At 51.8% G+C, this 187,691-nt stretch carries 181 protein-coding genes, 1 tRNA gene and 2 pseudogenes; 71 read left to right on the forward strand and 113 right to left on the reverse strand.

What is annotated here, in order from left to right:
- Positions 1-341: 341 nt before the first annotated feature.
- Both MWU63_RS10550 and MWU63_RS10555 read left to right on the forward strand, forming a co-directional pair.
- Positions 342-1,778 carry an FAD-binding oxidoreductase gene (locus MWU63_RS10550; protein WP_247077831.1) on the forward strand — a complete coding sequence of 479 codons (1,437 nt, stop codon included), beginning with the start codon at positions 342-344 and terminating at the stop codon, positions 1,776-1,778.
- Positions 1,779-1,817: 39 nt separating this feature from the next.
- Positions 1,818-2,150, forward strand: coding sequence for a nuclear transport factor 2 family protein (locus MWU63_RS10555; protein WP_213891475.1), 333 nt, complete (start codon positions 1,818-1,820; stop codon positions 2,148-2,150).
- A gap of 326 nt (positions 2,151-2,476) precedes the next feature.
- Here MWU63_RS10555 and MWU63_RS10560 read toward each other — a convergent pair whose 3' ends face one another.
- The 8 genes from MWU63_RS10560 to MWU63_RS10595 all read right to left on the reverse strand — a co-directional run bounded on the left by MWU63_RS10560 (position 2,477) and on the right by MWU63_RS10595 (position 13,025).
- Complete coding sequence (locus MWU63_RS10560; protein ID WP_247077833.1) at positions 2,477-3,514, reverse strand: IS110 family transposase; 1,038 nt, start codon at positions 3,512-3,514, stop codon at positions 2,477-2,479.
- A 191-nt stretch (positions 3,515-3,705) separates the two neighbouring features.
- The gene (locus tag MWU63_RS10565) at positions 3,706-5,505 is read right to left on the reverse strand and encodes an NAD(P)/FAD-dependent oxidoreductase (protein ID WP_247077834.1); all 1,800 of its coding nucleotides are present in this window, start codon (positions 5,503-5,505) and stop codon (positions 3,706-3,708) included.
- 255 nt (positions 5,506-5,760) lie between these two features.
- A complete protein-coding gene (locus MWU63_RS10570) occupies positions 5,761-6,336 on the reverse strand; it encodes a hypothetical protein (protein WP_213889502.1) in 576 nt (191 codons plus the stop codon).
- A 332-nt stretch (positions 6,337-6,668) separates the two neighbouring features.
- Positions 6,669-9,545: a virulence-associated E family protein gene (locus tag MWU63_RS10575; protein WP_247077837.1), complete on the reverse strand. Its 2,877-nt coding sequence runs from the start codon at positions 9,543-9,545 to the stop codon at positions 6,669-6,671.
- 1 nt (position 9,546) lies between these two features.
- Positions 9,547-9,714 (reverse strand): helix-turn-helix domain-containing protein, encoded by a 168-nt coding sequence (locus MWU63_RS10580; RefSeq protein WP_247077839.1) that lies wholly within the window; start codon positions 9,712-9,714, stop codon positions 9,547-9,549.
- 82 nt (positions 9,715-9,796) lie between these two features.
- Positions 9,797-10,540: a hypothetical protein gene (locus MWU63_RS10585; protein ID WP_247077841.1), complete on the reverse strand. Its 744-nt coding sequence runs from the start codon at positions 10,538-10,540 to the stop codon at positions 9,797-9,799.
- On the reverse strand, positions 10,524-11,672 hold the full coding sequence (locus tag MWU63_RS10590; RefSeq protein ID WP_247077843.1) for a site-specific integrase: 1,149 nt from the start codon (positions 11,670-11,672) through the stop codon (positions 10,524-10,526). Before MWU63_RS10590 ends, MWU63_RS10585 begins: the two co-directional genes overlap by 17 nt.
- A gap of 315 nt (positions 11,673-11,987) precedes the next feature.
- Complete coding sequence (locus MWU63_RS10595; RefSeq protein ID WP_247077845.1) at positions 11,988-13,025, reverse strand: hypothetical protein; 1,038 nt, start codon at positions 13,023-13,025, stop codon at positions 11,988-11,990.
- 724 nt (positions 13,026-13,749) lie between these two features.
- Between MWU63_RS10595 and MWU63_RS10600 the strand changes: the two genes are divergently transcribed.
- The 3 genes from MWU63_RS10600 to MWU63_RS10610 all read left to right on the forward strand — a co-directional run bounded on the left by MWU63_RS10600 (position 13,750) and on the right by MWU63_RS10610 (position 16,066).
- Positions 13,750-14,496: a putative 2OG-Fe(II) oxygenase gene (locus MWU63_RS10600; RefSeq protein ID WP_213889516.1), complete on the forward strand. Its 747-nt coding sequence runs from the start codon at positions 13,750-13,752 to the stop codon at positions 14,494-14,496.
- A 68-nt stretch (positions 14,497-14,564) separates the two neighbouring features.
- Complete coding sequence (locus MWU63_RS10605) at positions 14,565-15,302, forward strand: hypothetical protein (protein ID WP_213889517.1); 738 nt, start codon at positions 14,565-14,567, stop codon at positions 15,300-15,302.
- Entirely contained in the window at positions 15,299-16,066 is a 768-nt protein-coding gene (locus MWU63_RS10610; protein ID WP_213889518.1) for a hypothetical protein, read from the forward strand. Before MWU63_RS10605 ends, MWU63_RS10610 begins: the two co-directional genes overlap by 4 nt.
- Before the next feature lie 118 nt (positions 16,067-16,184).
- Here the strand turns inward: MWU63_RS10610 and MWU63_RS10615 are convergent, their stop codons facing one another.
- Entirely contained in the window at positions 16,185-16,448 is a 264-nt protein-coding gene (locus MWU63_RS10615; RefSeq protein WP_213889519.1) for a hypothetical protein, read from the reverse strand.
- A 240-nt stretch (positions 16,449-16,688) separates the two neighbouring features.
- On the opposite strand from MWU63_RS10615, the gene MWU63_RS10620 reads away from it, so the two are divergent.
- Together MWU63_RS10620 and MWU63_RS10625 are read left to right on the forward strand one after the other, a co-directional pair.
- A complete protein-coding gene (locus MWU63_RS10620; protein ID WP_213889520.1) occupies positions 16,689-17,288 on the forward strand; it encodes a GNAT family N-acetyltransferase in 600 nt (199 codons plus the stop codon).
- Between the two features lie 179 nt (positions 17,289-17,467).
- A complete protein-coding gene (locus MWU63_RS10625) occupies positions 17,468-17,776 on the forward strand; it encodes a hypothetical protein (protein WP_213889521.1) in 309 nt (102 codons plus the stop codon).
- A 95-nt stretch (positions 17,777-17,871) separates the two neighbouring features.
- On the opposite strand, the gene MWU63_RS10630 is transcribed toward MWU63_RS10625, so the two are convergent.
- The 12 genes and pseudogenes from MWU63_RS10630 to MWU63_RS10680 all read right to left on the reverse strand — a co-directional run bounded on the left by MWU63_RS10630 (position 17,872) and on the right by MWU63_RS10680 (position 27,707).
- Positions 17,872-19,323 (reverse strand): ATP-binding protein, encoded by a 1,452-nt coding sequence (locus MWU63_RS10630; protein WP_213889523.1) that lies wholly within the window; start codon positions 19,321-19,323, stop codon positions 17,872-17,874.
- Between the two features lie 20 nt (positions 19,324-19,343).
- Entirely contained in the window at positions 19,344-20,399 is a 1,056-nt protein-coding gene (locus MWU63_RS10635) for an adenylate/guanylate cyclase domain-containing protein (RefSeq protein WP_213889524.1), read from the reverse strand.
- On the reverse strand, positions 20,389-20,760 hold the full coding sequence (locus MWU63_RS10640) for a group 1 truncated hemoglobin (protein WP_246531718.1): 372 nt from the start codon (positions 20,758-20,760) through the stop codon (positions 20,389-20,391). The genes MWU63_RS10635 and MWU63_RS10640 overlap by 11 nt, the downstream gene beginning before the upstream one ends.
- 41 nt (positions 20,761-20,801) lie before the next feature.
- Positions 20,802-21,662, reverse strand: coding sequence for an alpha/beta hydrolase (locus tag MWU63_RS10645; RefSeq protein ID WP_213889526.1), 861 nt, complete (start codon positions 21,660-21,662; stop codon positions 20,802-20,804).
- Between the two features lie 172 nt (positions 21,663-21,834).
- A complete protein-coding gene (locus MWU63_RS10650) occupies positions 21,835-23,010 on the reverse strand; it encodes an NAD(P)/FAD-dependent oxidoreductase (protein ID WP_213889528.1) in 1,176 nt (391 codons plus the stop codon).
- A 12-nt stretch (positions 23,011-23,022) separates the two neighbouring features.
- Entirely contained in the window at positions 23,023-24,267 is a 1,245-nt protein-coding gene (locus MWU63_RS10655) for an NAD(P)/FAD-dependent oxidoreductase (RefSeq protein ID WP_213889530.1), read from the reverse strand.
- 49 nt (positions 24,268-24,316) lie between these two features.
- Positions 24,317-24,454, reverse strand: a complete 138-nt coding sequence (locus MWU63_RS10660) for a hypothetical protein (RefSeq protein ID WP_213889531.1) — start codon at positions 24,452-24,454, stop codon at positions 24,317-24,319.
- A 233-nt stretch (positions 24,455-24,687) separates the two neighbouring features.
- Positions 24,688-25,266, reverse strand: coding sequence for an OsmC family protein (locus MWU63_RS10665; RefSeq protein ID WP_213889533.1), 579 nt, complete (start codon positions 25,264-25,266; stop codon positions 24,688-24,690).
- Between the two features lie 501 nt (positions 25,267-25,767).
- Positions 25,768-26,238, reverse strand: a complete 471-nt coding sequence (locus MWU63_RS20390; protein WP_343229462.1) for a glutaredoxin domain-containing protein — start codon at positions 26,236-26,238, stop codon at positions 25,768-25,770.
- Positions 26,215-27,243 (reverse strand): annotated as a pseudogene (gene cysK, locus MWU63_RS10675) (cysteine synthase A); the annotation flags it as partial. The pseudogene cysK and the gene MWU63_RS20390, both read right to left, overlap by 24 nt.
- 44 nt (positions 27,244-27,287) lie before the next feature.
- The gene (locus MWU63_RS20395) at positions 27,288-27,419 is read right to left on the reverse strand and encodes a hypothetical protein (protein ID WP_281414302.1); all 132 of its coding nucleotides are present in this window, start codon (positions 27,417-27,419) and stop codon (positions 27,288-27,290) included.
- A gap of 48 nt (positions 27,420-27,467) precedes the next feature.
- A complete protein-coding gene (locus MWU63_RS10680; protein ID WP_213889537.1) occupies positions 27,468-27,707 on the reverse strand; it encodes a DUF1127 domain-containing protein in 240 nt (79 codons plus the stop codon).
- Between the two features lie 291 nt (positions 27,708-27,998).
- Here MWU63_RS10680 and MWU63_RS10685 point away from each other — a divergent pair, with 291 nt between their 5' ends.
- Positions 27,999-30,227, forward strand: coding sequence for an ATP-binding protein (locus tag MWU63_RS10685; RefSeq protein ID WP_247077853.1), 2,229 nt, complete (start codon positions 27,999-28,001; stop codon positions 30,225-30,227).
- The gene (locus MWU63_RS10690) at positions 30,224-30,940 is read left to right on the forward strand and encodes a response regulator (RefSeq protein WP_213889543.1); all 717 of its coding nucleotides are present in this window, start codon (positions 30,224-30,226) and stop codon (positions 30,938-30,940) included. The genes MWU63_RS10685 and MWU63_RS10690 overlap by 4 nt, the downstream gene beginning before the upstream one ends.
- Positions 30,941-31,009: 69 nt before the next feature.
- On the opposite strand, the gene MWU63_RS10695 is transcribed toward MWU63_RS10690, so the two are convergent.
- The gene (locus MWU63_RS10695; RefSeq protein WP_247077855.1) at positions 31,010-31,939 is read right to left on the reverse strand and encodes a hypothetical protein; all 930 of its coding nucleotides are present in this window, start codon (positions 31,937-31,939) and stop codon (positions 31,010-31,012) included.
- A gap of 491 nt (positions 31,940-32,430) precedes the next feature.
- Positions 32,431-32,655: a DUF1127 domain-containing protein gene (locus tag MWU63_RS10700; protein WP_213889545.1), complete on the reverse strand. Its 225-nt coding sequence runs from the start codon at positions 32,653-32,655 to the stop codon at positions 32,431-32,433.
- A gap of 245 nt (positions 32,656-32,900) precedes the next feature.
- Here MWU63_RS10700 and MWU63_RS10705 point away from each other — a divergent pair, with 245 nt between their 5' ends.
- The 7 genes from MWU63_RS10705 to MWU63_RS10735 all read left to right on the forward strand — a co-directional run bounded on the left by MWU63_RS10705 (position 32,901) and on the right by MWU63_RS10735 (position 38,106).
- Complete coding sequence (locus tag MWU63_RS10705; protein ID WP_213889546.1) at positions 32,901-33,512, forward strand: ribonuclease D; 612 nt, start codon at positions 32,901-32,903, stop codon at positions 33,510-33,512.
- A gap of 206 nt (positions 33,513-33,718) precedes the next feature.
- Positions 33,719-34,321, forward strand: coding sequence for an LPS export ABC transporter periplasmic protein LptC (gene lptC, locus MWU63_RS10710; RefSeq protein WP_213889547.1), 603 nt, complete (start codon positions 33,719-33,721; stop codon positions 34,319-34,321).
- Positions 34,322-34,336: 15 nt separating this feature from the next.
- Positions 34,337-34,846, forward strand: a complete 510-nt coding sequence (locus MWU63_RS10715; protein ID WP_213889548.1) for an LptA/OstA family protein — start codon at positions 34,337-34,339, stop codon at positions 34,844-34,846.
- Positions 34,846-35,607 (forward strand): LPS export ABC transporter ATP-binding protein, encoded by a 762-nt coding sequence (gene lptB, locus MWU63_RS10720; protein ID WP_247077858.1) that lies wholly within the window; start codon positions 34,846-34,848, stop codon positions 35,605-35,607. The genes MWU63_RS10715 and lptB overlap by 1 nt, the downstream gene beginning before the upstream one ends.
- 24 nt (positions 35,608-35,631) lie before the next feature.
- Positions 35,632-36,969, forward strand: a complete 1,338-nt coding sequence (gene rpoN, locus MWU63_RS10725; protein ID WP_213889550.1) for an RNA polymerase factor sigma-54 — start codon at positions 35,632-35,634, stop codon at positions 36,967-36,969.
- 63 nt (positions 36,970-37,032) lie between these two features.
- On the forward strand, positions 37,033-37,608 hold the full coding sequence (gene raiA, locus MWU63_RS10730; protein WP_213889800.1) for a ribosome-associated translation inhibitor RaiA: 576 nt from the start codon (positions 37,033-37,035) through the stop codon (positions 37,606-37,608).
- A 33-nt stretch (positions 37,609-37,641) separates the two neighbouring features.
- A complete protein-coding gene (locus MWU63_RS10735) occupies positions 37,642-38,106 on the forward strand; it encodes a PTS sugar transporter subunit IIA (protein ID WP_213889551.1) in 465 nt (154 codons plus the stop codon).
- Positions 38,107-38,109: 3 nt separating this feature from the next.
- On the opposite strand, the gene MWU63_RS10740 is transcribed toward MWU63_RS10735, so the two are convergent.
- The 7 genes from MWU63_RS10740 to cysQ form a co-directional block, all read right to left on the reverse strand.
- Positions 38,110-39,534 (reverse strand): sulfotransferase family 2 domain-containing protein, encoded by a 1,425-nt coding sequence (locus MWU63_RS10740; RefSeq protein ID WP_213889552.1) that lies wholly within the window; start codon positions 39,532-39,534, stop codon positions 38,110-38,112.
- A 6-nt stretch (positions 39,535-39,540) separates the two neighbouring features.
- Complete coding sequence (locus tag MWU63_RS10745; RefSeq protein ID WP_213889553.1) at positions 39,541-41,238, reverse strand: beta-1,6-N-acetylglucosaminyltransferase; 1,698 nt, start codon at positions 41,236-41,238, stop codon at positions 39,541-39,543.
- A 10-nt stretch (positions 41,239-41,248) separates the two neighbouring features.
- A complete protein-coding gene (locus MWU63_RS10750; RefSeq protein ID WP_213889802.1) occupies positions 41,249-42,235 on the reverse strand; it encodes a glycosyltransferase family 2 protein in 987 nt (328 codons plus the stop codon).
- A gap of 258 nt (positions 42,236-42,493) precedes the next feature.
- The gene (locus MWU63_RS10755; protein WP_343229460.1) at positions 42,494-43,378 is read right to left on the reverse strand and encodes a glycosyltransferase family 2 protein; all 885 of its coding nucleotides are present in this window, start codon (positions 43,376-43,378) and stop codon (positions 42,494-42,496) included.
- Between the two features lie 182 nt (positions 43,379-43,560).
- Positions 43,561-44,544 carry a UDP-glucose 4-epimerase GalE gene (gene galE / locus MWU63_RS10760; RefSeq protein ID WP_213889557.1) on the reverse strand — a complete coding sequence of 328 codons (984 nt, stop codon included), beginning with the start codon at positions 44,542-44,544 and terminating at the stop codon, positions 43,561-43,563.
- A gap of 20 nt (positions 44,545-44,564) precedes the next feature.
- Positions 44,565-45,458, reverse strand: coding sequence for a UTP--glucose-1-phosphate uridylyltransferase GalU (gene galU / locus MWU63_RS10765; protein WP_213889559.1), 894 nt, complete (start codon positions 45,456-45,458; stop codon positions 44,565-44,567).
- Between the two features lie 463 nt (positions 45,459-45,921).
- A complete protein-coding gene (gene cysQ / locus MWU63_RS10770; protein ID WP_213889564.1) occupies positions 45,922-46,719 on the reverse strand; it encodes a 3'(2'),5'-bisphosphate nucleotidase CysQ in 798 nt (265 codons plus the stop codon).
- Between the two features lie 138 nt (positions 46,720-46,857).
- On the opposite strand from cysQ, the gene MWU63_RS10775 reads away from it, so the two are divergent.
- Positions 46,858-47,679, forward strand: coding sequence for an ABC transporter permease (locus MWU63_RS10775; protein WP_213889565.1), 822 nt, complete (start codon positions 46,858-46,860; stop codon positions 47,677-47,679).
- Positions 47,680-47,687: 8 nt separating this feature from the next.
- Positions 47,688-48,341 carry an SH3 domain-containing protein gene (locus MWU63_RS10780; RefSeq protein ID WP_213889566.1) on the forward strand — a complete coding sequence of 218 codons (654 nt, stop codon included), beginning with the start codon at positions 47,688-47,690 and terminating at the stop codon, positions 48,339-48,341.
- Here MWU63_RS10780 and MWU63_RS10785 read toward each other — a convergent pair.
- Positions 48,338-48,949 (reverse strand): alpha-ketoglutarate-dependent dioxygenase AlkB, encoded by a 612-nt coding sequence (locus tag MWU63_RS10785; protein ID WP_213889567.1) that lies wholly within the window; start codon positions 48,947-48,949, stop codon positions 48,338-48,340. The two genes, MWU63_RS10780 and MWU63_RS10785, sit on opposite strands and share 4 nt — an antisense overlap.
- Before the next feature lie 208 nt (positions 48,950-49,157).
- Between MWU63_RS10785 and dnaK the strand changes: the two genes are divergently transcribed.
- From dnaK to radC, 3 genes are all read left to right on the forward strand, one after another.
- Complete coding sequence (gene dnaK / locus MWU63_RS10790) at positions 49,158-51,068, forward strand: molecular chaperone DnaK (protein ID WP_213889568.1); 1,911 nt, start codon at positions 49,158-49,160, stop codon at positions 51,066-51,068.
- 75 nt (positions 51,069-51,143) lie between these two features.
- Positions 51,144-52,277, forward strand: a complete 1,134-nt coding sequence (gene dnaJ / locus MWU63_RS10795; protein ID WP_213889570.1) for a molecular chaperone DnaJ — start codon at positions 51,144-51,146, stop codon at positions 52,275-52,277.
- A gap of 54 nt (positions 52,278-52,331) precedes the next feature.
- The gene (gene radC / locus MWU63_RS10800; protein ID WP_213889572.1) at positions 52,332-53,093 is read left to right on the forward strand and encodes a DNA repair protein RadC; all 762 of its coding nucleotides are present in this window, start codon (positions 52,332-52,334) and stop codon (positions 53,091-53,093) included.
- Here the strand turns inward: radC and MWU63_RS10805 are convergent.
- The 3 genes from MWU63_RS10805 to secA form a co-directional block, all read right to left on the reverse strand.
- A complete protein-coding gene (locus tag MWU63_RS10805) occupies positions 53,084-54,652 on the reverse strand; it encodes a phosphate ABC transporter substrate-binding/OmpA family protein (protein WP_213889574.1) in 1,569 nt (522 codons plus the stop codon). The two genes, radC and MWU63_RS10805, sit on opposite strands and share 10 nt — an antisense overlap.
- Positions 54,653-54,672: 20 nt before the next feature.
- A complete protein-coding gene (locus MWU63_RS10810; RefSeq protein WP_213889576.1) occupies positions 54,673-55,689 on the reverse strand; it encodes a hypothetical protein in 1,017 nt (338 codons plus the stop codon).
- Positions 55,690-55,948: 259 nt separating this feature from the next.
- Positions 55,949-58,642, reverse strand: a complete 2,694-nt coding sequence (gene secA, locus MWU63_RS10815; protein WP_213889577.1) for a preprotein translocase subunit SecA — start codon at positions 58,640-58,642, stop codon at positions 55,949-55,951.
- A gap of 183 nt (positions 58,643-58,825) precedes the next feature.
- Here secA and MWU63_RS10820 point away from each other — a divergent pair, with 183 nt between their 5' ends.
- The 3 genes from MWU63_RS10820 to mutT are packed head-to-tail and all read left to right on the forward strand — an operon-like array spanning position 58,826 to position 61,390.
- Entirely contained in the window at positions 58,826-59,674 is an 849-nt protein-coding gene (locus MWU63_RS10820) for a peptidylprolyl isomerase (RefSeq protein WP_213889578.1), read from the forward strand.
- 10 nt (positions 59,675-59,684) lie between these two features.
- Positions 59,685-60,995: a bifunctional glutamate N-acetyltransferase/amino-acid acetyltransferase ArgJ gene (gene argJ, locus MWU63_RS10825; protein ID WP_213889579.1), complete on the forward strand. Its 1,311-nt coding sequence runs from the start codon at positions 59,685-59,687 to the stop codon at positions 60,993-60,995.
- On the forward strand, positions 60,992-61,390 hold the full coding sequence (gene mutT, locus MWU63_RS10830) for an 8-oxo-dGTP diphosphatase MutT (RefSeq protein ID WP_213889580.1): 399 nt from the start codon (positions 60,992-60,994) through the stop codon (positions 61,388-61,390). The genes argJ and mutT overlap by 4 nt, the downstream gene beginning before the upstream one ends.
- Positions 61,391-61,709: 319 nt before the next feature.
- On the opposite strand, the gene infB is transcribed toward mutT, so the two are convergent.
- The 10 genes from infB to pip form a co-directional block, all read right to left on the reverse strand.
- Positions 61,710-64,250, reverse strand: coding sequence for a translation initiation factor IF-2 (infB, locus tag MWU63_RS10835; RefSeq protein ID WP_213889581.1), 2,541 nt, complete (start codon positions 64,248-64,250; stop codon positions 61,710-61,712).
- Entirely contained in the window at positions 64,247-64,876 is a 630-nt protein-coding gene (locus MWU63_RS10840; RefSeq protein ID WP_213889582.1) for an RNA-binding protein, read from the reverse strand. Before MWU63_RS10840 ends, infB begins: the two co-directional genes overlap by 4 nt.
- Before the next feature lie 21 nt (positions 64,877-64,897).
- The gene (nusA, locus tag MWU63_RS10845; RefSeq protein ID WP_213889585.1) at positions 64,898-66,514 is read right to left on the reverse strand and encodes a transcription termination factor NusA; all 1,617 of its coding nucleotides are present in this window, start codon (positions 66,512-66,514) and stop codon (positions 64,898-64,900) included.
- Between the two features lie 2 nt (positions 66,515-66,516).
- Positions 66,517-67,089: a ribosome maturation factor RimP gene (rimP, locus tag MWU63_RS10850; protein ID WP_213889588.1), complete on the reverse strand. Its 573-nt coding sequence runs from the start codon at positions 67,087-67,089 to the stop codon at positions 66,517-66,519.
- A 218-nt stretch (positions 67,090-67,307) separates the two neighbouring features.
- Positions 67,308-67,931 carry a CDGSH iron-sulfur domain-containing protein gene (locus tag MWU63_RS10855; protein WP_213889592.1) on the reverse strand — a complete coding sequence of 208 codons (624 nt, stop codon included), beginning with the start codon at positions 67,929-67,931 and terminating at the stop codon, positions 67,308-67,310.
- 119 nt (positions 67,932-68,050) lie between these two features.
- Complete coding sequence (locus MWU63_RS10860) at positions 68,051-69,595, reverse strand: ABC transporter substrate-binding protein (protein ID WP_213889593.1); 1,545 nt, start codon at positions 69,593-69,595, stop codon at positions 68,051-68,053.
- 73 nt (positions 69,596-69,668) lie between these two features.
- On the reverse strand, positions 69,669-71,315 hold the full coding sequence (locus MWU63_RS10865) for an ABC transporter ATP-binding protein (protein ID WP_213889594.1): 1,647 nt from the start codon (positions 71,313-71,315) through the stop codon (positions 69,669-69,671).
- Positions 71,312-72,484 (reverse strand): ABC transporter permease, encoded by a 1,173-nt coding sequence (locus MWU63_RS10870; RefSeq protein ID WP_247077860.1) that lies wholly within the window; start codon positions 72,482-72,484, stop codon positions 71,312-71,314. Before MWU63_RS10870 ends, MWU63_RS10865 begins: the two co-directional genes overlap by 4 nt.
- Positions 72,481-73,476, reverse strand: a complete 996-nt coding sequence (locus tag MWU63_RS10875) for an ABC transporter permease (protein ID WP_213889597.1) — start codon at positions 73,474-73,476, stop codon at positions 72,481-72,483. Before MWU63_RS10875 ends, MWU63_RS10870 begins: the two co-directional genes overlap by 4 nt.
- 137 nt (positions 73,477-73,613) lie before the next feature.
- Positions 73,614-74,585, reverse strand: a complete 972-nt coding sequence (gene pip / locus MWU63_RS10880) for a prolyl aminopeptidase (RefSeq protein WP_213889598.1) — start codon at positions 74,583-74,585, stop codon at positions 73,614-73,616.
- 68 nt (positions 74,586-74,653) lie between these two features.
- Between pip and ubiG the strand changes: the two genes are divergently transcribed.
- Positions 74,654-75,418 (forward strand): bifunctional 2-polyprenyl-6-hydroxyphenol methylase/3-demethylubiquinol 3-O-methyltransferase UbiG, encoded by a 765-nt coding sequence (ubiG, locus tag MWU63_RS10885; protein WP_213889599.1) that lies wholly within the window; start codon positions 74,654-74,656, stop codon positions 75,416-75,418.
- On the opposite strand, the gene MWU63_RS10890 is transcribed toward ubiG, so the two are convergent.
- The 4 genes from MWU63_RS10890 to MWU63_RS10905 are packed head-to-tail and all read right to left on the reverse strand — an operon-like array spanning position 75,406 to position 77,690.
- Complete coding sequence (locus tag MWU63_RS10890; RefSeq protein WP_213889600.1) at positions 75,406-75,849, reverse strand: MarR family transcriptional regulator; 444 nt, start codon at positions 75,847-75,849, stop codon at positions 75,406-75,408. The two genes, ubiG and MWU63_RS10890, sit on opposite strands and share 13 nt — an antisense overlap.
- Positions 75,849-76,679 (reverse strand): carbon-nitrogen hydrolase family protein, encoded by an 831-nt coding sequence (locus MWU63_RS10895; RefSeq protein WP_213889602.1) that lies wholly within the window; start codon positions 76,677-76,679, stop codon positions 75,849-75,851. The genes MWU63_RS10890 and MWU63_RS10895 overlap by 1 nt, the downstream gene beginning before the upstream one ends.
- Before the next feature lie 2 nt (positions 76,680-76,681).
- Positions 76,682-76,939 carry a glutaredoxin 3 gene (gene grxC / locus MWU63_RS10900; RefSeq protein ID WP_247077862.1) on the reverse strand — a complete coding sequence of 86 codons (258 nt, stop codon included), beginning with the start codon at positions 76,937-76,939 and terminating at the stop codon, positions 76,682-76,684.
- 34 nt (positions 76,940-76,973) lie between these two features.
- Positions 76,974-77,690, reverse strand: a complete 717-nt coding sequence (locus MWU63_RS10905; RefSeq protein WP_213889805.1) for a ComF family protein — start codon at positions 77,688-77,690, stop codon at positions 76,974-76,976.
- A gap of 45 nt (positions 77,691-77,735) precedes the next feature.
- Between MWU63_RS10905 and MWU63_RS10910 the strand changes: the two genes are divergently transcribed.
- Entirely contained in the window at positions 77,736-78,557 is an 822-nt protein-coding gene (locus tag MWU63_RS10910; RefSeq protein WP_247077864.1) for an SAM-dependent methyltransferase, read from the forward strand.
- A 73-nt stretch (positions 78,558-78,630) separates the two neighbouring features.
- Positions 78,631-79,668 carry a ferrochelatase gene (hemH, locus tag MWU63_RS10915; protein WP_247077870.1) on the forward strand — a complete coding sequence of 346 codons (1,038 nt, stop codon included), beginning with the start codon at positions 78,631-78,633 and terminating at the stop codon, positions 79,666-79,668.
- 68 nt (positions 79,669-79,736) lie between these two features.
- On the opposite strand, the gene MWU63_RS10920 is transcribed toward hemH, so the two are convergent.
- Both MWU63_RS10920 and MWU63_RS10925 read right to left on the reverse strand, forming a co-directional pair.
- Positions 79,737-79,919, reverse strand: coding sequence for a hypothetical protein (locus MWU63_RS10920; RefSeq protein WP_213889609.1), 183 nt, complete (start codon positions 79,917-79,919; stop codon positions 79,737-79,739).
- 145 nt (positions 79,920-80,064) lie between these two features.
- Positions 80,065-80,646, reverse strand: coding sequence for a L,D-transpeptidase (locus MWU63_RS10925; protein WP_247077872.1), 582 nt, complete (start codon positions 80,644-80,646; stop codon positions 80,065-80,067).
- Positions 80,647-80,841: 195 nt separating this feature from the next.
- Here MWU63_RS10925 and MWU63_RS10930 point away from each other — a divergent pair, with 195 nt between their 5' ends.
- Positions 80,842-81,345 carry a CAP domain-containing protein gene (locus MWU63_RS10930; protein WP_247077874.1) on the forward strand — a complete coding sequence of 168 codons (504 nt, stop codon included), beginning with the start codon at positions 80,842-80,844 and terminating at the stop codon, positions 81,343-81,345.
- A gap of 16 nt (positions 81,346-81,361) precedes the next feature.
- Here MWU63_RS10930 and MWU63_RS10935 read toward each other — a convergent pair whose 3' ends face one another.
- The 8 genes from MWU63_RS10935 to MWU63_RS10970 form a co-directional block, all read right to left on the reverse strand.
- The gene (locus MWU63_RS10935) at positions 81,362-81,859 is read right to left on the reverse strand and encodes a L,D-transpeptidase family protein (RefSeq protein ID WP_213889616.1); all 498 of its coding nucleotides are present in this window, start codon (positions 81,857-81,859) and stop codon (positions 81,362-81,364) included.
- A 115-nt stretch (positions 81,860-81,974) separates the two neighbouring features.
- Positions 81,975-83,189 (reverse strand): RsmD family RNA methyltransferase, encoded by a 1,215-nt coding sequence (locus tag MWU63_RS10940; RefSeq protein WP_213889806.1) that lies wholly within the window; start codon positions 83,187-83,189, stop codon positions 81,975-81,977.
- On the reverse strand, positions 83,189-85,018 hold the full coding sequence (locus MWU63_RS10945) for an ABC transporter ATP-binding protein (protein WP_213889617.1): 1,830 nt from the start codon (positions 85,016-85,018) through the stop codon (positions 83,189-83,191). Before MWU63_RS10945 ends, MWU63_RS10940 begins: the two co-directional genes overlap by 1 nt.
- Positions 85,015-86,859, reverse strand: a complete 1,845-nt coding sequence (locus tag MWU63_RS10950) for an ABC transporter ATP-binding protein (RefSeq protein WP_213889624.1) — start codon at positions 86,857-86,859, stop codon at positions 85,015-85,017. Before MWU63_RS10950 ends, MWU63_RS10945 begins: the two co-directional genes overlap by 4 nt.
- Before the next feature lie 130 nt (positions 86,860-86,989).
- Positions 86,990-87,586 (reverse strand): LysE family translocator, encoded by a 597-nt coding sequence (locus tag MWU63_RS10955; RefSeq protein WP_213889630.1) that lies wholly within the window; start codon positions 87,584-87,586, stop codon positions 86,990-86,992.
- A gap of 58 nt (positions 87,587-87,644) precedes the next feature.
- A complete protein-coding gene (locus tag MWU63_RS10960; protein ID WP_247077875.1) occupies positions 87,645-88,796 on the reverse strand; it encodes a CCA tRNA nucleotidyltransferase in 1,152 nt (383 codons plus the stop codon).
- Positions 88,796-89,392 carry a CoA pyrophosphatase gene (locus tag MWU63_RS10965; RefSeq protein ID WP_213889633.1) on the reverse strand — a complete coding sequence of 199 codons (597 nt, stop codon included), beginning with the start codon at positions 89,390-89,392 and terminating at the stop codon, positions 88,796-88,798. Before MWU63_RS10965 ends, MWU63_RS10960 begins: the two co-directional genes overlap by 1 nt.
- A complete protein-coding gene (locus MWU63_RS10970) occupies positions 89,382-90,383 on the reverse strand; it encodes an Hsp33 family molecular chaperone HslO (protein ID WP_213889634.1) in 1,002 nt (333 codons plus the stop codon). The genes MWU63_RS10965 and MWU63_RS10970 overlap by 11 nt, the downstream gene beginning before the upstream one ends.
- A 77-nt stretch (positions 90,384-90,460) precedes the next feature.
- On the opposite strand from MWU63_RS10970, the gene MWU63_RS10975 reads away from it, so the two are divergent.
- A complete protein-coding gene (locus MWU63_RS10975) occupies positions 90,461-90,898 on the forward strand; it encodes an NUDIX hydrolase (protein ID WP_247077877.1) in 438 nt (145 codons plus the stop codon).
- 2 nt (positions 90,899-90,900) lie between these two features.
- Here the strand turns inward: MWU63_RS10975 and MWU63_RS10980 are convergent, their stop codons facing one another.
- Positions 90,901-92,178: a SpoIIE family protein phosphatase gene (locus MWU63_RS10980; protein WP_213889637.1), complete on the reverse strand. Its 1,278-nt coding sequence runs from the start codon at positions 92,176-92,178 to the stop codon at positions 90,901-90,903.
- 174 nt (positions 92,179-92,352) lie between these two features.
- Between MWU63_RS10980 and MWU63_RS10985 the strand changes: the two genes are divergently transcribed.
- Positions 92,353-92,685 (forward strand): Hpt domain-containing protein, encoded by a 333-nt coding sequence (locus tag MWU63_RS10985; RefSeq protein WP_213889638.1) that lies wholly within the window; start codon positions 92,353-92,355, stop codon positions 92,683-92,685.
- Here the strand turns inward: MWU63_RS10985 and ilvA are convergent.
- Positions 92,682-93,929, reverse strand: a complete 1,248-nt coding sequence (gene ilvA / locus MWU63_RS10990; RefSeq protein WP_247077879.1) for a threonine ammonia-lyase IlvA — start codon at positions 93,927-93,929, stop codon at positions 92,682-92,684. The two genes, MWU63_RS10985 and ilvA, sit on opposite strands and share 4 nt — an antisense overlap.
- 190 nt (positions 93,930-94,119) lie before the next feature.
- Here ilvA and MWU63_RS10995 point away from each other — a divergent pair, with 190 nt between their 5' ends.
- Positions 94,120-95,343 (forward strand): argininosuccinate synthase, encoded by a 1,224-nt coding sequence (locus tag MWU63_RS10995; protein ID WP_213889640.1) that lies wholly within the window; start codon positions 94,120-94,122, stop codon positions 95,341-95,343.
- 181 nt (positions 95,344-95,524) lie between these two features.
- Positions 95,525-96,505: a Hint domain-containing protein gene (locus MWU63_RS11000; protein ID WP_213889641.1), complete on the forward strand. Its 981-nt coding sequence runs from the start codon at positions 95,525-95,527 to the stop codon at positions 96,503-96,505.
- Here MWU63_RS11000 and MWU63_RS11005 read toward each other — a convergent pair.
- A complete protein-coding gene (locus MWU63_RS11005) occupies positions 96,502-97,221 on the reverse strand; it encodes an HAD family hydrolase (RefSeq protein ID WP_213889642.1) in 720 nt (239 codons plus the stop codon). The genes MWU63_RS11000 and MWU63_RS11005 overlap by 4 nt on opposite strands.
- A gap of 211 nt (positions 97,222-97,432) precedes the next feature.
- On the opposite strand from MWU63_RS11005, the gene msrA reads away from it, so the two are divergent.
- Positions 97,433-98,101, forward strand: coding sequence for a peptide-methionine (S)-S-oxide reductase MsrA (gene msrA / locus MWU63_RS11010; protein WP_213889643.1), 669 nt, complete (start codon positions 97,433-97,435; stop codon positions 98,099-98,101).
- On the opposite strand, the gene MWU63_RS11015 is transcribed toward msrA, so the two are convergent.
- The gene (locus MWU63_RS11015; protein WP_247077881.1) at positions 98,098-98,979 is read right to left on the reverse strand and encodes a ribokinase; all 882 of its coding nucleotides are present in this window, start codon (positions 98,977-98,979) and stop codon (positions 98,098-98,100) included. The two genes, msrA and MWU63_RS11015, sit on opposite strands and share 4 nt — an antisense overlap.
- A complete protein-coding gene (locus MWU63_RS11020; protein ID WP_247077883.1) occupies positions 98,980-101,238 on the reverse strand; it encodes an NADP-dependent malic enzyme in 2,259 nt (752 codons plus the stop codon).
- Positions 101,239-101,415: 177 nt separating this feature from the next.
- Between MWU63_RS11020 and mutS the strand changes: the two genes are divergently transcribed.
- Positions 101,416-104,073: a DNA mismatch repair protein MutS gene (mutS, locus tag MWU63_RS11025; RefSeq protein ID WP_247077886.1), complete on the forward strand. Its 2,658-nt coding sequence runs from the start codon at positions 101,416-101,418 to the stop codon at positions 104,071-104,073.
- Positions 104,074-104,099: 26 nt separating this feature from the next.
- Here the strand turns inward: mutS and MWU63_RS11030 are convergent, their stop codons facing one another.
- Both MWU63_RS11030 and hrcA read right to left on the reverse strand, forming a co-directional pair.
- Positions 104,100-104,675: a nucleotide exchange factor GrpE gene (locus tag MWU63_RS11030; protein WP_213889648.1), complete on the reverse strand. Its 576-nt coding sequence runs from the start codon at positions 104,673-104,675 to the stop codon at positions 104,100-104,102.
- Between the two features lie 11 nt (positions 104,676-104,686).
- A complete protein-coding gene (hrcA, locus tag MWU63_RS11035; RefSeq protein WP_213889650.1) occupies positions 104,687-105,751 on the reverse strand; it encodes a heat-inducible transcriptional repressor HrcA in 1,065 nt (354 codons plus the stop codon).
- 120 nt (positions 105,752-105,871) lie between these two features.
- On the opposite strand from hrcA, the gene rph reads away from it, so the two are divergent.
- The 4 genes from rph to MWU63_RS11055 are packed head-to-tail and all read left to right on the forward strand — an operon-like array spanning position 105,872 to position 108,703.
- Entirely contained in the window at positions 105,872-106,585 is a 714-nt protein-coding gene (rph, locus tag MWU63_RS11040; protein WP_213889652.1) for a ribonuclease PH, read from the forward strand.
- Between the two features lies 1 nt (position 106,586).
- On the forward strand, positions 106,587-107,195 hold the full coding sequence (gene rdgB / locus MWU63_RS11045) for an RdgB/HAM1 family non-canonical purine NTP pyrophosphatase (RefSeq protein ID WP_247077888.1): 609 nt from the start codon (positions 106,587-106,589) through the stop codon (positions 107,193-107,195).
- Entirely contained in the window at positions 107,179-108,348 is a 1,170-nt protein-coding gene (gene hemW / locus MWU63_RS11050; RefSeq protein ID WP_247077890.1) for a radical SAM family heme chaperone HemW, read from the forward strand. The genes rdgB and hemW overlap by 17 nt, the downstream gene beginning before the upstream one ends.
- 1 nt (position 108,349) lies before the next feature.
- Positions 108,350-108,703: a YbaN family protein gene (locus MWU63_RS11055; protein WP_213889658.1), complete on the forward strand. Its 354-nt coding sequence runs from the start codon at positions 108,350-108,352 to the stop codon at positions 108,701-108,703.
- Here MWU63_RS11055 and MWU63_RS11060 read toward each other — a convergent pair.
- The 7 genes from MWU63_RS11060 to hemJ all read right to left on the reverse strand — a co-directional run bounded on the left by MWU63_RS11060 (position 108,678) and on the right by hemJ (position 116,075).
- A complete protein-coding gene (locus tag MWU63_RS11060) occupies positions 108,678-109,583 on the reverse strand; it encodes a ParB/RepB/Spo0J family partition protein (protein WP_247077892.1) in 906 nt (301 codons plus the stop codon). The two genes, MWU63_RS11055 and MWU63_RS11060, sit on opposite strands and share 26 nt — an antisense overlap.
- Positions 109,576-110,406, reverse strand: a complete 831-nt coding sequence (locus tag MWU63_RS11065) for a ParA family protein (protein WP_213889660.1) — start codon at positions 110,404-110,406, stop codon at positions 109,576-109,578. Before MWU63_RS11065 ends, MWU63_RS11060 begins: the two co-directional genes overlap by 8 nt.
- On the reverse strand, positions 110,399-111,031 hold the full coding sequence (gene rsmG, locus MWU63_RS11070) for a 16S rRNA (guanine(527)-N(7))-methyltransferase RsmG (RefSeq protein WP_213889661.1): 633 nt from the start codon (positions 111,029-111,031) through the stop codon (positions 110,399-110,401). Before rsmG ends, MWU63_RS11065 begins: the two co-directional genes overlap by 8 nt.
- Positions 111,028-112,905: a tRNA uridine-5-carboxymethylaminomethyl(34) synthesis enzyme MnmG gene (gene mnmG, locus MWU63_RS11075; protein ID WP_247077894.1), complete on the reverse strand. Its 1,878-nt coding sequence runs from the start codon at positions 112,903-112,905 to the stop codon at positions 111,028-111,030. Before mnmG ends, rsmG begins: the two co-directional genes overlap by 4 nt.
- 3 nt (positions 112,906-112,908) lie before the next feature.
- Positions 112,909-114,198, reverse strand: a complete 1,290-nt coding sequence (mnmE, locus tag MWU63_RS11080) for a tRNA uridine-5-carboxymethylaminomethyl(34) synthesis GTPase MnmE (RefSeq protein WP_213889664.1) — start codon at positions 114,196-114,198, stop codon at positions 112,909-112,911.
- 31 nt (positions 114,199-114,229) lie between these two features.
- The gene (rho, locus tag MWU63_RS11085) at positions 114,230-115,501 is read right to left on the reverse strand and encodes a transcription termination factor Rho (protein ID WP_213889665.1); all 1,272 of its coding nucleotides are present in this window, start codon (positions 115,499-115,501) and stop codon (positions 114,230-114,232) included.
- 121 nt (positions 115,502-115,622) lie between these two features.
- Positions 115,623-116,075 (reverse strand): protoporphyrinogen oxidase HemJ, encoded by a 453-nt coding sequence (gene hemJ, locus MWU63_RS11090; protein WP_213889668.1) that lies wholly within the window; start codon positions 116,073-116,075, stop codon positions 115,623-115,625.
- Between the two features lie 415 nt (positions 116,076-116,490).
- Here hemJ and MWU63_RS11095 point away from each other — a divergent pair, with 415 nt between their 5' ends.
- Genes MWU63_RS11095 through dnaQ form a run of 4 tightly spaced genes read left to right on the forward strand, consistent with a single transcriptional unit; the run spans position 116,491 to position 119,198 of the window.
- Positions 116,491-117,090, forward strand: coding sequence for a Maf family nucleotide pyrophosphatase (locus tag MWU63_RS11095; RefSeq protein WP_213889669.1), 600 nt, complete (start codon positions 116,491-116,493; stop codon positions 117,088-117,090).
- Positions 117,087-117,923, forward strand: coding sequence for a shikimate dehydrogenase (locus tag MWU63_RS11100; protein WP_213889672.1), 837 nt, complete (start codon positions 117,087-117,089; stop codon positions 117,921-117,923). Before MWU63_RS11095 ends, MWU63_RS11100 begins: the two co-directional genes overlap by 4 nt.
- Entirely contained in the window at positions 117,920-118,519 is a 600-nt protein-coding gene (coaE, locus tag MWU63_RS11105; RefSeq protein WP_213889674.1) for a dephospho-CoA kinase, read from the forward strand. Before MWU63_RS11100 ends, coaE begins: the two co-directional genes overlap by 4 nt.
- On the forward strand, positions 118,512-119,198 hold the full coding sequence (gene dnaQ / locus MWU63_RS11110; RefSeq protein ID WP_213889677.1) for a DNA polymerase III subunit epsilon: 687 nt from the start codon (positions 118,512-118,514) through the stop codon (positions 119,196-119,198). The genes coaE and dnaQ overlap by 8 nt, the downstream gene beginning before the upstream one ends.
- A 4-nt stretch (positions 119,199-119,202) precedes the next feature.
- Here the strand turns inward: dnaQ and secB are convergent, their stop codons facing one another.
- Both secB and MWU63_RS11120 read right to left on the reverse strand, forming a co-directional pair.
- On the reverse strand, positions 119,203-119,703 hold the full coding sequence (secB, locus tag MWU63_RS11115; protein WP_213889678.1) for a protein-export chaperone SecB: 501 nt from the start codon (positions 119,701-119,703) through the stop codon (positions 119,203-119,205).
- Between the two features lie 85 nt (positions 119,704-119,788).
- Positions 119,789-120,268, reverse strand: coding sequence for an FxsA family protein (locus MWU63_RS11120; protein WP_247077896.1), 480 nt, complete (start codon positions 120,266-120,268; stop codon positions 119,789-119,791).
- 98 nt (positions 120,269-120,366) lie between these two features.
- Between MWU63_RS11120 and MWU63_RS11125 the strand changes: the two genes are divergently transcribed.
- From MWU63_RS11125 to MWU63_RS11135, 3 genes are read left to right on the forward strand one after another with little or no spacing between them, the layout of a single operon-like run.
- Positions 120,367-121,023: a Tim44/TimA family putative adaptor protein gene (locus MWU63_RS11125; protein WP_213889681.1), complete on the forward strand. Its 657-nt coding sequence runs from the start codon at positions 120,367-120,369 to the stop codon at positions 121,021-121,023.
- Complete coding sequence (locus MWU63_RS11130; RefSeq protein WP_213889683.1) at positions 121,020-122,054, forward strand: murein transglycosylase A; 1,035 nt, start codon at positions 121,020-121,022, stop codon at positions 122,052-122,054. The genes MWU63_RS11125 and MWU63_RS11130 overlap by 4 nt, the downstream gene beginning before the upstream one ends.
- Entirely contained in the window at positions 122,051-122,641 is a 591-nt protein-coding gene (locus tag MWU63_RS11135) for a Smr/MutS family protein (RefSeq protein WP_247077905.1), read from the forward strand. Before MWU63_RS11130 ends, MWU63_RS11135 begins: the two co-directional genes overlap by 4 nt.
- On the opposite strand, the gene MWU63_RS11140 is transcribed toward MWU63_RS11135, so the two are convergent.
- The 3 genes from MWU63_RS11140 to hslU form a co-directional block, all read right to left on the reverse strand.
- Positions 122,624-123,847 (reverse strand): MFS transporter, encoded by a 1,224-nt coding sequence (locus tag MWU63_RS11140; protein ID WP_213889687.1) that lies wholly within the window; start codon positions 123,845-123,847, stop codon positions 122,624-122,626. The genes MWU63_RS11135 and MWU63_RS11140 overlap by 18 nt on opposite strands.
- 77 nt (positions 123,848-123,924) lie before the next feature.
- The gene (locus MWU63_RS11145) at positions 123,925-125,019 is read right to left on the reverse strand and encodes an alpha/beta fold hydrolase (RefSeq protein ID WP_213889689.1); all 1,095 of its coding nucleotides are present in this window, start codon (positions 125,017-125,019) and stop codon (positions 123,925-123,927) included.
- A gap of 57 nt (positions 125,020-125,076) precedes the next feature.
- Positions 125,077-126,384, reverse strand: coding sequence for an ATP-dependent protease ATPase subunit HslU (hslU, locus tag MWU63_RS11150; RefSeq protein ID WP_213889691.1), 1,308 nt, complete (start codon positions 126,382-126,384; stop codon positions 125,077-125,079).
- 162 nt (positions 126,385-126,546) lie between these two features.
- On the opposite strand from hslU, the gene MWU63_RS11155 reads away from it, so the two are divergent.
- Entirely contained in the window at positions 126,547-126,948 is a 402-nt protein-coding gene (locus MWU63_RS11155; protein ID WP_213889692.1) for a DM13 domain-containing protein, read from the forward strand.
- A gap of 40 nt (positions 126,949-126,988) precedes the next feature.
- Here the strand turns inward: MWU63_RS11155 and hslV are convergent, their stop codons facing one another.
- The 7 genes from hslV to MWU63_RS11190 form a co-directional block, all read right to left on the reverse strand.
- Positions 126,989-127,546, reverse strand: coding sequence for an ATP-dependent protease subunit HslV (hslV, locus tag MWU63_RS11160; protein ID WP_213889693.1), 558 nt, complete (start codon positions 127,544-127,546; stop codon positions 126,989-126,991).
- Between the two features lie 234 nt (positions 127,547-127,780).
- Positions 127,781-128,101: a thioredoxin gene (gene trxA, locus MWU63_RS11165; RefSeq protein ID WP_213889696.1), complete on the reverse strand. Its 321-nt coding sequence runs from the start codon at positions 128,099-128,101 to the stop codon at positions 127,781-127,783.
- 62 nt (positions 128,102-128,163) lie between these two features.
- Positions 128,164-131,556 carry a double-strand break repair helicase AddA gene (gene addA, locus MWU63_RS11170; RefSeq protein ID WP_247077907.1) on the reverse strand — a complete coding sequence of 1,131 codons (3,393 nt, stop codon included), beginning with the start codon at positions 131,554-131,556 and terminating at the stop codon, positions 128,164-128,166.
- Positions 131,553-134,483, reverse strand: coding sequence for a double-strand break repair protein AddB (addB, locus tag MWU63_RS11175; protein ID WP_247077909.1), 2,931 nt, complete (start codon positions 134,481-134,483; stop codon positions 131,553-131,555). Before addB ends, addA begins: the two co-directional genes overlap by 4 nt.
- On the reverse strand, positions 134,476-135,174 hold the full coding sequence (locus MWU63_RS11180; protein ID WP_213889699.1) for a nucleotidyltransferase family protein: 699 nt from the start codon (positions 135,172-135,174) through the stop codon (positions 134,476-134,478). The genes addB and MWU63_RS11180 overlap by 8 nt, the downstream gene beginning before the upstream one ends.
- Positions 135,167-135,640: a tRNA (adenosine(37)-N6)-threonylcarbamoyltransferase complex ATPase subunit type 1 TsaE gene (gene tsaE / locus MWU63_RS11185; protein WP_213889701.1), complete on the reverse strand. Its 474-nt coding sequence runs from the start codon at positions 135,638-135,640 to the stop codon at positions 135,167-135,169. The genes MWU63_RS11180 and tsaE overlap by 8 nt, the downstream gene beginning before the upstream one ends.
- 119 nt (positions 135,641-135,759) lie before the next feature.
- Positions 135,760-137,154, reverse strand: a complete 1,395-nt coding sequence (locus MWU63_RS11190; RefSeq protein ID WP_213889702.1) for a sensor histidine kinase RegB — start codon at positions 137,152-137,154, stop codon at positions 135,760-135,762.
- Positions 137,155-137,253: 99 nt separating this feature from the next.
- Here MWU63_RS11190 and MWU63_RS11195 point away from each other — a divergent pair, with 99 nt between their 5' ends.
- Together MWU63_RS11195 and MWU63_RS11200 are read left to right on the forward strand one after the other, a co-directional pair.
- Positions 137,254-137,874, forward strand: coding sequence for an SCO family protein (locus MWU63_RS11195; RefSeq protein ID WP_213889704.1), 621 nt, complete (start codon positions 137,254-137,256; stop codon positions 137,872-137,874).
- Between the two features lie 62 nt (positions 137,875-137,936).
- Positions 137,937-138,491 carry an ActR/PrrA/RegA family redox response regulator transcription factor gene (locus MWU63_RS11200; RefSeq protein ID WP_213889706.1) on the forward strand — a complete coding sequence of 185 codons (555 nt, stop codon included), beginning with the start codon at positions 137,937-137,939 and terminating at the stop codon, positions 138,489-138,491.
- A gap of 2 nt (positions 138,492-138,493) precedes the next feature.
- On the opposite strand, the gene MWU63_RS11205 is transcribed toward MWU63_RS11200, so the two are convergent.
- The 3 genes from MWU63_RS11205 to MWU63_RS11215 form a co-directional block, all read right to left on the reverse strand.
- Positions 138,494-139,363: a LysR family transcriptional regulator gene (locus tag MWU63_RS11205; protein ID WP_213889707.1), complete on the reverse strand. Its 870-nt coding sequence runs from the start codon at positions 139,361-139,363 to the stop codon at positions 138,494-138,496.
- Between the two features lie 305 nt (positions 139,364-139,668).
- A complete protein-coding gene (locus MWU63_RS11210) occupies positions 139,669-140,112 on the reverse strand; it encodes a GNAT family N-acetyltransferase (RefSeq protein ID WP_213889708.1) in 444 nt (147 codons plus the stop codon).
- A gap of 48 nt (positions 140,113-140,160) precedes the next feature.
- A complete protein-coding gene (locus MWU63_RS11215; protein ID WP_213889710.1) occupies positions 140,161-140,757 on the reverse strand; it encodes an HD family hydrolase in 597 nt (198 codons plus the stop codon).
- Positions 140,758-140,961: 204 nt separating this feature from the next.
- Between MWU63_RS11215 and MWU63_RS11220 the strand changes: the two genes are divergently transcribed.
- Positions 140,962-141,276, forward strand: a complete 315-nt coding sequence (locus tag MWU63_RS11220) for a hypothetical protein (RefSeq protein ID WP_213889712.1) — start codon at positions 140,962-140,964, stop codon at positions 141,274-141,276.
- A 104-nt stretch (positions 141,277-141,380) separates the two neighbouring features.
- A complete protein-coding gene (gene ahcY / locus MWU63_RS11225; protein ID WP_213889719.1) occupies positions 141,381-142,775 on the forward strand; it encodes an adenosylhomocysteinase in 1,395 nt (464 codons plus the stop codon).
- Positions 142,776-142,834: 59 nt separating this feature from the next.
- On the opposite strand, the gene lysM is transcribed toward ahcY, so the two are convergent.
- Positions 142,835-143,269, reverse strand: coding sequence for a peptidoglycan-binding protein LysM (lysM, locus tag MWU63_RS11230; protein WP_247077911.1), 435 nt, complete (start codon positions 143,267-143,269; stop codon positions 142,835-142,837).
- A gap of 189 nt (positions 143,270-143,458) precedes the next feature.
- Between lysM and MWU63_RS11235 the strand changes: the two genes are divergently transcribed.
- Positions 143,459-143,800, forward strand: a complete 342-nt coding sequence (locus MWU63_RS11235) for a DUF2853 family protein (RefSeq protein ID WP_213889723.1) — start codon at positions 143,459-143,461, stop codon at positions 143,798-143,800.
- Positions 143,801-144,040: 240 nt separating this feature from the next.
- On the opposite strand, the gene MWU63_RS11240 is transcribed toward MWU63_RS11235, so the two are convergent.
- Genes MWU63_RS11240 through tsaD form a run of 5 tightly spaced genes read right to left on the reverse strand, consistent with a single transcriptional unit; the run spans position 144,041 to position 147,230 of the window.
- Entirely contained in the window at positions 144,041-144,424 is a 384-nt protein-coding gene (locus tag MWU63_RS11240) for a DUF1761 domain-containing protein (RefSeq protein ID WP_213889725.1), read from the reverse strand.
- A 51-nt stretch (positions 144,425-144,475) separates the two neighbouring features.
- On the reverse strand, positions 144,476-144,895 hold the full coding sequence (locus MWU63_RS11245) for an EVE domain-containing protein (RefSeq protein ID WP_213889727.1): 420 nt from the start codon (positions 144,893-144,895) through the stop codon (positions 144,476-144,478).
- Entirely contained in the window at positions 144,895-145,167 is a 273-nt protein-coding gene (locus tag MWU63_RS11250) for a YciI family protein (RefSeq protein ID WP_213889729.1), read from the reverse strand. Before MWU63_RS11250 ends, MWU63_RS11245 begins: the two co-directional genes overlap by 1 nt.
- Positions 145,168-145,170: 3 nt before the next feature.
- Entirely contained in the window at positions 145,171-146,136 is a 966-nt protein-coding gene (locus MWU63_RS11255; protein ID WP_247077913.1) for an NAD(P)H-dependent glycerol-3-phosphate dehydrogenase, read from the reverse strand.
- Positions 146,133-147,230 (reverse strand): tRNA (adenosine(37)-N6)-threonylcarbamoyltransferase complex transferase subunit TsaD, encoded by a 1,098-nt coding sequence (gene tsaD / locus MWU63_RS11260; RefSeq protein ID WP_213889733.1) that lies wholly within the window; start codon positions 147,228-147,230, stop codon positions 146,133-146,135. The genes MWU63_RS11255 and tsaD overlap by 4 nt, the downstream gene beginning before the upstream one ends.
- 75 nt (positions 147,231-147,305) lie before the next feature.
- On the opposite strand from tsaD, the gene MWU63_RS11265 reads away from it, so the two are divergent.
- From MWU63_RS11265 to MWU63_RS11280, 4 genes are all read left to right on the forward strand, one after another.
- A complete protein-coding gene (locus MWU63_RS11265) occupies positions 147,306-148,016 on the forward strand; it encodes a uroporphyrinogen-III synthase (RefSeq protein ID WP_247077915.1) in 711 nt (236 codons plus the stop codon).
- Between the two features lie 90 nt (positions 148,017-148,106).
- A complete protein-coding gene (locus tag MWU63_RS11270; protein ID WP_247077917.1) occupies positions 148,107-149,393 on the forward strand; it encodes a hypothetical protein in 1,287 nt (428 codons plus the stop codon).
- A 10-nt stretch (positions 149,394-149,403) separates the two neighbouring features.
- Positions 149,404-150,882 (forward strand): heme biosynthesis HemY N-terminal domain-containing protein, encoded by a 1,479-nt coding sequence (locus MWU63_RS11275; protein WP_213889738.1) that lies wholly within the window; start codon positions 149,404-149,406, stop codon positions 150,880-150,882.
- Between the two features lie 364 nt (positions 150,883-151,246).
- The gene (locus MWU63_RS11280; RefSeq protein ID WP_213889740.1) at positions 151,247-151,996 is read left to right on the forward strand and encodes a hypothetical protein; all 750 of its coding nucleotides are present in this window, start codon (positions 151,247-151,249) and stop codon (positions 151,994-151,996) included.
- Positions 151,997-152,052: 56 nt separating this feature from the next.
- Here MWU63_RS11280 and MWU63_RS11285 read toward each other — a convergent pair.
- The 3 genes from MWU63_RS11285 to MWU63_RS11295 all read right to left on the reverse strand — a co-directional run bounded on the left by MWU63_RS11285 (position 152,053) and on the right by MWU63_RS11295 (position 154,474).
- Positions 152,053-152,128, reverse strand: a tRNA-Thr gene (locus MWU63_RS11285).
- Positions 152,129-152,356: 228 nt separating this feature from the next.
- A complete protein-coding gene (locus MWU63_RS11290) occupies positions 152,357-153,997 on the reverse strand; it encodes a tetratricopeptide repeat protein (RefSeq protein ID WP_213889742.1) in 1,641 nt (546 codons plus the stop codon).
- A gap of 72 nt (positions 153,998-154,069) precedes the next feature.
- A complete protein-coding gene (locus tag MWU63_RS11295; RefSeq protein WP_213889743.1) occupies positions 154,070-154,474 on the reverse strand; it encodes a rhodanese-like domain-containing protein in 405 nt (134 codons plus the stop codon).
- 355 nt (positions 154,475-154,829) lie between these two features.
- Here MWU63_RS11295 and MWU63_RS11300 point away from each other — a divergent pair, with 355 nt between their 5' ends.
- Positions 154,830-155,543 carry a GIY-YIG nuclease family protein gene (locus MWU63_RS11300; protein WP_213889745.1) on the forward strand — a complete coding sequence of 238 codons (714 nt, stop codon included), beginning with the start codon at positions 154,830-154,832 and terminating at the stop codon, positions 155,541-155,543.
- A 128-nt stretch (positions 155,544-155,671) separates the two neighbouring features.
- Here the strand turns inward: MWU63_RS11300 and MWU63_RS11305 are convergent, their stop codons facing one another.
- Genes MWU63_RS11305 through MWU63_RS11325 form a run of 5 tightly spaced genes read right to left on the reverse strand, consistent with a single transcriptional unit; the run spans position 155,672 to position 159,047 of the window.
- A complete protein-coding gene (locus MWU63_RS11305) occupies positions 155,672-156,055 on the reverse strand; it encodes a carboxymuconolactone decarboxylase family protein (RefSeq protein ID WP_213889747.1) in 384 nt (127 codons plus the stop codon).
- Positions 156,048-156,398 (reverse strand): hypothetical protein, encoded by a 351-nt coding sequence (locus MWU63_RS11310; RefSeq protein ID WP_247077931.1) that lies wholly within the window; start codon positions 156,396-156,398, stop codon positions 156,048-156,050. The genes MWU63_RS11305 and MWU63_RS11310 overlap by 8 nt, the downstream gene beginning before the upstream one ends.
- Before the next feature lie 27 nt (positions 156,399-156,425).
- Entirely contained in the window at positions 156,426-157,076 is a 651-nt protein-coding gene (locus tag MWU63_RS11315; protein WP_213889749.1) for a DsbA family protein, read from the reverse strand.
- Positions 157,069-158,163 (reverse strand): aromatic ring-hydroxylating dioxygenase subunit alpha, encoded by a 1,095-nt coding sequence (locus MWU63_RS11320; protein WP_213889751.1) that lies wholly within the window; start codon positions 158,161-158,163, stop codon positions 157,069-157,071. Before MWU63_RS11320 ends, MWU63_RS11315 begins: the two co-directional genes overlap by 8 nt.
- Complete coding sequence (locus MWU63_RS11325; RefSeq protein ID WP_247077919.1) at positions 158,160-159,047, reverse strand: MurR/RpiR family transcriptional regulator; 888 nt, start codon at positions 159,045-159,047, stop codon at positions 158,160-158,162. Before MWU63_RS11325 ends, MWU63_RS11320 begins: the two co-directional genes overlap by 4 nt.
- 70 nt (positions 159,048-159,117) lie before the next feature.
- On the opposite strand from MWU63_RS11325, the gene MWU63_RS11330 reads away from it, so the two are divergent.
- The 7 genes from MWU63_RS11330 to MWU63_RS11360 are packed head-to-tail and all read left to right on the forward strand — an operon-like array spanning position 159,118 to position 167,877.
- Positions 159,118-161,592, forward strand: coding sequence for an FAD-dependent oxidoreductase (locus MWU63_RS11330; RefSeq protein WP_213889756.1), 2,475 nt, complete (start codon positions 159,118-159,120; stop codon positions 161,590-161,592).
- A complete protein-coding gene (locus tag MWU63_RS11335) occupies positions 161,592-162,662 on the forward strand; it encodes an alcohol dehydrogenase family protein (RefSeq protein WP_246531722.1) in 1,071 nt (356 codons plus the stop codon). The genes MWU63_RS11330 and MWU63_RS11335 overlap by 1 nt, the downstream gene beginning before the upstream one ends.
- The gene (locus MWU63_RS11340) at positions 162,659-163,261 is read left to right on the forward strand and encodes a dimethylsulfonioproprionate lyase family protein (protein WP_213889757.1); all 603 of its coding nucleotides are present in this window, start codon (positions 162,659-162,661) and stop codon (positions 163,259-163,261) included. Before MWU63_RS11335 ends, MWU63_RS11340 begins: the two co-directional genes overlap by 4 nt.
- Positions 163,258-164,364 carry a mandelate racemase/muconate lactonizing enzyme family protein gene (locus tag MWU63_RS11345; RefSeq protein ID WP_213889758.1) on the forward strand — a complete coding sequence of 369 codons (1,107 nt, stop codon included), beginning with the start codon at positions 163,258-163,260 and terminating at the stop codon, positions 164,362-164,364. Before MWU63_RS11340 ends, MWU63_RS11345 begins: the two co-directional genes overlap by 4 nt.
- Positions 164,365-164,367: 3 nt before the next feature.
- Entirely contained in the window at positions 164,368-165,477 is a 1,110-nt protein-coding gene (locus MWU63_RS11350) for a mandelate racemase/muconate lactonizing enzyme family protein (protein ID WP_213889760.1), read from the forward strand.
- Between the two features lie 3 nt (positions 165,478-165,480).
- Positions 165,481-166,584 (forward strand): enolase C-terminal domain-like protein, encoded by a 1,104-nt coding sequence (locus tag MWU63_RS11355; protein ID WP_247077921.1) that lies wholly within the window; start codon positions 165,481-165,483, stop codon positions 166,582-166,584.
- 9 nt (positions 166,585-166,593) lie between these two features.
- Positions 166,594-167,877 (forward strand): aminotransferase class III-fold pyridoxal phosphate-dependent enzyme, encoded by a 1,284-nt coding sequence (locus MWU63_RS11360; protein WP_247077923.1) that lies wholly within the window; start codon positions 166,594-166,596, stop codon positions 167,875-167,877.
- A 43-nt stretch (positions 167,878-167,920) separates the two neighbouring features.
- Here MWU63_RS11360 and gyrB read toward each other — a convergent pair whose 3' ends face one another.
- From gyrB to mutM, 8 genes are all read right to left on the reverse strand, one after another.
- A complete protein-coding gene (gene gyrB, locus MWU63_RS11365; protein ID WP_213889765.1) occupies positions 167,921-170,338 on the reverse strand; it encodes a DNA topoisomerase (ATP-hydrolyzing) subunit B in 2,418 nt (805 codons plus the stop codon).
- Between the two features lie 78 nt (positions 170,339-170,416).
- Positions 170,417-171,037, reverse strand: a complete 621-nt coding sequence (locus tag MWU63_RS11370) for a LysE family translocator (RefSeq protein WP_213889767.1) — start codon at positions 171,035-171,037, stop codon at positions 170,417-170,419.
- On the reverse strand, positions 171,034-172,149 hold the full coding sequence (gene recF / locus MWU63_RS11375) for a DNA replication/repair protein RecF (RefSeq protein WP_213889769.1): 1,116 nt from the start codon (positions 172,147-172,149) through the stop codon (positions 171,034-171,036). The genes MWU63_RS11370 and recF overlap by 4 nt, the downstream gene beginning before the upstream one ends.
- 65 nt (positions 172,150-172,214) lie before the next feature.
- Positions 172,215-173,333 (reverse strand): DNA polymerase III subunit beta, encoded by a 1,119-nt coding sequence (dnaN, locus tag MWU63_RS11380; protein WP_213889770.1) that lies wholly within the window; start codon positions 173,331-173,333, stop codon positions 172,215-172,217.
- A gap of 115 nt (positions 173,334-173,448) precedes the next feature.
- Positions 173,449-174,810, reverse strand: coding sequence for a chromosomal replication initiator protein DnaA (gene dnaA, locus MWU63_RS11385; protein WP_213889772.1), 1,362 nt, complete (start codon positions 174,808-174,810; stop codon positions 173,449-173,451).
- Positions 174,811-175,484: 674 nt separating this feature from the next.
- Positions 175,485-175,748: a 30S ribosomal protein S20 gene (gene rpsT / locus MWU63_RS11390; RefSeq protein WP_213889774.1), complete on the reverse strand. Its 264-nt coding sequence runs from the start codon at positions 175,746-175,748 to the stop codon at positions 175,485-175,487.
- 97 nt (positions 175,749-175,845) lie between these two features.
- The gene (locus tag MWU63_RS11395) at positions 175,846-176,622 is read right to left on the reverse strand and encodes an enoyl-CoA hydratase (protein WP_213889777.1); all 777 of its coding nucleotides are present in this window, start codon (positions 176,620-176,622) and stop codon (positions 175,846-175,848) included.
- Between the two features lie 63 nt (positions 176,623-176,685).
- The gene (gene mutM / locus MWU63_RS11400; RefSeq protein WP_247077925.1) at positions 176,686-177,537 is read right to left on the reverse strand and encodes a bifunctional DNA-formamidopyrimidine glycosylase/DNA-(apurinic or apyrimidinic site) lyase; all 852 of its coding nucleotides are present in this window, start codon (positions 177,535-177,537) and stop codon (positions 176,686-176,688) included.
- An 85-nt stretch (positions 177,538-177,622) separates the two neighbouring features.
- On the opposite strand from mutM, the gene ubiE reads away from it, so the two are divergent.
- Both ubiE and ubiB read left to right on the forward strand, forming a co-directional pair.
- Entirely contained in the window at positions 177,623-178,366 is a 744-nt protein-coding gene (ubiE, locus tag MWU63_RS11405; protein WP_213889779.1) for a bifunctional demethylmenaquinone methyltransferase/2-methoxy-6-polyprenyl-1,4-benzoquinol methylase UbiE, read from the forward strand.
- A 3-nt stretch (positions 178,367-178,369) separates the two neighbouring features.
- Positions 178,370-179,899, forward strand: a complete 1,530-nt coding sequence (gene ubiB / locus MWU63_RS11410) for a 2-polyprenylphenol 6-hydroxylase (protein ID WP_213889780.1) — start codon at positions 178,370-178,372, stop codon at positions 179,897-179,899.
- Here ubiB and MWU63_RS11415 read toward each other — a convergent pair.
- The 3 genes from MWU63_RS11415 to MWU63_RS11425 form a co-directional block, all read right to left on the reverse strand.
- Positions 179,885-180,691: an aminoglycoside phosphotransferase family protein gene (locus MWU63_RS11415; protein ID WP_213889781.1), complete on the reverse strand. Its 807-nt coding sequence runs from the start codon at positions 180,689-180,691 to the stop codon at positions 179,885-179,887. The genes ubiB and MWU63_RS11415 overlap by 15 nt on opposite strands.
- A gap of 138 nt (positions 180,692-180,829) precedes the next feature.
- Positions 180,830-181,498 (reverse strand): flagellar hook capping FlgD N-terminal domain-containing protein, encoded by a 669-nt coding sequence (locus tag MWU63_RS11420; RefSeq protein WP_213889782.1) that lies wholly within the window; start codon positions 181,496-181,498, stop codon positions 180,830-180,832.
- Positions 181,499-181,508: 10 nt separating this feature from the next.
- The gene (locus tag MWU63_RS11425) at positions 181,509-182,927 is read right to left on the reverse strand and encodes a flagellar hook-length control protein FliK (protein ID WP_213889784.1); all 1,419 of its coding nucleotides are present in this window, start codon (positions 182,925-182,927) and stop codon (positions 181,509-181,511) included.
- Between the two features lie 122 nt (positions 182,928-183,049).
- Here MWU63_RS11425 and MWU63_RS11430 point away from each other — a divergent pair, with 122 nt between their 5' ends.
- The 6 genes from MWU63_RS11430 (at position 183,050) to MWU63_RS11455 (ending at position 187,049) form a co-directional block, all read left to right on the forward strand.
- Positions 183,050-183,328 (forward strand): rod-binding protein, encoded by a 279-nt coding sequence (locus MWU63_RS11430; RefSeq protein WP_247077929.1) that lies wholly within the window; start codon positions 183,050-183,052, stop codon positions 183,326-183,328.
- Positions 183,321-183,680: a hypothetical protein gene (locus tag MWU63_RS11435; protein WP_213889786.1), complete on the forward strand. Its 360-nt coding sequence runs from the start codon at positions 183,321-183,323 to the stop codon at positions 183,678-183,680. Before MWU63_RS11430 ends, MWU63_RS11435 begins: the two co-directional genes overlap by 8 nt.
- 223 nt (positions 183,681-183,903) lie before the next feature.
- Positions 183,904-185,373, forward strand: coding sequence for a flagellin (locus MWU63_RS11440; RefSeq protein WP_213889788.1), 1,470 nt, complete (start codon positions 183,904-183,906; stop codon positions 185,371-185,373).
- 58 nt (positions 185,374-185,431) lie between these two features.
- Positions 185,432-185,836 (forward strand): flagellar biosynthesis regulator FlaF, encoded by a 405-nt coding sequence (gene flaF, locus MWU63_RS11445; protein WP_246531723.1) that lies wholly within the window; start codon positions 185,432-185,434, stop codon positions 185,834-185,836.
- Positions 185,833-186,237: a flagellar biosynthesis repressor FlbT gene (gene flbT / locus MWU63_RS11450; RefSeq protein WP_213889790.1), complete on the forward strand. Its 405-nt coding sequence runs from the start codon at positions 185,833-185,835 to the stop codon at positions 186,235-186,237. The genes flaF and flbT overlap by 4 nt, the downstream gene beginning before the upstream one ends.
- On the forward strand, positions 186,234-187,049 hold the full coding sequence (locus MWU63_RS11455; protein ID WP_247077927.1) for a DUF1217 domain-containing protein: 816 nt from the start codon (positions 186,234-186,236) through the stop codon (positions 187,047-187,049). The genes flbT and MWU63_RS11455 overlap by 4 nt, the downstream gene beginning before the upstream one ends.
- Positions 187,050-187,126: 77 nt before the next feature.
- Here the strand turns inward: MWU63_RS11455 and fliI are convergent.
- Positions 187,127-187,546 (reverse strand): annotated as a pseudogene (fliI, locus tag MWU63_RS11460) (flagellum-specific ATP synthase FliI); the annotation flags it as partial.
- Positions 187,547-187,691 lie beyond the last annotated feature (145 nt).

Consider the following 187,691-nt stretch of genomic DNA (forward strand, 5'->3'; position numbering starts at 1 on the left):
ATTGAAATGCCGTCCAATCGAACTCATCGACTCGCCGCGCTGCCACCGATCCCACATCTCAGATTTCTGTTTGTCCGTGTAAAACGTCCGCGTCCGATATTTCATCTCTAACACTCCATCTTTCCAAAAAGACTAAAGTGTTGCGCTCATCCGTTGAAACCGCCCAGACAAAGCGAACTTTGGCAGGCCTCCTTACGTTCAAGACCAGATGGGGCTGGCGTACCCATATTTTCTCTTTCAACAAGCTCATCAGGATATGTTATAGAAGGCCAAAGAACAATATTCTGTATCTGAGGCATGTGCCAGGCGAGGACCCTTCATTACAAATGGGGGACTCATAAATGACTAGACTTAAAACTTTGGACGGTAAGGTAACGAGTATCGATGCGGAAGCGATCGAAAACCTTGCCGCATCGCTACGTGGCGGCGTTTTCTCGGACGGCGACAGTGAGTATGACGAAGCCCGTACAATATGGAACGCGATGGTGGACCGAAAGCCTGGCCTTGTTGTCAGGGCAATGGGTACAAGCGACGTCCGAAGTGCGGTCAACTTTGCCCGTGACAACGGCCTTCTAGTTGCTATTCGCTCGGGGGGGCATCAGATCGCCGGACATGCCGTTGCCGAGGGGGCGTTGCTTATCGACTTGTCTCAGATGCGCTCAGTCCGTGTTGATCCAACCATGAAGACGGCCCGTGTAGAGCCCGGTGCATCCCTTGGCGACGTGGACAAAGAGACGCAATCTCATGCTTTGGCTTTGCCGATGGGCATTAATTCCACGACAGGCATCGCGGGATTGACACTAGGTGGAGGATTTGGGTGGATCACGCGCAAATTCGGGATGACAATAGACAGCCTAATATCCGTAGATATTGTGACCGCTGACGGCGCGTTAGTTCGCGCGAGCGCCGATGAAAACGCAGATTTGTTCTGGGCTATTCGAGGCGGAGGCGGCAATTTTGGAATTGTTACCTCATTTGAGTTCCAGCTTCACGACGTAGGACCGGAAGTACTGGCAGGTTTGATAGTACATCCGCTCGAGGACGCTCCGTCACTTCTGCAAGAATTCGGCAAGATCGCTAATTCAGCTCCGGATGAGCTCACTATATGGGTGGTTATGCGTAAAGCACCCCCGCTGCCGTTTCTTACTGAAGACTGGCATGGCAAGGAGGTTCTTGTTTTCGCTATTTGCTATATTGGCGATGAGGAAGATGGCGGAGAGGCACTCAAACAACTGCGTGCACTCGGGAATCCCGTAGCCGACGTTATTGGACCATCTCCCTTCGTAGGCTGGCAAACAGCTTTTGATCCCTTGCTGACACCAGGCATGAGAAACTACTGGAAGAGTCATGATTTTAACGGGCTGCCAGGCGAAGCAGTATCAGTTCTTCTGAACGCAATACAGTCATTGCCCGACCCTAACTGTGAAGTTTTCATTGCGCATGTCGGAGGTGCAATGGCTCGGGTTGCAGATGATGCCACGGCATATCCACAAAGATCATCGCATTTTATAATGAACGTACATACGCGTTGGGAGGATGCGTCAGGCGATGACGCCTGCATCGGATGGGCGCGCAAGCTCTTCGACGATACCGCCCAATACTCGACGGGCAGTGTCTACGTAAACTTCATGCCTGACGATGAAATTGAACGCGTCACTGGCGCCTATGGCGGCAACATGGAGCGCCTAAGCAGAGTAAAAGCCAAGTATGATCCGGGGAACCTGTTCCGGCTTAATCACAACATCAAACCTGCCGGGTTGCCACAAGCAGCAGAATGAGCTGCGCCACATATAACGGGAAATAATCAGGAGGACGAAATGTCGATCTTTCAGAAACTGGATGCCGCGACAAAGAACCGAGATGCTGAGGCATATATTGATTTGATGGCCGATGATTGCGTCTTCGTTCGCCATCAAAACGGAACGGAAATGAACAAGCCTCAGATTTCCGAAATGCTAAGGAAAATGATGAGTGCAGGCGGAGCAGATATGGGTAATCGTCGATGTTTATACGAAAACGACGATATTCTAGTCGTCCATTCGGTAAATGATTATCCGGATGGTACGAGGGAAGCCGTGCTAGCCTCGTATAGTCTTCTAGACGGCAAGATCACAAGACTGGAGACTGGTGCAACGCCCTTGGCGAAGTGAAAAGCCGACCCCTGCGATAGGCTCGAGTTTGGAAGTGACCGCTACGACTACTGTATTCGGTGGCACACGTCCGCTTCTCTAATTGGGTGTTTGGGTCAAGCTCGTTTTCCTTCTTTCTTTTGGGTTTTTGTCGCTCATCCGGGTCACGCTTCTCTTCGCAGTCTGGTTGATGCGTTGATGGCATCGCTGCATGCATGTGTCGGATTGGCAGTGGAGAGCCTTGCTTAGAGACGCGCTTCAGGTTGCGCAGCAGCCATATTCGGCTTCATCCACAGACCTCGTCCGGTGAGGACGACCCCGTTCGGGTTGGTTTCGGGCTGTTCAGATCATGCCATGCCCTCCACCTTCTCCGGACGGAATTCCGTACCATCCGCCCACATCCGGTGCAGCAAGACGGCCAGCTTGCGGGCAACAGCAACAACGGCGCGACGACGTCCCTTGGTGCGCATCAATCGCATGCCCCAGGATTTGATCTGTGATCCGGCCATTGTTCGCATGAGCAGAGCATTGGGGGCCGCGTACAGGGTTGCACGAACGTCTCTGTCGCCCGCTTTGGATATTCGGCCCGGATTGTCATGCTCGCCCGACTGATATCGTCGTGGCGTCAGCCCAAAATGCGCCGCCACTGTTCGAGACCGTTTGAAGCGGGCAGGATCATCGACAGCTGCTTTGAAGGTCAGTGCCGCGATTGGCCCGACGCCAGGCACGGTCATCAATCTCATGCAGACCTCATCGTGGCTTGCCGCACGTTTGACTCGTCGATCCAGTTCCAAAAAATGCTGATAAAGCACCACCCTTGCGTCGAGCAGGGACACCAGGGCATGTGCGAGAACATCATCCATCTCGATCATAGGTCGGACGACACCATCAAAGCTGCCATGCTTGACGGTTTTGGGTAGACGAATGCCAAATATCTTCAGCAATCCGCGAGCTTCATTGGCCAAATCCATCGTCTTCTTGAGCAGTGCCTTGCGCGTACTCAGCAACGCACGAAGGCCATGGGCTTCGCGGCTCTTCATATGAACAGGACTGAACCAGCCGGTACGCAGAACCTGAGCGATGCCCCGTGCATCGTTTTTGTCGGTTTTGTTTCTCATCGCTGACAGGGCAGCGTTCACCTGCCGGGCTTCCATACAAACGACATCAAAGTTTGCTGCCTTCAGTCCAAAGTAAAGATGTTGGCTCATCGTTCCGGCTTCAAAGCCAACGCGTTCTATCGGATATTGAAAATGAGAAAGACACTCTGCGATGTCATCAACCTCGCAGGCCAGCTCACGTTCAAGGACAACCTTGCCCCTCGTATCGACGACGCAAAGAGCGCATGACCGCAGCGATACATCCAGTCCAACAAAATATTCCATCATCTATCTCCCTTGTTCACAGCAATCCTGTGATCCTATCGGGAGCTCGACCTCAGAACAGAGGTAGCCCAATTACGCATGCTCTGGGCTCACAGCAGGCTTTCGCTGCAGGCCCGTCGAACGACGGTTGTGCGGACGAAGCGGTCCCTCGCTAACTAAGATCGAAAGACCGCTTCTGCTCTAAAAGTCTTGCGTTAGCTACGGTGATGAACTTCTTGCAACCCGCAGACCTGGGTCGGAATACCTTCCATCCTCGCCTTAATTTGCAAAGACAAGAACTGCGAATAATGCCGCGACTGGTGCAGATTACCGCCATGCATCCATAGGTTGGGGACCTGCGTTGGCTTCCACATATTCCGTTGCTCGCCTTCCCACGGGCCGGGGTCTTTGGTGGTGTCTGAACCGAGGCCCCAGCATTTCCCCAGTGTGTCAGCCATTTCCTGGCCCATTAGATCAGCGACCCAGCCATTCATCGAGTTGTACCCAGTCGCATAAACCACCAAGTCCGCCTCCAGATGGGTGCCGTCATCAAGGATGACGCCCGTTTCGTCCAGCTCAACAACTTGACCGCGTTTGAGTTTGATTTCACCGTCAATGATCAGCTGACTTGCCCCAACATCAATGTAATAGCCGGACCCACGCCGAAGGTACTTCATGAACAGACCGCTTTCGTCATCGCCCCAGTCCAACCAGAACCCAGCTTTTTCCAATCCGTCGTAGAAGTCTTTGTCCTGCTCTTTCATGGCCGCATAAGCAGGGATCTGGAATTCATGCAGGATGCGATAAGGAAGCGATGCGAACACCAGATCGGCTTTCTCAGTTGTCATACCCCCTTGAACGGCCCGTTCGGAATACAAATCGCCCAAGCCGACCTCCATCAAGGTTTCGGACCGGACGATATGGGTAGATGACCGCTGCACCATGGTGACATCTGCATCCGCTTCCCAAAGTGCTGCGCAAATGTCATGGGCGGAGTTGTTCGAGCCAACGACAACAACCTTTTTGCCGGACCATTCATCTGGACCGTGATGTTCGGATGAGTGTTGCTGCACCCCTTTGAACTTATCCATGCCAGGAAACTCGGGCATGCGTTTCTTACCGGACATGCCCGTCGCCATGACAAGCTGCTTGGGCTTCAGTACGATATCTTCGCCGTTCCGGTCCACAACGATTGTCCACTCGCCTTTAGCCTCATCAAATTTGGCAGACTTGGCCGTTGTCTGCGTCCAGTAGTTGAGTTCCATGACCTTGGTGTACATTTCCAGCCAGTCACCGATCTTGTCTTTGGGTGAAAAGACAGGCCAGTTGTCAGGAAATTTGATGTAAGGCAGGTGGTCATACCAGACCGGATCATGCAGGCACAAAGACTTGTAGCGGTTCCGCCAGCTGTCACCGGGTCGTTCGTTCCGTTCCACGATGATGGTCGGGACGCCAAGCTGACGCAAGCGTGCGCCCATCGCAATGCCGCCCTGACCCCCGCCGATGATCACACAATAGGGTTGGGTGTCGTAGCCAAGCTCGGCCTCTTCGCGGGCGCGCTCTTCGGCCCATGTGGCACGGTTCTTTCCTGCGCCATGCTTTGCTCCCATGGCGCGGTTGAAACCAGCCGGTTCCTCATGCCCCTTCAATTCGACCATTGTGGTTAGGAGGGTCCAAATTTTGTCGCCCTTCAGGCGGATCAATCCATAACCTCGCGCAATCTCGGTTTCAAACGTGATCCATGCTGTGGTCACGCCGCCGTCTTCATCCGCGATCTCACCATCCGCGATTTTCCAAGCACTGGGTTTTGTCGTTGCCAATTGATGCGACAGCATGTCTGCAACTTGGTCTTTTCCTTCAACAGTTTTGATGTTCCAAGTGAAACTAACAAGATCGCGCCAATAGCAATCATCCTCAAACATGTCGCAGGCGCGCGCGATATCGCCTTTCGCGAGCGCGTCGCCAAATTCGTCCAAAATCGCCTGAGTTTGATCTGAAATCGTGGTGTCGAGCATTATTTTCTCCCATTACTCTATCCAGTGTGGCTTACGGTTGCGCAAGAATGCGATATATCTCCCCCAGATGACCGCAATAAAACAAAGCTTCGTCCCAAGCGTTCTTAATGCGTCTATCGTGCGTCACCGATAGCCTACGATGAGAAAGCCTACCGACAAAGCCGACCTTCGTCCACGTCGCAGAATTTGGCACTTTGGGCTCAATCCGGCCATTCGCTGCAGCTTACATCAACGGCAGCTATGTGCCCGAACTGTTCAATTTAACCGTGACGAGGGCACTCTCACGCCAAGCTTCCAGTCTATCGTCTTCGGTCGGTTGTCTCGCCAACGTCTCGAGTACTCACATTCCCGCCAGTACTTTTCCCGTAACGTCTTGTACTCTTCAACTAGGGCCAAATGCCGTTTCGTCGACATGCCCTTAGGTGGCGGGTTGAATGGGTTGCCAATTTCCATACCGGCGCCGATGACCTTGCGGATTTTCAAAAGCTGCCGACGCATGCGTTCCCGTGGCGCCTCGTATTGGCTGGCGTAGGCGAGATTGTGGCAGGACCGGCAGCCTATTCGACGGTTGATATAGAGCACCCCACAGCGACGACGACAGTCTGGGCAAACGAACCACTGCCTAGTGCCGCCGTAGTGGCAAGGCGTCTCTGTGAGTGCCACGCCTTGAACCGTGTCGCCCCAACCGGCGTGGACGGTGATAATTATATAATCGCTGTGCCCTTCGACCCATGCGTTGAAGGTCAGACCGGGTTTGATATCAGCGATGGGCAACGTGCCACTGCCTGTATCCAGTCCAGCATCAGTGACCTGCTTAATGCGCAATTGCATCGTGTCATCACAAAAACGTTTGAAAGAGTGTGTATGGATAACGGGCTCCCTCGAAATCATTAACATTGTCAACTATATTGCTCTAAAAACGAGGAAAACCAAAGAGTTTTCGAGAATTTTTTGGGGAGCAGGTGCAGGGGTGATCTTTTCAAACATTCACTCTCAAAAGAGTATATCTTCAAAGACACTCTCTTTTTCACTCAACTATTTCTAATGAACTACCCCTGCACCCCTGCACCTACTACCCACTCTGCAAGCCAAAAACCCAAGAGAGCGCATCTTAAAAGGCGTCGAAGAGGCCTGCTAAGTGTCCCTCGGCTCGCCAGTACATTCTAATCATGCTGTTGTGCGGCTCTTAAAGCGGATATCACGGCCGGGCTGCTTGCTTCGCTCCGCTTCGGTGGTAGCAGCCATCCACGGTTCTTTCCGCTTGGTGCATTGATACTCACAGGATATCCTGCCGAGTTCCGCACCACGAGCTGACCCGCACGATTTTCGGTGATACCGGAGCCCTCCCATAGGCGCTTGAGGCTTGAACCAATCGTTTTCACTTCTTTTTCACTTGGAGGGCGCGCGGAAAGCGGCATAACATCGTGGTATATTTCGGTTGCCTTCAATCGCGCACACTTTTCTTCAGGGCGCTGCCCCCATGCGTAGTGCCGTTCAATGCGCTCTTCTACTTCGGTGCGAATACGATATTTCTCCGCGTTTTCCTTAAGTGTTTGCTCCTCTTCTTCAGTCGGCCACCATTGCTCACCGGTGGTATAGAGGTGCCACGCCTCGGCCCAGAGTTGGTCCAGTTCTTCGTCGGACCACTCTACATCCAGCTTACCGACCGAGATTGGCAGGTAGCGCCGGTTCCCGGTTTCGTCCGCTAAAAAGCTTTCCTCGTTCACTGTGCCGACAAAAACGGTACGTCGACCGTAGCGAGATGACTTCCTGGCATAGGGCGCTCGGATTTCGTCCTCGCTTTGAGATAGGAACGCTTTCTTATGCGATATAGCGGACTTTCCAAACGTCGCGTCCAATTCACCTAGCTCTCCAATCCAGCACGACAGCGCCCTTTTTAAGCTATCCTTGTCCGACGTGTTGAGAACAAGGCTTTCGCGGTAAACCGCTCGCAGTGCGCGTGGAAGGAGTTTGCGAAGACCCTTCGTTTTGCCTTGCCCCTGTGCACCGACCAGAACGAGGACGTATTCGAAGTGAGCTTCGATGTTCTCATTCAATGATTTGGCCTCTTTCGCGTAGTCAGCGGCGGCACAGGCTTGGATTAAAAACCTGCGAACGGCGATCGAAGCAACCTGGGGGTTGCTCGCGTTCAGTTGGGAAGCAATCCTTTCGATCCGAGGAATGCCATCCCAGGGCAACCCTGACAGGTAGTCAGTCACCGGGTTGTACGCGTTAGTGTCACCAAGTGCGACCAAGTGGGTGTCTAGGTTCTTGTCGGGCAGACTGTTTAAAGCTGCTGAGCTCAGAAGATGCGAGTAAAGTCCGGTCTCCGCATTGTCACCATGGTTCGGGATATTTGGGTGCGCCCACTCCATTTGTTTGGTGATCAGGTTGTACCGGTACTTGATCCCATAGCCATCTAGCATGTGCGCGAGGTTGGCTTGGTGATCAAGGAGCGCTACAGTTCCACTTGCCAAGGGGCGACGCTGCGGGAATGAAGTGGTTGGCAACGGTTCGTTAAGCGGTCGCGGACTATCATCGAAGGCCCAACCTTCATCGTGCCCCTCGTCGTGGCCAACTGACTGGTAGATACGATCTCGTTCGCGTGTCACCTCTGTGCGTAGTTCCCGCCTGCTGTTTCCGAGACCTAGAGCAATGGCTACGTCACGCTCAACCGTCTTGTTCTCGAGTTCCGAAAGTTCTGACAACGCAAGCGCATGTACGATGGTACTGTTGTCGCCAGCGGCCGCTGCAATTGCAGCGGTGGCGCTTTCCACGTCGTGGCGCATCGTATAAAATCGATTGCCATGTGCGAAGCTGTGGACGCCTGGCGCATCGCCGTTGTTCCAGTAAAACTTTCCTACTGCGCGACCGCCATCATAGTCTGGTTCGATCGGATCGAGGCAGACACGCAGGTCGTATTTTTCACCTTCAGGAGAAAGCAGCGTGCTAACGGAAGCCAATTCCCCACTGTCGAACACAACATAATCTGACCCCAGAAGAAGACCTTTTTCCACTTTTACTGTGGCAGCCCGTTCTGCCGCCGGTTTAGGAACCCCGCGGTCAATTAAGTCTTTCTCGTACTCCGCCTTGCGCCGTGTATTTGCTTTCGATTGTTCTGGCTTGAGAGCCACCCGTGCCTCGTTGAGGTTTGCGGTTGCCGCATGTTGGTCTTCGAGCGATACCTCGACCGAGGCAGGATCAAACAATTCCACGTCGACATGCCGAATAATGTGCGCACCTGGCGTTTTTTGTAGCCCTTCACCCAACACGGCAGTTGGATAGTCTGGCTGTGTTGGCCGCGCGAGAGCTTGATCAGCTAGGCTTCGTGGAAGAAATTGCCCTCCCTTTGAAATGAACGCAAAACGATGAAAACCGCGCGCCCAGCAGCGTATGTGGATTGCCTGAAGAATGCGGGGGGTTTGGCTGGCGTCACTCGTAGCTAGAACTACACGCCATCCTCCAGGGCCCTTGACCAACGCACCGTTCGACACACGCTCAATCTTGCTACTTGAACTGGGCATGACCAGCACTGGACAATCTCGCGCCTCGGGCAATACGTCATACAAGGCGTCAAGAACTACGTCCGCGGTCTTAAACACAGGCATTTCTTCGTCAGGGTAGATTGCTGAAACCTCTTCGCGGGATTTCACATCTATGTCGATGCTGATCAGCCCTGGGCCTTCCCGGAATGCGAGATGCTCCCCAGTCGCGGCGACCATTGGTTCCAAATCCTCGGCCTGCAGCCGCGAAAGTCGGCCCTCCGGCACGACGCCCGCTTCAGTTAACACCGGGTCAAACGTGCCCGTAAGGAACATCGTGCTAGGATCGGCTTCTAACCGATACTCAAAAGCGTCTTTGGCGGTCGCAAACCCTTGGTTTCTCAATCGCCCGATCGTCGCGCGCATTTCAAGGACCGCTTCCTTAAGGACAGTCTCACCGTCTTGGGCTAACGTGAGCTTTTTTCCGACAGGAGCGTCATAAGCTACTGCGCTCACACGGATTGGGGGATGATCGGTGGTGGTATTCTCACGCCCCATCTCACAGCTCCGCGAGAAAAGCGTTGATTTCGCTGTCACGCCAATAAAGACGCCCGCCTATTTTGACCGGCGCAGGAAGGCGACCCGCAGCAATATCTCTATACACGCTACTTCTACCACGCCCGCCAAGAACGTCCCGTAACTCGCGAAAGGTGAGTAGTTTAGTCATTTCGGTGCTCCACGAATTGCTTTGGGGCAATATTTGGCACGTTAGGAACGGACAACTCGTACAAAACAATTCGGGTGGGGGGCTAATCCTCTTTGGACGAGAAATCTTTAATCAGTTGATCAAGTTGCCGAAAGATTGAAAAATACGCAGCGGTATTGCTCTTTTTCTCGAGCTTCCGATGGTCTTTTTCGCCGCCGTATCGGTGTGGTTGCCAGGTCGTAACAATCATATTGTGGGTGATTTCTCGCCATCCAGCTTTGTGGAAAGCCTCAGTGACCAGTTCGCAAGCGGAGGGAAGATCGTCCACTCGATTGTACTTGATTTCGTCACCGCGATTGTTCTCCGCTTTCAACCCAATATCCACTCCTCGCTGAACGCCCCACCAAGCCAAAATGTTCCGAAAAACTCGTTTTTCTCCGTCTTCACCAACACTACTTGGTCTTTCAGGGCGTTGTGCCTGATCAGGCCGGAACTGAAAAAGGCACTCAGGCATGTCTGCGCCCACCAGCTTGTTTTGCAATGCAATCTGACATGCCAGATCGTAGGCTACAGTTGAACCGGATTGCTGCCCGCTACCATCTTTTGGGCCCGTCGCCTGGTCGGCAATAATCTCGGCCCAACCCTCTGCCACGTAGTAACTATTCCCATCGAAGGTCATCCACCCTTCGACGCGCGCCTTAAACTCGTGGGCCCCAACTGTCCTAGGCGTTTCTGGATTGCCCTCTAGCCCCCATTTTCGGATGGAGGTGAGAGCTTTCACCAGCGGGACGCCGAAACCATCCCACCACTCAGCTACCAGGTCCGGTTGATTAGACAGCTGTGACATGATCTGCCCACCGTTCCATCAGTACGCGGCGTTGATCTAGATAATCTGTTCGCCGATATGCGCGTTCGACGCTGCCGCCAACAACATGCGCAAGAGCCGTCTCAGCTACCTCTCGGGGCGTGTCCGTCGCCTCGGCGCACCATGTTCGGAAACTGGAGCGGAAACCGTGAGGGCGCGCCTTCATGCCTCTGCGCTCCATGTAACGGGACATGGTTGCGTCCGAGATCACACCCTTTCTCACGCTTGGAAAGAGGAAACCACCGCGCTCGAACGGCTTGGCCTGCTCAACGACAGCCATGGCCTCTTTAGAAAGCGGAATACGGTGCTCCTTTCCAGTTTTCATCCGTTCGGCGGGGATGATCCAGGTGTCATTTTCAATTTCCGATAGGTTGCAGAACCTAATCTCACTGGAACGCGCGGCGGTGAGGATAAGAAGGCGCAAAGCCAGATGTGTAACAGTGCCCTCATCAAGGCTCGCGTAGAATGTAGGTACCTCGCGCCAGTCGAGGGCAGGGAGGTGTTTCGGTTTGTGACGTGATTTTCCGAGCAGGGCTTTTGCTTTCTCGGTCGCTTGAACGTCGACATTCAAGCCCATCGCTGCTGCGTGACGCATGACGATGCCGAGCCGGTTCATCGCCTTGCGTGCGGTGTCGGCCTTCGCATGCCAAATCGGCGCCAAGGTATTCTTGATGTCCTGCTGATCGATTTCCTCGATGGGAACCTGACCAATCTTCGGCAGAATATGAAGTTCGAGAGGGGAGAACCAGCGCCCCGCTTTACCATCGCCCTTGAGTTCGGCCTTGCGCGCCTCGAAAGCTTCTGCGGCGACTATGGCTAGTGTGTGATCCGCTCTTGCCGCCAAGCGTTTTTCCTTCTCGCGCTCTTTGATGGGGTCCTTGCCTTGTCGTGCAACGGCGCGCCATTTCTCAGCAGTCTCTCTCGCTTCTTTCAACGAAACATACGTAAGGCTACCAAGGCCCATCTCTCGACGCCTGCCGTGGATGGTCACCCGAAGAAACCACTGGGAGCCGCCGTCAGGTCTTCTGTGAAGCCATAGACCACCGCCATCTGAGTGTTTGCCAGGCGCAGCGTTCTTGACCTGTGCAGCTGAAAGTTTGTTCAATGCCCTCATTACTCTGTCCACCCCATTGTCCACCCCAATATGTGGTATAGGACGGAACAAATTGAAATAGTTTGAAACAGTAGATTCTTATAAATGACTGAAATAGCTTAGTAAAAAAGTATCAGTGGTGCACCTTGGGTTATCTATTCAATGCTTCTTCTGGGCACCAATTTTACTGATATATTATTATGATCTAATTCAGATTATTGGTAGTACTGATATCTATCAATCGGACTATTCATTAATATCTCAGGTTCTCATTTACTGTTTCGTTGACACCGCCTGCTAAAGGTCTACCTCTCTGCAATTTATTTGTGGCGGTTGTTAAAACGTGGCCCTTATCTCAGAAAATGTATGGCCATATCGGCTAAGTTTTCCCGAAACTGTAATTGTGTCGTTGACCTCCAATGCATTCCAAAAATCACTGTCTAAACCACACACTCGGAACGAATGCCTCTCATGTTCAGGATGCCTTAGGCTCACTGCTGACCTACAGCGCCGTCCCTGAAGTTTCTTTGTGACAACATAGATAATCTCGGCCTCTTCAGTTTCGAATATGCCATTATAAACATTTGGCCAGATTATTGCCTGTGAACCATAAGCGAACACGAAACTTGTAGGGATCGCTGCAATTGTTAGCAAAACATTCTTTCTACGTGACTTAGTGACCTTACCGTTTGTATCAACGACCCGGCTGCTCAATGTACCCGGAAGTGAAATCAGAAAAAATGCAATTGCGACGGGTACGATCCGAACGTAACTTTCTTGAAGAAAAACATAACGAGCGTAGGTTTCGCCAAATTTGATGAAGTAGCCGAGCGAAAAAAATGCGCAGAGCCAAGTTACGCTGGTAAAAATAGTTAAGAAACTGGTTTGCCTACCTAGCCTTTCACACCGTTGGTTTTGATCGACCACCACACGCTTTGGTTGAAAGTCTTTGAATTGCCAAAAGGCAAATCCCGGCAAGATGAAGGCTACGATAAACAAAGCCAGGAAACCCAGAAGGCCATACAGCAGGGTTTCACCTTTGATATGTTCCTGAAACGGTAAATTACCGCTATTATAGACGACAAAAATTGAAGTAAAAAGAAATGCTACCCAACTAAAGGTTAGAATTACAAAACCCATTCTTTTCCACAGAGGATAGAACCAGCGCAAAGCTTTGGCATGCAAGCCAGGAAGCAGAAACATGAGAGCAAACAAAAAACAAACCGCTGCAAGTACCCCTATAAGCGCACCATTCGGTAGTTCAGAATATCTGAGCCACCCGATACTGGCGCGGGCAAGCAGGTAGGTTAGAAGCAATCCCAGAACACCTGTCACAAGCGCAACAGTATCGCTTATCAATAAAGTAATTCGCATGGTTCAGTCTCACTGCAAGTGCCCAATCTTGTTAATACCCGGAAATAAGGCGGAAAAATGGAAATTGTGTTTCCAAAAGTTGCTATACAGAGCGGTTAGTTTTCCTAAGGGGCGGGATCAATATTCAAAATCTTTTGATAATTCCGAGCAGACACTTCTGCACACCGCTATTTCTTTTATCAGTCCCGAGATGTAATTTTGAATGGAACATTTTTGAAAAATTAAAACGCTTTGCGATGCGACTGCGTGATTTCTAGAACTGTTTGAAGCCACACAATACCAGCAATCAGTGCTTGTCGGGTTCTGTCTCTCTTGCATATTGAAGAAAATTGAAATCCTGCAACGCGTATTGGAGACATCCGTTTGGTTAGCGCTCACTTAGTTGGGTCAAATAGTTGGGTCAAAAAATTAGTAGCGCCCGTACGTCACGTCGATGTTTAGGGGCTTTCCAACCAAGATCTGGGCGCGCAATCCGGTGCACCCAAATCGTAATTCGCCAACCATATCAACTTTACTGTCTCTCAATCAATAGTTGCATTGAGCCGGCGGCGTCCTTAACAGTTTTTGCGTTCACCTGGTAACGCTCACGTCAAAAGCTGATCACTTTGTGCCACGATGTTTTGATTAGCCACTCCCCCGTCAGGCGTTACACTCTTTCAGAAATAGGCGTCACGGTAGAACCGTGAGTTATCGACTTTTGACACATAACTATTGGACTGAAGAAATGCCGCTCAAGCGCTTAAAGTCACCACCCGCGCAATCTCCTTTTGCACCCATCTGGGAAATACCGCTGGGGATCGAGAAGCTGAGTGATGCAGAAACGCTGGCTGGAATACGCAAGATCGTTCTGGCGCGTGAACCAGAGTTGAAACAAGAAATTAAGGCCAAACCGATCGCAGGTATCGATGATGGACTAACCTCGCGCTGGCATAGCTTTAACACCTTCACCTGGAACGAGCCGCCAATGCGCCAGTTTCAGGAATTCGTCAGAAAATCATATCTCGGATATCTCTCGGCTCTTAATATCTCACGGCGTAAATGTTATGTTCAGGGATGGGCAAATGTGGTTCGCGGTGGCGGAAAATTTGCCCCCCATTGCCATGACCAATCACCTTATGCCTTCGTTTCAGGGAATCTAACCGTTGCCTGTGAAGACACCCAAACAATTTATTATCCGCCCTATCTGTATCGCGGTGCGCCATCGCCAAAAATGCAGGTGCCAATTCAAAACGAGCCCGGCTTACTGACACTTTTCCCCAGTACGATCATGCATGAAACGTCACCGCACAATGGCGACAGCGAAAGGATCACGCTGGCTTTCGACATTTTTCTGCAAGACTTCGACCTTGGTGGGCGTCCCGGTGCTGATGGAATGCATATCGTGATGGACGATCCGGCAGGCTTCACCGGAACTCATGTGGGAAGAGCTGGAACCGTCACAAGCGGTACGCCGCTGTCACTCAATGACTAGGTCAGACAAAACCGCGATGACGCATTGGATTACACAACGCATCGCCAAACACGCATAAAGGACAATGCATGTACGCGAAAGCCGAATACTGCGATATCGGGTATTGCCTTTTAGAGGATCGGGGTGGGTTCGCCTTTCAACCGCCGCGCACGGTGTTTGAAAGCCGCTCAAAAGCGCTTGGGATGCGGGCGATTCAAAACTGCCCTGCTGTTAACACGATTGAGCGTCAGTTGATTGAAATTCCGTCACCGATTGCCCTGCGCATGAGCCTGTCAATCGCGAGTGGTAAACTGGATTTTCGGATTAATTCAACTGGCACATTCGCAAAACCCAACGTTCTAAAATCGCTGGTCAGTGCTGAACCGCCAGAACGCTGGCGCGATCCAAATAAACCCGTATTAAGGATGAAGTTACCCTTCTTTTTCGTAACTGACGAACCTTGCGCTGCCTCAATCTTGCCTCCCTTTCTGTCCCCAAGCTTGCGCCAGTGGCCGGGTACTGTCGTAGCGGGAAGCTATCCTGTTACAAATTGGCCGCAAAATATCACGTGGGCGCTGGAGTGGGACAAGATCGACGAAGAATTGATCATCCGGCAGGGTGAGCCGCTGGCCTATGCCATGTTCGAATTCAACGACCCCAACAAACGCCCAAAATTGATTGAAGCAGAGTTGACGGATGAATTGGCCGAGTACCGTGCCGGAATGGACGGCGTCCACCAATTGACCAATCAAATTGAGGAGTTGTGGATGAAAGCCAGCGAACGACGACCTGCAAAACTTTTAACACCCCTATCGGTCGACGCATGAGCGGGAAACGCGAAGTTCTTCTGGGGTGGCGCAATTCATCCCCGCAAGCGGCACTCGCATTCTTTGCGCCTGAACCGTTGAGCAAAACCGACGAAGTGGGGCTAAGCACACTTTTCCCGGAATTCGCACAGGATGGCGCTTTGGCAAATCGGGTTTTTGTTGTCCGTAGTCCGTTTAACATGCGCATACGCCTGGGGCGTGGGCAAAACGGGCAGGCGGGCTTTAGGCTGATTGACGAGCCCGGCTCTATGAGCGTGAATGCGTTTCGCGGCCTGGTTTCGCCTATTGCACCGACAGCGCAGCGTGATCCCGATGTACCAGCCTGCCAACTCGCAATGAACCTTGTGATGATCTCGGACGAACCCTGTTCGTTGCAATTAATGCCACCTTTCCTGTCGCCGGATTTTCGCAACTGGCCCGGCTCGCTGGTATGCGGCAGATTTCCATTGCGTGCCTGGCCCCGTCCGTTGAACGCCGTTTTGGAGTGGCATGACAAGCAACGCGATTGGGTCCTGAAACGTGGCGAGCCGTTGGCCTATCTTATGGCAATTTATGACGACCCGTCCGTATCTCCGCGAATTGTTGAGGCGTCCCTGACGCCAGCGCTTAAACGCCAACTCAGCAGGGTTGACGACGTATCGTCATATGGCCGCAATGTAGGCCCCATGTTTGCCGAGGCGGAGAGAAGCCGCCCCGGAAAAATACTAGTGCCAAAACTAACAGCCAAAATTGTAAGGGATGGCCCCGAAGCTAAGGCGAGTTGACGCTCAGATAGAATGTTTTTGTCGTAGAACGAGCGCGATCCGTACTTTCACAATATTAAGATCTGCCATTTCGGCAGAGAGACCTGGAAATGTCTCAACCCGATTTCTTAGCTGATGATTACCGCATCGCAGAAAGGTTGGAAATCAGTACCGAGCGGACTCTTCTGATTTCATCCGCTACGCGCTCTGCTTTTTGGGCATCGCCTTCGTGACATTGCTGCGCAATAGTAGCGCAGCGCTCTCGCTCTTCAATCAATGCCCGAATGATCGCGTGCTCGACAGCATCTGCGACTTCTTTTGAATGGTCGCCTGGCAAAACCCCAAGAATATCCTGAACTTCTCTCGCCGTAATTTCTGCACGTTCTCTCAAGTTTTTTGACATTGGTATCCCCCTTAGCTTAGCAAAGCTTTGCATTTTTTTGAGAGTGTAACAACTTCGAGTTTTATTAGTGTCACAGATGCGCATCTAAGTGCTGTGTGCATTTGGAGCTAGAGCATCTGGTTCGCATTAGCGCGTGGCTACCTGCTTTTCACAATTGAAACAATTTTCAGCACCTGCCGAAATCAAGCTGAAACACGACATCTAAAGAATGGCTTCATCAATTTTTGATGGAGCTTAAAAATGTTCGGTGAAATCTTTTGGAATGAAACACGCAGCAGCGACAGCTCGCCCGTCAAGATTGACGAAGGTGTCACTATTAGAAGGCTTGTCAAAAATGACGTTGGGCTTCTGCGTGAGTTTTTCCGCGGGCTTTCGAAACCAACGCTTTTTTGGCGCTTCATGAGCCCGGTTCACGAGATATCAGAAAAGCTTTTGCATCAACTTGCCGATACGAAACACGATAGACATTACGCATTGATTGCCGAACATGAAGAGAACGGTCATCGCCGAACGATTGCCGAAGCCAGGTACGTTCGTGATCAGACTGATCCAGCAAAATGTGAATTCGCAATATCGATTGCGGATGAAATGCAAGGACGGGGCCTTGGGTCTGTACTTCTTCAATTTCTGGAAAAGCACGCCTCAATAAACGGGGTGCTCGAGATGACAGCCGAAACATTGCGTGAAAACACCGCAATGGTCCGTTTGGCAAAAGGTGCAGGATATTCAGTCGTCACAAACTTCGCTGATCCAAGAATGGTGAAATTGAAAAAAGCGCTAAACCAGTCAGACCCAGCTTCACAGGGTTTGCCACATACCCACGCCAAGATCGCAGCATGAGCTTCATCTTATTGTCAGAAACCTGAAATTTCGATGCAAACATTGATACAAACGAAACGCCAAATATTCGTTCCAGAAATACGATTGAAAACTGCGTCCTTCATAAGAAGCCTCAACCAAATCGTGATCAGCGGACAATCAGCCTCGCTCGATCCAAACGCAAACTGAGGATGAAGAACATGACACATGAAACCAACCCAAGATTCTTTTTCAATGACGGGACAATCAACTTAAAAGCTGCGATTCAGGCAGGCCGAAATGCCCGGGCGGAGGCAGCTAAGGGTTTATTTGTCGACGCGACGTCTTTTGCCAACGCCACCGCCAAAAAAACAATTTCATTTTTTGGAAAAGGCTTTGTCAAAGTGGCGGCCACAATGAGCTTGGTTACACTCTTTTCAGCCTGCGCATCAGAAGGCCCAACCAAAAGTACAAAGTCATTTGTTCATCCAATGAATGACTTTGCTACTTTCCACATTCCATACAATTGATCGGGTGAAGCGACGGCAATGGACCGGGAAGACATCTTCAACATACAACCTAATTTTCGTTTTAGTCCAAAGTGATACTGAAGTTCAGATGAGTATCAGTCTGTTAAATATGGCAAGCGGATACTAAAGGTTGCGCCGCCATCTGTTTTGGGTTCAAGCCGAATTATACCATTATGTGACGCGATTACCTTGTGACAAAATGCAAGCCCGACCCCTGTACCTTTGCCGACTTCTTTTGTTGTAAACAGCGGGTCAAAGATACGTCCCGCGATATCGTCATCCACCCCAGGACCGTTGTCGGATATTGTCAGGCAAACCATGCCTGATTTTGCTTCTCTTTGACCTTTAATGACGATTGCATCCCCAATTCCCGCGTCGTGAATTGCGTGGACAGAATTTGTTAGAAGGTTGATCAGGACTTGTGCAAGTTGAACTTCGTCGACCATTACACGGGGAAGGTTTCCGGGCAGGTCAGTGGTGATACGAACACGAGGGACAGGCGCAACTGAAGCCATCGCATCATTTGCTGTCTCAACAATCCCACGCAAGGAAACTGGTTGTGGATTCAAGGGTTCCTGACGAGCCATCGACAAGAAAGAGCGTACAATTTTTACGCAACGCTCAGCAGCGTTGCCAAGTTTGCCGATCCGCCCTTCCTGACTAGTTCCTTCCAGATCCTCTTTCAGGATTTCCGCATTTCCAACAATGATCGACAGAGGGTTGTTCAGCTCGTGCGCAACCCCAGCCAGCAGTTCACCCAACGCTGACATTTTCTCGGCCTGAAAAATCTGGCGCCTTTGCTGGGCAAGTTCTGACTGGACAGCAAGTTCATCAGTCAAATCGTCCATACTTGAAACAACCATGTCCTCGCCGCGATAATCTATAAGGCGCGCAGAGATTGCCGCGGGAAACTCTGTTCCATCCGCACGCACACCGGTAACCCGCATGTCGTCTACCCTGGCATCCGGTAGCAACGCCGTCACAAAATCTGCGCGTTCTTCACGTTTTGAGAAATGGGAAAAACAACTTTTGTTTGACCCCAACAATGCGCGCGCCGCAGGTGATCGATAAATAATCTTGCCGTCACCAACACGCGACATAGTCAAACTTGTTGGACAGGCTTCCAGCACTTTGCTAAGCAGAATTTCTGCCTCTCGTGCAGCATCCGCTTGCGCAGAATAGTCAACAACCTCTGTCTGGCTGAGAATAAATCCACCGTCTGATGTCGGTTTGATGCGAAACAGATGAGCTTTGCTTGAATTCAGATTCACCTGCACCGAATGATCAATATCAATACCATCCAGTAAATCCGCTTCAATTGTCTCGAGACCTCTTCGCGCATCAGGGGTTAAGACACCCCGGTTTTCCGCTTCTCTCAGGTAAATGTCCCAGCGCAGGCCCGGGCGAAGGAATTCTGCAATATCGCGGTTCATCCCGCAGAAGCTGTCATTTACCAGGGTCAGATTTGCCTCTGCATCAAAAATCGCAACACCTTCGCTTAGTGCTGCGATAGTGTCCTGCAGTAAAAGTTCAAAATCCTGGTTCATGTTCTGATCAGGCACCACGTCTAGATCTGACTTTTCAACGCCGGCTCTTTGCGTTCAGAAAGACTCAGGATTTGCTGCGGGTTTTCTTCGTCATGCAAGGCTGGTTCAGAGGCGTTTATCTCAAAACGGCCGTCCAGCAATTCAACAGTCGTTTCGTCTGCCGTTATCGTCATCGGCGCAGCGAACCCGCGCAATTCCAGCGCTTTCGTTACTGCAGGTCCGAATACGTCGTAAATATATTTCTGCACGCCAACGACGGAACCGATAACCGAACCGGTCGCGATGCCGATGCGTGCTTCCCACTTGATAGGGTGGCTGGCATTGCGCTGGCCCAAATACCGCAGAAACCTTACGGCCGCATTCGCGACAGCAAATGCGTGATCCGCCATTGGATCTGGCACGCCGGAAACAGCAATATAGCTGTCACCATTGGTGCGAATACGCTCACATCCGAACTGTTCGCCGATCCTGTCAAACGCGCTGTAAATGTCGTTGAGCTCACTGACCATTACACCTGGGTCATGTTCGTTCAGTAAATCGTCGAAACCAACAAAGTTAAGCGTCAGAACCGAAACGGGATCAAAAACGCGTGGGGCAACAATTCCGGATGATTTATACTCTTCATATGCCGCGCGCGGCATCATGTTCAAAAGCAGCTTTTCAACCTGTTCTTTCTCGCGTTTGATTTCAAGCGTGTTGCGTTCGACCATCATCGAATAGCTGTCGATCATCGATTCCAACTCTTTGATACGCGTGATGTTCTGGCAAACCAGAACAACTATCTTTTCAGACGCGTTGATCGCCCGGTTAAACTCCATGGCAACTGTCATCGTGCGTCGACGTAACTTGAACGACGCCTCAGTGGTGTGGCGCCCTCCGTCGTTTATCGCAATGGTTAGCGCCTCGATATCAAGCGCCGGGAAAAGATCACCCAGTTTCGCTGCGGGATCTTCTTCGCCAAACCATTCAACGAAAGTGTCGTTCTTGAAACGAAGGGACAATGTTTCAAGATCAACCAGAGCGACACCAACACCAATTGCCCGAAGCAACTGTTCATTAATTGCCTCAATCGACATTTACTGTCCTAACAATCAAGGGGCGTCGTTCCTCAAAGGCAGCCAGAACAATTTCAATATCTTCCGCCGCAATACTGAATTCCGTCAATGTTTCATCAACAAGCTCTTTCAGCTTATCAAAATGCAAGTCCGTAATGACGAGATGCACGTGCGCGCGCTCTATGTGAGTGTCAGAAAAGGTTGCGGGCCCCCCCATAATCGCAGAGATAAATTTTGTCTGGTGGTCGATCAGTTTTGGCAGTTCAACATCATCAAAAAAAGGACCAATATCATCGTCATCCAAAAATCTGTCATAGAGCGACAGAACAATCCTGCTGATTGCAGAAAAGCCACCGTATTTTTCAAATAGAGTTTGTTCCAAAATATCCTGTCCCCACTAGGATTTGAGACGGCCCGGCTGCGCTAAGCCGCAATCAGGACCTCGTTCTTTGCATCCTGCCACCCAAAATCCACTTGTTCAAGAAATTCACCAATCATCGGGTCGGTCAGATGCGGGTCAGTCATCGGCAACATGTGCCCGGCACCCGCGACTACTTCATGGCGAATGAAGGGTAATGACTGCTGAAGTGTCTCGGAAATCATGCGCATTTCAGACGGGGAATTTGCTCCGGTCACATTAAGAACAGGACATACAACACCGGCTGCATCCAGATCGGTAAACTTGTCCATCACCAGCGCTGAAAAATCATCCTGAATTTGCGCAGCACATGTTGCGAGCTTTTGACGCAACGAGAAACTGGTGCGGCCCCACGACCCTTCGCCATTCCAAAAATCCAGAAAAATGCGCATAGCACTCCATGCATCGCCTTCTTCAAGCGCGATCTGGGACGAGCGGGCGGCGCTTACAAATTGTTTGGTTTTAGCGCTCAGAACACCATGCTTTGCCCAAACCAGATTGAAAACCGCCGGCTCAATCATGGTCAGGCTGCGCACCTTTCCGGGATGCATTCTTGCTGCCTTAAGCGCGACCGCCGCTCCAAAGGAATGGCCAACCAAATGTACCGGATCGTCGTAACGGTCGAAGACTGGCTCCAGCAATCTTACAATTTCTTCAAGCGTCATAACCCGGTTTCCGGCACCGCCTTTTGAACGTCCGTATCCCGGCAGGTCCGGACAGATCACCCGAAAACGCCCATTAAGATACTCTGCCAGACTACGCCACTGTTTTGAATTGCTCGCAGACCCATGCAGTAACACAACGGGTGTTCCTTCACCGCTTTCGGTAAAGCTGATTTCTGGCTTTGGTGTGAACATAAAAGTCATCTGAGCAATCCTTTCTAAGCGTCATTTCCTTTGTCTGACGCCCTGTTAAAGATTGCGTGTTTCAGCCTGATGTCCTGCAACGCCCGAATATGTTTCAAATGTTTCAGGGGGTGTTTTTGTTTGCGGAATGCACACCTTAAAACGCTATTAACGGCCTGATTTTCGGTGAACCCTATGCTGCGACACGAGGGCTTGGATACTTCTCTGCCATCCAGTCCTGCTCTTGTTTCATTACGTCATTGAGACGCAAGTGCATCTGCTGCAATTCAGGCAACGACCAACGCAAGCTGGCAATCTGATCGGTGACCGAAAACAGATCAGCCGAAAGAGAGTCTCGGACACGCTGATACTCTGTCAGCGCTTCTACAGTTCCTTGACCAACCGCTGAGGCGAGGATTTCGGCATCCCGAAACGCATCGGTAATCCCATGTGCTGTGATTGGATCTTTGAAATATCCAGCATCGCCAACCAATGCCCAACCCGGCCCCCATGACCTTCGGAAATGGCCCTTTTGCCCAACAAACGATATTGGCTTTGAACATAGGCGCGCCGCGCCGATTACCTCGCCAAATGCCGGATCAATCTCCGCAGCGATGAACGCAATTTGCTTCGCAACGTTTTCGCCGCGCACCTGATTCAGAAACCTTGCGCGATGCAGCCCGACAAAGACACAATGCTGGTCATTATTTGTCGGAATTTTTCCAGCGCCCAAACCCTGCGAATATAGCCAGTGAGAACCTTGATCTTCGATCCCCTCATAGTATGCGTAGGCGCATGAGATGGCATTTTCCGACAGGCGTTCGGTTTGTGCCTCGACACGCCGCGCAACAGTCGACCGCCGCCCGTCCGCACCAATAACGATATCTGCAGATACGTGATGTGTTCCCAAGTGGTGCGCATCCAGAATTGCGCCAGCCACGCGCCCTTGGTCATTCCGGATCACATCACGAAACGAGACCCCATAGCGAATGTCGACCCCTGCCTCTCTGGCCGCGTTGACAAGTGCGCTGTCCAGAACGGTTCTGCGAGGTGCGTAAAGCGCATCAACACCGTGGGACGGTTTCAAATTCAGTGGAATTACCTCTGATCCATACTGGAACGTCGTGGTGCGAATTGCCGGTGTTCCCGACGCAATGATCCGGCCCAGCACACCCCAGCGATTAAGTTGCATAACCGCACCGCGCATCAGCGCATGGGTCGACATTGTATCCGTGCCGGGGCTTGCCCAGTCAACAAGAAGAACACGAGCGCCTTTGCGGGCCAGCAACATTGCCGTCGCGGCCCCGGAACAGCGTGCGCCGACAATGATTGCATCATAATGTGGCAAGTATGGGCCGAGATGTCTCATCGTTTTGTCCTTTCAGGCTGCACGCGTGGATCTGAGACCCAGATGCGCCGCGATAAATTTCGTGATTTCATGTGCATCAGCACCAACCCCATCAATGAAGGTCGAATTGCGCCGGCGCATAAACGGAAGTCCCATGGTAAAGAGGCCGGGTGCCGAGGTGACACCGCCTGCCTGATCAATTTCACCCTTTGCGGTTTTCACAGGGACGTTCAGCCAAAGGTATTCACGTTTGTAACCCGTTGCCCAGATGATCGTTTTGATCCCGCGCTCAGCAAGGTTGATAAGGCTTTCGTCACTGCGAATTTTGATTGGTGCAATCACTGGTTCCACCGGCACATCAATGCCGTGCGATTCGATGTAATGATCGATGCGACTTAGCAATCTTTTCTGACGGGCGTCAGCTGCGTCAATTGACGCTGAGAGCGTGTTTGAGACGAAGACCCGACGACCGCTCATGCTTGTGACCCGTCCGACAATTTTAGCACCGCGACGTGAGATTGAACCTAAATCAAGGTCGCGATTCAAAGCACTGCCAACCAACTGAAAGGACGGATGATGGAGCACCGATTTCAACGAAGCCTGAGAGTCTCTTAACTCGCTAAGGACACCACTCTGATCAAGCCAATACATGATATCGCGCCCTCGGTACCGACGTGGAGTCCGGACATGGCTGCCTGCAGCCAAGGTTACATCGCACCCGCCGCGCAGCAGTTCGTCTGCCAGTTGGATACCGGTTGCAGACGCGCCAACAACAAGTATCCCGCTGTGCGAAATTTCACTGATATCGTCTAGGCGATCCGGGGTAACTTGGCGAATTAAAGGGTGGATATATCGCGCGAATTCCGGAACCAGCGGTTTGTCGCAGGCCCCCGTCGCAATAACCACTGACTTTGCCATCCAGAAAGCAGTGTCAGTGATAACTCTGTATCCGTTTTCAGAAAGCGAAACCGAGCGCACCTCGGTATTGCATTGGACAGGTGCGGCAAAGTCATCGCTGTAGTCAGAAAGGAGCTGAACAACATCGTCTTTGTGCATGAAGCCATCAGGATCAGCGCCAACATAAGACCATGATGGAAGTCTCGTCATCCAGTTTGGTGTCAGGAGATGAAGGTTTTTTCGGCGTTCTGTGCGCCACCTTTGAGCAATCTCACCGCGCTCAAACACGACGTGATCTATGCCCAGATCAGTCAGGCAACGACTTGTCGCAAGCCCCGCCTGGCCAGCTCCGATAATGATGACATCTGTTTTGCGTATCACGAGATTTGTCCTGTTAAGTTTGAGGTGGAATAGTTCAGCCCGAGGTGGGTCAGGCGCAGAAATCGCCCAAAAATTCGCGCACCAACTGCTTTGGGTTTGGCGTGATGATCTTTGCGGTTTTCGCTGACCGTGAAACTGCATTCATTTCATTGGCGGCGTTATCGTTGCTTTTTGTAAAACGTGACATTCGGATTCCTTTCAAAATTTCAAACGATCCAACCGTCTGTCTTGGATGGCAATATCGTTGGCATGGAGAGTTTGGTTTTAGCCCTTTTGCCTAGCGTATTTCGGATAGGGCCGAAGTCGACTGAGATGGGTTTCTTCCATCTTGGAAATGTTTGGTTTGCGAGTTCTTTCAGTGTCATATCTAGTCTCTTTTCGTGAGTGGGCGGGCGGCGAAAAGCGCCCGCCCGATCTGAGTTAGGCAGCAATATCAACGTTGACTTTGACGCCATTGGTCAGCACGTCGAGCACAGCCGAACGGGCCATGGATTGCTCTACAATTTGCTGAAGCTTTTCAGATGGTGCGTCGCCTGCGATTTTGAAGCTGGCACGGATGTTGTTGAAACCGTTGCGCACTTCGTCATTCAGGCCAAGAATGCCCTGCATATCCATGTCGCCTTCGACCGTTGTTTCGACGGATGTTAGTTTGACTTGACGGGCTGACGCGATGTTGCCGATACCGGCTGTAATGCATGCTGCCAGTGCTGAAAGAAGATACTCCACTGGAGCAGGTGCCGCGTCACCGCCACACAAAACGCTTGGGTGATCGCCTTCGACAACGAAATCTTCAACGCGTGTGTGGTCTCCGCCAGCACCGCTAAAGCCGTTGATGCGTGCCTGGCTGTGCGTACCTGCCAGCCATTTTGAATTTGCGCGGAAGGTAAACTGAGCAAGCTCAGGCTGTGCGCCAACTGCGCCAATAGTGGCCAGTAGTGTTGGGACATCAACGCCGTTGATTGCGACTTTTTCAGGTTTTTCCATAACTGCTGTGTTCATGATTTTCGTATCCTTGGGTCTCTGTTTCAGGGTTAGCCTTGAGGGCTGTTAAAACCAAAGACAGCGGGGGCTTAGGGAGGTTGGCCTTGCCGCTTTGGCTATAACGTTGTTCTAGACCTCGGATGTTTCACTTTGTGATCGCTAAAACAGCTTTTGTGTTTCATGTGTTTCAGCAACGTTTGCAGCGCGTTACAATCTGACAAATTATTGATTTAAAAGAAAAACCCGCCAGTTCACGCTGGCGGGTTGAGGTAGATGCTTAAGAAAAGCAATCCGTGAGTGGTGGCGTTCTCGGCTCTTATTTTTTGTCCAGATTGTTCGTATTTTATCTGCGAGAGCCTGACATTCATCGGGACCACTTTTTTGGCTGATAACTGAGATGCGAAGAACCTTCCGGCTTCTTCAAATTACAACTCGAAGGAAGCGCCGGCTATCCGCGTTTAGCAGCTAGTACAAGCGCATTGATTCCATCGGATTCACCTTGAACATGAGGAACCTGTTTCATCTTGGGTGCAACCATTTCGGAAGGAAAGAATATGCGTTTTCTTTCATCGCCTGATTGAATATCACTCCATTCGCATCCAATCGCTGTTTCAGGCTACCGTCATTAAACGCGTCAAACGTCTCGGTGGCTCCACCGATATGCTGGCCACCAACAAATATCTGCGGAATGGTGAGCGAACCAGTTGTATCACGCAAAGCAGCGCGAATATCGGCCCCAAGATTGTCTTTCTGGTAAGCTGTTGAGTCCAGATCGACGCTCTCATATTCAATACCAGCTTCCGCAAACATCTTGCGGACCGACCAGCAGAATTCACACCATTCAAGCGCAAATACAACAACTGATTTTTCGCTGACGATACGTTCTACATAAGCGATTGCTTCGGGTTTGGCTGGTGCAGTTGGCGCAACGGCAGCGGGCGCTGACGACACATCAAACCGGATTCCTGGCGTGGACATCGAAAGTTCCATTTCTTCGTCCGTCATTTCCGATGGAACGTCTTCGAACAATGGAGTCGAGAGATACCTCTCTCCGGTATCAGGTAACATTGCCAAAATCTTCGTCCCTTTTGGCGCTGTTCGCGCGACCTCAAGGGCTGCGGCAAAAGTTGCACCGCCGCTCGTGCCACAGAATATACCTTCTTTCTGCGCGAGCGCCTTTGCCATGTCCATGGCATCAATTCCGGCGACGGCTTCAAACCGGTCGATATGACCGCTTTCCAGCACATCATTGGCGAGCGACGAAATAAAATCAGGTGACCACCCCTGCATTAAATGCGGGCGAAACCCTGGATGACTTTCCGCAGCACTGCCATCTGCGTTGAACGCCTGCACAACACCGCTTGCAAGAAGGGGTACGTTGTCAGGTTCTGCAGCAACGATTTTCGTTCTTGGGCTGCGATCTTTCAGAACGCGCGCAACACCGTTCAAGGTACCGCCTGTTCCAAACCCTGTTACCCAGTAATCAAGCCCGTCATCTCCGAAATCGTTCAGAATTTCCTGAGCGGTCGTGTTGCTGTGGATATCTGCGTTTGCAGGGTTTTCGAACTGCCGAGACTGGAACCATCCATGTGCTTCAGCCAGTTCGCGTGCCTTGGCAACCATTCCCGTGCCTTTTTCAGCAGCGGGTGTCAGAACAACTCTCGCACCCAGAAACCGCATCAGCTTGCGCCGCTCAACACTGAAACTTTCAGCCATTGTTACAACCAGCGGATATCCCTTTTGTGCACAGACCATGGCAAGGCCAATGCCGGTGTTTCCGCTTGTCGCCTCAACCACAGTTTGGCCGGGCTTTAGGGTTCCGTCTTTTTCAGCAGCCTCTATTATGCCAATGGCCAGGCGGTCTTTGACAGACCCCATAGGGTTGAATGCTTCGAGTTTGACGAACATCTCAACCCCATCAGGTGCTAGCTTGTTGATGCGAACGACTGGTGTATTTCCGATCGTATCAAGTATGGAACTGCAAATGCTGTTCATGACGGGCCCTTCTTTCTTGTTTGTTTAACCGCTGATAAATTGTCTTACCGTGACCCCAGCCGATTGGTCGCGTCGTACCAATTGCTAAAGACTTTTGGTTCTACTGGTGTGTGCGCGCTTTCAAATCCGGTTCCGTATTTGGGAGCTTTCCGCTGAACGTATGTTTTGGTTTTCATTGGTCTATCCTCTTTCATTGGGGTTGGTAGGTGATCGTGCGAGGCTGATCACCAAAGCTGAGTTTTCATAAGGTGCTCAAGCACGGCACGGCTTTCGCGGCTCATAGGGTCAGCGCGGCCATAGCCGATATCTTTCAGTATGCGATCATCCAATGCGCTAAGGCTGCGCCGTGCCGCATAGCGGCGTTCTGTAACCGTTGAACCGTTGCGTTTGGGTTTTCTTGCGAGTGCAGCGCCTATAACTGCTACAATCGCTTGTGTAGGTGAGTGCATCGTTTTCGTGTTCACTGTCTTATCCTTAAGTCTAATGATTAATGTTTGCGTTTGTTGCCCCGGGATCTCCGCGACCTTTGACAACGCTTATTTGCCAGTCCCGTGTTGCAGTCTCATGTCGTGCTTCACGGTTTTGTGTTTCAATTGGGAAAACTTAGGTTTTTAGAGGTATCAAAAATAAACCCAATTACTTTCAATGCTTTAGAGAAAAGCCACGCGTTCTTTCCCGCAGTTCTCTGAAACAATTGAAACAAAAGCCTGCACTCACGAAAACGAAATGAAACAAAGGCTCTTTAGACAGAATTCATGACATCAACTTTGGAAAACCAAACACCAGATACAGCAGAGGTTCTGCGTGATGCTGTCGAAGCGCTGTCAGAAGGCATAGCGGTATTTGACGCAAACCTGCGGCTTATTACCTGTAATCAACGATACCTGGAGATGTTTCCGTTGATACGTGAGCTTATTGTTCCGGGCGCTCATTCTGATGACTTGTTGCGAGCCGGCGTTGAACGGGGTCAGTTTGCGGCTGCCCTGAACGACCCCGAAGGGTGGTTGGATAAAGCCTACAAATTCAGGCTTGAGTTTGACCGGGAGTTTGAGGTTGAATTCACAGATGGAAAAACCTACCAAGTTCGCTTTAAACCAACGCGATCGGGCGGCTATGTCGTTTCGCGAAGCGATATTACGGAAAGCCGCCGCACCGAAGCGATGGTTCGCGATAGGGAAACATTGCTGGCAACCGTTCTAGATACATCGCCAGTTTCCGTTGTTATGGCGCGGATAGAAGACGGCAAGATCATTTATCGTTCTAAAGAAGCTGCCGCCAATTTTGGTCAAACAACGTTTGCTCACGAACACTATACATCCCCGGAAGAACGGGAAAAATATGTTGCTTTGCTCACTCAGAAAAAACGCGTTGATGGTTATCAGATGACAAGTGTCCGCGCTGACGGAAGCAGCTACACCTCGTCTTGCTCTGGTCGAATTGTCGAATATGGCGGTGAACTATGCGCTGTTTCGGCGCTCACAGATTTGACCGAACAGCTCGAAAAAGACGCGTTGATCCGGCACGTTTTGGAAGCTTGTCCAATCCCCATTCAAATGAGCAAAGCAGATACGAGCGAGGTGCTGTTCTGTAGCCCGGAAACTGTTGCTCTCTTTGGGGATGCCCCAAGCTCCAAATCCTTTTATGTCGACCCTAAAGCACGAGAGATATATGTTGATACACTTCGGAAAGACGGGGTGGTCCGGGACTATAAGGCCGAGTTTTACAATCGACACGGGACGCGTTTTTGGGGCGCGGTCTTCGCACAAATGATCCGATATAATGGGGATGACGTGATCGTCTCGCATACGCGTGATATGACCGAACAACTGAAGATCGAGGACGAGCTGATCACCCAGCGCGAGTTGCTGCACCAAAACGAGAAAATGTTTGCCTTAGGTGAGCTCTTGGCCGGCGTTGCGCATGAATTGAACAATCCGCTTTCTGTTGTTGTGGGGCACTCGCTTATGTTGCGCGAAGATGCTCAGGACCCTGAAATCTTACGCCAGGTCAAAAAAATCAGTGATGCCGCAGAACGATGCACAAAAATCGTAAGAACTTTTTTGACGATGGCGCGGCAACAACCGGCAAAGTCCGAAAAAATAGAAATCAACGAAATTGTCCAGACCGCAGTAGATGTAGCCCGATACGGTGATTTTGGAAGTACAATCAAGATGGAATGTGATCTGGCCCAAACCCTTCCATCAATATGCGCTGACAGCGACCAGATCACCCAAGTTATTTTGAATCTGATAATAAACGCAGAACAGGCCATCAGAAGCGAAGGCAAAGGAGACAAAATTGTCGTAAAGACAAGCCAGGGAGCATCTGAACAAACGGTGGAGATCGAGGTGAAAGACAATGGCCCGGGCATCCCGGCCAAGTACCAGAACCGGATTTTTGAGCCTTTCTTCACAACCAAAGACGTTGGCGAAGGTACAGGCATTGGTCTGTCGCTGTGCCACAGAGTAATTCGATCACACGGTGGGCAAATAATGTTGGACGGGAATTACAAGGAAGGCACGCTTTTTCGGATATCATTGCCGGCTAAGCCAGCTTCGGATGGTGCATGTAAAAGCGTACCAGAGGTTGAAACACCGCAGGGTTCGCTACGTATTCTCATTGTCGATGACGAAGAAGATGTCGCCGAATTAAATGCCGAAATACTGGGCAGAGCAGGATTCGGCGTAGATGTTGCGAATATTGGTGGCGACGCAATCAGCAAGCTCAGGCAGAATAGATATGACCTGATACTCAGCGACCTGAACATGCCTGGCATCGACGGGCGCGGTTTCTTTGAAACCATAACAAAGGATTTTCCCGAGATGGCCCAGCGCATTGGATTTGTAACCGGCGACACTATGGGCCGCTCTTCCCAGGGTTTTTTAAAAGAAGCAAACCGCCCTTATCTGGAAAAACCCGTGTCCCCAAAGGAACTTCGTGCCTTTGTTTCGGAAATCATCGCTATCGCGGAGAATGAAAAATGACCGAACAAAAAACGACCGTTCTGGTGTGCGACGATGAACGCGATGTACGCGAGATGTTGCAGGAGTACCTTCAACGACGTGGTTTTCGCGTTGTAACCTCCGGCAATGCCGAAGAACTGCGCGACGTTTTGGAAAAGGAAAAGATCGACCTCATTCTGCTTGACGTAAACATGCCGGGCGAAGACGGCTTAACAGCCCTGCGAAATCTCCGCTCAAGCAACCCTGTAGCTGTTGTGATGCTGACTGCGGCCGGCGAAGTCGTAGACAGAATTCTTGGTCTCGAAATGGGTGCCGATGACTATCTGGGCAAGCCCGTAGATCTGCGCGAACTTGAGGCACGGATAAAGGCGGTCCTCAGACGCAAATCTGAACCAGTGGTTAAAACGGCAGATTCAATCAATACACCCAAAACCGCTCAATTCGGGAAGTTCACGCTGGATCTCGAAGCAGCCAAACTCCTTGATGACGACGGCAGCGAACTTCCGCTAACCGCTATGGAATTTAATCTTTTGAAGGTCTTTGCTGAAAACAAGCGCCGCGTCTTAAACCGGGATCAAATTCTCGAACAGGCGCACGACAGATCGTGGGATCCGTTTGACCGAAGCATCGATATACGGATTTCGCGGCTACGCCGAAAGATTGAAGCAAACCCTCAGAAACCGCTCATTATTAGAACTGTGCGAGGGATCGGTTATATTTACGATCCGGACTGATAGCTTCAGGCATAGGCCCAATAAAAACGAATTTGCGGGAAATCGGACAATACCGGGGTTCGTTTCCTGCTATGGGCAAATGAATTTTACACCTGGCATTCTGGAAATTCTTTCAATGTCATCTTCGTACATTTCAGTGATCTTTTCGACCAGGCTATCGGTCCAGCCCGGCAAATCAATCTCTTCTTCAACCGCGTCACTGACTCCAAATTTCTCTAGAAAAATCCCTCTGACTTGGCGGCGTTGCAGTTCATTAAGTTCCGATTTTTCGTCAAGGTATTGCTTGAGTTTTAGGAACGCATTCTCAGGAAGTAGATTTTGAATTACGTCCAGTTCACCCAAAAACCTCGTATCCGCTGCCAGCCCGGTAAATCTTGCGAGGATAGAAGGCCAGATAATTGGGGTATCTTCATTGCACCAAACGGTAATTGGACAATCAGGGTTGGCGCGCTGGATACGCGACACAACGTCAGACCAGCAAACAGAATTTAGATCTGTGTCGCCGATAAAATCGTCATACTCCCTTGAAGTTTGTGCCGAGAATGCGCAGGGAATAAGGGTCGCCGGGTTCATAATTGCCAGAAAAAACTCACACGGATTGTCCGGGAAAAGGTTGCGCAGGGCGGTTGTTTTGGGGCCTGCGTTTTTGAACAAAATACCCTTATTGAGCATCCATGACGATACGCCTAAAAATTTGCTGTCGGAAAAAACCAAACGATCAAGATTTTGATTTTCGGTGAGTGTAGCAAAGTTTTTTTCCTGAAGGCTGGCAGGCGCCATTTCACCTGACAACTCCAAGAGCATATCGTTCAGGCGTTTCCGGTATCGCCGCTGGCGCTGTGGTAAAATACCGTTCTTCGTAAGCAATTCAGAATCTTTTTTCAAAGAGCGCGTCAACTGATCATTGTCTGTATGCGGAGCACCCAAATGGTAAACCATTGGAACGTCATTCCGTATTGCAGAACCCTCTTGAATTGGCGCTAATTCGGCTAGTGTCATTTTGATACTTTCCTCAAAAAAGGCACAATCGGTAAGAAAAGGCCCAGGCTCTGGCTCAAAATGGCAAAACTTAAAGGTCCTAATTTAGCGAAAGAACGAAATAATTGTGTCAGCGTTAAAATTTAGGGTGCTAAATTGAACACTTCAAATAAAAGTAACGTGAATGCTTTGTTTGGAAAATTGCATAAAACCGTTTTAAAGCTTCCTTACCTTCGCCCATTCGGAAATGCTCAAAATCTGGCTCTACGCCTGCCTCCATCAGGAACGACAATATTGTGTCATTCTGGTCAGATTTTGCTACGCGTTTAAGCCATTTCGCATTGGGCTTTTAGATCTGAAAAACCTTTAAGGTTACACTTAACCACCAACGTCTTTAATCTAGGCAATCATCAACCTTGCCAGTCGTCTAACCCTGTTTCAAATGAAACGATTTCGCAAGAAAAAAGCCGCTCAAACGAGCGGCTTTCATACCTCTGGTTGCTGTCGCAAAATCAGTAACGACCGCTTCTGATTTTGTTGTAGATCATATCCGCATCAGCACGAACCAAACCGATATCTTCCAGCTGAGAATCTGAAAGGTTGGCCAGTGCGCCTCTTGTTTGACGCGCTGCTTTCCACGAAGCAAAAGCTTCGGCTGCATTTTCGATCGCGTGTACCAAACGGAAAGTCGTGATTGCTCCGAAAGGCACAGAACGTGTGGCTGTTGTGATAGACATTTTGCGCTTCCTTGCTTAAAAACCTTGCCGATCCATTGTCGGCTGATGAGCGTCACCTAGTCGGCTCGAATTTGATTTACAATGTGGTTTTCTGCATTGCAGAAATGCAATTTCTGCATAGGTACCAAGGCGCGCTGGATTACGCGCCTCTTTTACATAAACCATTTAGACCCCATGAGTTGCGTGTTGGGGCATTTTTGATATAGGCAAGTTAAGCGCCGCGCACTTGATATTAAGGGATCGCAATGACGAATCATTTGTACAAAAACGACTTGCCTGATGGGCTCGACCTTGGGCCAGTTGTTGCAATTGACTGCGAAACTATGGGGCTTAACCCACACCGGGACCGGCTGTGTGTTGTGCAGCTTTCAGGCGGTGACGGAATAGCCCACCTTGTTCAGGTGGAGAAGGACCAAACCGAAGCACCCAACCTCTGCAAAATGCTGACAGATCCTGATGTTTTGAAATTGTTTCATTTCGGACGCTTTGATATCGCGGCTTTGTTCAACACTTTTGGTGCGGTCACGGCACCTGTCTACTGCACAAAAATTGCTTCCAAGCTAATCCGCACCTATACGGACCGCCATGGCCTGAAGTTCCTGCTTCAGGAATTGCTGAGTGTTGATATTTCAAAACATCAACAGATGAGCGATTGGGGGGCAATCACGCTGACCTCGGCGCAAATCGCGTATGCCGCGTCTGACGTTTTGTATTTACACAAACTGCGCGAAGAGTTGAATGAACTGCTTGTCCGTGAGGGGCGAGCAGATTTTGCGCAGGCATGTTTTGACTTTTTGCCAACACGCGCTCTTCTGGATCTCGAAGGTTGGCCAGAAATAGATATCTTTGCGCATTAATCTGAGCCGAGTGACTATATAGACCAAACATAAGCTGAACGTCGCTGACACTGTAGCCAGCAATTTAGTGTCGGCAAAATGGCATGAACAGAATGTTAGTCTGGGGGAAACCCGATTAAAGTGCTTTAGGAAAGGAACAAATCTTTGCTTTGTATTGGTTCGATCATCCCTGAGCCTCGGCTGTATAGCGCGGGATCGCTCTGACGATGGCGATCTACGACAACGCCTATTCACGTTTTATCGCTTGGCTCAAGATAATCTTGCCTCTCGTCGCACTTGGGTTACTCTCAACATTGTTCCTGTTTTCGCGTGGCATTGATCCTAGCCAAACCATCCCCTACGCGGACGTTGATATAGACGAACTTGTAAGAGAACAGCGGATTACTTCACCGAATTATACAGGCATGACAGACGATGGAACCGCCGTATCTTTCTTTGCAGAAAGCGCACGACCTGATCCGGACAATCCGAATTTGCTGACAGCCGTTGCTTTAAAAGCGAAAATCGAAGCGCCTTCTGGCTTGCAAGTTGATATCTCCTCCGAAGGTGGTTCGATCAACAGTACACAACGGCAGTCTGTTTTGTCTGGAAACGTCGAGGTTGAAACCTCATCTGGTTACGAAATTTTCACAGAAAGACTGACGGCTGCGCTCGATGGAAGCTTGCTGGAAACAGCTCGTAACGTGCGTGCACAAGGCCCACTTGGCATGATTGAAGCAGGTAAGATGGTTCTTGAACTGGAAGATGCGGATTCCGACACCTATCTTCTTGTCTTCAAGGGCGGGGTGAAACTAGTATACACACCATAAGAATAAGGGAACGATATGCTGAATTTGTTGCGCACCGCTTTGATCGCCATCGCCTTGTCTGGTGTTTCCATGGCAGCAAAAGCTCAAAGCGCACAAGTTGCCTTCGGCGGGCTTCAGCACGACTCATCCTTGCCCGTGGAAGTTGTCGCAGATCAGCTACAAGTTAATCAAACAGACGGCTCCGCAGTTTTCACAGGAAATGTTGTAATTGGACAAGGAACAATGCGACTTTCTGCAGCCGAAGTGCAGGTTGAATACACATCCGCAGAGAGCGGAACGGCTGGTCGCATCTCCCGGATGCTCGCGAGCGGAGGCGTGGTGTTGGTAAATGGGGGCGAAGCGGCCGAGGCAAACGAAGCAACCTATACGATAGACACCGGAAGCATCGTCATGACGGGTGACGTTGTCATGACGCAGGGGCAAAATGCACTTACCGCCAACCGGATGGTCATAGACCTGAATACGGGAACCGCAAATATGGAAGGGCGCGTGCGTACCATTTTGCAGTCAGGCAGTAACAACTAATGCCCCAGAAACCAGAACTTAAACTATCAGAGGGCGACGCAGGTCTGCGCGTTCTGAACCTTCGAAAAAGCTTTCGCAAAAGACCGGTAATCCGCGACGTAACAATCGAACTTGGCCGCGGTGAAGTGGTGGCGCTTCTTGGGCCAAACGGCTCAGGCAAAACCACGTGTTTCTACGCAATTGCAGGCTTGTTAACGCCGGAAGGCGGACAGGTTATTATCGACGGGCGGGATGTTACCAGCCTACCTATGTATCGGCGCGCAAAACTTGGTATCGGATATCTTCCGCAGGAAATGTCGATTTTTCGCGGCATGAGCGTTGAGGACAATATTCTAGCGATTCTCGAAATTGCGGTGCCTGATCGGGTGAAACGCCATGAGCGCCTTGAAGAACTGCTTTCCGAGTTTTCGATAAGCCATTTGCGGCGCGCATCCGCCCTGTCACTGTCTGGCGGTGAAAGGCGGCGTGTCGAAATCGCACGTTGTCTGGCAGCAGATCCAAAGTACCTTCTGCTCGACGAACCGTTTGCGGGGGTTGATCCAATCGCAGTTGGTGAAATTCGAGGATTGGTCGCAGAACTTAAGAACCGCGGAATCGGGGTTTTGATAACCGATCACAACGTCCGGGAAACGCTCGAAATTGTTGACCGGGCGTATATTCTGCATGACGGTGAAGTTTTGATGAGCGGAACCACGGAAGAAGTCGTTCAAGACGAAAACGTGCGACGCGTTTATCTGGGCCAAAGTTTCCGTATTTCCTAACGCGTACCAGCAATTGGGAAGGTGATGGCACTAAAGCCAAAAATCTCTCTTCGACAGACTCAGCGCTTGTCGCTGACTCCAACATTACGTCAATCTCTCAATATTCTGGCATTGCCAATGACAGAACTCATCACCGCAATTCACGATGAGGCTGCTGAGAATCCGATGCTCAAATTGGAAACACAGCACGAAGGTACCTTTTCGGGTGGTAGATCAGCTTATGATGTCGCGACTGAGACCGTCGCAACGACAGTATCGTTGGGAGAGTCTTTACACCAACAAATCACATTGATGCGGCTTGACGATGTGGTGCGCAGCATCGCGTTTTACTTGATCGGTGATCTAGATGAAAATGGTTACCTGACGTCGGATACCGACGACACCGTTAAGGCTCTGGGATTGGAGCGCTCAATTGTCGAGCGAGCAATTTCAGCAATCCAGTCTTGCGACCCACCCGGCGTCGGAGCGAAAAACCTGACCGAATGCATTTTTCTTCAGATGATTGAAGCTGGCATCGACGATGAAAGGGCGCGATTGATAGCCAAACATCTGGATCTTATTGCTGCCGAAGACTGGCCTATCTTGCTCCGAAAAACCCAGCTTTCGGAAGTGGAAGTCCACGAACTTGTCACGCTGGTTCGAGGGTTAACACCATTCCCGGCAGCAAGGTTTTGGCAGGAAGAACGACCCGGTTCACCGGAGATTCGCATTGAACGCGACGCGTCAGGCCAGCACAGGGTTGCGCTGACATCAGGTATGGTGCCCGAAATAACAATTGATGTCGATTTACTGACCCGGTCAAAGAAAGAGCCAGGTGCGCGCGAATTTGCAGCCCGATGCCAAGCGCGTGCGGATTCTCTGATCTCAGCTGTGCGTTTTCGCAATAAAACGCTGCTGCGAATTTCAAATCTGATTGTCAGACATCAACATCCGTTTTTTTCCGGTCGGGCAGATCATCTGATCCCTTTGACCCGGGCGGAAATCGCACACCAGCTTTCGCTACACGCGTCTACAGTGGGACGGGCTATGGCCGGCAAGTATCTAGAGTGGTCAGGTTTGGTTTACCCCCTGTCGTTTTTTACCTCATCGACCCTCGGAGCAGAGAGCGGGCTACGAACGTCTGCTTACTCTGCGCAACAAATGATTCGGCGCCTGGTAGAGCGTGAAACAGCCGATACAATATTGTCAGATGAAAAAATTGTTAAAAAACTGAACGCTGACGGAGTTGACATTACCCGTCGAACTGTCGCCAAATACAGGGGATGCATGAACATTCCCTCATCGTTCGAGCGACGCCGACAAATGACCGCGCGACGAACGCGCCCGGGCAGCCCGGGCAGCGTCAATTTCGTAAAACAATAACCAATGTGAAAGCATGTCTCAGGCATGCTGCACCATATTGAGTTCAGAAACTTAGGAGGTCTAATGCGGTACCAGATTAGCGGAAAACAGATTGATATCGGCGATGCCCTGCAGACACATGTAAAAACAGAGCTAAATGTCGTGGTCGGGAAGTATGCCGAACGGCCGACTGACGCAAATATCATTTTTTCACGCGACGCACATGAGTTTGTTTGTGAGGCAACTGTACATTTATCGACAGGACTGACCGCTCAGGCGAAAGCACACGCCACTGAAATCTATTCCGCTTTCGATAAATGCAGCGAAAAAATGGAGAAGCAGTTGCGGCGTTACAAGCGCCGTTTGAAGGACCATCACAAGGATCGTTCACAACCCGTTGAACTCTTTGGCGCTTCCTCGTATATCCTCGCCTCAACGGACAATGCAGAGGATTTAGAACCCGACTCACTCCAGCCTATGATCATTGCTGAAATGGAATCTAAAATTCCGTCGCTCTCAGTGGGCGAAGCGGTCATGCAAATGGAGCTTGCGGGTGCACCACTGCTGGTTTTTCGCAAAGAGGGACAAAGCGGCGTGAATGTTGTATATCGCCGTGACGACGGAAATATCGGCTGGATCGATCCGCAGATTGAGGCATAAACCTGCGACAGCCGGTTAATATAGAAAAGACGCATGGAACTAACGAGCATTCTAAAGCCTGAGGCGGTGAAAATCATCGGTAAGGCGACCAGCAAGAAACGTCTCTTCCAAAGTCTGGGGGAAGTTGTATCTGCTTGTTACGACCTTCGTTCAGATGATTCTGTAGAAGCGCTGCAAGAACGTGAAAACCTTGGCCCGACGGGTGTAGGTCATGGTGTGGCGCTTCCACACGCTCGGATCAAAGGTCTTGATTCTGTGTGTGGTGTTTTCCTGAAAATCGAATCCCCAATTGATTTCGATTCTGTCGACCGTCAGCCAGTCGATTTGGTTTTTGCGCTTTTTGCCCCGCTGGATTCAGGCGTTGACCACCTAAAAGCGCTGGCGCTGGTATCGCGCACAATGCGTGACTCAAACGTTTGTGCAAAGCTGCGCGCGAATACCGACTCTGCAACTTTGCATGCAATTCTGACCGAAGCCCCTTCCATACAGGCCGCCTAGGCGTTAGCTCCAGGCTTTGTAACCAAACATCATATAGTCGCGCTGATAGGCTGTACGTACCGCTGCTTCTATTTCTTCATCATAGATGTCTGACAAAACGTAAGGGCTGTCTGGAATAGTCTCTGGTACAGGCGGAGAAGAAATACCTATCTGTTCGGTCAATTGCCTGAGACCAAGTTCAAGCTGCTCCTCACGCAAAACCATATCAGGTGCAGAAAACTGACTTATACCGTTTAGGATTTGCGCCTGCGAGGCCCAAACCGGATTTACACCCATGCTGGTCTGCGATGCCAGGTTGCGTTTCAGAAAAGCGAGAAATGCCAAGAACGCATCTCGGTGGTGGCGGCGATCATAAGATTTTCCAGGCGCAGATGCAGGAATGGGTACCTTGAACCCTTTTCTCAGCGTTTCACGAATGTCACCAAATCGACCATCTACAACGTTCAGAATGTAAGAACAGAATACAGAGTGAATGCGCTGAACGGGATGCATTACTACAGTGAAACTTCTGTGTTTTTCGTGCTTTCGTTTCCACTGGCGCAAAGTTTTTTGTGTAAACCCATTTAACAAACTTTGCCCGTCAGTTCCGTCCAGCGAAGTTAACCAGTCAGTGAGACGGTTTTCCATATTTCCGTTTATCGGTGCAAAAAGAACCGGGCCTTGCGCGGCTGCGACATAAGTTGGCACAGCAGGCCCCCGTCGGGGCTCGAAATTTGGAACGCGGTTGAGGGAAAAATGATCAATGCGTGTGAGCGCGCGCTCCATCTCCTCGAAATTTAGGACCTTGTCCTCTAGTGCAGCCGGATTTTGTTTCTTCAATGCTCGTGAAACAGTCTCTAGCTGATCTTTCTGCCCAAGGTATTGCGCCAAACCATTCAAGACATCGACGTCCATCAAATCTTCGTATGCGATGTAAAACGCAGTTTGCCCAGTTCTTTGCAGCCCCTCTAGAATTTCCAACTGAAACTTTCTTTGCTGCTCTAGGTAGTCGTCAAATTCATCCGCATCGAAACGGATTTTAGCGGATTTCAGGTTTTTAACATTCGAAAGCTTCCATTGCCCTGTCTTGCGGACAATCTTCAAGGAAACGTAGCTGTCTATCGGGTTCCGGGTGAGAATGATTTTTGCGCAACGCTTGTCAGCCAGACAGTGCTTAAAGGCCCGTGAGTCGTGATCATGAAAAAACCGGAATCCGCCCAAACCTTTGGTTCTCTGACGAATGGTCGAAATAAGTTGCAATGGGTCCGCTTCGCGTTGTTCCCGAGTTAATCCAAGAATTTCTGTCTTTTTGGGGTAGCCCATAAAACTGGGATTAAACGCCTCGCCGTAACAATGCAGGCCCGGAAACGCGCTCAGGTTTGTTTCCAAAAGATTAGAACCCGTACGCATTTCTGCGAAGACAACAAAATAGTCAAACGGACCAGACATGTGCCTCTACTTTACCAAATAGGGTTTGCTTAAAACCTGTGGCGTTTGATGCTTTTGGCTTTCAGCTGGGAAATCACCCATGAGGTGCGGATGCATACCCTGATTCTTAAGATTCTGAAGGAATTGTCCAAACCCTGAAAGATCTACCATTTTCGGTGCTTCGGTCAGGCGCCTTGGCCCTCGTTGTCCGATTTCATCAATGATCGATTGAAGTGGCTCCATCGGGGATTCAACAAATTCAGCCATTGTCCAGATTCTCACCCGCGCCTTCGTTGCGGGTGCCCGAAGCACATCCAGAAATTCGCTTTCAATTTTCTGTAATTGTGCGGCGGACTTGCGAATATCGGAAAAGTTTGAATTCGAATGAAACAGCCGAACCGACCAAGCACCAGTCACAACCGAGATCTGCGCGTTCGGGTCCCGCGCGATATGAGATGTGATTTTTTGATTGTCGGCTGGCCCAAACTGAAGGCACTGTCGCTCTCCCCGGGTGTTCCAGATCAAATTGTTCAAGAAAGAATAGGGATTGTAATCTCTCAAAGCTGCGGAATTGGACAGACAGCCCAAATAAATTTCTTGTTTACCTGAAAATTCGACCTCTTGAGGCGCAAAAAGATGCCCGTGAACTTTTGACCCCGTCGTTTTGGCAAGCCACGTTTCAAAGCCATCGAACAGATCTGAAAACCCTGCAAATACTGAGTAAGGGGCCGACGTTACCCCATTTTCCCTTCCGTAATTTGGGAAACGGCTTTGCATATACAAACCCGGTCTGCCGCGGGTTCGCCGATCCACAGCCTTCGCAAATATCCTGTCAATCTTGCCGGGGTTTGGCTCTGCCCGTCTTTGAACCGCAAGAGAATCTGTCAGAAATGTAGCGTACAAACGATTTGCCCGTGGCCAGATTTTCCGAGCCACAAAGCAGTCAGAACGGCGTAAAAGCTGCAAATGATCGTCATAAAAGATATGAGGTTTGCCCTGAAAATCAAACTTAGACAGCGTTAGCGAACGGCTTTCAATGCTCACCGAATAAAGCCGCGCCAAAGTTTGAAAATAGCTTTCATCCGGTATCCAGACTCGTCTGAAGTAACGTTCGTAAATTTTACGGTCGGGGCTTTCCAAAATGGCAGACAGAGTTTGCCGCGTCAGGCACCACCACTGTGATCCCATATGCGGAACGAGACCCAAAGGAACCCGGCGCTTGTACCCCAGTCGCCGTTGCATTCGGACATATCGATCAAAAAGGTAGCGATTTCGTTTCCATGAAAAGGGGAACCTAAGGGTAAATCGCTCAGAATCCAGCCCACCTACGGTCCAGGGAACATCCTGTGTTGTCGCGCTTTCGATGAAATCGACACGCGGTCTTGCGGCCAAATAGTCAACCAGTTCTGAAACGGGGCGTAGTGGCATACATGACCCTGACGCAAGATAGACATGCCGAACATCTTCAAAACTCGACAGCATCAACTCGCACGCCGTTTGTGCAGCGCCCACAATTGACCACGTTCCCCATTCACATCTGTGACGCTTGGAAAACTTTAGGTTGGGCAGGTCAGACAGTTCTTCAACAAATGCAGTATAGTCAGGTCTGCTAACGCGTTTGTCGGCATGTATCACAACCGGGCAACCATTGGACGCCCAGTGACGTGCAACTTCGGCAGCCCTGTCCAACGCGGTGTGGACCAGCATGACGATACCAACTGTCATCTGCGACCCTTCATGCCCAGTTACCCTTCGACATTAACCCAAGAATTTCGAGTTGCCGCCAATTAATATGTTTCTCTGACCACTTACACCAAAAGTCAGGGCTCTTGTTCTGACTGGAATAATACGCCTTGTATTCATGACTGTTGGCATAATGTTGCTTCCGTGAAAGCTCTTCTGCTGCCTTTGACGTGAAGGTGTCCAGAAATTTGGCGTGCATCAGACAGCCAGATGCCTTCTCCCCACCCCATTCGTCGTAAACAAGGTTAAGACCGCGTGGCAGCAACGAATGAGTAGAGCTGGCATAAGTGTAGCTGCGATCCCATTTGACCAGTGGCACCTTGTTCAACGCTGGCGCGCGCTCTGGCTTGTCCGCAAAGAACATACGAGCCCTGGGCCCACCCTGAATCCAGAGGTTTCCATAATCATGGTTCTTCTGAATCGTGTAATTTCCACTGTCAAACCACGATGCTATTTCGAACGGGTCCTGACCAGCGGCGTAGGGAACTGCGTTGATCGGACCTTTTGGATACATATCCAATAGCATTGCGCCGAACGATTTGACTGAAGATGTATCCAGCCAATCGGTCAGGGCGTGCAAGGAACGTGTGTCGCAAAACGGGTAAACCAAAAACTCATCTACATCGACAACCAGCGTCCAACGACCATGGCCATATCTTCTTTGCAGCCAGTTTAGCCAATCCACTCCAAATCTGGATTTTTTGTAACTGTCGCGCGTTGTCCAAAGTGATACATCACGTTGACCTGCGAGAAATTCCCGACCGCCATCGTCACTGTCGTTATCAACAAAAAGGAAATGATCTACACCAAGATCGCGATAGTATTTCATGAAAAAGGGAAGTCGAACACCTTCGTTCCGAAAGGTCGAAAAGCAAAGGATATCGTTCGCCTTTATAGACTTTGTCCTGTCCACAACTGAACGAAGTTCCCGGCGTTTAAACAGCGCACGCGCGCGCATTCGTCTTCGCCTGACACCCATCCTGTATGAGTCTAACAAGCCCAAGCGTTATCCTTTCGCTTTTCCGTGGCCACCACTCACTGCCTACACTGCTTTGCTTAACTTACCCTTTTCACATTTGGCGTCAGCATCTTGCTTTTCGACAAACTCCAATTGGCGCAGAGTTAACTACTCAATCCCATATTTTTTGACGATAAACTCAAGCTATCTAAAGGTAAACAGCGCAAAGAAATTTGGCGAAAGTCAGCTTTGATTTTATGCAACAAAAGCAGGGCCTTCTCAGCGCCAATCCCCTTGTGACATGAGTTGGAGTTCTACAAGCTGGCGCCAATCCCGGTATGCATAGGAGTCTTCGTCCCAAAAGTTCGGGTTTTCAGACAGACTTTGATAGTAAGCATCGTACAAATCGCTATTCGCAAAATGTTCCCTCCGTCTTCTTTCTTCCCGGGATTTTTCGGCGACGATATGCAAAAATTTCGTGTGCAACAGAGCTCCTGTAACCTTTTCAACACCATCCTCGTCATAAACATGGTTCAGCCTGCGCGGTAAAATTGAATGTGTGGAGTTAACATACGCATATCGGCGGCTCCATTTCACCAGCGGTATCTTGTTTAATGTCGGGGCTCGGTCTGGGCTATCCTTAAAGAAATGTCTGAACCTGACACCGCCCTGAAGCCACAAGCACTGCAAATCAGACTTGCGCTGCACAAAGTAATTAAAGGCGTCAAACCAAGCCAGTATGGCAAAAGGGTCATCACCGGCCTTATAGGTATTGGTGTTCAATTTCCCCTTTGGATACATATCGATCATTATTGCCCCAAATGACCGCCGGTTCGTTTCGTCCAGCCACTTTGTCATTTGACTTAGAGGCCGTGTATCACAATGCGGGTAAACCAGAATTTCATCGGCATCGACCGTCAAACACCAATGATCTTGGCCGTATTTTATCTGAAGCCAGGTTAGCCAATCAACACCGAACCTTGCCAGTTTGTAGCTATGGTCCGTTGACCAGAGTGAAACATCCGGTTGCGCCTTTAGGTATTCAGTTGTGCCGTCGCTGCTGTTGTTGTCAACAAACAAGAAATGCTGCACCCCGAGCTTTCGGTAATACTCAAGAAAGTAAGGAAGACGGACAATCTCGTCACGGACTGTCGAAAACGCCAAAATGTTCTTTGGGCGAATCTGGCCCGTTCGGTCAACTAAGACCTTAAGTTGACGCCTTTTCCGATATGCACGAAACAAAAACTTGCGCCGTCTCCAGCGAAGTTTTCCTGCGGTCAAAAGTACGCGCATTCGGTTCATGATATGTTTATGCACAAATAGGCACTCGGCGTCTTGCGCTTAGTTCAGCGGTCATAGTGCCCATTTTGGTGCCAGCGCCAGGCGTCTGCAATCATCATCTCAAGGGTTGAACGTGAAGGCTTCCACCCAAGTTCGCGGTCAGCACGGACACTTCCGGAAACCAGCTTCGTGCAATCCCCGGGGCGGCGCGGCCCTTCGGTAAAAGGAACGACCCGGTTGGTGACTGCGCGACTGTGTTCAATGACCTCGCGTACTGAGAAGCCCGTTCCTGAACCAAGGTTGAAAATTCGATTACCTTTTCCATTTTCGAGCCATTTTAGACCCAAAATATGCGCATCCACCAAATCCATCACATGCACATAGTCCCGGATACAGGTGCCGTCTGGTGTGTCATAGTCGGTGCCGAAAATTGTCAGCGCATCGCGCTTTCCGTCAATCGCATCAAGCATAAGCGGAACAAGATGCGTCTCGGGCTGATGGAACTCACCAATTTCTGCCTCTGGATCTGCCCCGGCGACATTGAAATAGCGAAAAATCACGTGGTTCAGACCGTGGCTCGCGCTGAAATTTTCAAGAATGTCCTCAATCGCGCGCTTTGATGCACCATATGCGTTGATTGGCATCTGTGGGCAATCTTCGTCCAGCAAAACGTTGTCGTGTTCGCCGTAGGTCGCGCAGGTTGAGGAAAATACAAAATTCTGACACTCCGCTTCAACCGCTGCTTCAATCAGAACAAGTGAACCCACGACATTGTTGTGCCAATATCGCCCAGGGTCCTGCATGCTCTCGCCGACCTGTGACAGCGCTGCGAAATGCATGACAGCGATGGGGCTGTATCTTTCGAAAACTTCATCAAGACATGCACGGTCTTGCAGGTCGCCTTGTTCAAGCGGGCCAAATTTCACTGCGTCCTCCCAGCCGGTTACAAGGTTGTCATAGGTTACCGGCGTATAGCCAGCCGACCTAAGCGCCTTACAAGCATGCGAGCCGATGTACCCCGCACCGCCAGTCACCAACACATGTGTCACGAAACACCTACCTGTCGTGTTTACTGAGCCGCTTTTTGATGCGCTACCATTTGATTCAGGAACAGCGAAAGTTCGCTACCAAGGTCGGGCCTTGCCAGCCCAAAAGCCACGGTCGCCTGCAAAAAGCCCGCTTTAGAGCCGCAATCGAACCGCTGACCAGAAAATCGGTATCCAAAAACATCACGGTCATTGCTGATCTCTGCAGCAATCGCGTCGGTCAGCTGAATCTCTCCGCCAGCACCGCTTTTCATTTTATTGATATTTTGCAGCACATTAGGTGTCAAAATGTAGCGGCCGATTACCGCCAGGTTTGAAGGGGCTTCTTCGGCTTCTGGTTTTTCGACCATGCCTTGAACCGACACCATCGAACCCATGTCTTTCTTGATGTCGAGCACGCCATATGCTGACGCTTTCTCGGGCGGTACTTCCATGGCTGCAACCATACAGCCACCGGTTTCCTGATACGCCTCTGTCATTTGTTGTAAGCACGGTTTTTCCGCCGCGATAACATCATCTGGCAAAATCACGGCAAAGGGCTCGTTCGCGATTAAGCGCCGCGCGCACCAAACCGCGTGGCCCAAACCCAAAGCGCGGTGTTGGCGGATATAGGCAATCGCGCCGCTTTCCATATTGGTATTCTTCAACTCCTGAAGAAGTTCGGTCTTGCCCGCCTTGCGCAGCGTATTTTCCAGGTCGGGCGCCATATCGAAATAATCTTCCAGCGCACTTTTACCCCGTGACGTCACAAAAATGAACTCTTTGATGCCAGCCGCGCGCGCTTCATCAATTGCGTACTGAATCAGCGGACGATCTACCAAAGTCATCATTTCTTTTGGAACGGCTTTGGTCGCCGGAAGGAACCGTGTGCCGAGCCCGGCCACAGGAAAAATTGCTTTTGTAACTTTACGCTTCATTAACCCACTCTACAAATTACCCAACTCCGCGTAAACGCAGAGTCTTGCGAACAAATAAGACCGTAAACTTGAGGCAACATTAAGACAACAACATGCCCGAATACTTTTCACGATCGCTCAAACTCACCATCAATTTGAATCAAACCTGCAACAATTTCGGAGATCTGCCTTGAGAATCCAATTGTTCCGTGTTTTTGGTTCCGCTTTTTTCTCTATAGTCGAACAACTTCCAGTGAATCTGAGCGTTAAACAGGTTTATCTACCCACTAACCTGCCCCGGTGCTTTCAAAACATTTCGAATTCATGCTCAGCAGTACGAATTTCTGGCTCTGCTCGCGTCAAAAAGCAATTCAAACCCGACAGTTACTCGCAAATGGTGACAGAAACACCTGCGTAGAGAGACGACCATAAAACGCTATTTTAGGCGAAACAGAGCCTTTTTTTGAGAGCTATGCCATTCGTGTCAGGCTTCTTTCAATTCCACACCTGGGGCGTAAGCGATGAAAAACGGATTTGCGTAATCTTCTTTTCCATAGGTCAGCGGCGAGTGGTCATCGAATCGAACCACATGACCGCCAGACCCGTGCAAGACCGCATGTCCCGCTGCGGTATCCCATTCCATGGTTCGGCCAACACGAGGGTAAATATCCGCCTCACCCGTCGCAACCAGACAAAACTTTAAAGACGATCCAGCGCTTTTTGAGTCTTTTACCTTGTACTTGCTGATGTAATCTTCTGTTGCCTGATCACGATGTGACTTTGAGGCAACAATCATTAATGCATTATTATCTGGCGACGAAACTGATATTGGCGTGGTTTTTCCAATTGCTTCTTTCTTGAAGCTGCCTGATTCCTCTACAGAGTCCCCGGAGGGCTGGGTGTAAAAGAGGCGACCCTTTGCAGGCGCATAAACCACACCGCGAACTGGGACGCCGTCTTCAACGTAAGCGATGTTTACCGTGAAGTCTCCGCGTCGATTAATAAACTCTTTCGTTCCATCCAAAGGGTCGACGATTAAGAAATTCTTCGCAGAAAGGCTGTGCGACTCCGCCTGTTCCTCAGTCACTAGAGCTACATCGGGAAATTCCCTTCTTAGCCCTGAAGAGATGATCGCATCTGCAGCCTCATCTGCTTCAGTCACTGGGCTTTCGTCTGATTTGACCTTCACTTCAAAATCATCAGCGTCGTAAATTTCCATAATTTTGTCTCCGGCTTCCAGTGCAAGGCGACGAATTACAGGGATCAAACGGTCAAAATTCAAGCGGAGTCTCCTTAAAAGGCGCGCGGGCTTCACGCATGTTGTATAAAAAATTCCCCTCCCTTATGATCTGGCGCTAAGGGAACAGCAAGATTTCCCTGCGAAAAACAGTGCAGCACATAAGAACAGGGTCGAGCAGCCATGTTTCATATCGAAAGACGCAAAAGCGGGTTTGACGCTGCGGTAAGCATTGCCGAGCTCATTTATCATGCAACTGTGCGCGACTTACGCAAACAACATGGGAACGCCATAGTTGGCCTGTTACTGAATATTCTTCAGTCTGTTATTTTTGTTTCCGTTTTCTATGTAATGTTTTCATTGCTTGGCCTGAAAGGCAGCGCGATCCGCGGTGATTTTGTACTTTACATAATGTCAGGCGTCTTCTTGTTCATGACGCACACTAAAACGATGCGCGCTATTGTTTCCGCCGAGGGGCCTTCCTCCGCTATGATGCAACATGCACCAATGAACACGATTATCAGCATCTGCTCTGCGGCTCTGTCTGCGTTGTATCTTCAAATTCTGTCAGTTCTCGTAATTCTCTTTGTAGCGCATGTTGCACTTAACCCGATCTACATAATGGATCCCATGGGCGCCTTGGGAATGTTGCTTATTTCATGGTTTTCTGGAGTTGGTGTTGGCATTGTTTTCCTCGCTCTGAAACCTTGGTTTCCCCAATTTGTTACAATTGGTTCAACAATCTACATGCGTGCCAATATGATCGCTTCTGGCAAGATGTTTGTCGCCAATTCGCTTCCGGGATTCATGCTGTCGATGTTTGATTGGAACCCGCTGTTTCATGCTATTGACCAAGCCCGTGGGTTTATCTTCGTAAATTACAATCCACATTTCTCGTCGATCGAGTATCCAGTGTACGTTAGCATTGCGCTTATTATGCTGGGACTAATGGGGGAGTTTTATACGCGGAAACATGCATCTGTAAGCTGGGGTGCTGGAAAATGACGCTTTGCATGAAACTGTTAGCAGTTTTATGGGTCGTTTTTGTAGCATCGTTTGCATGGGGTGCGGACAACAGGGTCGTATCCCTGCCAGCACTCTACAAAGTCGTTGGTGTTGCGTCTGACGATTCCCTGAACATTCGCAGAGCACCAAACCCTTCGGCAGACAGGATCGCGTCCTATGCGCCAAAAACGCCGAAGGTCGAGATTGTTGCGTATTCTGACGATGGCACATGGGGGCAAGTGAACGCATACGGAGAGGCCGGCTGGGTCTCGATGGCTTATCTGGAACCTGTGGACGGCGCAGGTTGGGAAACCTTAAGTAACCCGATGTTCTGCTATGGTACTGAACCGTTCTGGGATGCCTCTATCGACCTGAATGGCACATCCGAGTTCAATGAGATGGAAGCACCTAATCCATCACCGCTGGAAATTACTTGGTCGACACCTGTCTGGGGTAACACCGAATGGGACATGCCGCTTAATGTTGCGTTGCTGGTCTCAGCATCCGGAGACGAAGGGATTGCCGTAATCCGCGCAGAATCCTGTAACGACGGAATGTCAGATGCTGAATACGGGCTAAGCATCAATATGTTTTTACAAAGCTCCGCTGACGGAAACATGCCAGGCTCGCAGTTTAGCGGCTGCTGCACGATCGCGCCTTAATCAACAACACGCAAGGTCAGGTTCACCCGCCCACCTTTTGGCAAAAGCGCAGACGAGCCGAACCGAATTCGATCAACACCGTGATAGGTAAGTCTGGCATCCCCTCCCATCACCACAACATCACCCGATGACAGCCAAATCGATTCTGTTTTGCCGCCTCGTTCGTTGTTTCCAATTCTGAACAATCCGTCATCCCCAAGAGAGATCGACACAACCGGCCAGCGGAAATCAGCTTCATCCTTGTCCTGATGCATCCCCATTCGCGCACCTTCACCGTAAAAATTTATCAGACAGCAGTCTGGAACACGTGAAACACCAGACACGGTTTGCCAAACCTGCATCACAGACTCTGGAATCGCTGGCCAGTCAGGCCCGCTCGGGTGCGTGCGCGTGTATCGGTATCCCGTCTGATCTGAATACCAGCCATAGCGACCAGCCGAGGTCATACGCACCGACATTGGCTTTCCATAGGATGTTTGCGGCGAAAAAGGTGGCGCGAGCTTCATAACTTCGCGCAAGTCAGAAACCATCCTGGTCTGTTCAGCAGATTGTAAAAAACCTTTGTAAATCTCAAACCCACGCAGGGTAAGCGTTGCATCTTTGTCCATTTTTCACCTGTGTTAACGGAAACACCCAAATTGATTCACTTTTTTCGCTCTGAATCCACTGCACAACCGCTTGCAGCACCCTCTGCCCATCCTTATATACGCCGAGAAGCTTGATCGGGATGCATTCCGGTTGAAAATTTGGGATCGGCGCGTGGATGCCTTTCAAGGGTCTGCGCACCACGAAATCGCCTAGAAGAGGATATTGAGCATGGCTAAAGTCATCGGTATCGACCTTGGGACAACGAACTCATGTGTCGCAATCATGGACGGCTCGCAACCGCGGGTTATTGAAAACGCAGAAGGTGCGCGTACAACACCTTCGATCGTCGCATTTACAGACGACGAACGGCTTGTTGGTCAACCTGCCAAACGTCAGGCTGTCACCAACCCTGAAAACACCATTTTCGCTGTAAAACGCCTGATCGGTCGTCGGTTTGACGACAGTGATCTTGCGAAAGAAAAGAAAAACATGCCTTTCGCAATTATCAACGGTGGTAACGGTGACGCATGGGTCGAAGCGCAAGGCGAAAAATATTCGCCCAGCCAGATTTCTGCTTTCATTCTCGGCAAAATGAAAGAAACCGCCGAGAGCTATCTTGGCGAAGAAGTAACGCAGGCTGTTATTACAGTTCCTGCCTACTTTAACGACGCACAACGTCAGGCAACAAAAGACGCCGGCAAAATCGCTGGTCTTGAAGTGTTGCGCATCATCAACGAACCAACGGCTGCTGCGCTGGCCTATGGTCTCGACAAAAAAGAAACCAAAACCATCGCGGTCTATGACCTTGGTGGCGGTACGTTTGACGTAACCATCCTTGAAATTGACGACGGTTTGTTTGAAGTGAAATCAACCAACGGTGACACGTTCCTTGGTGGTGAAGATTTCGACATGCGCATCGTGAACTATCTTGCAGATCAGTTCAAAAAGGAAAACGGCGTCGATCTGACCAAAGACAAAATGGCACTGCAACGGCTGAAAGAAGCCGCTGAAAAAGCCAAGATCGAATTATCTTCGTCGACTCAGACCGAAATCAACCAACCATTCATTTCGATGGATCCAAAGGGCGGCCAGCCGCTGCACATGGTCATGAAACTGACTCGTGCCAAACTGGAAAGCCTGGTAGGCGACCTGATCAAATCTTCGATGAAACCATGTCAGGCTGCTTTGAAAGACGCTGGTCTTTCCACCTCGGACATTGACGAAGTCGTTTTGGTTGGCGGTATGACCCGTATGCCGCGCGTCAAAGAAGAAGTGACAAAATTTTTCGGTAAAGAGCCGCATCAGGGTGTGAACCCAGACGAAGTGGTTGCGCTTGGTGCTGCTATTCAGGCTGGCGTTCTGCAAGGCGACGTTAAAGACGTTGTTCTGCTTGACGTGACACCACTGTCGCTGGGTATCGAAACATTGGGTGGCGTGTTCACCCGGTTAATCGACCGCAACACAACGATCCCGACCAAGAAATCGCAAATCTTCTCGACCGCTGAAGACAACCAGAACGCTGTGACGATCCGGTGTTTTCAGGGTGAGCGTGAAATGGCTCAGGACAACAAACTGCTTGGCCAGTTCAACCTCGAAGAAATCCCACCGGCACCACGTGGTCTGCCACAGATCGAAGTGACCTTCGATATTGACGCCAACGGTATCGTTTCTGTTGGTGCTTTGGACAAAGGCACCGGTAAAGAGCAGAAAATCACGATCCAGGCCTCTGGTGGGCTGAGCGACGATGAGATCGACGCAATGGTCAAAGACGCGGAAGAAAACGCCGAGTCTGACAAAGAGCGTCGCGAACTCATCGAAGCTAAGAACCAGGCAGAAAGCCTGATCCACTCCACCGAGAAATCGATGGAAGAGCACAACGACAAGGTTGATCCAACCACGATTGAGGCGATCGAACTTGCAATCGTTGCGCTGAAAGATCAGCTGGAGACCGAAGACGCCGGAAAAATCAAATCCGGTATTCAGAACGTCACCGAAGCTGCTATGAAGCTGGGCGAAGCGATCTATAAATCGCAGCAAGAAGCTTCTGGTGAGGCAGAGCCTTCGGAAGAGATGTCAGGCGTTGATGAAGATATCGTCGATGCTGACTTCGAGGATCTGGACGACGACAAACGCGCATAAGAAGGTTATCTGACTTTCTCCATGGCCGGCCTGATAAACGTCGGGTCGGCCTTTGCGTTCCCAAAGGGATAGAACATGGCAAAGCGCGATTATTATGAAACTCTTGGCATAAACAAGGACGCCACTCCAGAGCAGATCAAGAAGGCCTATCGCACTAAGGCCAAAGAACTGCACCCGGATCGCAATTCCGATAAACCGGATGCCGAGGCGATGTTTAAAGAAGCCAACGAGGCCCATGACATTCTGAAGGACCCGGAAAAGAAAGCCGCTTACGACCGCTATGGCCATGCTGCTTTTGAGGGCGGCATGGGCGGTGGGCGCGGTGGCGGCCAGGGCGATTTTGGATCTGCTTTCTCTGATATTTTCGAAGACCTGTTTGGCGGCGGCGGCTTTGGTGGCGCCGGTGGCGGGCGGCAACGCGCTTCGCGCGGGTCTGACTTGCGTTACAATCTGCGTGTTTCACTGGAAGAAGCTTTTTCAGGCTTACAAAAAACCATCAGCGTTCCGACATCGGTTTCTTGTAGTACCTGCGACGGCACGGGTGCTGAAAGTGGCGCGGAACCAACGCACTGCCCGACCTGTTCTGGTATGGGTAAGGTGCGCGCGCAACAAGGATTCTTCACCGTTGAACGAACATGTCCAACATGTTCAGGTGCAGGTCAGATCATTAAGAACCCGTGCAAAGCATGCGGTGGCGCCGGACGGCAACAAAAAGACAAATCTTTGTCCGTCAATATCCCGGCGGGTGTTGAAACCGGGACGCGCATCCGACTGGGTGGCGAAGGCGAGGCAGGGTTGCGCGGCGGACCGACCGGCGATCTATATATCTTCATTGAAGTGAGCGATCATCCGCTGTTTCAGCGCGATAGTCAGCACCTTTATTGTCGTGTACCCGTCTCTATCACAGCCGCTGCGCTGGGCGGGGATATCGAAGTGCCAACAATAGACGGCGGCAAAAGCAGGGTTAAAATACCCGCGGGCAGCCAGTCAGGCCGTCAGATGCGCTTGCGAAACAAAGGCATGCCGCAACTTCGTGGTGGCGGGTCAGGCGATATGTTTATCGAACTGGCAGTGGAAACGCCGGTCAACCTGACGACTCGGCAAAAAGAGATACTGCGCGAATTTGATGAAGTTGCCGCTGACAACAACCCGCAAGGATCCAGCTTTTTTTCAAAAGTCCGAAGTTTTTGGGACGGTATAAAAAGCTAACCCTCCAGGTATTCGTTAACCAAATCTATAGAAAACTGTCGCAGCGTTAATTGCATGACAACAAAGCGACAGTTTTCTGAATTTCCTCAACTGCTTTTTGATCAGGATGAGGTCCATATCCAGCCAGCAAGTAGCGGCAAGCCCCCCTCTTATCTCAGAGATCACCGTAAGCGCCTGCGCGAACGCCTGATGATTGGCGGGCCGGAAGCGATGCCAGATTATGAGTTGTTGGAACTTGTGCTGTTTCGCGCAATACCACGGCGCGATGTCAAACCGCTCGCACGTGCGTTGCTTGATACTTTCGGCGATTTCAATCGTGTTATTTCAGCACGTGTTGAACAGCTTTCAAAGGTTGATGGTGTCGGTGACGCAGTCATCTGCGAGCTAAAAATTCTAGAGGCAGCAGCGCATCGCCTGATGCGTTCAAAGGTAATGAAACGCCACGTGATTTCAAGCTGGGATCAAGTACTGGACTACTGCCATGCAACAATGGCGCACCGCGAAACAGAGCAGTTTCGCATTCTTTTTCTCGATCTGAAGAACACTCTGATCGCCGACGAAGAACAAGCCAGAGGTACGGTTGATCATGTCCCGGTTTATCCTCGGGAGGTGGTAAAACGTGCACTCGAACTGAACGCATCTGCCATTATACTGGTTCACAATCACCCGTCGGGTGACCCGACCCCTTCGGATGCAGATATCACAATGACCGGGCAAATCGACGATGCGGCCCGCACACTTGGTATAGCGCTACACGACCATCTGATTGTCGGAAAATCCTGCGAATTCAGCTTTCGCGCGGCAGGTTATCTTTGAACGGGCCTGTACCATAATTCAACACGGCGGTTCACTTGGCGTCCCCATTCGGTATCATCACACGCCATCGGCATGGCCTCACCAAACGCCTCAACGCTCAGCGTGATCCGGCTGCGGTCAAGCGTGACAGCCTCTTCACGAACAGCCGCACGAACGGCATTCGCTCTACGCATCGAAATACGCTTGTTGCTTGATGCGGCTCCCTCTCCATCGCTAAAGCCGACAAACAGTAGCTCCTCATCATCAAAATAGCCGGATTCCAGCAGCACAGCCAATTGTCGGACGTTCGCCCGCGATTGCGCATCTAAAGCGGTCGAACCTCTTTTAAACCGAAACGTGATGGAAAGCCGTCGGGCATGCCGTAGCTCGGAAACCATGCGCTGAAGTTCTGGCAACTGTATCTCTTCGCCCGCGCGTGCGATTGCATTTGCAAAACGCTCTCCCTGTTGTTGAAGCGATATTTCTTCGACGCGCTGATCAACAAACCCGGTACGTGCCACAACGCGTTGGGCAGCAGGCGTACCAAGATACCCCAAAAACTCACGAGCAGTTTTTGGAAGCCTTCGCGCTGGTGTGTAAAGAAACAGTGGCAGGGTCAGCGGGTAGTCTTCTGTTTTCAAAGCCACCGGCCGCGCGGCAAAGTCAAATCCGCAGTCACCAGACAGGGCCAAAGGTCGCCCGTTTCCAAGCTCAGACAATCGGGTTATGCCCAGCGCAAAAGGGTCTGACGCCACCGCATCAACCAAATCCGCGCTATTGGCGTGTAGAATCATTCCACCCGCAGGTTTCAGAGCATTCGCCGACAATCGCAGGCGCAGGGCAGAGCCAACACCGCTCTCAGCGGATGGGATATGCAAATTGATTGGCGCATCCCTGCCACCAAGATGTTCCCAATTGCTAATCTCGCCCGATAAAATGCCTGACACCTGATCCAGCGAAACAGATCGTCGCGGGTTGCTACGTGCGACGACAGGGACCAAAGCGTCCAGGGCTACAATTCTGCTACGGGCAACTGCGGTAAGGTCCCCAAGCCCAGCTTCCGCAGCGTTTTGAGCTTCCACTTCTGAAACTTCGCGCATCGACAGAACCATATCTGCCTCGCCTAACATAAGGTCGGTAAATCCTTGATCTGTCGTCGCCACCCGAAACCCTATTCGCGCAACAACCAAACCAGTCGCGGGACTGGTCATTTCGTAGGTAAACTGACTATCGTCGGTAACAATGCGTCGCGCGGTCAATTGCTGCCAGGCAGCAAATGATTCCAGCAAAGCGGGCATCAGGGTTGCACCCAATGTTTGAGAACCCGATATGTTGAATTCGGCAATATAGGCCTCAAGGTCAGGACACCCCGGCCCGCTGCAAACCACCCCACTACCGTCCAAAGTCAAGACGCCATAAATGGTATCGACCCGAAAAAACTCGCCGTCGTAGCCCAACAGCGTTCCACCAACCTCGACAGCGCCATCGCGTGAAGTGAGTGTGACGTCCTGCGCGCGCAAAGGGGCGGCGAGGCTCAAAAGAAAGAGTGCAGCGTAAACCACCGCACAAAGAACGCGCATGATACTGTCCGAAACGTTAATCAGTTCTGCGCGATACTCAGGTCTGGAAGCAAATTTTTCAACACAAGAAAGTCACCAAGGCCCGAGCATTCTGGAATTGATAGCGTTATGTCCAATGCAGGGTACGACTCTCCCCGCCGTATCTGCAGTGATTTTGCCGTAATATCCTGATCGCAAGTATAGGCTGTAACTTCAGCTTCAACGCTTAGACGAACCGCCCCTTCGCGTGCCGTAGATCCAGATGGAAAACTATAAACTTCGGCAAATTTAGCATTTTCGATATGCGGATCACCAAGACGCGCCAAAAACCCGCCTCTTGCACGTGCAGCGTAATCTGCACTTCGAGGTGCGCCAGACCAGACGTGACCGTTTTCGCCATGTTGCGCGCCATATTCCAACGCGTGAAGATGCAGGCCGCTTTCACCCTCCCAAAGCAGGGCAACCCGGTCATATTCTACCAGGTCGTCAACGGTAATTTCGGTCGTTGCCGTCTTACCGTCTTGAAAGATTGCGGTGTACACGGCATCTCGTGACATCGCAGGAACAGACACTTCGACCGCACCAGTATTGGACGTGTTCATGGTAAAAACGAGATCGCCCTGACGAATCTCTACCGGTTCATTCAGATGGCACGCGGCTGAAAGTGAAAGCTGAACCATCGCCGCACCAGCGTTGTGCGACGTTAACTCCACATCGCATGGCAGTCCGAACGCGCTGTGCGTCGTCGCCGGCACTGCCGCTACGGGTAACGTCTCACCACGACGAACGCGTTCGCTGAGCCCTTCTGCATCGGGCAACCGAGGGACGGGCGTTAACGACTCTGCTGGGGGGCTCGGAATACGAAAGCCCTTTGTACTGTCGGAGGATATGACTTTCGGTAAGTTTGCTGATGCCAGCTCAATTGTCGCTGTGACACGCGCAGTAGGCGCATCGCCTACAAACTGCGATGCGATTGCGCCGCTGTTCTGCACCGCGTAGCCAGCACCCAATGATGCTAAAAATGTTGCGCCGGCAATAAGATATCTTTTCTTGTCCAAGGCTTGATCCGCCTCCCGCACCAGTCGTTTAACCCGGTTCTTGTGTCACCAAATCGGGGCGATACTTGGTCATCGCCACGGCGTTTAACGGGCCTGGATGAAAAGCCCGCAGCACGATCAACCGAAGCAGGTGAAGTCCTGCGCCTCGGATAGCCTACAATGTTTTATAGTTTTGTAGCGACATAAAATCGGAAAAACAGTGTTTCGCAATCTGAAGGCCCCAAAGATAAGGGGCCATAAAACTCATAAATAGGTAATTTTAGACAAGACTGCCGTGGCAGTGCTTAAACTTCTTACCTGATCCGCAGGGACACGTGTCATTCCGGCCGGGGTCTCCCCAGGTTTCAGGATTGCTTTCATCAAAACCGTTAGCCTCGGCTGTATTATTGGCCGAAGCAGCAGCCTGCGCTTGCACCGCCTGTTGCTGCGCCATGACCTGCTGAAGATAGGCTTGTTGTTGCTGCTCAAGCTCTTCGCGCGAAGGAAGCTGCGCGAGCTTTTGCGTCACTTCTGACCGTAGCGTATCCAGCAAAGATTCAAAAAGCTGAAAGCTCTCACCCTTGTACTCATTCAGCGGATCCCGTTGAGCATAGCTTCGGAAACCAACGACTGAACGCAAGTGTTCCAGAGTCAGCATGTGATCGCGCCACTTGCTGTCGATGGTCTGCAACAGAACCTGCTTTTCAATGGAACGCATGTTTTCAGGGCCGTACTCGGCCGCTTTTGAGGCCATCGCCTCGTCAGCAGATTTTTCAAGCCGTTCACGAATGACGTCATTGTCCGCGCCTTCTTCTGCGGCCCAGTCAGCAACCGGAACATCGAGACCGAGTTGCCCTGTCGTGGCCTCCTGAAGCCCCTCGGTGTTCCATTGGTCAGCATAGGATTTCGGCGGCATATATTCATCAACAAGATCATCAATAACCTGATGACGCATATCTTCGACGATTTCGGACAAGTCCTCGGCTTCCATAATCTCGCGCCGTTGCGCAAAGATAACTTTACGCTGATCATTCATGACATCGTCAAACTTCAGAAGCTGTTTCCGAATGTCAAAGTTGCGGCCTTCCACCTTGGCCTGCGCTTTTTCAAGCGATTTGTTAACCCAGGGATGAACAATCGCTTCACCCTCTTTCATGCCAAGCGTTGAAAGGACCTTATCGAGCCGCTCAGAGCCGAAGATCCGCATCAGGTCATCTTCCAGCGAAAGAAAGAATGACGTGCGTCCAGGGTCTCCCTGACGGCCAGAACGGCCACGCAACTGGTTATCGATACGTCGGCTTTCGTGCCGCTCGGTCGCAAGCACATAAAGCCCGCCAGCTTCCAGCACCTTGGCCTTTTCATCCGCGTGCTCTGCTTCGATCTTTTTGCGCAATTCAGCAGGATCGGCATCTGGGTCAGCGGCTAGCGCTTCCAGCACTTTCAACTCGACATTACCGCCAAGCTGAATGTCAGTACCGCGGCCCGCCATGTTTGTTGCAATCGTCACCGCGCCAAATTTCCCGGCGTCAGCGACAATCTGGGCTTCCTGCTCGTGCTGGCGCGCGTTCAGAACGTTGTGCGTGATGTCTGCGTCGGTCAGCATTTTCGAAAGCAATTCGGACTTCTCGATCGAAGTTGTCCCGACGAGAATAGGTTGCTGTTTTGCGTGTGCTTCCTGAATGGCCGTGAGTACGCCATCAAACTTCTCTTTTGCGGTGCGGTAAACCTGATCATTCTCATCTACCCGAAGAACCGGTTTATTGGTCGGGACTTCGACGACACCCAGACCATATATTTCGTTAAATTCCTCTGCTTCGGTGGTTGCAGTCCCGGTCATGCCGGCCAATTTATCATAGAGGCGGAAGTAGTTCTGGAATGTTACAGACGCCAGCGTCACGTTTTCCGGCTGAATTTTTACGTTTTCTTTTGCCTCAATTGCCTGATGAAGCCCGTCGGACAAACGCCGACCTGCCATCATACGGCCTGTAAATTCATCGATCAGCATCACATCGCCGTTGCGAACGATGTAATCCTTGTCTTTCTGAAACAGCTTGTGTGCTTTCAGGCCTTGATTGACGTGGTGCACAATCGTCGTGCTTTCCGGGTCATAAAGCGACTGGTCTTCGGGTAAGATACCCTCTGCTTGCAGGCGGTTTTCGAGGAAATCATTTCCCTCTTCCGTAAATGTTACGTTGCGGGTTTTTTCATCAAGCGTGTAATGTTCGTCCGTCAAAAACGGGATCAGCTTGTCGATGGTTTGATAAAGATCTGACCGGTCTTGCGCGGGGCCTGAAATAATCAGCGGCGTACGTGCCTCATCAATCAGAATACTGTCAACTTCGTCCACAATCGCAAAATTATGGTCGCGCTGCGCCATCTGGCTAAGTTCGGCCTTCATGTTGTCGCGCAGGTAGTCAAAACCAAGCTCGTTGTTTGTAGCATATGTGACATCGCACCGATATGCCGCCAGCTTTTCGCCTTCTGGCTGCTGCGGGTAAACAACGCCCGTTGTTAAGCCCAGCGCACCATAAACATTTGACATCCATTCTGCGTCACGTTTCGCCAGATAGTCGTTTACCGTAACAATATGAACGCCTTTGCCGGTAAGCGCATTCAGATACGCGGGAAACGTTGCCACAAGGGTTTTGCCCTCGCCGGTTTTCATTTCTGAAATGTTACCCTGATGCAGAAAGATACCGCCCATCAACTGAACATCAAAAGCCCGCAGTCCAAGTGCCCGGCGTGCTGCCTCGCGGCAATTCGCAAACGCCTCCGGCAAAAGGTCATCCAAGCTTTCGCCCTCCAGCGCGCGCTTTGCAAGCGCCTCGGTCTTATCCTTGATGCCTTCGTCGGAAAGTTTTTCGAATTCTGGCTCGAGCGCGTTAATCTTCTCCACCAATGGGCGGGTCGTCTTGATCAGGCGATCATTCGGCGTCCCGAAGACTTTTCTGGCTAGTGTTCCGATGCCCAGCATAATTTCTCCGCTTGGTGCGTTACTGACTTTATCGTGTGAGACGATACCTTGCTCGTTCCCGTTTGCCGTCCTAGAAGGACTATAAGAACGGCCCGGATTTCCCATGACACCTTGGCGATGTAAGGGGCTGGCTACATAGTGTCAACGTCACGCGCCCGCGCGAGTAATTCAAAGGACTGATAGATGTCGAAACGCAATAATTTTTGGATGGGCGCCACAGTCGCCGTTTTCTTGGCTTCGCCTGCTTTCGCGGAAGGTGAAACCGCTGAAACGGTCATCGCAACCATTGGTGAAACCGAGATCACATTAGGTCACATGATCACAACCAAAAACCAGTTGCCCGAACAATATCAGTCTTTGCCTGATGAGGTTCTGTTTGAGGGAATTTTGGACCAGTTAATTCAGCAAACCGTTTTGGCCGATTCGTTAGGTGGCGACATATCCGGCACGACCAAACTGGTAATTGAAAATGAAACCCGTGCGATAATGGCGGGTGAAGCGCTTGAACGGATTATTACAGCGGCTGTTACGGAAGACACGATTCAAGACGCATACGATACAAAATATGCAAACGCTGAGCCGGCAACTGAATATAATGCATCTCATATTCTGGTTGATACCGAAGATGAGGCAAAAGAACTGGCGCAAATGTTAAGTGACGGCTCCGATTTTGCTGAGCTGGCACGTGAAAAATCAACAGGCCCATCTGGGCCCAGCGGCGGCTTGTTGGGTTGGTTCGGAGCAGGGATGATGGTTCCGGAATTTGAAGCGGCAGTCTTGGCTTTGGAGGTCGGGGAAATTTCGGCGCCAGTTCAAACGCAATTCGGTTGGCATATCGTCATTCTTAACGAAACACGCCTTCAGGATGCGCCTGAAATAGAGACCGTTCGCGAAGAACTGGAAGCCGAAATTCAACAAACTGCTGTCGAAAACGTAATCACCAAGCTGACCGAAAGCGCTGATATCACACGCCCGGAAACAGGTTCATTCGACGCATCGTTACTTTCAAATAATGACCTTATCGAAAACTGAGAATCGTCTGATGGGCAAATCCAAGAAGATTAAGAAACTTAAAAAGAAGCTCTTGAAACTTCGCAAAGAGATTAAAGGCAAAAGCGGCCCGCTTATCTCTCCTCTTGCGCCGAAGGGTGGCTTTCCGGACTTGCCTGAAATTAACGGCGCAGAGTTTGCTGCCGTCGAAGCGGGTGTGCGCTATTCAGGCCGTAAGGACATAATGCTCGCCAAACTTGCGCCTGGAACGGCCATAGCGGGGGTTTTCACACGCTCCGCGACGCGCGCGGCGCCGGTATTGGACTGTGAAGCCAAGCTTGGCGGTGATAGCGGTGCGGGCGCTGCAATTATCGTGAACTCGGGAAATGCAAATGCCTTCACTGGCACGAACGGAAAGAAATCAGTCGAGGCTATCACCGGCGCAGTTTCCAGCGTTCTTGGAATACCGCAAACCCGTATTTTCAGCGCCTCAACAGGCGTTATCGGTGAGCCGCTTCCACACGAGCGCATAGTCAACAAGCTGCAGGAGTTGAAAGCAGCCTTATCAGCCGCGTCTATTCAAAGCGCTGCGCAGGCGATCATGACAACTGATACCTTTGCCAAAGGGTCATTCACAGAGGTCGATGCCGAAGGGCCGATTCGCATTGTCGGAATAGCCAAAGGGTCAGGGATGATTGCACCCGATATGGCAACCATGCTGGTTTACATTTTCACTGACGCTCAGATTTCCCAGACACTTCTGCAACAGATGTTATCTGACCTAACCAGGAAGACATTCAACTGCATTACTGTGGACAGCGATACGTCTACGTCAGATACGCTGATCCTTGCCGCAACCCAGAAATCCAGTGCGCCAGAAATTACGGACATTGATAGCGCTGCTGGTTCGGCATTTTACGATGCACTTCACAAGGTTATGCTCGACCTTGCCCATCAGGTTGTCCGCGATGGTGAAGGTGCGACTAAGTTTGTTGAGGTCCGTGTTGCAGGGGCTGAAACGGAAGCAGATGCACATAAAATTGCAATGGCAATTGCCAATTCACCACTCGTAAAAACCGCAATTGCTGGCGAAGACCCAAATTGGGGCCGTGTCGTTATGGCTGTTGGGAAATCCGGGGCAAAGGCCGATCGGGACAAACTATCGATACGTTTTGGCGACATTCTTGTTGCGGAAAACGGCTGGGTTTCACCAGATTACCGTGAAGAAGACGCAGCAGAGCATATGAAGGGTCAGAACTTGTTGATCGCGGTTGATATGGGGCTTGGAAGCGCCGAATCTACGGCATGGACTTGTGATCTGACAAACCGCTACATCGAAATCAACGCAGACTACCGGTCGTGAAAACAGTTCTCGTATCGGCCGTTGCACTGATCGATCCAGACGGGCGCGTACTGCTTGCCCAACGCCCCGAAGGAAAATCCATGGCTGGTCTGTGGGAATTCCCGGGCGGCAAGGTAGAACAAGGTGAAACGCCCGAATCTGCTCTGATACGAGAGTTGGAGGAAGAGTTGGGTATTAACACCTGGGAAAGCTGCCTAGCACCGCTCACGTTTACCAGCCATAGCTATGACCAATTCCATCTTCTTATGCCGTTGTTTGCCTGCCGAAAATGGGAAGGCCAACCCCACCCTAAAGAAGGGCAGAAACTGAAATGGGTCCACGCAAAAGACCTGCGAGAGTATCCAATGCCGCCAGCAGATATCCCTCTTATTCCGATCCTGAGGGATTGGCTCTGACATCGCGGTCGGCGCATTGTTGCCGAATCGTGAACGATCTGTTTAAAAGTCTTATCAACTTGTTACAAAACCGTCATAGTCGGTGAACAAGGCTTTTCGACCTGGGGAGGAAATTAGCCTATGCTTCGAACCATCACTCTCGGTAGCTGTGTCTCTGTACAGGGGACCTTCGTACGCGCGTTGAAGAACGGCAAAATTCTCGTTCGTGTCGACGACAAGATTTACGAAGGATTCCCGGTTCAGTTAATAGCTGCCTGAACAAACTAAACACAAAGAAGGGGAAGGCCAAAAACCTTCCCCTTCTTTATTTATTTGCGAATTAATCCAGATTACGCTCAATCTCTTCGCGTTCGAAAATCTCGATCACATCGCCTTTGCGAATATCCTCGTAATTTTCAAAGGCCATACCGCATTCCTGACCGGACTGAACTTCTTTGACTTCGTCTTTAAAACGTTTCAGCGTTTTCAGTGTGCCTTCGTGAATAACCACGTTGTCACGCAGCAAACGAACGCCTGCTGAACGCCGCGCGACACCTTCGGTGACCAAACAACCAGCCACCCTGCCAACGTTGGAAACCTTAAAGACATCTTTGATTTCAGCATATCCGATGAAGTTCTCACGAACCTCTGCAGACAACAATCCAGAGGCTGCTGCCTTAACATCATCTACAAGATCATAAATGACCGAGTAATACCGAATCTCGACACCTTTTTGGTTTGCAGTGTTTCGAGCAGAAGCGTTAGCACGGACGTTAAAGCCCATAACTGGTGCACCTGACGCTTCGGCAAGACCGATATCGCTTTCCGTAATCGCGCCAACACCCGAATGCAAAACGCGAACGCGGACTTCATCGTTTCCGATTTTCTCCATCGCCTGAACAATCGCTTCGGTAGACCCCTGAACATCGGCTTTCACCAATATCGGCAATTCGGAAACGTTCACGTCGTCCTTCGCTTTTGCCATAAGTTGTTCAAGGGTCGTCGCAGCACCTGCTGCTGCACGTCTTTCTTTTGCGGCGTGTTCACGGTAATCAGCGATCTCGCGCGCTTGCCCTTCAGTTTCAACAACGTTCAGAACGTCACCTGCTTCAGGTGTGCCGTTCAGTCCAAGAACCTCGACCGGAACCGAAGGCCCAGCTTCATCAACACGCTCACCTCTGTCGTCTATCAGTGCGCGCACTTTACCCCACTGCTCGCCAACAACGAAAATGTCACCTTTGCGAAGCGTGCCCGTCTGAATAAGAACTGTCGCAACCGGACCACGGCCAATGTCAAGCTGTGCTTCGATAACAGCACCTTGCGCCTGACGTTTTGGGTTGGCTTTCAGGTCCAGAATTTCAGCCTGAAGCGCGATGCTTTCCAGCAGCGTATCAAGCCCTTCGCCGGTTATTGCGGAAACCTCAACATCCAGAACGTCGCCGGACATTTTTTCGACAATGACTTCGTGCTGAAGAAGATCGGTCCGAACTTTGTCCGGGTCCGCGTCAGGCCGGTCGATTTTGTTGATCGCGACAATCATAGGAACTTTCGCGGCTTTCGCGTGGTTGATTGCCTCGATTGTCTGCGGCATCACAGCGTCGTCTGCAGCAACCACAAGAATCACGATGTCCGTCACTTGTGCGCCGCGTGACCGCATTGACGTAAACGCAGCGTGGCCTGGTGTATCAAGGAAGGTCAGCTTTGCACCGTCGTCAGTTTCGACCTGATACGCACCAATGTGCTGGGTAATACCACCCGCCTCACCTGCCACCACTTTTGATTTGCGAATCGCATCCAAAAGAGAGGTTTTACCGTGGTCGACGTGTCCCATCACCGTGATAACCGGAGGACGGGTAACAAGTTCTTCATCTTTATCTTCAACCGAAGTAATCACGTCTTCAACGTCAGCGTCTGAAACGCGTACGACCTTGTGGCCGAATTCTTCGATGATCAGTTCAGCTGTGTCAGCGTCTATGGGTTGGTTCTGTGTAACCATCATCCCCATGTTCATCAGTGATTTGACCACATCAACAGCGCGCTCCGCCATACGATTCGCAAGTTCCTGAACAACAATGGACTCGGGCAACTGAACGTCACGCACAACTTTTTCGCGCTCTGCGGTGCTCCCCATTGCCTTCTGACGCGCACGTTCCTGTTTGCGTTTCATTGCGGCCATAGAGCGTTGCCGCCCGCCTTCGCCGCCGGAAAGCGCCTGATTGAGTGTCAGTTTTCCTGATCTGCGTCCATCATTCTGAACTTGTTTCTTCGTCGCGCGTTGGTCGCCACGCGGATCGTCGCGAGCACCTTTTCTGGGTGCCGATGAAGGTTTGCCTGCACCACCACCGCGAGGTGCAGCGCTCGTATCCGCAGGTGCAGAACTATCAGCTTTAGCGGGAGCGGCGGCAGCAGCAGCTGCCTCAGCGACAGAAGCCGCTGCGCGCTCTTTAGCTATTTCTGCTTCCTTGGCCTTACGTTCTTCTTCTTCGACCTTGGCTTTCGCACGTTCTTCGCGCTCGCGTTCTTCGCGTTCCTTGGCCTCTATATCAGCTTTGCGACGCTCACGATCATCGGCACGGGACTTCTCCTCGGCCTGACGCATCGCCTCGTCCTCAACTTCGCGTGATTTCGCAGCACGAAGTGCCTTGAGACGACGCTCCATTTCAGCGTCGGTAATGCCACCTGGCCGTTTTGATGGATCACTTCCCGCAGGTTTGGTTCCTGAGGTCGGTTTAGCCGCACCCGGTTTGGGTACGACAACGCGTTTGCGTTTCGTTTCCACTACGACGTTCTTGGTCCGTCCATGGCTGAAGCTTTGCTTCACATTGCCAGGGCGGGCACCGCCACGCAGGCCAAGAGTCTTTTTGCCGTCATTTTCGCTCATGTGGTCTTCGTACCTTTCCGGTGGACCTTTCCACCGCCGTTTTCGCGAACGCCCGTAAGCTTTGCTGCTTCCTCTACAACACGTTGTGTGAGTCCGCCAGTCGCGAGCGCGCCATGTATCACATTTTCCCGCCCGAAAGCCAAACCCAATTCTGAAGCCGTCAAAACGCCAACAAAACGGCCACCTTCCGGGGTCCTTAGTTTTGATTTTCCGCGACCGGACCCGTCCGATGCCTGAATCAGGACTTTAGCATGCTCTTTATTCAGCCAGTCCTTTACCTTTTCATACCCCGCAACCGCCCGGCCCCCTTTGCGAGCGAGTGAGATCAAGTCAACCAACCGACGAACAAGAGCTTTTTCCAAAGTCTCCAGCATATCGTCAGGCACGGTCACAGCTTGCTTTGCACTCCGCGCAAACAGCCCTTTGTTGCAGGCTTTCTTCAATGCCTTGCGGTCAGCGGTTACCCAGATACCCCGTCCGGGCAGCTTTTCCAGCAAATCCGGAACGATCTGGTTGTCCGGACCAACAACGAATCGGATCATTCCCTGCTTGGGCTGCACTTCGCCAGTAGCGATGCAGCGCCGTTCAGGACCTTCCCGGTCTTTTTGTTGGCCACCGCGACCCATGTTCACTCCCAAGGCCCGCGATCAGGCCTCGAGCCCTTCTTCTTCAGCGACGGCGTCTTCACCTTCTTCTTCGTCAGCGAGCAGATCATCGGGATCCACCCACCCAAGCTGAATACGCGCCGTCATGATCAGATGTTGCGCTTCCTCAAGCGACATTTCGAATTGCTCCAACACGCCTTCGTCTTTAACGCGCTGGCCATCAACGGTTGTCCAGCCGCCCGCCAGTTCCCAGTCAGCGCAGGTTGCGAAATCTTCCAGAGTTTTAACGTCATCTTTCGCCAGGGCTTCAATCATTTGGGGTGTCAGACCTTCAAATTCAACAAGGCTGTCTTCAACTCCCAACGCGCGGGCATTTTCCATTGCCTGTTTGTTGATTGCTTCCAGGTTGTCGCGAGCACGCGCCTGCAACTCACCTGCTGTTGCCTCGTCAACTCCGTCTATGACCAGAAGTTCGCTCACATCAACGTAGGCAACTTCTTCAAGGTTCGTGAACCCTTCAGAAACCAAAAGCTGCGCAAAGAATTCGTCAACATCCAAAGCTTCCATAAAGAGCTTTGTCCGCTCGGCAAATTCTGCCTGGCGACGTGCACTTTCTTCGGTTTCGGTCATGATATCGATATCAAGGCCGGTCAATTGGCTGGCCAAACGTACGTTCTGCCCACGACGACCGATAGCCAGCGAAAGCTGTTCATCCGGAACGACAACCTCGATGCGTTCTGCTTCTTCGTCCAGAACAACCTTAGTCACTTCGGCCGGCTGTAGCGCGTTCACGAGGAACGTTGGCTGGTCTTCGTTCCATGGGATGATATCGATCTTTTCGCCCTGAAGTTCATTCACAACTGCTTGCACACGGCTGCCGCGCATACCAACGCAGGCGCCAACCGGGTCGATCGAGTTATCATAAGAGATCACAGCAATCTTCGCGCGTGAGCCTGGGTCACGAGCAACTGCTTTGATCTCGATAATACCATCGTAAATCTCCGGGACTTCCATCTTGAACAGTTCTGCCATGAATTGCGGATCTGTCCGGCTCAGGAAAATCTGTGGTCCGCGGGCTTCGCGGCGAACGTCTTTAATGTAGCAGCGAATCCGATCATTCGGGCGATAGCTTTCGCGACCGATTTTTTCGTTACGGCGCAAAATTGCCTCGCCACGACCGACATCGACGATAACATTGCCGTATTCTTCGCGTTTAACCTGGCCGTTGATGATGGTGCCAGCGCGGTCCTGAAATTCTTCAAACTGACGATCCCGCTCTGCTTCGCGTACTTTCTGCAAAATAACCTGCTTTGCAGACTGCGCAGCGATCCGGCCCATCTCAACTGGTGGAACTTCATCGATGAGTTCAGAGCCGACTTCAGGGTTTTCCATATAGTCTTTGGCTTGGTCAACTGTCAGTTCAGCCTGATGGTTCTCGACATCTTCGACGACAGTGCGCACACGGGTAAAGGTGGCTTTCCCGGTTTTGCGGTCAATCGCGACGCGAATGTCCATTTCCGAGCCGTAACGCGACTTTGCAGCGCGCGCGAGGCTTTCTTCCATCGCCTGAATCACAAGATCAGGGTCGATCATCTTTTCGCGGGCTACCGCTTCGGCAGTTTGCAGAAGCTCCAGTTGGTTTGCACTGGTAATCGCCATTGTCAGTCCTCCTCAGAACCGGCTTCGGTTTCTATTTCATCAAATTGGTCTTCGTCCACAATACCTGCGGCTTTACGCGCCTTCAGCATTTCGGAAATCAGATCTTCAGTCAGAACAAGTTTAGCGTCGCTAAGCCATTCAAATTTAAGGCCGATTGTGCCTTCGTCTATCGTGATAAGTACTTCGTCGTCTTCGGTTCCAGCAAGCAGGCCACGAAATCGGCGGCGACCATCGATCAGCTCTTCCGTTTCAAGCTTGGCTTCATAGCCTTCCCAGAGGTCGAAATCTTTAAGCCGGGTCAGCGGCCGGTCGATACCAGGCGACGACACTTCGAGGGTATATGCTTCGACAACAGGATCTTCGACATCCAGAACGGCAGAAACTTCGGTTGAAACTTGCGCGCAGTCGTTCACTTCCATGCTGCCATCAGGACGTTGCGCCATGATCTGTACGGTTGTGGATTTACCGCTCATCAGGCGCACGCGCACCAGCTCAAACCCCAACCCCTCGATCACGGGTTGGATGATTTCGGCCAGTCGGCGATCAATCGCTGCTCTTGCAACTAAGTCGTTCATAATTTCCAGTTCGTACGGTTTGTACAAAGCCATTGAGGCATAAAAAAACGGGCGCGCGGCCCGTTGATATTTCCCGGTGGAGGATTGGGAGTGGAAGCCAAACCGCCGCTGTTGAAAAGGGATATACGCGGGTTTGGTCGAGTCTGCAAGGGCTGGTTGTTTGTCAACGCAAACTGGTTCGGCCAGAGCGATGCTTCCGCTACAAACGTGCAGGTCGTCTAATCATCGCTTTTCCAACCCGCATCCCGATGTGTTCCGTCGCAATAGGGTTTGTTGCCAGACATCCCACACCGGCAAAGCACGTATTTGCGCCCTGACGCCCCCTCGGCCAGTGAAGATTCTGCCAGTTCAACACCGTTCACCCAATACGGGCCGTTTCTTTCAATGGTTATCTCTGTTCTGTCTGCGTACATGTGCTTTGGCCCATCAAGCGCAAGCGCACCTGACGGACAGGCCGCAACCACCGCCTCTACCTCGGGCCGCGTGCCGTTGTCGGGTTGTACCCATGGTTGCTGCGCAGGGTTGAAGATATGGCTGGCCAACCTCCCGCATTCAGCCGCGTGCGAGCAGAGTAACGGATTGTAAGTAACAGTGACGTCGGACCCTTCATAGGAAATCAGCCAATCACGCCCCGCGGGGGTACCACCGCGTGACTGAAAGCCTGCATCTTTGTGAGACCCGTCGCAATACGGTTTGTTTTTGCTTTCACCGCATCTGCAGAGCGCCATGACAGGCTTAACATCCATAGCCGCACCTTGCGCTCCGGTCATGGAACGTATGCCTGTTACAACAAGCGGCCCATCTTCACGTTCTTCGATAATCGGGTGATCTGAGTCTGACATGGCTGGCCCCCTTTGGCTGGCGTTATGTCAGTTTGGTGGCAAATGACACCACCGGTCAATCTCTCCAAAGAAAAACGCCCTGCATAAGGCAGGGCGTTTTCTATTCATTTTTGTGGGGCTTATGCCACCCACCACCGTTCGGCCATCCGGGCGTTATCCATTTGCCAAAGGTTACCAACAACGTCAGGTGAAGCGACAGTATTCGAAACCGCCTGCACATAGTTTGCAAACATCGGCACCAGAACACCGCCTTCGACGCGCAGGATTTCCTGCATTTCACGGTACTGCTCACGACGCTTCGTTGTGTCGAGCTCAGCACGCGCGCTTAGCAGAAGTTCCTGGAACCGTGGATGCTCCCACTGAGAGTCGTTCCATGGCACACCAGCTTCATAAGCTGTCGAGAACATCCAGTCTTCGGTCGCACGACCAGACCAATAGGACGCACAGAATGGTTTTTTCAGCCAAACATTTGACCAGTAACCATCTGCAGGCTCCTGAACCACGTTGATGTTAATGCCACCCGCAGCAGCAGATGCCTGATAGAGTTGTGCCGCATCAACTGCACCTTCAAAGGCGGCGTTAGAAGCAGACAGATCGATATCAAGTGAATCCAGACCAGCGGCATTAAGGTGGAATTTTGCTTTGTCCGGATCGTAGGCCAGTTGCTCCATATCGCCAGCGTAATATGGATTTGCTGGGCCGATTGGCGTATCGTTACCAACCTGACCGTGACCAAGTAGAATTTTGTCGACCAATTCCTGACGGTTGATGCCGTATTTCAACGCCTGACGCACGTGCACATTGTCAAATGGCGCTATCTTTGTCAGCATTGGGAAGGTGTAGTGCTGGTTACCCGTCACTTCCTGAATACGCACTGCTGGATTCGCTTTCAACAGCGCTTCAACCTTGAAATCAATCCGGTTGACAGCGTCGACCTGACCGGTCATCAGCGCATTCATACGCGCGGTGTTGTCGTTAACGGCGATATACTCGATTTCATCAAAATAGCCTGCGGTGTCACCTTTGTAGTGGCTTTCAACACGTTTGCCGACAAACCGAACGCCCGGATCAAAGCTAACAACAGAATAAAGACCCGTACCAATACCATTGGCGATTGCCTCTTCGATCTGACCTGCCGGGAACATCAGAATGTGATAGTCAGACAGCAGGAACGGGAAATCCGCGTTCCCGGCAGCCAGCGTAAACTGAACCTGGTGCTCGCCCAGTTTCTTCATATCCGTGATTGCCGAAACAATTGGTTTAGCAGCTGATTTTGCGCCTTCTGCGGTGTGCATCTGAAGCGATTCGATCACATCATCTGCTCCAAACGACTTTCCGTTGTGGAAGGTCACGCCCTGACGAAGGTTGAAGGTCCAGGTTTTTGCATCTGCAGATGCTTCCCAGCTTTCAGCAAGTTCGCCTACAAGTGTACCGTCTGCGGCAGTTTCTGTAAGGCAGTCGAAAACACACCCTGACGCACTTGCGATCATGAACAGGTCAGAGTGCGTACGTCCATCCCAGCTATCGGATGTGTTCGCACCTGAAAGGGCTGCGCGCAATCTGCCGCCACGTTTTGGTGCCGCTTTCGCCGGCAGGCCGGTCGCGGCAAGTACAGAAGCTGCTGCACCGGTTTTTAGTAGTCCACGTCTGCTTATCTGAGACATGTTTTTCTCCCATGTAGTTTTGGTTAGTGCGGATTTTTCCGCGTTTAGTTCACGTTTTGACACGCGATTCGGTTTACATCTTACCAACTGCTGCGTCGCCAATGTTATCAACACCGCGTGCATCAAGAAGATTCGTAAGCCAATCTGGGTCCATTTCCGGCACAGAACTTAGCAAAAGATCTGTGTAGGCATGGTGTGGCGGGGTAAACATTTCCTTCTTAGGACCTGCTTCAACCACCCGGCCATCTTTCATCACCACAACCTCATCAGCGATGGAACGAACCGTCGCAAGATCGTGCGTAATAAACATATAGGAAAGCCCCAGTTCATCCTGAAGCTTGGCTAACAACTTCAAGATTCCCTCGGCAACCAGTTGATCAAGCGCACTTGTCACCTCGTCACAAATGATAAATTTGGGTTCCGCTGCCAATGCTCGCGCAATACCGACCCGCTGTTTTTGCCCACCGGACAGCTCTGATGGTAAGCGGTGGAAATACTGGCTCGGTTCAAGTTCGATTTCGTTCAGAAGCTCGTCGACACGCTTTCGTTTCGCGCTGCCTGTGAGGCCCATGTAAAACTGAACGGGCCGCCCGATAATTTCACCAATTGTCTTACGCGGATTAAGCGCTGTATCGGCCATTTGGTAAATCATCTGCGCCTGACGCAACTGCATCTTTGTGCGACTGCGATAGTCGGCTGGGATTGGTTCACCATCAAACTCGATCACGCCAGATGTTGGTGGCAACAAACCCGTTATACAGCGTGCGGCCGTGGATTTACCGGAACCCGATTCGCCAACCACGGCGACCGTGCGGCCTGCGTGAATATCAAAACTAACATCGAACAGCACAGGTACCTTCCCGTAGGCGGCACTTACATTTTTGACCGAGACAACAGGCACGGCGTCGGCTGGAACTGCTGGCTTGGTAGGCCGTTGAAAGCTGCGCACCGCCCAAAGCGATTTAGTATACTCTTCCTGTGGATCAGAAAGCATCGTTCTGGTGTCGGCCTCTTCAACCTCATCACCCTTAAGCAACACTTTGATCTTGTCTGCCATCTGAGCCACAACCGCGAGGTCATGGGTAATGTAGATAGCAGCCGTGTTGAACTGCTCTACAATATCACGAATGGAAGCAAGAACCTCGATCTGAGTCGTTACATCAAGTGCAGTCGTGGGTTCATCAAAGATAATCAGGTCTGGTCGGCAGGCCATTGCCATAGCCGTCATCGCGCGCTGCAATTGCCCACCAGATACCTGGTGCGGATAGCGAAATCCGATTTCTTCCGGGTTTGGCAGTCGAAGACGTCGATACAGTTCCATCGCGTCTTCCTGGCTTTCTTCGCGGGGCATAACACCGTGCTGCACCGGGCCTTCTGTGTGCTGGTCAATCAAGCGGTGAGCCGGATTAAAGCTGGCTGCCGCAGACTGAGCAACATAAGCGATGCGCTTTCCCAGAAGTCCGCGTTTGACTGCCGCAGACGCGTTCACAAGATCAATACCGTCGAATTCAACAGTACCGCCTGAAATCCGGCAGCCATCACGTGTGAAACCCATTGCCGCAAGGCCGACAGTTGACTTGCCAGCTCCGGATTCACCGATCATGCCCAGAACTTCGCCTTTGTTCAGGTCGAAACTGCAGCCATTGATGATTGGATTCCAGGTTTCATCACTTCGACCTTCGATCATCAGGTCGCGTACTTTCAGTAAAAGTTCACTCATTCTTTTAACCCCGACGATTTCTGCAGCATCCAGTCAACGATGAAGTTCACGGCCACGGTCAGCAGGGCAATCGCGCCTGCTGCGAGAATAGGCAGTGCTGCTGTCAGCGGACTGAACTGTGCAAAGTTGATAAACTGCGCCAGATCGCGCACCATAGTGCCCCAGTCCGCAAGTGGTGGCTGAATACCGACACCAAGAAAACTGAGTGATGCGATTGTAAGGAAAACAAAGCAGAACCGAAGCCCGAATTCCGCCAAAAGCGGTGCCGTGGCATTGGGCAGGATTTCCCGAAAAATAAGGTAGGTCAGGCCTTCGCCACGTAATTTCGCAGCCTCAATGTAATCCATCACTACGATGTTCACACCAACCGCTCGGGCAAGCCGGTAAACACGCGTCGAGTCAATAATTGCGATGATAAGGATCATGAAAATCGTTAGCGGAATGCCAAGCTTGACCGACCAGGCGCTCGCAATCGTCATAAGAAGAAGTGCGAAAATAAGGGCGGGAATAGCCATGAGAACATCGACAGCGCGAGAAAGAACCTGATCAAGCCATCCGCCAATTGTCGCCGCAAGAAAACCAAGGCTTCCGCCGATAAAGAACGCCAGACAGGTTGTCGCAAAGGCGATGCCCACCGTGTTCCTTGCGCCATATATCAGGCGGCTCATCAGGTCGCGCCCGATCTGGTCTGTGCCCAACAAATGCGCTGGGTCACCTCCCGTTGCAGGATCGCCGCCGGGCAGTGTGTTTGCTGCTGCGAAAACTTGCTCTTCACCATATGGCGCGAACACTGGCGCGAAAATCGCCAGTATTGCGTATGCGAGAACAATCATAACACCGAACGCTGCCGTTAGCGGCATGGAGCGAAACAGTTTCCGCGAGCCCGCCGTACCGACAAGCCGACCAAGCAGACGGAACAAAAAGGCTGAAACGGTGAAGATAATCAGCCCTTGCATCGCCCAGCGGAAAAACAGGACCTGATCAACAAAATAGATCTTGAACGCCAAAAGTATTGCGACCGCTGCCACAACATAACCGAAGGCCACGCCAAAGGGCATATCGCGGAAAAAGGGCTTGTTGGATGTTGCGGATCGTCCGGCAAAACGGAAAACCCAAGCGACGCCTGCCATTACTGGAAAGGCAATTAGAATCGAAAGCCATGTGCTCATTTCGGGTGCCTCAGTCTTGGGTTGGACAAGATCGACAGAACATCCGCCGAAAGATTTAGCAGGATATATGCTGCTGCAAAAATCAGACAGCAGGCCTGCACCACCGGGATATCCCGAATCTTAACACTGTCCACGAACAGCTGTCCGATGCCCGGATAAACAAACACCACTTCTACCACCACAACCCCGGTAATAAGATACGCAAGGTTCAATGCAATAACAGTAATGATCGGTGCCAAAGCATTCGGAAGCGCGTGGGTTACAATGACCCGCATGGGGCTGATGCCCTTTAGGCGCGCCATTTCAATGTATGGGCTGGCCAATAGGTTAATGATTGCAGCCCGCGTCATACGCATCATCTGCGCGGTGACGGCCAGCGTCAGGGTCAGGGCGGGTAGGAGTGATTTCACCAGCCGCTCGCTGAAGTCCATTCCATCGTAAATGTTAGAGAGTGACGGAAGAAGCGGATTAAGCACTGACAGAAACAAGATCAGAACATAGGCAAGAAAGAAGTCTGGGCTGGAAATTGACGAGAGTGTCAAAATATTTGTTGCCCGATCAAAAATCGAATTTCTGTAAAGGGCAGCAAGAACACCAAGAAAGATCGAAACCGGAACAGCGATCGCTGCTGTTACACCCGCCAAAAACAACGTGTTTTTAAACCGTGGTGCAATTTGTTCTGCAACCGTTGTGCCCGAAGCCGCATCAGAGCCGGTGAAACTTGCGAAATTTGCCTGCGCGAAACTTGATCCCAGATCGCCTTGGATTGCGCCACCGAGCCAATCAAAATATCTCGTGATAGGAGGTTTATCGAGACCAAGCCCTTCTCTGATCGAGGCGACTGCCTCTGGCGTCGCGCCCTGCCCCAGAATTGCTTCGGCAAAGTCGCCGGGCAAAAGATTAACCGCTATAAAGATAACAATCGATACGATAAAAAGGGTGAGAAGTCCTAGCGCAAGGCGCTGTAAAATAATCCGTGTGACTGAACCCAAGTTTCACATCCCCGCTTTTTTCTCTTTATTGACTCACAAGTTAACAAAAAAAAGTGGTCTGTAAACATGTTTGTCTTACATTAGGCGATTCAGATGAAAGCATGAAATTTTTCTTATGTTTTTATGTGATTATGAAACTATCGCTGCGAAATTTCATTCATGATTTCGATAAGGGCAGCACTGATTCCCGCCTCCGACAAGGCGTGACCAGACAGTGAAACCAGGTTCAGATCCGCTTTTGGCCAGCGTTTCGACAGCTCCCATGCAGCGGTTGGTGGACAAATCATGTCGTACCGTCCCTGCACGATTTTTCCGGGGATGTCGGCGATTTTTCCCATGTCTCGTAAAATCTGACCATCCGTTTGAAGAAAGGCACGATTCATGAAGTAGTGGTTCTCCAGCCTCGCAAATGCGTGGGCATAATCTGGCGGGCTTTGGCTCGCGGCTCCGTTATTTGTTATCGACGCCAGTGCATTTTCCCAAGCCGTCCACGCCCTCGCGTATTTGATTTCGGTTGCGGGATCTCCACAAAACAATCGTTTGTTGTAAGCCGCAATCATGTCCCGTTGCTCGTCCTCCGGGATCAGGCCAGAAAACTCTGCCCATAAATCGGGCCAAAACCGGCCAACCCCACCGCCATAAAACCAGTCAAGCTCAGCCTGAGTCGCCAGGAAAACACCGCGTAAAACCAGGTGCCGTACCCGGTTTGGATGCGCTTGTGCATAGACCAGAGCCAGAGTCGCGCCCCAACTGCCACCAAAAACAACCCAGTCACTTATTCCCAATATTTCGCGAATACGCTCTATATCCGCGACCAAATGCCATGTCGTGTTGTTTTCAACGCTGGCGTGCGGTGTTGATCGCCCACACCCGCGCTGATCAAAAAGAACAATACGGTAAACTTTGGGGTCAAAGAACCTGCGCATAACCGGGCTGCATCCACCACCCGGGCCACCATGAAGCACAACAACAGGCAACCCATTTGGATTGCCGCATTCCTCAACGTAAACGTGGTGCCCGTCGCCAACATCCAGTGTCTGTCTGGCGTATGGCTCGACAGATGGAAAAAGAAGCGTAGCTGCGCCTTTTTGACCTGAGTATTTGTCCATAAAAGACCTATATATCGTTTTAAGCCGCGTTTGACGGATGCTGCCTAGAAAACCACATGGGGTCGAGAATGCAAACCACCGAATCCAAAGCCGAGACAACTGTTGACCCGAAAGAGGTTGCAAAGTTTGAAGCCATGGCTGCCGAATGGTGGGACCCGACAGGTAAGTTTAAGCCGCTTCACATGCTGAACCCGTGCAGGCTCGACTATATCACCAGCCAGGTCGCTGCAGAGTTTGATCGTGACCTTACAACCAATCTGCCTTTCAAAGGTTTATGTGTTCTTGACATCGGTTGTGGTGGCGGTCTGCTCTCAGAGCCAATGGCGCGACTTGGTGCAGCCGTGGTAGGTGCAGATGCTGCAGCCGGCAATATTCCGGTTGCGCGCATTCATGCAGAGCAATCCGGTGTAGAGGTCGACTACCGCCACACAACTGCCGAAGATTTAGCGGCCGCCGGCGAAACATTTGACGTAATCCTGAACATGGAAGTTGTCGAACATGTCGCCGACCCGCTGGCCTATCTGACCGCGTGCCAAACTCTTCTTAAGCCAGGCGGTCTGATGCTGTGCTCAACAATAAACCGGAATCCCAAAAGCTTTATGGTGGCGATCGTGGGTGCCGAAGTCATCATGCGCTGGCTCCCTAAGGGAACGCACGATTGGAACAAATTCATCACCCCGGATGAGTTGTATGAACTGATCCGCAATGCCGGGTTAGACCCGGTCGACCGCAAGGGTTTTGTGTTCAACCCGATAAGCTGGAACTGGTCTTTGTCAGATCGTGATCTCTCGGTCAATTACGTTACTGCGAGCCTTAAGGTTCAGGATTCCTGATCAAGCCGCTCTCGCAATTCGCGCAAAACCGGAAGCGCGCCCCTGACTTTGTCTTTGCCGATCTTTTTAACAACGTCGCTGATAATCGGGATAATCGCCTCAAGGGCAACGTCACAGGCCGCGCGGCCCGCAGGGCTGATCGAGACAAATTTTCGGCGGGCATCTTCCCAGTCTGGTCGGACATGTACATGCCCCGCCCATTCCAGCTTTGACAATGTATTGGTCATAGCACCACGCGTTACGTGAAAAGCACGCGCCAATTGGCCAGGGGACCGTTCATCATTTACATGCGCCAAATGGTTGAGAACCGAAAAATGAGATATCTCCATCCCTTTCGGGAGCGCTTTTGACAAACGGTTGCGCGCAAGCTGATCCGCCATAAATATTTCGCCAAACAGCGCTACAGCAAGAGGATCATTAAGCTCGGACATCAGGGGCCTTTAAAATCTCTGTCATGTGTCAGGGACGGTATCTTTTTCCGGCACTTATCTACGTCATCAAGATCAAAATCAACGATAGTTACGCCGGGGTTTTCGCCGCCATCTGCCAAAATCTCGCCCCAAGGGGAAACAGCCAGAGAGTGACCGTATGTTTTGCGCGGCGCCCCAACGGTAATCGGGTGTATACCACATTGCGCTGGCGCTAGAACGAAACACCCGGTTTCAATTGCACGCGCCCTTAGCAGAGCATGCCAATGCGCTGCACCAGAAACAGGAGAAAACGCTGCCGGGCTGGTCAAGATTTTTGCCCCGGCTTTCGCCAGCGCCCGGTGCAAATGAGCGAAACGCACGTCATAGCAAATGGTCATTCCAATTTTGGCGAAGTCTGTTTTTGCTACGACAGCGTTACTGCCAGGCCGGTACCCCGCTGATTCACGAAACGTCTCTGTTTCATCAATATCAACGTCAAACATGTGTATTTTGTCATATCGCGCCACGATCTGACCTGCAGGCCCAATCAGAAACGAGCGGTTTGCGAATCGGCCATCCGGATCGTTTGTTTTTAGTCCAAGCGATCCAATCAGAACCCAAATACCCAGTGTTTTTGCTTCTGCGCGTATTGCCGCCAACGTCAGATCATCTGCTTCGGTCTGCAAAACACTTTGCTGGTGGTTGCGGCTATTGGAGACGCAGTTGGTAACTTCTGGTGTCAGCGCAAATTTGGCACCTTCCGCTGCAGATTGCCGAAGGTAATCCAGCGTTACGTCCAGATTTTTCTCCGGCAGATCCCCAGCGTTAAGTTGCAAAAGTGCGACACGCATATTCAGGCTACCAACATCGGGTCAAGCGCGCGCCGTCGGTCAAGCTCGTAAATCTCGTCGCATCCACCAACATGTTTTCCGTCAATGAAAATCTGTGGCACCGTCCGCCCGCCCTTCGCTCGTTTCATCATTTCCTGACGCTTCGAAGAATCGCGAGAAACGTCAACCTCTTGATAAGAAACACCTTTTTTATTTAGCAAATGTTTCGCGGCGACACAAAAGCCGCAAAAAGGTGTCGTGTAAATCTCTACTGGTTTCATAGTCTGTACCCTAGTTTCCGTGAACTATAGGCATTTAGGCATCCTTCGCAACGCGCGCCAGTATCAACACGAAAACTTCAACAGCGCCCGCAGAAAAGCATGCCTCGGTACATGCCGCCAAAGTTGCACCAGACGTCATTACGTCATCAATCAAAAGAACCGGGCGGTTTTCAAACATTTCATGGCGCTTTGGATTTGGACGAATCACATCCGTTAGTGCCTGAAACCTTTCGTCGCGCGTTAAGCCATCCAAAGGTGCCGTTCGCGAAGTGCGGCGCAACAAATCCGGACAGAATTCAAGGTTTGCCTGCTTTGAAATGGTTTTTCCCAAAAGTGCTGCCTGATTATACCGGCGCTTCAGAAGCCTGCTCCAATGAAGCGGGACAGGCGCAACCAACATATTGGGCTTTATCAGCGAGGCGCCCGCCCGTAGCATCCAGCCAGCCGCTGGGCGAACAAGGTCCTCTCGGTCGCCATGCTTCAAGGCAAGCACAATCTTGCGGCTATTTTCTTTGTACAACATGGCCGCCCGGCCTTTATCCCAAGGGCGCGCAACGGTTATGCAATCATCACAATGAACCATTTCCGGGCCTGCTGATCCGGGCAATGGAACGCCACATTTATCGCAAATCAGGCCAGAAATGAATGTGGTATCACGCCAACATGCTCCACAAAGTGCGAACTCGCTTTCAACCAATTTCCGGCAGGTCACGCATTGCGGCGGAAATATCGTGCGTAGGACACTTTGCATCCGTTTCTCATCCATCTAGATTGCGCCGAAGCTAAAGGACGCGAAATGTCAAAACCCGCTGAACTGACAGACCGAAATGCACTTGAAATGCACCGTATGCGCGCGTTGTCTGCACCTGCGTTTTTCCTGTTGGAAGACACCGCAGACGAGATTCAAGAAAGACTGAACGAAGTTAACAGAGTATTTAAAACAGAGGCTGTCGTTGCGCCTTTTCCAAATTTTTGGGCAACGCACTTTCCCACTGCAAAAGTTGTACCCGATGAAGATCTTTTGGATTTTGAGCCAGAAGCACATGACTTGATTGTCGACGGTCTGTCTCTGCATTGGTCGAATGACCCGGTCGGGCAGCTAATACAGATACGTCGCGCGCTTCGCCCGGACGGGTTGTTTTTGGGGGCAGTGTTTGGTGGGCAAACACTACACGAACTTCGGTCCTGTCTCGCAGAAGCGGAGATATTTTTAGCGGGTGGCCTGTCACCTCGCATCGCACCCATGGGCGAAATCCGTGATCTTGGCGCAATCTTGCAAAGGGCGGGATTTGCGCTTCCCGTTGCTGACACTTCGGTCAAAACAGTTTCTTATCGCTCCGCCTTTCACCTTATGAAAGATTTGCGCGCCATGGGCGAAACCAACGCGCTGGCCCAGCGCCGTAAAACAATTCCACCCAAAGCCCTGTTCGCTGAGGCAGCAAAAATTTATGCTCAGAAATACAGTATGGCCGACGGTCGAATTCCCGCGACATTCGAAATCGTCTATCTGACCGGATGGGCACCTGACGAAAGCCAGCAAAAACCGCTTCGCCCAGGTTCGGCTAAAGCACGTTTGGCGGATGCCCTTGGCACAACCGAAACACCAGTTTCAGATTAAAGTTTCCGCCAAGATTGACCCTTTCGAATAAGCCACTATCTGTTGCACACCACGAAATTTATCAGGAAACATTATGACGCAATCATTTCTGCCCGAGGGGCACCCGACGATCCCGCCTGCACGCGTTGGGGTTCTGATTGCAAACCTTGGCACACCGGACGGATATGATTACAGGTCGATGCGGCGGTACCTGAACGAGTTCCTGTCAGACCAGCGTGTCATCGACTATCCGGCTTGGAAATGGCAGCCGCTTTTGCAGCTCATTATTCTGACAAAAAGGCCATTTTCTTCGGGCGCAGCCTATAAAAGCATTTGGAACGAAGAAGCTGGTGAAAGCCCGCTAATGACAATTACAAAGGCGCAAACCAATAAGCTGCGCCAGGTTTTGTCAAAGCGATATGGTAATCAGGTCGTTGTTGATTTTTCGATGCGCTACGGAAATCCGTCTACAAAATCAAAGGTAGAGGCGCTAATTGCTGCCGGTTGCCAAAAGATCTTGTTCTTTCCGCTCTACCCCCACTACGCTGGCGCGACAACTGCAACGGCGAATGACGCTTTTTTTAAGGCCCTAAGCGACGCCACCTGGCAACCTGCGGTGCGCACGGTCCCAGCTTACTTTGAACAACCAAGCTATATAGATGCATTGGCCCAATCCGTTGAGCGCGCTTATGCTAAACTTGATACGCGCCCGGACCATTTGATCGCGTCTTATCACGGAATGCCTGAACGCTATCTTACCCAAGGTGATCCATATCACTGTCAATGCCAGAAGACTTCGCGCCTTTTGAAGGAGCGCCTGGGCTGGGACGACGGCGAAATTATTACGACATTTCAGTCAAAGTTCGGGCCGGAAGAGTGGTTGAAGCCCTATACCGTCGAAGAGGTGGCGCGCCTTGCCAAAGCTGGCAAGAAGAACATTGCAGTCATTGCGCCTGCCTTTTCGGCGGATTGCATCGAAACACTTGAAGAGATCAACGAAGAAATTTTTGAGAGTTTTGAACACGCGGGCGGAGAAAAATTTACATATGTCCCGTGCCTGAATGATGAAGACGCGCATATTAGCGCGCTGTCAAACGTCATCGAGCAGAATTTATGCGGGTGGCTAGACTGAATTTTCTTTTGACAAGAAAAAAGGCGGTGCAAAACACCGCCTCTTTTTCTCAGATGTGACGCGTACTATTAGCTAGCAACAGCAGCAGCAAGTACGACAAACAGCAAAATTGGAACAACCATGTTACCGCCTGAAGAAGAAGATTGTTCTTCCACGATAATCTCAGGTTCCATCATTGGCTCGCTCATGTTGCCAGCGAAAGCTGTGGTAGCAGCAACTGACAGAGCAGCAGCAAGTGCGATTTTTTTCATTTTTTCTCTCCAGAAATAGCATCGGGTCGCAATTACAGTCGACCCGAAGCACCCAACACCGTATCTCGTGCCGGGTTCTAACCAGTAAAATAAGGCATTTGCAAATGTCTTGCGTTCTGGAGCCTCTGTGACGAGCCGATTGTCGCTATATTAGCAACACTTGGGTTCCGACGGTCGCAAGCTCAAACAATTCAGAGATATTCTCGTTGTACAGTCCAATACAGCCGTTGGATGATCTGCGCCCAATTTTTCGCGTATCGTGCGTGCCGTGAATTCGGTAGTAGGTCCAGCCCAGATACAGCGCATGTGTCCCAAGCGGGTTATCAGGGCCTGGGCCTACGTAGTCTGGCCATTCTGGGTTGCGGATTTTCATTGAGGGTGTCGGACTCCAGCTGGGGCCTTCCACCTTGCGTGCAACCCTAGTACGGCCACGGCGCGTAAGCTCTTCAGACATCGGAACCGAAGTTGGATAAAGTTTGTAAACCGTCTCTTCCTGGTTCCAGTAATGAAGTGCGCGCGACGTGGTATCCACCAAAATCGCACCGCGTCTTAGATTATCGAAATAAGGTTGCCAGCGTAGTGATCGGAAACTTGAGATATTGCGGCGCACTGCCTCCGAAATTTCGCCCTCAATTTCCACAGAGTCGCCAGTGGATTGCGCAATCGCCGGGGCGGCAAGTCCACCAACGAAAGCGGCAGTCGTTCCTAAAAACAATCTACGGTTCATTCTGTTTTTCTCTTCAGTATTCATTGTAGCATCCGTTTCCTGACTGGTGCACACATCCATATAGACAATATGGCGAGAATGCCTCAGTCGCAAATCAAACAAGCGTTAGATTGCCGGTTCAGGGATATGTGGGTTTGAACAGCAACGCCTAAGCCGCTAGAGAAAGAAAATTATTGAATAGGGACGGTTATCAATATGGTACGGTTTTTTGGTCTTCTCCTTGCAATGGTGCTTGGCCTATCGGCTTGTAGCCCTGAATTAGCTCCGCTTGGGCCTGATGGAAAACCTTTACCGCGGGTATACCGAATCGCTAATAGTTCTGAGGTTCAGTTCCGTATGCTGGATTCCATAAATGCGTTACGTGAAGCTGCGGGCGCAAGCAGCATCAGCTTGGATAGCAAGCTGACAGCCGCAGCAGCGACCCATTCGCGCGATATGTCGATACAAAACCGTCCATGGCATTTTGGCTCAGACGGATCGTCGCCATTAGACCGGGTCGCGCGCACAGGGTACCCCGGTATTATGTTGGGTGAAAACATATCTGAAACATATGAATCAGAGCTTGAGACCCTGTCTGCATGGATGGAACAACCGGATACGCGCAACATTATTCTGGATACCAATGCGACAAAGATGGGCTTTTCCTGGCATCAGGAAGCAAACGGGAAAATCTGGTGGACGCTGATACTGGGCAGCTAAGGCCTGCCTCTGCTCGCTAGCTGTAAAGCGATATCGGCGTGCCGATTTCAACCATGGAATAAATTTTCTCCATTTCTCGGTTGCTTACCGAAATACATCCCCATGTCCAGTCTTCACCGCGTTTGTCAAAGGGTCTGGCTGCGCCGTGAATAAAAATATCACCCCCGGGGGGCTGGCCTAAGGCGGCCGCTTTCGCGCGGTCGTTTTCATTTGGATAAGATATTCCAAGTGATAAATAAAATTCACTGTTTGGGTTCCGCCGGTCGATAATGTAGTGGCCTTCCGGGGTTTTCCCGTCACCTTCGATCTGCTTATGGCCATCTGGCGCGAAGCCCAGATCTATATCATAGGCTTTTAAAGACCGGTTTTCATTCAAAAGGTACATCCGACGTTCACCCTTGAACACAACAATTCGGGTCACTTCTGGGCCCGAATAAGTTAGAAATTTGGAAGAACTGCAGGAGCCTAGCGTTAAAGTCGCTGCCAGCCCCTTTAGAAACGTTGCCCTACGCATTTTTACGCGCCTCAAAGTTTTTAATTTTCACAACTAGATACAGCATTTTAGCACATTTTGATAGTTGGTTTAGAATATTGGACATCAAACAGACGTGAACGCGCTGAGCAACGTATCAGGTTTTTCGAAATGCAGTGCACAGCTCAATATGAGGGGACCAACGAAACTGGTCGACGACCTGCAACATTCCCAACTGATACCCGTGGTCAACCAAATGTTTTGCATCGCGCGCGAAAGTAACCGGATTGCACGAAATCATCGCTATACGCGGAATATTTGATTTTCCAAGCTCTCGCACCTGCGCCTCTGCGCCAGCGCGCGGTGGGTCAATCACCACTGCATCAAACCGCTTCAGTTCATCTGGCATAAGTGGCCTGCGAAACAAATCGCGTGTTTCTGTTGTGACGCGTTTCAGACCCTGCGCCAACCGCCACCCTTTGTCCAAAGCGGCGAGCATCAAAGCGTCACTTTCAACCGCATGAACTTCTGAATGCGCCGCAGCAGGAAGCGAAAAAGTTCCACACCCAGCGAAAAGATCAACAACATGTTTAGCACCTGAAATAGTCTCTAACACTGCGGAACTCAGCATTTTTTCGCCTTCTAATGTGGCTTGTAAAAAGGCACCTGGTGGCGGAACCACGCTTGCCGAGCCAAACTGTTGGGCCGGGGAAAACCGCTGTGCGATCAGTTCATCATCCCACGTAAGACGCGCCAAACCATATGTCTCAGCGATCCCTGCAAGCTCGACCCTCTGTTTGCCATCCGCTGGCCCTACACCCTTAACCGTTACATCAATTCCTGAATCACTTTGCGCGACCAGAAGGCTGATTTCACTTTTGCGTGACGCCCCGATGATTGTGAGCGCCTCCAAAGCAGGCGTGGCGCTTAGAAGGGCAGGATGCAGCAATTCGCAATTGGGAATCTGAATGATTGTATCGGAAGCGTGCATATGAAACCCAACCAATGCGCCTTTCTTGGTGCGGCGACCAGAAAGCGTTGCGCGCCGCCGCGATTTTGGTGGCGAGGTCACAATGGGTCGCATTTCAGCGCGCAACCCCTGCGCTGCAAGCGCTGTTTCAACAACGCCCAGCTTCCAGTTGGCCACAAACTCATCAGATGCGTGCTGCAACAAACATCCCCCACAAGATTTCGCGTGTGAACAAGGGGGCCGAACACGATCTGCAGAGGGTGTAATGATCTTTGGCGCAACTATACGGCCGTCCTGAACCTCGCCAGAGACAACTTCGCCCGGCAAAGCCTGTGCAACAAAAACCGGGCCAGTAGTTATCCCATCACCCTGATGTCCCAATCTCTCGATGGTTACTTCAATCACTCTGCCGCCTCGTTGATCCCGATAAAGCCGCCTGATTGCCTGCTCCAGTACCGCGCGTAAAGCCCGCTTTTATGCAAAAGCTTCTGATGTGTGCCGATTTCGGCAATTCTGCCCTCTTCAAGTACCACGATCCGGTCCATCCGTGCGATGGTTGACAAGCGGTGCGCGATTGCGAGCACGGTTTTGCCTTCCATTACCCGCTCCAACGCCGTTTGGATTGCCGCTTCCACTTCGCTGTCAAGCGCGCTTGTCGCTTCGTCCAGGATCAGAATTGGCGCATCTTTCAAAATTGCACGCGCAAGCGCGATGCGCTGCCGCTGACCTCCAGACAGTTTTACGCCACGCTCACCCAGATGCGCAGCGTACCCACGGCGTTCTTTAAGGTCCTGCATCCCTTCGATAAATTGATGGGCTTCTGCACGCAGCGCTGCCTCTTTTACTTGCTCGACAGTTGCGTCTGGATGCCCATAAAGGATGTTGTCATGGGCAGAGCGGTTAAACATTGCCGTTTCCTGAGTAACTGTACTGATTTGCTGTCGCAAACTTTCCTGCGTTACATCTCTCAGATTCTGTCCATCAATGAAAACAGCGCCTTTTTCGGTGTCATAGAGACGAAGCAACAGCGAAACCAGTGTTGATTTTCCTGCACCTGAGGCGCCGACAATGCCAAGTTTTTCACCAGGGTGAATCGTAAGGGATACGTTGTCTATCCCGCCCTTTTCGCGCCCATAAGCGAAACTAGCGCCTTCAAACCGTATCTCTCCGCGTGTGACCTTCAAGGCAACTGCATCAACTGCATCTGGCAAGTCATGTGGCGGTGTCAGGGTGCGCATGCCATCTTCGACTTCGCCAATGTTTGCGTAGATCGCCATCAGAACGAAGCTTACCCAACCCGTCATTTGCGCAATACGGATAGAAACTGCGCCCGTCGCGGCAATGTCCCCCGGGCTAGCAAGGCCAAGCGTCCACAACCACAACACACTGCCGAGCAAAAAAACCGGCAGGGTGCCCGCAATTGTCATCAGCGAGAAACGAAAAAGGGTCGCTATCGTTCCCGAGTAAATTTTCTTGAGTCGCCAATCTTCCATCGCGTCGAGCGCAACAGCATCTTCGTGGCGGTGATGGGCAAACAGTTTGACAGTTTTAATATTTGTGACGGTGTCCACAATTTGACCCGTCAGATTTGCACGCGCCCCGGCCTGCGCGGCAGACCTTACCCGGATCCGCGGCATAAACCACCGGATCAGCGATAGATACCCAACCAACCAAACGGCCAGAACCAAAGCAATACGCCAGTCGATCGTGGTAAGCAGCAATGCCGATCCCACAAGTGACGCCAGTGCAAACGCCACGACGTTGATTAATTCAACGACAACTTCATTCACCGCGCGTGACGTTTGCATCTGTTTCTGTGCAATGCGCCCGGCAAAGTCGTCATCAAAAAAGCTGATCGCGTGGCCAAGCGTGTACCGATTGAGGCGTGATAAAACCAATGTTGTTATGTTCGGCGCAACGGCCAATGACTGCATGGCTGCGGAGGTTCCGAAAACCAGCGGGCGCAGGACCACGAAAAACGCCGCGATTCCAAGCAACATAAGCCAGCTGTCTTTTACAAAATCGGCCCCGCCCAAAATAGCGCCGTCAATGACCAGGCCCAACAAAAGCGCTGTCATCACTTCCAGCACACCAGCAGTTGCTGATACGGCCGCTGCCAAGCCCAAAATCGGCATGGCACCCTTTAGGCACCATTTGAAAAACGCGGCGAGTGTGCGTGGTGGCGGGCCATCAGATGGCGAAAACCCGTCTATTAGTGACGATAAATTCACTCTGCCGCCTCTTCCGTCCCGATGAATCCGCCAGATTGTCGCGCCCAGAACCTTGCATACAGGCCCCCCGCGGCAAGAAGTTCTGAGTGGCTTCCTTCTTCGGCAACCTGGCCGCTCTCCATTACCAATATCCGGTCCATATGTGCTATCGTTGAAAGGCGGTGGGCAATGGCAACGACCGTCTTGCCTTCCATCATCCCATACAGCGTGTCCTGGATCGCGGCTTCGACTTCGCTGTCAAGCGCACTTGTCGCCTCATCCAGTAACAAGATAGGCGCATCTTTAAGAATAACCCTTGCAAGCGCGACCCGTTGCCGTTGCCCGCCTGAAAGCTTCACGCCACGTTCGCCAACATGTGCGTCATAGCCTTTGCGCCCCTCAGGGTCTTCCAGCTCGAGAATGAAATCATGCGCCTCGGCCCGCTTTGCGGCCTCGACAACTTCTGCCCCCGACGCGTCGGGGCGCCCATAGAGGATATTTTCCCGTATCGACCGATGCAGAAGAGAGCTGTCTTGCTGCACCATACCAATCACACGGCGAAGACTCTCCTGCGTTACCTTTGAAATATCCTGGCCATCGATCAAGATTCGCCCCTTGTCCGCATCGTAAAACCGCAGCAAAAGCTTCACAAAGGTGGTTTTACCTGCGCCTGATCTGCCGATTAGCCCAATCTTTTCGCCCGCCTGAATTTTTAGATTTATGTTAGAAAGCCCACCCGCCTCGCGGCCATAGTGGTGGGAAAGCTCACGCGCTTCGATCAAACCGTTTTTGAATACCAAGGGTTTGGCACCAATCGAATCTACCAGTGTAATTGGCTGCGCGATGGTTTCCATACCTTCAGAAATGACCCCAAGGTTGCGGAAAAAGCTGGACAGCGCCCACATTATCCAGCCTGTCATTGCGTTCAGGCGTAGCGTCAGCGCAGTAGCCGCAGCAACGACACCAATCGTTGCGCTGTCGTTCATCCATAGCCAAACCGCCCAGCCAACAACCCCAACAATCAACAAACCGTTAATCGCGACAAGTGAGACATCCATTTTGGTAAAGATGCGCATCTCTATTTGAAAAGTCTTGCGCGTATTTTCAATGGCCTCTTTGGCGTAGCCAAGTTCTGTATCGTGATGCGCGAAGAGTTTGACAGAGTGAATATTCGTATAGCTGTCCACGACCCGTCCCGTAACCTCGCTTCGCGCGTCAGACGCGGCCTTGGAGGCGGGCCCAACCCGGCGCATCGTCCAGTTCACAAGCATTCCGTAAAGCACCAGCCAGACAACAAGGGGTATGGCAAGCCGTGCGTCTGCCTCGGCCAGCATCACGCCGGCGCCAATGAAATAGGCTGTTGCAAAGGTCAGCGCGTCAAAAACCTGAAAAACCGCCTCGCCGGCTGCGGGCGGCGTTTGCATTATCCGGTTTGATATACGGCCTGCAAAGTCATTCTCAAACCAGCTAACGGATTGACGCAAAACATGTTTGTGCGCACGCCAGCGGATCATCGTGCCAAAATTAGGCAAAATGGAATTGTTCAGAAGGGCAACATCCAGTGCCTGAAAAATTGGCCGCAAAATCAAGATGAACGCGGCGACCACGATGAATTCTAAAACGTAATTCTCCCGCACTTCCGCAGGCGTGTTGGTCGTTAGCACATCAACAACCCGGCCCATGTAATAGATGAGGCCCACCTCTACCATCGCAACCACAAAGGACATGATACCGACACACCAAAAGACGCGCTTAAACGGACGCGCGTATTCCCGCATGAAAGGCCAAAGCTTTTGCGGTGGCTGGTCGCTCTCCGGATAAGCGACGTAAGGATCAACGAGTCGCTCGAAAAAACTAAGCACTAGGTGCCTCTTTTGCGTTGAAAGGTGTTTTCGCTCTCCTAAGGAACACTAGGTTAGCGGTAACTTCAAGACGACGCTGTGCTGCCAGCTTCGATTAGCGGCATAAAATCGAGATTAGCAACGGGTTTGCCTACTCCAAAAAGATCAGAACAACGCAACCAGCGATCATGACGCCCATCGCAACATTGAACCATCTCAGGCGATCCGCAGTGTTTATCCAGCGCGTTAATGCCTGCCCGGCAAGCGCCCAGCTAGACGCCGAAGACACGCCTACGACCAGAAATACCGCCGCAACAATTAAAGCAGAAAGCACTTGGTTTTCGCCTGTAATGAATTGTGCGGGTATTGCAATGGCCATCGCCCAGGCCTTTGGATTGACCCATTGAAAACCCGCCGCTTCAATAAAGTGGAATGGCCGGGCAGAGTTTGTTCCTGAAGAAAGGCCGCCGCTCGTGGCGATCTTCCAGGCGATATACAACAATAGGCCCGCACCGCCCCAACGAAGTATTTCCCGCATGAACTGACTTTGTTCAAACAAAGCGCCAAGAAAGAAGCCAACCATAAAAACCATAAAAGAAAAGCCCAGCGCAATTCCCAGAATATGCGGCAGCGTCGAACGATAGCCGAAATTCGCACCGGAACTCGCGACAAGCGCATTGTTTGGGCCGGGCGTGAAGGCAGCCGTAAAGGCAAGGCCGATCAGTGCCAGAAGGCTATCGTAGGTCATGCGCGTTCCTGTTGGGTCTGTAAGGCTGACAGAAACCTGTGTCTGGCCCAACAAAAGATCAAGACAGAAGCGCCTTTTTTGTCAGTTTAAAATCTGATGCGATCCATTCAGATTCTAAATGATTCAGATGCGCGCCCAAGGTTTCGCCAATCAGGTCTGGCATTAAATCCGCAGCCTTGATTGGAAAGACTGCTTTCGCACCTCGTTGTATTTCCAGCCTTACTTTTGGGGGTAAAACTGTCTCTAACAACGCGAAATTTAACAAACATACATCAAACGCCGCCTTCTCACCAAGCTTGTAACCCAAGACGGCGGCTGCGGAACCCTGACCGACATTCTTGACAAGAAGGTCAAGTTTGCGCGCCTCATCGCGTGAAAGACGCAATGCCGCGCCCTGCCCGTTTCCGCCCAACGCCGCAAGCCTGCGTATCGGATCAGGAGCGGTTTTCGTTTCCTGTTCAACATGAACCAAAACAGAAAGCGCCTTGGCGTCAGACCCGGGCAAAACACATTGTATCACCCCAGTATGCTGCATGGCTGCGACAGCTGGCGCGGGATCGGGTGCCGAAAGGAGCTTCTTCATTTCTGCGCCAATGCGTTCCTTCGAAAGCGACGCTATACCTGAAATGTTCGCGGCACAGGCAGCCAACCCCTCGGCATCCATGCCGCCTGCTGGATCACCGTACCATGCGTAGAAACGAAAGAACCGAAGGATGCGAAGGTAGTCTTCCTTGATACGCCTGTCCGCGTCTTCGATGAATCGAATACGCCGCGCTTCTAGATCTGGCAGCCCGTCCAACGGGTCAAGAACCGTACCGTCGGCGCTGGCGTAAATTGCGTTGATGGTAAAATCTCTTCGGCGGGCGTCATCGATCACAGCGTCCGAGTACGCGACAACGGCGCGGCGGCCATCCGTTTCAATATCACGGCGAAACGTGGTTATTTCATGCGGGATACCGCCTGAAACGACCGTTACTGTCCCGTGGTCTATGCCTGTCGGAACAGCTTTCAAGCCGGCCGATTCCACAAGTTCCATAACCCGGTCCGGGCGAGCGTCCGTTGAGATATCGATGTCGGATACAGACGCGCCGATAAGCGCATTTCTTACGCAACCACCAACGAAGTACGCTTTGTGACCCGCATCCGTGAGCGCGCGAAAAACGGCTTGTGTTGGTTCGGCTGAAACCCAGTCACCTACCACGCGCGTCATCAATTCAACCTTTCCGCAAGCCCGCGCAATATTCGTGCGGTTGCGCCCCATATATAATAGGGACCGAACGGTACGGTATAGTAGTAGCGCCGCTGTCCCCGCCAATATCTTGATTGCACAGAATATCTATCCGGATTTGTGACGTGATCCAGAGGAACAGAGAACACCTCTTCAACCTCGCCGGGCTCTGGGACAGGCACAAATTTGTCTCTAATTAAGCCCAGAACGGGCACAACTGAAAAACCAGTGACAGTCTCATGGCACGGTAAGGTACCGAGAATTTCGACGCGCTCGCGCGGCAACGCAATCTCTTCTTCTGCTTCACGAAGTGCTGCGTCTTCTGCGCCATTGTCCGTGGCATCGACCTTGCCGCCCGGAAACGCGATCTGACCAGGATGATGCTTTAAACCAGAGGCGCGTTTCGTCAAAACCAGGTGCAATTCGCCTGCCAGTGCCTGTATCGGAACAAGAACAGCTGCCGGCCGCAATACGCGGTTTTCTGGCAGTTGCACGTTTGGATTTAGGTCAAAATCAGACGACTCCGTTCCAGGGCAGCTCAGCGCTGCAATAAATTCGCTGTAGGGTTCAGGCCCCATTATCTGGCTTTCTTTCCGCTTCAAATCCAAGGGTTTTGGGGTCAAGCACATAGTGCGCCCCGCAAAACTGACAATCAGCCGTTACCGTGCCCTCGTCAGTGGTCATGTGTCCAATGTCTTTTGCCGAGTAGATCGAAAGGCTGCTCCGAACCCTTTCTTCAGAACAACTGCATCCAAACTTGATGGGCTGGGCGTCGTAGACACGCGGGGTTTCCTCGTGAAAAAGCCGAACGAGCAAATCCGTCGGATGTACGGAGGGGCCGACCAGCTCCATCTCTTCGACAGAATCCAGCAGGATATTCGCGCGGTTCCAATTTTCTGCAGTTTCTTCATCAAGAAGGTCTGTCGCAATCAAAACACCGTTTTCGCCGCTCCCTCCCTCTCCGTCTGCGAAAGGGGATGCTTTTGGCATGTGTTGCAGCATGATTCCTCCTGCGCGCCAGGTTTCAGGTCCTCCTGCGATTTTTGAGCGTCCGTAGGTCAATTCAAAACGAGTTGGCAATTGCTCTGATTGCGCGAAATAAGACTCTGCACATGCGGAAAGTGAGCCCCCGGCGAGGGGCGTGAGCCCCTGATACGGCACCATCCCTTCGCCCTGATCAATCATGACCGCAAAGTACCCGCTGCCAATCTGACTGAACGGTGTCTTGGATGAATCCAGCCTTTCCTTGTCAAAGCTGGCATATGCCCTAACGCGCGCTGGCTCTCCGTCTTTTGACGGTCCATAGTAATCTGTTGCGATAAGCCGCGCCGGGCCATCACCGCGCACCTGCAACGAAAGCTTCCACCGAAGATCGACGGTCTGGCCAATCAACGCCGTCAAAAGCGCAACTTCTGCAACCAGTGCTTCGATCTGCGCCGGATAATCGTGTTGTGCAAGAACATTGTCCAGAACACCATCCAAGCGTGCGACGCGGCCACGAATGTCTGACCGATCAAGTTGAAATGGCAGGACAGTATCATCCCAGGCGATTCGAGTACTTAGTGACATGGGGTTCCCTTACGCGTCTTGCGTTGGCATACCGCGAGTATATAGGCGGGGCAACCACAGCGGAAAAGAGGCAACAAATGATCAGGCGGTTTGGAGAGTCGGTTAAAGCGGGTGTCAGCTATCGTCGGAGGCCTGGCGCCTACGCGATTCTCGCGCGCGGCACCGATTTGCTGGTGACTCTTCAGCACGAACCAGAATCGGAATTGCAGTTGCCCGGTGGTGGGATCGATCCGGGAGAATCAGCAATTGCCGCGCTTCACCGGGAGGTTTTTGAAGAAACGGGATGGAAAATTGCCGCTCCGCGTTATGTCGGTGCGTTTCGTCGGTTTGTCTTCATGCCGGAATACACATTATGGGCTGAAAAAGTATGTCACATCTACATGGCACGTCCCGTTCTTCAGCTTGGCCCCCCAACCGAAGAGGGGCACACCGCACTTTGGGTTTCAGCTGAAACCGCCGCAAAAGAACTGGGCAATCCAGGTGACAGGCATTTTGTGGAAAGCTGGATTGGTTAACGCTAGCCAGAAAATTCAACCAAAACGGCAGATACATCATCCGGAAAGTCGCGCTCTCCGGAAAATTTAGTCAAGTCCCATAGGAGGGTTTCGAAAAGGGTGTCTCCCTTAATATTGGCGTTTTGCTGCATCAGGCGCATCAAACCACTGTTATCAAGCATGTTTCCTTCTGCGCTTGGACATTCCGTAATTCCATCGGATGGAATCAAAAGCCTGTCACCCCTTTCAAGTCTGACCTGAAATTCTTCAAACTCCGCTTCTTCAATCAAACCTACCGGCATTCCGCCGTCGCCGAAAATTTCAGTTGTTCCGTTAGCACGCTGGACGACCGCATGTGGGTGCCCCGCCTGTGAAAGTGTCACCAAACCGGTTTTCAGATCGATGTTTCCGAGCATCAGAGTAAAATAATGCTCCGTCTCCATCTCCTCCAGCACAAGCTTGTTAAGAAGTGACGCTGCTTCAGCGGGGGGCCGGGGTTGAAAAGACCCGCCCTCATCGACAACCAAGGCGATGTTCTGGTCCGGCGACGTGCCGGAAAGATAGCCCGCCAAGCGCGCTGTCATTAGTGCAGAGGTGATTCCGTGTCCCGAAACATCTATGCCGAACAAACCAACTTTCATTTCACTGATGGGAAAGAAGCCAACTAAATCTCCGCCAACGTGCCCACTTGGTCGTAGTAAAAGCGAAACCTGCGCAGCGCCAAAGTCTCGGTATCGCTCACGCACTAGAGATTGCTGAAGCTTTTTCGCCTCTATCAAGTCACGGTCAAGAATGTTGTAGAGCGACTGAATCTCCGTAAGGGTCTCGCCCACAAGCCGGTTTTTTTCGTTTAGCTCCCGCTCCATTCTCAAAATTCTCTCTCCAGCGGCGATTCGCGCGCGCAGTTCGCCCCCGTTGACGGGTTTAGTCAGAAAATCATCTGCACCCCCGTCGAGGCCATTTGCAATCTCTCCCTTTTCGCTTTTTGACGTGAGAAGGATGAAGTACCCGTAGCTGTCACGTTCCAGTGCACGAAATGCCCGACAAAATTCAACTCCATTCATTCCAGGCATCATCCAATCGCTGACGATCAGATCAATGTTTCGCGTCTTGCAAATCTCCAGAGCCTCTTCACCAGACGCCGCCTCGGACACCAGATAGCCCCAACGTCTAAAATACGCTGTCAGAATTTTCCGCTGCACCCTGCTGTCATCAGCGACAAGGACAGATTGAATTACTTTGTCAGAAAGAAGCTGCGTTTGCAGAGGTTGTTCTGAAACCTCGTGTTTTAAGAAAGCCATCCCGACACCAAAACGTAATTGCGTTGCTACAAGCCTTTGCGTAGCGGCGCAGTCTTAACCGGTTCTGAATCATAAATATGTAACTGTTCCAGATGGCGAGAGTTACCAATTTTTAAGGCTTTGCGCCCTAACATCGAAAGGTCCCGTATAGAGCGCGGAGGAAAGGGTGTGGAAATGATAAACTGGGCGCGCGTTAACGAGCTTCGGCAAGAAGTTGGTGAAGAAGATTTTGGCGAAGTTGTAGAGCTTTTTCTCGAAGAGGTTGATGAAACCTTGACCCGCCTTAAATGTGCACCCGATCCTGATACCTTCGAAGAAGTAATGCATTTTCTGAAAGGCAGCGCGCTGAACCTCGGCTTCCTTCACCTTGGTTCAATTTGTCAGGCAAGCAAGGTTGCCGCGTCGCAGGGTCGTCCCGAAGATGTTGATCTGGAAGCTCTTTTTTCAACATATGCTCTTTCGAAAAAAGAATTTCTACAGTCTTCGGGTGTTAAAATCGCGGCCTAAATTACGAACTCGGAAAGCGTTTCGTCGTTCGTTATATCTCGGAACGTAAAGCCGGCACTCGCCAGTTTTTCAAACAGAATATCGAAATTTTCGGGCCGCTTGGTTTCTATCCCGATCAGAACAGAGCCAAAGTTTCGGGCCGATTTTTTGAAATACTCAAACCGTGCAATGTCATCATCCGGCCCCAACAAACCCAGAAACTCTTTCAATGCGCCCGGACGCTGGGGTAGCCGCAATATAAAATACTTCTTCACGCCAGAAAATCTTTGAGCGCGCTCTTTAACCTCGGGAAGCCGTTCAAAATCAAAGTTGCCACCAGATGTAATGCAGACCACCGTTTTACCCCTGATCTGATCGGCAAGTTCCGGCAACACATCAACAGAAAGCGCGCCCGCTGGCTCAAGAACGATACCCTCGACATTCAGCATTTCGATCATCGTTGCGCATATGCGGTCTTCTGGCGACAAAAGAACATCTTCAGGTTTGATACCTTTAAGCGCCTTAAAGGTTTTTTCTCCAATCCGGGCAACCGCAGCCCCGTCGACAAAGTTGTTGACGCTGTCCAGCGTCACTGGCTCCCCCGCTGCGACCGCCGCCGTTAGGCTTGCGCCGCCGCTGGGCTCCACGAAACGAAGTTCGGTCTTGGCGCCTATTGAACGAAGGTAGGAACGGATCCCCGCCGATAGGCCGCCACCGCCAACCGGTAAAACAATCATATCTGGCGCGCAGGAAAGCTGTACCAGAATTTCTGCCGCGACCGACGCCTGACCTTCGATCACATCGTCATCATCAAACGGAGAAAGAAAATGCGCCCCAACCTCTTTGCAATAAGCCTCGGCAGATTTGAGGGTGTCGTCAAAGTAGTCTCCGGTAAGGCGAATTTCGATTGAATCGCCTCCAAAAATACGTGTCTTATCAACCTTTTGCTGTGGTGTCGTGACGGGCATAAAGATTACCCCATGAACGCCAAAATGCTTACAAACAAAAGCCACGCCCTGTGCGTGGTTTCCGGCGCTTGCGCACACAAAAGTGTGCTGATCTGGCCTCTTCTCAAGCTCTTTGAGCATAGCGTTAAACGCACCGCGTATCTTGTAAGAACGGACCGGTGAAAGATCCTCTCGTTTCAACCAGATTGATGCCTCATATCGCTGCGAAAGGTGATCATTTCGCAGCAAAGGTGTCTCTGGAAACACGCTGCGCATTTCTGCTTCTGCAGCGCGCGCTTTTTTGGAAAAGTCATTCATATACCAGATGTGCCTTGAAGCACGTGTTGGTGCAAGTCTGATCCAGCGTAATTGCGGCGACCGAGAGGATAATTGGCGACCGCGCAAATAAGAAAACCTCGCATTTGCAGCATTGTTCTGCGGCTTGCCTTGCCCTGCACCAAAAAACCCGATAATCGCCGAGCGATTGCTCAGACGACGGGAGTCCCTTATGTCCGCCCCAAAAAAAGTTGTGCTTGCCTATTCCGGGGGTCTAGACACCTCTATCATTTTGAAATGGCTACAGACCGAATACGGTTGCGAGGTTGTAACCTTTACCGCAGACCTTGGCCAAGGCGAAGAGCTGGAACCGGCGCGCGCCAAAGCAGAGCTGTTGGGGATAAAGCCCAAAAACATTTTTATTGAAGATGTGCGCGAAGAATTTGTTCGCGACTTCGTGTTTCCGATGTTTCGTGCCAATGCTGTCTACGAAGGGCTCTACCTTCTTGGTACATCCATCGCCCGGCCGCTGATTTCCAAACGCCTGATCGAGATCGCAGAAGAAACAGGCGCAGATGCTGTTGCGCATGGCGCAACGGGTAAAGGCAACGATCAGGTTCGGTTCGAGCTTTCTGCCTATGCGCTTAATCCTGATATTCGGGTCATCGCCCCTTGGCGCGAGTGGGATTTGACCAGCAGAACCCGTTTGCTTGATTTTGCAGAAAAGAACCAAATCCCCATAGCCAAGGACAAGCGCGGAGAAGCACCGTTCAGCGTTGACGCCAACCTTCTGCACACGTCCTCCGAAGGAAAAGTTCTGGAAGACCCGGCAAATGACGCGCCCGACTATGTCTATCAACGCACCGTTCACCCGGAAGACGCACCAAACGAGCCCGAGTTTATTGAGGTTGGCTTTGAGAAAGGGGACGCCGTTTCAATTAATGGCGTCACGATGAGCCCGGCTGAGGTTTTGACCAAGCTAAACGAGTTTGGCGGAAAGCACGGCATCGGCCGTCTTGACCTTGTTGAGGGTCGATTTGTTGGCATGAAGTCACGCGGTATTTATGAAACGCCGGGCGGAACTTTGTTGCTCGAGGCGCACCGAGGCATCGAATCCATCACCATGGACCGCGGCGCGATGCATCTAAAAGACGAGTTGATGCCAAAATACGCAGAGCTTATATACAACGGGTTTTGGTACAGCCCAGAGCGTGAAATGCTGCAAGCCGCCATTGATCATAGCCAGGAATTTGTCACCGGTACGGTACGGATGAAGCTATACAAGGGCCATGCGCGTACAGTTGGCCGCTGGTCAGATTATTCGTTGTATTCCGAAGAGCATGTGACCTTTGAGGATGACGCAGGCGCATACGACCAAAAAGATGCTGCTGGTTTCATCAAACTCAACGCCTTGAGATTGCGCTTAATCGCAATGCGAAATCGCAGGGCACACTGACGCGTTTCGCGGGCGAAACACCCTTAAAAACAACAGCTTTAAATAAGGCCGGATTGCGATGCAGTCCGGCTTTTGAGCCAAAATTTAACCAAAGTTAATATTTAGATTAGCGCTAGGTTTAGGTTTTATTTCGCGTTTTGGCTCATAAAGCCAATTTGCGGCTGTGTTTAGGTTTAGGGTAATGCCAGTTCGGACGATAACGATTTACGAGGTGAACAATTCCTACGTTTCCAGTGGGTCTACGTCGCCTATTTTAAACGTTGTCACACTAACCATAAACGACGACGACGGTGTTCTTGATGCGAACAGCGGTGCTGATAGTGGGACTGATCAGACCTTTACCACCTCCTTGGGGACGGCATCCGGCTATACCTTCCGTTACAATGATACCAGCTTGGTCGGCGGAACATCCCAGACGATAAAAACATTCCAGCTTGTTATTGGCGGAACGACCCGGTCCTTCATTATGAACGACGCGGGCGACAGTATTCCTGGGGCAACCACCGGGTCCTCGGTAAATTTGCAATCCTACGCAAATTACACGCCGATTAATTATACCGCGTTGCCTTGCTTCGTAACCGGAACGCGGATTCATACGGTAAGCGGTTGGCGCGCCGTAGAAAAGCTCCGCGTTGGTGACAAAATCCCAACGCACGATAGCGGTGTTCAAACCGTGAGATGGGTTGGTTCGGCTACGCTTTCTTACCGCGATCTTCTGAAGGCGCCGCATATGGCGCCGATCGCTATTCCAAAGGGCGCGCTTGGCCCTGACACTCCCAACAGGGATCTTAGGCTTTCGCCGCAACACAAGGTTCTTCTGTCCGGGTGGTCTGTCGAACTTACGGCCGGCCTTGAAGAGGCTTTCGTTCCAGCGAAATACCTGGTTGGAAAGAATGGGATCCTCATTGATCAGACCTGTGCAGAAGTCACCTATCACCACATCCTGTTCGACAGGCACGAGGTGATTGTCAGCGAGGGCTTGCAAACGGAAAGCTTTTTGCCTGGCGACACAATCCGAAACGCGATGGACAAAGAAACGCTACGTGAGATTCTTTCGCTTTTTCCAGAACTTAGCGATCCGAAAAGTAATCGGCAGACGCAAAATGCACGCCCGGTTTTAAAACCTTATGAAATCGCTGCTTTAACCATGGTCGCGGCCTAAAGGCTCAGTTTCTTTAAAGACAGTTTTTCATAGAAAGGCATCGCTTCCTGCGCGACTGCTTCGTAGTCGGGACTAAGACGTGGCAATCGTCCCTCAGCGCCAGCAAAGCCGGTGCTCCGGTGAACAGCGCCATACCAGTGTTTGGCCCAGACACCGTCTTCTCTATGACCACCGGCCGGCCAGCTTAACATCGCAGGGTCAAAGTTAAGCCCGATCACCTCGCATAGTTTTGACAGCATTCCCTTCGGATTTTCACGAATGTCGTGCGAATCAATGACAAGCGGCGTACCGCCCATATCCCGGACTTCATCATAAAGTTCTGCCTGCTGGCGAAACCCAATGTCATCTAGAGTCGGGTTTTCGCGCTTTGCGGCGTAGCTCGCTACAACACGTGCCGGGTGGCGAATCAGGAAGACGTTTACAACGTTATTCATCCAGCCCCGGTCAAAACCCTCAACCATATGATGTGTCATGTGTTTTTGATAAAAATGAGGCTTTCCAGCTGGTACAAGACCAATGCACCGTTCCGAAACGCGTTTTGCACAAACGTCACCGGCCGCAATAATAGCATCGCCCATCGGATGTTTCAGACCAGTTACAGCGAGATATGCCGCATAATAGGGCTCATCCCAAACAGCAAAATCTTGACGCGAACCAAAGGAGTACATCATTGCCGTCGAAAGATTTCTTGGTCCGGACCACATTGCGATGCGCATTATAAACTTCTGCCATCCATTTTTCATACACCCGGCTTGTTAGTGGCCTTTGGTCTTTTATAAACAAACCCGCGTACACAGAAAATTGGCAAAAATGGGGCGTTCTTTGCTGTTTTATGATAAACTGAGTTCACCTATTCGTGAATACAACTGACTGTGACTTGTAGCAATCAGCATACTACCGCAGAGTTTCGGCTGCAGGAGGAAATCTATGTCTCAAACAGTACCGCAGTTCAAAATAGTTGTCTTGGCAGTCGTGATGCTATTCGCCGTCGTGCTCGACTGTTCTCGCGCAAATGCGGGCTCCAGGGAAACGGCTATTTTCGCCGGGGGGTGCTTTTGGTGCGTAGAATCAGATTTTGAAAGCGTTTCCGGGGTAACCCGTGCCGTTTCCGGGTTCATAGGTGGAACGTCTGCGAATCCGACATACCGTCAAGTTTCAAACGGCGGGACCGGGCATCTTGAAGCCGTTGCAATAACATTCGATCCGGAAAGGATAACCTACCCCCAGCTTGTTCACTTGTTCTTTCGGTCAATTGACCCAACGGATGCTGGTGGTCAGTTCTGCGACCGGGGAGACAGCTATCGGACCGCGATTTTTTATACAAGCGAAGCACAACGACAAGCCGCTGAAGCCGGCAAGGCAGAGGCGAGGCGCGCGTTGGGCCAAAGAATTGTAACCCCTATTTTGCCAGCGTCCAGATTCTATCCCGCAGATGAATCACATCAAAACTACTACCGGGGCAGAAACCGCATCATCACGCGGTGGGGCGTAAAGCGGCAATCAGACGCATATGAAGCATATCGTCAGGCTTGTGGCCGGGACAGCCGCGTTAAGGAGCTTTGGGGTGCCGCCGCACCATTTGCGAGCCATCACTAAGTTCTGAGCGCCAAAAACTTTTCTACGTCACCACGACGCGGGATCGCATCCGCTGTTCCGTGCCGTGTGACTTTAATGGCCGCGGCTGCCGACGCCAGTTTGAGCGCCTCTCTTATTTCCATCTCCTGATCAAGCCCCGCAGCCAAATATCCCGCAAAGGTGTCGCCCGCACCCGTTGTATCAACCGCAGAAACATCAAACGCGCGTGTTTTTACGATACCCCCCGTTGCATGAGTCCGCCACTCGGACCCTTCTCCACCTTTTGTAACGAGCACGTTTGAAACAGGAAAATCTTCTAAATTCGTCTCTAATTCGGCGCAAAGCTGTTCCGCTTCAATTTCATTCAGCGCAAGAACCGAAAGGAACGGAAGTATCTCTCTGGTTTTTTCGACAGAGAAGGGTGCGGCTGAATAAAAAACGCGCATTCCTAATTCTGCGGCCTTTGCTGCCGTGAAGCATTGCAGCGATGTTTCGTTTTGTAAAAGCAAAATATCGCCGTGCTTAGCGCCGTTTAGAGCCTGCAGAATGCGTTCTTTATCTTGTTCAGCATTCGCCCCTTGAAAGATAACAATGGCGTTTTCGGCATGTTTGTCGATGTTGATTATTGCGTGGCCCGTCGGAACTTCGACAATTGCGATGTTAGCGACATCTACCCCAAATTCTTTTATCCGTTCTACCGCCCAGCGCCCGTCTTTTCCGACGGAACCTATATGCACAACAGCAGACCCGGCCCTTACCGCCGCAACAGATTGGTTTGCCCCCTTGCCGCCAAGCCCTTTCCGAAATCCGGTCGCTGCCAGCGTTTCACCAGGCTTCGGTAGGTGCGGAACATCATAAAAATAATCCGCATTTATCGAGCCAAGATTAAAAATGGTCATCTAACCGACCCTATTTGCCGCAATCACCGCCATGTTCAGAATGTCGTTCACGGTGGAACCCGTGGCGCAGATCTGCACAGGCTTATCGATACCTATTAAAATCGGGCCGATGACTGTCGCTCCGGCCATCTCCTGCATCAATTTAACAGAGATCGACGCTGAATGGCGCGCAGGCACAACCAAAACATTCGCGGGGCCTGTCAGACGTGAAAAGGGATAATGCGCCATCGCGTTCATGTTCAGGGCAACGTCTACTGTCATCTCTCCTTCAAATTCGAAATCGACACCGCGTTTTTCAAGAATCTCGGGCGCAAGGTGCATTTTTTCGGCGCGCTCTGACACCGGATAGCCGAATGTGGAAAAGCTCACAAAAGCAACACGCGGCTCAAGACCAAGAGTGCGCGCGACGCTTGCGCCACGTTCCGCAATATTGGCCAGATCTTCTGCATCCGGCCACTCGTGCACCAAGGTATCGGCAACCAGAACGACGCGGCCTTTGTGTAGCAGAGCGGTTACGCCAACTGCGCCAGTTTCGGCCGTTGCATCAAATACATGGTTGATGAGTTGGAGCACATTCGCAGATTTCCGCGTGGCGCCCGTAACCATACAGTCGCCATGGCCGTGCGCCAGCATCAAAGATGCAAACACGTGCCGGTCACGTGCCGCGAGCCTGTGGATGTCGCTATGGTCAAACCCGTGACGCTGCAGTCTTTTGTAAAGAAAGCTTTTATATTCTTCCAGATGTGTCGTGTTTGCGGCATTTACGATTTCAATTTCTGAAACCGCCTCTGCAAGTCCGGCAGCGCTTAGTTTTTCGACCACGTCCTGTTCACGCCCTACGACAAGAGCCGTTCCAAGGCCGCTACGTTGATAAGCAACTGCTGCACGAAGAACCCTCGGATCATCACCTTCAGCAAAAATCATGCGCGCTTGTGCTGCTTTGGCCCGGGTGTGAATGCTCCGCAACATTGAAGCCGTCGGGTCCATTCTGGCCTTCAGGGATTCGCGGTAACCTTCCATGTCGACAATGGGGCGACGCGCGACCCCCGTGTCCATCCCGGCACGGGCAACTGCCGGCGGGATAATGTAGATCAGCCTGGGGTCAAACGGTGTTGGGATAATGTAATCACGGCCAAACGTCAGCTTGCGGCCATAGGCCATCGCAACTTCGTCCGGTACATCTTCGCGAGCTAGTTCTGCAAGTGCACGCGCGCAAGCGATTTTCATTTCGTCGTTGATGGCGCGGGCATGAATATCAAGCGCTCCGCGAAACAGGTAAGGAAAGCCAAGAACGTTGTTCACCTGATTTGGGTAATCAGAACGGCCCGTCGCAACGATTGCGTCCTCGCGAACGGCATGTGCCTCTTCTGGCGTTATTTCCGGATCGGGGTTCGCCATCGCAAAGATAACCGGGTCTTTCGCCATGTTAGAGATCATTTCAGACGTCACAGCGCCTTTGGCTGAAACACCCAAAAACACATCTGCGCCTTTCATCGCATCGTCGAGGGTGCGTAGTTTGGTTTTGACAGCATGGGCTGATTTCCACTGGTTCATCCCCTCAGCCCGACCCTGATAAATTACGCCCTTGGTGTCACAAGCGATGCAGTTATCATGACGTGCGCCCATAGACTTTAAAAGCTCGATGCAGGCGATCCCTGCTGCGCCCGCTCCATTCAGAACGATCCGGCAATCCTCGATCTTTTTACCCGAAATATGAAGCGCATTGATAAGCCCTGCCGCGCAAATCACCGCCGTACCGTGTTGGTCGTCGTGAAAGACCGGAATATCCATCACTTCTTTAAGGCGCTGTTCAATGATGAAGCATTCAGGCGCTTTGATGTCTTCAAGGTTGATGCCACCAAAGCTGGGGCCCATCAGGCGTACGGCGTTTATGAACTCGTCTGCATCCTCGGTATCAAGCTCCAGGTCTATCGAATTCACATCCGCGAAGCGTTTGAAAAGAACGGCTTTGCCTTCCATCACTGGCTTGGACGCAAGCGCGCCCAAGTTTCCAAGCCCCAGGATGGCGGTACCGTTTGAAATAACGGCAACCATGTTTCCCTTGGTTGTATAGTCGTAAGCGAGCTCTGGGTTTTCTGCGATCGCCTCAACCGGAACAGCAACACCGGGCGAATACGCTAAAGACAGGTCACGCTGAGTGGTCATAGGCTTGGTTGCCGATATTTCATACTTCCCCGGTTTTGGGTCCATATGATAGGCGAGCGCCTCTTCTGCAGTGACTTTATTTTTATTCGCCATAATCTTTCGTCTTCCCTAGCTAAGGCTGCTTAACCTACACAAGAATCCGTTTCGTACAATATGATGATTCAACTCTTCCTTGCGAACGCCCGCAATGCGGGTCATTTTCGCGGTGCAGAGCGACCAGATTTGTTGCATTGTCACGTTGCAGGTTAGGCAAAGGAAGAAATCAGGACTATGGCGACGGCCGGCACCACCACTGTAACCCCAATGATGGCACAATTTCTGGAGATAAAATCCCAGTATAAAGACGCGCTTTTGTTCTATCGGATGGGTGATTTCTACGAGATGTTCTTTGACGACGCTGTGGCAGCGGCAGCTGCGCTCGATATTGCGCTTACAAAGCGGGGTAAGCACAACGGTGCTGATATTCCGATGTGCGGCGTCCCGGTGCATTCTGCTGAAGGATATTTTTTGACCCTCATTCGCAAAGGGTTTCGCGTAGCCGTTTGCGAACAGCTTGAAGACCCCGCCGAGGCGAAAAAGCGTGGTTACAAGGCTGTTGTAAAGCGGGGCGTCGTTCGGCTTGTTACGCCCGGGACTTTGACCGAAGATTCACTGCTGGAAGCACGGCGAAACAATTACCTTGCTGCGTTTGCAACCGTCAGAAATGAGGCAGCGCTTGCCTGGGCAGATATTTCAACGGGCGAGTTTCATGTGACCTCCTGCCCGCTTGTCCGATTGGGGCCAGAACTGGCGCGTCTTGCACCGCGAGAGTTGCTTATTGTTGATGAGAATGAACCAGATTGTGCTGATATAGTCTCTGATTTGGACGTTTCTCTCACTCCGCTCGCCCGATCAAGTTTCGACAGTACGTCTTCGGAAAAGCGTCTTACTGCGCTGTTCGATGTTAACACGATAGATGCCTTTGGTCAGTTTTCCCGGGCCGAATTGTCGGTCCTCGGTGCGATTGTCGAATATCTGGATATAACGCAAAAGGGGAACCTGCCACTGCTGCGCCCACCCGTTCGTGAAGGCGCGGGCGCGGTCATGCAGATTGACGCGGCTACGCGACGAAATCTTGAGTTGACGTGTAATATGGCGGGCGGTCGTGATGGCTCTTTAGTGGCCGCGATTGACCGAACAGTGACAGCGGGCGGTGGGCGGTTGCTTGAGAAACGTCTCTCAAGCCCCTCGATGGATCTCAGTACCATAGGGGCGCGACTGGATTCCATTTCCTATCTGCTGGAAAAAAGCAAACTTACGGCAGGCCTGCGCGCTACGCTTAAAAAATGCCCGGACATGGACCGCGCTTTATCCAGGCTTGCGCTTGACCGTGCCGGCCCCCGGGACCTTACGGCCATTCGTAATGGGCTCGGCCAGAGCCAACAAATTTCCAAGCGCCTGAAAGAAGAAAACCTACCGCCGCTTTTGGGGATCTCGGCGACCGCGCTTAATGGGCACAACAAATTGCTTGATCTGCTTGATGCGGCTCTCGTTGCCGAACCCCCTTTGCTGCTGCGCGACGGTGGCGTTATCGCGCCAGGATACGATGAAGAATTGGACGAGGCCCGGCTTTTGCGTGATGAGGGGCGTGGCATCATTGCGAAATTGCAAACCGAGTACGCCGATCAAACCGGAATCTCTACACTAAAGATCAAACATAACAATGTGCTTGGCTACTTCATCGAAACAACAGCGACACACGCGGCAAAAATGCTGTCCGAGCCGCTGTCAGAAGTTTTTATTCATCGCCAAACCACAGCAAATGCTGTTCGGTTTACAACGGTGCCCCTTTCCGAGCTAGAAACGAAAATTTTGAACGCTGGGCAGCGGGCCCTGTCTATAGAAAAACGTCATTATGCCGCCTTAAAAGAGGCTGTTTTGGCAGTTTCGGATAAGGTCTCTTCGGCCGCGTCAGCGATTGCGGAAATTGATTTGGCGGCTGCTTTTGCTGATCTGGCTGCGGGCGAAGGCTGGTGTAAGCCAACGGTCGACAACAGCCGTGATTTTGAGGTCATCGCTGGTCGACACCCGGTGGTTGAGCTTGCGTTACGAAAGCAGGGTGGTGCTGGCTTTATTGCGAATGACTGTGCGTTTCAACCTGGCGGCGGCGCAAGTATATGGTTGCTGACTGGCCCAAATATGGCCGGTAAATCAACGTTCCTTCGTCAGAACGCGCTTATCGCTCTGCTCGCGCAAATCGGTTGTTTTGTACCCGCAAAATCTGCGCGCATTGGCCTTGTTTCGCAACTGTTCAGCCGTGTTGGGGCGTCTGACGATCTGGCGCGAGGGCGCTCCACCTTTATGGTGGAAATGGTCGAAACCGCTGCCATTTTAAATCAGGCAGATGAACGAGCCTTCGTGATCCTAGACGAAATTGGGCGCGGAACGGCAACCTATGACGGGCTTTCCATCGCCTGGGCAACGCTCGAACACCTGCACGACGCCAACAAATGCCGCGCGCTTTTCGCAACCCACTATCACGAAATGACCACTCTCGCTGAAAAACTCTCTGGTGTCGAAAACTCAACCGTCGCTGTCAAGGAGTGGGAGGGCGACGTCATATTCCTGCATGAAGTTCGAAAAGGTGCCGCGGACCGGTCTTATGGAGTGCAAGTCGCGAAGCTGGCTGGCCTTCCTGAAGCGGTTGTCAACCGTGCGCGCGTTGTCCTTGAGGCGTTGGAGAAAGGTGAACGTGAAGGCGGGGTTCGCCAGAAAGCGCTGATTGACGATCTTCCGCTTTTTTCTATCGCGGCCACAGCGCAGCCGAGTGTCCCGGCCAAATCTTCGGCGGTTGAAGAAAGGCTGAACGAAACGCAGCCAGATGAACTTACGGCGAAGCAGGCTTTAGACTTAGTTTATGAGCTAAAAGATCTTTCGCGCGAAAAATAAGCCCCGGCTTGTAGCCGGGGCTTATCTTATTTCTTCGAAGGCGTTGATGAAACACCAACTTGCGCTGGCCGGAGCAGCCTGTCGTGCAGTAAGAAGCCTTCTGCCATAACCTGTATAATATCACCTGCTTTGGTGTCAGGGACCGGGGCTTCAAACATCGCCTGGTGCAGCTTTGGATCAAACCGATCGCCGACTTCCGGTGCAATTTGTTCGATGCCATGTTTTGCGAACACGGTTACAAGCTCGCGCATTGTCAGATCGATACCTTCAAGCAGCGCTGCGTTCGCTTGGCGCTGTTCATCAGTAACTGATTCAATTGCGCGCTTTAAATTATCGTGCACTGGCAGCATGTCACGCGCCAGTTTTGAGCCGCCATAATTTTCGGCTTCGCGGCGGTCACGCTCGCTGCGTTTGCGGGAGTTTTCCGCATCTGCCAGAACACGCATGAAGCGGTCTTTCAGCTCGTCCCGCTCTGCCCGCAAAACTTCGAGCTCGTCCAGCTCGATCTCTTCTTGCGTTGCTCCTTCTTCGTCTTTGGCAAAAAGCTCTGCCTCGATTGTCTCGATGTCGTCCAGAAAATCTTCTTTTTTTGCGTCAGCCATGACTTAGTCCCTTAGCTTCGGTCGGAAATCAGTTTCCCGACCAGCTGTGCCGTATAATCCACGATCGGTACAATCCGCCCATAGTTGAGCCGCGTGGGCCCGATGACCCCAACTGCACCGACAATCTTTCGATCAGCGTTCATATATGGTGAAACCACCAAAGAGGAACCCGAAAGTGAAAAGAGTTTGTTCTCAGAGCCAATAAAAATGCGAACGCCCTCTCCTTCTTCGGTTAATTCGAGGAATTCAGCGATATCGCGCTTTCGTTCAAGATCGTCAAACAGGTTTTTTATGCGATCAAGGCCCTCGGTGTCCGCCTCTTCATCCAGGAGATTCGCACGGCCCCTTACGATCAGACGTTCAGAATGCTGGCCTTCATTTTCCCAGAGGGCCATTCCGTTTTCAACCATGTCGCGGGCCAGTGAATCAATTTCCTGACGTCGGACTTTTATTTCATGGCCGACTTTAAACCGAAGCTCTGCGAGCGTTCTTCCCTCCGCCAATGAGTTCAGGAAATTTGCGGCCTCGCGGAGCGATGAAGGCGTTTGTCCCTTAGGCGGGGTGAAAACGCGGTTTTCCACGTGTCCGTCTGCAAAAACAAGAACAACAAGCGCACGGTCCTGAGCCAGGTGAATAAACTCTATATGCTTTATCGGTGCTTCGTGTTTCGGAGCCAGTACAAGACTTGCACCATGTGTGAGCCCCGACAGCGCTGAGCCTATCCTGTCGAGCATTGTTCCAACGTCACGCTCATTTGATCCGAGTGTCGCGTCGATTTTTTCGCGGTCGTCTTTATCTAGATCCCCAACTTCTAACAACCCGTCTACAAACATGCGTAGGCCTTGTTGTGTTGGTATACGGCCCGCCGAAACATGCGGGCTGTTCAAAAGCCCCATGAATTCTAAGTCTTGCATGACGTTTCGGACTGTCGCTGCGCTCACTTTTTCGCTCAACGTACGTGTCAGTGTACGGGATCCGACGGGATCACCGCTTTCGAGATAGTTTTCAACGACGCGGCGAAAAACTTCGCGCGAGCGGTCGTTCATTTCGTTATACATTTCTGAGCGATCTGCCATATCTCACCGTTATATATGCATACTGACATTAAATTGCACGCGTGGCTCGCATCAATCGTGCTTGCCTTTTTTGAGCAGGTCCGGGTATCACCCCGCAAGCTTATGATAGAGGATATTTTTATGCGCCCTTCTGCAAGACAAACCGATGAGATGCGTGCGGTTTCCATCGAGGTCGGCTTTACAAAACACGCCGAAGGATCCTGCCTGATCAAGATGGGAGAGACCCATGTGCTATGTACCGCGTCACTTGAGGCGCGCGTACCTCCGTTTCTCAAGAATTCTGGTCTTGGGTGGGTAACCGCAGAATACGGAATGCTGCCACGCGCGACACATACCAGAATGCGCCGCGAATCTGCCGCAGGCAAACAATCTGGTCGTACTCAGGAAATTCAGCGCCTGATTGGGCGCAGTCTTCGCGCGGGCGTTGACCGTGTTGCGCTGGGTGAGCGTCAGATAACGGTCGATTGCGACGTTATTCAAGCAGACGGGGGCACCCGCTGTGCCGCAATTACCGGCGGATGGATTGCGCTGCGCCTTGCTGTAAACAAACTAATGAAAACGGGCGAGGTCATTTCTGATCCATTGCTCGACCCGGTATCAGCTATCAGTTGCGGAATCTACGCTGGCCAGCCTGTGCTGGACCTTGATTACCCCGAAGATTCGGAAGCCGGCGTTGACGCCAATTTTGTGATGACCGGGTCTGGGAAACTGATCGAGGTTCAAATGTCCGCCGAAGGGTCAACCTTTTCACGCGAACAAATGAATGCCCTCATGGATTTGGCTGAAAAAGGCTCTGCAGAATTGACTGCTGCGCAACTTGCTGCGGTTGCCTGAAATGCGAAAGCTAACGGAAGGCAAATTGGTGGTCGCCACCCATAATGTTGGAAAGCTCCGGGAGATTTCTGCGCTTCTTGCCCCTCACGGGGTCGATGTTGTTTCTGCTGCTGCGCTTGGCTTTGACGAGCCGGAAGAAACAGAAGATACCTTCGCCGGAAACGCCCGCATAAAGGCGCATTTCGCTGCAAAAAAAAGCGGCTTGCCTGCTTTGTCCGACGACAGCGGCATTATGGTCGATGCGTTGGATGGCGCGCCGGGCGTTTACACGGCTGACTGGGCTGAAACACCAGATGGGCGCGATTTCCCAATGGCAATGAGTAAAGTTTGGTCAAAGCTTGAGGATATGGGCGCAAAAGAACCTCGTTCGGCCTCTTTCAATTGTACGCTTTGTCTTGCCTGGCCGGATGGGCATGACGAAATATTCGAGGGTAAAGTCGATGGGCGCCTTGTCTGGCCGATACGTGGTAGCCATGGCTTCGGGTATGATCCTATGTTTCTTCCAAATGGCGAGTCCGAAACCTTTGGCGAAATGAGCCCTGAGAAGAAACACGGGATGAGCCACCGCGCCGCGGCTTTTTCAGAACTGGTTGATGGATGTTTTGACTGAAGATTGGCAAAATGGGGGCTTTGGGCTCTATCTTCACTGGCCCTTTTGCCAGTCCAAATGCCCATATTGCGACTTCAACTCTCACGTCTCGTCGTCAGTGGATCAGGCCCGTTGGCAGCATGCATTCCTTTCTGAAATTGAGCGCGTTGGAGAAGAAACTGGGGGGCGCGTCCTAAATACCGTATTTTTTGGGGGCGGTACGCCCAGCCTGATGGACCCGGCCCTGGTTTCGGCGATTATTGAGAAAATCTCGGACACCTGGACGCTGGCCAATGATGTTGAAATCTCGTTAGAGGCAAATCCCACGTCAATAGAAGCTGGGCGTTTCCGTGGCTATCGAGACGCGGGCGTTAATCGCGTCTCAATGGGGGCTCAGGCGCTAAACGACGAAGACTTGAAACGCCTGGGCAGATTGCACAGCGCCGCAGAAGCTATGGAAGCCCTTGATATTGCTCGAAAAACATTTGATCGGGTGAGCTTTGATCTGATTTATGCGCGCCAGCATCAAGCTCTTGATGATTGGCGCGCCGAATTAGACACCGCGCTTTCATTGTCTCTGGACCATCTATCGCTTTATCAACTGACAATAGAGCAAGGCACCGCTTTTGGAGACCGATTCAACCGCGGCCGGCTTGGCGGACTTCCCGACGATAACGCTTCTGCGGATATGTATCTGGCGACCCAGGAGATCTGCGATACCGCGGGTCTTTCGGCCTATGAAGTCTCTAACCATGCCAAAAATGGCTTTGAATCGCGCCACAACCTGATTTATTGGCGTTACGGGGACTACGCCGGAATTGGCCCAGGCGCGCACGGTAGACTAACACTATTGGGCGAGAAAACAGCGATAGAAACTCATTCCTATCCTCAAAAATGGCTTGAGGCGGTTGAGGGTACAGGAACTGGCGAAATGTACCGGGAGCTGGTCAAGAAAGAAGATCAGGCGCTGGAATACCTGATGATGAGCCTTCGGCTTGCTGAGGGAATGGACCTGGACCGCTTCCATGCGCTCGCCGGTCATCGGATTAACCCACTTAATATCAATAGGTTAGCTGATCTGGGGATGGTGTTTAAGACTCGGGACCGGCTGGTCGCTACCCCAAATGGCCGTGTGTTGCTAAATTCAGTTCTTAGCGAACTACTGGCGGAATAATATGCGGCTGCTTTGGGTCAGCATTGGTCTTTTCACTCTCGCGCTCGGTTTAATTGGTGCTTTTTTACCAATTCTTCCAACGGTGCCCTTCCTGCTTCTTTCGGCGTTCTGCTTCGCTCGGTCGTCAAAGCGCTTGTATAACTGGCTTCTGTCGCATCCGGTTTTTGGACCCCCCATTCAAGACTGGCGAAAAAACGGCGCAATACGTCGCCGTGCCAAAATCCTGGCAACGGCATCAATTGCTACAGCGTTCATTGTACCATTTGCGCTTAGCGTCGCACCCTCCGTGCTAACATTGCAGGCCGTTGTACTTGTCGCTGTGCTGATTTTTATCTGGACTCGTCCAGAGGCATAGCTGTCAGTATCCGGCAAAGCTCATCCAGGTCTTCCAGCGTTTTGTACTTTATCAAAACTTGGCCGGAATCTTGGCCTGGCTTGTGGTCAACGTTGACTTTCATACCAAGGTTAGCTGACAGGTCTGCTTCTAAGGCGCGGGTATCCGCGTCTTTCTCTGCTCTCTGTGGCTTTGTTGCTGTCGGTTTTATCTTCGGCGCCTGAGCCAACCGTTCCGTTTCGCGAACGGACAAACCTTTCGCAACAATCTCTTTTGCAAGTTTCAGCGGATCTTCCGTTGTAATCAGCGCACGGGCATGTCCGGTCGTAAGATCGCCCGATCTAAGCATGTCCAGCACCGGTTCCGGCAGCTGAAGCAAACGCATCAGGTTGGCGATGTGGCTTCGGCTTTTAGAAAGCCCCTGGGCAAGCTTTTCTTGTGTATGGCCGAATCTGTCCATCAACTGTCGATAGCCCATCGCCTCCTCAACCGGGTTAAGATCAGCCCTTTGAATATTTTCTATAATTGCAATCTCAAGAACTTCGGTATCGCTGAAATCGCGTACAACGACAGGAAGCTCGTGCAGCTGTGCAACTTGTGCTGCGCGCCAGCGTCTTTCACCGGCAACAATTTGATAAGTATCTGTATTGTTAGGGTTTTCTCGGACAATAAGTGGCTGGATTACGCCTTTCTCACGAATTGACGCCGCGAGCTCTTGAAGGTTTTCATCAGCAAAACTTCGCCTTGGCTGGTCAGGGTTTGGGACAAGCTTCTCGATAGGGATTTTTCTGTCTGCTGCGGCAGGAACCGCCCCCTCGCTGCGTTCGTCTGCCTGGACATCAGCCATAAGCGCCGATAGTCCGCGTCCAAGTCCGCGACGCTCGTGTTTTTTGTCAGCCATCCTCGCCCCTCCCTATATTTAGTATTGTCCCGTGTCGTTGCGCTAATTCTTGAGCCAAGGCACGATATGCCTGACTTCCTTTGGAGCTTGAATCATATTCAAGCACCGAAAGCGCAAAAGACGGGGCCTCGCTTACGCGAACGTTTCGTGGAATTATGGTTTTAAACACCAAATCCCCCAGATTGTCCCGCGCATCTTTCTCGACCTGCAATGACAAGTTATTGCGGCTATCGTACATGGTCAGCACAATACCTTCGATCCTTAGGCCAGAATTCGCTGTTTGCCGTATCTCGCGGATCGTCAGCATAAGCTGCGATAGCCCCTCGAGCGCAAAGAATTCACTTTGCAGCGGCACAAGCACCGAATGCGCTGCGACCATGCCGTTAACGGTCAGCAAGCTCAGCGAAGGCGGGCAATCGATCAAAATGTAGTCAAGCTCAAAGAAATCGATTGCCGGCTGGCGAAGCGCGTCGTGCAAAAGAAAGCTGCGCTTCTCGCTCGAAAACAATTCTATATCAGCTGAGCTAAGATCGGTCGTCGCGGGAATGATCACCAATCCCTCTACCGAGGTTGGCTGCACTACATCGTGTAGTGCTGCGTCGCCCAGCAACAAGTCATAGGTGGTTAGCTTTCGATGATCTGAGTCGACGCCGAGCCCGGTTGATGCGTTTCCTTGTGGGTCAAGATCAACAATCATTACGTTCAGGCCAAGCTCTGCCAGAGCTGCGCCGAGATTTATTGTTGTTGTTGTTTTGCCAACGCCGCCTTTTTGGTTCGCCACGGCAATAATCTTTGGTCCTGTTGGTCGAGTCGGATCAGACACGCGCAATGTCTCCAAGTTTTAGAATAACGGCATTTAAATTTGTCTTACTCGGGAACTCTTGGCTTTTGAACGTCCAAGATGCAAGAGCTTCCTTTAATTCTTCTGCGTGGTTCGCACCCTTGGGAAAAAGAGCGGCACCGGACGGCGCAAGGTGCCGTTCTGCGTACTCACATAACTTAACTAGCGGTGCGAGCGCCCTCGCAGACAAAACGTCAGCTTTTAAGGGGGTTAGCCCCTCAATTCGTTCAGAAACAACATCTGTATTTACAGCTAATTCTCTGACGGCGGTACGCAGGAAAGTTGCTTTTCTTTTATCGCTTTCAACCAGGGTCATTTTCGTTTCGGGAGAGCGTTCTTTCAGCAACACCGCAACAACTAAACCGGGAAATCCGCCGCCTGCCCCAAAATCGGCCCAGTGATGGATCTCCCGAGTCACCAGATCACACAGTTGCGCAGAATCCAGAAAATGCCGCGTCCAGATTTCATCGATCGTCGCTTTCGAGACGAGATTTATCGTGGGATTCCATTTTTCCAGAAGTTCGGCGTAAAACTCCAACCGATCCAATGTTTCACGTGAAACATCTATCTCCGCGCAAAACGCACCCCTGCCGTCGCGAGCCGTCACGCAGAGCGCTTTCTTTTCGCCTGCTGAAGCTTAGCTAGCAAAAGAGTCAACGCCACTGGCGTAACACCTTCGATTCGGCCAGCTTGCGCAAGTGTCTGGGGTTGAACGGTTTTCAGTTTATTTTTAAGCTCGTTTGAAAGCCCGTTCAAACCATCGTAGTCAAAATCCGAAGGTACCTTGTGCTGCTCGTCCCTTCGCATCGCCTCAACGTCTTTCGCTTGCCGGCCGATGTAATTCTCATAGACGGCATCGCGCGAAAGCTGAACTTTCACATCCTCTGAAATATCGCTCATCGATGGGTCAAGTTTTTCAAGCAAGCCAAAGGTAACATCCGGAAACGACAACAGCCTGTATCCGGAACGCCGAACGCCATCCTGATTAATGTTTATTCCCTCAGCGGCGATTTCTTTCGGCGTTATCGAAAGCGCTAACAGTTTTTCTTTCGCGGAGGCGAGCGCATCTCCTTTTTCCTCAAATGCTATGCGCCTGGCCTTACCCACACATCCAAGGTCAATGCCAATCGGCGTCAAACGCTGATCAGCGTTATCGGCGCGGAGCGACAAGCGAAACTCTGCGCGAGAGGTGAACATGCGGTAAGGTTCAGAAACACCCCTTGTTATCAGGTCATCAACCATGACGCCGATGTATGAATCTGCGCGGCTAAAAATTACTGGCTCTCTACCGGTTGCCACCAGTGCCGCGTTCAAACCAGCGACAAGCCCTTGCGCCGCAGCCTCTTCATACCCGGTTGTTCCATTAATCTGGCCGGCCAAATACAGTCCGGGCACAGTTTTCGTTTCCAATGTCGGCTTTAATGCCCGCGGGTCCACGTAATCATATTCAATCGCGTATCCCGGCTGAACAATCTCTGCGTTTTCAAGGCCGTAGATCGAATTTACATAAGCTTTCTGTACATCCTCGGGCAGCGACGTTGATATACCATTCGGGTAAATGGTGTCTGTATCCAACCCCTCGGGCTCCAGAAAGATTTGATGTGAGGTTTTATCAGCGAACCTTACGATCTTGTCCTCAATAGACGGGCAATAGCGTGGCCCGACACCGTCAATGTGCCCGCCGTACATTGCGGAAAGCTCTAGGTTTTTCCGAATTATTTCATGCGTCTGTTCATTCGTATGCGTGATACCGCATGAAATTTGCCGCGCCGTAACTGACTTTGACATAAAGGAAAACAGGGTTGGCTCGTCATCGCCTGGCTGTGTTTCCAGCAAGTCCCAGCGGATTGTGCTTCCTTTAAGGCGTGGTGGCGTTCCCGTTTTAAGGCGCCCCAACGCAAAACCAAACTCGTCCATCCGTTCGGCCAGTTTGACGGATGGCTTGTCACCAATCCGGCCTCCTGGGCGCGATACATTTCCAATGTGAATTACACCGCGCAAGAAAGTGCCTGTCGTCAGAATGACAGATTTCGCAAAAATCTCTGCTTCATCTTGCAGTTTCAGCCCGCTGACTTTGCCGTTTTTAACTACTAAATCAACAACCTCGCCCTCAATCACAGTCAGGTTTTGGGCACATGAAATCTCTTCCTGCATCGCGTTTCGGTACAAATTTCGGTCCGCTTGCGCGCGCGGCCCCTGAACTGCCGGGCCTTTGCGTCGGTTTAGAAGGCGAAACTGAATACCCGCTTTATCAGCGACGCGGCCCATTGCACCGTCAAGCGCATCAATCTCGCGCACGAGATGACCCTTACCAAGACCGCCAATCGCCGGATTGCAGGACATCACACCAATAGAACCAAAGCTGAGAGTTACCAATGCTGTGCGCGCACCCATCCGGGCAGACGCGAGAGCAGCGTCAGCGCCAGCGTGGCCTCCGCCAACAACTACAACATCAAATCCCCGATGTTTCACGTGAAACATTCCTTACTTTCCAAGACAGAAACTCGCGAAAATTTCGTCCAATATGTTCTCGACATCCACCAACCCTATCAAAGAATCCAGAGCGCGAATGGCTGTCCGGATCTCTTCGGCCGCCAGCTCGGCGCGATCCGGGCCATTCATTACCTCATTTCGCGCTGATTCCAAAGCCTTCATCGCTCGTTCAATTGCGATCCTGTGGCGGTCGCGGGTTGCGGTCGCTGCGGTCGCAACCCTTACATTCAGAATCTTTACAATTCGCGCTATAAGTTCCGACACCCCGAGCCCGGTTTTCCCCGATACGCTAAACCCATCGTTGCCCCTTAGGTCACCTTTACCTTTGACTACGATATCATCGGCTTCCGGCTGCAATTCAAGGTATGATCCTTCATCACCCTGCAAGAACACACGCATGTCGGCTAGCCTTGCGCGCTCCATCGCCCGCGCAATGCCGATCCCTTCGACGTAATCCTCTGTTTCGCGCAGACCTGCAGTATCTAGTACCGTGACCGGAAGACCGTTCAGATCCATACGCACTTCGATGACATCGCGCGTGGTGCCTGCGTACTCAGATGTTATTGCCGCTTCCCGTCCCGCCAGGGCGTTCAGCAAAGTCGATTTTCCAGCGTTAGGCGGTCCGACAATTGCCACTTCAAAGCCGTCTCTTATTCGTTCAGAAACCGCAACGCCCCGTGCTTCTTCTTCCAGCGATAATCCAACTTCCGCCAGCAGCTCCAACACTTCTGGCGATACATCAACAGGTACGTCTTCGTCTGCGAAATCTATTGTTGCCTCAAGCAACGCCGCTGCCCGAATAAGCCGGCTCCGCCAAACTGCTGCTTTGTCACCAAGGGCACCTGTCAGCACCCGCAGGGCCTGCTTGCGCTGCGCTTCTGTCTCGGCCTCTATCAGGTCCGCAAGCCCCTCTACCTGCGCCAGATCAAGCTGTCCGTTTTCCAGAGCACGGCGCGTAAATTCACCCGGCTCTGCTAGCCTGAGATCTTCCTGTTTTTCCAATGCTCTGAGTACTGCGGCCACGGTTGCCTGACTGCCATGCAAATGCAGCTCTGCAGATTGCTCGCCTGTAAAACTGTGACCCTCGACAAAGGTCAAAACCAACGCTTCATCCAGCAATTGACCCGCGTCATCCCTCAAAGGCCGTAGCCCGGCCACGCGTGGTTCTGGCAATGACCCGGCAAGGTTTTCGATCGCAGAAAAAGAGCGCGGGCCGGATAACCGGATAACCGCAACACCCGCTTTTCCGCGGGCTGTCGCCAGGGCATAAATCGTCTCCATTTTTAACTAACTATTTGTTTTAGTTAAATAATTATGTATTCATCGAGTCGAAGAATTCAGCATTCGATTTCGTTTGCTTAAGTTTCGAGATCAGGAATTCGATTGCATCGGTCGTACCCATTGGGTTGAGGATACGGCGCAGCACGAATGTTTTCTGCAAGTCAATTTTATCAACCAGCAGGTCCTCTTTCCGGGTGCCTGACTTCAGGATATCCATCGCCGGGAATACGCGCTTATCCGCGACCTTACGATCAAGAACGATTTCTGAGTTACCGGTGCCTTTGAATTCTTCAAAGATAACTTCGTCCATCCGGCTGCCCGTATCAATCAATGCTGTCGCGATGATGGTTAGCGAGCCGCCCTCTTCAATGTTCCGTGCAGCGCCGAAAAACCGCTTAGGCCGCTGTAGTGCGTTTGCATCGACACCACCCGTCAGGACCTTACCAGAGGACGGCACAACCGTATTAAAGGCACGCCCGAGACGCGTGATAGAGTCAAGCAGGATAACAACGTCACGCTTGTGTTCGACAAGCCGCTTCGCTTTTTCAATTACCATTTCAGCAACAGCAACGTGGCGGGTTGCAGGTTCGTCAAACGTTGAAGACACAACCTCGCCTTTAACTGAGCGCTGCATGTCCGTCACCTCTTCGGGACGTTCGTCGATCAAAAGAACAATCAGGTAGCATTCTGGATGGTTCATCGCGATCGAATTCGCGATGTTCTGCAAAAGAACAGTTTTACCTGTACGAGGTGGCGCAACAATCAATCCGCGCTGACCCTTACCAATTGGCGCAACAAGGTCGATTATGCGGGCTGAACGGTCTTTCGTAACCGCGCCTTCAACTTCCATCTTGAGGCGCTCATCGGGATAGAGCGGCGTAAGGTTATCAAAAGCGACTTTGTGTTTTGCTTTTTCCGGCTCTTGAAAGTTAATCGCCGCGACGCTGATCATGCCAAAATAGTTTTCGCCGTCCCGCGGTGCTTGAATCACGCCCTCGATTGTATCACCCGTCCGCAGCGAAAACTGACGAATCATTTCTGGTGAAACATAAATGTCGTCTGGCCCAGCGAGATAGTTTGCTTCGGGTGATCTTAAAAAACCAAACCCGTCTTGCAAAACTTCTAAAACACCATCACCGGATATTTCCCATCCATCGTCCGCGCGTTCCTTGAGGATCGAAAACATCATGTCGCCTTTTCGCATGGTCGACGCGTTTTCGATCTCAAGCTCCTCAGCCATCGACAGAAGATCTTTGGGCGTTTTTATTTTCAGGTCAGCAAGGGACAGGCATTCTTTCGTCATTGGGGTGCTCTCTGGACCGGCCTTATTGGCGCACGGTCAATGTTCAGTGGGGAATCTACCCAGCCGGACGGCTGGTTTCGATAGACCAAATAGGGCCAGAACCCCTGCAAGTCAACATTCCTTAGAAAGGTCGCACCACCACTGAGGTAACAATTACCAACAAAAGAATTGTGGGAACCTCATTCATCACCCGGTATCGCCGCCCGGTCAAAGTATTTTCACCTCGTAAAAAATCTTTTCTACGATACCCAAGCCAATGATGAAACCATGTCATACCAAGCACCGCTGCAGCTTTTAACCACGGCCAGACAAACGCCCAGGTTACGACGCCAGGGGTAAAGACAAGCAACAAACCAAACACCCAGGTCGAAACCATAGCCGGGTTCATAATCAGGCGAAGAAGCTTAACTTCCATCTTCTGAAACAATTCATCTGTATCTGACCCTTTTTGAACTTCTTCTGTGTGATAGACAAAAAGGCGAGGAAGATAAAAAAGACCTGCCATCCAAGCGATAACTGAAACAATATGAAGCGTCTTAATCCAAGGATAAAAATCTGTAAGGATGTCGGTCATTCTATATCGCCCCCAAGTTTCTACACTATCTTTCTAAATTAATAAAAGAAGAAGAAAAGAGATGATGATTATGTAGCGATCAGGAATTCTCTGGATTAAATAGTTATTCACAGAATGGTACAGATAAGAAAAACCTGTGTGTAAATGGCAGATAACCCGAGGATAAAAAAAAGAACAAAAATTACTTATTTATTACAAATAGTTACATAGAAATTACAGAAATAATTTGTGGATAAATACGGTTAATTCAGAGAGCGGGCGATTTCTCCACAAAAAGATTTTATCCTTTCCCACCGGGGATAAAAATGCTGGATAGCGACTGAACTAAGGCGAGAATACAGAACTTCGGCGAAAACCATTTTTTCGCCCAATTTACCCATAACTAATACAATCAATCATCCACAGGGTCTTCAACATGTCACAGCGGATCATTCTAGCGTCAGGTTCCGAAATTCGTCAGAAACTTTTGAAAAATGCTGGAGTCCCCTTTGAAGTTCAGATTGCGCGCGTGGACGAAGAGAGCATCCGGAATTCTCTTTTGGCAGACGGGGCCTCGCCGCGGGATGTATCTGATGCGCTGGCTGAACAAAAGGCCCGCTGTATGAGCCAGAAAAACCCAGAAGCGCTTATAATCGGTTGTGATCAGATACTGGAAGTTTCTGGCGCTATACTCGCGAAACCGAAATCAGTTGACGAGGCGCGCGCCCAACTTGTGCACTTACGCGGATCACGCCATAGTTTGCTTTCTGCGGTCGTCGTCTATGAAGGTGGCGCGCCAGTTTGGCGACATATCGGGCAGGTAAGGTTGCATATGCACAGTTTTTCGGATTCATATCTAGACGCCTACCTCGGCCGAAACTGGCATAGCATTCAACACTCGGTCGGTGGCTATAAACTGGAAGAAGAAGGCGTAAGGCTTTTTTCCAAAATAGAGGGTGACTATTTCACGGTTCTGGGGCTCCCATTGCTGGAACTTCTGTCGTATTTTTCTCTGCGAGGGGTATTGGAAAAATGAGCGAGCAAAAAATTCCACTGGCAGGTGTTGTAGGATCTCCGGTATCGCACAGTAAATCGCCGGCACTACACGCGCATTGGTTAAAAACCTACGGTATCAGGGGCCACTACATTCCGATGGATGTGGCCTATGACGATTTGAAAGAAGCGATCCGGACACTGCCACGTCTTGGGTTTGTCGGAGTGAACGTAACGATTCCACATAAAGAGGCGGTGTTGGAAATTGCAGATCTCGTGACCGACAGGGCAGCATTGATAGGTGCCGCGAATACATTAATCTTTCGCAAAGATGGCAGGGTGCATGCAGATAATACCGACGGCTACGGATTTATAGAAAATCTAAGGCATGGAGCCCCCAACTGGCGGCCAGACGCTGGCCCGGCCGCGGTGATTGGCGCCGGTGGCGCGGCGCGCGCTGTTTTGGCGACTTTGATAGAAGTGGGCGTCAAAGAAATTTTTCTATCCAATAGAACCCGATCAAGAGCGGATTCACTGCGCAGTGAATTTGGAACAAGGATAAAGGTGTTTGATTGGGTGCAGTCAGGCAATATGCTCGATGACGCAGCGACAGTGATAAATACATCTTCGCTTGGCATGGTGGGTAAGCCAGATTTTCGGATCCCGCTGGACGGGCTAAATAAAAAAGCAGTTGTTACAGATTTGGTCTACGCCCCGCTGAAAACAACGCTCTTGAAAGCCGCCGAAGAAATGGGGTGTCAGACAGTCGATGGTCTTGGAATGTTGTTGTATCAGGCAGCGCCCGCATTCGAGCGGTGGTTCGGAGTAAGACCCACCGTAGATGAGGCGACAAGGAAGGCTGTATTGTCGGTATGAAAAAACCATTTTTTCTTGGTTTGACCGGCTCCATCGGTATGGGAAAGTCCACGACCGCACGACTTTTTGCCGAAGCGGGCATCCCGGTGTGGGATGCTGATGCCGCAGTTCACAGGCTTTATGGAAAGGGCGGTGAAGCCGTTAGATCAATACGGGCCCTGTGTCCGCAGGCGGTTGTGGACGGAGTTGTAGACCGAGGGACTTTGAAAGCATGGATTGCGTCAGACGCAACGGCACTAAAACAGATTGAGGTTATTGTTCATCCACTGGTCGCTAAAGACCGCCAGAGATTCATCGAAGAAACGAATTCGGATATACTCCTGTTCGACATTCCGCTGTTGTTCGAGCTTGGAACCGAGTCAACGATGGATGCAACTGTGGTGGTTACAGTTCCCGAAAATATTCAACGCGCCCGAGTTCTCGAACGCCCCGGGATGGATGAAGGGCAGCTAGACCTTATTCTCTCAAAGCAGATGCCGGATTCCGAAAAGCGAAACCGTGCCGACTTTATCATAGAAACGCTGACACTGGACGAGGCGCGCGCCGCTGTTCATGATGTGCTTGAAAAAGTAAGAAAGCGGATTGCGAATGCGTGAAATCGTTCTTGATACGGAAACGACAGGATTTGAGCCAGAGCAAGGTGACCGCATCGTTGAAATCGGCGCAGTGGAGCTGTGGAACCAACTGCCGACGGGAAAAACGTACCACCAATATATCAACCCAGAACGGGAAATGCCGCAGAGCGCATTTGAAGTACACGGTCTTGGCGACGAGTTTTTATCAGATAAGCCGGTATTTAAAGCGGTAGGTCAGGAATTCCTCGATTTCGTAAAGGATTCGCAGCTGGTGATTCATAATGCCAGTTTTGACATGAAATTTCTGAATGCAGAGCTGAAATGGGCGGGCCTTCCATTGTTGCCCATGGGCCAGGCATTTGACACGCTTGCTGTCGCACGCAAAAAATTTCCGGGATCACCAGCGTCTCTTGATGCTTTGTGCCGAAGGTTCGGAATCGACAATACAGCACGAACACTTCACGGTGCCCTATTGGACTCCGAAATACTGGCCGAAGTGTATCTTGAACTTATTGGTGGTCGTCAGCCAGATTTCGCTCTGGCTTCGGATGCAGCCTCGTCAAACTTAGTGGGCTCTGAAACAGAATGGCGTCCCCGTCCGCGCCCGGTTTCGCTACCATCAAGACTCACAAAAGAAGAAGCTGCCGCTCACACCGCACTTGTTGACGCGATGGGCGACGGCGCACTTTGGAAAAACTAGGTTCCTAAGAAACGGGTTGGTTGGCTTTTTCCGCCTCAGCACGGCGTGCGATTTCCTGCCGATAAAGCGCTACAAAGTCGATCGTTTCCATGTTCAATGGCGGAAAGCCACCGTCGCGGGTTATGTCGCTAACAATCCGACGAACAAAGGGAAACAGCATTCTCGGACACTCGATCATCAGATAGGGGTGCAATTGTTCTTCCGGTAGATTTTCGATCTGGAAAACGCCACCATACTCAAGCTCCAACAAAAACAACGGATCATTACTGCTCTTGTTCTTGGCTTCGATTTTATATTTGGAAATCACTTCATACTGGTTTTCGCCGCTACGTTTTTTAGCGTCCATCGTCACCTGAACCTGTATGTCAGGCAGAACTTCACCCTGAGCGCCTTTTTGCACCAGGATGTTTTCAAAAGACAAATCACGAGTGAATTGCCCGAGGACTTGCATTTTTACTGGTTCTGGTTGGGCTTGAGGCTGCGCGCCGTTTTCGTTTTCGGCCATTTTCAATTTCTCCAAAAGATATCTGACTTTGCAAGGCCGTTTATCAGGTCATTCCCCGGGCCTCAATGATGTCTCGCGACAAGATTTAGTGTTTTGTCCAGCCCGATGATCCTTGCGTTGGGGGCTTGGACGGATCCACCTCGGTATATTCCGCATCAATTATCGTTGTACCGGGGTTGGTATCCTGCCTCGAACGCTCACCCATGGCGAAGCTCTGAACCTCGATGCGGGCACGGATGTAGCGGTATGCGACTGCACGAAAGGGTGGGAACAGCAATAAAAACCCGAAAGCGTCTGTGAAAAACCCAGGTGTTAGCAGCAAAACACCTGCGATTAATATCATCGCCCCGTGGGCCAACGGCTCGGTCGGATCGCTAAGTTCAGCAAAAGACCCGCGCAGCTTTGATATCGCAAGCGCACCCTGATTGCGCACCAGCCAGGTACCCAGAAACGCGGTAAGAACGACAATTGCAAGTGTCGGCCATAAGCCAATAAAGCCACCAAGCTTGATAAAAAGCGCGATCTCAATCAACGGAACTGCGACAAAGGCAAGCAATAGCCACATAAGAACCTCTTTCATCTATCTGGCGCGGTAGACTTGACCTCGCCCCTGTCCTACATATGTCCAGTGAACGTATGTTACCATCCTTTCGAGAGGTTCTGATGAGCAATGCTGCGATTCAACTGCTGGTTCTAGCCGGCGTTGCGATATTTTTGATCCTGAAACTTAAAAGCGTTTTAGGTACACGGGAGGGTTTTGAAAAACCTCCGACACCAATGGCGGTTGACAAATCCCGCCGGGCGGGGCTCGAAGTGATCGAGGGAGGACCAGATCGTGATATCACGGACCATGTAGAAGAAGGCAGCGACGCTGCAAAAGCGCTTGTTGCGATGAAGGGCGCTGATCAGAGTTTTATGGTTGGTGAGTTTTTACAGGGCGCCCGAAGCGCTTATGAAATGATTCTCATGGGTTTTGAAAAGGGCGAGCTTAACTCTATTCGCCCCTTCCTTGCCGAAGACGTCTTTAACGCTTTTTCAGAAGTTGTGGCGGAGCGTGAAAAAAAGGGCTTAACAGTCGAAGCAGAGTTTATCGGCGTTAGCGAAACCACCCTTGTCGGCGCGGACTTTGACCGCTCTACAGGCATCGGCGAAATGCACGTCAGGTTTGTTGGTGAACTGAGGTCAGCGGTGCGGGATTCTGCCGGCGATATCGTTGAGGGCGACCCAAAAGAACTTAAACGTCAAAAGGACACCTGGACATTTGCCCGGACGCTAGGTTCAAGCGACCCGAACTGGCAACTGGTGGCTACAGGGGAATGAGCCATGCGCTTTTGGGGGCTATCGTTATGGCGGTTTTCGCCATGACTTTGCCAACAAAAGCAGCAGAACCGACCCATGAGTTACTTCGCTTTGACGAGCTGAGCGGTTGGAAAGAAGACGACCATCAGGCCGCGCTTACAGCATTTCTGGAAACATGCGGCGATGTTGACGGCGAAGATTGGTCGGCTCTTTGTTCGTTGGCAAAAACACAGCCAAGCGCACGCACCTTTTTCGAACTATTTTTTCGTCCAGTCTTGATAAAGGACGGCAATCCGGCGTTGTTCACCGGGTATTTCGAGCCGGAACTTTCAGGCTCTATGACGCGCACGGGTCGCTATCGGTATCCACTTTACCGTCGGCCGCCAGAAGCTCAGGGCCTTTGGCTGTCACGCCGTCAAATCGAAGAATCCAACGCGCTTCAGGGCCGGGGCCTTGAAATTTGCTGGGTCGACGACCCGGTAGAAGTTTTCTTTCTTCAAATTCAGGGATCTGGTCGGATCCGGCTGACAAACGGTGAAATTTTACGTGTTGGGTATGGCGGGGCCAATGGCCATACCTATCAGTCCATCGGTCAGGAACTTGTACGGCGTGGCGTATATCGGGCTCATCAGGTCTCTGCGCAGGTTATTCAAAACTGGGTACGTCGAAACCCTGTCGATGGGGTAGAGTTGCTGCGTCACAATCCGTCGTATGTTTTTTTCCGCCGCCTCAGAGACCTGCCAGAGGAGAAGGGTCCCTTGGGCGCGATGAACCGCTCAGTTACCCCGATGCGTACGGTGGCAGTTGACCCGAATTATGTTCCGTTGGGTGCGCCGATCTGGGTGGAAAAACGCGGCTCGGGCGCATTTAACCGTTTGATGATCGCACAGGATACCGGGTCCGCGATAAAGGGCGCGCAACGCGCGGATATTTTTTATGGATCGGGCGATGGTGCAGGGCGCGAGGCGGGAAAGGTTCGTGACCCTGGCCGCATGGTTGTTTTGCTTCCAATCCAGGTTGCATTCCAACTGGTTCCAGAGGATGCGGGATGAGCCGAAAACGCCGAACCCTGCGCCCTGATGAAGAAGAGCTTTGGAAGCGGGTTGCAGAGACGGCGACACCATTGCGCCCCGACGTCCCAAACCCAAAGGTAGCATTTGAGTTGGCGAATGTTCGACCTAAGGCAAAAAAAGTAACCGTACAGCCGTTTTCTTTCGGCGAGAAAATAATTCAGAAACCAGCAAGGCACGACTTTGCTTCCTCAATCGGCGAAGACCTTTCCAAGGCGCCGCTACAAATGGATGAAAAAGCTTTTGGTAAGCTAAAGCGCGGCAAGCTTAGCCCAGAAGCACGCATAGATTTGCACGGCATGACAATTGCACAGGCCCATCCGGTTTTAACTGGGTTTATCCTTAATGCGCATGCTTCGCGAAAACGGCTGGTTCTCGTGATCACCGGCAAGGGTAAATCGGCAATTGACGACGGGCCGATTCCGGTAAGGCGCGGGGTCTTAAAGCACCAGGTGCCTCACTGGCTGCATTCCGCCCCCTTACGCCAAGTCGTTCTTCAGGTGTCCGAAGCACACCTTAAACACGGCGGATCCGGCGCTTATTATGTCTACCTAAAGCGTCACCGTTAACATTCGTCGTGCGCGGTTGACCGAGACTGCAACCAACCCGGACGCCGCTATGATAATCACCGCAATCCCAATCATCTGATCTTCAAAATTCAAACCCCTATCGATCAGGAATCCGGTTACGCCGGGCCCGATTGCAGATCCGAATACAAGCGCGGCCATCGCAAGCGCCTTTATCGCCCCAAGGTGTTTTGTGCCATAAAATTCAGCCCAGAAGGCGACAGCCAGTGTCGCTTGCCCCCCGACTGTTATTGCCATCACGCCCATCGCTAAGCCGGCGGCGAAATAACTTTCGGCATCGGAAAAAAGAACAAACCCGGCAGCGAGTGGTATTTGATAAACAGGCATCAATCGAGCGGTTCCAAACCGATCTATAAGCCAGCCAAAAACCAGCGTCGAAAGAACGCCGACGATCGTATAAACCGGAAACAGGGCGACAAGCGCAGCATGGGGCCAGCCTTTGACCTCGGCCAGGTGAACCTGATGAAAGAAATGTGCCGTGATAAATGCTGAAGGCGCCATCAAAGAGGGGATAACGGCCCAGAACAACCAGTGGCGCAACACGCTGAAACGTTGCCAATGCAACCCATTCATTCCGGCGGACGGGCTTTCGTCAGCAACAGACTGCGGTGTACGCTCTTCGTTCAGAAGAAAAAGGAGAGCCGGGATGCAGGCAAGTGCAAGCGACGCACACACCACCCAGAGGAATTTCCAGTAAAAAAGTGTCATTAGGGAAACAAAAACAAGCGGTAATGCCGCCTCGCCAATAGCATATCCCATTGATGCAATGGCAAGCGCCCGACCCCGCGTTGCCACATACCAGCGCGCCATCGCGACCGAGGCGATATGACTGTTCATACCCTGCCCGGTGAATCGAAGCAGAAAGATGACAACTGGCAGCGCCCAGGCTGCAGGCGCAAGCGCCATAGAAAGACATGCCAGCGCAAGCCCAACCATGACAAAAGCACCCAAAGACCGAACGCGAAACTTGTCGGTCAACGCACCCGCCCAGATCATTACAATGGCTGACGTCGCTGTACCTAATGAGTAGATGCCACCCCATGCACCATGGCTAAGTCCGAACTCCTGCCGGATTTCGCCGGCGAATACCGAAATGAAGAAGGTTTGGCCAAAGCTCGATACGAGTGTCAGCAGTACCCCGGCCGATAACCAGCGAACATTACTTCGGAGAAAACCAAGAAAGGACATCAATGCTCCAACCAACGGGCAATTCTTTGCGTGATGGAACAAAAATGAAAAGCGAAAACGACAAGAGGGCAGTTGATTTACAGGGGTGACAAAACCACCTGCGTTGCGTTCTGCACGGTTAAAACGGTGCCTTGAAGCAAATCAAGGCGGCCGGCACGATCGTTGCGGAAAGAGCTTTCGAGCATAGGAAGCAGGGACAAAATTCTGATGAGCGCAGGCGAAGATGCTGCCGTGAAATGGCCATCCAGCCCTGTCGAAAAATCCGTAACATCAAAGACGGTGACTTCCAGATCAGAAATAACGTTCGCATTTGTTAGTGTACCCAGCCTATTTGGTTGCCCGGTTAGCCGCGCAGAAAGCCGCAGCGCCCTGTCTTTCTCGGATGCGAAAATAACAAATGGCTGCGGCAGCTTCCCGATACGCATCGCCTGTTGGTGAAACACTTCAACATCGATGTCAGGCGAAATCAGCACGACGCCGCCAAGCGCTCTGCGCAAAACGGATGAGTCCGAAATCGCCATCTGACGAAGCGTTTCCACTGTCAGGAGCGCGCCAAGTGAATGGGCCATCAATAGTATTTTTTCGGCGCCTGCGTTTTGGACCGTGTCAAGCAACTCCTCAAGCCCGTCGCGCGCGAAAAGGACCGAGTCCCGGTCATATCCGTAGCCAAGCGGATGCCCGGCGCTGGGCCATGAATAGTGCACCGCCACTTCAGACAAGCCAAAATCATGGGATATCTGAGCAATCCGATACACCCCCTCGGCAAAATTATTGTTGAAGCCATGTACGTAGACAATTGCCAGCCGTTCACCTGAAGGTCGAGACCGAAGTTCTTTTCGCAGCGCGGCCCTGAAATCATCTGCTCCGGAAAACTTTGTATCCTGTGTCGCGACAAAGTGCTGACGTGGGTCAGGATTTGACCCGGAAATTTCAATGGCCCCAGTCTCATGATCTGGCGGAACGGAAACGTCTAGCCGGCCAAAGGTAACATTTTCAGATCGTCTTGATCCATACTGGCGCGCAGGATCGGCGCGCCGCGAGGTGCCATAAAAAATAGGGTAATTTGTTCCGGCGTCCTGAGCGACTGGATTAACAACAATAATGCCGCGGGGCGCGCAAGCGACGAGGCCGAGACATAGAAAAAGCGTTAAAGCCCGAACGAACACGCCCATAAAATCCCGACCCGAATGAACACTTTCTTGAGTGTTACAGTTTATTTCTAAAAGCGGCTATAGCACGTAGCGACTAAGATCCGTTGATTTTGTGAGCTCGCCCAGATTTGCATCAACAAATTCGGCGTTAACCGTTACGTCAATGCCTGCTTGGTCGGGCGCGGAGAAGCTAAGCTCTTCAAAAACCCGCTCCATAACCGTGTAAAGCCGACGCGCGCCAATGTTCTCGACACTTTGGTTTACGTCCGCTGCAATTTTGGCCAGTGCCGCAATGCCGTCTACGGTAAAGGTCACAGTCACGTCTTCGGTTGCCATTAAGGCAGTGTATTGAAGTGTTAACGCATTGTCCGTTTCGGTAAGAATTCGGACAAAATCACCTTCGGTCAGCGCACGAAGCTCAACGCGAATTGGCAGACGACCCTGAAGCTCGGGCAACAGGTCAGACGGTTTCGCAATGTGAAACGCGCCGCTGGCGATAAACAGAATATGGTCTGTTTTAACGGGTCCGTGTTTCGTTGAGACAACCGTTCCCTCGATCAGCGGCAGCAAATCGCGCTGCACACCCTCGCGGCTTACGTCAGCGCCGCGCGCATCTGCGCGGGCGCAAACCTTGTCAATCTCATCAAGAAACACGATGCCATTTTGCTCGACAGCTTCTAACGCATTTCGCGTAACGATCTCGTCATCCAGTAACTTGTCCGCCTCTTCCCCGATCAATAGCGCATAGCTTTCGGCGACGGTAAGCTTTTTACGCGTGGTTCGGCCGCCCATCGCTTTGCCAAAAAGGTCACCCAAATTCATCATGCCCATGTTCTGACCAGGTTGGCCCGGAACCTCGAACATCGACATCGGGTTAGTGGAGTCGGCGATATCAAGCTCGATCATCGTATCGTCAAGCTCTCCGTTCTTGAGCTTGCCACGAAACATTTCGCGGGTGGTTTCACGGGCGTCTTTACCTGCGATAGCTTCAACAACACGCTCTTCTGCAGCAGCATGAGCGGCGGCTTTTACGTCATCGCGCATCTGTTCGCGGATCATGGCAATTGCACTGTCAGCAAGGTCGCGGACAATCTGCTCTACATCGCGGCCCACATAGCCAACCTCGGTAAATTTCGTTGCCTCAACCTTGATAAACGGTGCGCGCGCAAGCTTTGCCAAACGACGGCTGATTTCGGTCTTACCCACCCCGGTTGGGCCAATCATCAGAATGTTTTTCGGATAAACCTCTTCGCGCAAATCGTCGTTTAGCTGTTTGCGCCGCCAACGGTTGCGCAATGCCACGGCGACAGCACGCTTTGCGCCATTTTGACCAATGATAAAGCGGTCCAGCTCAGACACGATTTCGCGCGGGGTAAGGTCTGTCATAGTTTTTATGTCCAAAAAGAAGAGTAGAGAACAACCTAGTCATACACGCCGAAAACACAAGATCGCACAGTTGGTTCACGCAATATAACCTGTAGGTGAGAGGCGGTATTTATTTACTTTTTATTAACTAAGTTTGCCAAACGAAATTCAAAGGAGGACACCATGATTTCGAAACGCAATATCATCAACCTGTTCGGCGCTGGCGCAACGGCCATCGCCCTTAGCGTGACCGCAATGCCTGCACTAGCTGGAATGAATGGCGACAGCGGCACATTTATTGGCCAGTCCAACCACGTCACCACGGGCGGAGTCTCTATCGTGGAAGAGGGCGGCAAATTCTACGTAGAACTTGCTGATGATTTTAGTCTTGATGGCGGCCCTGACCCACGCGTTGCGCTTGGCAACAATGGGTACGACTCTGATACACTCCTTGGCGAGCTTCGTGAGCTTACAGGCACACAACGTTACGAAATCCCGGCCAGCGTTGATATCAGCGACTACAATCAAGTTTTTATCTGGTGCGAAATCGCCGGTGTTCCACTTGGTGTTGCAACCCTGAACTAAGGCAGACCTCCCAAATGCCTGTCTGACCGCATTTATGTGGTCAGGCTTTAATCTTTTCAACTGTCAGGTTTCCATTGGTGTAAACACAGATATCAGAAGCAATCGCCATAGCTTTACGTGCTATTTCTTCGGCCTTGAGATCGCTGTCCATCATGGCCCGTGCGGCGGCGAGCGCATAGTTCCCACCTGATCCGATTGCCGTCACATCATGTTCAGGCTCCAGAACATCGCCCGCGCCGGTTATGACCAACAGTTCGGTCCCGTCGGTGACAATCAGCATTGCTTCAAGTTTTTGAAGATATTTGTCGGTACGCCAGTCCTTCGCAAGCTCAACAGAGGCGCGCGCCAATTGGCCCGGCGTCGCCTCGAGCTTGACCTCAAGCCGTTCGAGCAGTGTAAAGGCGTCAGCGGTTGAGCCAGCGAAGCCAGCGATAACGTCATAGCCGCCGGGCGCAAGTTTGCGGACTTTACGGGCCGTTCCTTTGATCACTGTTTGACCAAGGCTGACCTGACCGTCGCCGGCAATGACAACCTCGCCACCCTTTTTTACGCCGATAATCGTTGTGCCGTGCCAACCGGGAAAATCTTCGTTAGCCATGTGCCCTCCGTTTGTTCAGACCTATATGGCTTGGTGTTTGGTGAGGTGCAAGGTTACGTGTTCGCAAGAACCCGGTCTGATGCTTTCTCTGGCAATAACGCTTCAACCGCTGTCGCCACAACACAATGAAGAACGCCACCGCCAGCCTCAACACCATTCAAATCGTCTTTCGCTGCCTGCATGAAAAGAAAAGGGGCGCAAAAGCGCCCCGTAATCTTATAGTTATATTAGAGATCAGACAGCTTCGTCGATCCAGCTTTGCAGCGCGGCTTTGGGTGCCGCGCCAACTTTGTTGGAAACAACTTCGCCATCTTTGAACATGAACAACGCCGGAATACCGCGCACACCCAATTGGGCGGGGGAATTTGGGTTGTCGTCCACATTTACTTTGACGACCTTGATCCGGCCTTCGTATTCGGCTGAAAGCTCTTCCAGAGCGGGGCCGATCTGCTTACAGGGGCCGCACCATTCTGCCCAGAAATCTACGATTACTGGAATGTCTGATTGCTTGACTTCGGCGTCAAAGGTTTCGTCGGTGACTGCGACAGTGGCCATAGGCTCTCTCCGAAAAAATGGAATGCGTTGGGAGTGGAACGTAGGTGCCCGACAGGGGGCCGTCAAGGAGAAGCCGCGCGACGAAGCGCTTCAATCACAGCTTCTTGTGAAAGCGGCATCAATTCTGCTGTCCGCGTCCACAAAATGGCAGTCTCAACCGACCGGTCCGGGTAGATTTGTGAGAGCGCTGCCGAATAGGCCCCCATTTGGCGTAATATGCCCTCGGGCACATCAGAAGTATTTTTGGGAACAAGCGCGTTTGATTTGAAATCTACGGCCAAAACACGAGCTGGCTTGATCAGCAACCGATCGATCGTGCCATGAATGCGCTGCCCGTCAAGGTCCGGCAGGTTTGCGGAAACGTCAACTTCGGCAAGGGTATCATCCGAGAATAAAAACGCGAGCTTTGGGTTCATTAAGACCTGCTGCGCCTCTGCTAAAAGCGCGCGCGCCTCTTGCTCGGGTGTAGTGTCTTCTCCCGAGGATAGAATATCAATCGCCAGCGTCCCCCAAGTTTCTGGTGGGTAAACAGGCAGATATTCAAGCAAACGATGCAGCCTTCGTCCTCGCAACAATGCTTCTTCTTCATCTAGCCCGGCATCGCCCAGTAATGCCTTCGCGCCGCCCAAACCAGACGGGGCCGATGTTTTTTCTGTATCTGCCGGAGTGATCGCCCTTTTTTGCGCCCAGTCCGGAAGATCAGCGCGGGCTGCGGTTAATTGATCAGGCTCAACTTTCCCGAGGCCGCTCCAGTCACCTTCTTCAAGCCGCAGCCCCTGCCCGCCCGCAAACATATGCGGTGCAGCACCCGATGTGTTCATTCCGCTTCGGGCGGTTTCATACCAGCTGTTGCCATCTTTACCCAACTCACCAGCCGCCGCGATAATCAGCCATTTTTCAGCCCGCGTCATTGCCACGTATAGCAACCTATCTCGTTCGGCGGCCTGCTTAGCCTTTAACGTTTCATGGGCTTCGGCCATTATCCGGGGCTGCATGTTGGCGGAGGCTTTCCAAACTGGCCCGCGTTCTGTCAGGTAAATCTCGTCTCGCAGGTTCAAATTACGCTGGCCTGTATCAGGCAAAATCACGATGGGTGCCTCCAGCCCCTTTGCGCCATGAACGGTCATCACCCGAATTTGGTCACCAGCACTGTCCATTTGCCGTTTGATTTCAACGTCATCCGCCTCTAGCCATGTCAGAAATCCTGTAAGGCTGGGCACTTGCGCACGCTCATAGGAAAGCGCCTGCGATAGCAGCGCATCGATTCCATCTTCTGCCTCAGAGCCCAGCCGGGCCAGCAGATTTAACCGCCCGCGATAGCGGGTCAGAATCCGTTCAATCAAATCATAGGGCCGCAGATAGTCGGCATCATCGCGCAACGCCTGAAGCATGGCGTGCGTCTCTGGGTGTTCTGCGGCCTTTCCCCGAAGCGCGGCCCAAAGATATTCCTTTTCGCCCCTGCGCTGGGCAAGTGCGTGCAGGGCCTCTTCTGTCCAGCCAAACATCGGGGACCGGAGAGCGGCGGCTAACGAAAGATCGTCTTCTGGCGTGGCCAGAAAAGACAGCAGCGCCGAGATATCTTTGACAGCAAGTTCTGCACCCACTTTCAATCGATCCGCCCCGGCAATAGGCAGGCCGAAATTTTTGCAGGCGCGAATGATTTCATGAAACAGATCAGATCGGCGCTGCACCAGTATCAGAATGTCCCCTGCCCGCACCTTTCGCATTTCAAATTCACCGGTCTGGCCGACTTCTTCGGGAATATTTTCTTTCCCGATCATACCAGCAATCTGCTCGGCGATCTGGGACGCGAGCTTTACCGAGTGGTGGTTTTCAGCGACCTTATCAACCGGATCGAACCAATCCCTGTCTTCTTTTTCCGCGGTTCTCGGAATGGCAGGCCAAAGATCAACGCGCCCGGGCATGTTTTGCTTGAACGAAATGTGATGAATGTCGCCACCCAGGCCGTTGCCCGTTCGTTCCTGAAACGCTGTATCAACAAGGCGAAGTATCGGGTTTGCGGACCGGAACGAATATTCAAGTTGCATGGGCTGAAAGGGAATTTGCACATCGTCCAGTTTTTTCTGAAAATGCGCGCGCATCCTGTCAAACCCATCAGGATCGGCGCCCTGAAAAGAGTAGATGGATTGTTTTTTGTCCCCAACGACGAAGATAGATCGTTCCACCTCTGCGCGTGCGCCTTCACCTGTTGTAAACTCTTGCGCCAACCGTTCAATCACGTCCCATTGCGCAGGGCTTGTGTCTTGCGCCTCGTCGACAAGAATGTGATCGATCCCGCCATCCAACCGGAACAAAACCCACTGCGCAACAAGTGGATCGTTCAGCAAGCCGCGCGCCTTTAAAATCAAATCATCAAAGTCGAGCCAGCCATGGCGTTGTTTGCGTGTGTTGTATTCTGCCAGAAAAACACTCGCGAACTCATGCAATGCAAGCGTTTTTTGGGCGGAATAGAGACTAATTCGCATCTCGCGCGCGGCCTCAACCCGCGCCATTAAACCGTTCAGCTGATCTTGTATAGGCCCAAGCTTTTCGCGAGTGGGTTTCGTTGGAACCGCATCAATTTTGGCAACAAAGGAACCGGCTTTCGTGTCTTTTCCGCTTAGAAAAACACTCTCGAAAATTGTTAGGTCTGAGAAAGAGATTTTATTCGGATCTATGAGAGCCAATCTTGCCGCATTTTTAGCGTCTGTCGGGCCTCCGGCAAACATGAGAGCTACAGCTGTTTGCAGTAAATGAGGCTCATCTCCTTTAAGAACAGCAGTCAACACATCAGACTCGGATGTGTCTGCGTTCAGATCAAACCTCTTCCATACGTCAACGGCGTTGGGTTTTTTGGCAAAGGCTTCTTTGTGTTTTACAATTTCTCGCGTCAGCGCTGAAAAATCTTCGCCAGAATAATAATGCGCGACACCGTCGATGAGTTTGACGTTTGACCCATCGGCAAGCTCTTCAACAATTTCCTCGCGAAGCAGCTTGGCAGCCCTGTCGTCCATTTCCGTGAACTGAGGTGAAACCCGCGCTTCAAGTGGAAAGCGGTGCAGCAGCGATGAGCAGAAGGAGTGGATTGTTTGAATCTTCAACCCGCCCGGCGTTTCGATCGCCCGCGCGAACAGACGCCGTGCCCGGGCGAGAACATCTGCGTCTATTTCAACCTCAACGCCGAGGGTCAGTAAATCCTCCCGCAGCGCAGAATCCTCTTTCATCGCCCAGGAACCCAACCGTTTGAACAACCGATTTTGCATTTCTGAAGCAGCGGCTTTTGTGTAGGTCAGGCATAAGATGTGTTGGGGCGAAACCTCGCCTAGCAGCAGACGCGCAACGCGGTCTGTCAGAACCCTCGTTTTGCCGGATCCGGCGTTTGCCGAAAGCCAGACAGATCCACGCGGATCAGCGGCGCGAACCTGTCGTTCGGTGGCTGCGTCGCGACGTTTCATGGCATTTCCTTTGGTGCCGGCTCCTGGGTTTCATCCCATTCGCCGAAACGCGCCAAGTGGTCAAAGTCGCCCCCAAAGCGCATTTTTGCCATGGCGCGACGAGAGGTATATCCTTGTTTTGGGCCTGAATAGGCTCTAATCAGCGCGTCAAACTCTTGCCAAACCTGATCAAGCCCTGGGTCATCCAGCGGTGCGTGCACTTCCTTTGGCGAACTACCAAGCCCGATGTATGTCGCGCCAGCAACATGTGCCGAGCCGATTTCAGAAAACCCCCCGCGCTCAACCATTGCGGCCTCTAGCAGTAGCTGTTTGTCAAAATAGGTTTGTTCTTCGGCAGAGGGCGGTGCACCGGTTTTGTAGTCGATGATGTACACAGACCCATCAGCGGCGCGGTCAAAGCGATCAGCTTTCGCGGTGAGCGTAAAACCCTGCTCAGCCAGCGAAACGCTTCCTAAAAGTTCTGTCTTTATCGGCGTCGAAATCGCGCGTCGCGCTTGTTCCCCGGCGATAAACCAGTCAGCAACCCTGGCAAGCTTTGCCCACCAAATACGCCGGGCGGCGGGCCAGGGCGCATCTTCGAGCAAAACCTGATCGGCGATGTGCAAAAGCTCTTCTCGTGTAGAGGCGCTTTTTGACAAGAATTGCTCCATCACCTTATGAAGAACGGTCCCGCGTAGGGGCGCATCTGGCGTTTGCTTGATCGGGTCAAGCGGTTTAAGCCTAAGAACGTACTGCGCGTAAACGGCGTAAGGATCGCGGATCAATGTTTTGATGCGTGTCACGGAAAGTTTGCGTGGTCTCTGGTTGGTCGGGGGGTACGGAGAAGGTCTGTTTTCCGCAGGAACAGAGACTTTTGGTGTTGAAAGCGCCTCGGCCATATCAAGCCAGAACTGGCCGCGTTGCTCCATATCTGAATACGCCTCTTTGCCCCCTTGTTCCGTTAAGCCGTTAAGAAGGTTAACAAGCCGATTAACCCAGCGCGAGGGAACTGTTTCAGCCTCGGCGTCGCGAATGGCGCGGGTTAGCCAAACTTCCTTTGCCGCAATGGCCTGCTGAAAGTCATGGGCTGACAGGCCGATGCGCCGCTCGGGCAAAAGCAAGCCGGCATCTTGGCGCATCTTTCGGTTCAACCACGGGTCGGGGGCGGGTTGTTCGGGCCAAACCCCATCATTCAGACCGCCGAGTATGACCAGATCGGCACCCTGAACACGCGCTTCCAGCGTTCCCCAGATCATAATGTTTGAATGCGGGCGGCTTGGGTCACGGACTTCAACGCGCTTAAGGATAGCCAAGAACAACGCGTTGTAATCAGCGGGTGAAAGAATACCGCCAGCACTTGCCTCTCGTTCCAGCTCCTGAACAGCAGCAAGCGCCGCTTTTCCTGCTGGCTTGTCCCAAAGTGTGCCGGCCCCTTCAACGACTGGTCCGGCAGCGAGCTGTTCGGCAATCTGCAAATGGTGCCGGAGATGATCGGAAAGCGGTCTTTCTGAAACCTGTTCCAACCCTCCCAGCATTTCCCCTAACCATTTTGTCCAGTCAAGGCGCCCGTCATCGGCACGTAACTCGGCCCAGCCAGTCAGATCCGCCGGTGTTGGGAAGGGTGGCCCGTAGCGGCGCAGAGACAGCTCTAATTCCCGCGTCCATAAAAGATGTAAGCCGCGATTTTCAGCACCGGTATAGGAAAGCGGATGTTTTAGCAGCGTTAGCAGCGATTCGGATGTCAGTTTTTGACCAAACAGGTTTGAAACATGCCGCAAGAAACGACCCGGTGCTGAAAGGTGCAATGGTCGCCCCGCGCTATCGTCTGGCTCTATCCTCCATTGATCAAGCGCTGCGGTGACTTGCCGCGTAAGTTGGCGATCAGGTGAAATAAGGGCAGCGGTTTCTCCATCTTCTGCCGCTTTGCGCAGACGAAGCGCAATTGCGACCGCCTCAAGACGCGAAGACGGGGCCTCTATCAGGCTTATGGATTCGGTTGATTTGCCAACATCCGTTAACGTGCGCCCCTCTGTCATCCATTGATCTGTTACGGGGGCAGGTCGCAGGGCGAGAGAAACAAGCCGGTTTCGCGGCGGGCTTGGAACAGGGGTGTCAGACCATTTCAGAACGTCACCCGGACCCAGATCCAGCGAATTCATGAGCTTCGCAAACCGATACTGCGGGTGGTCTTCTGTCGTGAGCGCGTTGTCGAGGCTGGTCCAAACAGACGCAGGCATGTCAAAATCAAACCCGGGCAACACGAGGGCACCTTGCGGAAGGCGTGCCACAGCCTGCATTAGCAGATGCGTGGCACCACGAGAGCCGGTTGAACCAGCAACAATCACTGGATGGTCTGGCGGAGAGTCCGCCCAGCGCGAAACAAGCCGTTCTATAACCATGCGCTGACGCGCCTCTGAATCAGGCGCTTTTTCGAACTCATCCTGAAAAAAGCGCTGTATTAGAGATACAAATTTGAGCGCGCGCTCCCAATGTCCAGATTGGTCAGTTACATCCAGTTCCGCTATTTTTTCGGGCGATATACCTTCACCCTGCATTTCATCCATCAAGGCAGCAAGGCTGTCAGCAAGATCAAAAACGGCAGAGCGAGGCGCGAGATCAGGTTGTTGTTTTAACAATTGGGCCACGAGCTGCGAAAGCTCCAGCCGACGTCGCAGCGGCGGGACGGCTGGCGGCAGATCGGCCATTGCAGCATCTTGACCCAAATCCGTCACAAGCCGAAGTCGCGGTAACAAAAGGGCAGGGCCAGAATCAAAAAGGTCGCGCACGCGCCGCTGCATTCTGCGGGTGTTCACAAAAACCTCAACACGCGCCACGTTCTCAGGCGGCATTCCCTGGGTCCGATCCAGCAGGCCGTGTACCAGAGCCTTCGCAAAATCAGCGCCTGGTGGTAGCCCGAAAATTCTGGCCTTTTCGCAAGGGTCAAACATCGCGCACCTCTGCCAACAGATTTTCTGCTTCGGCAATACCTTCGGGGCGGCCGACATCACACCATTGGCCGGGATAGAGCAGGCCATAGATTCGGTTTTCAGCCATCATTTTGTTCCAGAGAACATTCAGCGAAAACACATCGTCAGCGATTTCAGAAAGCCGCTCTGTACAGAGGATTTGCGCGCCGGAATATATATGGCCCGGGCCGCGCGTTAACTGACCGGTGGCGTTCACTACAAAATCACCCGCCCCTGTATGTCCACGCGCATTCTGGGGGGCGACGAGAAGCAAAAGAGCGTCCATTTTCTCTGGATTCCACGCTTCGGCCAATAACTTTAAAGGGTTAGGTCCCGCCCATATTGCGTCAGAATTGAAGGTAAATACCGGGCTTTTCCCAAGAAGCGGGAGCGCGTGACGAAGACCGCCACCCGTTTCCAGAATGGTCTCAAGCTCCTCGGAGAAAACAACATTTCTGTTTGCCAGCTGATCGCGCATCATTTCTGATTTGTAGTGCAGGTTTACAACGGTTCTGGCGATACCTGCGCCCTCGACCTGATCCAATGCGTGATCTATCAGCGCCCGACCGGCAACTTTTATCAGCGGCTTCGGCATTTCAGCGGCAAGCGCACCCATCCGCGTACCAAGCCCAGCAGCAAACAACATAAGTGAATTTGGGTGTGAATCAGTCATGGATCAGATCAAGCACAGGCTGCCAGCGCGCCGATTTGGCCGAGGCCGTCAGATGCCGATGCTCGGCTTCAGCGACGACCGAAAATGAAAGAATAAGGCCGTCGTTAGGCGCAAGATCGGCCAGCCTGTCTGGCCATTCGACGAGGCAAATTGAATTTTCAAAGGCGTCTTCGAGGCCGAGTTCCAGAGCTTCGTTCGGAGAGGTCAACCGATAGAGGTCACAATGCCAGATTTCGACGTCGCCGGCATCATAAGTTTGAACCAAAGTATAGGTTGGCGAAGGTATGTCTTCGGGAACGCTTATCCGTGCAAGAATTACCGCACGTGCAAAATGGGTTTTGCCGGCACCTATTGGCCCCTCAAGCAAAACGGTGTCACCCGCACGCAAATGTGGTGCGATTCTGGCTGCTAGATTTGCAGTTTCCTGAGGTGACGTCAGGAGCTGTTGTGAGGAATAGGCCGACATGGGCTGACTTTAGCTGTCCGGCGGATGGCCGCAAGCCAGATCAGCCATGTTCCTGGGCGCGTAAAGGAATTTATTTGTAGGAACGGCGACAAACTTTTCCCAACGCTAAGCAAAACAGCTCAAACGTCGATCGGTTGGTTTTGACCCAACGCACGCCTCGGCGTCGTTGCTTCGGGCGTATGCCCGAACCTTGGCCATTTCACCTCTACAATTGCGCCGCATTTTTCTGGCCGTTCTTCATCAGCCAGAAAAGGATCAGACCCGTTGGCAAACGTTAGATCCGCGCCGGAGCGTTCCAGAAGAGTTTTGGCTATGAACAACCCAAGCCCCATCCCTTCATATTCCGGCCTTTGGGCACGTTCTGCGGCGCTTCGCCGCCTGCGCACAAAAGGATCACCGATCCGGCCAAGCAGATGCGGCGGAAAACCAGCGCCATCATCGATGATTTGCAGGCGAATATGGTCTTGGGTCCAATGCGCCTCGACCCATACATTTTTTTCAGCAAAATCAACGGCATTCTGAATAAGATTGCGAATACCGTGGATCATTTCTGGCTGTCTGTAGACGATTGGCTGCATGCCACCATCACCTTCCCGGTCAAATGCAAAATGCACCGTTTTGCCGCGGCTAATATGTGGCTCTGCTGCCTCTTCTATGAATGTTGAAAGGGGCGCTGTTCGCATGTGCAGATCATCTTTTCCAATACGGCCCATTGATTGCAGAATCTCGCGGCACCTGTCGGCCTGATCGCGGATCAGCCCTGCATCTTCTCGTAGCTCCGGGGACTCAGACAAATCTTCAATCATCTCGGTGCTGACCAGCTTTATTGTAGCAAGGGGGGTCCCCAACTCGTGCGCTGTGGCCGCGATCACCCCTCCAAGGTCAGTCAATTTTTGTTCGCGCAGAAGCGCTGTTTGGGTTGCGGCAAGAGCCTCGGACATGTTGTGGATTTCAGAACTGACCCTTCGGGCATAGATGCCCAGAAAAACTGTTCCAATGACAATCGACACCCAAAACCCAAAGACGAAAACATTTGGCAGTCTTAGAATGAACCCCTGTTCAGTACGAAGCGGGATATAGTAGGTCGACAAAAGTGTTGTCATGCCCAAAGCGATAAAGCCCAGAAATAGCGTAGACCGCAAATGAAGCGCGGTTGCCGAAATCGTAACGGGCACCATGATTAACAAAGCGAAGGGGTTGTTCAGCCCGCCGGTCAAAAAAACCAGCGCGGAAAGCTGTGAAATATCGAACAGAAGCAGCAACACGGCCTGCGTTTCTGTCAGCCTCTTATTTTCCGGATAAACAAAAATTGAAATCAGGTTTGCAATAACAGACGCGCTCAGGGCCATTAAGACCAAACCAAGTTCAAGCTGCAGGTGGTAATACCGCAACGCTATGGTTATTGCGGTGACCTGACCAATGATCGCGACCCAGCGCAAAACCATAAGCGTACGCAAGCGAACCCAGTCGCTCCTGGCGTCGCTGATAAAAAGGGCAGTGTCTTTTTTTGTCATACGCTCGCCAAACTGTGATTGCATCAATCTGTGCAATTGTTAGTCATGCGCGTAGACGTGATCAATGCGCAGCAGACGAAAACCGTAAAGAGGGTAAAAATGGCAAAAACTTATGCAATTGTCGCGGGCACAGCGATTGTCGCGCTTTTGGCGGGCCTTTGGTTTGCAACAGCCCGAAACGCGGCCGATATTTTTGCGGCCTGCAGGGCATCGCAAATTGCTGGCGGTACAGGTAGTATTGGTGGCCCATTTACACTGGTCAATCAGCAAGGTCAGACCGTAACAGACAAAGAAGTCATTACGGGCCCGTCCATCGTCTATTTTGGTTATACATTTTGTCCCGACATTTGCCCGGCGGATACTGCGCGCAATGCAGAAGCTGTCGACCTTCTGGAACAGCAAGGGATAATGGCGACCCCTGTCATGATTTCGATCGACCCAGAGCGGGACACACCAGAAGTGATGGCGGATTTCGCATTCAACCTGCATGAGCGGATGATCGGATTAACCGGAACTGTGGAGCAGGTCAAAGCAGCGTCGCGGGCCTATAAAACCTACTATCAGAAACAAGAGGGCGACGAGGAATACTATCTCGTAAATCACTCAACGTTTAGCTATCTCGCTCTACCAGAGTATGGGGTTGTTGAGTATTACACACGTGATATGACCGCAACTGAGATGGCGGAAAGCGTTACCTGCTTTGTAGAAACGGCGAGCTAAATTGACCCGCTGCACGCAACCGCATACAAGGGACGCTAGGACAACGCGCGCAAGGTATTTTAATGACAGACCGAGAATTACTTGAGATCGGAGATGACAAGTCTCTGCTTCTCGTAGATGACGACGAGCCATTTCTGCGCCGTCTGGCGCGAGCCATGGAAAAACGTGGCTTTGAGCCAGAACTGGCCGGGTCTGTTGCGGCTGGTAAGGCGATTGCGACAGCCCGCCCCCCTGCATACGCGGTCGTTGATCTGCGGCTTGAGGATGGCAACGGCCTGGATGTGGTTGAATTGCTGCGCGAACGCCGCCCCGGTGCGCGGATTATTGTATTGACTGGATACGGCGCTATCGCAACAGCGGTTGCAGCCGTAAAGATCGGGGCGACTGATTATCTTTCTAAGCCTGCTGACGCGAATGACATAACGGCCGCCTTGTTGGCGAACGGTGATGCCCTGCCACCACCACCAGAAAACCCAATGTCTGCAGACCGGGTTCGCTGGGAACACATTCAGCGTGTTTATGAGTTGTGCAATCGTAATGTAAGCGAAACGGCGCGGCGCCTGAATATGCATCGCCGCACGTTGCAACGGATTTTGGCGAAACGAAGCCCACGCTAATCTTAGCTGCAACAACGCAACCAGTCGATAAATGGCGCAAGCGATGGGTGCATATGGTTTTCGCGCGTCACGATGTAGTAGCCAAGTTCGCCCGAATCTTCCTGAAATACGCTAACCAGGGTTCCGTTTTTCAAATCACTTTCAACCAGCGCATAAGCCTGAATCGACAGTCCGTACCCTTGCCGTGTTGCTGACAAGACCAGGGTATTGGTTGCGAAGGTTGTGATCTGCGACTGGTTCAGGTTTATACCATGCGCCTCGGCCCAGAGTCGTTGTTCAGGGTGTCCCTGTTCAATCAGCCAGACGTGTTTTGATAAATCGGATGGGCCGCCAAATTCGATTTTTTCCGCAAACTTCGGGCTGCAGGCGATCACATAAGTGGATTGCGTAAGCCGCTCTGCCTTATGCCCCGGCCAGTTCCCGCCCCCGTATCGGATCGCAAAATCGATTTGGCCGCGCTTCAGGTCGAGCACTTTCGTCGTTGGAACGATCGAAATTTCAAGGCCCGGACGATCAGCCCAAAATGCACCAAGCCGCGGCATAAGCCAGTTTTCAGCAAAACTTGGCGTTGTGGAAATTGTAAGAGGGCGCGTTGTTGCATCTGAAATCAGGTCCTTAATGCCTGCCTCAATCGTCCCAAACCCATCACTTAACGTGTCAGCCAGCCGACGCCCTGCTTCCGTTGGCTCCATCAGTCGTCCGTGTCGTTCGATCAAAGATTGAGAAAACCTCGCCTCTAATCCGCGCACGTGCTGCGCAATCGCCGCATGGGTCACATTCAGCTCTCGTGCTGCCGCGCTAAAATTCTTTAACCTCGCTGCGGATTCAAAAGCGCGAAGCGCAGCGAGTGAAGGGATATTTCGCCAATCCATAGTCTACCTGTTAGTTCAGCTTACAAAATAGAAATTTTTAAGATTAGCACAATAGGATGAACGCTTTTATTTCTAACGTATGAAAACGACGAATTGGAGAATGACATGTTATCTATTCTAGCAGACAGTCTGTTAACCGCAACATGTGTAAAACGTGGTTGCAGAGTGCCAGAGCATCCAAAGCCGCATGCAGATCGCTTTATTCCGACACGTAATCGCACCGAGAAGCGGCTGGGAAAGAAGTTTAACTCGCTTAGGGATCTCTGGTAAAAATTAGCAGGCGCGGCCTCTCCCTGCTGCGCCTGCTAAAGCGTGAAGCGTTTGCTGATCCTGTCAACAAGTGTACCGTCGCTGAGCGGAACGTCGCAATCAAGGCGCCATATTTCAAAGCCCAGGGATGCATAATAAGCAAGACCGCCTTTTTTATCAGCCCTGATCGTTGCGTTGATCCAGCGATACCCAGCATTACGCGCCGCGATTTTGGTGGCCTCAAACAAACCTGTGCCGATACCCATTTTGACCGCGCCGATCCGAACAAAGCTCGCGATGTCGCACGCCTCGATAGGCAACTTCTTATTCGGCTCAAAATACTGAAACCCCACTATTTGTTTTTCCGGAGTTTCTGCTACATGCCAGCCGTTTCTGCCCTGATGGGCATCCATCCATTCAATCAAGACCGAAGGTGCCGTCGGTTTTTGCATGGCAGTCGTTCCGCCAACCTGAACGATCTGATTGAGGATTTCTGCCATACCAACAGCATCATAACGAAAGGCGGGCCGTACAGAAAAGTCACTATTTCAGCCCAATTCCGCTAAAAGCAGCCGATGCCTCGCGGTATAATCATTGCGAACCTCAAGCGGTGGCCGTAGCCGGATCGTTAAGCCATCAATCATATCGGGCGGCGGTTTGCCAAAAAACTTGTCCGCCTCTTTCTTTGTAAACCCGGCGATCTGGGTGGCCTCGAGCCAAGCAGAAATTTTGTCAGCTTTTTTTATTTGACGCTTAACAGAGATAGGCGTCGCGGTGGGCAATCCAAACCGCAGGTGAATTGCTGCAGTCAGCCGATCATCAAGTGAACTATACCCAAGACCCACGGCAGCTTTCACAGGTGAAATCATGTCTCCTATTACGTACTCGGGCGCATCATGCAGAAGCGCTGCAAGTTTCCACTTTGCTGGGGCATTTGGGGAAAGTCGCATGTAAATCTGTTCAACCAACAAGGAGTGTTCGGCAACTGAATAGGCAAAATCACCCTGTGTTTGCCCGTTCCAGCGCGCAACAAAAGCTAACCCATGTGCGATATCCTCGATCTCTATATCAACTGGGGTCGGGTCGAGGAGATCTAGCCTGCGACCTGAAAGCATTCTCTGCCAGGCTCTGGGTGGTGTTGCCATTGTGCTACATCCTCTTTTTAAGCCACTCTATCGCCGCATTTTTCATTCAGCGTAGACGAATAGATCACGTGCTGCCGCCGTTTGTGTGAAGATTTGTGTTTTGAACACAGACGTACGGACCATGATCTTATTAGTCGAGGGGGGCACTGTCATCCTCCCGGCGTGCCCTCCTCAAAACCGAAGCACTAACGAAAGGAGCTTGCTATGTTCAAGCGTCTTCTTACAGCCGGGCTTTTGTTCGGCATGGCAGCAACGGCCCCCCCGGCGCACGCAACATCCTGCGCGATGCGCGACCAGGTCGTCGACCGGCTAAAATCAGAATTCTCCGAGCAACTAACAGCCGGGGGTATTCAGGCGACACGATCGGCACAGACACTCCTAGAAGTCTGGGCCTCCCCAGAAACAGGCACATTTACAGTTATGTTAACCAGCCCAAATGGCGTTAGCTGCATCGTGGCAGCCGGCACAGATTGGTTTCATGACCTGCCAACGCCAGAACCAGCAGGCCAACCAAGTTAACCAACGCTTTGGTGCGCCTAACGTAGTTTCGGCTAACCTATTGTCGGTCCGACGACTGAATGCTATCTGCTGCGCGAAAGTTATTCGCAAGGAGCGTGGGCAGGATGCCAAAGGATTACATCGTAAAAGATATTTCGCTGGCCGAATACGGCCGCAAAGAACTGGATATCGCCGAAACAGAAATGCCGGGCCTAATGGCTTTGCGGACAGAGTATGGCGACAGCAAACCACTTAAAGGCGCACGTATTGCCGGGTCATTGCATATGACCATTCAAACGGCTGTTTTGATCGAAACGCTTGTTGTCCTTGGCGCGGATGTGCGCTGGGCGTCCTGCAACATCTTTTCAACTCAAGACCACGCCGCCGCCGCTATCGCCGCAGGTGGAACTCCTGTTTTTGCGATCAAGGGTGAGACACTCGAAGAATACTGGGACTACGCAGACCGTATCTTCACGTTCGAAGAGGGTGGTGCAAACATGATTCTGGACGATGGTGGTGACGCGACGCTTTACATTCTTCTTGGTGCACGGGTCGAAGAAGGTGAGACAGACATTATCGAGAAACCGGAGTCTGAAGAAGAGGTCGCCCTTTTTGCCCAGATTAAGAAGCGGCTAAAAGACAGCCCCGGCTGGTTCGTCAAACAACGCCACATGATCCAGGGCGTGACAGAAGAAACCACCACAGGCGTCCACCGTTTGTATCAAATGATGGAAAAAGGCCATTTGCCTTTCCCGGCGATCAACGTAAACGATTCTGTCACCAAATCGAAATTCGACAATAAGTATGGCTGTAAAGAGAGCCTAGTCGACGGTATTCGTCGCGCGACAGATACAATGATGGCTGGCAAAGTTGCTGTTGTCTGCGGCTATGGCGATGTTGGTAAAGGGTCTGCCGCGTCTCTTTGCGGGGCTGGCGCGCGCGTTAAGGTAACCGAAGTTGACCCGATCTGTGCGCTTCAGGCCGCGATGGATGGTTTCGAAGTGGTTGTATTGGAAGATGTCATTGATAGCGCAGACATTTTTATTACGACGACCGGAAACAAAGACATCATTCGTATCGAACATATGCGCGCGATGAAAGATATGGCGATTGTTGGCAACATCGGCCATTTCGACAACGAAATTCAGATCGCTTCACTTAAGAACCACAAGTGGACAAACATCAAAGAACAGGTCGATATGATCGAAATGCCCTCGGGCAACCGGATCATTCTATTGTCAGAGGGCCGCTTGCTGAACCTTGGCAATGCAACGGGACATCCGTCTTTTGTGATGTCAGCAAGTTTTACAAATCAGGTACTTGCACAGATCGAACTTTGGACCAAAGGCGACGAATATAACAACGAAGTTTATATTCTTCCAAAACATTTGGACGAAAAAGTCGCGCGTCTGCATCTGGACCGTATCGGCGTGAAGCTGACGACGCTGAAAAAAGAACAGGCTGATTACATTGGCGTGAATGTTGAGGGCCCTTATAAGCCAGAGCATTACCGCTACTAACGGGATCCCATAAAACTAAAAACCCGCGCCGCAGTTTGGCGCGGGTTTTTTTGTGAAACTTAAGCAGATTTTCCGCCGGGAACCCGCAGAACCTGACCGGGATAAATTTTGTCCGGATGGCTCAGCATCGGCTTATTCGCCTCGAAAATTTCTTTGTAGCGATTACCATCGCCAAGCGTCTTCGTCGCTACCGCCCAAAGCGTGTCACCTTTTTCAACGGTGTGAAAAACGGATTCCCCTTCTAGGTCCGCCTCGACCGAAGAGATGCCCTCGACGTTGCCAACAGCCAGAACAATCTTTTCTTTTTCTTCTGTCGACATCGTTCCGCCACTTACTTTTACCTTTCCATCAGTAACGGTTATATCGAACCCGTTTGTATCCAGGCCAAGTTTTTCAACCTCTGCCTTCAACGCTTCTTCGGGCTGTATTTCTGACGCTTCGGCAGAGCCAATCAAAGATTTCCCTGCATTCTTCACAAAGTTCCATAGTCCCATCTTGTCCTCCAGAGTTGGTTGGGTTGTATGGCGGCAATTTGCGCCGGTCGTATTGCGCAAACTAGGGGGAATTATCCGGCAATCTTTTCCTTTGTTATCTTCACGAATGGTTCTAGTCTGCATTTGGACGGCTCGATGTTACGGGCTAGCGGCGGGGGGTTGCCCCGAAATTATTGTTTGGAGATTCCCATGGGAAAAAGAGACGATCTTATTGCGCAATACGCGGATGATTTGAAAAACAAATGCGGCATTACACCTGATATGGATTTGCTAACCAAAGTCACCATCGGTTGCGGCCCGGCAATATACGATGCGGATGCATCGACAGTAGCTGGATCTCAGGAGCATGAGCTCGATACAGTCAAAAACAATTTTCTCATCAAGAAACTCGGTCTGAATGATGGTCCTCAATTGATGGACGCAATCAACGCAGTTATCGAAACCTATGGTAAATCAGAGCGCAACAAGTACCGCGCGGTTGTCTACTATATGCTTACAAAACATTTCGGTAAAGAATCCGTCTACGGCTGATTGGCCGAGGGGATTAACGCAAGCGCCCGCCTTTTGGCGGGCGTTTTCGTTATAAGCAACCGTGCTTTGGTGAGTTTAATTTTACTAGTTTTGTTGCAGTAATTTTGTTGCCTTGATGGCCGAGCGCATCTAGTTTCAGATCAATGGCCAGAACAGCCGGGACCTTTTGAAGAACACGTGTGGTGCTGAGGGAGCACGTGGGGTGGCGGAGGGTTCTGGTGTTTCAGGGCCCTCCGTATTTCAAACTAAAACCAACACAAGACCCATAATTGTACAGCCGAACGTTGCGTAGCCTCCATCAATAAGTGTAAGCGCGCGTGGGCGCATGCTAAAGGCGTAATTCGTCAATATCCACGGGCTGACAATGAATATTCCCAGTCCGAAACCGCCCATTAACCCCGTTCCAACTGTGTCTATTCCGGAAATGAAAAAGATGTGACGCATCATCCCCGCGACGATCAGAGCCGAAACAAAGCTAATGATATAGGGTTTTGGATCTTTGCGGTTGATCTCGCTCTCTCGAAGTCCCGCAGCAGCCATCCAAGGCTTCGCAAGCGCCATATACCAGACAGCCCCAAACGCATAAGACGCAATTGCAGCTATTACAACAGACAGAAAACCCATGTCGTCCTCCTATGATTTATGGTGGAATAGTGACTGAAATACAGGAAAATGCTAGCTTTTTAAGCCACCCATTCCGCAGACAGTTTTCCATTCTTTTTCCGTTACAGGCTGCACCGACAAACGGGTATTGTTGACTAGGACCATGTTTTCAAGGCGCGGCTCTTCCTTACACATTTGAAGTGTGACTGGCAGCTTAAGCGGTTTGACCGCTTTTATATCCACGCAATCCCAGCGAAGATCATCGGTTGTCGTATCGGGGTGCGACTCTGCGCAAACCTCAACGATTCCGACAATCTCTTTTTCCTTTTGTGAATGATAGAAAAACCCGAGGTCGCCAATTTTCATCCGACGCATATTGTTGCGTGCCTGATAGTTGCGCACACCATCCCATTGTTCGCCAGCGTCACCTTTGGCAACCTGCTGGTCCCAACTCCAGGTTGATACTTCGGATTTAAACAGCCAGTAGGCCATCAGCCAATCACCCTTTTCCATTCCTGCAGGTCTACGCTCTCAAAAAGTCCTGCCTTTGCATAGGGGTCATTTTCGGCCCACTTTGCTGCATTTGCAATGCTGTCGACGGACAGAACAATCAGCGAGCCACACATCTGACCATTCGCATCCAGAAACGGGCCTGCCTGTTCTACAACACCGGTTTCTTCAAGATAGGCAAGGTGGGCAGGACGGTTGTCCATCCGGATTTGCAGGGATCCGGGTTTGTCTTTGACGATAAGCGCTACACGCATTGGTCATTCCTCTTTCAACGGGCGGGACAATAACGTTTTTACCGCCTCTTCCACAGTTAACTTTTGATCAAGCACTGCTGCGATTACATCAGCAATGGGCATCTCAACTTTGTGCTTTTTTGCGAGATTAGAGACTGCTTTTGCTGTTGCAACCCCCTCTACCGTTACATTTTGGTCGAAGGCCTCTCCGCGACCAAGTGACAAACCAAAGGCATAGTTTCGCGACTGGGCAGATGTGCAAGTGAGGGCAAGGTCACCAAGGCCTGAAAGCCCCAACAGTGTTTCTGACCTTGCGCCCAGTGTCGCGGCCAAGCGCAACATTTCTGCGTACCCCCGCGTCATGATGGCTGCGCGCGCACTTTCTCCAAGATTGGCACCAATCGCGATCCCGCAGGCTATAGCGACAACATTTTTCAGAGCGCCCCCAAGCTCTGCCCCAATCGTGTCGTTGGTTCGGTAAAGACGCAAGTTTGCTGTTGAGATCTCATGTTGAAGATCTTTTCCAGCTGTTTCGTCGTTGCAGGCGAGGGTCAGGGCCGTTGGCAGGCCTCGCGCGATGTCAGCCGCAAAGCTTGGCCCGGTCAGAATGGCGGCGGTCGCAGAAGGAACGTGGTGTCGAATAAGCGAGGTCGCGCCCGAGAGGCTGTCAAGATCTACACCCTTACAGCATGCGACCAGTGATTTATTTGCAAGGATGTCTTTGTGACAAACCAAAAACCCAGAGAGTTGCTGCATCGGGACGCAAAGAAGCAGCGTATCGGAATTTGCGGCGATCTGGATGTCTGAGATAACCAGCAGGTTCTCTGGCAGCCGTACACCTGGAAGCCGACGCGCATTTTCACGCATGTCTTGCATAGATGCGGCCGCGCCTGAGTCTCTGGCCCAAAGGGTGACGGGCTTCCCATTGCGCGAAATCGAAATTGCCAGCGCAGTTCCGAAAGCGCCCGCACCAAGTACCGATACACTCATGCCTTCGCCCCTTTCTTTCCAGAGCCCAGCATGCTTGGACTTGTTTTATCCAGCGGCCAGCGAGGCCGCGCAGACAATGTCATATCGTCGCGTGCCCCAGATCGATATCTTTGAAGTCCGGCCCAGGCGATCATGGCTGCATTGTCAGTACAAAGCGCGAGCGGCGGCGCGGTGAACCGTACGTCGAACTCGGCAGAAACAGTCTCTAATAAAGCGCGAACTCGTTTGTTTGCTGCAACACCTCCGGCAACCGCGAAAGCAGGGTGGGTTGGGTTTTCAGACAAGTAGAGTTTCAATGCGCGGCGCGATTTTTCTGCCAGAACATCCGTTACGGCCTGTTGAAAGGCAGCACATAAATTGGCGCGGTCAACCTCTCTCAGGCCGCCATGTTTCGCAACAAGCAGATCCCGGGCGCGAAGCAGCGCAGTCTTCAGCCCGGAAAACGACATATCGCAATCTGGCCGGTCAAGCAGGGGGCGGGGCAGGGGGATTTGCGCCGCATCTCCGGACATGGCGCAAGCCTCGACGGCTGGCCCGCCGGGCTGGCCCAAGCCAAGCAGTTTAGCGGTTTTGTCAAACGCCTCGCCAGGGGCGTCATCAATTGTTCCGCCAAGCCGGCTAAAGTCGTCGACACCACGCACAATTAAAAATTGGCAATGCCCACCCGACACCAAAAGCATCAGGTAGGGGAACTCCAAGTCATCGGTTAATGTGGGCGTGAGGGCATGGCCCGCAAGGTGATTGATGCCGACCATTGGCAGGCCTGTCCCTATGCTAAGCCCCTTAGCGCACATTACAGCAGAGAGAACCCCACCAATCAGGCCGGGGCCCGCTGTTACCGCAATTCCATCAATTTCCCGTAATGTTAGAGCCGCTTTCTTCAAAGCCTGCTCTACACAAAGGTCGAGCCTTTCAGCATGTGCACGTGCCGCAATCTCTGGAACGACACCGCCGAAATCGGCGTGTAACTCAGACTGTCCCATGACAACCGAAGAAAGTATTTCAGGACAAGAACCGGGCGTATGACGCACAACGGCAGCGGCTGTATCGTCGCAGCTGCTCTCTAGCCCAAGGAAAGTTAACGTTGTGTTCATTGCTGCGCCGGTTGCGAAGGGTTCCTTTGGCAGGTAACACCAGAGAGAGGCGCAGACAATCCCGGCAGGTGGCACTTGGCCCAATTCACACCAACACTTTTGCTGACGCGGCCCCAAATGCAGGCAGAACGCTTTGCATCGATTTGCCAGTCAGAGTTTGGCGATACAGTCAAAATTATTGTCTCGCCGGTTGTTCAGATCAAATCTGAAACGCCGGACATCCAGCCCGAAAGATTTGAGGGCTTTATCTTCACGTCCGAAAACGCGGTGCTGGCCGCTAAAAACCTTTGGCCGCATTTGCAAGGGCCAGCCTTCTGCGTCGGTGACAGAACTGCAAAGGTTGCGGGTGATGCGGGTTATGAATCAATATCCGCGAACGGAACCGCAGAAGATCTGATCAGAATGATCAGGGAACTGAAACCTGCTGGCCCATTGCTCCACTTAAGAGGCAGACAGACCCGCGGAGATATTGCCCAGACACTGACAAAAGCGGGCCTACAAACAACAGAGGCAATTTTGTATCGGCAAGTTCCAGCAGAACTTACGGACGAAGCGAACGAATGTTTGTTGGGTGAAAGCCTGGTGATTCTTCCCCTTTTTTCCCCGCAAGGTGCGAAGCTATTTCTTAAACAGGTAAAAACTGTTACTGCACCGCTGCGAATTGTAGCCCTGAGCGAGGCCGTAAAAGCTGAAATATCTGGCTCTGTTCAGGCGAAAACCGTTGTTTCTGCGCATCCAGGGGGGCCAGGTATGATTGATGCGATAGCAGGACTTATAGACGCATGAAGGTCGCTTGAGAGAGCCGGATGACCAAGCTAGTCTCAGGGTATCGTGCGGGGTGCCGTATTTGTGATTGTAGAAAAAGGGTAGGGTCCGTTGGCCAGTTCCAGAAAACCAAGAACCACGGCAAAGAAAAAGGCAGAGGCGGATAAACCGCAGGATGACAAAATAGAAACTGTTGATCTTGTAGAGCCTGAGGTTCAAGAACAAAAATCCGAAGATCGAAAAGATGAATCGACGGAAGACGCTGATAAATCTGACGACGCTAAACCCATAGAGGAGGAAGCGGCGGTCGAGGCGGATCAGCCAACCAGCGCCGAATCTCTGCCCGAAGCTGAACCCGAACAGGAGCAGCCGACCCCGGAAGAACAACCCGCACCCGAAGAGACACCCAAAGAAGCGGTGCCTGAAAAACGCGGCGGTTTTGTTCCGATGCTTCTTGGAGGCGCTGCAACGGCGGCGATAGGATTTGGTGTAGCCCAATTCGTCGATCTACCTTTGGGACAAAACCCGTCTGCTGATATTGAAGCAGCACTTGATGCACAGACAGCGCGGTTTTCTGAAATAGAAAACGCGGTAGCAGCAGCTTTAGACGACTCAGCGATCATGTCACAAATTTCGAATTTGCAGGCCACGGTTGAAGCTGAACAAGCTGCGACGACACAAGGACTTGATGATCTTACTTCGAAACTGGCTGAAATAGACGTCCGGTTAACCGAGGTTGAAAAGCTCCCGGTGAGCGGATCAACGGCAAGCAGCGCGGCGGTGGCGGCGTATGAACGGGAATTGCAGGCTCTGCGAGAGATGTTCGAAGCGCAGAGCGCAGAGATTCAAACTATTGCCAGCACAGCCGCCGCTCAGGTCGAAAGCGCAGAGCGCCTTGCTAAAGAGGCCGCTGTTCAGGCTGCTGTTTCGCGGATTGAGGCAGCGCTTGATAGCGGCGGCCCCTTCGCCGAGGCACTGAATGATCTGAAATCGGTTGGGAATATTGAAATTCCGGCAGAACTAGGCGCGGTCGCCACGGCCGGGGCACCAACCCAGATGGGCTTGCAGGAACAGTTTCCAGATGCGGCGCGGGCAGCGCTTCAAGCTTCGATACAGTTGGGTGTGGAAGACGGAACAACGTCGCGGCTGACCGCATTTTTGCGCACCCAGCTTGGCGCACGTTCGCTTGAGCCAAGAGAGGGTGATGACGCCGACGCCATTCTGTCACGCGCAGAGGCTGCGTTGCGTGATGGCGACATCGAAACGTCGCTCAGTGAAATTGCGGCGCTTCCAAATGTTGGACAAGACGCGCTGGCAAATTGGGTAGCGAACGCCATGGCGCGGCAATCGGCGCTGGCCGCAGTTGAAAAGCTCACCGAATCTATCGGCAGCAACTAGGAACAAATTGATGCTTTGGTCTTTGATAAAAATTCTGATTTTCGTTGCTGTCGTTGCGGCGCTGACACTTGGCTTTGGGGCGTTGATGGAAACGGGTGGCGGGCTTCGCCTGTCGATTGCTGATATGGAATTTACGCTGGGCCCGTTGCAGATGGTAATTGCCGCTGTTTTGTTGCTGTTGCTTGTCTGGCTGCTGATCAAGCTGACCGGATTGCTGGTCGCTATTCTGAGGTTTCTGAATGGCGATGAAACCGCGATGTCGCGATATTTTGACCGCAATCGCGAGCGCAAAGGCTATGAAGCGCTGGCAGATGGGTTGCTTGCGCTGGCGTCAGGTGAGGGGCGGCAGGCGATGTCCAAGGCAGCTAAGGCAGAGCGTTATCTTGCCCGTCCTGAACTTACCAACCTTATCAGTGCGCAAGCCGCCGAGATGTCCGGAGACAACAAAAAGGCTGAAGAAGTTTACAAGCGTTTGCTCGCAGATGACCGTACACGTTTTGTTGGTGTACGCGGCATACTGAAACAAAAGCTGGCTGAAGGGGATACCGATACCGCTCTTAAGCTTGCTGAAAAGGCTTTCGCGCTGAAGCCCAAGCATGAAGAGATGCAGGATACATTGCTTCAGCTACAGGCCGAACACCAAGATTGGTCTGGCGCACGGAAAACACTGGGTGCCAAACTGCGCCACGGTGCACTGCCCCGCGATGTTCACAAGCGGCGCGACGCTGTGCTTGCCCTGTCCGAAGCGCGGGACATTTTGATGGAAGGTAATACCATCGAAGCCCGGGAAGCCGCGATTGAAGCAAACCGTATGTCGCCAGATCTAGTACCGGCGGCTGTGATGGCTGCGCGGTCATACATTGAGCAAGATAAACCGCGATACGCGACGCGGGTTATCAAGAAAGCCTGGGGTGTCACCCCGCATCCGGATTTGGCGGCCGCTTTTGCTGAAATAGCACCAGATGAAACAGCGGAGGAACGCATCAAACGTTTTGCTGTACTGGTGAAAACGCACCCCGATCATAGCGAAACCAAGATGCTGCAGGCAGAGCTCATGATTGCAGCGGAAGATTTTCCAGGGGCCCGCAAAGCGCTGGGCGATCTCTATAATACCGAGCCAACCGCAAGATCAATGACAATTATGGCTGCGATCGAACGGGGCGAAGGCGCAGATGACGCGCTTGTCCGGGGCTTGTTGACGCGCGCGTTGACGGTGTCGCGCGGCCCACAATGGGTTTGCGAAAACTGCCAGACAATTCACCCTGTCTGGGGTCCGGTTTGTGAAAACTGCGGAAGCTTTGATACGCTGAGCTGGAAGGTTCCGGCATCAGGCGAAATCGCGATGCCCGCGTCGACCGAAATGTTGCCGCTGATTGTGGGAACAATCGAGGATAAGTCTGAAGATGAGGCCGCAGAAGACGCAGAACTGGTTGCAGAGGATGCCCCGGAAGACGCCGTTCTGATAGCTGAGGAAGAGGAAAAGGTGTAGCTTTTGTGAACGGCTCAGGTGCCTCAAGATGATCTACATGAACAGACCGCTCGCACGGAATACGCTTAATCACCTAAACAATGCGTCACGAGCAAACAAACTGTTCGCGCAATAGACACAGATGTCACAATTAATCTCTATGATGTCTTAGAATTAACCAATTCATACACCAATATCCTTTCACGTCTTTTACGGGTGCGGGCGATATTCGATATTTGAAGTGGATGCAGCTTGGGCGAAATTGCAACCTTTCTGCTTTGAACAAAGGAGCGCAGGTGTTGAAATATCGTTTCAATAATAATGACTTATCGGTGATTGAATCGTTCTTTATCCCTGAGTACGCCTTTTGGTTAGGTGCCGTGAAATGACAAAAGTAATGCTGCTCGCACTTGCTATAGCTGTTTACCTGACCCCGAAAATCTTCGGGTTTTTCGGTTTTGAGGGCGCGCCAAATGATCTCAATTCTTGGGGCCGTATCATGACCGAATTGGGCCTCAGCAACATTGTTGCCATAGCGGTATTGCTCTTTGCTGGTTTTCTGTTGTGGAAGGAGTATCGAATTCGAAAAAGGTATCATCCGAGGTATCGCGCCTTGCAATCCTATTTTTCGCCGTGGAGCAATACTGTCCTCTCTCGCGTCAAATTTCTTGACAGAGGCTTGGTCATTAAATCAATTTACCGGAGCTGGACCGAAATCGAAGGTGGCCTTGCCAAAAGCCGAAACGATTTTGTTACCAAAGGAGCAATGGAAGTTGAGGGGCTTGGCCTGAGTGCGGTGAGCCAGACGTTAAGACCCATAAAAGTTAAGAGGTGCTACTTTAAATCTCGTGAAAGTGGTCAGGAAGTTGATGCATCGTTGAATGGTCAGCTAGGCTGGGACTCGGCGACAATTAAACCCGGGTCCGTCATGACATTCTTCGCGAAGTTTGACCCAAAGACAAACCTGTCAGTTCCCGATTTCAGGAGCGCATGGCCTTCTTTTGAGTTCATTCTTGAAACGGAAAAATTCACGCAGAAAATTCTTTTTAAGGAAGAGCTTGTTGAGTGGTTGCTTTATGACGCTGTCACCCAACTTAACGAAACACCAAAGCGGGCTATGAAAATAGCGAGCTAACCCAGCTTAATATAGGCTGTCTGAGGGTCTGAATCAGTTACTTTTTTATTGTTTAATGGTGCCCCAAGACGGATTTGAACCGCCGACCTACTATTTACGAAACAGTTGCTCTACCGACTGAGCTATTGGGGCTATGTCGCGCCGATTTAACAGGCCTTATTCTCTTGCGCAAGAGTATCAGCTTTTATGCAGGGGGTGCCATGAGACATGCTAAACTTGTTTCGGACACGTAAAGTTTCAGAAGCCTCGACCCCTATACCGAACGCCCTTTTCGATCTGAATGGTTGACGTTAATTGTTTAAAATTGCTTCTGGAAAGCTCTGAGCAACAACGAGATTGTGAGCGCGCGTCTGCCCAAGTTTACGCTACTGCCTTTTGACGGCAGTAACAGGATGCCTTGATAGGAACCTCAGCGCGCGCAGCGGCTTTGTCGAGTTGCAGTTTGATGTGCAGCGCTTCTGCATTTGCGCCCCTCCGGGTCAGACATTCGTGAAGGCCATGCAGGCTCCAGACGTTTGTGGGGTGTCGGCAGGCGCGGCTCAGCGTATCGTCCAAACCCAGATCGGCGCGGTAGACGGCCTCTGCTTCCTCATATTGTCCCTGTTCCAGCAGGAGCGCGCCCAGCGCATGACGCGTTGGCTGCATCCAGGCCCAAGGTTCGTCATAGGGCATGCTGTCGTCAATTTCGACAGAGCGGCGCAGGTGAGCAAAGGCTGCTTCGTGATTGCCTTTGTGATATTCCAGTTCGCCCAACATCATCTGTTCAGCAACTCCCATAATGTCTTCGCAGGTGTTGTTGAAAAGTGTTCGGCTTTCCTGCACGCGCGCCCGCGCAGCATCAAAGAGGTTTCGCTCTGCTTCTGCACCAGCGATGTTACTTGTATTGGCAAACGCAACCGTGCGTGCGTAATGCATCATCGCCGTTGTAAAACTGTAGAGCTCCTTATCCTCGGGCAGATTCTGGGCAAGAATATCATGCCACCGACCAAAACGGATCAGCACATGCTGTTTCATTGGAATGAACCCCTCGAACCAGTCGGCCATTGGCCGCAAGATCGATTCCGGCAAATTCTTGATCAGCTCTTCTGCGGCCTCTAAGGCAGGTGTTGGCTGTCCAAGAAACATCGCCCCGTAGATTTTGAAGTGATAGTTGTGACAGCGGTAGACCGAGTAAAAATTGTCGGGGCCGGACCGTGCAAGGTATTTGCGATCCGCAATAATCGCGGTCGAGTTTCGAGAAACGACATTTTCGTAGTCTCCGCAAAGCACATCGATATGCGTTGCCATGTGTAATAGATGCCCGGCATCCGGAACGAGGGTGCTGAGCCTGTCGCCGTGGCGCAATGCCCGCTCTGGATGCGGCGACATTTCCATCAGATGAATATACATGTGCAGAAGGCCGGGGTGGTCCCATGCGCCATCAATGGAATTGAAGGTATCTTCAAGAACCTTGATCGCCTCGAGCGTGTCTGCACCCTCTGCTGGCAGGCCTTTCGGCAAATCCCACAACTGCCACGGTGTTCGGTTCATGATCGCCTCGGCAAACAGGGCGCAGACATCCAACTGGTGCGGGTGAGCAGCATGAACCTTGCGCATCGCATCTGCGTAGGAATTGTTCCAGGGGCAAAAATCCACAATGTCGGGGCTTTTTGGGTAACGCGTTGAAAGCGCTTCTATCAAAGCACGCTCGAATGGGGACACTGTATTTTTAAGGGCTGTGGCTTTTGAGAGGGAATCGTGAGCTGTCGCCAGCGCAGCTGGTTTTTCTTCTTCCTCGAATGTTTCCCAGGGCTTGTTATAATTTGGGCCAATCGCGTACCCGATACCCCAATAGGCCATCGCACAATCGGGGTCGGCCTCTATTGCCTTTTCAAAGCAAACGATCGCTTCTTCATGGTGGTATCCGTAAACCCAGATCAGCCCACGGTTAAACCATAGCTGCGCATCTTCTGATAAGGTTGTTACCTTAAGAGAATAAGATCCAAGATCGTAGTAGTCCATTTCGGTGCCCCCCCAGTCCGACGTAATCCACCAACAGTAGCACCAAGGGGGGCTTTCACAAAAGGGGTCTGATCAGTGCTTTTCTACGGTCTCAATTTCGCCGCCAGATTTCTTCCATGCAGTGAAGCCACCCGCCATATGCGCAACAGGCGCCAAACCCATTTCAGACGCGATTTTTGCGCTTAGGGCAGAGCGCCAGGCACTTGCGCAGTAAAAGACATAGGCCTTGTCCTGATTGAATACGTCCTTGTGATAGGGGCTTTCCGGGTCAATCCAAAATTCCAGCATGCCACGCGGGCAGGAAAACGCGCCTGGAACCTTGCCCTCTCTCTGAAGTTCGCGAATGTCGCGCAGGTCGATGAAAACATAATTGCTGTCTGTATAAGCCTGCTTGGCATGCTCAATCGGCATAGTTTCGACCGCTGCATTCGCCTCTTCCAACAAAGCCTTGATGCCTTTGGTGATGTTCTGTCCCATGCGTTTTCCTTTGTGCGAATGGCGTTTGGTTTTATTTACGCTTTGGGCGGGATAATACAATTCGATGATGTGAAAATTTTCGTAAAAACGTGCATGTATTACACCCGCTCAACGGAAACTTTGTTATGCGCTACGCAGCAATCGATCACGGTGCCCGAACCGAGGGGAGGGCGAAAAGCGCCCGCCCCGTGGGGGCGGTTCGGGCACTACCCGTGCAAGGCACGGGCAATTGGGACGTCATAAGCAACTTAGTCGCGAACCGCTGGTTGGGTGTCAGCAAGGCGGATAAAGCCGAAATTGGACAATGCCGGGTTGGGGGTTGACAACGTTACTCGTACTTTCGACCCTCGTCCCCATGAAAGAACACATCCAAAATGAGATCAAAAGGCTAGCAGAAGCTAACGGAGGCAGAGTCCCGGGAAAAGAGTTTTTCCAACAAGAAACGGGCATCGCCGAAAAAGATTGGTGTGGGAAGATTTGGCTTCGCTGGAATGACGCGGTATCAGAGGCAGGCTTGCACCCCAACAAAATGAACCAACGCCTGTCCAGCGATTTGGTCTTGGACAAATATGCTGAAGTCTGCCGCCACTATCGCAAGCCTCCCTCAAACGCCGAACTGCGCTATTACGCTAGGGAGATCCCTGACTTCATCAGCCACAACACGTTTTCCAAGCACTTCGGTAGTAAGAATGGAGTAATTGCAGCTCTGCGGGATCGCGCAATTGAACGCGGCGAGGACGATTTAATCGCGATCCTTCCAGAAACGAAAGTGGCTCGGAACCCCAGTGGCAACGCTAGCTCACCGAAGTTTCTGGAGGGTTGGGTCTACCTCTTAAAGTCTGGCATCCATTTTAAAGTGGGACGCAGCGATGAATTGGAAAAGCGTGTGAAGCAGATCAGCATCGCGCTCCCTGAAAAGGTAGAACTAGTTCACGCGATTCGAACAGACGATCCTCCGGGCATTGAGGCCTACTGGCACCGTCGTTTCGCAGATCAACGTGCAAATGGGGAGTGGTTTAAGCTGTCTTCGGCCGATGTTAAGGCATTCAAGCGCCGCAAATTCCAGTGATCAGGTCAGGATTCCTGACGTTCGCAGCGACCCGTTAACTAGCAAAAAGGCTCGAAACTGACAAACAAGAACTCCGATTTGCCTTTTCAATTCATCACCACGCGGACTCCCAACTTAAACCCGCCAACCTACTCCTCCTCCAAAACCTTTTTGGCGACGCGAAAACACTCCAACGCCTGCGGCACGCCGCAATAGATTCCGACAACATGAATAATGGCGCGGATTTCTTCTTTGCTGACGCCATTGCTAATAGCGCCGCGGCAGTGAATTTCCCATTCGTGCATTTTGCCAAGCGCACCGATCATGGCGAGATTCATCATTGAGCGCGTCTTCGGCTCTATCACATCGTCGCCCCAGCCAAAGCCCCAACACCAGGCAGTCATGGCTTCCTGAAACGGGCGTGTAAAATCATCTGCTGCGGCAAGGTTCTTTTCAACGTATTCCGCCCCAAGCGTGCCTTTGCGTTGCTCCAGACCTTTCAAAAACAAATCTTCGTTAAACAGATCAGCCATTATGCATTCCCAAGTTTGATTGCGATGTTTTTTGCCTGGACTTAATTCCAGAGCGCTTCTCGTCCCTTTTGGCGACCATAGCCAGATTTGCCGTATCCGCCAAAGGGTGTTTCAACGCCCCCCCGACGCCGGAGCAAGGAAAACTCTTGTACAAAGCTCTTATAGAAATTGAAGAGGCGCATTTCGGATAGAACGCCGTTTTGATGGTGGTGTTTTGCTGCCTGTACAGCACGATCAACATCGGCGGCACCGGCAATAGAAACCTCTGCAAGTCATTCACCTGACCCGGGGTTGTCCACCCATAAACGACCGGCAGCGCCGCTAACCCATTTGTCGTCAACATGGTCTTGCCGATATGGCGTGACCTCGGTCACGCATCTCTCCGAATGTAGCCGGGCAATCCAAGTCGCCAGACGACCTGATCAAACCGGTCTTGCCCGAAAAAAGGCTCTCCATCGACGACCATGAGCGGTACACCCCAATGACCCGCTTCAAGCAAATCATTAGCGTTCTCCTGAAGGGTTTTTTCAGTGGCGGGCCATTCATTTTCGGAAAGGACCTCTTTTATATCGAGGCCAGCCCGCGCCATCGCGTTTTTCAGATGATCGCCTTTATCCCACCCCGGTGTTGAGCCATCCCAGAGCGTACGACCGACATGATCCAGAAATTCAAGCCCTTTGCCCTCGCGTACGGAGCCGACGAATAACCTAGAAAGGCGCTCGTTAAGTGGCTGGTTCTGTTCGGCAACCCAAAGCGACCCAGACATAAAGGAAATAGGTGACGGGTCGGGATAGGCATACGGCAAACCAAGGAACGCGGCAGTACGCAGGGTATCAGTTTCGAAATAGCGCTGCTCCAACATGTCCCGGTACTTGAAACGATCGGGGATGCGCAGCACACCCCCCAGAACCGGGCGCATCACAACCTCTACACCCTGACCGTGAAGCCAGATCAGACGTTCGAGCAAGAAGTAGCAGTAGTCGCTTTGCAGCGAATAGTAGACGTCTACCCTGTCAGCCATCTACGGCCTCGCGCATCCACTCCTGAAGTTTCTTGATCGAATGTTCCGACATGACCCCACAGCCCGGATCAAGCACCAGCGGGCCCGGTCTATACCCCTTGGATTTCAGGCCGCGGTGCACCGATTCGACAAGAACAATGTCTTCTTCAACGGTAGTCTGGCGGTCCTGAACAGCAAGACCCCGGATAACATCGCTATCCACGCCGCCTTCTGTGTACCAGCCGCGCCAGACGGCACAGTTGTCCACGTCAACGGCACGCCAATGGTACGTATTCAATACGTTGCCGGGGTAACACTGGAAGCTGAACATAGGCCAAAGGAACCAGGACTGGTAATCGCCTGCATGTTCATTTGCATCCAAATCTATCGGATAGGTCATCTTGTCGAGACTTTGGCATTCGGTCGTATGGCGTAAAACGTAACCACCTTTGTCATCAGGCTGAATGTCATATGTTTCTGGTTTGATCACCCCTTCGGCAAAGGTGGGGTGGTTCGTCGGGCAATGGTAGCACTCCGAATAATTCTCGACTGAGACTTTCCAGTTGCAACGCTCTGGGCATTCCACCCATTCGAGCGGCGCCAAAGTGTCGATTTGGGGCACGTAGCTGGCGATCTCTTTGCGTACGCCAGGATACCAGTCATCCATCGGTGCGGCGTCATCGTTGAGATTGACAAAGATGAAGCCATGAAAATCTTCGGAGCGCACTTCGGTGAGGCAGATTTTCTCGCGATCAAAACCGGGTACATTCTTGATGTTCGGCCCAGCCCGCAGGCCCCCTGTCAGCTCATAGGTCCATTGGTGGTACGGGCAGACGACAACGCGCGTGTTGCCCGATCCGCTGACCATTTCATGGGCGCGGTGCTGGCACACATTGTAAAAGGTGCGGATAACATTATCACGACCGCGAATGCAAAACAGGTTCTGTCCGGCAATGTCAAAGGCGAAGTAATCTCCGATATTGGAAATCTGGCTCACGTGCCCGGCAAACTGCCATGTGCGGGACAGCAGGCCATTCATCTCGTTCTCAAAGATTGCAGGATCGGTGTAATAGCGGGCGTCCAGCGAGTGCGTCAAAGGGGCATTCATGACTGATCCTCGTGATAAAGGCCAAGCTGATGGCGGCGTTGATGGAATTTTTCGACCCGCTCGACAATCTCGTCGCTTGCGGATGCGATTACGAATGAAAGCAGTATTTCAAGCAGCGCAATTGTCGAAACAGAAGACGGAAAAAACTGAGGCGTATCCGCCGCAACGATAAACCCATGATCAGCCCCCCGTATGATCGGAGAGGCGGGGCTGTCGGAAATTCCGATCACGATCACGCCCTGTTCGCGCGCGATGCGTACGGCCTCGACAACTTCGGACCGGTAGGGTTTGCAGGTTATGGCGATCAGAACGTCCTGCTTATCTGCCCATGCAAGATCATCGACAGCGGTGCTGCCCATGCGTGGGATGGCGTGGAACTGTATCATTCCGGTCGAAGCCAGATAGGTAAAGTTCTGCGCGTTCGAACTGTTCACACCAACGCCCAGTGTGAAGGTTTGCCGCGATGCCCAGATCGCCTCTGCCGCTGCTGAAAGCTGTTGGTCAGATATATTTGCAAATGTTTCTTCAATGTTTCGCAGCGCTGAATTGACCATATCAGCATAGAGACTACCAAGCTTGCCAGAGCTTCCAATCTGCTGCAACCAGCGTGCACGGTCTGGAAAACTTGCTGTCCCATTGCGAATCGCCGTGCGGAAGGGTTCTCGAAAATCCTCATACCCCTCAAAGCCAATCTGGCGCGCCATGCGTACCATTGTGTTGGGCTTAACCTTTGCGGCCTCTGCAATTTCACGCACAGTAGAAACGCCAACATCATTTGGGTTTTCCAATACGTAAGTTGCCGCCTTGCGCGTCTCTGGCGTCAGGTCGGTTAGCTCGTCTGCCAACCGCTCCAAAACACTATATGATACATTTGTGTCATTCATGATTGACTATGGTACAGATGATTGATTAGCCTGTCGAGGAATTTTGCGACTCTCGAACAGGAAAAATGTGATGTCTCAGAAAGATTTCCCCACGCGTACAAAAGTTGTCATTGTTGGCGGTGGCGTGATGGGGTGCGGTTTGGCTTACCACCTTGCGCACGAGGGGTGGGGGCCGGAAACGGTTCTGCTTGAAAAAGCCGAACTGACCAGCGGCTCAACATGGCACGCGGCAGGTCAGATCACCCATTCAACCAGTTCGTTTGGTCTGGGGAAAATGGTGGATTACAATATCGGCCTTTATTCAGGGAAGCTTGAGGAGGAAACCGGGCAAGCCGTAACATGGCACGGCTGTGGTTCGTTCCGCCTCGCCTATAGCGAAGATGAAATGGATTGGCTGCGCCACACGCTTTCTGTGGGTCGCTCTTTGGGATTCAACATCGAACTGGTCGGGCCAGAGTTTGTCGCAACGAAGCATCCGTTCTACAACCTTGATGGTGTCATTGGCGCGCTTTACACCCCCGATGACGGCCACGTCGATCCGTCGAATGTGACGATGGCAATGGCAACAGGTGCGCGCCAGAAAGGCGTGCGGATTTTCCGCCGCTGTCAGGCAACAAACATAACACAAAGCGATACGGGTGAATGGGTTGTCGAAACCCCGCAGGGAACCATCACCTGCGAACATGTTGTAAACGCTGGTGGCACCTATGCACGTCAAATGGGCGAGTGGTCAGGCTTGCAATTGCCGATGACGTCGATGACGCACCACTATCTGGTTACTGAAAACGTGCCAGAGTTCGAAGACCTTGAAACAGAACTGCCGGTCATTCGCGACGACAAGAAGGTTTCAGGCTACATCCGCATGGAACAAAAAAAGGGTCTGATCGGTATTTACGAAAAGCAAAACCCCAACACGGTTTGGGAAGACCATTGCCCATGGGAAGCTGAGAACGAACTTTTCGCCGCTGATTATGACCGCATCATGCCGTGGCTTGAAAATTCGATGGACCGGATGCCAATCTTTGCCGAGCTTGGGATTACCCGTGAAGTACATGGTGCCATCAGTCACCCTCCGGACGGCAACCCAATGGTCGGCCCTGCGCCGGGGGTTAAAAATTACTGGTGCGCCTGCGGTACGCAAATAGGCATTGGCTGGGGCCCCGGCCTGACCCGGGAACTCGCAAAATGGATGGTGCATGGTTCAGCGGACATTTCCATGCGTGACTATGACCCGCGTCGCTTTGGTGATTACGCCGTCAAAGAATGGCAGGTGATCAAGGCGAAAGAAGATTACTGCCTGCGCCATGAAATTCCGTTCCCACATTTTAACCGGCTTCAGGGGCGTCCGATCAAACCATCGCCAATGTACAAGCGCCTGAAAGAAAAAGGCGCAGTCTATGAAGAAGTGTTCGGTCATGAACGCCCCCGCTGGTTCGCCAAAAACGGGGTCGCGCAGCACGACCATTATTCTTTTCGTCGGAACGAAGTGCACGACATAGTTGGTCTTGAATGCAAAGCCGTGCGCGAAGCCGTTGGCATCATGGACATCTCTGCCTTCACCAAAGTGAAGGTCAGCGGGGCGGATGCCGAAAAGTTCCTCGACGGGCTTGTCGCGAACCGTTTGCCAAAGAAAGTGGGGGGGATCGCGCTAACGCATCTGCTGAACCGTCGTGGCCGGATCGAACTTGAAACGACTGTCGTGAAACTGGCCGATGACGCCTACTATCTGGTTTGTGCAGCGTTCTTTGAAAACCGGCTTCTGGACCATCTGAACGATAACCTCGCGGGCGAATCCGTTGTCGTCAAAAAACTCTCAGACGACTGGGCTGCTTTGACCCTGAATGGGCCAAAATCCCGCGAGGTGCTGGCGCAATGTACCGATGCGCCGCTCGATAATACAAACTTCCGCTGGCTTACCGCACAACAAATCAAAGTTGCCGGTCACGATGTCTGGGCATTTCGCATGTCTTACGCGGGCGAACTTGGCTGGGAATTTCACATTCCGCGCGAAAATGCACTTGCCGTTTATGATGCGCTTTGGGCAGCGGGTGAAGCGCACGGTATCGCGGACTATGGTTCATTCGCCATGAACGCGATGCGTATGGAAAAAGCGTTCAAAGGTGCAGGCGAATTGACGAACGAAGTCACGCTGTCAGAGGCAGATGTGATGCGTTTTGCCAAACTCGACAAAGAGTATCTGGGAGTTGAGAAGACCCGAACCAGTGCAGAGGAAGCGGCGAATGGTGCGATGAAATGGGTTTGTGCCTATTTGCAGATCGAACCCGATGGTGTTGAAGATGGTCACGGGGGCGAGGCGGTTTTACTCGGCGGCAAAGTTGTCGGGTCCACGGCTTCTGTCGCCTACGGCCATACCTACGGTAAAATTCTGGCGTTCGCTTATATCAAGCCATACGCGAATGTCTCTGGGACCGAAGTTGAGGTGATCGTTGCCGGGAAGCCCCGCAAAGGCAAAATCCTTGCCGAGGCGGTGTATGATCCGGCTTCGGTATTTCCCCGCACAGACGCAGCAATAGCGGTGGCATAATGACAATACCGACGAAAATGAAAGCCATGGTTCTGACCGGGCACGGTGATATGGAAAAGCTGGAATGGCATGATGATTGGCCAGTCCCAGATATTGCTGAGGGTGAGGTTCTGATCAAGGTTCTTGCCTGCGGTCTAAACAACACTGACGTTAACACCCGCACCGCATGGTATTCCAAAGGAACACAGGAAAGCACGACAGGCGGCGCGTTGGAAGGCGCAGATGAAGAAGACGCAACATGGGGTGGTGCGCCAATCACGTTTCCGCGGATACAGGGTGCTGATGTTGTAGGTGAAGTTGTTGCAGGATCGAAAGAGCTCGCAGGCAAACGAGTCATAATTGACACTTGGCTGCGTGACTGGGACGATCCGATGAGCATGGATAAAACTGGCTACTACGGCAGCGAATGTGACGGCGGTTTTGCGGAATACACCAAGGTCGACACGCGGAATGTGCATGTTATGGAAAGTGACCTGAGCGACGCAGAAATTGCCACGTTTGCCACGTCATACGTAACGGCGGAAAACATGCTGAACCGCGCAAATGTAGGTTTCGGTGATACTGTTTTGATCCCCGGCGCCTCAGGTGGTGTGGGCGGCGCACTTATACAGCTGGCCAACCGCCGTGGCGCCCGGACGATCGCAATGGCGTCTGAGCCAAAACATGCCAAAGTCGCGCGATCAAATCCGGCGCGCATACTGTCGCGCGCGCCAAAAGGTTTGAAAGAGCTACTCAAGGATGAAAAAATCACCGTTGTGGCGGATGTTGTCGGTGGTGAACAGTGGCCGGTTCTCATTGATCTACTGGAACGCGGCGGGCGTTACACCTGCGCAGGTGCTATCGCAGGCCCCATCGTTGAAATGGATCTAAGGACCTTCTACTTGCGTGATCTCACCTTCACTGGTGCAACGATCGTCCCTCCGGGTGTTTTTGCAGACCTGGTTGGATATATTGCGCGAGGAGAGATCAAACCGATGCTGGCGGCGACTTACCCTCTGCGCGAACTGCATGCTGCACAACGGGCCTTCATCAACAAAAAACACACCGGTAACATCGTGGTGGTGCCATGACACATCGGGAATTTGCAAAAGCCCTTGCAGAAACGGCCACTCTGCACACCGACCACCCGGATGTCGCAGCTTTTTGCCCATTCCCAAACAATGTGAAATGGCGTGAGTTAGAGCCGTTTTATGTGCCTGCAGCAAAAACGATGGTTACTGATACCGGATTTAGTACCGATAAATATACGTCCCTTCGCGATGCATTGATTGTATTGTGGGACAAGGCAAATTGGCGAAAAACCTATCGTGGCACGAATATCGGGGACGACTTTCTGAACCGGTTCGGTTGCTACGAACTTGTTGGTTATGAAGGACACTTTGAGTGCCGGGAAATGAGCTCGTTTCTCGTCTATTCAGATGCAGGTCTCCACTATCCCTGGCACCATCATCCGGCAGAAGAAATGTATATGATCATCGCAGGTGAAGCCTTGTTCGAAGCAGAAGGCAAACCATCGCGTGTTCTGGGATCGGGCGATACAGCATTTCATGCCAGTAACCAACCACATGCCATGACAACGCAGGACAGCCCGGTGCTGGCCTACGTAATCTGGCGAGGTGAGGGAATGGATACAGGCCCGGTCCTGACTGAAAGGCCGGTAAACGAATGAAAATCACCCGTATCTCAGTTTATAAAACGCATTTACCCTATGTTGGCGGGACTTATGTCTGGGGGGCTGGCAATGCTATCGCAACTGCCATGGCATCAGTTGTTGTGGTCGACACCGACGCCGGGATATCCGGGTGTGGCGAATTCACGCCTTGTGGTGAAAACTACATGGTCGCCCATTCCGAAGGGGTAGAGGCGTTCGCCAAACTGGCGGCAAAACAGCTGATCGGCGAAGACCCGCGGCAGGTTTCCCGGATCGAACGGCTGATGGATCATATCGTTCAGGGACATGGCTATGCCAAAGCGCCATTTGATGCCGCTTGCTGGGATATTCTGGGTCAGGCGTCAGGGCAACCGGTCTGGATGCTGATGGGTGGTAAACTGACGGATGGTGCGCCGATGTATCGGGTGGCACCGCAAAAGGCGACAGAAGAAACCATTGCCGAGATGGAAGTGCACCGCGCCTCAGGATACCGTCAGTTTCAGATCAAGGTTGGTCGTGATTGGGCGGGGGATATCGACCGTATCCGGGCAACCGTACCGTTGCTAAAGCCGGGCGAAAAGGCCATGGCTGATGCCAATCAGGGCTGGCGTATCGACAATGCAATTCGTGTCGCCCGGGCAACAAAAGATCTCGATTTTATTCTGGAGCAACCCTGCAAAACGTATGAGGAATGCCAGCAGGTTCGCCGGGTTGCAGCTCAGCCGATGAAGCTTGATGAATGTGTTACCGACATACGCATGGCACACCGGATCGTTGAGGATCGTGGAGCAGAGATGTGTTGTCTGAAAATCTCAAACCTCGGAGGGTTGTCCAAAGCGCGCCGCGTGCGGGATTATCTGGTGGAAAACCGCATTCCGGTTGTTTCCGAAGACACCTGGGGCGGCGAAATCACGACAGCTGCGGTTGCTCATTTCGCAGCGTCCACGCCTGAAGAATACCTGATTAATTCGACCGACCTGCACAACTACAATTCACGATCGACCGGGATAGGTGGACCAACCACCAAAGGCGGTAAGTTGTACGCTACAGACACCCCTGGACTTGGTGTGACACCAGATTTTGACAGTCTTGGACATCCCATTGCGGTCTATGGAGAATAGGCTATGAAGATCACCAGAGTAACGGCCTATCAGTTGGATATGCCATTAACAGAGCCTTATTTTCTGTCAGGCGGGCGGCTGAGGTTCGAAAAACTGGACAGCACTTTCGTCCGGATTGAAACGGATGAAGGTCTGATCGGCTGGGGCGAAGGCTGCCCGTGGGGCCATACATATCTTCCAGCGCACGGACCTGGCATTAGGGCAGGTTTGGAGATTCTGGCGCCCGCGCTGATTGGGCTGGATCCACGAGGCCTTGACCATATTAACCGGGTGATGGACGTGCAGTTACCGGGGCATCCATATGTCAAATCCCCACTGGATTTGGCCTGTTGGGACATTCTGGGGCAGGCGGCCGGAATGCCCTTGTGGCAGCTATTTGGCGGGGCAAGTGCGACACCTGTCGAGGTTAATTCCTCCATCTCTACAGGTACGCCTGACCAGATGATCGCATTAATCCGCAAAGCGTCACAAAAAGGATATCGGACTCACTCCGCCAAAATTGGTGGGACAGATACCGCACTTGACATTGCAAGGATTGGAGCAATTTCAGCGGCACTTCCTTCAGGCGAAAATGTAACTTTTGATGTGAACCGGGCCTGGTCGCCGGGCACCGCAATTCAGGTTCTGAATTCGACCAACACACGCGATTGGGTCGAGCAGCCTTGTCAGACGCTTGAGCAATGCGCCCATGTCGCTGCCCGTGTCCATAACCCGATTATGCTCGACGAATGCCTGCATACATTTGATGATCATCTGGAGGCCTGGAAAACGCGCGGGTGCGAGGGCGTGAAAGTAAAACCAAATCGTGTTGGTGGCCTTACACGCGCACGGCAAATTCGCGATTTCGGCATTTCTGTTGGCTGGCAAATGCATATCGAAGATGTTGGCGGGTCGGCCTTGGCGGACACCGTAGCCATACATCTGGCTGCGTCCACCCCAGATGAAAATCGCCTTGCAAGCTGGTTGTGCCACTATCATCTGGCGATTGATCCGGTTCCGGGGCAGGGTGCGCGGAATGTGAATGGCGTGGCAACTCCGCCATCTACATCTGGCCTTGGCGTCGTGCCTGACTTTAACATTCTTGGCGATCCTGTCGCTGTTTTCGGAGGGTAGGGCATGAGAATAACCCGTATCACTTTGTGGCATGTACCCCTGACCAGCCACACGACGTATTTCATGTCGGACGGAAAAACCTGTGACACAGTCGAAAGTGTTGTGCTGCGGGTTGATACGGACAGCGGGCTATGTGGATGGGGCGAGGTTTGCCCAATCCCGCACTACTTGCCGGCATACACGTGCGGTGTCTTGCCTGCGCTTGAAGACATGGCACCCATTCTGATCGGCGCAGACCCGATAGGGCCCGAAGCGTTGATGGCGCGGCTCGATCGCCATTTACACGGGCACGTCTACGCCAAATCCGTGATCGATATTGCACTTTGGGATCTGACGGCAAAGGCTGCAAACCTGCCACTTCATGCATTGCTCGGGGGGCGTTGTAGCACTGATATGCCGCTTTACCATTCGATCACGTGTATTTCGCCGGGGGATATGGCGGAAATAGCCTCAGAGGCGTTCTCTACCGGAATACGTCAGTTTCAGGTCAAGCTTGGCGCAGATGCAAACTGGGAGGCGGACGTCGCCCGCCTAACGCAGGTTCGCGAAGCGGTTGGCGAGGGGCCGCTTGTTTACGGGGACTGGAACTGTGGCGCGACACGGCTGGATGCAACCCGTGTAGCCCGCGCTGTCGCCCACATGGACATCATGCTGGAACAGCCCTGCCCAACGTTTGAAGATTGCACCGCGGTGCGCGCGGCCTCTGGCCTGCCGATGAAAATGGATGAACTGGCGCATGATACGGCATCTCTGCTCAGGGCGCACCAATTGGGCTGTATGGATGCTGTTGCGTTGAAACTGTCAAAATTCGGCGGTCTTTCCGCAACCCGGCGTGCACGTGATTTATGTCTCTATCTAGGCGCAAAAATGTGTATTGAGGACACTTGGGGGTCAGATATCACGACAGCGGCGCTGCTCCACCTTGGTGCCGCGACAGAGCCTAAAAACCTGCTGAATGTCTGTGACCTCTCTGGCTATGTCAGTCCCCGCCTCGACCCATCTGCGCCCGTGCGCGCCAACGGGCGTATCGCCCCGCCCGAGGGTGTTGGGCTGGGTGTTAACCCCGATGTTGTTGCGCTGGGCGGGCCCGCTGCAATTCTGGACTAGGAAAATACCATGCTAAAACTGCATACCCAGGAAGAATGGATCGAACGCGCCAAAGCCGTATTACCGGCTGGCGGTTTTGGTAATTTTGACCCCGGCATTATCATCGGCCGCGGCGAAGGTTCGCGTGTTTGGGATGAGGATGGAAAAGAATATGTTGATTACCTGATCGGCTCTGGCCCGATGTTGCTGGGGCACGGACACCCTGAAGTGTTGGAAGCCGTGCTGGAGCAGTTGCCACGCGGCATGACATTTTTTACGAACAACACGGCTGGCATAGAGTTGGCCGAGGAAATCTGCCGCGCTGTGACCTGTGCGGATCAGGTGCGCTATGTCACTTCTGGTGGCGAGGCGGATATGTACGCCATCAGGCTTGCACGTGCGTTCACGGGCCGTAACAAGATCATGAAATTTGAAGGTGGCTACCACGGTATGTCTGCCGAAGCGCAGATGAGCCTTGCGCCCGCCGCACGTGTCAACTTCCCCCAGGCTGTACCAGACAGCGCAGGTATCCCGGATGCAGTACGCGCGCAGATGCTGATTGCGCCTTTCAATGATCTGGAGTTTGCGCGGTCATTGATTGCCGAGCATCACAAAGAGATTGCGGCGATCATCGTGGAGCCGCTGCAACGTATCGTCCCACCTGTGCCGGGCTTTCTGGAAGGGCTGCGCGACCTTTGTACTGCACATGGAATTGTTTTAATTTTCGATGAGATCGTCACAGGCTTCCGGCTCGACTATGGCGGGGCACAGGAACGTTACGGTGTGGTGCCGGATCTGTGCACCTTGGGCAAGATCATAGGTGGCGGCTTTCCGTTGGCAGCGGTTGCCGGGCGTTCAGATATCATGGCGCATTTTGATAAATCAAAGGTTGGGGCGGATAAATGGCTGATGCAACTCGGCACGCTTTCGGGCAATCCGGTCGCGGCTATTGCAGGGTTGAAAACGATGGAAATCTTACGCCGCGAAGGTACTTATGATCACCTGCGCAGCCTTGGGCATCAGCTTATGAACATGCAGGCAGAGGCATTGAACGCAGCCGGAATTGCGCATCAGATTGTTGGTGACCCCACGTTGTTCGATGTGCTGTTCACCGACAAAACCATACGCACTTACCGCGATACTCAGGACGCAGACACCAGTATGAGTGCGTCCTATAACAAGGTGTTACGAGAGGATGGCGTGTTTAAATCATCCGGGAAAATGTATCCGTGCCTTGCGCTAACCAGAGATGATCTTGATTTGACCAGGGCGGCAGTAGAGCGTGCGGTCAGCGAGGGTCTTCATAATAAGTAAGAAAGTGACTGCCAGTTGGGTTTCTCGAACTGGCAGCCCATCCTCAAAAATCGAGGTTTTCCACACTTAGCGCATTTTTCTGGATAAATTCGCGGCGTGGCTCAACAACATCACCCATCAGTTTGGTAAAGATATCATCGGCATCGGCCATATCTTCGATTTTTACCTGAAGGAAGGTGCGCGCGTCCGGGTCAAGCGTGGTTTCCCAAAGCTGTTCGGGGTTCATTTCGCCCAAGCCCTTGTAGCGTTGTAGTGATAAGCCCTTTTCGCCCTCGGTCAGGATAGCCTGCAACAACTCAGTCGGGCTGTGGATCAGCACTTCTTTGTCCTTGCGGATCAGTTTTGCCGGCTGGCCGTAAACATCCTTCATCGTCTCGGTATAGGTACCAAGCTTGCGTGCCTCGCCCGAACGGATCACATGGCCGTCCAGTGTGCGCACCTCTTCAACACCGCGCAACAGACGCGCCAGTCGCATGCCTTTGTCTTGTGTCGGGCGGCCCTGCCAACCGCGTTCGTACTCAACAGCGATAAGGTCAAGCCGCGCGGCGACTGCATTTGCGACGCCTTGCAGATCGGTATCAACGGCACCCGCCACAAAGGCGGCAGCAATCGCCGCCTGCTCCAGAATGTGTTGCGGATAATGCGTTGGGAAGGTTTGCAGAATTCGCCGGACCTGTCGGGCCTCTTCCACAATACGCCCAAGATCCTGCCCAATGATTTCTTCACCAGATGCAAGGCGAAGAACAGCACCATCCACGCCTTGCTGAATCAGATAGTCGTCAAGCGCAGCCTGATCTTTCAGGTAAACCTCTGATTTACCCCGCGCAACTTTGTAAAGCGGTGGCTGCGCGATATAGAGGAATCCACCTTCGATCAGTTCCGGCATGTGCCGGAAAAAGAAGGTCAGCAGCAATGTACGGATGTGGGCGCCGTCCACGTCAGCATCGGTCATGATCACGATCTTGTGGTAACGAAGCTTGCTGATGTCAAACTCATCGCGCCCAATACCGGTGCCAAGCGCCATCACAAGGTTGCCGATTTCCTGGCTGGCGAGCATTCGGTCAAACCGAGCCCGTTCAACATTCAAAATTTTCCCGCGCAACGGTAGAACAGCTTGTGTCTTCCGATCGCGCCCGGTTTGGGCGGACCCACCGGCAGAGTCCCCTTCCACCAAAAAGACTTCGGTCTTTGAAGGGTCCTTTTCAGAGCAGTCCTTAAGCTTGCCTGCAAGGAAATTCACATCCATAGCCGTCTTGCGGCGTGTTAGTTCACGCGCTTTACGTGCGGCTTCGCGGGCCAGTGCAGCCTCGACAATTTTGCTGACAACTTGCTTTGCAATCGCCGGGTTTTCTTCAAACCACTCGGCCAGCTTTTCGTTCACCAAGCCTTCGACAGCCGGGCGCACCTCGGATGAAACAAGTTTGTCTTTGGTTTGGCTGCTGAATTTCGGGTCCGGAACTTTAACTGACAGAACGCAGGTCAAACCTTCGCGGGCGTCATCGCCGGTAAAGCTGATCTTTTCCTTTTTCGCGATGCCTGATGACTGCGCGTAATTATTGATGGTCCGGGTCAACGCCCCACGAAAACCAGCCAAATGCGCACCACCGTCGCGTTGCGGGATGTTGTTGGTAAAGGGCAGGACATTTTCGTGGTAGCTGTCATTCCACCACATCGCCACTTCAACACCTATGCCATCTTTTTCGCCAACCATGAAAATAGGTTCCGGCATAACGGGTGTTTTAGAGCGATCCAGATAGCGAACAAATTCTTTCACGCCGCCTTCGTAGAACAGTTCTGTCTTCAGCACTTCGGCAGGACGTTCATCGACCAGAATGATCCGAACGCCAGAATTCAGAAACGCAAGTTCGCGCAAGCGATGTTCCAGCGTTTTGAAGATGAAGTCCCGGTTAGAAAACGTCTCTAATGAGGCCAAAAATCGCACCTCGGTGCCTTTTCGGCCATTGGCATCGCCAACAACGCGTAGTGGTTCGACGGTAAAGCCACCTTCAAATCGGGCGTAGTGTTCTTTACCATCGCGCCAGATGCGGAGTTCCAGGTAATCGGACAGGGCGTTCACAACAGAAACACCCACACCGTGCAAACCGCCAGAGACTTTGTAGGAGTTCTGGTCAAACTTACCGCCGGCGTGCAGCTGGGTCATGATGACCTCGGCTGCTGAAACACCTTCTTCTTCGTGGATACCAACAGGAATACCACGACCATTGTCGCTGACAGAAACGCTGGAATCGGCGTGAATGGTGACGTTTACTGCGTCAGCAAATCCGCCCAATGCTTCATCGATACCGTTGTCTACAACTTCATACACCATATGGTGCAGGCCAGAGCCGTCATCGGTATCGCCGATATACATACCGGGTCGTTTGCGAACCGCTTCTAACCCTTTGAGAACTTTAATAGAATCGGCGCCATATTCTTCTGGTTTTTGTGCGTCGTCAGACATTCTGCTCTTCCTGATTTTCTGACGGTTTTTATATCTGGTTTAGGGGGGAATGTCACGCGAATCGCCCATAATTTACGCTTAGACAAAGGGAATGATCAGCCCCACAAAAATCAGCAGAATCCCTGCGGTAATATTTACCCGCCTGAGGGCCGAAGAGGAGGTGAGAAGCAGCCGCATACGGTCGACGAAAAGCGCCAAAATCAAGTTCCCAATCAGCGGAACAGCCATTGAAATAGCAACGATTGCAGCGATGTCAGGACCGGTGACTTTTGTAAGATCAAAGAACCCTGGCAAAACACCCATGTAAAACAAAATGGCCTTGGGGTTGCTGAGAATCACAGCAACGCCAGCCACAAACCCGGCCCAGGCACCGGGGCGCGTTAGACGTTTGTCCTGGTTGATCCCTTTGTCCGCATTGCGGATCAATGACCAACCCATCACGAGAAAAATAAGGGTCGCGACATAGCGCAGAACGGTCATAAAGCCATCAAAAGTTCCGACGACCCAACTTACCCCCAAAATAGCGAGAAATGGCCAGACGGCGTCACCAACCACAACGCCCAACGCGAGCGGCCATGCCGCCTGAAACCCGCCAGAGAGCGATCGTGCGAGCAGTGCAACCCAAACAGGGCCTGGGGTCAGGAACAATATGCTGATCGCACCCGCATAAAGTACCAGATCAAAAAGCGGCAGGGTCATGAGCAATTTATCTCTGCTATAGCAGAAACTCCGGCAGTTTCGGTTACTTCCAGATATTTGGCGCGTTCGCCAAGGTCTGCGAAAAGTTCGGCACCTGTGCCTGTCATCCACGCCTGTGCACCTAACCCACATATTTCATTATAAAGAGCAGCGCGGCGGTCAGCATCAAGATGCGCGGCGACTTCATCCAGCAGTAAGATAGGGGGTGCGCCAAAGCTTTCGGTCAATGCGCGCGCGTTGGCCAGTATAAGCGAGACCAGCAGCGCTTTCTGTTCTCCTGTTGAACAATCGCGTGCCGCAACATCCTTCGCGGCGTAGGTCGCCAGAAGGTCTGCCCTGTGCGGCCCAACCAGGGTGCGCCCGGCCAAGAGATCTCGGGGGCGGCTTTCTGCGAGTGCGGCAATCAGTGCAAGTTCTTCATCGGGCATTTCGACATCATCCGCATGGGTAAGGTGAAGGGCAGCGGTTGGAAAGCTTGTCTCTGCTTTAGCCTGAGAAGCAGTAAGCGCGGCGAGTGCATCTTTCCGATTGCGATGGACTGCAGTGCCCGCACGGGCCATCTGTGCCTCAAGTGCTGCGTACCAGGCAGGGTCGCGCACCTGATCCTTAAGCAGGCGGTTGCGTTCGCGCATGGCTTTTTCATAGGTCAAGGTGGCCTCTGCGTGACCGGGCTCAAAACTAAGGGTCATCCGGTCCAAAAAGCGCCTGCGCCCTTCTGCGCCCTCAATCCAAAGCCGGTCCATCGAGGGTATAAGCCACAAAACCCGTGCGACCCGACCCAACGCGATTTGGCTTGCGGCTTTGCCGTCTATCCGGACGGACCGGGACTGACCCGATTCAGACCACGTTTCAATTTCATGTAGTTGATGGAGGCTGTTCAAACTCGCGCTGACTTTCCATCCCAGCGTCTCGGGTCTACGCGCCATATCTTCGGTCGATGCGCGCCGGAGGCCACGACCGGGCGACAAAAGCGATATTGCCTCAAGAATGTTTGTTTTACCCGCCCCGTTTGGGCCATAAAGCGCAATGGGTCGTTCGTCTGCCGTCAGCCGCAAAGCCTTGTGCGAGCGAAAGTGCGAAAGTTGCAATTCAGCAATTGTCAGGCCGGACATACCGGATCTTTCCGGATTATAAGTTTGAATATGCCTGAGATGTTAACGCTCTGGCACGGCATCTCTTACACGCGCATCGGCATGACAACATAGATCGCGCTGGTGTCATTGCCTTCGCGCATCAGGGTTGGGTCACCGGAAGAATTGAACATGAAGACCGCATTCTCGCGATCAACCTGACTGGCGATTTCCAGCAGATATTTCGCGTTGAACCCAATTTCCAACCGCTCATCATTATAGGCGACGGCAAGTTCTTCTTCTGCAGCACCGCTGTCAGGGGCATTGACCGAAAGAATCAGTCGATCTTCGTCGAGCGAGAGTTTTACCGCGCGTGACCGTTCTGACGAAACGGTCGCAACACGGTCAACGGCTTGCGCGAAATCGGCGGCGTCAACTTCCAGTTTCCGCGTGTTTCCCGTTGGGATGACGCGGGTGTAGTCGGGGAACGTGCCATCAATGACTTTGGATGTCAGGGTGATTTCAGGCGTCGCGAAGCGAATTTTAGTTTCGGAAACAGAAACAGCGATTTGCATGTCGTCGTCATCCAGTAGCTTGCGCAGTTCGCCCACTGTCTTACGTGGCACGATCACGCCAGGCATATCCCCTGCACCATCTGGTAAACCAGAGTCGATCCGAGCAAGGCGATGTCCATCGGTCGCAACACAACGCAACACCTTGCCACCGTCAGAGTCTGCAACATGCATGTAGACGCCGTTCAGGTAGTAACGCGTTTCTTCGGTTGAAATAGCGAATTTTGACTTGTCAAAAAGTCGGCGTAAATCTGCAGCGCGCGCAGAGAAGTTAGACGCATACTCCGACGTTGCCATAACGGGGAAATCTTCTTTGGGTAAAGTAGCCAGTGAGAAGTTGGATCGCCCGGCTTCGACCGCAAGGCGCCCTGAAGCACCATCATCTGTCAGCGAAACCAGCGCCCCGTCTGGCAGTTTACGCACAATTTCGTGCAACATGACGGCCGAGACGGTTGTTGCGCCAGCACGTTCAACTTGTGCCAGCGTTTTATCCACGACTTCGATATCAAGATCGGTAGCGCGGAAGCTAACAGCATCGCCTTCCGCCTCTATCAGGACATTGGCAAGGATTGGAATGGTATTGCGCCGCTCTACGACCGACTGCGCCTGAGACACCGCTTTCAGAAGGGCTGCGCGCTCGATACTAATTTTCATTCCATCACTCCTACAGGTGTCGGGGCGGTGAACGTAGCGCATTCACCTCCCCGCTCAAGTCTTTTTTGGAATGTCTGTTGCTTTGAGGGGGGCGTCAAGGCCTGACCCGCAGCAATCAGGCCTCTAAACTGCGTCTCAGCAGCTCAAGATCCTCTGCGATTTGATTATCGAGCATTTTTAGCTCTTCCACTCGCTTTACACCGTGCATGACCGTTGTGTGGTCACGGCCTCCAAAGCGGCGGCCGATTTCAGGTAAACTGCGCGATGTCAGCTGTTTTGCCAGATACATTGCGATCTGACGGGGTCTTGCAATAGTGCGCAATCGCCGTGGGCCGATTATTTCGGACAGGCGAATATTATAGTGCTCGCTGACTTTCCGCTGAATTTCGTCAATTGTGATTTTCCTGTCCGAAGCGCGAAGTATATCGGCCAGGCAATCCTGCGCCAGATCAAGCGTGATCTCTTTGCCAACAAGCGAGGCAAAAGCGAACAAGCGCATCAACGCCCCTTCGAGCACGCGAACATTTGTAGAGATGCGATGGGCGAGAAATTCCAGCACGCCATTTGCCAGAACCAGATCGCTGTATTGCTTGCGATAGTGCACAACTTTCTGCTGAAGGATGCCAAGGCGAAGTTCGTAATCCGTTGGATGTAAATCCACGACCAAACCACATTGCAGTCGTGATTTAATGCGATCCTCAAGACCCTTGATTTCGCCAGGCGCACGGTCTGCCGATATGATGATTTGTTTGTTCTGGTCTACGAGAGCGTTAAAGGTGTGAAAGAACTCTTCCTGAGTGCTGTCTTTGCCAGCGATAAACTGGACATCATCAACCATAAGAATATCGACCGAGCGGAACAGCTCTTTGAAGTCCATCATCTTGCGTTCACGCAAGGCTTGCACGAAACGATACATAAACTGTTCTGCGGACAGATAGACCACATTTTGTTGCGGGCTTCTGCTTTGCAATTCGTGGGCAATCGCGTGCATCAGGTGCGTTTTACCCAAGCCGACACCACCATAAAGGAACAGCGGATTAAAGGTTACAGGCCCACCCTCTGCAACGCGTTTGGCTGCGGCATGTGCCAACTCGTTTGGTTTACCTACGACGAAACTATCGAAAGTGAATCTATTATCAAGCGGTGCGCCCGGAAGTTCGCTATCTTCTTTCGTTCCTTCCGCAGAATTCGCTGGAGTTGGAACTTGGCTGGGTGACGCTTTTCTTGAGGAAGAGATTGCAGGAACCGTGAATTCCACGCGACTAACAGCTTCCCCATTTTTTCCAAGCAAGTGAATAATTTGCTCGCCAAAATTGCGGGAAACCCAATTTCCCATAAAATTTGTCGGTACAAAAAAGGTTGCAACCCCATTGCGCAAGCTAGAGAATTCTAACGGTTCAATCCAGTTAACGTAGTTGTTTTTCCCAACTGTTTTTTGAAGTTCCGCCCTAACATGTCCCCAAGTTTCGTCTGTCATCTAGTGTTACCCACTTAGCAATTTTTCAATTTAAAGGCAGCCAAACTACCTTCCCGGAACAACCAGTTCTTTCACTGGGCCCGGCATTTATTGCGACAACACTTTCCTAACGCTGCCAGAGTGAACACACTGGCGGTGATGTGCCGAAAAGGCACACTCCAAGAACACACCAAACGGCGTGTTGAGTTTACGTTTTTGGATAGCAAACAAAGCAACGGAACTTTCAGTTCCAGGTTCTCTTTACTGCTTCCGCAAACGCGGGCTCTTAAGACATGTTCCACGGATCTTAGGACCAGCCCGAATTTTTGAGCCGCCGCACCGCTACATCAGAACAACGAACTTACGCATAGCAAGGTCTGTCCTGATGATTTAAAAACACGAGGAATTTTTCGGTTTATGCATTTTGGGTTTCATTAGGCAGATGCCCCCAAAAATGCGCGAACAAAACTCGTGTCCCTACATGTCCCCCCAAAGTAGACGTGAATCGCATGGCTAAGCTAGCAAGGCCTTAGCAGGCCGCGCAACAGAACTTCGAACTTGACTCAATCTTTGTCGAAACGAATCTCACGGTTAAATTTTTTTTTGTTGAGAAACTGGGAGGATGCCGCAGTTGCAAACAAAACAGGCGCGGCAAAAAAGCCACGCCTGTTCAAAATTTCAAAACCAGTGGTAGATTAACTGATTGCTTTTACACGCGCTGCGAGTCGCGACATTTTGCGAGCAACAGTGTTTTTGTGCAGTATACCTTTGGTCACACCGCGCATCAGTTCTGGCTGAGCTTCGCGAAGTGCTGTTGCAGCTTCGTCTTTGTTCCCAGAGGAAATCGACTCTTCTACTTTACGCAGAAAAGTACGAATGCGCGAACGACGCGCTTTGTTAACTTGAAACCGCGTTTCGTTTTGACGCGCGCGTTTTTTAGCTTGAGGCGAGTTGGCCATAGTCGGACGTCCCATCTTTTTGGGTTCGTGAAATCTGAAGTCGGGCTTCTATGACCGACTCAGCTTGAAGTCAACGGTGTTTACAAAGAATTACTTATTATTTGTCTCGAAATTGTGGTTCGCGTTTCTCCAGAAAGGCTGCCATGCCCTCTTTTTGGTCTTCAGAGGCGAATAGCGAATGGAACAATCGCCGCTCGAACAACAAACCTTCGCTAAGTGTCGTTTCATAGCTGCGATTGACGGCTTCTTTCACCACAGCGGTCGTCAGCATGGATTTTTCAGCAATTTTTTGCGCAGCTGACAGCGCCTCTTCGAGCAGTTTTTTCGCTGGTACAACACGGCTGACCAGTCCCGAGCGCTCCGCCTCCTTGGCGTCCATGAAACGACCGGTCAGGTTCATATCCATGGCTTTGGATTTTCCGACGAACCGGGTTAGCCGCTGCGAACCGCCGATGCCTGCTACAACCCCAAGGTTGATTTCAGGCTGACCAAATTTTGCAGTGTCCGAAGCAATGATAAAATCACACATCATCGCCAGCTCACATCCGCCGCCAAGTGCGTAACCTGACACGGCTGCGATGATGGGTTTGCGGCATTTCAGGAATTGCTCAGTCTCGCGGCCGAAAAGGTTACTCATGAAGACTTCTACAAAAGTCTTTTCTGCCATCTCTTTAATGTCTGCCCCGGCAGCAAAAGCCTTTTCAGACCCGGTGATCACAACGCAGCGTACCTTGTCATTCTCTTCTGTTGATTTCAGTGCGTCTGCCAGTTCGCCTAACAACTGAGTGTTCAGTGCATTCAGTGCGTCTGGACGGTTCAATCTGATAAGCGCGACGTGGTTTTCCACTTCGACGATCAGTGTTTCATAGGCCATGTGTTTGCCATTTGTTACTTCGGTTCAGCGCGATTCATTAGCATTCTGACAGCACGGATCAAGCTATCTTTGGCATTGCGGACAATAGAAAGACGAGCGACCGGACTGTACGATTCGCTTAATCTTTCCTTTACACCCTGGGTTGACGCAAGGTTCACCTTCGCGCCCGTAAACACGGAAACTGTGTTGAAAATAACCAAGTTCCCCGTCTGTTTGACGATAATCCTTAAGCGAAGACCCACCTGCCTCTATCGCCTCTGACAGAACGTCGCGAATAGCGGGAACCAGTGCAGAAATTCGCTTTTTAGGTAAATCTTTAGCTTTTCGGCCAGGCGACATTCCAATCCGGTGCAGCACTTCGCAGACATAAATGTTTCCAAGACCTGCAACGATTCGCTGGTCTAACAGCGCAGATTTGATGGGGCTATTTTTACCCTTTAGCCGACCAACCAGATATTCTTCGTTAAACTCATTGCCAAGCGGTTCTGGCCCAAGCGCAGAGAGCAGTTTGTGAGACTCAACATCCATAGACGGTGCAAGATCCATCGCGCCAAAACGACGTGCATCATTAAAAATAATCCGCGTACCGCCCTCCATATCCATCACGACGTGATCGTGTTTTTCGGGTGCGGGGTACGCATGATGAAACTCTCCGACTTGTCCGCCAGAAATTAACATTCGACCGGACATACCAAGGTGAATGATCAGCGTTTCACCTGTCGAAAGCTCCGCTAAAATGTACTTCGATCGACGGCGCAACGCCTTTACCGTTGCTCCAGTAAGCCTAACGGCCATATTTTCCGGAAAGGGCCACCGCAGATCGGGGCGATTAACCTTTGCTAAAACAATTCGTTTGCCTTCCATCACGGGTAACAACCCGCGACGAACCGTCTCGACCTCTGGTAATTCAGGCACGACAACCCTTCCTTTGTCAGAGGGCGCATTGTATCGCGCCCTCAGCGCCTTATAAGAGGGGCGGCATCGAAGGACAGCAAGACCCATGAGCGAGAAAACCACACATTTCGGCTTTCAAATCGTAAACGAAGACGACAAGGCCGGTATGGTTCATGGCGTTTTCACCAATGTGGCGTCGAAATACGATGTGATGAACGATGCCATGTCCATGGGGATCCACCGTGTCTGGAAAGATGCGATGATGGATTGGCTGGCACCACGTGCCGGGCAGAAATTGTTAGACGTGGCGGGTGGTACCGGTGACATCTCTTTTCGTTTCCTGAAACGGGCTGGGCAGGCGCACGCAACCGTGCTCGATATGACAGAATCTATGCTCATCGAGGGTTCTAAACGCGCTGAAGCGACAAAACAGGCCGAAAGCCTGAACTGGGTTGTGGGCGATGCAATGGCCTTGCCGTTCGAGGCAAACACATTTGATGTCTATACCATAAGCTTCGGTATCCGTAATGTGACCCGAATCCCTGATGCGCTATCAGAGGCTTATCGTGTCTTGCGCCCCGGCGGGCGTTTGATGGTGCTGGAGTTCAGCCAATTGCCAAACGCAGCAATGCAAAAGGCCTATGATCTTTATTCTTTCAACGTGATTCCCAAATTGGGCAAAATGATCGCGAACGACGCCGACAGCTATCAGTATCTTGTCGAATCGATCCGCAAATTCCCGGATCAGGAAACCTTTGCTGGCATGATACGGGACGCGGGGTTTGAAAACGTAAGCTATCGAAACCTGACAATGGGCGTTGCGGCACTCCACTCAGGTTGGAAAATTTAACAGATGCGCGGACCTCACAATATTTGGCGGCTCGTTCGCACAGGTGCCACTTTTGAGCGCACGGGCGCGATGCGGATCATTCTTGATGCATTGGAAGCGCCAAGATCGTTAAGAATTGCCGCGCGTGTTCTTGGCTGGCCATTTAAATGGCTGGGGCTGAAGGGTGATCCGAACATGCCGCCTGCGACCCGTGCGCTGACCGCGCTGGGACCAGCATACATTAAATTTGGTCAGGTGCTTTCAACGCGCCCGGACGTTGTGGGCGACGACATGGCCCAGCAGTTGACAGTTCTTCAGGACAAGCTGCCGCCGTTCACTGTTGAGCTTGCCAAAGCCTGCGTCGAAGAACAGCTTGGCCGCCCAGTGGATTCTATGTTCTCAGAATTCAGCGAACCGGTTGCCGCAGCCTCTATCGCACAAGTTCACAAGGCAAGGCTTGCGGATACAGGTGAAGAAGTAGCGGTTAAAGTGCTTCGCCCAAATATCGAGCGCGCATTTCAAAAGGATATAGATGCCTTTTACTTTGCCGCTTCAGTTATCGAATTTCTGTCACCCTCTTCGCGACGCTTGCGCCCAAACGATGTCATCGAACATTTTGAGGGGGTTGTTCTGGGTGAGCTGGATTTAAGGCTGGAAAGCGCCTCTGCCTCTGAATTTGCAGCAAACACTGTAGGGGACGCTGCGTTTCAGGTACCCGACGTTCGCTGGAACTATTCGGGGCGTCGCATGATGACGCTGGGTTGGGCTGAAGGGGTGCCGCTGGGGGACAATGCAGCACTTGATGCTGCCGGACACGATAGGACAGTTCTGGGCGACCGGGTGCTTCAACTCTTCCTTTCACATGCGCTGCGAGATGGGTTTTTCCACGCGGATATGCACCAGGGGAACCTAAAAGTAGCAGCAAATGGCGATCTGATCGCATATGACTTTGGTATCATGGGGCGGATCGACGAATACACTCGTCGCGTCTATGCAGAAATTCTGTTTGGCTTCATTAAAAGAGATTACAAACGGGTCGCTGAAGTTCACTTTGAAGCCGGGTATGTACCCGCCGACCGCGATGTCGACGAATTTGCGCGCGCACTTCGTGCTGTTGGAGAGCCTATTTTCGGGATAGACGCCAGCGGCATTTCTATGGGTAATTTGCTGAGTTATCTGTTTGAAGTGACAGAGCGGTTTGGCATGGAAACCAGAACCGAACTTATTCTTCTGCAACGCACGATGGTGGTGGTTGAAGGTGTTGCAAGGTCTTTGAATCCGCATATCAACATCTGGCAGGTCGCGCGTCCGGTTGTTGAAGATTACATCAAGGAAAGCATCGGCCCACGCGCTTTCGCACGTGATTTGGTGCGCACCTTGCGTGTTGTCGCCCGCTTCGGGCCCCGGCTTCCGGAGATGGCAGAGACCGCCTTGATCCGTCAGTCCCAAGACACGGTCGCCCCGCCGCAACCGTCGCATTGGCGCCCTGTAGGATATGTGTTTCTTGGTGCCCTTTTCGCGGGTGCGGGCTTTTGGCTTTCAACTTTGCTCTAACGCCGCCAGTTCCAGCAACATTGCATCAGCATAGTCGGCAGCACCTCTTTTTGCTTTCCACAGGCAATAGGCAGCCATACGCCAGTGAAACCAGGGTGCAAGCTGGGTGTAGCGTTCCGAAACCTTTGGGTTCTCGTAGGCTTCCAAAAAGTCGTATTGTTCACCCGATGACAGCGCGATGCCGCCATAGAGGCTCTGCATTGCGGGTGACAGGAATACGGCGATGTCTTCACAAGGGTCACCAATTGAGGGGCACTGCCAGTCTATAAGGCGCAACCCTTCGGGTGACACGAGCACATTATTCGGCACGACATCACCGTGGATAAGGCACAGTTCAGAAAGAGGTGCGACGTCGCGCAAAGGTTTCATGGCCAAAATCTTAGCCGCTTCCGAACTGGAACAACCTGCCAAGATAGTCTCTGTTATTGCCTGAATTGCGTCAGAACCTGACGGGGTTGTTCTAAGATCAGGTCGCTCTGGCAGGCGATGTATTTGCGAAAGCAGCCTTGCAACCTGCGTGCCATCTTTCCGCCAGCTGTGGCCCACAACATGTTCATAGACGATGCAGAAACCGAGCGCTGTTTCCATCGTTCCGACAAGGGATGGCGCGATTCCCATACCATTCAGCGCACGCAGTACGTTTGCTTCGGACACACCGTCATTCGGGAAAAGCGGGTTTTTGTTACAGCCGCTGAACAGTTTTACAACCAGCGGTTTCTCGGGAGCTTCGACTTTCCAAATCGCATTTGTCCGACCACCAGACAATGGAGTCCAGTCCGCCCCGACAGGCACAAGGAAACGGCCTTCCAGTTGCGACCGGAGCAGGTCAGGCAGAAGCGGCTGAAGGGATGCTGGATCAGACAGAGCACTACCTTTAGAATTATAAGAGCACGCGCCCTGTTAAGCCTGCAGAAGTTACGCTTCAACCCCTCAGCTTGGTGGGTGTTGCCGCAGCGCGGTAACCGTGCTTGCAGGAACGCTCGCGCCGCTTTCGAGGATCAGAACGGTTTCACCGTTTTCGATCCGTGCTTCGGATACTGACGAAAAGGTTTCGGCCTGTTGTGTTTGCAGCAGTTCGCCGCCAGAAAAATGCTCAACTTCAAAGTTGTAGATTCCGAACGGAAATGGTGAACCATCGTCGCGGACCCCCGCCCATTCGACGGTGCTCTGGTCAGCAGGAATTTCGATTCGTTGGATCTCTGACTGATCTGCAGCTTTGACAACAAGAAATGCCTGATCTGCCAGAGCATCAGGGGTAAATGCAATTTCGACCGGGCTTCCGTCAAAAGAAGCGGGCGCAGCGGCACGCGCTTCCATCCCGATCCAATCTGCAAGCTGTGCGATTCCAAGTACGCCAGACTGGGAGCCAAGGTTTTGCAAAAGCTCATTCGTGCGCACTTGTTGTTCAACACCAGAAAAAGTCGCGAGCTGGACGGCAAAATCCGCAGACTGAATAGGGTTTTGCGGATCCTGGTTTTGCAGTTGGGTCGTCAACATTTTTAGAAAAGTTTCAAAATCAGAATTGATCACCGTAGCGGGCGGTGTTTGCGGATTGGCCGCTGAAGTAACCGCAGGGTTTGCAGATTGAGGGATTTCCATTTGCGTCCTTTCAAAGCCGTAAATCGAGCTCTTCCGCCCGATCTAATGTTAGCTTCAAGTGGTTTCTGCTTGCTGTGGCCGTATCAGTTTGCGCTGAGCCGGTAGATGACGCTTCCTGCTCGGGAACATCTTCCGAATTCTGATGACTTTGACCAAAGTTAAAGGTGACGTCAGAGAAGCCGATATCGCCGAATTCTTGAGTCAGAAATTCGATATGCCTCCGCATAAGCTCCAGCGTTTCTGAGCGTTCAGCATTGAGCGTTACCATTACGCCTGACTCGGAAGTCATAACTGTAAGCTGAACCAGACCAAGCTCTTCAGGCGACAAGTTTAGTTCAACGGGTTGATCTTGCTGAATCTTCGCAACATTCGCCAATTGCTGTGCAATATTCCGGCCAATTTCAGTGCGCGTCGGTCCTGGTTCCGGTCGAGAAACCATACTGTTCGGATCGACCGTCAATTTGGCTTCAACATTCACATTATGCGCGTTTGATGTCGTCTCTTCCAGCGAGATATTGAAAAGCGTTGAGTCACCTCCCGTTATTTCGGAAGTGATTGTTGCGTCGGCTGATTGCAAAGAATTTAACGTCGTAACGAGGTTCTGACGCTGAATGTTGCTAACCTCCTCAGCCTGTATCAAAGACAGGGCGGGAGGGTTGAAGGCATCAATTTCAGACCGACGGGCCGCAGAAGCAAATCCAATAATGGGTGGACGCTTTCCGTAAATTTCTTCTGCCATTTCTCCGCCCGCTGTTGGGTTGTGTGCTTCCCTGACGCGAGAAGCCTTTGTTCTAGAAGTATCGGTTTCTAGTTGATCTGGCCTTATTAAAGACTGATTATCATTAGAAGAAACAGCCAGAGCCGATTGAGAGTTTTCTACATTCTCAAGCTGAACAAACGTTGTTGCCGCCTGTTGAGATGATGGCACGCGCAGCTGGACCTCAGGCGAAGACGCGTGTTTAAGAAGCGTGTCGAGATCAGAATTTATGGTGCCTAAAGTACTGTTTTTTGCTGCAGGTAAGTTCTCTGGCTTTGTCGTGCGTGCGATGCTGGGTGATTGTGAACTCGAGGAGATATCTTTGATATCATTGATAGCTGGCAAAGAGTCTAAGACTACTTTTTCGGTATTCAACTCGCTCTGTGCATCAGTTTTTGCGATTGCATCCTCAAATAGAAGGGCCTCAAAAACCTCTCCCCCCGTATCGAGAAAATCTGAGCGGGGGTTTTGCGGGTTACCAATTGCGGAATACGGCAATCCAAATTCCCCCCCGAACCCTGGAGCATCAGGCTCGTGGCGCAGTGACACCATCATCTGATCAAAATCCGGCCCCGTGTGATCAGTTTGATCTGCCCTCACGATTGGATCGTCGCGTACCGCGCCATCTGTTTGCAACCGTAGTTGTGCGTCAGTTTGTTGTTGAATCTGCATGACCGCCTTGGAGTTCTTCCGCGCTAGATACCTTTCTGTTTGATTCTGGTTACTGGTTCTTTACCCAAACCCGCCAAAGTCACGAAAAGTGTTTTCAATTGAAAGGAAACGACGTGAATGAAATAGCAGCCTTTCAGCCAAACAATGCATCAACTGCGGAGTTGAGTAGTAAAGACCAAAAGCTGCGCCATGCTGCGGAACAGTTAGAAGCGAACTTTCTTGCGGAAATGCTCAAGGCCGCAGGGCTTGGTAAATCTCGAGAGAGTTTTGGGGGCGGTATCGGGGAAGAGCAGTTCAGCTCTTTTTTGCGGCAATCGCAGGCTGAGGCTTTGGTTGATCGTGGCGGTATTGGGCTTGCACAGAGCCTGTTTGAGGCCTTGAAGGATCGTCAGGATGGTTGAAGTGATTCAGAACCGAGAGCTGCTTTCTTTGGAAAAACTTCTGGACGAAGAAAGAAAGAAAATTCTTCTTGGGGACGTTGTTAACGTTTCGCGTCTGGCCAGTCAAAAAGAAGCATTGCTATCGCGGCTTGGTATGTCGGCGGAGGACGCGGGGCAGCTAAGTCAGCTACGGGCAAAGGCGGACCGCAACAGAGAATTGCTGGAAGCAGCGATTCGTGGAATCCGGAATGTCACGCAAAGGCTCGAGTTTCTGCGCCGCGGTCAGAGGCCGCTCCTTACGACCTATGATCAATCGGGCCAAAGTCAAAATCTAGGTGGACCCGCCGCTACGTCTTTAGAAAAAAAGGCCTGAGCGCTGGCCTTTAAGATTTGACTTAATTGCTTTGTGCACGGCGTCCTCAGCTTAGGTATCTCTTAGCTTTTTTGCCCAAGATTGGTTTTGCATTCCAGAAGGGGCTGCATGGCGTCGGGCAAGCCCGATGTTGCGCAAACGTCAGAAAGACATCAGATCCCGCCACAGAACAGCGGGGCACGTAATTTGGTGCAAAAGCACTGATTTAATTAAGGAAATGACCATGTCTAGTCTACTGACAAATACCAGCGCAATGGTTGCGCTGCAAACGCTGAAAACAATCAACACTGATCTTGGGAAAACACAAAGTGAAATTTCGACGGGGAAATCTGTTGCTACATCTAAGGACAATTCTGCCATCTTCGCGATCTCCAAAGTGATGGAATCGGACGTTGCGGGCTTTAAGGCAATTTCTGACAGTCTTTCATTGGGAGAGTCTGCAGTATCTCTCGCAAGGCAGGCAACAGAAACTGTCACCGATCTTTTAACCGATATTAAAGGGAAGGTTGTTGCCTCGCAGGCTGAAAATGTCGACCGGTCAAAAATCCAGACCGATATTTCCGCGCTGCGTGACCAGATCACCTCGATTGTCGGGGCAGCACAATTCAACGGTATGAACTTGCTGCAGGGTACCGAAGATGTGAATATTTTGTCATCGCTTGACCGGAGCAGTGATGGGTCCGTGAACGCGAGCAACATTACAGTAAACCGCCAGGATCTATCAAGCGGTGCAGGGTCTTACGGAACTGGAACCAGCCTAACGCCAAACGCGACGTCAAGTTCCGCAACCATTTCCGCAACCGGTAATACCTCGGATTTGACAATCGCTGCCGCCGCAGATGTCAGTGGTGACACCTTCGACATTACAATCGCCGGAACTTCGGTTTCCGTGACTGGCCTCACGGGCGACCAGGACGCAGCCGCAACAGCAATTTCTGCGGCTATCAACGCACTTGGCCTTGAAGGTATCAGCGCATCATCAGTTACCGACACCGTGACGATTTCTTCTGCCAGAGCCTTTGAGGACGTTGGCGTAGCCGCCACATCGGGTGGTACTGGTATAACAGTTTCCGCCGCTACAATTGGGGAACGCGCTGAAAATGTTACCTTCTCCACCTCTGCGAATGTTAATGAAGGCGATGGTTACAAAGTAACTGTTGGCACAGATGAGTTTACCTATGTTGCGGGTAAGGGTGAAAACTTTGAAGATGTTGCAAACGGCCTGAAAACAGCAATTGATGCTGGCGGTCTTGCCGGGATTACGACCAGGGTTGCAATTGGTTCCTCTGGCGAGGCTATTCTGAAAGTAGACAACTCCGGGGCGGATGTTGCGTTGGCCTCGGCTGGTGCTGCTGGTGGTGACGCGTCCGGTGGCTTGTTTGGCCTGGATGGTATTGATGTAACAACTAATCAGGGTGCAGATGCTGCTCTTGCCAATATCGAAGTTCTGATCGAAAGCTCAATCGACGCGGCTGCTTCTTTTGGGTCGTCACAAAGCAGGATTGAGACGCAAAACAGCTTTGTTTCCAAACTTACTGATTCATTGAAGGCAGGGATCGGTTCATTGGTTGACGCAAATATGGAGGAAACCTCTGCAAGGCTACAGGCGCTACAGGTGCAGCAACAGCTTGGCGTTCAGGCGCTTTCTATAGCAAACCAGGCACCACAATCGCTCTTGTCACTGTTCAGATAACCCTTTCGCGGGGCGCCTTTCTGGCGCCCCGTCATTCGCGCTGAAAATCGCGATTTGAATGCCTCAGTCATTGAAAGGATATGACGTGAACGCCTACACCATGGCCAAAACGGCCTATTCCGCTTCTGCAACACCGGTTCGCACACCCAGAAGCACCGAGTACCAAACCTTTGCGCGGGTCACACAGAAACTAACCCAGGCAGACGGGAAAACTGGCGCTGAATTTTTGGATTTGGTACGCGCAATTCATGAAAACCGCCAGCTTTGGACGCTTCTTGCTACAGATGTTGCGGGTGATGGAAACGCATTACCACAGCAGTTGCGGGCGCAATTGTTTTACCTTGCTGAATTCACAGCGGAGCACAGCCGCAAAGTCCTGAAAAACGAAGCCAGTGTTGAGGCACTGGTCGATATTAATACCGCGATTATGCGCGGCCTTCGCACACGGACGGATTTAGCATGAGCGGCCTTGTTCTGAAGCTAGGACCAAAGGAACGGGTCCTGATCAACGGTGCCGTGATTGAAAATGGTGACCGCAGGTCGCGCCTGTCTATCGTGACACCAAACGCGAATATCCTGCGGCTGCGTGATGCCATTCACCCGGAAGACGTGAACACCCCGGTACGCCGCGTATGTTACATAGCGCAACTTGTTCTTTCCGGTGACGCAAAGAAAGAGGAGGCGCGCATGCAACTTTTGCGTGGCATCGAACAGCTCAGCCAGATTTTAAGAGACGCGGATAGCAAAAGACATCTGGATGCTGCAAGTCAGTCCGTTATTCATGACCAGTTTTATAAGGCGCTCAAGGCGCTGCGGTCATTGTTGCCGCGTGAAGAACGGCTTATGGCTGCGAGGCAGTCATGAATTTTCAACCTGTCCTCCCGCTGTCCGGGTATCCCGGATGGTTGTTTTTAAATCGCACGCTTGAAACACAGCAAACAGCGCATGACAACACGCAGCAGATTAAAAGAGAAACCGCCTATTTCGAGAAAAACATAGGCCGGATTCAAACCGCCGAGGCGCTCGTCCAAGACCGAACCCTTTTAAAGGTCGCTTTGGGAGCGTTCGGTCTGGATGACGACATCGGCAACAAATTCTTCATTCGAAAAGTTTTAGAAGATGGCACGTTGGAGCGTAGCGCCCTGTCAAACAGGCTCGCTGACAAAAGATACTTCGAATTTTCCAAAGCATTTGGTTTCGGGGATTTTTCGACTCCGAACACGCAACTAAGCGATTTTGGAGCACGCATTGCGGAGGCCTACAAAGAACGGCAGTTTGAAGTTGCGGTTGGTGATCAGGACGAAAACATGCGACTGGCGCTTGGCGCACAGCGCGAGTTAGACGCCCTGACCAAACGCGATATTTCCGACAATGCAATGTGGTTTACAGTTATGGGCAACGCTCCTTTGCGCAACGTGTTTGAAACTGCACTGGGTCTGCCTTCCAGCTTTGGGTCGCTGGATTTGGACAAGCAACTTGAGGTTTTTCGTGACAGAGCGGAACGGCAATTTGGTGCGAAAAATATAGCGCAGTTTGCAGACCCCGAAAAACAAGAAGAGCTGGTAAGAAATTTTCTGATCCGGGCCGACATTCAGAAGCAGAATATTTCAATTCTTGGCGGACAGACCGCGTTGGCTCTGCTTGAAAGCGCAAGCGCTATTCGGCCCTTTCGATAAAGGTTGAACTGGTGTGGTCCCTCCCTCTTAGAATCGCGCAGTTTGCACTAGGCTGCGCCCTTTCCGAATAAACTTTTCTACGATGCTGTATCCGGCACTTGTACGTTCTTTAAAATACCGGAAAGCCGCTCGAAACTGGCTTGTCTATTGTCTGTTTCATCTTCGGAAAGGAATGCATCCAGCGCCGGCCAAACTTCGATCGCAGCATCAATCGTCGGGTTGGACCCGGCACTGTACAACCCTGCTTGAATCATCATTTCTGCCCGCTCATATGCCCCCAATAACTGCCGTGTTTTAGTGATTATGGCGGTTTCATTTTCTGAGGCTGCGTTTGGCAAGCTTCTGGAAACGGATTTTAGTAAATCAATTGCTGGGTATCGCCCTCGTTCCGCGATTGTGCGATCCAGAACGACGTGCCCATCCAGAACGCCCCGCAGAATATCGGCAATCGGTTCTTCCATATCTGATCCCGGGACCAATACACTGAACACTGCTGTTGTCTTAGCCCCCTAAAACTGAGCCACTATTTGAGTGTCACAGGAGGAAGAAGGGATGGCTCGGAAACGGTATTCGGATGAGGATGCGCTGAAGATATTGCGCGAGATTGACGTACATCTGCATGATGGTTTGGATGTTGTGAGC

Origin of the sequence: Pseudohalocynthiibacter sp. F2068 (genome assembly GCF_023015645.1) — a bacterium.
In the GTDB taxonomy this organism is placed as follows: Bacteria; Pseudomonadota; Alphaproteobacteria; order Rhodobacterales; family Rhodobacteraceae; genus Pseudohalocynthiibacter; species Pseudohalocynthiibacter aestuariivivens.

What these genes read in the sequence shown, in the direction of transcription:
- MWU63_RS10550 (WP_247077831.1), top strand. Translation starts at nt 342, where the DNA reads ATGACTAGACTTAAAACTTTGGACGGTAAGGTAACGAGTATCGATGCG.
- MWU63_RS10555 (WP_213891475.1), top strand. Translation starts at nt 1,818, where the DNA reads ATGTCGATCTTTCAGAAACTGGATGCCGCGACAAAGAACCGAGATGCT.
- MWU63_RS10560 (WP_247077833.1), bottom strand. Translation starts at nt 3,514, where the DNA reads ATGATGGAATATTTTGTTGGACTGGATGTATCGCTGCGGTCATGCGCT.
- MWU63_RS10565 (WP_247077834.1), bottom strand. Translation starts at nt 5,505, where the DNA reads ATGCTCGACACCACGATTTCAGATCAAACTCAGGCGATTTTGGACGAA.
- MWU63_RS10570 (WP_213889502.1), bottom strand. Translation starts at nt 6,336, where the DNA reads ATGCAATTGCGCATTAAGCAGGTCACTGATGCTGGACTGGATACAGGC.
- MWU63_RS10575 (WP_247077837.1), bottom strand. Translation starts at nt 9,545, where the DNA reads ATGGGGCGTGAGAATACCACCACCGATCATCCCCCAATCCGTGTGAGC.
- MWU63_RS10580 (WP_247077839.1), bottom strand. Translation starts at nt 9,714, where the DNA reads ATGACTAAACTACTCACCTTTCGCGAGTTACGGGACGTTCTTGGCGGG.
- MWU63_RS10585 (WP_247077841.1), bottom strand. Translation starts at nt 10,540, where the DNA reads ATGTCACAGCTGTCTAATCAACCGGACCTGGTAGCTGAGTGGTGGGAT.
- MWU63_RS10590 (WP_247077843.1), bottom strand. Translation starts at nt 11,672, where the DNA reads ATGAGGGCATTGAACAAACTTTCAGCTGCACAGGTCAAGAACGCTGCG.
- MWU63_RS10595 (WP_247077845.1), bottom strand. Translation starts at nt 13,025, where the DNA reads ATGCGAATTACTTTATTGATAAGCGATACTGTTGCGCTTGTGACAGGT.
- MWU63_RS10600 (WP_213889516.1), top strand. Translation starts at nt 13,750, where the DNA reads ATGCCGCTCAAGCGCTTAAAGTCACCACCCGCGCAATCTCCTTTTGCA.
- MWU63_RS10605 (WP_213889517.1), top strand. Translation starts at nt 14,565, where the DNA reads ATGTACGCGAAAGCCGAATACTGCGATATCGGGTATTGCCTTTTAGAG.
- MWU63_RS10610 (WP_213889518.1), top strand. Translation starts at nt 15,299, where the DNA reads ATGAGCGGGAAACGCGAAGTTCTTCTGGGGTGGCGCAATTCATCCCCG.
- MWU63_RS10615 (WP_213889519.1), bottom strand. Translation starts at nt 16,448, where the DNA reads ATGTCAAAAAACTTGAGAGAACGTGCAGAAATTACGGCGAGAGAAGTT.
- MWU63_RS10620 (WP_213889520.1), top strand. Translation starts at nt 16,689, where the DNA reads ATGTTCGGTGAAATCTTTTGGAATGAAACACGCAGCAGCGACAGCTCG.
- MWU63_RS10625 (WP_213889521.1), top strand. Translation starts at nt 17,468, where the DNA reads ATGACACATGAAACCAACCCAAGATTCTTTTTCAATGACGGGACAATC.
- MWU63_RS10630 (WP_213889523.1), bottom strand. Translation starts at nt 19,323, where the DNA reads ATGAACCAGGATTTTGAACTTTTACTGCAGGACACTATCGCAGCACTA.
- MWU63_RS10635 (WP_213889524.1), bottom strand. Translation starts at nt 20,399, where the DNA reads ATGTCGATTGAGGCAATTAATGAACAGTTGCTTCGGGCAATTGGTGTT.
- MWU63_RS10645 (WP_213889526.1), bottom strand. Translation starts at nt 21,662, where the DNA reads ATGACTTTTATGTTCACACCAAAGCCAGAAATCAGCTTTACCGAAAGC.
- MWU63_RS10650 (WP_213889528.1), bottom strand. Translation starts at nt 23,010, where the DNA reads ATGAGACATCTCGGCCCATACTTGCCACATTATGATGCAATCATTGTC.
- MWU63_RS10660 (WP_213889531.1), bottom strand. Translation starts at nt 24,454, where the DNA reads ATGTCACGTTTTACAAAAAGCAACGATAACGCCGCCAATGAAATGAAT.
- MWU63_RS10665 (WP_213889533.1), bottom strand. Translation starts at nt 25,266, where the DNA reads ATGAACACAGCAGTTATGGAAAAACCTGAAAAAGTCGCAATCAACGGC.
- MWU63_RS20390 (WP_343229462.1), bottom strand. Translation starts at nt 26,238, where the DNA reads ATGGAACTTTCGATGTCCACGCCAGGAATCCGGTTTGATGTGTCGTCA.
- MWU63_RS20395 (WP_281414302.1), bottom strand. Translation starts at nt 27,419, where the DNA reads ATGAAAACCAAAACATACGTTCAGCGGAAAGCTCCCAAATACGGAACC.
- MWU63_RS10685 (WP_247077853.1), top strand. Translation starts at nt 27,999, where the DNA reads ATGACATCAACTTTGGAAAACCAAACACCAGATACAGCAGAGGTTCTG.
- MWU63_RS10690 (WP_213889543.1), top strand. Translation starts at nt 30,224, where the DNA reads ATGACCGAACAAAAAACGACCGTTCTGGTGTGCGACGATGAACGCGAT.
- MWU63_RS10695 (WP_247077855.1), bottom strand. Translation starts at nt 31,939, where the DNA reads ATGACACTAGCCGAATTAGCGCCAATTCAAGAGGGTTCTGCAATACGG.
- MWU63_RS10700 (WP_213889545.1), bottom strand. Translation starts at nt 32,655, where the DNA reads ATGTCTATCACAACAGCCACACGTTCTGTGCCTTTCGGAGCAATCACG.
- MWU63_RS10705 (WP_213889546.1), top strand. Translation starts at nt 32,901, where the DNA reads ATGACGAATCATTTGTACAAAAACGACTTGCCTGATGGGCTCGACCTT.
- lptC (WP_213889547.1), top strand. Translation starts at nt 33,719, where the DNA reads ATGGCGATCTACGACAACGCCTATTCACGTTTTATCGCTTGGCTCAAG.
- MWU63_RS10715 (WP_213889548.1), top strand. Translation starts at nt 34,337, where the DNA reads ATGCTGAATTTGTTGCGCACCGCTTTGATCGCCATCGCCTTGTCTGGT.
- lptB (WP_247077858.1), top strand. Translation starts at nt 34,846, where the DNA reads ATGCCCCAGAAACCAGAACTTAAACTATCAGAGGGCGACGCAGGTCTG.
- rpoN (WP_213889550.1), top strand. Translation starts at nt 35,632, where the DNA reads ATGGCACTAAAGCCAAAAATCTCTCTTCGACAGACTCAGCGCTTGTCG.
- raiA (WP_213889800.1), top strand. Translation starts at nt 37,033, where the DNA reads ATGCGGTACCAGATTAGCGGAAAACAGATTGATATCGGCGATGCCCTG.
- MWU63_RS10735 (WP_213889551.1), top strand. Translation starts at nt 37,642, where the DNA reads ATGGAACTAACGAGCATTCTAAAGCCTGAGGCGGTGAAAATCATCGGT.
- MWU63_RS10740 (WP_213889552.1), bottom strand. Translation starts at nt 39,534, where the DNA reads ATGTCTGGTCCGTTTGACTATTTTGTTGTCTTCGCAGAAATGCGTACG.
- MWU63_RS10745 (WP_213889553.1), bottom strand. Translation starts at nt 41,238, where the DNA reads ATGACAGTTGGTATCGTCATGCTGGTCCACACCGCGTTGGACAGGGCT.
- MWU63_RS10750 (WP_213889802.1), bottom strand. Translation starts at nt 42,235, where the DNA reads ATGGGTGTCAGGCGAAGACGAATGCGCGCGCGTGCGCTGTTTAAACGC.
- galU (WP_213889559.1), bottom strand. Translation starts at nt 45,458, where the DNA reads ATGAAGCGTAAAGTTACAAAAGCAATTTTTCCTGTGGCCGGGCTCGGC.
- MWU63_RS10775 (WP_213889565.1), top strand. Translation starts at nt 46,858, where the DNA reads ATGTTTCATATCGAAAGACGCAAAAGCGGGTTTGACGCTGCGGTAAGC.
- MWU63_RS10780 (WP_213889566.1), top strand. Translation starts at nt 47,688, where the DNA reads ATGAAACTGTTAGCAGTTTTATGGGTCGTTTTTGTAGCATCGTTTGCA.
- MWU63_RS10785 (WP_213889567.1), bottom strand. Translation starts at nt 48,949, where the DNA reads ATGGACAAAGATGCAACGCTTACCCTGCGTGGGTTTGAGATTTACAAA.
- dnaK (WP_213889568.1), top strand. Translation starts at nt 49,158, where the DNA reads ATGGCTAAAGTCATCGGTATCGACCTTGGGACAACGAACTCATGTGTC.
- dnaJ (WP_213889570.1), top strand. Translation starts at nt 51,144, where the DNA reads ATGGCAAAGCGCGATTATTATGAAACTCTTGGCATAAACAAGGACGCC.
- radC (WP_213889572.1), top strand. Translation starts at nt 52,332, where the DNA reads ATGACAACAAAGCGACAGTTTTCTGAATTTCCTCAACTGCTTTTTGAT.
- MWU63_RS10805 (WP_213889574.1), bottom strand. Translation starts at nt 54,652, where the DNA reads ATGCGCGTTCTTTGTGCGGTGGTTTACGCTGCACTCTTTCTTTTGAGC.
- secA (WP_213889577.1), bottom strand. Translation starts at nt 58,642, where the DNA reads ATGCTGGGCATCGGAACACTAGCCAGAAAAGTCTTCGGGACGCCGAAT.
- MWU63_RS10820 (WP_213889578.1), top strand. Translation starts at nt 58,826, where the DNA reads ATGTCGAAACGCAATAATTTTTGGATGGGCGCCACAGTCGCCGTTTTC.
- argJ (WP_213889579.1), top strand. Translation starts at nt 59,685, where the DNA reads ATGGGCAAATCCAAGAAGATTAAGAAACTTAAAAAGAAGCTCTTGAAA.
- infB (WP_213889581.1), bottom strand. Translation starts at nt 64,250, where the DNA reads ATGAGCGAAAATGACGGCAAAAAGACTCTTGGCCTGCGTGGCGGTGCC.
- MWU63_RS10840 (WP_213889582.1), bottom strand. Translation starts at nt 64,876, where the DNA reads ATGGGTCGCGGTGGCCAACAAAAAGACCGGGAAGGTCCTGAACGGCGC.
- nusA (WP_213889585.1), bottom strand. Translation starts at nt 66,514, where the DNA reads ATGGCGATTACCAGTGCAAACCAACTGGAGCTTCTGCAAACTGCCGAA.
- rimP (WP_213889588.1), bottom strand. Translation starts at nt 67,089, where the DNA reads ATGAACGACTTAGTTGCAAGAGCAGCGATTGATCGCCGACTGGCCGAA.
- MWU63_RS10855 (WP_213889592.1), bottom strand. Translation starts at nt 67,931, where the DNA reads ATGTCAGACTCAGATCACCCGATTATCGAAGAACGTGAAGATGGGCCG.
- MWU63_RS10860 (WP_213889593.1), bottom strand. Translation starts at nt 69,595, where the DNA reads ATGTCTCAGATAAGCAGACGTGGACTACTAAAAACCGGTGCAGCAGCT.
- MWU63_RS10865 (WP_213889594.1), bottom strand. Translation starts at nt 71,315, where the DNA reads ATGAGTGAACTTTTACTGAAAGTACGCGACCTGATGATCGAAGGTCGA.
- MWU63_RS10870 (WP_247077860.1), bottom strand. Translation starts at nt 72,484, where the DNA reads ATGAGCACATGGCTTTCGATTCTAATTGCCTTTCCAGTAATGGCAGGC.
- pip (WP_213889598.1), bottom strand. Translation starts at nt 74,585, where the DNA reads ATGGACAAATACTCAGGTCAAAAAGGCGCAGCTACGCTTCTTTTTCCA.
- ubiG (WP_213889599.1), top strand. Translation starts at nt 74,654, where the DNA reads ATGCAAACCACCGAATCCAAAGCCGAGACAACTGTTGACCCGAAAGAG.
- MWU63_RS10890 (WP_213889600.1), bottom strand. Translation starts at nt 75,849, where the DNA reads ATGTCCGAGCTTAATGATCCTCTTGCTGTAGCGCTGTTTGGCGAAATA.
- MWU63_RS10895 (WP_213889602.1), bottom strand. Translation starts at nt 76,679, where the DNA reads ATGCGTGTCGCACTTTTGCAACTTAACGCTGGGGATCTGCCGGAGAAA.
- grxC (WP_247077862.1), bottom strand. Translation starts at nt 76,939, where the DNA reads ATGAAACCAGTAGAGATTTACACGACACCTTTTTGCGGCTTTTGTGTC.
- MWU63_RS10905 (WP_213889805.1), bottom strand. Translation starts at nt 77,690, where the DNA reads ATGCAAAGTGTCCTACGCACGATATTTCCGCCGCAATGCGTGACCTGC.
- MWU63_RS10910 (WP_247077864.1), top strand. Translation starts at nt 77,736, where the DNA reads ATGTCAAAACCCGCTGAACTGACAGACCGAAATGCACTTGAAATGCAC.
- hemH (WP_247077870.1), top strand. Translation starts at nt 78,631, where the DNA reads ATGACGCAATCATTTCTGCCCGAGGGGCACCCGACGATCCCGCCTGCA.
- MWU63_RS10920 (WP_213889609.1), bottom strand. Translation starts at nt 79,919, where the DNA reads ATGAAAAAAATCGCACTTGCTGCTGCTCTGTCAGTTGCTGCTACCACA.
- MWU63_RS10925 (WP_247077872.1), bottom strand. Translation starts at nt 80,646, where the DNA reads ATGAACCGTAGATTGTTTTTAGGAACGACTGCCGCTTTCGTTGGTGGA.
- MWU63_RS10930 (WP_247077874.1), top strand. Translation starts at nt 80,842, where the DNA reads ATGGTACGGTTTTTTGGTCTTCTCCTTGCAATGGTGCTTGGCCTATCG.
- MWU63_RS10935 (WP_213889616.1), bottom strand. Translation starts at nt 81,859, where the DNA reads ATGCGTAGGGCAACGTTTCTAAAGGGGCTGGCAGCGACTTTAACGCTA.
- MWU63_RS10955 (WP_213889630.1), bottom strand. Translation starts at nt 87,586, where the DNA reads ATGACCTACGATAGCCTTCTGGCACTGATCGGCCTTGCCTTTACGGCT.
- MWU63_RS10960 (WP_247077875.1), bottom strand. Translation starts at nt 88,796, where the DNA reads ATGACGCGCGTGGTAGGTGACTGGGTTTCAGCCGAACCAACACAAGCC.
- MWU63_RS10965 (WP_213889633.1), bottom strand. Translation starts at nt 89,392, where the DNA reads ATGGGGCCTGAACCCTACAGCGAATTTATTGCAGCGCTGAGCTGCCCT.
- MWU63_RS10970 (WP_213889634.1), bottom strand. Translation starts at nt 90,383, where the DNA reads ATGTCACTAAGTACTCGAATCGCCTGGGATGATACTGTCCTGCCATTT.
- MWU63_RS10975 (WP_247077877.1), top strand. Translation starts at nt 90,461, where the DNA reads ATGATCAGGCGGTTTGGAGAGTCGGTTAAAGCGGGTGTCAGCTATCGT.
- MWU63_RS10980 (WP_213889637.1), bottom strand. Translation starts at nt 92,178, where the DNA reads ATGGCTTTCTTAAAACACGAGGTTTCAGAACAACCTCTGCAAACGCAG.
- MWU63_RS10985 (WP_213889638.1), top strand. Translation starts at nt 92,353, where the DNA reads ATGATAAACTGGGCGCGCGTTAACGAGCTTCGGCAAGAAGTTGGTGAA.
- ilvA (WP_247077879.1), bottom strand. Translation starts at nt 93,929, where the DNA reads ATGAATGACTTTTCCAAAAAAGCGCGCGCTGCAGAAGCAGAAATGCGC.
- MWU63_RS10995 (WP_213889640.1), top strand. Translation starts at nt 94,120, where the DNA reads ATGTCCGCCCCAAAAAAAGTTGTGCTTGCCTATTCCGGGGGTCTAGAC.
- MWU63_RS11000 (WP_213889641.1), top strand. Translation starts at nt 95,525, where the DNA reads ATGCCAGTTCGGACGATAACGATTTACGAGGTGAACAATTCCTACGTT.
- MWU63_RS11005 (WP_213889642.1), bottom strand. Translation starts at nt 97,221, where the DNA reads ATGCGCATCGCAATGTGGTCCGGACCAAGAAATCTTTCGACGGCAATG.
- msrA (WP_213889643.1), top strand. Translation starts at nt 97,433, where the DNA reads ATGTCTCAAACAGTACCGCAGTTCAAAATAGTTGTCTTGGCAGTCGTG.
- MWU63_RS11015 (WP_247077881.1), bottom strand. Translation starts at nt 98,979, where the DNA reads ATGACCATTTTTAATCTTGGCTCGATAAATGCGGATTATTTTTATGAT.
- MWU63_RS11020 (WP_247077883.1), bottom strand. Translation starts at nt 101,238, where the DNA reads ATGGCGAATAAAAATAAAGTCACTGCAGAAGAGGCGCTCGCCTATCAT.
- mutS (WP_247077886.1), top strand. Translation starts at nt 101,416, where the DNA reads ATGGCGACGGCCGGCACCACCACTGTAACCCCAATGATGGCACAATTT.
- MWU63_RS11030 (WP_213889648.1), bottom strand. Translation starts at nt 104,675, where the DNA reads ATGGCTGACGCAAAAAAAGAAGATTTTCTGGACGACATCGAGACAATC.
- hrcA (WP_213889650.1), bottom strand. Translation starts at nt 105,751, where the DNA reads ATGGCAGATCGCTCAGAAATGTATAACGAAATGAACGACCGCTCGCGC.
- rph (WP_213889652.1), top strand. Translation starts at nt 105,872, where the DNA reads ATGCGCCCTTCTGCAAGACAAACCGATGAGATGCGTGCGGTTTCCATC.
- rdgB (WP_247077888.1), top strand. Translation starts at nt 106,587, where the DNA reads ATGCGAAAGCTAACGGAAGGCAAATTGGTGGTCGCCACCCATAATGTT.
- hemW (WP_247077890.1), top strand. Translation starts at nt 107,179, where the DNA reads ATGGATGTTTTGACTGAAGATTGGCAAAATGGGGGCTTTGGGCTCTAT.
- MWU63_RS11055 (WP_213889658.1), top strand. Translation starts at nt 108,350, where the DNA reads ATGCGGCTGCTTTGGGTCAGCATTGGTCTTTTCACTCTCGCGCTCGGT.
- MWU63_RS11060 (WP_247077892.1), bottom strand. Translation starts at nt 109,583, where the DNA reads ATGGCTGACAAAAAACACGAGCGTCGCGGACTTGGACGCGGACTATCG.
- mnmG (WP_247077894.1), bottom strand. Translation starts at nt 112,905, where the DNA reads ATGTTTCACGTGAAACATCGGGGATTTGATGTTGTAGTTGTTGGCGGA.
- mnmE (WP_213889664.1), bottom strand. Translation starts at nt 114,198, where the DNA reads ATGGAGACGATTTATGCCCTGGCGACAGCCCGCGGAAAAGCGGGTGTT.
- rho (WP_213889665.1), bottom strand. Translation starts at nt 115,501, where the DNA reads ATGACGAAAGAATGCCTGTCCCTTGCTGACCTGAAAATAAAAACGCCC.
- hemJ (WP_213889668.1), bottom strand. Translation starts at nt 116,075, where the DNA reads ATGACCGACATCCTTACAGATTTTTATCCTTGGATTAAGACGCTTCAT.
- MWU63_RS11095 (WP_213889669.1), top strand. Translation starts at nt 116,491, where the DNA reads ATGTCACAGCGGATCATTCTAGCGTCAGGTTCCGAAATTCGTCAGAAA.
- MWU63_RS11100 (WP_213889672.1), top strand. Translation starts at nt 117,087, where the DNA reads ATGAGCGAGCAAAAAATTCCACTGGCAGGTGTTGTAGGATCTCCGGTA.
- coaE (WP_213889674.1), top strand. Translation starts at nt 117,920, where the DNA reads ATGAAAAAACCATTTTTTCTTGGTTTGACCGGCTCCATCGGTATGGGA.
- dnaQ (WP_213889677.1), top strand. Translation starts at nt 118,512, where the DNA reads ATGCGTGAAATCGTTCTTGATACGGAAACGACAGGATTTGAGCCAGAG.
- secB (WP_213889678.1), bottom strand. Translation starts at nt 119,703, where the DNA reads ATGGCCGAAAACGAAAACGGCGCGCAGCCTCAAGCCCAACCAGAACCA.
- MWU63_RS11120 (WP_247077896.1), bottom strand. Translation starts at nt 120,268, where the DNA reads ATGTGGCTATTGCTTGCCTTTGTCGCAGTTCCGTTGATTGAGATCGCG.
- MWU63_RS11125 (WP_213889681.1), top strand. Translation starts at nt 120,367, where the DNA reads ATGAGCAATGCTGCGATTCAACTGCTGGTTCTAGCCGGCGTTGCGATA.
- MWU63_RS11130 (WP_213889683.1), top strand. Translation starts at nt 121,020, where the DNA reads ATGAGCCATGCGCTTTTGGGGGCTATCGTTATGGCGGTTTTCGCCATG.
- MWU63_RS11135 (WP_247077905.1), top strand. Translation starts at nt 122,051, where the DNA reads ATGAGCCGAAAACGCCGAACCCTGCGCCCTGATGAAGAAGAGCTTTGG.
- MWU63_RS11140 (WP_213889687.1), bottom strand. Translation starts at nt 123,847, where the DNA reads ATGTCCTTTCTTGGTTTTCTCCGAAGTAATGTTCGCTGGTTATCGGCC.
- MWU63_RS11145 (WP_213889689.1), bottom strand. Translation starts at nt 125,019, where the DNA reads ATGGGCGTGTTCGTTCGGGCTTTAACGCTTTTTCTATGTCTCGGCCTC.
- hslU (WP_213889691.1), bottom strand. Translation starts at nt 126,384, where the DNA reads ATGACAGACCTTACCCCGCGCGAAATCGTGTCTGAGCTGGACCGCTTT.
- MWU63_RS11155 (WP_213889692.1), top strand. Translation starts at nt 126,547, where the DNA reads ATGATTTCGAAACGCAATATCATCAACCTGTTCGGCGCTGGCGCAACG.
- hslV (WP_213889693.1), bottom strand. Translation starts at nt 127,546, where the DNA reads ATGGCTAACGAAGATTTTCCCGGTTGGCACGGCACAACGATTATCGGC.
- trxA (WP_213889696.1), bottom strand. Translation starts at nt 128,101, where the DNA reads ATGGCCACTGTCGCAGTCACCGACGAAACCTTTGACGCCGAAGTCAAG.
- addA (WP_247077907.1), bottom strand. Translation starts at nt 131,556, where the DNA reads ATGAAACGTCGCGACGCAGCCACCGAACGACAGGTTCGCGCCGCTGAT.
- addB (WP_247077909.1), bottom strand. Translation starts at nt 134,483, where the DNA reads ATGTTTGACCCTTGCGAAAAGGCCAGAATTTTCGGGCTACCACCAGGC.
- MWU63_RS11180 (WP_213889699.1), bottom strand. Translation starts at nt 135,174, where the DNA reads ATGACTGATTCACACCCAAATTCACTTATGTTGTTTGCTGCTGGGCTT.
- tsaE (WP_213889701.1), bottom strand. Translation starts at nt 135,640, where the DNA reads ATGTCGGCCTATTCCTCACAACAGCTCCTGACGTCACCTCAGGAAACT.
- MWU63_RS11190 (WP_213889702.1), bottom strand. Translation starts at nt 137,154, where the DNA reads ATGACAAAAAAAGACACTGCCCTTTTTATCAGCGACGCCAGGAGCGAC.
- MWU63_RS11195 (WP_213889704.1), top strand. Translation starts at nt 137,254, where the DNA reads ATGGCAAAAACTTATGCAATTGTCGCGGGCACAGCGATTGTCGCGCTT.
- MWU63_RS11200 (WP_213889706.1), top strand. Translation starts at nt 137,937, where the DNA reads ATGACAGACCGAGAATTACTTGAGATCGGAGATGACAAGTCTCTGCTT.
- MWU63_RS11205 (WP_213889707.1), bottom strand. Translation starts at nt 139,363, where the DNA reads ATGGATTGGCGAAATATCCCTTCACTCGCTGCGCTTCGCGCTTTTGAA.
- MWU63_RS11210 (WP_213889708.1), bottom strand. Translation starts at nt 140,112, where the DNA reads ATGGCAGAAATCCTCAATCAGATCGTTCAGGTTGGCGGAACGACTGCC.
- MWU63_RS11215 (WP_213889710.1), bottom strand. Translation starts at nt 140,757, where the DNA reads ATGGCAACACCACCCAGAGCCTGGCAGAGAATGCTTTCAGGTCGCAGG.
- MWU63_RS11220 (WP_213889712.1), top strand. Translation starts at nt 140,962, where the DNA reads ATGTTCAAGCGTCTTCTTACAGCCGGGCTTTTGTTCGGCATGGCAGCA.
- ahcY (WP_213889719.1), top strand. Translation starts at nt 141,381, where the DNA reads ATGCCAAAGGATTACATCGTAAAAGATATTTCGCTGGCCGAATACGGC.
- lysM (WP_247077911.1), bottom strand. Translation starts at nt 143,269, where the DNA reads ATGGGACTATGGAACTTTGTGAAGAATGCAGGGAAATCTTTGATTGGC.
- MWU63_RS11235 (WP_213889723.1), top strand. Translation starts at nt 143,459, where the DNA reads ATGGGAAAAAGAGACGATCTTATTGCGCAATACGCGGATGATTTGAAA.
- MWU63_RS11240 (WP_213889725.1), bottom strand. Translation starts at nt 144,424, where the DNA reads ATGGGTTTTCTGTCTGTTGTAATAGCTGCAATTGCGTCTTATGCGTTT.
- MWU63_RS11245 (WP_213889727.1), bottom strand. Translation starts at nt 144,895, where the DNA reads ATGGCCTACTGGCTGTTTAAATCCGAAGTATCAACCTGGAGTTGGGAC.
- MWU63_RS11250 (WP_213889729.1), bottom strand. Translation starts at nt 145,167, where the DNA reads ATGCGTGTAGCGCTTATCGTCAAAGACAAACCCGGATCCCTGCAAATC.
- MWU63_RS11255 (WP_247077913.1), bottom strand. Translation starts at nt 146,136, where the DNA reads ATGAGTGTATCGGTACTTGGTGCGGGCGCTTTCGGAACTGCGCTGGCA.
- tsaD (WP_213889733.1), bottom strand. Translation starts at nt 147,230, where the DNA reads ATGAACACAACGTTAACTTTCCTTGGGCTAGAGAGCAGCTGCGACGAT.
- MWU63_RS11275 (WP_213889738.1), top strand. Translation starts at nt 149,404, where the DNA reads ATGCTTTGGTCTTTGATAAAAATTCTGATTTTCGTTGCTGTCGTTGCG.
- MWU63_RS11280 (WP_213889740.1), top strand. Translation starts at nt 151,247, where the DNA reads ATGACAAAAGTAATGCTGCTCGCACTTGCTATAGCTGTTTACCTGACC.
- MWU63_RS11290 (WP_213889742.1), bottom strand. Translation starts at nt 153,997, where the DNA reads ATGGACTACTACGATCTTGGATCTTATTCTCTTAAGGTAACAACCTTA.
- MWU63_RS11295 (WP_213889743.1), bottom strand. Translation starts at nt 154,474, where the DNA reads ATGGGACAGAACATCACCAAAGGCATCAAGGCTTTGTTGGAAGAGGCG.
- MWU63_RS11300 (WP_213889745.1), top strand. Translation starts at nt 154,830, where the DNA reads ATGAAAGAACACATCCAAAATGAGATCAAAAGGCTAGCAGAAGCTAAC.
- MWU63_RS11305 (WP_213889747.1), bottom strand. Translation starts at nt 156,055, where the DNA reads ATGGCTGATCTGTTTAACGAAGATTTGTTTTTGAAAGGTCTGGAGCAA.
- MWU63_RS11310 (WP_247077931.1), bottom strand. Translation starts at nt 156,398, where the DNA reads ATGTTGACGACAAATGGGTTAGCGGCGCTGCCGGTCGTTTATGGGTGG.
- MWU63_RS11315 (WP_213889749.1), bottom strand. Translation starts at nt 157,076, where the DNA reads ATGGCTGACAGGGTAGACGTCTACTATTCGCTGCAAAGCGACTACTGC.
- MWU63_RS11320 (WP_213889751.1), bottom strand. Translation starts at nt 158,163, where the DNA reads ATGAATGCCCCTTTGACGCACTCGCTGGACGCCCGCTATTACACCGAT.
- MWU63_RS11325 (WP_247077919.1), bottom strand. Translation starts at nt 159,047, where the DNA reads ATGAATGACACAAATGTATCATATAGTGTTTTGGAGCGGTTGGCAGAC.
- MWU63_RS11330 (WP_213889756.1), top strand. Translation starts at nt 159,118, where the DNA reads ATGTCTCAGAAAGATTTCCCCACGCGTACAAAAGTTGTCATTGTTGGC.
- MWU63_RS11335 (WP_246531722.1), top strand. Translation starts at nt 161,592, where the DNA reads ATGACAATACCGACGAAAATGAAAGCCATGGTTCTGACCGGGCACGGT.
- MWU63_RS11340 (WP_213889757.1), top strand. Translation starts at nt 162,659, where the DNA reads ATGACACATCGGGAATTTGCAAAAGCCCTTGCAGAAACGGCCACTCTG.
- MWU63_RS11345 (WP_213889758.1), top strand. Translation starts at nt 163,258, where the DNA reads ATGAAAATCACCCGTATCTCAGTTTATAAAACGCATTTACCCTATGTT.
- MWU63_RS11350 (WP_213889760.1), top strand. Translation starts at nt 164,368, where the DNA reads ATGAAGATCACCAGAGTAACGGCCTATCAGTTGGATATGCCATTAACA.
- MWU63_RS11355 (WP_247077921.1), top strand. Translation starts at nt 165,481, where the DNA reads ATGAGAATAACCCGTATCACTTTGTGGCATGTACCCCTGACCAGCCAC.
- MWU63_RS11360 (WP_247077923.1), top strand. Translation starts at nt 166,594, where the DNA reads ATGCTAAAACTGCATACCCAGGAAGAATGGATCGAACGCGCCAAAGCC.
- gyrB (WP_213889765.1), bottom strand. Translation starts at nt 170,338, where the DNA reads ATGTCTGACGACGCACAAAAACCAGAAGAATATGGCGCCGATTCTATT.
- MWU63_RS11370 (WP_213889767.1), bottom strand. Translation starts at nt 171,037, where the DNA reads ATGACCCTGCCGCTTTTTGATCTGGTACTTTATGCGGGTGCGATCAGC.
- recF (WP_213889769.1), bottom strand. Translation starts at nt 172,149, where the DNA reads ATGTCCGGCCTGACAATTGCTGAATTGCAACTTTCGCACTTTCGCTCG.
- dnaN (WP_213889770.1), bottom strand. Translation starts at nt 173,333, where the DNA reads ATGAAAATTAGTATCGAGCGCGCAGCCCTTCTGAAAGCGGTGTCTCAG.
- dnaA (WP_213889772.1), bottom strand. Translation starts at nt 174,810, where the DNA reads ATGACAGACGAAACTTGGGGACATGTTAGGGCGGAACTTCAAAAAACA.
- rpsT (WP_213889774.1), bottom strand. Translation starts at nt 175,748, where the DNA reads ATGGCCAACTCGCCTCAAGCTAAAAAACGCGCGCGTCAAAACGAAACG.
- MWU63_RS11395 (WP_213889777.1), bottom strand. Translation starts at nt 176,622, where the DNA reads ATGGCCTATGAAACACTGATCGTCGAAGTGGAAAACCACGTCGCGCTT.
- ubiE (WP_213889779.1), top strand. Translation starts at nt 177,623, where the DNA reads ATGAGCGAGAAAACCACACATTTCGGCTTTCAAATCGTAAACGAAGAC.
- ubiB (WP_213889780.1), top strand. Translation starts at nt 178,370, where the DNA reads ATGCGCGGACCTCACAATATTTGGCGGCTCGTTCGCACAGGTGCCACT.
- MWU63_RS11420 (WP_213889782.1), bottom strand. Translation starts at nt 181,498, where the DNA reads ATGGAAATCCCTCAATCTGCAAACCCTGCGGTTACTTCAGCGGCCAAT.
- MWU63_RS11425 (WP_213889784.1), bottom strand. Translation starts at nt 182,927, where the DNA reads ATGCAGATTCAACAACAAACTGACGCACAACTACGGTTGCAAACAGAT.
- MWU63_RS11435 (WP_213889786.1), top strand. Translation starts at nt 183,321, where the DNA reads ATGGTTGAAGTGATTCAGAACCGAGAGCTGCTTTCTTTGGAAAAACTT.
- MWU63_RS11440 (WP_213889788.1), top strand. Translation starts at nt 183,904, where the DNA reads ATGTCTAGTCTACTGACAAATACCAGCGCAATGGTTGCGCTGCAAACG.
- flaF (WP_246531723.1), top strand. Translation starts at nt 185,432, where the DNA reads ATGCCTCAGTCATTGAAAGGATATGACGTGAACGCCTACACCATGGCC.
- flbT (WP_213889790.1), top strand. Translation starts at nt 185,833, where the DNA reads ATGAGCGGCCTTGTTCTGAAGCTAGGACCAAAGGAACGGGTCCTGATC.
- MWU63_RS11455 (WP_247077927.1), top strand. Translation starts at nt 186,234, where the DNA reads ATGAATTTTCAACCTGTCCTCCCGCTGTCCGGGTATCCCGGATGGTTG.